222 protein-coding genes, 3 tRNA genes and 1 pseudogene (1 of these 226 only partly in view) are annotated in these 221,895 nt (G+C 74.0%); 113 read left to right on the forward strand and 113 right to left on the reverse strand.

Translation table 11 applies throughout. The features are described 5' to 3' along the window. The first annotated feature begins 54 nt into the window (after window positions 1-54). From HNR61_RS24035 to HNR61_RS24045, 3 genes are read left to right on the forward strand one after another with little or no spacing between them, the layout of a single operon-like run. Complete coding sequence (locus HNR61_RS24035; RefSeq protein WP_182845433.1) at window positions 55-762, forward strand: SDR family oxidoreductase; 708 nt, start codon at window positions 55-57, stop codon at window positions 760-762. Window positions 763-806: 44 nt separating this feature from the next. Continuing rightward, a complete protein-coding gene (locus HNR61_RS24040; RefSeq protein ID WP_182845434.1) occupies window positions 807-1,637 on the forward strand; it encodes an NAD(P)H-binding protein in 831 nt (276 codons plus the stop codon). After that, entirely contained in the window at window positions 1,637-2,086 is a 450-nt protein-coding gene (locus HNR61_RS24045; protein ID WP_182845435.1) for a nuclear transport factor 2 family protein, read from the forward strand. Before HNR61_RS24040 ends, HNR61_RS24045 begins: the two co-directional genes overlap by 1 nt. 12 nt (window positions 2,087-2,098) lie before the next feature. Here the strand turns inward: HNR61_RS24045 and HNR61_RS24050 are convergent, their stop codons facing one another. Further along, complete coding sequence (locus tag HNR61_RS24050) at window positions 2,099-3,628, reverse strand: ArnT family glycosyltransferase (protein WP_182845436.1); 1,530 nt, start codon at window positions 3,626-3,628, stop codon at window positions 2,099-2,101. Window positions 3,629-3,722: 94 nt separating this feature from the next. Here HNR61_RS24050 and HNR61_RS24055 point away from each other — a divergent pair, with 94 nt between their 5' ends. Beyond that, a complete protein-coding gene (locus tag HNR61_RS24055; RefSeq protein ID WP_182845437.1) occupies window positions 3,723-4,691 on the forward strand; it encodes an MFS transporter in 969 nt (322 codons plus the stop codon). Here HNR61_RS24055 and HNR61_RS24060 read toward each other — a convergent pair. Both HNR61_RS24060 and HNR61_RS24065 read right to left on the reverse strand, forming a co-directional pair. Beyond that, window positions 4,684-5,277 carry an HAD family hydrolase gene (locus HNR61_RS24060; protein WP_312898063.1) on the reverse strand — a complete coding sequence of 198 codons (594 nt, stop codon included), beginning with the start codon at window positions 5,275-5,277 and terminating at the stop codon, window positions 4,684-4,686. The two genes, HNR61_RS24055 and HNR61_RS24060, sit on opposite strands and share 8 nt — an antisense overlap. Window positions 5,278-5,281: 4 nt before the next feature. Then, window positions 5,282-6,040, reverse strand: coding sequence for a DeoR/GlpR family DNA-binding transcription regulator (locus HNR61_RS24065; protein WP_182845438.1), 759 nt, complete (start codon window positions 6,038-6,040; stop codon window positions 5,282-5,284). 73 nt (window positions 6,041-6,113) lie between these two features. Between HNR61_RS24065 and HNR61_RS24070 the strand changes: the two genes are divergently transcribed. Then, window positions 6,114-7,310, forward strand: coding sequence for an MFS transporter (locus HNR61_RS24070; RefSeq protein ID WP_182845439.1), 1,197 nt, complete (start codon window positions 6,114-6,116; stop codon window positions 7,308-7,310). On the opposite strand, the gene HNR61_RS24075 is transcribed toward HNR61_RS24070, so the two are convergent. Beyond that, window positions 7,279-7,875, reverse strand: coding sequence for an HD domain-containing protein (locus tag HNR61_RS24075; protein ID WP_182845440.1), 597 nt, complete (start codon window positions 7,873-7,875; stop codon window positions 7,279-7,281). The two genes, HNR61_RS24070 and HNR61_RS24075, sit on opposite strands and share 32 nt — an antisense overlap. Before the next feature lie 97 nt (window positions 7,876-7,972). Between HNR61_RS24075 and HNR61_RS24080 the strand changes: the two genes are divergently transcribed. Continuing rightward, complete coding sequence (locus tag HNR61_RS24080; RefSeq protein WP_182845441.1) at window positions 7,973-8,758, forward strand: TetR/AcrR family transcriptional regulator C-terminal domain-containing protein; 786 nt, start codon at window positions 7,973-7,975, stop codon at window positions 8,756-8,758. 21 nt (window positions 8,759-8,779) lie between these two features. Here the strand turns inward: HNR61_RS24080 and HNR61_RS24085 are convergent, their stop codons facing one another. Further along, window positions 8,780-9,913: a winged helix DNA-binding domain-containing protein gene (locus HNR61_RS24085; RefSeq protein ID WP_220509724.1), complete on the reverse strand. Its 1,134-nt coding sequence runs from the start codon at window positions 9,911-9,913 to the stop codon at window positions 8,780-8,782. A gap of 63 nt (window positions 9,914-9,976) precedes the next feature. On the opposite strand from HNR61_RS24085, the gene HNR61_RS24090 reads away from it, so the two are divergent. The 5 genes from HNR61_RS24090 to HNR61_RS24110 all read left to right on the forward strand — a co-directional run bounded on the left by HNR61_RS24090 (window position 9,977) and on the right by HNR61_RS24110 (window position 13,117). Beyond that, window positions 9,977-10,954 (forward strand): helix-turn-helix transcriptional regulator, encoded by a 978-nt coding sequence (locus HNR61_RS24090; protein WP_182845442.1) that lies wholly within the window; start codon window positions 9,977-9,979, stop codon window positions 10,952-10,954. A 167-nt stretch (window positions 10,955-11,121) separates the two neighbouring features. Then, window positions 11,122-11,481 carry a hypothetical protein gene (locus tag HNR61_RS24095; protein ID WP_220509725.1) on the forward strand — a complete coding sequence of 120 codons (360 nt, stop codon included), beginning with the start codon at window positions 11,122-11,124 and terminating at the stop codon, window positions 11,479-11,481. Next, the gene (locus HNR61_RS24100; RefSeq protein ID WP_182845443.1) at window positions 11,471-12,250 is read left to right on the forward strand and encodes a hypothetical protein; all 780 of its coding nucleotides are present in this window, start codon (window positions 11,471-11,473) and stop codon (window positions 12,248-12,250) included. Before HNR61_RS24095 ends, HNR61_RS24100 begins: the two co-directional genes overlap by 11 nt. Beyond that, window positions 12,247-12,732, forward strand: coding sequence for a roadblock/LC7 domain-containing protein (locus HNR61_RS24105; protein WP_312898064.1), 486 nt, complete (start codon window positions 12,247-12,249; stop codon window positions 12,730-12,732). The genes HNR61_RS24100 and HNR61_RS24105 overlap by 4 nt, the downstream gene beginning before the upstream one ends. 13 nt (window positions 12,733-12,745) lie before the next feature. Further along, window positions 12,746-13,117 carry a hypothetical protein gene (locus tag HNR61_RS24110; RefSeq protein WP_182845444.1) on the forward strand — a complete coding sequence of 124 codons (372 nt, stop codon included), beginning with the start codon at window positions 12,746-12,748 and terminating at the stop codon, window positions 13,115-13,117. 50 nt (window positions 13,118-13,167) lie between these two features. Here HNR61_RS24110 and HNR61_RS24115 read toward each other — a convergent pair whose 3' ends face one another. The 4 genes from HNR61_RS24115 to HNR61_RS24130 form a co-directional block, all read right to left on the reverse strand. Next, window positions 13,168-14,085 (reverse strand): NADP-dependent oxidoreductase, encoded by a 918-nt coding sequence (locus tag HNR61_RS24115; protein WP_182845445.1) that lies wholly within the window; start codon window positions 14,083-14,085, stop codon window positions 13,168-13,170. Window positions 14,086-14,180: 95 nt separating this feature from the next. Then, on the reverse strand, window positions 14,181-16,841 hold the full coding sequence (locus tag HNR61_RS24120; protein ID WP_182845446.1) for a helix-turn-helix transcriptional regulator: 2,661 nt from the start codon (window positions 16,839-16,841) through the stop codon (window positions 14,181-14,183). Window positions 16,842-16,869: 28 nt separating this feature from the next. Next, window positions 16,870-17,091, reverse strand: coding sequence for a VOC family protein (locus HNR61_RS24125; RefSeq protein ID WP_182845447.1), 222 nt, complete (start codon window positions 17,089-17,091; stop codon window positions 16,870-16,872). Between the two features lie 34 nt (window positions 17,092-17,125). Then, window positions 17,126-17,986: an NAD(P)H-binding protein gene (locus tag HNR61_RS24130; protein WP_182845448.1), complete on the reverse strand. Its 861-nt coding sequence runs from the start codon at window positions 17,984-17,986 to the stop codon at window positions 17,126-17,128. Between the two features lie 101 nt (window positions 17,987-18,087). Here HNR61_RS24130 and HNR61_RS24135 point away from each other — a divergent pair, with 101 nt between their 5' ends. Continuing rightward, entirely contained in the window at window positions 18,088-19,023 is a 936-nt protein-coding gene (locus HNR61_RS24135; protein ID WP_182845449.1) for an AraC family transcriptional regulator, read from the forward strand. On the opposite strand, the gene HNR61_RS24140 is transcribed toward HNR61_RS24135, so the two are convergent. Both HNR61_RS24140 and HNR61_RS24145 read right to left on the reverse strand, forming a co-directional pair. Further along, window positions 18,993-19,568, reverse strand: coding sequence for a YdeI/OmpD-associated family protein (locus HNR61_RS24140; protein WP_182845450.1), 576 nt, complete (start codon window positions 19,566-19,568; stop codon window positions 18,993-18,995). The two genes, HNR61_RS24135 and HNR61_RS24140, sit on opposite strands and share 31 nt — an antisense overlap. A 38-nt stretch (window positions 19,569-19,606) precedes the next feature. Continuing rightward, window positions 19,607-20,197 carry a TetR/AcrR family transcriptional regulator gene (locus HNR61_RS24145; protein WP_182845451.1) on the reverse strand — a complete coding sequence of 197 codons (591 nt, stop codon included), beginning with the start codon at window positions 20,195-20,197 and terminating at the stop codon, window positions 19,607-19,609. Window positions 20,198-20,303: 106 nt separating this feature from the next. Here HNR61_RS24145 and HNR61_RS24150 point away from each other — a divergent pair, with 106 nt between their 5' ends. After that, on the forward strand, window positions 20,304-21,278 hold the full coding sequence (locus HNR61_RS24150; RefSeq protein ID WP_182845452.1) for an ATP-binding cassette domain-containing protein: 975 nt from the start codon (window positions 20,304-20,306) through the stop codon (window positions 21,276-21,278). 20 nt (window positions 21,279-21,298) lie between these two features. Further along, window positions 21,299-22,102 (forward strand): ABC transporter permease, encoded by an 804-nt coding sequence (locus tag HNR61_RS24155; protein WP_182845642.1) that lies wholly within the window; start codon window positions 21,299-21,301, stop codon window positions 22,100-22,102. A gap of 7 nt (window positions 22,103-22,109) precedes the next feature. Here the strand turns inward: HNR61_RS24155 and HNR61_RS24160 are convergent, their stop codons facing one another. After that, window positions 22,110-22,859, reverse strand: a complete 750-nt coding sequence (locus HNR61_RS24160; protein WP_312898066.1) for a TetR/AcrR family transcriptional regulator — start codon at window positions 22,857-22,859, stop codon at window positions 22,110-22,112. 93 nt (window positions 22,860-22,952) lie between these two features. Here HNR61_RS24160 and HNR61_RS24165 point away from each other — a divergent pair, with 93 nt between their 5' ends. Both HNR61_RS24165 and HNR61_RS24170 read left to right on the forward strand, forming a co-directional pair. Continuing rightward, window positions 22,953-23,900 (forward strand): ATP-binding cassette domain-containing protein, encoded by a 948-nt coding sequence (locus tag HNR61_RS24165; RefSeq protein WP_182845453.1) that lies wholly within the window; start codon window positions 22,953-22,955, stop codon window positions 23,898-23,900. Next, window positions 23,900-24,739 (forward strand): ABC transporter permease, encoded by an 840-nt coding sequence (locus tag HNR61_RS24170; protein ID WP_182845454.1) that lies wholly within the window; start codon window positions 23,900-23,902, stop codon window positions 24,737-24,739. The genes HNR61_RS24165 and HNR61_RS24170 overlap by 1 nt, the downstream gene beginning before the upstream one ends. A gap of 64 nt (window positions 24,740-24,803) precedes the next feature. Here HNR61_RS24170 and HNR61_RS24175 read toward each other — a convergent pair whose 3' ends face one another. Together HNR61_RS24175 and rsgA are read right to left on the reverse strand one after the other, a co-directional pair. Next, window positions 24,804-25,319, reverse strand: coding sequence for a GNAT family N-acetyltransferase (locus tag HNR61_RS24175; RefSeq protein ID WP_182845455.1), 516 nt, complete (start codon window positions 25,317-25,319; stop codon window positions 24,804-24,806). Then, complete coding sequence (rsgA, locus tag HNR61_RS24180) at window positions 25,316-26,395, reverse strand: ribosome small subunit-dependent GTPase A (protein ID WP_182845456.1); 1,080 nt, start codon at window positions 26,393-26,395, stop codon at window positions 25,316-25,318. Before rsgA ends, HNR61_RS24175 begins: the two co-directional genes overlap by 4 nt. Window positions 26,396-26,922: 527 nt before the next feature. Here rsgA and HNR61_RS24185 point away from each other — a divergent pair. From HNR61_RS24185 to HNR61_RS24215, 7 genes are all read left to right on the forward strand, one after another. Next, entirely contained in the window at window positions 26,923-28,329 is a 1,407-nt protein-coding gene (locus HNR61_RS24185; RefSeq protein WP_182845457.1) for a hypothetical protein, read from the forward strand. 63 nt (window positions 28,330-28,392) lie between these two features. Continuing rightward, on the forward strand, window positions 28,393-29,109 hold the full coding sequence (locus HNR61_RS24190) for a response regulator transcription factor (RefSeq protein WP_182845458.1): 717 nt from the start codon (window positions 28,393-28,395) through the stop codon (window positions 29,107-29,109). Beyond that, on the forward strand, window positions 29,109-30,503 hold the full coding sequence (locus tag HNR61_RS24195; protein ID WP_182845459.1) for a sensor histidine kinase: 1,395 nt from the start codon (window positions 29,109-29,111) through the stop codon (window positions 30,501-30,503). Before HNR61_RS24190 ends, HNR61_RS24195 begins: the two co-directional genes overlap by 1 nt. 90 nt (window positions 30,504-30,593) lie before the next feature. Beyond that, window positions 30,594-31,868, forward strand: a complete 1,275-nt coding sequence (locus tag HNR61_RS24200) for a bifunctional glycosyltransferase family 2/GtrA family protein (RefSeq protein ID WP_182845460.1) — start codon at window positions 30,594-30,596, stop codon at window positions 31,866-31,868. After that, the gene (locus tag HNR61_RS24205; protein ID WP_182845461.1) at window positions 31,865-33,850 is read left to right on the forward strand and encodes a glycosyltransferase family 39 protein; all 1,986 of its coding nucleotides are present in this window, start codon (window positions 31,865-31,867) and stop codon (window positions 33,848-33,850) included. Before HNR61_RS24200 ends, HNR61_RS24205 begins: the two co-directional genes overlap by 4 nt. Window positions 33,851-33,866: 16 nt before the next feature. Next, on the forward strand, window positions 33,867-35,801 hold the full coding sequence (locus HNR61_RS24210) for a glycosyltransferase family 39 protein (RefSeq protein ID WP_182845462.1): 1,935 nt from the start codon (window positions 33,867-33,869) through the stop codon (window positions 35,799-35,801). Window positions 35,802-36,009: 208 nt separating this feature from the next. Then, window positions 36,010-37,371, forward strand: coding sequence for an erythromycin esterase family protein (locus tag HNR61_RS24215; RefSeq protein ID WP_220509727.1), 1,362 nt, complete (start codon window positions 36,010-36,012; stop codon window positions 37,369-37,371). Window positions 37,372-37,441: 70 nt separating this feature from the next. Here HNR61_RS24215 and HNR61_RS24220 read toward each other — a convergent pair whose 3' ends face one another. Next, complete coding sequence (locus HNR61_RS24220; protein WP_182845463.1) at window positions 37,442-38,410, reverse strand: helix-turn-helix transcriptional regulator; 969 nt, start codon at window positions 38,408-38,410, stop codon at window positions 37,442-37,444. Between the two features lie 134 nt (window positions 38,411-38,544). On the opposite strand from HNR61_RS24220, the gene HNR61_RS24225 reads away from it, so the two are divergent. Continuing rightward, the gene (locus HNR61_RS24225; protein WP_182845645.1) at window positions 38,545-38,940 is read left to right on the forward strand and encodes a RidA family protein; all 396 of its coding nucleotides are present in this window, start codon (window positions 38,545-38,547) and stop codon (window positions 38,938-38,940) included. 73 nt (window positions 38,941-39,013) lie between these two features. Then, window positions 39,014-39,493 (forward strand): DUF488 domain-containing protein, encoded by a 480-nt coding sequence (locus HNR61_RS24230; RefSeq protein WP_246443723.1) that lies wholly within the window; start codon window positions 39,014-39,016, stop codon window positions 39,491-39,493. Between the two features lie 184 nt (window positions 39,494-39,677). On the opposite strand, the gene HNR61_RS24235 is transcribed toward HNR61_RS24230, so the two are convergent. Further along, on the reverse strand, window positions 39,678-40,847 hold the full coding sequence (locus HNR61_RS24235) for an MFS transporter (RefSeq protein ID WP_182845465.1): 1,170 nt from the start codon (window positions 40,845-40,847) through the stop codon (window positions 39,678-39,680). A gap of 107 nt (window positions 40,848-40,954) precedes the next feature. Between HNR61_RS24235 and HNR61_RS24240 the strand changes: the two genes are divergently transcribed. Further along, entirely contained in the window at window positions 40,955-43,762 is a 2,808-nt protein-coding gene (locus HNR61_RS24240) for an AfsR/SARP family transcriptional regulator (RefSeq protein WP_182845466.1), read from the forward strand. Here HNR61_RS24240 and HNR61_RS24245 read toward each other — a convergent pair. Continuing rightward, window positions 43,734-44,378 (reverse strand): dihydrofolate reductase family protein, encoded by a 645-nt coding sequence (locus HNR61_RS24245; protein ID WP_182845467.1) that lies wholly within the window; start codon window positions 44,376-44,378, stop codon window positions 43,734-43,736. The genes HNR61_RS24240 and HNR61_RS24245 overlap by 29 nt on opposite strands. Window positions 44,379-44,562: 184 nt before the next feature. Here HNR61_RS24245 and HNR61_RS24250 point away from each other — a divergent pair, with 184 nt between their 5' ends. From HNR61_RS24250 to HNR61_RS24265, 4 genes are read left to right on the forward strand one after another with little or no spacing between them, the layout of a single operon-like run. After that, complete coding sequence (locus HNR61_RS24250; RefSeq protein ID WP_182845468.1) at window positions 44,563-44,931, forward strand: YciI family protein; 369 nt, start codon at window positions 44,563-44,565, stop codon at window positions 44,929-44,931. A 7-nt stretch (window positions 44,932-44,938) separates the two neighbouring features. Then, window positions 44,939-45,277 carry a YciI family protein gene (locus HNR61_RS24255; RefSeq protein WP_182845469.1) on the forward strand — a complete coding sequence of 113 codons (339 nt, stop codon included), beginning with the start codon at window positions 44,939-44,941 and terminating at the stop codon, window positions 45,275-45,277. Continuing rightward, window positions 45,274-46,518, forward strand: coding sequence for an RNA polymerase sigma factor (locus tag HNR61_RS24260; protein ID WP_312898067.1), 1,245 nt, complete (start codon window positions 45,274-45,276; stop codon window positions 46,516-46,518). Before HNR61_RS24255 ends, HNR61_RS24260 begins: the two co-directional genes overlap by 4 nt. Window positions 46,519-46,573: 55 nt before the next feature. After that, on the forward strand, window positions 46,574-47,359 hold the full coding sequence (locus tag HNR61_RS24265) for a phosphotransferase (protein ID WP_182845470.1): 786 nt from the start codon (window positions 46,574-46,576) through the stop codon (window positions 47,357-47,359). 223 nt (window positions 47,360-47,582) lie between these two features. Here the strand turns inward: HNR61_RS24265 and HNR61_RS24270 are convergent, their stop codons facing one another. Both HNR61_RS24270 and HNR61_RS24275 read right to left on the reverse strand, forming a co-directional pair. Then, window positions 47,583-48,011: a hypothetical protein gene (locus HNR61_RS24270; RefSeq protein ID WP_182845471.1), complete on the reverse strand. Its 429-nt coding sequence runs from the start codon at window positions 48,009-48,011 to the stop codon at window positions 47,583-47,585. 82 nt (window positions 48,012-48,093) lie between these two features. Continuing rightward, window positions 48,094-48,462, reverse strand: coding sequence for a nuclear transport factor 2 family protein (locus HNR61_RS24275; RefSeq protein ID WP_182845472.1), 369 nt, complete (start codon window positions 48,460-48,462; stop codon window positions 48,094-48,096). A 267-nt stretch (window positions 48,463-48,729) separates the two neighbouring features. Between HNR61_RS24275 and HNR61_RS24280 the strand changes: the two genes are divergently transcribed. Continuing rightward, entirely contained in the window at window positions 48,730-49,221 is a 492-nt protein-coding gene (locus HNR61_RS24280; protein ID WP_182845473.1) for a WapI family immunity protein, read from the forward strand. A gap of 99 nt (window positions 49,222-49,320) precedes the next feature. Here HNR61_RS24280 and HNR61_RS24285 read toward each other — a convergent pair whose 3' ends face one another. Next, entirely contained in the window at window positions 49,321-49,791 is a 471-nt protein-coding gene (locus tag HNR61_RS24285) for an anthrone oxygenase family protein (protein ID WP_182845474.1), read from the reverse strand. A gap of 158 nt (window positions 49,792-49,949) precedes the next feature. On the opposite strand from HNR61_RS24285, the gene HNR61_RS24290 reads away from it, so the two are divergent. The 4 genes from HNR61_RS24290 to HNR61_RS24305 all read left to right on the forward strand — a co-directional run bounded on the left by HNR61_RS24290 (window position 49,950) and on the right by HNR61_RS24305 (window position 53,684). After that, the gene (locus tag HNR61_RS24290; protein WP_182845475.1) at window positions 49,950-50,546 is read left to right on the forward strand and encodes a hypothetical protein; all 597 of its coding nucleotides are present in this window, start codon (window positions 49,950-49,952) and stop codon (window positions 50,544-50,546) included. A gap of 142 nt (window positions 50,547-50,688) precedes the next feature. Beyond that, window positions 50,689-52,176: a serine/threonine-protein kinase gene (locus HNR61_RS24295; protein ID WP_182845476.1), complete on the forward strand. Its 1,488-nt coding sequence runs from the start codon at window positions 50,689-50,691 to the stop codon at window positions 52,174-52,176. Between the two features lie 34 nt (window positions 52,177-52,210). Further along, window positions 52,211-52,510: a 4a-hydroxytetrahydrobiopterin dehydratase gene (locus HNR61_RS24300; protein ID WP_182845477.1), complete on the forward strand. Its 300-nt coding sequence runs from the start codon at window positions 52,211-52,213 to the stop codon at window positions 52,508-52,510. Between the two features lie 97 nt (window positions 52,511-52,607). Continuing rightward, a complete protein-coding gene (locus HNR61_RS24305) occupies window positions 52,608-53,684 on the forward strand; it encodes an RNA ligase (ATP) (protein WP_182845478.1) in 1,077 nt (358 codons plus the stop codon). Window positions 53,685-53,690: 6 nt separating this feature from the next. On the opposite strand, the gene HNR61_RS24310 is transcribed toward HNR61_RS24305, so the two are convergent. From HNR61_RS24310 to HNR61_RS24320, 3 genes are all read right to left on the reverse strand, one after another. Then, the gene (locus HNR61_RS24310; RefSeq protein WP_182845479.1) at window positions 53,691-53,870 is read right to left on the reverse strand and encodes a response regulator transcription factor; all 180 of its coding nucleotides are present in this window, start codon (window positions 53,868-53,870) and stop codon (window positions 53,691-53,693) included. 758 nt (window positions 53,871-54,628) lie between these two features. Continuing rightward, window positions 54,629-55,381, reverse strand: coding sequence for an ABC transporter permease (locus HNR61_RS24315; protein ID WP_182845480.1), 753 nt, complete (start codon window positions 55,379-55,381; stop codon window positions 54,629-54,631). Next, window positions 55,374-56,339 carry an ATP-binding cassette domain-containing protein gene (locus tag HNR61_RS24320; protein WP_182845481.1) on the reverse strand — a complete coding sequence of 322 codons (966 nt, stop codon included), beginning with the start codon at window positions 56,337-56,339 and terminating at the stop codon, window positions 55,374-55,376. Before HNR61_RS24320 ends, HNR61_RS24315 begins: the two co-directional genes overlap by 8 nt. 107 nt (window positions 56,340-56,446) lie before the next feature. Here HNR61_RS24320 and HNR61_RS24325 point away from each other — a divergent pair, with 107 nt between their 5' ends. After that, window positions 56,447-57,229 carry a TetR/AcrR family transcriptional regulator gene (locus HNR61_RS24325; RefSeq protein ID WP_182845482.1) on the forward strand — a complete coding sequence of 261 codons (783 nt, stop codon included), beginning with the start codon at window positions 56,447-56,449 and terminating at the stop codon, window positions 57,227-57,229. On the opposite strand, the gene HNR61_RS24330 is transcribed toward HNR61_RS24325, so the two are convergent. From HNR61_RS24330 to HNR61_RS24340, 3 genes are read right to left on the reverse strand one after another with little or no spacing between them, the layout of a single operon-like run. Then, complete coding sequence (locus HNR61_RS24330; protein WP_182845483.1) at window positions 57,190-57,984, reverse strand: SDR family NAD(P)-dependent oxidoreductase; 795 nt, start codon at window positions 57,982-57,984, stop codon at window positions 57,190-57,192. The genes HNR61_RS24325 and HNR61_RS24330 overlap by 40 nt on opposite strands. Before the next feature lie 11 nt (window positions 57,985-57,995). Beyond that, complete coding sequence (locus HNR61_RS24335) at window positions 57,996-58,205, reverse strand: hypothetical protein (protein ID WP_182845675.1); 210 nt, start codon at window positions 58,203-58,205, stop codon at window positions 57,996-57,998. Next, on the reverse strand, window positions 58,202-60,070 hold the full coding sequence (locus tag HNR61_RS24340; protein WP_312898068.1) for a hypothetical protein: 1,869 nt from the start codon (window positions 60,068-60,070) through the stop codon (window positions 58,202-58,204). Before HNR61_RS24340 ends, HNR61_RS24335 begins: the two co-directional genes overlap by 4 nt. Before the next feature lie 330 nt (window positions 60,071-60,400). Here HNR61_RS24340 and HNR61_RS24345 point away from each other — a divergent pair, with 330 nt between their 5' ends. Beyond that, window positions 60,401-60,625, forward strand: coding sequence for a cupredoxin domain-containing protein (locus HNR61_RS24345; RefSeq protein WP_182845484.1), 225 nt, complete (start codon window positions 60,401-60,403; stop codon window positions 60,623-60,625). Between the two features lies 1 nt (window position 60,626). Then, the gene (locus HNR61_RS24350) at window positions 60,627-61,958 is read left to right on the forward strand and encodes a hypothetical protein (RefSeq protein WP_312898069.1); all 1,332 of its coding nucleotides are present in this window, start codon (window positions 60,627-60,629) and stop codon (window positions 61,956-61,958) included. Here HNR61_RS24350 and HNR61_RS24355 read toward each other — a convergent pair. Next, on the reverse strand, window positions 61,948-62,874 hold the full coding sequence (locus HNR61_RS24355; RefSeq protein WP_182845485.1) for a hypothetical protein: 927 nt from the start codon (window positions 62,872-62,874) through the stop codon (window positions 61,948-61,950). The two genes, HNR61_RS24350 and HNR61_RS24355, sit on opposite strands and share 11 nt — an antisense overlap. Before the next feature lie 150 nt (window positions 62,875-63,024). Then, a complete protein-coding gene (locus HNR61_RS24360; RefSeq protein ID WP_182845486.1) occupies window positions 63,025-64,539 on the reverse strand; it encodes a M1 family metallopeptidase in 1,515 nt (504 codons plus the stop codon). 208 nt (window positions 64,540-64,747) lie between these two features. Between HNR61_RS24360 and HNR61_RS24365 the strand changes: the two genes are divergently transcribed. Then, window positions 64,748-65,494: a nuclease-related domain-containing protein gene (locus HNR61_RS24365; protein ID WP_182845487.1), complete on the forward strand. Its 747-nt coding sequence runs from the start codon at window positions 64,748-64,750 to the stop codon at window positions 65,492-65,494. Here HNR61_RS24365 and HNR61_RS24370 read toward each other — a convergent pair. Beyond that, window positions 65,467-67,746, reverse strand: a complete 2,280-nt coding sequence (locus tag HNR61_RS24370) for an ATP-binding cassette domain-containing protein (RefSeq protein WP_182845488.1) — start codon at window positions 67,744-67,746, stop codon at window positions 65,467-65,469. The genes HNR61_RS24365 and HNR61_RS24370 overlap by 28 nt on opposite strands. A 63-nt stretch (window positions 67,747-67,809) precedes the next feature. Between HNR61_RS24370 and HNR61_RS24375 the strand changes: the two genes are divergently transcribed. The 4 genes from HNR61_RS24375 (at window position 67,810) to HNR61_RS24390 (ending at window position 71,706) form a co-directional block, all read left to right on the forward strand. Next, a complete protein-coding gene (locus tag HNR61_RS24375; RefSeq protein ID WP_182845489.1) occupies window positions 67,810-68,793 on the forward strand; it encodes a helix-turn-helix transcriptional regulator in 984 nt (327 codons plus the stop codon). A 31-nt stretch (window positions 68,794-68,824) separates the two neighbouring features. Continuing rightward, the gene (locus HNR61_RS49375; RefSeq protein WP_281400559.1) at window positions 68,825-69,598 is read left to right on the forward strand and encodes a carbonic anhydrase; all 774 of its coding nucleotides are present in this window, start codon (window positions 68,825-68,827) and stop codon (window positions 69,596-69,598) included. A gap of 56 nt (window positions 69,599-69,654) precedes the next feature. Further along, entirely contained in the window at window positions 69,655-70,122 is a 468-nt protein-coding gene (locus HNR61_RS24385; RefSeq protein ID WP_182845490.1) for an SRPBCC family protein, read from the forward strand. A 189-nt stretch (window positions 70,123-70,311) separates the two neighbouring features. Continuing rightward, window positions 70,312-71,706: an alkaline phosphatase PhoX gene (locus tag HNR61_RS24390; protein ID WP_182845491.1), complete on the forward strand. Its 1,395-nt coding sequence runs from the start codon at window positions 70,312-70,314 to the stop codon at window positions 71,704-71,706. Here HNR61_RS24390 and HNR61_RS24395 read toward each other — a convergent pair. After that, complete coding sequence (locus HNR61_RS24395) at window positions 71,672-72,577, reverse strand: LysR family transcriptional regulator (protein WP_182845492.1); 906 nt, start codon at window positions 72,575-72,577, stop codon at window positions 71,672-71,674. The genes HNR61_RS24390 and HNR61_RS24395 overlap by 35 nt on opposite strands. 84 nt (window positions 72,578-72,661) lie before the next feature. Here HNR61_RS24395 and HNR61_RS24400 point away from each other — a divergent pair, with 84 nt between their 5' ends. The 5 genes from HNR61_RS24400 to HNR61_RS24420 are packed head-to-tail and all read left to right on the forward strand — an operon-like array spanning window position 72,662 to window position 77,074. Next, on the forward strand, window positions 72,662-73,753 hold the full coding sequence (locus HNR61_RS24400; protein WP_182845493.1) for an aminotransferase class V-fold PLP-dependent enzyme: 1,092 nt from the start codon (window positions 72,662-72,664) through the stop codon (window positions 73,751-73,753). Next, the gene (locus tag HNR61_RS24405; RefSeq protein ID WP_182845494.1) at window positions 73,750-74,466 is read left to right on the forward strand and encodes an aspartate/glutamate racemase family protein; all 717 of its coding nucleotides are present in this window, start codon (window positions 73,750-73,752) and stop codon (window positions 74,464-74,466) included. Before HNR61_RS24400 ends, HNR61_RS24405 begins: the two co-directional genes overlap by 4 nt. Before the next feature lie 35 nt (window positions 74,467-74,501). Next, a complete protein-coding gene (locus tag HNR61_RS24410; protein ID WP_182845495.1) occupies window positions 74,502-75,122 on the forward strand; it encodes a LysE family translocator in 621 nt (206 codons plus the stop codon). Window positions 75,123-75,171: 49 nt separating this feature from the next. Further along, on the forward strand, window positions 75,172-76,308 hold the full coding sequence (locus HNR61_RS24415) for a serine hydrolase domain-containing protein (RefSeq protein WP_182845496.1): 1,137 nt from the start codon (window positions 75,172-75,174) through the stop codon (window positions 76,306-76,308). A gap of 28 nt (window positions 76,309-76,336) precedes the next feature. Continuing rightward, the gene (locus HNR61_RS24420) at window positions 76,337-77,074 is read left to right on the forward strand and encodes a hypothetical protein (RefSeq protein ID WP_182845497.1); all 738 of its coding nucleotides are present in this window, start codon (window positions 76,337-76,339) and stop codon (window positions 77,072-77,074) included. A gap of 16 nt (window positions 77,075-77,090) precedes the next feature. Here the strand turns inward: HNR61_RS24420 and HNR61_RS24425 are convergent, their stop codons facing one another. After that, on the reverse strand, window positions 77,091-78,764 hold the full coding sequence (locus HNR61_RS24425; protein ID WP_182845498.1) for a glycoside hydrolase family 16 protein: 1,674 nt from the start codon (window positions 78,762-78,764) through the stop codon (window positions 77,091-77,093). Between the two features lie 103 nt (window positions 78,765-78,867). After that, complete coding sequence (locus tag HNR61_RS24430; RefSeq protein ID WP_182845499.1) at window positions 78,868-79,581, reverse strand: SRPBCC family protein; 714 nt, start codon at window positions 79,579-79,581, stop codon at window positions 78,868-78,870. 165 nt (window positions 79,582-79,746) lie between these two features. Between HNR61_RS24430 and HNR61_RS24435 the strand changes: the two genes are divergently transcribed. Then, window positions 79,747-80,496, forward strand: a complete 750-nt coding sequence (locus tag HNR61_RS24435) for an SAM-dependent methyltransferase (protein WP_182845500.1) — start codon at window positions 79,747-79,749, stop codon at window positions 80,494-80,496. A gap of 132 nt (window positions 80,497-80,628) precedes the next feature. Here the strand turns inward: HNR61_RS24435 and HNR61_RS24440 are convergent, their stop codons facing one another. Beyond that, complete coding sequence (locus HNR61_RS24440) at window positions 80,629-80,937, reverse strand: branched-chain amino acid transport AzlD family protein (protein WP_067823769.1); 309 nt, start codon at window positions 80,935-80,937, stop codon at window positions 80,629-80,631. Then, entirely contained in the window at window positions 80,937-81,701 is a 765-nt protein-coding gene (locus HNR61_RS24445) for an AzlC family ABC transporter permease (protein ID WP_182845501.1), read from the reverse strand. Before HNR61_RS24445 ends, HNR61_RS24440 begins: the two co-directional genes overlap by 1 nt. 78 nt (window positions 81,702-81,779) lie before the next feature. Here HNR61_RS24445 and HNR61_RS24450 point away from each other — a divergent pair, with 78 nt between their 5' ends. Further along, complete coding sequence (locus HNR61_RS24450; protein ID WP_182845502.1) at window positions 81,780-82,340, forward strand: helix-turn-helix domain-containing protein; 561 nt, start codon at window positions 81,780-81,782, stop codon at window positions 82,338-82,340. Between the two features lie 53 nt (window positions 82,341-82,393). On the opposite strand, the gene HNR61_RS24455 is transcribed toward HNR61_RS24450, so the two are convergent. Further along, window positions 82,394-83,542, reverse strand: coding sequence for a 3-oxoacyl-ACP synthase III family protein (locus HNR61_RS24455; RefSeq protein ID WP_182845503.1), 1,149 nt, complete (start codon window positions 83,540-83,542; stop codon window positions 82,394-82,396). A 227-nt stretch (window positions 83,543-83,769) separates the two neighbouring features. Here HNR61_RS24455 and HNR61_RS24460 point away from each other — a divergent pair, with 227 nt between their 5' ends. From HNR61_RS24460 to HNR61_RS24470, 3 genes are all read left to right on the forward strand, one after another. Further along, window positions 83,770-84,876: an ACP S-malonyltransferase gene (locus HNR61_RS24460; RefSeq protein WP_182845504.1), complete on the forward strand. Its 1,107-nt coding sequence runs from the start codon at window positions 83,770-83,772 to the stop codon at window positions 84,874-84,876. 88 nt (window positions 84,877-84,964) lie between these two features. Further along, entirely contained in the window at window positions 84,965-86,842 is a 1,878-nt protein-coding gene (locus tag HNR61_RS24465; RefSeq protein ID WP_182845505.1) for an acyl-CoA dehydrogenase, read from the forward strand. 173 nt (window positions 86,843-87,015) lie between these two features. After that, entirely contained in the window at window positions 87,016-87,591 is a 576-nt protein-coding gene (locus HNR61_RS24470) for a TerD family protein (RefSeq protein ID WP_067823760.1), read from the forward strand. 90 nt (window positions 87,592-87,681) lie between these two features. Here the strand turns inward: HNR61_RS24470 and HNR61_RS24475 are convergent, their stop codons facing one another. After that, window positions 87,682-88,113, reverse strand: coding sequence for a RidA family protein (locus HNR61_RS24475; RefSeq protein WP_312898070.1), 432 nt, complete (start codon window positions 88,111-88,113; stop codon window positions 87,682-87,684). An 86-nt stretch (window positions 88,114-88,199) separates the two neighbouring features. Between HNR61_RS24475 and HNR61_RS24480 the strand changes: the two genes are divergently transcribed. From HNR61_RS24480 to HNR61_RS24490, 3 genes are all read left to right on the forward strand, one after another. Then, on the forward strand, window positions 88,200-88,982 hold the full coding sequence (locus tag HNR61_RS24480) for an HAD-IIA family hydrolase (protein ID WP_067823832.1): 783 nt from the start codon (window positions 88,200-88,202) through the stop codon (window positions 88,980-88,982). Between the two features lie 260 nt (window positions 88,983-89,242). Continuing rightward, on the forward strand, window positions 89,243-90,088 hold the full coding sequence (locus HNR61_RS24485; protein ID WP_312898071.1) for a DUF3152 domain-containing protein: 846 nt from the start codon (window positions 89,243-89,245) through the stop codon (window positions 90,086-90,088). Window positions 90,089-90,169: 81 nt separating this feature from the next. Continuing rightward, window positions 90,170-90,961: an IMPACT family protein gene (locus HNR61_RS24490; protein ID WP_312898072.1), complete on the forward strand. Its 792-nt coding sequence runs from the start codon at window positions 90,170-90,172 to the stop codon at window positions 90,959-90,961. A 40-nt stretch (window positions 90,962-91,001) separates the two neighbouring features. On the opposite strand, the gene HNR61_RS24495 is transcribed toward HNR61_RS24490, so the two are convergent. From HNR61_RS24495 to HNR61_RS49380, 4 genes are all read right to left on the reverse strand, one after another. Continuing rightward, window positions 91,002-91,874, reverse strand: a complete 873-nt coding sequence (locus tag HNR61_RS24495; RefSeq protein WP_182845506.1) for a methylated-DNA--[protein]-cysteine S-methyltransferase — start codon at window positions 91,872-91,874, stop codon at window positions 91,002-91,004. After that, window positions 91,871-92,602, reverse strand: a complete 732-nt coding sequence (locus HNR61_RS24500) for an RNA polymerase sigma factor (RefSeq protein WP_312898073.1) — start codon at window positions 92,600-92,602, stop codon at window positions 91,871-91,873. The genes HNR61_RS24495 and HNR61_RS24500 overlap by 4 nt, the downstream gene beginning before the upstream one ends. 85 nt (window positions 92,603-92,687) lie before the next feature. Continuing rightward, a complete protein-coding gene (locus tag HNR61_RS24505; RefSeq protein ID WP_182845507.1) occupies window positions 92,688-93,353 on the reverse strand; it encodes a response regulator in 666 nt (221 codons plus the stop codon). Next, complete coding sequence (locus HNR61_RS49380) at window positions 93,350-94,759, reverse strand: sensor histidine kinase (RefSeq protein ID WP_312898074.1); 1,410 nt, start codon at window positions 94,757-94,759, stop codon at window positions 93,350-93,352. Before HNR61_RS49380 ends, HNR61_RS24505 begins: the two co-directional genes overlap by 4 nt. A 177-nt stretch (window positions 94,760-94,936) precedes the next feature. Here HNR61_RS49380 and HNR61_RS24515 point away from each other — a divergent pair, with 177 nt between their 5' ends. Together HNR61_RS24515 and HNR61_RS24520 are read left to right on the forward strand one after the other, a co-directional pair. After that, window positions 94,937-96,763, forward strand: coding sequence for a sensor histidine kinase (locus HNR61_RS24515; RefSeq protein ID WP_182845508.1), 1,827 nt, complete (start codon window positions 94,937-94,939; stop codon window positions 96,761-96,763). Between the two features lie 74 nt (window positions 96,764-96,837). Further along, a complete protein-coding gene (locus HNR61_RS24520) occupies window positions 96,838-97,500 on the forward strand; it encodes a response regulator (protein WP_182845509.1) in 663 nt (220 codons plus the stop codon). A 108-nt stretch (window positions 97,501-97,608) separates the two neighbouring features. Here HNR61_RS24520 and HNR61_RS46925 read toward each other — a convergent pair whose 3' ends face one another. Both HNR61_RS46925 and HNR61_RS24530 read right to left on the reverse strand, forming a co-directional pair. Next, the gene (locus tag HNR61_RS46925; protein ID WP_220509728.1) at window positions 97,609-98,508 is read right to left on the reverse strand and encodes a phosphatase PAP2 family protein; all 900 of its coding nucleotides are present in this window, start codon (window positions 98,506-98,508) and stop codon (window positions 97,609-97,611) included. Between the two features lie 90 nt (window positions 98,509-98,598). Beyond that, window positions 98,599-99,303 (reverse strand): DedA family protein, encoded by a 705-nt coding sequence (locus HNR61_RS24530; RefSeq protein ID WP_182845510.1) that lies wholly within the window; start codon window positions 99,301-99,303, stop codon window positions 98,599-98,601. A gap of 237 nt (window positions 99,304-99,540) precedes the next feature. On the opposite strand from HNR61_RS24530, the gene HNR61_RS24535 reads away from it, so the two are divergent. Together HNR61_RS24535 and HNR61_RS24540 are read left to right on the forward strand one after the other, a co-directional pair. Then, a complete protein-coding gene (locus tag HNR61_RS24535) occupies window positions 99,541-100,086 on the forward strand; it encodes a DUF1707 SHOCT-like domain-containing protein (protein ID WP_220509729.1) in 546 nt (181 codons plus the stop codon). Between the two features lie 129 nt (window positions 100,087-100,215). Continuing rightward, window positions 100,216-100,830: an HAD family hydrolase gene (locus HNR61_RS24540; RefSeq protein WP_220509730.1), complete on the forward strand. Its 615-nt coding sequence runs from the start codon at window positions 100,216-100,218 to the stop codon at window positions 100,828-100,830. A gap of 59 nt (window positions 100,831-100,889) precedes the next feature. On the opposite strand, the gene glmS is transcribed toward HNR61_RS24540, so the two are convergent. The 3 genes from glmS to HNR61_RS24555 all read right to left on the reverse strand — a co-directional run bounded on the left by glmS (window position 100,890) and on the right by HNR61_RS24555 (window position 103,929). Further along, window positions 100,890-102,692 carry a glutamine--fructose-6-phosphate transaminase (isomerizing) gene (gene glmS, locus HNR61_RS24545; RefSeq protein ID WP_312898075.1) on the reverse strand — a complete coding sequence of 601 codons (1,803 nt, stop codon included), beginning with the start codon at window positions 102,690-102,692 and terminating at the stop codon, window positions 100,890-100,892. Between the two features lie 26 nt (window positions 102,693-102,718). Beyond that, on the reverse strand, window positions 102,719-102,979 hold the full coding sequence (locus HNR61_RS24550) for a hypothetical protein (protein WP_425544481.1): 261 nt from the start codon (window positions 102,977-102,979) through the stop codon (window positions 102,719-102,721). A 212-nt stretch (window positions 102,980-103,191) separates the two neighbouring features. Continuing rightward, on the reverse strand, window positions 103,192-103,929 hold the full coding sequence (locus HNR61_RS24555) for an NAD(P)H-dependent oxidoreductase (protein WP_182845657.1): 738 nt from the start codon (window positions 103,927-103,929) through the stop codon (window positions 103,192-103,194). 41 nt (window positions 103,930-103,970) lie between these two features. Here HNR61_RS24555 and HNR61_RS24560 point away from each other — a divergent pair, with 41 nt between their 5' ends. Beyond that, a complete protein-coding gene (locus tag HNR61_RS24560; RefSeq protein ID WP_376770270.1) occupies window positions 103,971-104,297 on the forward strand; it encodes a helix-turn-helix domain-containing protein in 327 nt (108 codons plus the stop codon). A gap of 205 nt (window positions 104,298-104,502) precedes the next feature. Here the strand turns inward: HNR61_RS24560 and HNR61_RS24565 are convergent, their stop codons facing one another. Then, a complete protein-coding gene (locus HNR61_RS24565; protein ID WP_182845513.1) occupies window positions 104,503-105,222 on the reverse strand; it encodes a C39 family peptidase in 720 nt (239 codons plus the stop codon). A gap of 332 nt (window positions 105,223-105,554) precedes the next feature. Between HNR61_RS24565 and HNR61_RS24570 the strand changes: the two genes are divergently transcribed. Both HNR61_RS24570 and HNR61_RS24575 read left to right on the forward strand, forming a co-directional pair. Next, window positions 105,555-105,920: a nuclear transport factor 2 family protein gene (locus tag HNR61_RS24570; RefSeq protein WP_182845514.1), complete on the forward strand. Its 366-nt coding sequence runs from the start codon at window positions 105,555-105,557 to the stop codon at window positions 105,918-105,920. Window positions 105,921-106,002: 82 nt separating this feature from the next. After that, window positions 106,003-106,293, forward strand: coding sequence for a DUF1330 domain-containing protein (locus HNR61_RS24575; protein WP_182845515.1), 291 nt, complete (start codon window positions 106,003-106,005; stop codon window positions 106,291-106,293). 52 nt (window positions 106,294-106,345) lie between these two features. Here the strand turns inward: HNR61_RS24575 and HNR61_RS24580 are convergent, their stop codons facing one another. Next, a complete protein-coding gene (locus tag HNR61_RS24580) occupies window positions 106,346-106,681 on the reverse strand; it encodes a cupin domain-containing protein (RefSeq protein ID WP_182845516.1) in 336 nt (111 codons plus the stop codon). Between the two features lie 13 nt (window positions 106,682-106,694). Next, entirely contained in the window at window positions 106,695-109,583 is a 2,889-nt protein-coding gene (locus HNR61_RS24585; protein ID WP_182845517.1) for a helix-turn-helix transcriptional regulator, read from the reverse strand. A 126-nt stretch (window positions 109,584-109,709) separates the two neighbouring features. Here HNR61_RS24585 and HNR61_RS24590 point away from each other — a divergent pair, with 126 nt between their 5' ends. Both HNR61_RS24590 and HNR61_RS24595 read left to right on the forward strand, forming a co-directional pair. Then, window positions 109,710-111,695 carry a hypothetical protein gene (locus tag HNR61_RS24590; RefSeq protein WP_182845518.1) on the forward strand — a complete coding sequence of 662 codons (1,986 nt, stop codon included), beginning with the start codon at window positions 109,710-109,712 and terminating at the stop codon, window positions 111,693-111,695. 265 nt (window positions 111,696-111,960) lie between these two features. Next, complete coding sequence (locus tag HNR61_RS24595) at window positions 111,961-112,632, forward strand: hypothetical protein (protein ID WP_182845519.1); 672 nt, start codon at window positions 111,961-111,963, stop codon at window positions 112,630-112,632. Window positions 112,633-112,662: 30 nt separating this feature from the next. Here HNR61_RS24595 and HNR61_RS24600 read toward each other — a convergent pair whose 3' ends face one another. Further along, window positions 112,663-113,745, reverse strand: coding sequence for a tyrosine-type recombinase/integrase (locus tag HNR61_RS24600; RefSeq protein WP_312898077.1), 1,083 nt, complete (start codon window positions 113,743-113,745; stop codon window positions 112,663-112,665). Between the two features lie 274 nt (window positions 113,746-114,019). On the opposite strand from HNR61_RS24600, the gene HNR61_RS24605 reads away from it, so the two are divergent. Continuing rightward, entirely contained in the window at window positions 114,020-114,160 is a 141-nt protein-coding gene (locus tag HNR61_RS24605; protein ID WP_182845521.1) for a hypothetical protein, read from the forward strand. A gap of 130 nt (window positions 114,161-114,290) precedes the next feature. Here the strand turns inward: HNR61_RS24605 and HNR61_RS24610 are convergent, their stop codons facing one another. Both HNR61_RS24610 and HNR61_RS50080 read right to left on the reverse strand, forming a co-directional pair. Next, a complete protein-coding gene (locus tag HNR61_RS24610) occupies window positions 114,291-114,734 on the reverse strand; it encodes a hypothetical protein (protein ID WP_182845522.1) in 444 nt (147 codons plus the stop codon). Window positions 114,735-115,087: 353 nt separating this feature from the next. After that, window positions 115,088-115,651, reverse strand: coding sequence for an RNA polymerase sigma factor (locus tag HNR61_RS50080; RefSeq protein ID WP_220509731.1), 564 nt, complete (start codon window positions 115,649-115,651; stop codon window positions 115,088-115,090). Window positions 115,652-116,080: 429 nt separating this feature from the next. Here HNR61_RS50080 and HNR61_RS24620 point away from each other — a divergent pair, with 429 nt between their 5' ends. From HNR61_RS24620 to HNR61_RS24665, 10 genes are all read left to right on the forward strand, one after another. Next, window positions 116,081-116,533: a hypothetical protein gene (locus HNR61_RS24620; RefSeq protein WP_182845523.1), complete on the forward strand. Its 453-nt coding sequence runs from the start codon at window positions 116,081-116,083 to the stop codon at window positions 116,531-116,533. Window positions 116,534-116,731: 198 nt separating this feature from the next. Continuing rightward, window positions 116,732-117,214, forward strand: coding sequence for a GNAT family N-acetyltransferase (locus tag HNR61_RS24625; protein WP_182845524.1), 483 nt, complete (start codon window positions 116,732-116,734; stop codon window positions 117,212-117,214). A gap of 1,005 nt (window positions 117,215-118,219) precedes the next feature. After that, window positions 118,220-119,488, forward strand: a complete 1,269-nt coding sequence (locus HNR61_RS24630) for a cytochrome ubiquinol oxidase subunit I (RefSeq protein WP_182845525.1) — start codon at window positions 118,220-118,222, stop codon at window positions 119,486-119,488. A 65-nt stretch (window positions 119,489-119,553) separates the two neighbouring features. Beyond that, window positions 119,554-120,315 carry a cytochrome d ubiquinol oxidase subunit II gene (locus tag HNR61_RS24635; RefSeq protein ID WP_182845526.1) on the forward strand — a complete coding sequence of 254 codons (762 nt, stop codon included), beginning with the start codon at window positions 119,554-119,556 and terminating at the stop codon, window positions 120,313-120,315. A gap of 61 nt (window positions 120,316-120,376) precedes the next feature. Next, window positions 120,377-122,071: a thiol reductant ABC exporter subunit CydD gene (gene cydD, locus HNR61_RS24640; RefSeq protein WP_182845527.1), complete on the forward strand. Its 1,695-nt coding sequence runs from the start codon at window positions 120,377-120,379 to the stop codon at window positions 122,069-122,071. Beyond that, window positions 122,068-123,804 carry a thiol reductant ABC exporter subunit CydC gene (gene cydC / locus HNR61_RS24645; RefSeq protein WP_312898078.1) on the forward strand — a complete coding sequence of 579 codons (1,737 nt, stop codon included), beginning with the start codon at window positions 122,068-122,070 and terminating at the stop codon, window positions 123,802-123,804. Before cydD ends, cydC begins: the two co-directional genes overlap by 4 nt. Window positions 123,805-123,940: 136 nt before the next feature. Then, window positions 123,941-124,579, forward strand: a complete 639-nt coding sequence (locus tag HNR61_RS24650; RefSeq protein WP_182845528.1) for a Rho termination factor N-terminal domain-containing protein — start codon at window positions 123,941-123,943, stop codon at window positions 124,577-124,579. Between the two features lie 231 nt (window positions 124,580-124,810). After that, window positions 124,811-125,077 carry a hypothetical protein gene (locus HNR61_RS24655; RefSeq protein ID WP_182845529.1) on the forward strand — a complete coding sequence of 89 codons (267 nt, stop codon included), beginning with the start codon at window positions 124,811-124,813 and terminating at the stop codon, window positions 125,075-125,077. A 125-nt stretch (window positions 125,078-125,202) separates the two neighbouring features. After that, complete coding sequence (locus tag HNR61_RS24660; protein WP_182845530.1) at window positions 125,203-125,658, forward strand: hypothetical protein; 456 nt, start codon at window positions 125,203-125,205, stop codon at window positions 125,656-125,658. A 286-nt stretch (window positions 125,659-125,944) separates the two neighbouring features. Next, entirely contained in the window at window positions 125,945-126,085 is a 141-nt protein-coding gene (locus HNR61_RS24665; protein ID WP_182845531.1) for a hypothetical protein, read from the forward strand. Here HNR61_RS24665 and HNR61_RS48170 read toward each other — a convergent pair. From HNR61_RS48170 to HNR61_RS24730, 13 genes and pseudogenes are all read right to left on the reverse strand, one after another. Further along, window positions 126,071-126,655, reverse strand: a complete 585-nt coding sequence (locus HNR61_RS48170; RefSeq protein ID WP_312898079.1) for a gas vesicle protein K — start codon at window positions 126,653-126,655, stop codon at window positions 126,071-126,073. The genes HNR61_RS24665 and HNR61_RS48170 overlap by 15 nt on opposite strands. Next, window positions 126,652-126,921 carry a gas vesicle protein gene (locus HNR61_RS24675; RefSeq protein ID WP_182845532.1) on the reverse strand — a complete coding sequence of 90 codons (270 nt, stop codon included), beginning with the start codon at window positions 126,919-126,921 and terminating at the stop codon, window positions 126,652-126,654. The genes HNR61_RS48170 and HNR61_RS24675 overlap by 4 nt, the downstream gene beginning before the upstream one ends. After that, window positions 126,921-127,805, reverse strand: coding sequence for a GvpL/GvpF family gas vesicle protein (locus tag HNR61_RS24680; RefSeq protein WP_182845533.1), 885 nt, complete (start codon window positions 127,803-127,805; stop codon window positions 126,921-126,923). Before HNR61_RS24680 ends, HNR61_RS24675 begins: the two co-directional genes overlap by 1 nt. 5 nt (window positions 127,806-127,810) lie before the next feature. Next, window positions 127,811-128,332, reverse strand: a complete 522-nt coding sequence (locus HNR61_RS24685; protein ID WP_425544480.1) for a gas vesicle protein — start codon at window positions 128,330-128,332, stop codon at window positions 127,811-127,813. Between the two features lie 7 nt (window positions 128,333-128,339). Next, window positions 128,340-128,597 carry a gas vesicle protein GvpO gene (gene gvpO / locus HNR61_RS24690; RefSeq protein ID WP_182845534.1) on the reverse strand — a complete coding sequence of 86 codons (258 nt, stop codon included), beginning with the start codon at window positions 128,595-128,597 and terminating at the stop codon, window positions 128,340-128,342. Window positions 128,598-128,599: 2 nt separating this feature from the next. Then, complete coding sequence (locus HNR61_RS24695; protein ID WP_182845535.1) at window positions 128,600-128,839, reverse strand: gas vesicle protein GvpG; 240 nt, start codon at window positions 128,837-128,839, stop codon at window positions 128,600-128,602. Window positions 128,840-128,844: 5 nt separating this feature from the next. Continuing rightward, the gene (locus HNR61_RS24700) at window positions 128,845-129,705 is read right to left on the reverse strand and encodes a GvpL/GvpF family gas vesicle protein (protein WP_182845536.1); all 861 of its coding nucleotides are present in this window, start codon (window positions 129,703-129,705) and stop codon (window positions 128,845-128,847) included. Further along, entirely contained in the window at window positions 129,705-130,139 is a 435-nt protein-coding gene (gene gvpJ, locus HNR61_RS24705; protein ID WP_182845537.1) for a gas vesicle protein GvpJ, read from the reverse strand. The genes HNR61_RS24700 and gvpJ overlap by 1 nt, the downstream gene beginning before the upstream one ends. A 311-nt stretch (window positions 130,140-130,450) precedes the next feature. Next, a complete protein-coding gene (locus HNR61_RS24710; protein ID WP_182845538.1) occupies window positions 130,451-130,819 on the reverse strand; it encodes a hypothetical protein in 369 nt (122 codons plus the stop codon). A 46-nt stretch (window positions 130,820-130,865) separates the two neighbouring features. Further along, window positions 130,866-131,752, reverse strand: a pseudogene (locus HNR61_RS24715) (TIGR03557 family F420-dependent LLM class oxidoreductase). Between the two features lie 134 nt (window positions 131,753-131,886). Then, window positions 131,887-131,961 (reverse strand) — tRNA-Arg (locus HNR61_RS24720). A 3-nt stretch (window positions 131,962-131,964) separates the two neighbouring features. Next, a tRNA-Cys gene (locus HNR61_RS24725) sits at window positions 131,965-132,036 on the reverse strand. Window positions 132,037-132,041: 5 nt separating this feature from the next. Continuing rightward, a tRNA-Asp gene (locus HNR61_RS24730) sits at window positions 132,042-132,113 on the reverse strand. Window positions 132,114-132,534: 421 nt separating this feature from the next. Between HNR61_RS24730 and HNR61_RS24735 the strand changes: the two genes are divergently transcribed. Further along, window positions 132,535-133,215, forward strand: coding sequence for an alpha-ketoglutarate-dependent dioxygenase AlkB family protein (locus tag HNR61_RS24735; RefSeq protein ID WP_246443762.1), 681 nt, complete (start codon window positions 132,535-132,537; stop codon window positions 133,213-133,215). Window positions 133,216-133,616: 401 nt separating this feature from the next. Here HNR61_RS24735 and HNR61_RS24740 read toward each other — a convergent pair whose 3' ends face one another. After that, the gene (locus HNR61_RS24740) at window positions 133,617-133,922 is read right to left on the reverse strand and encodes a hypothetical protein (protein ID WP_182845540.1); all 306 of its coding nucleotides are present in this window, start codon (window positions 133,920-133,922) and stop codon (window positions 133,617-133,619) included. Window positions 133,923-134,335: 413 nt separating this feature from the next. On the opposite strand from HNR61_RS24740, the gene HNR61_RS24745 reads away from it, so the two are divergent. Beyond that, window positions 134,336-134,983 (forward strand): alpha/beta hydrolase, encoded by a 648-nt coding sequence (locus HNR61_RS24745; RefSeq protein ID WP_312898080.1) that lies wholly within the window; start codon window positions 134,336-134,338, stop codon window positions 134,981-134,983. A 23-nt stretch (window positions 134,984-135,006) separates the two neighbouring features. Here HNR61_RS24745 and HNR61_RS24750 read toward each other — a convergent pair whose 3' ends face one another. The 3 genes from HNR61_RS24750 to HNR61_RS49385 all read right to left on the reverse strand — a co-directional run bounded on the left by HNR61_RS24750 (window position 135,007) and on the right by HNR61_RS49385 (window position 138,286). After that, window positions 135,007-135,384, reverse strand: a complete 378-nt coding sequence (locus tag HNR61_RS24750; RefSeq protein WP_182845541.1) for a hypothetical protein — start codon at window positions 135,382-135,384, stop codon at window positions 135,007-135,009. Window positions 135,385-136,859: 1,475 nt separating this feature from the next. Then, window positions 136,860-137,735, reverse strand: coding sequence for an ErmE/ErmH/ErmO/ErmR family 23S rRNA (adenine(2058)-N(6))-methyltransferase (gene erm, locus HNR61_RS24755; RefSeq protein WP_182845542.1), 876 nt, complete (start codon window positions 137,733-137,735; stop codon window positions 136,860-136,862). A gap of 428 nt (window positions 137,736-138,163) precedes the next feature. Beyond that, on the reverse strand, window positions 138,164-138,286 hold the full coding sequence (locus HNR61_RS49385; protein WP_281400560.1) for a hypothetical protein: 123 nt from the start codon (window positions 138,284-138,286) through the stop codon (window positions 138,164-138,166). Between the two features lie 95 nt (window positions 138,287-138,381). Here HNR61_RS49385 and HNR61_RS24760 point away from each other — a divergent pair, with 95 nt between their 5' ends. From HNR61_RS24760 to fmdA, 3 genes are all read left to right on the forward strand, one after another. Next, window positions 138,382-139,365 (forward strand): alpha/beta hydrolase fold domain-containing protein, encoded by a 984-nt coding sequence (locus tag HNR61_RS24760; RefSeq protein WP_182845543.1) that lies wholly within the window; start codon window positions 138,382-138,384, stop codon window positions 139,363-139,365. Window positions 139,366-139,468: 103 nt separating this feature from the next. Next, window positions 139,469-139,786 (forward strand): FmdB family zinc ribbon protein, encoded by a 318-nt coding sequence (locus HNR61_RS24765; RefSeq protein ID WP_182845544.1) that lies wholly within the window; start codon window positions 139,469-139,471, stop codon window positions 139,784-139,786. 94 nt (window positions 139,787-139,880) lie between these two features. Continuing rightward, window positions 139,881-141,143: a formamidase gene (gene fmdA / locus HNR61_RS24770; protein ID WP_182845545.1), complete on the forward strand. Its 1,263-nt coding sequence runs from the start codon at window positions 139,881-139,883 to the stop codon at window positions 141,141-141,143. Window positions 141,144-141,288: 145 nt separating this feature from the next. Here the strand turns inward: fmdA and HNR61_RS24775 are convergent, their stop codons facing one another. Further along, a complete protein-coding gene (locus HNR61_RS24775; RefSeq protein ID WP_182845546.1) occupies window positions 141,289-141,798 on the reverse strand; it encodes a MarR family winged helix-turn-helix transcriptional regulator in 510 nt (169 codons plus the stop codon). 63 nt (window positions 141,799-141,861) lie between these two features. On the opposite strand from HNR61_RS24775, the gene HNR61_RS24780 reads away from it, so the two are divergent. After that, window positions 141,862-142,983 carry a substrate-binding domain-containing protein gene (locus HNR61_RS24780; protein WP_182845547.1) on the forward strand — a complete coding sequence of 374 codons (1,122 nt, stop codon included), beginning with the start codon at window positions 141,862-141,864 and terminating at the stop codon, window positions 142,981-142,983. A gap of 55 nt (window positions 142,984-143,038) precedes the next feature. Here HNR61_RS24780 and HNR61_RS24785 read toward each other — a convergent pair whose 3' ends face one another. The 5 genes from HNR61_RS24785 to HNR61_RS24805 all read right to left on the reverse strand — a co-directional run bounded on the left by HNR61_RS24785 (window position 143,039) and on the right by HNR61_RS24805 (window position 148,036). After that, window positions 143,039-144,694, reverse strand: coding sequence for a DUF885 domain-containing protein (locus HNR61_RS24785; protein WP_182845548.1), 1,656 nt, complete (start codon window positions 144,692-144,694; stop codon window positions 143,039-143,041). A gap of 110 nt (window positions 144,695-144,804) precedes the next feature. Next, window positions 144,805-145,593 carry a hypothetical protein gene (locus tag HNR61_RS24790; RefSeq protein WP_182845549.1) on the reverse strand — a complete coding sequence of 263 codons (789 nt, stop codon included), beginning with the start codon at window positions 145,591-145,593 and terminating at the stop codon, window positions 144,805-144,807. A 120-nt stretch (window positions 145,594-145,713) separates the two neighbouring features. Then, window positions 145,714-146,547: a nucleotidyl transferase AbiEii/AbiGii toxin family protein gene (locus HNR61_RS24795; RefSeq protein WP_182845550.1), complete on the reverse strand. Its 834-nt coding sequence runs from the start codon at window positions 146,545-146,547 to the stop codon at window positions 145,714-145,716. Window positions 146,548-146,584: 37 nt separating this feature from the next. Then, window positions 146,585-147,247, reverse strand: coding sequence for a LysE family translocator (locus HNR61_RS24800; protein WP_182845551.1), 663 nt, complete (start codon window positions 147,245-147,247; stop codon window positions 146,585-146,587). 66 nt (window positions 147,248-147,313) lie between these two features. Then, a complete protein-coding gene (locus HNR61_RS24805) occupies window positions 147,314-148,036 on the reverse strand; it encodes a hypothetical protein (RefSeq protein ID WP_312898081.1) in 723 nt (240 codons plus the stop codon). A gap of 192 nt (window positions 148,037-148,228) precedes the next feature. Here HNR61_RS24805 and HNR61_RS24810 point away from each other — a divergent pair, with 192 nt between their 5' ends. The 3 genes from HNR61_RS24810 to HNR61_RS24820 all read left to right on the forward strand — a co-directional run bounded on the left by HNR61_RS24810 (window position 148,229) and on the right by HNR61_RS24820 (window position 151,361). Next, on the forward strand, window positions 148,229-149,242 hold the full coding sequence (locus tag HNR61_RS24810; RefSeq protein ID WP_182845553.1) for an AAA family ATPase: 1,014 nt from the start codon (window positions 148,229-148,231) through the stop codon (window positions 149,240-149,242). A 173-nt stretch (window positions 149,243-149,415) separates the two neighbouring features. After that, a complete protein-coding gene (locus tag HNR61_RS24815) occupies window positions 149,416-150,417 on the forward strand; it encodes a DUF58 domain-containing protein (protein WP_220509785.1) in 1,002 nt (333 codons plus the stop codon). Continuing rightward, window positions 150,414-151,361 carry a VWA domain-containing protein gene (locus HNR61_RS24820; RefSeq protein WP_182845555.1) on the forward strand — a complete coding sequence of 316 codons (948 nt, stop codon included), beginning with the start codon at window positions 150,414-150,416 and terminating at the stop codon, window positions 151,359-151,361. The genes HNR61_RS24815 and HNR61_RS24820 overlap by 4 nt, the downstream gene beginning before the upstream one ends. On the opposite strand, the gene HNR61_RS24825 is transcribed toward HNR61_RS24820, so the two are convergent. After that, window positions 151,345-152,172: a rhomboid-like protein gene (locus tag HNR61_RS24825; protein WP_246443765.1), complete on the reverse strand. Its 828-nt coding sequence runs from the start codon at window positions 152,170-152,172 to the stop codon at window positions 151,345-151,347. The two genes, HNR61_RS24820 and HNR61_RS24825, sit on opposite strands and share 17 nt — an antisense overlap. A 75-nt stretch (window positions 152,173-152,247) precedes the next feature. On the opposite strand from HNR61_RS24825, the gene HNR61_RS24830 reads away from it, so the two are divergent. Both HNR61_RS24830 and HNR61_RS24835 read left to right on the forward strand, forming a co-directional pair. Beyond that, window positions 152,248-152,865 (forward strand): class I SAM-dependent methyltransferase, encoded by a 618-nt coding sequence (locus tag HNR61_RS24830; RefSeq protein WP_182845557.1) that lies wholly within the window; start codon window positions 152,248-152,250, stop codon window positions 152,863-152,865. After that, on the forward strand, window positions 152,862-153,410 hold the full coding sequence (locus tag HNR61_RS24835; protein ID WP_182845558.1) for a TrmH family RNA methyltransferase: 549 nt from the start codon (window positions 152,862-152,864) through the stop codon (window positions 153,408-153,410). Before HNR61_RS24830 ends, HNR61_RS24835 begins: the two co-directional genes overlap by 4 nt. Window positions 153,411-153,483: 73 nt before the next feature. Here HNR61_RS24835 and HNR61_RS24840 read toward each other — a convergent pair whose 3' ends face one another. Continuing rightward, window positions 153,484-153,702, reverse strand: a complete 219-nt coding sequence (locus tag HNR61_RS24840) for an EF-hand domain-containing protein (protein ID WP_182845559.1) — start codon at window positions 153,700-153,702, stop codon at window positions 153,484-153,486. Between the two features lie 113 nt (window positions 153,703-153,815). On the opposite strand from HNR61_RS24840, the gene HNR61_RS24845 reads away from it, so the two are divergent. Beyond that, entirely contained in the window at window positions 153,816-154,637 is an 822-nt protein-coding gene (locus tag HNR61_RS24845) for a glycerophosphodiester phosphodiesterase family protein (protein ID WP_182845560.1), read from the forward strand. A gap of 85 nt (window positions 154,638-154,722) precedes the next feature. On the opposite strand, the gene HNR61_RS24850 is transcribed toward HNR61_RS24845, so the two are convergent. From HNR61_RS24850 to HNR61_RS24895, 10 genes are all read right to left on the reverse strand, one after another. Further along, complete coding sequence (locus tag HNR61_RS24850) at window positions 154,723-155,268, reverse strand: hypothetical protein (RefSeq protein WP_182845561.1); 546 nt, start codon at window positions 155,266-155,268, stop codon at window positions 154,723-154,725. A 52-nt stretch (window positions 155,269-155,320) separates the two neighbouring features. Continuing rightward, window positions 155,321-156,130, reverse strand: coding sequence for an ArsR/SmtB family transcription factor (locus HNR61_RS24855; RefSeq protein ID WP_312898082.1), 810 nt, complete (start codon window positions 156,128-156,130; stop codon window positions 155,321-155,323). Between the two features lie 58 nt (window positions 156,131-156,188). Beyond that, a complete protein-coding gene (locus tag HNR61_RS24860) occupies window positions 156,189-157,949 on the reverse strand; it encodes a non-ribosomal peptide synthetase (protein WP_182845562.1) in 1,761 nt (586 codons plus the stop codon). 2 nt (window positions 157,950-157,951) lie between these two features. Continuing rightward, window positions 157,952-159,583: an acyl-CoA dehydrogenase family protein gene (locus HNR61_RS24865; protein WP_182845563.1), complete on the reverse strand. Its 1,632-nt coding sequence runs from the start codon at window positions 159,581-159,583 to the stop codon at window positions 157,952-157,954. After that, complete coding sequence (locus tag HNR61_RS24870) at window positions 159,537-160,283, reverse strand: thioesterase II family protein (protein WP_182845564.1); 747 nt, start codon at window positions 160,281-160,283, stop codon at window positions 159,537-159,539. The genes HNR61_RS24865 and HNR61_RS24870 overlap by 47 nt, the downstream gene beginning before the upstream one ends. Beyond that, window positions 160,280-163,327 (reverse strand): type I polyketide synthase, encoded by a 3,048-nt coding sequence (locus tag HNR61_RS24875; protein WP_220509735.1) that lies wholly within the window; start codon window positions 163,325-163,327, stop codon window positions 160,280-160,282. The genes HNR61_RS24870 and HNR61_RS24875 overlap by 4 nt, the downstream gene beginning before the upstream one ends. Next, window positions 163,324-164,613: an MFS transporter gene (locus HNR61_RS24880; protein ID WP_182845565.1), complete on the reverse strand. Its 1,290-nt coding sequence runs from the start codon at window positions 164,611-164,613 to the stop codon at window positions 163,324-163,326. The genes HNR61_RS24875 and HNR61_RS24880 overlap by 4 nt, the downstream gene beginning before the upstream one ends. 1 nt (window position 164,614) lies before the next feature. Then, window positions 164,615-164,818 (reverse strand): MbtH family protein, encoded by a 204-nt coding sequence (locus tag HNR61_RS24885; protein WP_182845566.1) that lies wholly within the window; start codon window positions 164,816-164,818, stop codon window positions 164,615-164,617. 58 nt (window positions 164,819-164,876) lie between these two features. Next, complete coding sequence (locus tag HNR61_RS24890; protein WP_182845567.1) at window positions 164,877-168,173, reverse strand: non-ribosomal peptide synthetase; 3,297 nt, start codon at window positions 168,171-168,173, stop codon at window positions 164,877-164,879. 441 nt (window positions 168,174-168,614) lie between these two features. Beyond that, window positions 168,615-169,196: a TetR/AcrR family transcriptional regulator gene (locus tag HNR61_RS24895; protein WP_182845568.1), complete on the reverse strand. Its 582-nt coding sequence runs from the start codon at window positions 169,194-169,196 to the stop codon at window positions 168,615-168,617. A gap of 90 nt (window positions 169,197-169,286) precedes the next feature. Between HNR61_RS24895 and HNR61_RS24900 the strand changes: the two genes are divergently transcribed. Then, window positions 169,287-170,147 carry an NAD(P)-dependent oxidoreductase gene (locus tag HNR61_RS24900; protein WP_182845569.1) on the forward strand — a complete coding sequence of 287 codons (861 nt, stop codon included), beginning with the start codon at window positions 169,287-169,289 and terminating at the stop codon, window positions 170,145-170,147. A gap of 18 nt (window positions 170,148-170,165) precedes the next feature. On the opposite strand, the gene HNR61_RS24905 is transcribed toward HNR61_RS24900, so the two are convergent. Then, a complete protein-coding gene (locus tag HNR61_RS24905; RefSeq protein WP_182845570.1) occupies window positions 170,166-170,483 on the reverse strand; it encodes a type II toxin-antitoxin system Phd/YefM family antitoxin in 318 nt (105 codons plus the stop codon). Window positions 170,484-170,577: 94 nt separating this feature from the next. Between HNR61_RS24905 and HNR61_RS24910 the strand changes: the two genes are divergently transcribed. Further along, window positions 170,578-171,225, forward strand: coding sequence for a ClpP family protease (locus HNR61_RS24910; RefSeq protein ID WP_182845571.1), 648 nt, complete (start codon window positions 170,578-170,580; stop codon window positions 171,223-171,225). After that, complete coding sequence (locus tag HNR61_RS24915; RefSeq protein WP_182845572.1) at window positions 171,222-171,845, forward strand: ATP-dependent Clp protease proteolytic subunit; 624 nt, start codon at window positions 171,222-171,224, stop codon at window positions 171,843-171,845. The genes HNR61_RS24910 and HNR61_RS24915 overlap by 4 nt, the downstream gene beginning before the upstream one ends. Window positions 171,846-171,883: 38 nt before the next feature. Here HNR61_RS24915 and HNR61_RS24920 read toward each other — a convergent pair whose 3' ends face one another. Further along, window positions 171,884-174,208 (reverse strand): thiamine pyrophosphate-binding protein, encoded by a 2,325-nt coding sequence (locus tag HNR61_RS24920; RefSeq protein WP_182845573.1) that lies wholly within the window; start codon window positions 174,206-174,208, stop codon window positions 171,884-171,886. Window positions 174,209-174,541: 333 nt separating this feature from the next. Here HNR61_RS24920 and HNR61_RS24925 point away from each other — a divergent pair, with 333 nt between their 5' ends. Then, a complete protein-coding gene (locus HNR61_RS24925; RefSeq protein ID WP_182845665.1) occupies window positions 174,542-174,886 on the forward strand; it encodes an RNA polymerase-binding protein RbpA in 345 nt (114 codons plus the stop codon). Window positions 174,887-175,068: 182 nt separating this feature from the next. Here the strand turns inward: HNR61_RS24925 and HNR61_RS24930 are convergent, their stop codons facing one another. The 6 genes from HNR61_RS24930 to kamD form a co-directional block, all read right to left on the reverse strand. Then, the gene (locus tag HNR61_RS24930; RefSeq protein ID WP_182845574.1) at window positions 175,069-175,602 is read right to left on the reverse strand and encodes an FxsA family protein; all 534 of its coding nucleotides are present in this window, start codon (window positions 175,600-175,602) and stop codon (window positions 175,069-175,071) included. Window positions 175,603-175,704: 102 nt separating this feature from the next. Further along, a complete protein-coding gene (locus tag HNR61_RS24935) occupies window positions 175,705-176,457 on the reverse strand; it encodes a polyprenol monophosphomannose synthase (protein WP_084000577.1) in 753 nt (250 codons plus the stop codon). Window positions 176,458-176,462: 5 nt separating this feature from the next. Further along, a complete protein-coding gene (gene lnt / locus HNR61_RS24940) occupies window positions 176,463-178,100 on the reverse strand; it encodes an apolipoprotein N-acyltransferase (RefSeq protein ID WP_312898083.1) in 1,638 nt (545 codons plus the stop codon). A gap of 654 nt (window positions 178,101-178,754) precedes the next feature. After that, window positions 178,755-179,150, reverse strand: coding sequence for a 3-aminobutyryl-CoA ammonia lyase (gene kal, locus HNR61_RS24945; RefSeq protein WP_067828077.1), 396 nt, complete (start codon window positions 179,148-179,150; stop codon window positions 178,755-178,757). Next, window positions 179,147-180,007, reverse strand: coding sequence for a lysine 5,6-aminomutase subunit beta (gene kamE / locus HNR61_RS24950; RefSeq protein ID WP_084000578.1), 861 nt, complete (start codon window positions 180,005-180,007; stop codon window positions 179,147-179,149). Before kamE ends, kal begins: the two co-directional genes overlap by 4 nt. Further along, on the reverse strand, window positions 180,004-181,620 hold the full coding sequence (gene kamD, locus HNR61_RS24955; protein ID WP_182845575.1) for a lysine 5,6-aminomutase subunit alpha: 1,617 nt from the start codon (window positions 181,618-181,620) through the stop codon (window positions 180,004-180,006). The genes kamE and kamD overlap by 4 nt, the downstream gene beginning before the upstream one ends. Window positions 181,621-181,892: 272 nt before the next feature. Here kamD and HNR61_RS24960 point away from each other — a divergent pair, with 272 nt between their 5' ends. The 5 genes from HNR61_RS24960 to HNR61_RS24980 all read left to right on the forward strand — a co-directional run bounded on the left by HNR61_RS24960 (window position 181,893) and on the right by HNR61_RS24980 (window position 187,578). After that, entirely contained in the window at window positions 181,893-182,657 is a 765-nt protein-coding gene (locus HNR61_RS24960; RefSeq protein ID WP_182845576.1) for a bestrophin-like domain, read from the forward strand. 1 nt (window position 182,658) lies between these two features. After that, window positions 182,659-183,273, forward strand: a complete 615-nt coding sequence (locus tag HNR61_RS24965) for a hypothetical protein (RefSeq protein WP_182845577.1) — start codon at window positions 182,659-182,661, stop codon at window positions 183,271-183,273. 256 nt (window positions 183,274-183,529) lie between these two features. Continuing rightward, window positions 183,530-185,509, forward strand: coding sequence for an ABC transporter ATP-binding protein (locus tag HNR61_RS24970; protein ID WP_182845578.1), 1,980 nt, complete (start codon window positions 183,530-183,532; stop codon window positions 185,507-185,509). Between the two features lie 215 nt (window positions 185,510-185,724). After that, on the forward strand, window positions 185,725-186,537 hold the full coding sequence (locus HNR61_RS24975) for an aminotransferase class IV family protein (RefSeq protein WP_182845579.1): 813 nt from the start codon (window positions 185,725-185,727) through the stop codon (window positions 186,535-186,537). Window positions 186,538-186,930: 393 nt separating this feature from the next. Continuing rightward, a complete protein-coding gene (locus tag HNR61_RS24980; RefSeq protein WP_220509736.1) occupies window positions 186,931-187,578 on the forward strand; it encodes an HD domain-containing protein in 648 nt (215 codons plus the stop codon). A 20-nt stretch (window positions 187,579-187,598) separates the two neighbouring features. Here HNR61_RS24980 and HNR61_RS24985 read toward each other — a convergent pair whose 3' ends face one another. Continuing rightward, window positions 187,599-188,828, reverse strand: coding sequence for an MFS transporter (locus HNR61_RS24985; RefSeq protein ID WP_182845580.1), 1,230 nt, complete (start codon window positions 188,826-188,828; stop codon window positions 187,599-187,601). Between the two features lie 144 nt (window positions 188,829-188,972). Here HNR61_RS24985 and HNR61_RS24990 point away from each other — a divergent pair, with 144 nt between their 5' ends. Both HNR61_RS24990 and HNR61_RS24995 read left to right on the forward strand, forming a co-directional pair. Beyond that, window positions 188,973-190,421 (forward strand): AlkA N-terminal domain-containing protein, encoded by a 1,449-nt coding sequence (locus HNR61_RS24990; protein WP_312898084.1) that lies wholly within the window; start codon window positions 188,973-188,975, stop codon window positions 190,419-190,421. Between the two features lie 85 nt (window positions 190,422-190,506). Next, entirely contained in the window at window positions 190,507-190,974 is a 468-nt protein-coding gene (locus HNR61_RS24995) for a hypothetical protein (protein WP_182845582.1), read from the forward strand. Window positions 190,975-191,049: 75 nt separating this feature from the next. Here HNR61_RS24995 and HNR61_RS25000 read toward each other — a convergent pair whose 3' ends face one another. The 3 genes from HNR61_RS25000 to HNR61_RS25010 all read right to left on the reverse strand — a co-directional run bounded on the left by HNR61_RS25000 (window position 191,050) and on the right by HNR61_RS25010 (window position 194,297). Further along, a complete protein-coding gene (locus tag HNR61_RS25000; RefSeq protein WP_182845583.1) occupies window positions 191,050-192,381 on the reverse strand; it encodes a DUF2252 domain-containing protein in 1,332 nt (443 codons plus the stop codon). Between the two features lie 191 nt (window positions 192,382-192,572). Next, complete coding sequence (locus tag HNR61_RS25005; protein WP_182845584.1) at window positions 192,573-193,391, reverse strand: NmrA family NAD(P)-binding protein; 819 nt, start codon at window positions 193,389-193,391, stop codon at window positions 192,573-192,575. A gap of 48 nt (window positions 193,392-193,439) precedes the next feature. Next, entirely contained in the window at window positions 193,440-194,297 is an 858-nt protein-coding gene (locus HNR61_RS25010; protein ID WP_182845585.1) for an LLM class F420-dependent oxidoreductase, read from the reverse strand. A gap of 65 nt (window positions 194,298-194,362) precedes the next feature. Between HNR61_RS25010 and HNR61_RS25015 the strand changes: the two genes are divergently transcribed. Beyond that, window positions 194,363-194,842 (forward strand): MarR family winged helix-turn-helix transcriptional regulator, encoded by a 480-nt coding sequence (locus tag HNR61_RS25015; protein WP_182845586.1) that lies wholly within the window; start codon window positions 194,363-194,365, stop codon window positions 194,840-194,842. 49 nt (window positions 194,843-194,891) lie between these two features. Here HNR61_RS25015 and HNR61_RS25020 read toward each other — a convergent pair whose 3' ends face one another. From HNR61_RS25020 to HNR61_RS25040, 5 genes are read right to left on the reverse strand one after another with little or no spacing between them, the layout of a single operon-like run. Further along, a complete protein-coding gene (locus HNR61_RS25020; protein WP_182845587.1) occupies window positions 194,892-195,575 on the reverse strand; it encodes a cation efflux transmembrane domain-containing protein in 684 nt (227 codons plus the stop codon). After that, window positions 195,572-195,913: an ArsR/SmtB family transcription factor gene (locus tag HNR61_RS25025; protein WP_220509737.1), complete on the reverse strand. Its 342-nt coding sequence runs from the start codon at window positions 195,911-195,913 to the stop codon at window positions 195,572-195,574. Before HNR61_RS25025 ends, HNR61_RS25020 begins: the two co-directional genes overlap by 4 nt. Window positions 195,914-195,967: 54 nt before the next feature. After that, complete coding sequence (locus tag HNR61_RS25030) at window positions 195,968-197,197, reverse strand: RNA polymerase sigma factor (protein WP_182845589.1); 1,230 nt, start codon at window positions 197,195-197,197, stop codon at window positions 195,968-195,970. Window positions 197,198-197,210: 13 nt separating this feature from the next. Then, window positions 197,211-197,540 (reverse strand): YciI family protein, encoded by a 330-nt coding sequence (locus HNR61_RS25035; protein ID WP_312898088.1) that lies wholly within the window; start codon window positions 197,538-197,540, stop codon window positions 197,211-197,213. 46 nt (window positions 197,541-197,586) lie between these two features. Next, window positions 197,587-198,051: a VOC family protein gene (locus HNR61_RS25040; RefSeq protein WP_182845591.1), complete on the reverse strand. Its 465-nt coding sequence runs from the start codon at window positions 198,049-198,051 to the stop codon at window positions 197,587-197,589. 144 nt (window positions 198,052-198,195) lie between these two features. Here HNR61_RS25040 and HNR61_RS25045 point away from each other — a divergent pair, with 144 nt between their 5' ends. Beyond that, window positions 198,196-200,889, forward strand: coding sequence for a hypothetical protein (locus HNR61_RS25045; RefSeq protein WP_182845592.1), 2,694 nt, complete (start codon window positions 198,196-198,198; stop codon window positions 200,887-200,889). 19 nt (window positions 200,890-200,908) lie between these two features. On the opposite strand, the gene HNR61_RS25050 is transcribed toward HNR61_RS25045, so the two are convergent. Next, a complete protein-coding gene (locus HNR61_RS25050; RefSeq protein ID WP_182845593.1) occupies window positions 200,909-203,695 on the reverse strand; it encodes an AfsR/SARP family transcriptional regulator in 2,787 nt (928 codons plus the stop codon). Between the two features lie 105 nt (window positions 203,696-203,800). Between HNR61_RS25050 and HNR61_RS48180 the strand changes: the two genes are divergently transcribed. Beyond that, window positions 203,801-204,115 carry a hypothetical protein gene (locus tag HNR61_RS48180; protein ID WP_182845594.1) on the forward strand — a complete coding sequence of 105 codons (315 nt, stop codon included), beginning with the start codon at window positions 203,801-203,803 and terminating at the stop codon, window positions 204,113-204,115. 320 nt (window positions 204,116-204,435) lie between these two features. On the opposite strand, the gene HNR61_RS25060 is transcribed toward HNR61_RS48180, so the two are convergent. After that, entirely contained in the window at window positions 204,436-205,056 is a 621-nt protein-coding gene (locus HNR61_RS25060) for a TetR/AcrR family transcriptional regulator (RefSeq protein WP_312898085.1), read from the reverse strand. 117 nt (window positions 205,057-205,173) lie between these two features. Between HNR61_RS25060 and HNR61_RS25065 the strand changes: the two genes are divergently transcribed. Both HNR61_RS25065 and HNR61_RS25070 read left to right on the forward strand, forming a co-directional pair. Further along, entirely contained in the window at window positions 205,174-206,055 is an 882-nt protein-coding gene (locus tag HNR61_RS25065; protein ID WP_182845595.1) for an NAD(P)-dependent oxidoreductase, read from the forward strand. Between the two features lie 213 nt (window positions 206,056-206,268). Further along, on the forward strand, window positions 206,269-206,562 hold the full coding sequence (locus HNR61_RS25070) for a sulfurtransferase TusA family protein (protein WP_182845596.1): 294 nt from the start codon (window positions 206,269-206,271) through the stop codon (window positions 206,560-206,562). 28 nt (window positions 206,563-206,590) lie between these two features. Here HNR61_RS25070 and HNR61_RS25075 read toward each other — a convergent pair whose 3' ends face one another. Next, a complete protein-coding gene (locus tag HNR61_RS25075; RefSeq protein ID WP_312898086.1) occupies window positions 206,591-207,055 on the reverse strand; it encodes a MarR family winged helix-turn-helix transcriptional regulator in 465 nt (154 codons plus the stop codon). A 93-nt stretch (window positions 207,056-207,148) separates the two neighbouring features. Between HNR61_RS25075 and HNR61_RS25080 the strand changes: the two genes are divergently transcribed. Further along, window positions 207,149-207,808 carry a class I SAM-dependent methyltransferase gene (locus HNR61_RS25080; protein WP_182845597.1) on the forward strand — a complete coding sequence of 220 codons (660 nt, stop codon included), beginning with the start codon at window positions 207,149-207,151 and terminating at the stop codon, window positions 207,806-207,808. A 33-nt stretch (window positions 207,809-207,841) separates the two neighbouring features. Here HNR61_RS25080 and HNR61_RS25085 read toward each other — a convergent pair whose 3' ends face one another. The 5 genes from HNR61_RS25085 to HNR61_RS25105 form a co-directional block, all read right to left on the reverse strand. Further along, a complete protein-coding gene (locus HNR61_RS25085; RefSeq protein WP_182845598.1) occupies window positions 207,842-208,756 on the reverse strand; it encodes an amino acid ABC transporter permease in 915 nt (304 codons plus the stop codon). Between the two features lie 27 nt (window positions 208,757-208,783). Further along, window positions 208,784-209,458, reverse strand: coding sequence for an amino acid ABC transporter permease (locus HNR61_RS25090; RefSeq protein WP_182845599.1), 675 nt, complete (start codon window positions 209,456-209,458; stop codon window positions 208,784-208,786). A 20-nt stretch (window positions 209,459-209,478) separates the two neighbouring features. Further along, complete coding sequence (locus HNR61_RS25095; protein WP_220509739.1) at window positions 209,479-210,327, reverse strand: glutamate ABC transporter substrate-binding protein; 849 nt, start codon at window positions 210,325-210,327, stop codon at window positions 209,479-209,481. A gap of 80 nt (window positions 210,328-210,407) precedes the next feature. After that, window positions 210,408-210,956: a GNAT family N-acetyltransferase gene (locus tag HNR61_RS25100; protein WP_182845600.1), complete on the reverse strand. Its 549-nt coding sequence runs from the start codon at window positions 210,954-210,956 to the stop codon at window positions 210,408-210,410. A gap of 307 nt (window positions 210,957-211,263) precedes the next feature. Further along, entirely contained in the window at window positions 211,264-211,953 is a 690-nt protein-coding gene (locus HNR61_RS25105; protein ID WP_182845601.1) for a LysR family transcriptional regulator, read from the reverse strand. Between the two features lie 194 nt (window positions 211,954-212,147). Between HNR61_RS25105 and HNR61_RS25110 the strand changes: the two genes are divergently transcribed. Beyond that, on the forward strand, window positions 212,148-212,567 hold the full coding sequence (locus HNR61_RS25110) for a PPOX class F420-dependent oxidoreductase (protein WP_182845602.1): 420 nt from the start codon (window positions 212,148-212,150) through the stop codon (window positions 212,565-212,567). A gap of 28 nt (window positions 212,568-212,595) precedes the next feature. Further along, window positions 212,596-213,036, forward strand: coding sequence for a TIGR03667 family PPOX class F420-dependent oxidoreductase (locus HNR61_RS25115; RefSeq protein WP_182845603.1), 441 nt, complete (start codon window positions 212,596-212,598; stop codon window positions 213,034-213,036). 57 nt (window positions 213,037-213,093) lie between these two features. On the opposite strand, the gene kdd is transcribed toward HNR61_RS25115, so the two are convergent. Then, the gene (gene kdd, locus HNR61_RS25120; protein ID WP_220509740.1) at window positions 213,094-214,143 is read right to left on the reverse strand and encodes an L-erythro-3,5-diaminohexanoate dehydrogenase; all 1,050 of its coding nucleotides are present in this window, start codon (window positions 214,141-214,143) and stop codon (window positions 213,094-213,096) included. Window positions 214,144-214,283: 140 nt separating this feature from the next. Here kdd and HNR61_RS25125 point away from each other — a divergent pair, with 140 nt between their 5' ends. The 4 genes from HNR61_RS25125 to HNR61_RS25140 all read left to right on the forward strand — a co-directional run bounded on the left by HNR61_RS25125 (window position 214,284) and on the right by HNR61_RS25140 (window position 219,070). After that, window positions 214,284-215,672: a KamA family radical SAM protein gene (locus tag HNR61_RS25125; RefSeq protein ID WP_182845604.1), complete on the forward strand. Its 1,389-nt coding sequence runs from the start codon at window positions 214,284-214,286 to the stop codon at window positions 215,670-215,672. Between the two features lie 234 nt (window positions 215,673-215,906). After that, on the forward strand, window positions 215,907-216,644 hold the full coding sequence (locus HNR61_RS25130; protein WP_182845605.1) for an iron-containing redox enzyme family protein: 738 nt from the start codon (window positions 215,907-215,909) through the stop codon (window positions 216,642-216,644). A gap of 55 nt (window positions 216,645-216,699) precedes the next feature. Next, window positions 216,700-217,779 (forward strand): DUF3616 domain-containing protein, encoded by a 1,080-nt coding sequence (locus HNR61_RS25135; protein WP_182845606.1) that lies wholly within the window; start codon window positions 216,700-216,702, stop codon window positions 217,777-217,779. Window positions 217,780-217,855: 76 nt separating this feature from the next. After that, complete coding sequence (locus HNR61_RS25140; protein WP_182845607.1) at window positions 217,856-219,070, forward strand: acyl-CoA dehydrogenase family protein; 1,215 nt, start codon at window positions 217,856-217,858, stop codon at window positions 219,068-219,070. Between the two features lie 41 nt (window positions 219,071-219,111). Here the strand turns inward: HNR61_RS25140 and HNR61_RS25145 are convergent, their stop codons facing one another. Further along, complete coding sequence (locus tag HNR61_RS25145) at window positions 219,112-220,161, reverse strand: aldo/keto reductase (protein ID WP_182845608.1); 1,050 nt, start codon at window positions 220,159-220,161, stop codon at window positions 219,112-219,114. 85 nt (window positions 220,162-220,246) lie between these two features. On the opposite strand from HNR61_RS25145, the gene HNR61_RS25150 reads away from it, so the two are divergent. Next, window positions 220,247-220,669, forward strand: a complete 423-nt coding sequence (locus HNR61_RS25150) for a MerR family transcriptional regulator (RefSeq protein ID WP_182845609.1) — start codon at window positions 220,247-220,249, stop codon at window positions 220,667-220,669. Window positions 220,670-220,796: 127 nt separating this feature from the next. Next, window positions 220,797-221,895: the 5' portion of a PP2C family protein-serine/threonine phosphatase gene (locus HNR61_RS25155; protein ID WP_220509741.1), read on the forward strand. 104 nt of this gene lie beyond the right edge of the window; 1,099 of the gene's 1,203 nt are visible here — the first part of the coding sequence; it begins with the start codon at window positions 220,797-220,799; its stop codon lies beyond the right edge, outside the window.

Consider the following 221,895-nt stretch of genomic DNA (forward strand, 5'->3'; position numbering starts at 1 on the left):
GGTTATCCAAGCAGGTATTGGACGTTTGGCACAGTCCGGAAGCACAGTGTCCGGGTGAGCACCGAAGAAGATCGCCACGCCCCGGTGGCCCTGGTCACCGGGGCCAACCGCGGCATCGGCCGGGAGATCGCCCGCCAGCTGGCGGCGCGCGGTCACACCGTCGTCGCCACGGCCCGTTCCCCGGAGGCCGCCAGCGCTGTGGCCGCCGCGCTCGGCCCCGGGGTCCTCCCGCTGCGCCTGGACGTCACCTCCGCCGCCGACGCCGAACGCGCCGCCGGGGAGGTCGCCGCCCGCTTCGGCCGCCTGGACGTGCTGGTCAACAACGCCGCCATCACCTACGACACCTGGCAGCGCGCCGTCGACGCCGACCTGGACGTGGTGCGCGAGGCCGCCGAGACCAACCTGTACGGGCCCTGGCGCCTGGTCCAGGCGCTGCTGCCGCTGCTGCGCGAGAGCGACCATCCGAGGATCGTCAACGTCTCCAGCGAAGCCGCCTCCCTGACCAACATGGGCGGCGGCACGCCGGCCTACAACGCCTCCAAGGTCGCCCTCAACGCCCTGACCCGCATGCTGGCGGCCGAGCTGCACGCCGACCGGGTCCTGGTCAACGCGATCTGCCCCGGCTGGGTCGCCACCGACATGGGCGGCCCCGGCGGACGCCCGGTCGCCGCCGGCGCGGCCGGGATCGTGTGGGCCGCCACCCTGCCCGACGACGGCCCCACCGGCGGTTTCTTCCGCGACGGACGCCCCCTGCCCTGGTGACCCCGCTTCCGAGAACACCCGACGAGGACACGAAGGACACAACGATGATTCTGGTGACTGGTGCGACGGGAAACGTCGGCGCCGAGGTGGTCCGCGCCCTGACCGAGGCCGGCGTGCCGGTGCGGGCGCTGACCCGCGACCCCTCCCGCGTCGAGGCGCGGCCGGGGGTCGAGTACGTCGCCGGCGACCTGGGCCGGCCCGAGACCGTGGCGCCCGCGCTGGGCGGCGTGAAGGGCCTGTTCCTGCTGCCGGGGTACCCCGGCATGGCCGACCTGCTGGCCGCCGCGCGCCGCGAGGGCGTCGAGCGGGTGGTGCTGCTGTCGGGCACCTCGGCGGCCAGCGGCGACATGGACAACGCCGTCACCCGCTACATGGCCGAGTCGGAACGGACCGTGCGCGAGTCCGGGCTGTCCTGGACGTTCCTGCGGCCCAGCGCGTTCATGTCGAACACCTTCCAGTGGATCCCGCAGCTCAGGGAGGGGGACACGGTGAGCGTCCCGTTCGCGAACGTGCCGATCGCCACCATCGACCCCGCCGACATCGGGAACGTCGCCGCGCGGGCGCTGCTGGACGACGGGCACGAGGGACTCATCCACTGGCCGACCGGCCCCGAGACGCTGCTGCCCGCCGACCGGCTGCGGATCCTGGGCGAGGTGCTGGGCCGCGACCTGGTGCTGGACGCCCAGCCCGACGACGTGGCCCGCGAGGAGATGCTCAGGACCACGCCGGTCGAGTACGTGGACGCGTTCTTCGACTTCTACGTCAAGGGGACGCTGGACGAGTCGGTGGTGCGGCCGACCGTCGAGCAGGTGACGGGGCGCCCGCCGCGCACGTTCGGGCAGTGGGCCCGCGCGAACGCGGACAGGTTCCGCTGATGAGGGCGTTGCCCGCGCTGCTCGCGGCGGCGGCCGTGGCGCTGTCGGCGTGCTCGGCCGGGGAGAGGCCCGCGGCGTCGGGAGCGGCGTCCCCGTCGTCGCTCCCGTCGTCGAGCGCGCAGGCCCCGGCGGGTCTGCTCGGCCCCGCCAACGCCTACGTCCAGGCCGTCAACGGCGGGAACCTCGACGCGCTGGTCGCCGCGTTCGCCCCCGACGCCGTCATCATCGACGTCAGCCGGGAGATCAGGGGCCGGGACGCCATCCGCACCTGGGCCGATCGCGAGGTCATCGGCGGCAGGCTCACGGTGAACCGGATCGTCGAGAACCGCGGCGGTTACCAGAAGCTGCTGGTGCACTGGGCTCCCGGCGGCAGCGGCGGGTGGGCGGCCCACTACGCCTTCACCGTGAACGGCTCCGGCATCACCAGGGCCGACCTGCAGTACGCCTGACCGGCCTTCCGGTCAGCTCAGCCGCCGCAGCTTCGGCCACAACAGCGCCCAGGGCTCGCGTTGGCCTCGGCACACGAAGACGGGCTTGCCCTGTTCCTCGTTGCCGAGGCCGACGCCGTTGTCGATGCGGCCCGCGACCGTCACCCGCGTCCAGAACCGGGTCAGGTCGGCGGCGCTCTCCGGTCCCACGACGATCGTCGGGCCGCCGGTGTCGGCGGGGCGGCCGAAGTGCCAGTAGCCGTTGTGGCCGCTGTGGGGGCGGGGCAGCCCGAGCGCCGGGCCGTAGCGGTCGATCGCCCCGGCCTCGCCGTAGTTGGAGGTCAGGATGGTGGCGCGGGCGCGTTCGTCCGGCGGCAGCGACCGGTGCACGCGGGCGATCTCGGCGGTGAACCTCGGCCAGCCGACCGTCTCGGCGGCGTCGGCGTTGATCGCGGGCTGCGGGGTGTTCTTCAGCCACCCGACCGGGTAGACCGGCAGCGTCGTCAGCACGGTCATCGCGCCGACGATCGCGTAGGCGGGGACCGATACCGCCCAGCCCACACCGCGCGGCGCGCCACGGCGTTCGATCTCCACCGCGCCCGCCGCCCACAGCGCCGCCCACAGGCCCGCCAGGTAGTACGGCTTGCCCGCGGTGATGAGGAACACCGCGTTCAGCAGCAGGTAGGCGTACGCCAGGAAGCGGTAGGGGCGCAGGTCCGGGGAGCGCAGCAGCCGCACCAGGCCGTGGATCCACAGCACCGCGAGCACGGTCCCGCTCAGCACGATCTGGAACGGGACGAATCCGAGCCGCCCGCCGAAGTCGCCCTCGGCGGCGATCTGGTCGGCCATCTCCAGCTGCGGCCAGCCGTGCCGGGCCTGCCACACCAGGCCGGGCGCGGTGCCGAGCACGGCGATGGCGGCCCCCGCCCACAGCGCCGGGCGGCGCAGGAAGTCGCGCGGGCCGGTGACCAGCAGGCCCACGACGAGGGCGGCCAGCAGCGGGGCGGCCAGGTACTTGATGTTGCCCGCCACCGCCGCCAGGACACCGATCACCGGGAACAGCCGGTGGTCGCGGGTGCGGGCCCAGCGCACCGCCAGCCACACGATGGCGGTGGAGACCAGCAGGTCGAACGTCGCGGTCGACAGCAGGTGGCCGCTCGCGACGAGGAACGGCCCGGCCGCGAACGCCCCGGCCGTCATGAGCTGCGCGCGCCGGCCACCGCCCAGCTCCCGCGCGGTCAGCCCGGCGATCACCACGCCCGCCCCCGCCGCCAGCGCGGACGGCGCCCGCAGCGCCACCAGGGAGTCCCCGAACACCTCGGTCAGCGCCCGGGCCAGCAGCGGCACCAGCGCGGGCTGGTCGGGGTAGCCCCAGGCCAGGTGGCGTGCGGCGACACGGAAGTACAGCTCGTCGCGGTGGTAGCCGTACCAGGGGGAGAGCGCGATCAGCAGCACGCCCAGCGCGCCGCCGATGGTCAGGAGCGGACGCCAGCGGATCGAGGGCGGGTCGTCGGGGGTGATGCCGTCGGCGGGGTGGGCCTCCGCCGACGTGGAGGCGGACATGCGTGCACCCTAGGCCGCCGCGCCGGTCGCGTCACGGCCGCGCGGCGGATCTCGCCGAACACGGCCATGGCGGAAGGCGTCCCAACGGGCAGGGGTGATCGCGCTGGGCGCCTTCGGGAGGCTGTGGACGGCGGCGTCGGTGTCGGCGTTGGGGGACGGTGTGACGCTGGTCGCGGGGCCGCTGCTGGCGGCGACGCTGACCCGCGACCCCGTGCGGGTGGCCGGGCTGACGGTGGCGCAGACGCTGCCCGGCCTGCTGTTCGCGCTGCCCGCCGGGGCGCTGGTGGACCGGTGGGACCGGCGGCGGCTGACCGTCGGGACCAGCCTGCTGCGGATGGCCGCCCTCGGGCTGCTCAGCGCCGCCGTTCTGGCGGGCGACGCGGGGCTGCCGTTGCTGTACGCGGTGTTCTTCCTGGTCGGCTGCGCGGGGCTGGTGTTCGACAACGCCGCCGCGACCCTCGTGCCCGCCGTGGTCGCCCCGGCACGCCTGGAGCAGGCCAACGGGCGGTTGCAGGCCGGCCGGATGCTGGGGGAGCAGCTGGCGGCCAAGCCGCTCGGGGCATGGCTGTTCGCGGTGGCGGCGTGGTCGCCGTTCCTGCTGGACGCGGTCGGGCTGCTGCTGGTGGCGGCCCTCGCTGCGACGCTGCCCGCGAGCCTGAACGTCGCGCCGCGTGTTCCGCTGCGCACCGCCGTCGGCGAGGGCGTGCGCTGGCTGCTGCGGCAGCGGTTGCTGCGCACGCTGGCCTGGACGGTCGCGGTGTCGGCCGTCCTGGTGCTGATCGCCCACGAGCGGTTGGGGGTCGGCGCGGTCGGCTACGGCCTGCTGCTGGCCACGCTCGCCGTCGGCGGGGGAGCCGGCGGCCTGCTGGCGGGCCGGATCGTCCGGCTGGCCGGTCCAGGGACGACGCTGCGCGCCGGGCTGGTCGTCGAGACGCTGGTGCACGGGGGAGCGGCGATGACGCGGAACGCGGTGGTGGCCGGGCTGCTGCTGGCGTTGATGGGACTGCACCTGGTGGTGTTCTCGGCGATCGTCGCCTCGGTGCGGCAGTCGCTCGTCAGTTGAGCGCCGCGCGCAGCCGGGCGGAGCCGGTGAACAGGTGGCCGCCCATGCCGGCCGCCTCGGCGGCCCGGACGTTCTCGGCGCGGTCGTCGACGAACAGGATGCGGTCGGCCGCGACCCCCAACGCGTCGCGGCACCACAGGTAGGCGCCGGCGGAAGGCTTCACATGGCCGATGCGGCAGGAGAACGCGCAGACCTCGAAGTGCCGGAACCAGGGGTGGTGCGCCTCGTAGTGGACGGCGAGGTCCTCGGGGATGTTCGACAGCAGCGCGACGCGGCGGCCCGACGCCGCGAGCTCCCCGACGAGGGAGACCATGGTGTCGTCCACCTCGCTCCAGCTGGCGGCGTCGGCGGCGACCAGCTCGGCGATCCGCCGGTCGTCGAAGCGCGTGCCGAGGGTCTCGGCGACCCGGGACCAGAACCCGGGGCCGGTGAGCCGCCCGCGGTCGTAGGGCGGGCGCCGGTCCCAGTAGGCGTTCCAGAAGGCGGGGGCCGCCGCCCCCGCCGTCTCGACCAGGCGCGCCATCCCGGCGGAGGACTGCGGGCGGGCGATGACGCCGAACAGGTCGAACAGGATCGTGTCGGCCACGGAATCACACCTTCCGTACGGTCAGGCCGGCGGCGGTCAGGGCGGCGGTCTCGTCGTCCGGGGCGGTCTCGTCGGTGACGACCGCGTGCAGCGTGGTGGCGGGGGCGACGAACGCCAGGGCCGTGCGGGAGAACTTGGAGCCCTCGGCGGCGGCGATCACGCGGCGGGCCGAGGCGATGGCGGCGCGCTTCACGGCGGCGTCGGCCAGGTCGTAGGCGGTCATGCCGTCGGCCGCGTTGAGGCCGCAGCAGCCGAGGACGGCGGTGTCGAAGCGCAGGGCGGCCAGGGACGCCTCGGTGAGCGGGCCGGTCAGCGCCAGCTCGCCCGGTCGCGGCTGGCCGCCGGGGACCAGCAGGGTCAGCCGCGGGCCGCCGGCCAGGACGTTGACCGCGTGCAGGGACAGCGGCATCACCGTCATCCGGCGGTCGCGCAGCAGGCGGGCGACCTCCAGGCAGGTGGTGCCGCCGTCGAGCACGACCGACTCGCCGTCGGCGAGGAGCCCGGCGACCTCGGCGGCGATGCGCCGCTTCGCCTCCGCCGCCTCGGTCGCCCGCAGCGCGAACGGCGGTTCCTCGCCGCGCAGCAGCAGGCTCCGCGCGCCCCCTCGGTAGCGCTCCAGCACGCCCTGCTCGGCCAGGACCTCCAGGTCGCGGCGGATGGTCATCTCCGACGCCCCGGTGAGCCCGGCCAGCTCGGCCACGCCCATCCGGCCCGCCGCGCGCACGGCATCGGTGATCATCCGCAGTCGGTCGGTGCTTCCCATGATCTCATTGAACAGCACGACTGGTTGAAGTGGAAGTTTACGAACAGAGTTTCTGTTCGTTATGTTCGTTCTCATGCAGAGAGCGCTACGGGCCGGCCGCCGGGCCACCTTCACCTACTTCACACTGAACGGCTTCGTCATGGGGATGTGGATCGTCCACATCCCCATGGTCGAGCACCGCACCGGGGTCAGTCACGCGGTCCTCGGCTGGCTGCTCCTGCTGCTGGGCGCGGGGGCGTTCGCGGGGATGCGGATCACCGGGCCGCTGGCCGACCGGTACTCGCCGCGCACCGTCGTGCCGGTCAGCGCCGCGCTGTGCTGCGCGGCCGTGGTCCTGCCGGGCCTGGCCGACGACGCGTGGACGCTCGGCGGAGCGTTGCTGCTGCTCGGGTTCGGCAACGGGTGCCTGGACGTCGCGATGAACGCCCACGCCGTCCAGGTCGAGCGCGGCTACGAGCGGCCGGTCATGGCGGCGTTCCACGCGATGTTCTCGGTCGGCGGCGTCCTGGCCGCGCTGGCCGGGGCCCGCGCGCTCGGCTGGGGATGGGACCCGCTGGTCACGCTGGGCGCCACCGCGCTGCTGGGGCTGATCGTCGCGGGGGCCGCCGCCTCCGCGCTGCTGCCGATCGAGCCCGCGCTGCTGGGCAGGGACGGCCCGGGCCGCCCCAAGGTCCGGCGTCCGTCGGGCCGCGTGTGGGGACTGGCGGCGCTCGCGCTGATGCTCATGCTCTGCGAGGGGGTCGCCAACGACTGGAGCGTGCTCCACCTGAGCACCGTCCTCGACGCGCCGGCCGCCACGGCCGCCTTCGCCTACGGGGCCTTCGCCACCGCCATGACCGTCGGACGGTTCCTCACCGACCGGGTGTCGGGGCGGTTCGGCCCGGTCGCCGTCGTCCGGTACGGGGCGGGGGTGGCCGCGGTCGGGCTGACGGCCGCCGCGCTGTCGCCGTGGGTCCCGCTGGCGCTGGCGGGATGGGGCGTGTTCGGTCTCGGGCTGTCGGGCTGCGTTCCGCAGTTGTTCAGCGCCGCCGGGCACTCCGACCAGGGCAACGCCGCCACCAACGTCTCCCGCGTCGCGAGCCTGGGCTACCTCGGCATGCTCGCGGGCCCCGCCGTCATCGGCCCGCTCACCCACCTGGTCCCGCTCAACCTGACGTTCCTCCTGCCGGTGGCGTTCTGCGTGGTCGCCGTCGCGGCGGCCGGAACCCTCCGCCCCCGCCCCGCGTCGCCCGCGCCGGTCAGACCAGAGCGTGACCGTACCGCGCGATGAGCGGTCCGAGATCCGGGACGCCGTACCGGTCGACCATCTCCTTGAACGCCAGCGTCTTCTCCTCGCCGAACCGGCCGACCCTCGTCGCGTAGGTCTCGGCGGAGACGAACACCGGCGGGTCGGTCTTGCTGTGGAACTTGTCGGCGTACATGACGAGCTCCTCCTCCGCCGTCTCGGCCACGTAGTCGCCGACCGGGATCGGCAGGCGCTGTCCGCGGATGTCGTCGCGGGTCAGGCCGACGCCCGTGTGGCAGGAGCAGAACCGGCAGAGGACCTCGGGAAACCCCTCACCGGCGAGGATCTCGTGCCCGAGGATCCCGTGGCGGACGTACCGCGCGTGGTCCAGTTCCCCGGAGGGGCCGTAGAGGCGGTAGACCCCGATGTCGTGGAGCAGGCAGCCCGCCCGCACCAGCGCGACGTCGACGGCGGCGTTCCGCCGGGCGAGGAGCCGTTCGGCGACCTGGCACACGATCCGGCAGTGCGTGTGCACGAGGTCGAAGGCCTCACGCGTGGGCGCGTACCTGAGGTGCAGGGAACGGATCTCGTCGTCGCTCGGGACCTCCACGCGTCGATCATAGGCGAGGCCGCCGCCACCGATCCGGCAGGGCGTTCCCGCGCCCCGGCGGGGACGGCGATATCCTTAGGCCGTAAGGAGTGGTGCGTTGGTCGTGTTCGCGGGGCAGGGGGACGCCCGCCGTTCCATGGACCTGCTGTGGCGCGCCCCGGCCGAGGGGGGCGGGCGGCCGGGGCCCAAGCCGGGGCTGAGCGTCGCCGTGATCGTCGAGACGGCGATCGCGATTGCCGACCAGCAGGGCATGGCGGCGCTGTCGATGCGCGTCGTCGGCGAACGCCTGGGCCGCACCGGCATGGCGCTCTACACCTACGTCCCCGGCAAGAGCGAGCTGGTGGACCTGATGTACGACCGGGTCCTGGCCGGGCTGCCCCGCGACTACGACACGACCGGCGGCTGGCGGGCGGCGGTGACCGCGTGGGCCACCGACCTGTGGGAGTTCCACCTGCGGCACCCGTGGGTGCTCCAGGTGTCGCAGGTCCGGCCGGTGCTGGGCCCCAACGAGTACGTGATGATCGACACGGCGCTGGGCGTGCTGCGCGCCACGGGACTGCCCCCGCGGGCGATCCGGCGCGTCGCCGGATCGCTGTTCAACCTGGTGCGCGGGTCGGCGCAGATGATCGCCGAGGCGCGGGCGGCGGCGGCCGAGACCGGGGTGTCGGACGAGGAGTGGTGGTACGCGCGCTCGGCGCTGCTGGAGGAGGTCGCCCCCGACTTCGCCGAGCGGTACCCGTCGGTGGCGTGGCTGGGCGACGCGGGCGCCTACGAGCCGGAGGACCAGTCCGTTCCCTACATGGAGGGGGACGCCCGGGAGACGTTCGAGGCCGGGCTCGCGTTGCTGCTCGACGGGGTCGAGGCCGCCGTGCGCCGTCGGTGACGTCCGCGCGCGGGGGAGCGGTCAGGCGTGGCCGCCGGTCGTCACCTCGCCGATCGTCAGCCCGGCCCGGCCCTCCAGGACGGTGGCGACGCGCTCGACCTGCTCGTCCAGCGCGGCGCGGTACGCGGCGGTCAGCGGGACCAGCGGCTCGACGGTGACGGCGATGCGGCGGCCGGAGCGGCGCTGGTGCCACAGGCCCGCGACCACGCCGTCCACCACGAGGTACTGGAAGTTGGCGGGCAGCACGCGCTCGGCGGCGCGTCCCGGGTACATCGCCTCGGGCGGGACGTTGCCGACCCGGTAGGCGTAGCCGTCGAAGTAGGGGAGCAGCAGGACACCGCGCGGCGGCTCCTCCGGCATCTCGGCGTCACCGGCCGCCACCCAGGCGGACGCGCCCTCGACCTCCACCGGCTCCAGCGCGTCGCCCAGCGACGCGAACACCTCCCTGGCCCAGGTCACCGGCGCGTTGAGCCAGTGCGCGAACCGTTGCGGGGTGGAGGGCCCGTAGGCGTGCAGGTAGGCCGGGACCAGCCGGGCCAGGGCCTCGGTCCCGTCCAGCGGGCGGAAGCCCGGGATGTGGCGGCGCGGGTTGGTGTAGGTGACCTTGCGGTCCCGGGTGGGACCGAAGCACAGCACGCCCCGGAACGCCGCCAGGGCCGTCGCCTGCCGCCAGCGCGGCCATTTCCCCTGGAACGCCTCCATCACCGGGTCGCCCGCCCAGGGCCCGGTACGCGCGACGATCTCCTCGGTCAGCTCGTCGGCCGTCAGCTCCGCGTCGGCCAGGGCGTCCCCGATCGCCACGAGGACCTGCTCGGTCTGCTCGGGCGTCATCCGCACCTCGGGCGGCATCGGGTCGCGTCCGGGGGGCAGCGCCGACAGCGCGCCGACCCACATGTCCAGGTCGCGGGCGGGCAGCAGGTGCACGGTGCCCCGCGGGCCATAGGTCTTGACCAGGTCGCGGTCCTCCCACAGCGCCGCGCGGACGTCGGCGCGGGTGGCCTCCTTCATGCGCAGCGCGATCGCCAGCTCCGCCGCCGACATGACCTGCGCGTGGGTGCCCGCCATCGCGGCCACCACCTCGACGGCGTTCGCGTGCGGCGCGGTGAGCCCGTGACGGAGCAGGCGGCGGGCGTGTACCTGGGACCAAGTCATCATGCTGATCACACTAGGGGCCGATTAGGTCGACTTCTGTCCTAGACCTCCGTCATCCTGGACCGCATGGCGGATACACCGGCGCGGCTGCTGAGCCTGCTGTCCCTGTTGCAGACCCCGCGCGAGTGGGCGGGCAGCGAGCTGGCCGAACGGCTCGGCGTCAGCCCCCGCACCATCCGGCGCGACATCGAACGGCTACGGGAGCTGGGCTACCCCGTGCGGGCGACGATGGGCCCCGACGGCGGGTACCGGCTGGTGGCGGGCAAGGCGATGCCGCCGCTGCTGCTGGACGACGAGGAGGCGGTCGCGATCGGGGTCGGGCTGCGCACGGCCGCCGGGAACCCGATCGAGGGCATCGAGGAGGCGTCGGTCCGCGCGCTCGCCAAGCTGGAGCAGGTGCTGCCGTCGCGGCTGCGGCACCGGGTGAGCACGCTCAACGCCGCCACCGTTCCGCTGCCGACCGTCGACGGGCCGAGCGTCGACCCGGACGTGCTGGCCGTGGTGGCCTCGGCCGCGGCGGCCGGGGAGCGGCTCCGCTTCCGCTACCGCGCCGCCGGCGGGAGCGAGGGGCGGCGGCGCGTCGAGCCCTATCGCCTGGTGGCCTCGGGCCGCCGCTGGTACCTGCTCGCCTACGACAACGGCCGCGACGACTGGCGCGTGTTCCGGGTGGACCGGATGGCCGAGCCGTTCGCCACCGGGGAGCGGTTCGCCGATCGCGTGCCGCCGGAGGGGGATCCGGCGGAGTTCGTGCGCGACAAGCTCTACTCCTCGGTCCCGGTCTACGAGGCCGACGTGACGTTGCGGATGCCGGTCGAGCAGGTCCGCGTCCGGCTGGGGGAGCGGGGCCCGGACCTGGAGGCGCTGGGACCGGACTCCTGCCGGTTGCGCGGGTACTCCGACACGCTGGAGTGGCTGGCCGCCCGGCTGATCATGCTGGGCTGCGAGTTCGAGGTGCACGGCCCGCCGGAACTCCGCGACCACCTGGGAGAACTCGGGGCCCGCGCGCTGCGGGCGGCGGACCTCCCGGAAAAAGGCGGAAGATAAATACTAGAGAGTATATTTATCCCATTTATGGCTATGACAGAAAATGGCCGCCATAAACCGATGTTTCGCCGTACAGCGCCACTAATCCGGGGGTAACGTCACCCCATCTGCACTCACACGGGGCGGGGTGGGCGGTGCTCGGCATTGACGGTTGCCTGGTTCGGATCATGGAGATTCCCGGCGCGCGGAACGTCACGCTGGTGGACGGCTCCAGCGGGCTGGCGGTCGCCGCCGCGGGCCGCGCCGAGCCGGTCGACCAGCACGAGACGGCCGCCGGGACCACCGAGGTCGTGCGGGCCGTCATGGCCACCCCGGCGCTGTCGGCCACCGCCTCCGGCGACGCCATCGACGAGATCATCGTGTGCGGCGCGGGCGGCTACCACCTGCTCGCGCTCGTCGGCACCGCGTTCGACGGGAACCTTTTCCTGCATCTGCTGATCGACCGCGACAAAGGCAATCTGGCGCTGGCCCGGATCCGCCTCAAGGAGATCATCGGGGAATTGGCGGAGGCCGGGGATGCCCGGTGACGACGCCCTGGTGGCGGAACTGCGGCGGCTGGAACGCGAACACCGCACCGGCGTCCTCTCCGTCGGGGACGGCGGCGCGTTCCACCTCGCCGAAGGGGCCGTCGTCTACGCCGAGAGCGCGTGGACCGCCGGGCTGGAGGCGATGGCGCGCGCGTCGGGACGGACCGTCCCGGAAGACCGCGCGGCGGCCGTCGCCGCACTCGGCGCGCCACTGCTGGAGGCGATGGTGCTGCTGGCGACGTTCGACGCGGCCTGCCTCCTGCTCGACCCGGACGTCGAGCCGGACGGGCGGCGGGCCCGGTTCCGGGAGGGGCCGCCGCACTGGCTCGCCCCGTTCTGCCGGATCACCCCGGCGACGCTGGCGCACGAGCACGCGCGCCGCCGTGACCTCCTCGGCGCGCCCGAGGCGGTGGACCGCTGCCCGGTCGTCCCGGTGCGGCGGGTCCGGCGGCAGCGGGTGATCCTGACCGGACTGCAGGCCGAGGTGCTGCTCAACGCCGACGGGCGGCGCACCCCCGTCGAACTGGCCCGCGACCTGGGCCGCAGCGCGTTCGGCTGCGTGCTGGCGGTGCGGGCGCTGCGCGCCGGGGGGCTGGTGGAGGCGCCCTCCGGGGAGGCGCCCGCCGCCGGGGCGGAGCGGCTGCCCCGGCGGCGGGCCGCCTCGCGGGAGTCCGCGCCGGCCGCGCCGGCCGGGCCGCCGGAGCGGTGGGAGCCGGTCGACCACGACGTGCTCGTCCGGCTGCGCAGGGCGTTGGAGGAACTCGCGTGACCGCGCGCAGGAGACGGCTGGGGGAACTGATGGCGAGGCTGACGAGGGTGGCGGACGGGACCGAGGACGCGGCGGGCTACCCGATGGAACCGGATCCGGTGGTGCTGGCGGAGCTGAAGGGGCTGCGCGGCCGGATCGCCCGGCTCACCGGCAGCCTGGTGGCCTCCTCCGACGGCATGCTCATCGCCCACGACCTGCCGCCGGACGTCGAGCCCGCCGGGATGGCGGCGCTGACGTCCGCGGAGCTGTCGCTGTCGCACCGGCTGGCCTCGACCGCGCACGGCGGCGCGTTCCACGAGGTCGTCGTGCACGGCACCAACGGATACGTCGTCGTCTACGCGGCGGGCTGGACGGCGTCGCTGACCGTGCTGGCGGAGTCCGGCGTCAACGTCGGCCGCCTGCACCTGGAGTCCCGCCCCGTCGCCCGCGCGATCGGCGAGCACCTGGCCGCGTCGCGGGACGACCGTCATCCAACCGAGTGAAAGGGAACACCGCATGACGAACATCGACGTGGTCCTCAAGGACATGATGGCGATCGACGGCGCGTCCGGCGCCGCGCTGGTGGACTACAACAGCGGCATGGCGCTGGGCATGCTGGGCAGCTCCAAGTCCCTGGACCTGCAGGTCGCCTCCGCCGGGAACACCGAGGTCGTGCGCGCCAAGATGCGCACGATGGAGCAGCTCAACATCAAGGACGACATCGAGGACATCCTCATCACCCTGACCGGCCAGTACCACATCATCCGCCCGGTCAGCGGCCGCAAGGGCAAGGGCCTGTTCCTCTACCTCGCGCTGGACCGCAACCGCGCCAACCTGGCGCTGGCCCGCCACCAGCTCAAGCGCATCGAGGAGATCGTCGAGGTCTGACCGCGCCCGGGGCGTCCGGCACGGGCCGGACGCCCCCGCGACGCCCGCGCTCAGTCGACGGTCAGCACGATCTTTCCGCGGACGCCTCCCCTGGCGTGGTGCCGGTGGGCGTCGGCGGCGCGTTCCAGCGGGAACGCGGCGTGGATGTGGAACGACAGCCTCCCCTGCGCGTACAGGTCGGCCAGCGCGGCCAGCCGCGCGGCCGAGCGCTTGGCGGGGGTGACCAGGACGCCCAGCTCCTCGCTCCGGCCATGGTCGACCAGGGTGACGATGCGGCCGCGATCCTTGACCAGTTCGAGGGTGGCGTCCAGGGCCTGGCCGCCGACGCCGTCGACGGAGGCGTGCGCGTCGCCGCCCGCGAGCGCGCGGACGCGTTCGACGAATCCCGGACCGTAGGCGACGGGGACCACGCCGAGGGAGCGCAGGTAGTCGTGCTGCGCCTCGCGGGCCGCGCCGATCACGGTCGCGCCCCGCAGCCGGGCGAGCTGGGAGGCGACGCCGCCGACGGCCCCGGCCGCGCCGTGCACCAGGACGGTCTCGCCCTCCCGGACGCCCAGCTCCTCGATGGCGATGTGCGCGGTCTGCGCGGCGGCGGTGAACCCGCCCGCCACCTCCCACGGCATCGCGGCGGGCTTGGCGGTGATGTGCTCGGCGGGGGCGACCACGTGCTCGCGGTAGGAGTCCAGCAGCCCGAAGCCCAGCACCTCGTCGCCGACGGCGAACCCGGTGACTCCCTCGCCGATCTGGTCGATCACCCCGGCGAACTCGTTGCCCGGGATCCGGGGCCAGCCCTGGTCGGTGGCGAAGGCGGGCAGCCACCCCTCCACGACCGCCACGTCGAACGGCTGCACGCCCGCCGCCCTGGTCCTGATCCGCACCTCGCCGGGTCCCGCCTGCGGTTCGGGGAGGTCCTCGACGCGCAGCACCTCGGGTCCGCCCGGCTCGTGGAAAACAACCGCCCTGCTCATGTCCGGCTCCGTTCAGTCGTGCGTTTCAACTGGTCACGACGTTAGGGAGGGGGACCACTGGGGCGAATCCGTGCGACCACCGTAGTGGCCGCCGGTCAGTCACCGAGGCCGAGCCGGGCCAGCTCGGCGCGGGAGGAGACGCCGAGCTTCGGATAGGCCTTGTAGAGGTGGTACTCGACGGTGCGGTGGCTCAGGAACAGCTGGGCGGCGATGTCGCGGTTGCTGACGCCCGCCGCCGCGAGCCGCACGATCTGGAGTTCCTGCGGGGTGAGCCGGTCGGTCAGCCCGAGGGCGGCGGCGGGGGCGGCGCCCTCTCCGGTGGCGCGCAGTTCGGCGCGGGCGCGGTCGGCCCAGGGGGCGGCGCCCAGGTGCTCGAAGCGGACCAGGGCCGAACGCAGCGGTTCCCGCGCGTCGGTGCGGCGGCGTTCCCGGCGCAGCCACTCGCCGTACAGCAGCTCGGTGCGGGCCCGCTCGAACGGCCGCCCGCCCCGTTCGTGCAGGCGGAGGGCGTCGCGGTAGTGCTCCTCGGCGGGGTGCAACAGGGCGCGGCAGCGCGCGGCGACGGCGGCGGCCCAGGGCTGCCCCGAGGCGTCGGCCCAGGCGGTGAAGCGCGCGAACGGTCCGGCGGCGCGGTCCGGGTGGTCGGCGCGGACCGCCGCCTCCACCAGGTCGGGCAGGGCGAACACGGCGGCGGCGGTGTGCCCGGCCGTCGCCTCCTCCAGGCGGCGCGACGCCCGCTCGTGCCGTCCGTGGGCCAGGTCGAGCAGGCCCAGGGCGCAGGCGACGGCCGCCGCCGACTCGGCCGTGGTGGCGTGCCGTTCCTGGTCCTGGCAGCGCCGCTCGTCGCCCTCGACGGCGGCGAGCCGGGCGATCACCGCGGCGACGCGGCCGGCGCGGTGGGCCTGGCCGGTGGCGTGGGCGAGGCCGAGGGCCTCGGCGACGGTCGCGGCGGCGTCGCGGTGCACCCCCGCGGCCGCCTGGGCGTGGCCGAGCAGTTGCAGGGTGAGGGGCAGCGCGCCCGCCAGGCCGCGGCCGCGCGCCCGCGCGACGTCGGCGGCGGCCAGGTCGGCGAGGGCGTCGTCGGCGCCGAGGAGCTGCGCGGCCGCCATGACGAACAGCCGCGCGATGAGGCTTTCGGGCGGGTCGGCGCGCGCCTCCTCCACCAGGGACCGCAGGCCGGGCAACCCCTTCGCGTGGTCGCCGTCGATGACCCGCGCCAGCGCGGCGATCCCCTCGACGAGCGGCGGCGAGACCGGGCGCAGCGGCGCGGCCAGGCGCGCCGCCCGGTGCAGGGCGGCGGGTTCGCCGGAGGACCAGGCGTTGCCCGCCGCGATCACCAGCAGGGTCAGGGCGAGCCCGGGGTCGTCGGCGGCGACCGGGGCGGCGCTGTCGGCGAGCAGGTCGGCGGTGCCGTGCGGGACGCCGCGTTCGAACTCCACGGTCGCGCGCACCATCGCCAGCCCGGCCCGCGACGGCGCGTCCTCGGCCAGCTCCCAGGCGCGGCCGGCCAGGTCGGCGGCCTCCTCGGTGCGGCCGCCGGTGACCGCGGTCTGGGCGGCGCGGACGAGGCGGCGGGTCCGGTCGGCCGGATCGGGGCTGAGCCGGGCGGCCCGCTCCATCAGCGGGACGGCGGTGGGCAGCGCGCCGCGCGCGCCGGCGCGTTCGGCGGCCCGCTCCAGCTCGGCGGCCACGGCCTCGTCCGGGGCGACGGCGGCGGCCGCGCGGTGCAGCACGCGGCGGTCCCCGTGCAGGGCGTCGGCCAGGGCGCGGTGGGCCCGCAGGCGCGCCGTCAGCGGGGCGCCCTGGTAGGCGGCCGCGCGGATCAGCGGGTGCCGGAACGCGACCGACACGCCGGTGGTGCGGATGAGCCCGGCGCGTTCGGCCTCCTCCAGGTCGGTGGCCGTCACCCCGACCGCCCGCCCGGCCTGCACCACGGTGCCCAGTTCGCCGCCGCCCTCGGCGGCGGCGATCGTCAGCGCCAGCCGGGCGCGTTCGGAGAGCCGGTCGATGCGCGCGCCGAACGCCTCCAGCAGCCGCCGGGTGACCGGCAGCTCGTCGGGGGGAGCGGCGCGGCCGGCGCGCTGCTCGGCGGTCAGCCCGTGGGGGAGTTCGGTGAGGGCGAGGGGGTTGCCGCCGGCCTCGGCGACGATCCGGTCGCGGACGGGGCCGCTCAGTTCCGGCGCGCGGGCGTCGAGCAGCCCGGCGGCCGCCCGCCGGTCGAGCCCGCCCAGCGCCAGTTCGGGCAGGCCCGGCGCGGCGAACCCGTCGCGGGCGGCGAACAGCACGGCCACGCCCTCGGCCCCGATCCGGCGCGCCGCGAACAGCAGCGTCTCGGCCGACGCCGGGTCGAGCCAGTGCGCGTCGTCCACCAGGCACAGCAGCGGGCGTTCGGCGGCCAGTTCCGACAGCAGGCTCAGCACCGCCAGGCCGACCAGGAACCGGTCGGCGCCCCCGGCGTCGGCCAGTCCGAGGGCTCCGCGCAGCGCCGCCGCCTGCGGGGCGGGCAGCCGGTCCATCCGGGACAGCACCGGCCGCAGCAGCATCTGCAACGCCGCGAACGGCAGCCCCGCCTCGGCCTCCACGCCCTCGGCGCGCAGTACCCGCAGGCCCTCGGCGTCGCGCGCGGCCTGGTCGAGCAGGGCGGTCTTGCCGATGCCCGGCTCGCCCCGCACGACCAGCACCCCGCTGCCGCCCGACCGCGCCGCGTCGATCAGCGCGGCGACCGCGCGCCGTTCCCCGTCCCGCCCCCACAACACGGTGGCGAACCTATCGGTCTCCGGCGGGTCACGCCGACGGGGGTGCGGGGCGGTAGCCGCCGAAGCCCCAGAGCCGGCCCTCGGGGTCGAGGGCGGTGTAGCGCAGGCCGAAGGTGTCGTTCCGGATCGAGCCGAGTATCACGACCGCGCCCGCGCCCAGGGTGAGCCCGGCGTGCGCGATCAGGCCGCCGTCGCCGTCGATCATGGCCGGGGCGTCGCGGTATCCGATGATGGGGGAGAGGCCGGGCATGGCGTGCTCCTCGTCGGCGGGAGCCGGACCATGATCATTGCTCTGCCGGGGCGGGGACGCGCCAGGTTTCGGCATGTTCGTTCGCGTACGCGCGCAGCGGGCGGGCCGGGTGGCCGGTGACGCGTTCGACCGTGTCGGTGACCACGGCGTTGCGGCCGTCGCGGATGAGCCGGAACAGCCCCCGCTGCCAGGCGACCGATCCCTCGTCGAGGCCCGCCGCCCGCAGCGCCTCGACGTGCTGCTCGGCGGTGAGGGCCGTGTACCGCAGCTCCCGGCCCGCGGCCTCGCCCAGCGTCCGGACGGCCTGCGCGTGGGTGAGCGCCTCCGGGCCGGTGACGACGAGGACCTGGCCCGCGTGGCCGTCCTCGGTGAGCGCGGCGGCGGCCACCTCGGCGATGTCCCGGGTGTCCACGAAGCCCACCACGGCGTCGGCGGCCGGGAGCGCGAGCCGCCCCTCGTCGCGCAGGGAGGCGGCGAAGCCCTCCCCGAAGTTCTGCTGGAACCAGTTCGGCCGCAGGATGGTCCACTCCTTGCCCGAGGCGCGCACGTCCGCCTCCCAGACGGCCATCGGGATCGCGTCGGGCAGCAGCTCGACGCCGAGCACCGACAGCAGCACCACCCGCCCGACCCCGGGCGCGGCGGCCAGCAGGTCGCGGACGAGTCCGGGGCGGTCGGGCTCGGTGTACGGGCCGACGACGTACAGCGCGTCGACGTCCCGCAGCGCCTCCCGCCACGTGCCGGGGTCCGCCCAGTCGAAGCGGACCGCCTCGATCCCGTCGATCCCGGACGGGGCCGGGGTGCGGCTGGCCGCCCGCACCCTCGCTCCGCGCGCCGCCAGCGCGTCCACCACGGCCCTGCCGGTCTTGCCGGTCGCTCCGAGCACCAGAACGGTCATCGTCGTCTCCCTTTGGTCGATCATCCGGGGACGACGTTACGGACCGGGCGCCGGACGATGAATGCCTGATGATCCGGAAAACATGTCCTATAGTCCTGATCGTGGATGTGCTCTCCGACGCGCTCGCCGCGATGCGGACCGGTCGCACCCGGTCGGCGCGCACCGAGGTGCGCGCCCCCTGGGGCCTGCGCTTCCCCGAGACCACCGGCACGACCTTCCACGTCGTGCTCCAGGGCTCGTGCCTGCTGCTGGCCGGCGGCGACGCCGCGCCGCTGGAGCTGGGCCCCGGCGACGTGGTGTTCCTCCGCCAGGGCAGCGCGCACGCCCTGGCCGACGCGCCGGGCACGCCGCTGACCGACTTCGTCCCCGAGCGGTCGGCCCCCTCCTCCCCGGTGGGCCAGGTCCGGGTGGACGGTCCCGGGCCCGGGACGACCATGGTCTGCGGCGCCTACCAGCTCGACCGCACCCGGCCGCATCCGCTGCTGGGGGAGCTGCCCGAGCTCGTGCACCTGCCCGCCCGTCCGGACAGGCATCCCGAGCTCGGCCGCCTCGTCGACCTGCTCGCCACCGAGCTCGACCGGAGCCGCCCCGGCAGCGACGGCATCGTGCCCTCGCTGGTCGACGCGATGCTGCTGTACATCCTGCGCGCCTGGGTGGAGGAGCGCGCCGCCGCCTCCCCGGAGGCGTCCGGGTGGGCCCGCGCGCTCACCGATCCCGCGGTCGGCCGGGCGCTGCGGGCGATCCACGCCGGTCCGGACCGCCCCTGGACCGTGGCCGGGCTCGCGGCCCTCGGCGGCCTGTCGCGGTCGGTGTTCGCCCAGCGCTTCACGGCGCTGGTGGGGCAGCCGCCGATGGCCTACCTGACCTGGTGGCGCATGACCGGCGCGAGCCGCCTGCTGCGCGAGCCCGGCGCGTCCGTCCGGGCCGTGGCGCAGCGCGTCGGCTACACCTCGGAGTTCGCCTTCGCCAAGGCGTTCAAGCGCGAGTTCGGCGTCGCGCCCGGCGCCTACCGCCGCCCGGCCTCCCCGGCCGCCTGAGGGGCGGCGGGCTCCAGCTCGGCCAGGGTCCGTCGCAGCCGGGCCCGGCGTCCGGCCGGGGTCCGGATCTTCAGCAGCGGCAGGATCAGCTGGTAGCGGGCGGTCTTGTCGAGCGCCTCGAAGCGGGCGGCGGCCTCGGGCCGGGCGGCCAGGGCCTCGGCCAGGTCGGGCGGGACGGTGACGTCGCGCTGCGCGGCGTAGGCGGAGTCCCAGCGGCCGTCGGCCCTGGCCGCCTCGACCTCCGCCAGGCCGGGCGGGCGCATGCGCCCGGCGGCGGTGAGGGCGTGGACGCGTTCGACGTTCATGCGCGACCAGGGGCCGCCCCTGCGGCGGCGCGAGTAGCGCTGCAGGTAGAAGTGCTCGTCAAGGGCCTTGCGCTGGCTGTCGATCCAGCCGTGGCACAGGGCGACGTCCAGGGCCTCGGAGATGGTGACCGAGGTGACGGGCGCGCCCTTCTTGGCGATCTTGAGCCAGACGCCGCCCCCGTCCCCGTGGTGCTCGGACAGCCATGCTTCCCATTCGGCGGCGTTCGCGAAGTGCATCATGCGTTCACCGTAGGAGGCCTTGCGGAACGTGCCTTTCCTCAATCGGAGGAGACGCGGAAACCGTTCTCCAGGGTGCGGATCACCATGGTGGTGACGCCGTGGCGGGGGACGATCCCCTGGTCGGCCGACTCCACGCCGGTGTAGACCAGGCTCCACAGCACGTTCTGGATCCACTCGGCGGGCACGCCCGGATCGAGGAAGCCCTCGCGCTGACCGCGCTGGATGAGCCGCAGGGTGGCGTGGGGGTCGGCCGGGAGGCTCGCGCCGTCGGCCGGGTCGGGGCCGTAGTCCTCCAGCACCCGCGGGTCGCTCCACAGGAAGATGACCCGGTCCCCGGACTCGATCATCGCCGCGATGAGCCGGTGCAGGGCCTCGCGCGCCGGTCCCTGGTCCGGGGCGGCGTCGCGGACCGCCCGGTCGGCCATCGCCAGCGAGTCCACCACCACCGCCCTCATCAGCTCGTCCCGGTCGGAGAAGTAGCGGTGCAGCGTGCTGCGGCCCACGTCGGCCTCGCGCGCGACGTCGGCCAGGGTCGCGCGGTGGTTCCGGCCGAGCACCCGGGCGGCGGCGGCCAGGATCGCCTGGCGGGTGCGGTTGCGGGTTCCGGACTCTGCGGCGGCGGCACTCATGGTTCAGGAAATTACCGCTTGACACTTGTGCCGAGACATGTGACACCCTCCCTGAGACATAAATGTCCCAAAAATATAGTTCGATCTCTCACAGAAGGGAACCGTCATGACCTCCCCGGCACTGGTCGCCGAGGGACTGCGCAAACGCTTCGGCGCGAACGCGGCCCTCGACGGCTTCGACCTGACGGTGCGCGAGGGCACCGTCTGCGGGCTGCTCGGCCCCAACGGCGCGGGCAAGACCACCGCCGTGCGCATCCTGTCCACGCTGCTGCGCCCCGACGGCGGGCGGGCCCTGGTCGGCGGCTTCGACGTGGTCGGCCAGTCCGCGCAGGTCCGGCACCACATCGGGCTGACCGGGCAGTACGCGGCCGTCGACGAGATCCTCACCGGCCGGGAGAACCTGGAGATGTGGGGCCGGCTCTACCACCTGGGCAAGGCCACCGCCCGGCGGCGGGCCGACGAGCTGCTGGAGCGGTTCGGGCTCACCGAGGCCGCGGACCGGCGGGTCAAGCACTACTCCGGCGGCATGCGGCGGCGGCTGGACCTGGCCGCCGGGTTCATCCTCTCGCCGCGCGTGCTGTTCCTGGACGAGCCCACCACCGGCCTCGACCCGCGCAACCGCACCGAGGTGTGGCGGGCGGTGCGCTCGCTGGTCGCCCAGGGCACCACGGTGCTGCTGACCACCCAGTACCTGGAGGAGGCCGACCAGCTGGCCCACCAGATCGCCGTCATCGACCGGGGCCGGGTCATCGCCGACGACTCCCCGGAACGGCTGAAGTCCCTGGTCGGCGGCGACCAGCTCGACCTGGTGGTCGCCGACGTCGGCGCCCTCGGCGCCGCGGCGGGGATCGTCGCGCGGGTCACCGGGGCCGAGCCGGAGACCGACGCCGACGTCCGCCGGATCACCGTGCCGGTCCGGGACCGGATGGAGGCCCTCACCGCCGCGCTGCGGGCCCTGCGGGAGGCGGGCGTCGCCGTCGAGGACGTGGCGTTGCGGCGGCCCACGATGGACGAGGTGTTCCTGAACCTGACCGGTCACCGCGCCGAGCAGGACCCCGAGGGGCAGGAGGTGGCGGCGTGACCGTGCTGCTCACCCCGCAGATGCCCCGCACGCTGCCGCAGCGTGCGGGATGGGCGCTGACCGAGGGCTGGATCGTGGCCCGCCGCGACCTGATCCACTGGGTGCGCAACCCGACCGTGGTCACCTACCAGCTCGTCTGGCCGATCGTGATGGTGCTGATGTTCGGCTTCGTGTTCGGCAGCGCCATGACGGTGGCGGGCGGCGGGAACTACCGCGAGTTCCTGATGCCGGGCCTGTTCGCGCAGACGATGATGTTCGGGATCGCCACCACCCTGCTGTCCGTCACCACCGACGCCTCGCGCGGCGTCACCGACCGGTTCCGGTCGATGCCGATGTCGTCGTCGGGGGTGGTGCTGGGCCGCTCCATCGCCGACATGGCCAACTCGTGCGGCGAGCTGGCGATCCTGGCCGCCTGCGGGCTCGCGGTCGGCTGGCGCTGGCACGAGGGGCCGGGCGGCGCGCTGGCGGCCGCCGGGCTGCTGCTCCTGCTGCGGTTCGCGCTGATCTGGATCGGCATCTGGCTCGGCCTGATGATCACGCCGGAGGCCGCGGCGGCGGCGTGGGCGCCGCTGTTCCCGCTGACGATGGTCGCCAACACCTTCGTCTCGCCGTCGCAGATGCCCGGCTGGCTCGCCCCGCTCGCCGAGTGGAACCCGCTGTCGGCGACCGTCGCGGCGATCCGCGACCTGTTCGGCAACCCGGGCATGCCCGGCGACTCCTGGGCCTCGGAGCACGCCGTGCTGCTGGCGGTGCTGTGGCCGCTGGCGCTGATCGCGGTGTTCCTGCCGCTGTCGGTGCGACGTTACCGGCGGCTCGCCCGCTGAGCCCCGCTCACCCTCCCGCCCGGCGGCGGTGCCCGTCGGGCGGGAGGACGGCGGCGACGCAGTCCAGAACGCGTTCCAGCCCGTAGCGGAAACGCTCGTCGGGATCCATGTGCGGCTGGCGCGCGTCCATCACGATGCGGGTGAACATCGGATAGTCGCCGCTGCGCACCAGCGTGTCCACGTAGGCGGAGTTGCGGGCCATCCACTGCTCGGAGGTCAGCCCGCTGCGCCTGGCCTCCTTCTCCCAGGACAGCTCGTTGCGCACGGTCTCCTCGACGTAGCCGTTCAGCAGGCCGACGTAGGTGAGGATGTCGTCGATCGGGATGCCGACGTCCAGCGCCCCCAGGCCGAACTCCAGCAGCCGCAGCTGGTTGGGCCCGAACGCCGGGCGCGAGCGCGGCATGTCCACCACCCACGGGTGCCGCCGCATGTAGGCGCGCGTCACCTCCGCGACCAGCCGCAGGTCGGCCCGCCAGTCGCCGGTCGGCCGGTCCGGGAACTCCTGCTCACCGATCACGTGGTCGAACATCAGCTCGATCAGGTCGTCGCGGCTGGGCACGTACCGGTACAGCGACATCGCGCCCGCGCCGATCTCGGCGGCGATGCGGCGCATGGACGCGGCCTCCAGCCCCTCGGCGTCGGCGATCCGGACCGCCGCCTCGGTGATCTGCGTGCGGCTGTAGGCGGGCCTCGGCCCGCGCGACGGGCGTTCGGGGCGCATCCAGATGTGCGCGTACTCGGTGTCTGCCACGGTCACCTCCCGCTCCATCATCCCAGTTGCGTACAACGTACCCAGTTATCTACGCTGAGGCGGTCAACAAATGCGTACGACGTACCCAATGGAGGGGTGATGTCGGAACCGATCGTCGTCGCCGAGGGGCTGCACAAGCGCTTCGGCGACACCCACGCGTTGCGCGGGCTGGACCTGGCCGTCCCGGCCGGAACGGTCTGCGGGGTCCTCGGCCCCAACGGGGCCGGCAAGACGACCGCCGTGCGGATCCTGGCGACCCTCGCCGACCCCGACGCCGGGCACGCCCGCATCGGAGGCCACGACGTCGTCCGCGACGCCGACCGGGTCCGCGCGATGATCGGCCTGGCCGGCCAGTACGCGGCGGTGGACGAGAAGCTGACCGGGCGCGGCAACCTGCGCATGTTCGGGCGGCTGTACCACCTGTCGCGCCGCGACGCCCGGCGGCGGGCCGACGAGCTGCTGGACCGCTTCGGGCTGGCCGAGGCCGCCGACCGGCGGGTCGCCGGGTACTCCGGCGGGATGCGCCGCCGCCTGGACCTGGTCGCCAGCCTGATCCTGCGGCCCCGGGTGCTGTTCCTGGACGAGCCCACCACCGGCCTCGACCCGCGCAGCCGGGGCGAGATCTGGGACGCCGTCCGCGAGCTGGTCGCCGAGGGCACCACCGTGCTGCTGACCACCCAGTACCTGGAGGAGGCCGACCGGCTCGCCGACGACGTCGCCGTGGTCGACCACGGCAGGGTCATCGCCACCGGCACGCCCGACCGGCTGAAGGCCGCCATCGGCGACCGCGTCGACGTCGTGCTGGAGGACGCGTCGCTGACCGTCCGCGCGGCGGACGTGCTGGCCCGGATGGCGGGCGCCGAGACCGCCGCCGACCCCGCGGCGGGCCGGATCAGCGTGCCGGTCGCCGGGGGAGCGGTGCGGCTGGCCGACGTGGTGCGCGAACTGGACCGCGCCGGGATGGCCCCCGCCGACGTCAGCCTGCGCCGCCCCACCCTCGACGAGGTGTTCCTGCGCCTGACCGACCGCGCGAAGGAGACCGTGTGATGACCACCCCGCTCCTCGCCCCGCCCGCGCCGGCCTCGCCGTGGGGACGGCTGCGCTGGACGCTCGCCGACGGCCTGACCCTGATCGGCCGGGAGCTGAGCCGCCTGCGCCACGAACCCGGCGAGCTGGTCGTCGGACTGATCTTCCCGGGCATCATGGTGCTGCTGTTCGGCTACGTGTTCGGCAGCTCCATCGGGGTGCCCGGCGGGGGGAACTACCGCGAGTACCTGATGCCGGGGCTGTTCGCGATGATCACGTTCTCCTCGGTGATGGCGGTGACGATGCGGGTCGCCACCGACGCCTCGCGGGGCGTGATGGACCGGTTCCGGTCGATGCCGATGGCGCGGTCGGCGGTGCCGTTCGGCCATACCGGCGCCGACGTCCTCACCGGCGCCGGGAACCTGGCCATGATGGCGATCATGGGCCTGCTGGTCGGCTGGCAGCCGCACCGGGGCCTGTGGCCGACCGTCCAGGCGTTCCTGCTGATCTTCCTGTTCCGGTACGCGATGAGCTGGCTGGGCTGCTACGTGGGCCTGGCGGTCAGGAACGAGCAGACCGCCGACCAGATGCTGCCGCTGATCTTCCCGGTCACGATGCTGTCCAACGCGTTCGTGCCGACCGGCGGGATGCCCGCCTGGCTGCGGGTCCTCTCCGACTGGAACCCCGTCAGCGCCCTCACCACGGCCCTGCGCCGGCTGTTCGGCAACCCCGGGGCGGCCGTCACCCATCCCTCCTGGCCCAACGAGCACCCGGTCGCCACGACCGTGCTGTGGTCGGTGGCGCTGCTGGTGGTGTTCGTCCCGCTGTCGATCCGCGCCTACCGGCGCAAGGGCCGCTGACCGGACGGGCACGGGGCCCGCGCCGCCGCTCGGCGGCGCGGGCCCCGGCCCTCCCGGCTACCGGTCAGACCCCGAACGGGGCCGGGTAGGTCACCGTTCCGACGGGAACGGGACCCCCGTCATCCAGGCGCATGGCCATCAGCGCCTCGTCCGGGACCTCGAACGCGACGCCGATGCCCATCGTGGAGGCCCGCACGAACCCGAACCTCGGGTAGTAGGCGGGGTGACCGAGCACCACGACCAGGCGTTCGCCCCGGTCCCGGGCCGCCTCCAGCGCGGCGCGGATGACGGCGTCGCCGACGCCGCGCCGCTGGTACTCCGGCAGCACCGCCACCGGGGCCAGGGCCAGCGCGTCGCCGTCGCCGACCTTGCAGCGGGTGAGCAGCGTGTAGCCGATCACCTCGCCGCGCTCGTCCTCGGCCACCCACGACAGGCCCGGGATCCACGCCGGGTCCCGGCGCAGGGCGTCCACCAGGTCGGCCTCCTCGGGCCGGTCGAACGCGGCGACGTTCACCCGGTGGACCGCCGCGGTGTCGGCGCCGGTCTCGGGCCGGGTCCTCCAGACGGTGCGCTCGCTCAACGGTCCCGCCCCCGCAGCTTGTAGGCCTGACGCTGTGCCTTGTGGATGACCTTCCACCGGTTGGTCTGCTCGGCGCGCAGCCGGGCGTCGGAACGGGCGGCGATCCACTCGTTCTCCTTCAGGAGTTTGCGGTAGCTGCGCAGCCTCCGTTCGGGCAGGGCGCCGTCGGCGATCGCGGCCTGGACGGCGCAGTCCGGTTCGGTGTCGTGCGCGCAGTCGCCGAACCGGCACCCGGCCGCCAGCTCCTCGATGTCGGAGAAGGTCTGCTGGAGACCCTCCTCGGCGTCGAACAGGCCGACGCCGCGCAGGCCCGGCGTGTCGATCAGCACGCCGCCGGACGGCAGCGGCAGCAGCTCGCGGCGGACCGTGGTGTGGCGGCCCTTGGCGTCCCCGGCGCGGACCGCGCCGGTGGCCAGCCGGTCCTCGCCCAGCAGGGCGTTGCCGAGGGTGGACTTGCCCGCCCCCGACTGCCCGACCAGCACGATCGTGCCGGACAGGACGGCGGCGACCACGTCCACGCCCTCCCCGGTGAGGGGGCTGACGGTGACGACGTCCGCGCCGGGCGCGGCGGCCGCCACGTCGGCGACGACGGCGTCCAGCTCGTCGGGGTCGGCCAGGTGGTCGGCCTTGGTCAGCACCACCACCGGCCGGGCGCCGCTCTCCCAGGCCAGGGCGAGCAGCCGTTCCAGCCGCCCGAGGTCCACCTCGACCTCCAGCGAGACGGTGATGGCGACGGTGTCGACGTTGGCGGCCAGGACCTGCCCGTGGGAGTCCCGGCCGACCGACGCCCGGACGATCGCGGTGCGGCGGGGGAGCAGCGCCATGACGGCGGGGTGCTCGCCCGTGCGGACCGCGGCCCAGTCCCCGGTGCAGGGCGTCGACGACGGGTCGTCGGTGACCACCGGGGCCGTGTCGGCCCGCAGGACGCCGTCCTCGGTGATCACATCGCAGCGGCCGCGGTCGACGACGGCGACCCGGCCGGGGACGAGCCCCGCCTCACGGTGCGGGGCGAACGCGTGCTCCAGGTCCTCGCTCCAGCCGTACGCGACGAGAACCTGCGGAAACGCAGAAGACAATGGATTGGAACCCTTGTGTGAAGGGGCCCGCGACCTCGACGAAGAAAGGGGTCAGCTCTGGGCCCGGGAAATGAGGATGGTCCGAGTGCTGCGCACGGCAGCGACCATGACGGCAACCATCAACACACCTCCCTCTCAGTTCCGGCACCGATGATAGCCCATCCATCCTGATCATGTCGCTCCCCTTTTGCGGGGGAGGACGGCCGGTGGCGGGGGCGGCGATCTCCGCCGGGCTGGTCGGGTACTTCGGGCTGGGCCGGCACAGGTGGTGTGGAAGCGGCTGCACGGCCGCGTCCCGTTCCCGCCTCTCTGCTGTGGGGAACGGGGATGGCGGCGGCCGCGTCCGCCCATGCCCGCGGGACCTGCCCGACCTGCCCGGCCTGCCCCGACCTGCGGAAAGTAAGCGCGTACGTCCGGGAGGTGACGGAGATCCCCTTCTCGCGAAGGAGGTCGTTCCGGACGATCGGCGGTTATGGTGACGTCAGGACGCAGACCTGACTGGGGGCGTGGCCGTGGACGAGCGGGCCGTGGACGATCGGGTGGAGCCGGCCGAACGGTCCGGGCCGGCCGCGAGGCTGGACCAGGCCGCGGCCGAGCGGATCGAGGAGATCTGGAACGGGCTGGCGCCCACCGCCGCGGTGGCCGCCCGGCAGGCCGCCGTGCTCACCGAGCCGCTGCGGCAGGTCGGCCGGGACGCCGCCGCGGTGGCCGCCGAGCGCGTCGTGGAGCAGCTGGTCCGCACCGGCGCGATGAACGTGGTCGAGCGCGCCGCCCGCGACGCGGCGGTGCAGATCGCCTCGGCGGCCGCCGACAAGGCGGTCTCGGAGGCGCGGGCCGCCGCCGAGGCCAACGCCGTCACCGGCACGGCGCTGAGCGTCACCACCACCGCCATGGAGATCGCCGGGCAGGCCGCGCAGCATCCGATGGCCTCGCAGGCCATGCAGGCCGCCGCCCGAATGGCGGCCCGCAACCCCTTCGCCCGCGCCGCCACCGCCACCGCGTTCGACGTGGCCGGCCGCACCGTGTCCGCGCCGATCGTGCAGGCCGCCACCCGCGTCGTGGTGGACGTCACGCTGGACGCGGTCACCGACATCGCCGTCGAGGTCGCCCTCGACGTGGGCCGCGACATCATCGTGGACGTCATGCGGCAGGTCGCCAGGGAGGCGGCCCGGGACGTGGCGTCCACCGTGCGGGGCCGCGCCGCCGACGCCGCCGCGCTCGCCGAGGTCCACCCGGTGACCGCCGCCGCGGCCGACCTCGCCGCCCAGGCCGCCCGCAGCGGCACCGCCCGGCAGGCGGGCGGGCTGCTGGCCGACCTGATCAGCGGCGTGGCGGGCAGCGCCGTGGCCCGCACCACCGTGGACCTGGCGTCGCGGGCCGCGGCCCGCGCCACCGTCACGGTCATCGAGACGGTGATGGCCGAGCTGATGCGCGAGGCGCTGAAGCTGGCGATGCGGGACGCGCTGCGCGACCTGATGCTCGACGTCGCCCGGGACGTGGTCGTGGAGACCGTGCGGTCCTCCTGGTCGGCGGCGACCCGCCCGCTGCCGCCCGAGCGGGCCGCCTCCCGCCCCGGGCTGTCGCTGGGCGACCTAGTGGAACGCGCCGCCCGCGCCACCGCGACGCTGGTGACCGCCGCCCCCGCCGCGACCGGCGCGCTGAACTCGGCCACCGGGATCGCCGTGCGGGCCACCGGCCGCACCGCCCCGCGCGCCGTCCCCAAGATCGCGGTGAGCACGCTGCGCAACGCCTCCCGCTACCGGATCTGGACCCGCCGCACCCCGCTGGAGACCCCGCCCGCGCTGCCCGCCGCGATCCTCACCACAGTCACCCGGGCCGCCGGGGGCGCGACCACGGCGGTGGTGCGGACCTCGGCGAACGCGGCCACGCGGCCCGTCCCGCACCGGGAACCGCCGGTCGAGCGCGCTTCATGAGAGATCGATGAGAATCCGGACCGCGCGTCCGAACCCGGCGTCGCCGCTGGTTACGGTGGGTGCATGGAGCCTGGAGCCGCGGCGGACGCGCGCATTCTGGTCGTGGACGACGAACCGGCCGTCCGCGAGTCGCTGACGCGCAGCCTGGAGTTCGAGGGGTACCGGGTCGGCACGGCCGCCGACGGGGTCGCCGCGCTCGACGCGGTCGCCGCCGAACGCCCCGACCTGGTCGTCCTGGACGTGCTGATGCCCCGCATGGACGGGCTGACCACGTGCCGCAGGCTGCGCGCCCGGGGCGTGACGGCCCCGGTGCTGATGCTCACCGCCCGCGACATGGTCGGCGACCGGGTCACCGGCCTGGACGCCGGGGCCGACGACTACCTGGTCAAACCGTTCGAGCTGGACGAGCTGCTGGCGCGGGTGCGGGCGCTGCTGCGCCGCTCCACCATGAACGCCGGGCAGGGCCCGGCGTCGGACGCGCTGGCGTTCGAGGACCTGCGGATGGACACCGTCACCCGCGAGGTGACCCGCGCCGGGAAGCCGCTGGAGCTGACCCGCACCGAGTACATGCTGCTGGAGATGTTCCTCAGCCATCCCCGGCAGGTGCTGACGCGCGAGCAGATCCTGGAGACGGTGTGGGGCTTCGACTTCGAGCCCGCCTCCAACTCCCTGGACGTGTACGTGATGTACCTGCGGCGCAAGACCGAGGCGGGCGGCCTACCCCGGCTCGTGCACACCGTGCGCGGCGTCGGGTACGTCCTGCGGAGCGCGGCGTCCTGATGGGCGGGCTGCGACGGCTGGCGCTGCGGGCCCGGCTGGCCATGCTGGTGGCGGTGGCCGTCGCGGTGGCCGTCGCCATCTGCTCGGGCGCCTCCTGGTACCTCACCCGCGACCGGCTCTACGAACAGCTCGACCGGACGCTGGCATCGTCTCCGCGACCGCCCAACGGGCATGTGGGCAAGAGCCTGCGGAACTGCTCGCAGACCCCCGTGCTGGACGGCCGGGCGCCGTTCGGGCTGATCCAGTTGGTGAGGCCGGACGGCACTCCCTGCGCCGTCGAGGGTGTGCAGATGCTGCGGGTGGATCCGCAGGACGTCGCGGTCGCCAGGGGAGAGGTCACGGAGGTCGTGCACGACGGGACCACCACGGACGGCACGCGGGTGCGGGTGCTGACCCGCCCGGTGGTCTTCGGCCCGCCCGGCGGCGGAGGGCCGACGGTCGCCTCGTGGTCGGTGGCGTTGCCGCTCAACCAGGTCGAGGACCCGTTGGACACCCTGGCGCTGCTGCTGGTGGCGGTGACGGCGGTCGGGGTGCTGGGCGCGGCGGCGATCGGCCTGGTGGTGGCGCGGGCCGGGCTGCGGCCGGTGGACGAGCTGACCGGGGCGGTCGAGCACATCGCCCGCACCGAGGACCTGGCGGTGCGGATCCCCGACGAGGGCTCCGACGAGCTGGCGCGGCTCGGCCGCTCGTTCAACGCCATGACCGCCGCGCTGGCGGCCTCCCGGGAACGCCAGCAACAGCTGATCGCCGACGCCGGGCACGAGCTGCGCACCCCGCTGACCAGCCTGCGCACCAACATCGATCTGCTGCTGCGGTCGGAGGAGACCGGGCGGGAGCTGCCGCCCGGCCAGCGGCACCGCATGCTCGCCAGCGTCAAGGCGCAGATGCTGGAGCTGTCCAGCCTGGTCGGCGACCTGCTGGAGCTGGCCCGCCCCGACGAGCGCGAACCGGCGCGCGAGCAGGTCGCGCTGCACGAGACCGTCGAACGCGCCGTCGAACGCGCCCGCCTGCGCGGCCCCGGCCTGCGCGTCGAGGCCGACACGACCCCCTGGTACGTGCTGGGCGACCCCGGCCAGCTGGAACGCGCCGTGGTGAACCTGCTGGACAACGCCGTGAAGTTCAGCCCGCCCGACGGCACGGTGGAGGTGCGGCTCAAGGACGGGGAGCTGACCGTGCGCGACCAGGGCCCCGGCATCCCCGCCGACGAGCTGCCGCACGTGTTCGAACGGTTCTGGCGGTCGCCGTCGGCGCGCAGCCTGCCCGGTTCGGGGCTGGGGCTGTCGATCGTCGCGCGGGTCGTGGCCGAGGCCGGGGGACGGGTGTCGCTGGAGCCCGCCGACGGCGGCGGGACCCTGGCGCGGATGCGGCTGCCGGGCGGCCCCGCGCTCGACTGATCCGGCCCGCCCAGCCCGACGATCTTGATTCTCATCCGGCGTTAATCGAGCCCTCAGGGCACTCCCACACCGGCTCACGACGGTGGTCGCATGAATCACCCGATCACCGAACGGGACGCCCCGGCCGGTCCGCCGCCGACGGCCTCCGGGGTCGGCGCGCGCAACCGTCTCGTCGAGGTCGTCGTTCCCGTCTTCAACGAGGAGCACGTGCTGGAGGCCAGCGTGCGGCGGCTGCACGCCTACCTGTCGGGCACGTTCCCGTATCCGTTCCGCATCACCGTGGCCGACAACGCCAGCACCGACCGCACCTGGCGGGTCGCCGAGCGGCTGGCGTCCGAGCTGCCGCACGTGCGGGCCGTCCACCTGGACCGCAAGGGGCGCGGGCGCGCCCTGCGGCAGGTCTGGGGCGACAGCGACGCGCACGTGGTCGCCTACATGGACGTCGACCTGTCCACCGACCTGGACGCGTTCCTCCCGCTGGTCGCGCCGCTGATCTCCGGGCACAGCGACCTGGCGATCGGCAGCCGCCTGACGCGCGGCTCGGCGGTGGTGCGCGGCCCCAAGCGGGAGGCGATCTCCCGCGCCTACAACCTGCTGCTGAGAACGGCGCTGGCGGCGCGGTTCAGCGACGCCCAGTGCGGTTTCAAGGCGGGCCGCACCGAGATCGTCCAGGCGCTGCTGCCGCAGGTGGAGGACCAGGAGTGGTTCTTCGACACCGAGCTGCTGCTGCTCGCCGAACGCAACGGGCTGCGCATCCACGAGGTGCCGGTCGACTGGGTCGACGACCCCGACAGCCGCGTGGACGTGCTGCGCACCGCGCTGGACGACCTGCGCGGCATGGCGCGGGTGGGGCGGCGGATGCTGACCGGCGCGTTCGGCGCGCCCGTGCGCGGCCGGCCCCGTCCCCAACTGCCCACCGGCATGGCGCGGCAGCTACCGGTCTTCGCCGTCATCGGCGTCATCAGCACGGTCGCGCAGCTGGTGCTGTTCGTGCTGCTGCGGACGGTGATGGGGCCGCTGTGGGCCAACGCCGTGTCGCTGGTGGTCACCGCGGTCGGCAACACCGCCGCCAACCGGCGCTTCACGTTCGGGGTGACCGGGACGCGGGGGGCGTTCCGGCACCAGGTCGAGGGCGGGCTGGCGTTCCTGATCGGCCTGGCGCTCAGCACCGGCGGGCTGGCCCTGCTGCACGCCCTGGCCCCCGGCTCCTCCCGGGCCGTGGAGTTGCTCGCGCTGGTCACCGCCAACGGCCTGGCCACGCTGGTCCGCTTCCTGCTGATGCGGGCGTGGATCTTCCATCCGCGGCGGCTGCGCCGCGCGACCGCCGCGACGACCGCGACCGAGACGGGGGAACCGACCCGATGACCGCCCAGACGATCACCACCGGACGGGCGGCGGCCCCGCCCGCTCCCGAACCGGCCCGCCCCCGGTGGGCGCGGCCCGCCCTCGCGGGCGTGCTGCTGCTGGCGCTCCTGCTGTACGCCTGGGGGCTGTCGGCCAACGGCGACGCCAACGCCTACTACTCGGCGGCGGTCAAGAGCGCGACGCAGAGCTGGAAGGCGTTCTTCTTCGGGTCGCTGGACGCCGGGTCGTTCATCACCGTGGACAAGCCGCCGATGGCACTGTGGCTGATGGCCCTGTCGGCGCGGGTCTTCGGGTTCACCACCTGGAGCGTGCTGCTGCCGCAGGCGCTGGCCGGGGTCGCGGCCGTGGCGCTGCTCCACGCCACGGTACGGCGGGCGTTCGGCGAGGCCGCCGGGCTGGTCGCGGCGCTGGCGCTGGCACTCACCCCGATCACCGTGGCGATCAACCGTGACAACAACCCCGACACGCTGCTGGTGCTGCTGCTGGTCGCGGCGGCCTGGGCGACCCAGCGCGCGGTGGCGACCGGGCGGCTGCGGCCGCTGCTGCTGGCGGCGTTCCTGGTGGGATGCGGCTTCAACACCAAGATGCTCCAGGCGTTCCTGGTGCTGCCCGCCCTGGCGCTGGTCTACCTGCTGGCGGCGCGCCCGTCGCTGCCGCGCCGCGTCGGGCACCTGCTGGCCGCCGGTGTGACGCTGGCGGTGTCGAGCTTCTGGTGGATGGCCGTCGTCGACCTGATCCCGGCCGGTCAGCGGCCCTACGTCGGCGGCAGCACCGACAACAGCGTGTGGGACCTGGTCATCGGCTACAACGGCCTGGGCCGGATCCTCGGCCAGGGCGGCGGCGGACCCGGTGGGGGCCGCGGCGGCGCGAGCTTCGGCGGCGCGTCGGGCGCGGGCCGGCTGTTCAACGACATCATGGGCGGCCAGATCTCGTGGCTGCTGCCGTTCGCGGTGATCGCGCTGGTGGCCGGGCTGGTCCTGGTGGCCCGGCGGGGCCGCACCGACCTCAGGTTGGCCGCGCTGGTGCTGTGGGGCGGCTGGCTGGGGGTGCACTACGCGGTGTTCAGCTTCGCCCAGGGCACCTTCCACCCCTACTACTCCACCGCGATGGCCCCGGCGATCGCGGCGCTGACCGGCGCGGGCGCGGTGCTGCTGTTCGGCGCGTACCGAAGGTCGGCCCGGTGGGCGTGGGTGCTGCCGTCGGCGGTGGCCGCGACGGGCGCGTGGGCGTTCGTGCTGCTGAGCCGGACGCCGTCGTGGAACCCGTGGCTGCGCTGGGTGGTCGTGGCGTGCGCCGTGCTGGCGGTGGCGAACCTGGCGGCGGCCCGCCTCAGCCGCCGCGCAGGGCTGCCGGTGATGGTCACGGGCCTGGTCATGGCGCTGCTGGCCGCGCTGTCGGGACCGGCCGCGTACGCGGTGTCGGCGGCGTCCTCCCCGGTGAACGGCACCAACCCGCTGGCGGGCCCGGCCACGGGCCGGGGCTTCGGTCCGGGCGGTGGCGGCCAGGGCCGGATGCCCGGCCGCGACGGCGCGGCGGAGGTGATGCCGCGGTTCCCGGGCGGGCAGACGCCTCCCGGCGGGGAGGGCCGGCGCTCCGGCGGACGCGGCTTCGGCGGCCCCGGCGGGCAGCTCGACCAGCAGATGATCTCCTACCTGGAGAAGAACCGGGGCTCGGCGCGGTGGCTGGTCGCGGTCTCCAGCGCGCAGCAGGCGTCCTCGCTGATCCTGCGGACCGGTGAGCCCGTGATCGCCATGGGCGGCTTCACCGGCGGCGATCCGGCGATGACCGTCGCCAAGCTCCAGGGGTACGTCAAGGAGGGCGCGCTCCGCTACGTCCTCGTCAACGGGCAGGGCGGCGGCTTCGGGCCCGACCGGGGGAACTCCGAGGTGACCGCGTGGGTGCGGCAGCACGGCACCCTCGTGTCCGCCGGTGAGTACGGCGGCGCCTCCGACAGCGGCGCCCAGCTGTACCGGCTGAGCTGAACGGGGGAGTGGACCAATGATCGTCACCGTCGGGCGACGGCGCCTCGCCCTGCCGGCACTGCTGGCGGCGACCGCCGTGCTGTACCTGTGGGACCTGGACGCGTCCGGGTGGGCCAACCCGTTCTACTCGGCCGCCGTGCAGGCGGGGGCCACGAGCTGGAAGGCGTTCTTCTTCGGCTCCTCCGACGCGGCCAACGCCATCACCGTCGACAAGACCCCGGCCTCGCTGTGGCCGATGGCGCTGACCGCCCGGATCTTCGGGGTGGGCCCCTGGAGCATCCTGGTGCCGCAGGCGCTGATGGGCGTGGCGTCCGTCGCGACGCTCTACGCGGCCGTGCGGCGGTCGCTGGGCCGCACCCCCGCCAGTACCGGCCCGGCCCTGCTGGCCGGGGCGGCGCTGGCGGTGACGCCGGTCGCGGCGCTGATGTTCCGGTTCAACAACCCGGACGCGCTGCTGGTGCTGATGCTGACGCTGGCCGCCTACGCGTTGGTGCGGGCCCAGGAGCGCGGCGCGACGCGGTGGCTGGTGCTGTGCGGGGCGTTCGTCGGGCTGGGGTTCCTGGCCAAGATGATGCAGGCGTTCCTGGTGGTGCCGGTGTTCGCGCTGGTCTACCTGGCGACGGCCCCGGTGCCGCCGCTCCGCCGCCTGTGGCAGTTGCTGGCGGCGGGCGCGGCGATGGTGGTCGCCGGGGGCTGGTGGGTGGCGATCGTCGCCCTGGTGCCGGGGAGCGCGCGTCCCTACATCGGAGGTTCCCAGAACAACAGCGTCCTCGAACTGGCCCTCGGCTACAACGGGCTGGGGCGCCTGAACGGCGACGAGGTCGGCGGGCTGGGCAACCTCGACCAGGACGCCGGGTGGGCCCGGATGTTCGGCGCGGCCAACGGCGGCCAGATCTCCTGGCTGCTGCCCGCCGCGCTGGTCCTGCTGGTGGCCGGGCTGTGGGCGACCCGCCGGGCCGTCCGCACCGACGCCCTGCGCGCCGGGCTGCTGACGTGGGGCGGCTGGCTGCTGCTCACCGCCGCCGTGTTCAGCCTGATGCGGGGCATCTACCACGAGTACTACACCGTGGCGCTCGCCCCGGCGGTGGCCGCGACGGTCGGGCTCGGCACGGCCGCGTTGTGGGAACGTCGCCGCGGCGTCCCCGCGGTGGCGGTGCTGGCCGCGACCGTCGCGGTGACCGCGCTGTGGGCGTTCGTCCTGCTGGGCCGCACCCCCGACTGGAACCCGTGGCTGCGGCCGGCGGTCCTGATCGGCGGTGTCGGGGCGGCGGTGGTGCTCGCCTCGGTCCACTACCTGAGACCGCCGGGACGGGCCGCGGCGGTGTCGGCCGTCGTGGCGGCGGGGGTGGCGTTGGCGGCTCCCACCGCCTATGCCGTCGACACGGTGCGCACCCCGCACACCGGGGCGATCGTGACGGCGGGTCCCCGCGCCTCCTCCGGTCCCGGCCGCTTCGGCGGCCCGCGCGGCGGCACGGCCGTCCGCACCGGCGGAAGACCGCCCGCCGGTCGTTTCGCGCCGCCTCCGGGAGGTGACGGCATGCGGGACTCGCGCGGTTTCCGGGGCCAGGGCGGGCGCGGGCCGGGCGGCCTGCTGGACGCGACCACCCCCGGCGCCGAGGTGACCAGGGCACTGAAGGAGAACGCCGGCGCCTACACGTGGATCGCCGCGACGGTCGGCTCCAACAACGCCGCCGGATACCAGCTGGCCACCGGCCTGCCGGTGATGGCGGTCGGCGGTTTCAACGGCACCGACCCCGCGCCGACGCTGGAGCGGTTCAAGGAGCTGGTGCGGGCCGGGCGCGTGCACTACTTCATCGCGGGCGGCGACAACGCCGTGCGCCGCGCCACCAGCGGCAGCGACGCCGCCCAGAAGATCAGCGAGTGGGTGGCGGCGACGTTCCCCACCCGCACGGTCGGCGGGGTGACCCTCCACGACCTGACACAGGGCTGAGCAGGCGGTCGGCGGCGCCCTCCGGACAGCGCGCGGGCTCGCTGCCGGAGACGAGGGGGTACGGCCTCTTAACGTCCCGTTCCGGATATTTCAAGAGGCCGTACCCCCAGGAAAACCTCGGGGACCGCCCCCGCGCGCCCGGCCTGCCACCGACGTGAAGATCTTCTCGACGGAACCTGACACCAGGCATGTTGAGGAGGGGTCACCCATGACCCGCTACGGAAAGCGACTCACGGTGGCGACCATCACGCTGGCCGCGGCACTGGCCCCTGTGACGGCCGCGTCGTCGGCGTCGTCGGCGTCGTCGGTGGCATCCGGACCGGTGGCCGTGTCGCCGCCCGTGCGCTCGCTGGACCGGATCGCCCACCCGCTGCGGTCGGTCGAGCCGGGCACCGGCGGGGCGGACCTGCGCGCGCTGGGCGCGATGATCGGCGACGCCGAGGTGGTCGGCGTGGGCGAGGCCACGCACGGCTCGCACGAGTTCTTCGCGCTGAGGCACCGGATCTTCCGCCACCTCGTCGAGCGGAAGGGGTTCACCACCTTCGCCCTGGAGATGAGCTGGTCGGCGGGGCTGCGGATCGACGACTACCTCCAGCGCGGCGACGGCGACGCCCGCCAGGTCGTTCACCAGGCGATGGCCGGGTCGCCGTGGGACCGCGAGGAATTCGTGAGCCTCGTCCGGTGGATGCGCGACCACAACCGGCGCCACCCCGATCGTCCGGTGCGCTTCCTGGGCGACGACATCGGCGCGCCCAGGCTCGACAAGCGCGTCTTCGACAACGTCACCGGCCACGTCCGGCGGGCCCACCCGCAGTTGCTGCCGCGGCTGGACGAGGCGCTCGGCGGACTACGTCCGCTCGACGACGCCATCGCCTACCTGAAGCGGCCGGTGGCGGAACGGCGGCAGAACGCGGCCAGGGCACAGCGGATGCTCGACCTGCTGGAACGCCAAGGCCGACCGGGCCGCGGCCCCGGCGACGACGGCCATGACTTCGCCCTGCAGAACGCCCGCCACATCGCCCAGACCTACACCTTCCTCGCCTTCGATCCCCAGGACCAGGACTCGCTGACCGCCATGCAGCTCTACCGCGACCGGGTGATGGCCGAGACCACTGCCTGGTGGCGGCGCCATACCCGCGGCAAGGTCCTGGTGTCGGCCCACAACGACCACGTCGGCTACGCGGCCTCCGACCCGGCGACCTATCCCAGGACCCAGGGCCGGTTCCTCCGCGACATCCTGGGCGCGCGCTACCTGGCCGTCGGCACCACCTTCGACCACGGCTCCTTCCTGTCCAAGGACCAGGCGCTCGGCGGCCGGTGGCGAAGGTTCACCGTCGGCCCGGCGGCCCCGGGCAGCAACGAGCACGTCCTCGATCAGGTCCGGTACCGCGACTACTACGCCGATCTGCGCAGGGCACCGGCGGCAGCCCGCACGTGGCTGGACACCCCGCGCCCGTCATACAGCATCGGCACCCTGTTCCCCACCGGCAGGACAACCGAGATCGCCGTGGGCCGCTCCTACGACGTCCTGGTCCACCTCCACGCCGTCCGGGAGGCGACCCAGCTATGAAACCGCGACGCCCTGGATCTCTCCAGGCCCAGTGCCGGACATGCGTGGCGGCGCTGGAATCGCAGGGGGCTCAGGAGCCGTAACAGGTGACCATCGCGGCGGCGCGGTCGCGCAGGGAAGCGCGCAACGACTGCGGGGCCAGGACCTCCGCGTCCGCGCCGAGCTGCCACAGCGCCCATTCGGCGTGCCGTGAGTCCTGGAAGTTCACCTCCAGCCGCAGCCATCCGTCCGCGTCGGGTTCCTCGGCGCGGACGGCCAGCGCGGTGCCCACCAGTTCCTCCCGCCGTGCCGGGTTCACGCGTGCCAGCACGGTGACCTGGTCGCCGCCGGTCCGGAACCGCGTGCTGCGTTCCTGCCAGGCCCGGTCCAGATCGACCCGGTCCGGTCGCTGCGCGGGTTCGGCGAGTTCCTCGGCGGCCAGGATCCGGGACAGCCGGTAGGTGCGGTCCGCGCCGGATCTGGTGGCCAGCAGGTAGCCCTGGCCGCGCACGGTGACCAGGCCGATCGGGTCCACCGTGCGCCACCTGGGGGTCTGTCCCGCGGCCGCGTAGTGGATGCGGAGCCGGTGTCCGGCGAGGACCGCGCGCCGGACCTCGGCCACGACGGCGTCGGGCACCTCCTCGGTGACCGCCCGGCGCGAGAGCAGGTCGATCTCGGGGTCGACGAGCAGCCGCTGGGCCGCGTCGGCCGCGGTGTTCCGGTAGTGGTCGGGCAGCGCGTCGACCACCTTGAGCATGGCCGAGGCGAGCGCCGAGCCGAGCCCGAACGCCTGCGCGCCGCGCCGCGATCCGGCGATCAGCAGGGCGAGGGCCTCGTCGTGGTTCAGCCCGGTCAGCTCGGTCCGGAAACCGGGCAGCAACGCGAACCCGCCGTGCCGGCCGCGTTCGGCGTAGACCGGGACGCCCGCCGCGGACAGCGCCTCGATGTCGCGCAGCACCGTGCGGGTGGACACCTCCAGCTCGCGGGCCAGCGCGGTCGCGGACATCTGGCCGTGCCGGCGCAGCAGCAGCACCAGCGATACCAACCGGTCGGCGCGCATGCGTGAACGCTACCCGAATACATGACACAGGTTGTCGTGATTTGGCGGAAGGCTGATCAGCACGACGTCAGGGACGGTGGACACCGAGCCCGTGGACGTCGATGTCCTCGATGAATCGAATGGAGCCGATGGCAATGCAGCGAACGACGGTCAACCCGGTGCCGTGGTCGGTGGAGATGGGATTCAACCAGGGTGAGATCGTCTCCGGGCACACCCGGACCCTGTACATCTCCGGGCAGACCGCGATGAGCGGCGACGGCAAGCCCCAGCACGCCGACGACATGGCGGCGCAGCTGGCGCTGAGCCTCGACAACCTGGAGGCCGTTCTCGGCGAGGCCGGCATGTCCCTGGAGAACCTCGTCCGGCTCAACGTCTACACCACCGACGTCGATCTGCTCTTCCAGCACTACGGCGTGCTGGCGTCGCGGCTGGGCGCCGCCAAGGTGGCGCCGACCACCACGATGCTCGGGGTGACACGGCTGGCGATCCCCACCCTGATGGTCGAACTCGAGGGAACCGCCGTCGCGTGATGCGACCCCGCCGCCTCCGGCGGCCCTGCCGGAGGCGGCGCCGATGACAGGCAGGTGATTTCCGGTGCCCACAATGGTGACGATCGGCGTCTACGGCTTCGACGGCGACTCCTTCCTGCAACGGCTGCGGCACGCGGACGTCCGCCTGCTGATCGACGTACGTCAGCGCCGCGGCGTCCGCGGTCCCGAGTACGCCTGGGCGAACTCACTCCGGCTACAGGCGGCCCTCGCCCACGCCCGGATCGCCTACGAGCACCACCCCGAACTCGCCCCGACCACCGAGTTGCGCCGGCTCCAGTACGCCGAGGACGACCGCCAAGGGGTCGGCAAGCGCTCACGCCGCGAGCTCGCCGCCGAGTACACCCGCCGCTACACCGCCGAGATCCTCGACAGAGCCGACCTCACGCCGCTCGCCTCGGCCCTGCCGGACAGCGGAACCGCAGCGCTGTTCTGCGTCGAACGCGACCCAGAAGCCTGCCACCGCTCGCTGATCGCCCAACGCCTGACCGAACGACACCACGTCACGATCGAGCACCTGCGCCCGTTGGATTAGACGAGCCGGACACCAGACGGCGTTTCCCGTCGTCCAGTTCCCCGTCCGATGCGTTCGACGAACTCCGGGCGGGGATTCACCGGGGTGACGTCGACGTCGGCGGTGTCCGCAGGCGGTTCGCCGCGAGGGTTCCGGCGTGACCGCCGCCGATGACCACGACCTTGTGCGGTGTGTTGTGTTCGATTTACCTGCGGGTGGCCTCCGCGAGTGGGACGGGTCGGCGGGCCGTTCCCAGGTTGACCAGCAGTCCGACCACGCTGATCGCCGCGGCGGCCAGGCCGAGGTGGGCGGGGGCCAGCGCGCCCTGCGCCAGGCCGCCGAGCCCGCCGCCGACCGCGACCCCGACGTAGATCGCCGAATTGTTCAGCCCGAGCAGCACCGCCGACGCGGCCGGTGCCCGTTCCACCAGGCGGCTCTGCTGCGGGACGATCGGCAGGGAGACGCACACGCCCCACAGCACCGCCCACACGGTCGCCGCCGCCAGATCGTCGATGATCAGCGGGCTGACGGCCAGCAGCACGGCGGCGGCGCCGAGCCCGGCGGACACGACCGTCCGGGGCGGGTGGCGGTCGGCGAGCCGCCCGGCCATCGCGTTGCCCGCCATGTTGCCGACGCCCCAGGCCAGCAGGACCACGGTCAGCCGCGTGGCCGAGCCGCCGGTGGCGTCCTCCAGCGCGGGCCCGATGTAGGTGTAGAGCAGGTGGGTGCCGGCCAGCGACAGCACGGTGACGGCGAGCATGCCGAACGCCCAGGGCTCGCGCAGCGGGGCCAGGCGTGCGCGCAGCCCGTCGGACGGCAGCGAGATCGGCGGCAGGGCCACCGCGACGCCCGCCGCCGCGACCACGCCGAGCGCGGCCACGGCCCACAGCGTCAGCCGCCAGTCGGCGCCGCCGATCAGGGTGCCCGCGGGCAGCCCGAACGCGATGGCCAGCGTGAGCCCGCCCATGACGAAGGCCAGCGCCCGGCCCCGCCGTTCCGGTGAGGCGATCTCGGCGGCGGCGCTGAACGCCGCCGCGCCGATCAGCCCGGCCCCGACCGCCGTGACGATCCGGGCCGCCATCACGGTCCCGTACGTCGGGCCGAGCGCGGTCGCGGCGTTGCCCACGACGAAGATCGCCAGTGCCAGCAGCAGGGCGCGGCGCCGGTCCATGGCGCTGGTCACCGCGCCCAGGATCGGCGCCGACACCGCGAACGCCAGCGCGAAGCCCGTGACGAGCTGACCGGCGGCCGCGACGCCGACCCCGAGGTCGGCGGCGATCTGCGGAAGCAGCCCGGCGATGACGAAACCGTCGGTGCCCACCGCGAAGAGAGCGGTCGACAGCGGCAGCAGCCGCCGGAGGAGTGTCCTGTCCAATGTTCCCGTCCTTGGATCGAGCGATATGCCTGGCAAGCGTCGCCGCCGACGGTTTCCACCCGATTTCCTGCCGCTTTCCGGCCTTTCCCGGGCGGTAGCCTGGGCGCGTGCGATTCGGGGTGCTCGGTCCGCTGACGGTGGACGCGACCGACGGCACGCCGGTCGCGGTGCCGCGGGCCGACGTTCGGGAGCTGCTGGCCATCCTGCTGGCGCACGAGGGTTTCCCGGTCCCGGTCGAACGCCTGATCGCCGACCTGTGGCCGGAGACGCCCCCGGCGAACCCGCTGAACGCGCTGCGGATCCGGGTGTCCCGCCTGAGACGGCTCCTGGAGGACGCCGAGCCCGGAGGACGCGCGCTGGTCGGGCACGACCCGGCCGGTTACCGGTTGTGCGTGCCGGGGGAACGTTCGCTGGGGGAGTCGCTCGACGCTGTTCGCTTCCACGCGCTGCTCGACCGGGCCAGGAGCACCGCGGATCCGTGGACCCGCGCGGGGCTGCTGTCGGACGCGTTGGCGCTGTGGCGCGGCCCGGCGTTCGCCGGTTTCCAGGACGAGCCCTTCGCGCGTCCGACCGTCCAGCGGCTGACCCAGCGGCGGATCGCGGCCGTCGAGGATCTGGCCGAGACGCGGCTCGATCTCGGCGAGCACGAGACGGTGGCCGCCGACCTGGCCGAATGGGAGCAGCGGCACCCGGAACGCGAACGGCTCCGGGCCCTGCGGATGCGCGCCCTGTACCGCGCCGGACGGCCGGGGGAGGCGCTGGCGGTCTACGGCCGGTACCGCCGCTGGCTGGCCGACGACCAGGGCCTCGACCCGGGACCCGAGCTGGCCGCGCTCCAGCGGGCGGTCCTGTCCGCCGACCCGACGCTGGATCCGCCTCCGGCCCGTCCCCGCACGAACCTGCCCGCGCCCCTCACCGAGCTGATCGGCCGGGACGCCGCGCTCGCCCGCGCGCTCGCCGCCCTGGACACCGCCCGCCTGGTCACGCTGACCGGGCCCGGCGGCGTGGGCAAGACCCGCCTGGCGCTGGCCGCCGCGACACGGCCGGGCCCCGCCTTCCCCGACGGTGTGTGGCTCGTCGAGCTGGCGGGCCTGTCCGGCGCCGACGCGGTCGCCGAGGCCGTGATGGCGGTGCTCGGCCTCCGGGAGAACACCATGCTGGGGCCGGTCCCGGCGGGCGAGCCGATGAGCCACGTCGACCGGCTCGCCGCGTTCCTGCGCGGCAGGCGGATGCTGCTGCTGTTGGACAACTGTGAGCATGTGGCCGCCCCGGTGGCCGAGCTGGTCGCGGCGGTGCTGCGCGCGGCGCCGGGCGTCCGGGTCCTGGCGACCGGCCGCGAGCCGCTCGGCGTGCCCGGCGAGGTGCTGCTGCCCGTCGCGCCGCTGGAACCGCCCGAGCCCGGGGCCGACGAGCGGCGGGTGCGCGAGTCCAGCGCGGTGCGCTTGTTCTGCGCCCGCGCGGCGGACGCCGATCCCGCGTTCGCGCTCGACGCGTCGAACGCCGGGGCCGTCGCCGAGCTGGTGCGCGGCCTGGACGGCCTGCCGCTCGCGCTGGAGCTGGCCGCCGCCAGGGTGCGGGCGCTGGGCGTCCACGAGCTCGCCGCCCGGCTCGACGACCGGTTCAGCCTGCTGTCGGCCGGGAACCGGGGCGCGCCCGCCCGGCAGCGGACGCTCAACGCCCTCCTCGACTGGAGCTGGGAGCTGCTGACCGATCCCGAGCGGGCCGTGCTGCGCCGCCTGGCCGTCCTGGACGGCGGCCCGCTCGCGGCGGCCGAGGCCGTCTGCGCGGGTCCGGGCATCGCCGGGGACGAGGTCGCCGCCGTCCTGGCGCGGCTGGTCGACCGGTCGATGGTCACCGTGGCGGGCGACCGGCGCTACCGGCTGCTGGAGACCGTCGGTGTCTACGCCATGGCACGGCTCACCGAGGCCGGTGAGGTGGAGGCCACACGGCGCAGGCACCGTGCCTACCATCTGGCGCTGGTGACGGACGGCCTGCCCGGGCTGTTCGGCCCGGAGCAGGCCGCCCACCTCAGGCGCCTCGACGCCGAACACCGCAACCTGCACTGCGCCCTGGAGGACGCCGTCCGCCACGGCGACGCCGAGGACGCGCTGCTGCTGGTCGACGGCCTGGCCTGGTCGCTGCTGCTGCGCGGTCGCGTCCGGCAGGCCGCCCGCTGGGCCGACCGCGCCCTCGCCGTTCCCGGGGACGCCCCGCCCGCCCTCCGGGCACGCGTGCGCTGCTGGCAGGTCGGCATCGCCGCGCTGCTGGACGTCGAGCACGACGTGGTGGCCCGCGCCCGCGCGGCGCTGGCGCGGTTCCGGGACGCCGACGACCCGCCGGGCCTGGCCATGGCGCGGTGGTTCCTGGCCTATGTGCTGCTGCACACCGGCCATCTGGACGCCAGCGAGGAACTCGCGGCCGGCGCGGCGGACGGCTTCCGCGCGCGGGGACACACCTGGGGCATCGCCGTCACGACCGCCCTGCGCGCCAACCACGCCCTCGCCCGGGACGACCTGAACACCGTCGCGGACGCCTCCGAACAGGCCCTGGCCCTCTTCCGTTCACTCGGCGACCAAGGCGGCGAGTTGCTGACCGTCCACCCGCGCGCCGCGCTCGCCGAGATGCGCGGCGACCACCGCGAGGCCGAACGGCTGCACCGCGAGGGCCTGGCGCTGGCCGAGGACCTCGGCATGTGGGCGGAGACCGCCGACCGCCTGTCCGGGCTCGGCCGGATCGCGCTGCTCGGCGGCGACCTCGGCGCGGCACGCGAGCTGTACGAGCGCGCGCGCCGGATCGCCGCCGAGCACGGCTTCCGGCCCGGCGAGATCCATGCCGAACTCGGCCTGCGACAGATCGCCCGCCGCGCCCACGCGCAAGCGGCGGGAGTCACCGTCTCCAGAACAGGAGGTGAGTGACCCCGCTGGGGCTCGGTACCGCCTCAAGGTGGAAGCGGTCCAGCAGGTCGTCAGGGCTTTCCCACAGCCGTTCGCCTCGGCCGAGGTCGACGGGCGCGACGGCGATGTGCATCGTGTCGACCAGGTCGGCGTCGAGGAACCCGCGGATGGTGGCGACTCCTCCGCCGAGGCGCACGTCCCGGCCGCCGGCGGCCCGCTTCGCGCGTGCCAGTGCCTCGGCCGGTGTCGCGTCGACGAAGTGGAAGGTGGTGTCGGCCAGGGTGAAGGACGGGCGTTCGTGGTGGGTGAGCACGAAGACCGGGGTGTGGAACGGCGGGTTGTCCCCCCACCATCCTTGCCACTCGTGGTCCTCCCAGGGGCCGCGCTGGGGGCCGAACTTGTTACGCCCCATGATCTCCGCCCCTATGTCGCGGGTGTGGTCGCGGGTCATGAGGTCGTCCAGGCCGCGAGTGCCGCCGGGGTCGGTGCGGTTCACCCAGCTGGCGGTGGCGCCCGCCCAGGACCAGAGCGGGGCGGGGTCCGCGTGGCCGAAGGGCCGTTCCAGGCTCTGCCCCTCACCGGCGCCGAACCCGTCCCGCGACACGTTGAAGCAGTGCACCCTCAACAGCTGCGACATGCATCCTCCTTGGAAGCTGACAAGCGACCTCTGTGACGGAACGCCCAGGGCGGGCGCCCCTTCGGGAGGAAGTCGGAACAGCGGGGAGATTCTTGCGGTCCGGCACCGCAAGAACACGGCACCGGCGACGACCCTCGGGTGAACGGCGCCGCAGGGGCGCCGCCCGCCCCTCGGGGGAAACGACGTGCAATTCCTGTTGATCATGTACGGTAACCCGCGGATCTGGGACGCGCTGACCGAGGACGAGCGCGACGAGGTGATGAGCGGCCACGGCACGTTCATGGAGACCGTCACCGGGGCCGGGGAGATGATCAGTACCGTCGCGCTGGCCGACCCGTCGCGGAGCGCCGTGGTCAGGGTCCGGGGCGGCGTCCCGGCGGTGACGGACGGCCCCTACGTCGAGTCCAAGGAGTACCTCGGCGGCTACTACCTGGTGGAATGCGACAGCAGAGAGCGTGCCCTGGAGCTGGCCGCGCTCATTCCCGACGCCGGTGTCGAGGGCCTGGGCGTCGAGGTGCGGCCGGTGGTCTTCGCGAGCACGGCCGAGGGCTGAGCACGCGATGAAGTTCCTGCTGAACCTCTACCTGAACGCGGCGGACCTGCCGGGGGAAGGGCCGGACCACGTGGAGTTCCTGGGCTCCGCCGCGTCAACAGGGGAACTGATCAGCGGTCACGCGTTCGCCGATCCGTCCATCAGCGCCGTCGTCCAGGTCCGGGACGGCGTGGTGGCGGTGAGCGAGGGCCCGTACCCGCGGGCATCGGACCATGTCGCCGTCCAGTACCTCGTCGACTGCGAGAGCCGGGAACGCGCCCTGGAGCTGGCCGCGCTGATACCGAGCGGCCGGTCCGGCGGCGTGGAGGTGCGGCCGCTGATGGGCTCGGCCGGGATGGAGATGTGAGCGGGAGCGAACGCTTCGGGGACCTGCTGCGCGCCCTGGCGCCGCAGGTCCTCGGCATGCTGCTGCACCGGTACGGCGGGTTCGAGGAGTGCGAGGACGCGGTCCAGGAGGCGTTGCTCGCCGCGACGGTGCGCTGGCCCGCCGACGGCGTTCCGGAGAACCCGCGGGCCTGGCTGGTCACCGTCGCCTCCCGCCGCCTGGTCGATCAGGTGCGCGGTGAGCGGGCGCGCCGCCGGCGGGAAGTCACCGCGGCGGTACGGGAGGCGCCGGACGCCGGTCTCGCACCGGCGCCCGGCGACGGGAACCCGGGCGATCGGGACGACACGCTCACGTTGCTGTTCCTGTGCGGTCATCCAGCGCTGACGCCCGCCTCCCAGGTGGCGCTCACGCTGCGCGCCGTCGGCGGGCTCACCACCGCCGAGGTGGCTCGGGCGTTCCTCGTGCCGGAGGCCACCATGGGGCCGCGGATCAGCCGCGCCAAGCAACGGATCAAAGCCGCCGGCGCGTCGTTCGCGACGCTGACCGCCCGGGAGCGGGCCGAACGGCTGGACACCGTCCTGCACGTGCTCTACCTGATCTTCAACGAGGGCTACACCGCCGGCTCCGGCCCCGACCTGCACCGCGCCGAGCTCACCACGGAGGCGATCCGGCTCACCCGCATGGTGCACCGGTCCCTGCCGGACGACGGCGAGGTGGCGGGGCTGCTGGCGCTGATGCTGCTGACCGACGCCCGCCGCGCGGCCCGCACCGGCCCGGACGGCGCCCTCGTGCCGCTGGCCGAGCAGGACCGGAACCGGTGGGACGCCGCCATGGTCCACGAGGGCGTCGCGCTGGTCACCGCCGCCATGTCCGCCTCGCCCCTGGGGCCCTACCAGCTTCAGGCGGCGATCGCCGCGCTGCACGTCCAGGCGCCGCGGGCCGAGGACACCGACTGGGAACAGATCCGCGTCCTGTACGGGATCCTCGGCCGGATCGCGCCGAACCCGATGGTCACCCTCAACCACGCCGTCGCGATCGCGATGACCCGGGGGCCGCGGGCCGGACTCGAACTGCTGGAAAGCCTGGACGGCGACCCCCGGATGGCCCGCCACCACCGCCTCCACGCCGTCCGCGCCCACCTTCAGGAACTGGCCGGAGAGGACGCCGCCGCACGGGAGAACTACCGGCTGGCCACCCGGCGCACCACGAGCCTCCCCGAACAGCGCTACCTGCGGGACAGGGCGGGCAAGCTGGACCGGTGACGGAGGGCCGGAAAACCGGATGCGTTCACCGGCGGGCGCGGGTTACAACACCCCCATGGCCGACAGGCGAGAGCAGAGGCTGCCCGGCGGCAGGCACGTGGGCGGCGTCCGGATCGGCGACACCGTCCATCGTCCGGCGAACCCGTGGACGCCCGCCGTGCACGCCATGCTGCACCATCTGGAACAAGCCGGTTTCCAGGGCGCACCTCGCGTCCTGGGCTTTGACGAGCAGGGCCGCGAGGTCCTCAGCTGGCTGCACGGCGACACCATCGGAGAGCGGCACCCCTGGCCCTCCTGGCCGCACACCGACGACGCGCTGCGGCAGGTCGGCGCCTGGATGCGTCGGCTGCACGACACCACGGCCGACTTCGTGCCACCACGCGACGCGCGCTGGTTCATCGACCGGCCCTGGCGCCCGGAACTGGTCATCGGCCACCAGGACGCCTCGCCCTACAACGCGGTGTGGAGCGGCTCCGGCGCCCTGGTCGGCTTCGTCGACTGGGACACCGCAGGCCCCGCGACGCGGGAACTCGATCTGGCCTACACGGTGCTGACCTGGGTGCCGCTGGTCGCCCGCAGGGTCGCCGAGTTCCAGGGCTTCACCGCCTTCGGGGACCGGTCACGGCGCCTGCACCTCCTGCTGGACGCCTACGGCTACGACGGCGACCGGACGGTCCTGCGCGCGGCGCTCCTCGACCGGATCCGGCGGCAGTCGGCCGTCCAGCGCGCCATGGCCGACGACGGCCACCCCCATATGCGGTCCTTCGCCGAGGACCTGGACCAGGCCGCGGCGGAGATCGCCGCGCTGCCGGCGTCGTTCTGGCGGCCCTCGACGCCCTAGGGTCCCCGGTGCCGGGAGAAGGCGAGGGGCGGAACGACGAAGATCCATCACAGAACTCCGGTCTCGGGGCCGTCGGGCTTTCACGGCGAGAGACCGGTGGTCGTGATGGAGGGGACGGGTTCCCTCGCAGAAGCGGACGCGCCGCTTCGGCTGCGAAGCCTGGAAACGGCGAAGCGGCTCGGCCCCGAGATCGGGGCCGAGCCGCTGTGGCCCGTGTCATCGGTCAGTCGGCGCGGCGGATCGCGATGAACTGGGCGGCGGCGAACGCGCCCACCGTCCCCGCCTGCATGACGGCCCAGGTCGCACCGACGGCGTTCAGGTCGAGCCAGCCGGTGGCGACGGCGACGACGCTCAGCACGCTCCACAGCACGTTCATCTCGATCACGGCGTGGACGGCCAGGCGGGGAGCGCGGGCGGGCATCGAGAGCGCCGCCACGGCGATCGCGAAGACGACCAGGAAGGCGCCCAGGCCGCGGCCGACCGCGGCGTCCAGGCCGAGCAGGCGCTCCAGCGGGCCGGCCAGCGCCAGGTAGGCCAGGCCGTTGGCGCCGGTGACGACGGCGTCCACGCGCAGGGCCAGCTTGAGGAAGCGGCGTCCGTCGGCGAACAGGCTCGGGGCGGTGGCGGTCTCGGGGGCGGTGCGAACGGCCATGGTCATGGTTCCTTTCGAGGGGATGGTTCGAGGGGGAGAGGGGATTCGAGGGGATGGTTCGAGGGGGAGAGGGGGAGGGGCGTCAGGCTCCGGCGGGGACCTTGTCGAGGAAGCCGTGGACCTCGCCGATCCGGCCGTCGGCGCCGAGCACCACGACGTCGAAGCCGATGACGATCGGGTCCGCGCCCGCCGGGCCCAGGTGCCAGGTGAAGCGGGCGACGTCGTGGTGGGCGTCCACCGGGCCGCCGAGGGTGAACTCCAGCCCGGCGAACTGGCCTTGGACGGCGGCGATGGTGGCGTCCAGTTCGTCGCGGCCGTGCACGTCCGCCAGCGGGTCGGTGTAGCCGACACCCTCGCTGAAGACCTCGGCGATGCGGTCCCGGCGGGCGGCCGGGTCGGTCTCGTTCCAGACGGCGATGTAGCCGTCGACCAGCGCGTTCATGTCGTTCATCTCTTGCTCCCGGTGTCGTTCCTGCCGATGACCACAAAGCTACGGAGATGCCGACGACGGGGAATCAGTCGTGCTTAGGTACTTCTGGCGCCCTCTTCAGGCGTGCTGTCGCCGAGACAGTGTTCGCTTCCTGTCTCAGCGGGGTTCGACGATGCTGGGGGCGACGCGTTCTGCACCCTCACGTCTGGGTACGGCCCGTCCTCGGGTGCTTATCCGCCCAGCTCAGCGGATCCCTTCGGGAGAGCCGGCCCCATCTAGGATCAGTGGATGCGCATCACAGGAAGAGACGGCGTCGTCTTCGAGCTCCGCCCGGTGGAGTGGCAGTTCCCGGCGGGGACCGGGTACTGGGACGACCTGTGGCTGATCGTTGAAGGACGCGTCGACCTCGGCGAACGTTCCTGGTCCTTCCGTGATCCCGCTCTGACGATCACCAATGCCCGCTGGCTGGCCTACTGGCTGCGTCAAGCGGCCGCGGGGCAGGTCGCGCCGATCGACGCCGAGGACACAGGGGGACACGGGCGGCGTGGAATCATTTTCAGCGAGCCCGCGCTGTCGTTCACGCTCCTTGAGCGCCGACAGGGGGAGGCGACCGTTCGCGCCCATTTCTACGCCGAGGCCGCGCCGCCTTGGCTCAACGCCGGCGGCGGAGCGTCCGTGGGGTTGGACGTCGACTTCGTCCTCGACCTCGACCAGCTGACCAGGGCCGCCGACGAATGGACCCGCGACCTCGACGAACTGCCCCCACGGCAACAGCCATGAGAGAGACCGGCGTGACGCCCCTCCAGGAACGGATGGAGACGACCCCTCACCGTCCCTGTGCCTGAGGGACGCCTCGCGCCCGTGAACGGTCCCGCCGGATCAGTGGTGGGTTCCTCGGGACGAACGCATGACCAGCGTGATGATGAGCAGGAACGCCACGAGCGCGGTGACCGTGCGCACGATGTTGAAGTTCTCCCACCGCTGGAGGATCGCGGCGTGGTCGGGCGGGGGCGCGGTGACCGCCCACACCTTGATCTTCTGGTTGATCGGGACGTTGCCGAACCGGGTGACCAGGAACGACACCACCGCCAGTCCACAGGCCGCACCGGCCAGCAGGCGCGGTGCGCCGCGTGTCAGCACCGCCAGGACGAGCGAGCTCAGCACGGCCAGGGCCATGGCCGTCTGCATGACGGGGCCGTTCATCTGCATCAGCGCCGAGTGGAAGGTCAGGCGCACGTCCAGCGGGACCGCGTCGAAGGTGGTGGCGACGTTGGTCGCGCCGTACCCGAACGCTCCCGCCAGCAGGCCGGTGGACAGCAGCGCCAGTCCGGCGACGAGCCGGGTCTTCATGGGGGGCTCCTCCGTGGTTGCACGCGTCTCCCGCGCGGCCGGGCTTTCCGCGACCGCGCGCGCCTCTGGGGCCCACCCCGGTCCGGTTCCCTTGCCCGGTTCGAGGGGCGACGGACGTCCGGTTAGGCTAGCCCGAAAAAACGATCATGGAGAGCGGAATGGTGCCCTTGTCCGTCTGCCTCGGTCCGCGCCTGATCCTGCGCGAGAGCGCCCCCGAACCCCGGCTCGACTCCTTCGCCGCCGACTTCGGCTGGGAGAAGGTGGAGTATCCGGAGGACCTCCAGGCCGGAACACTGCGCGAGGTGGTGTGGGAAGGGTATGACCTGGGGCTTCACTACCTCATCGATGATGTTACGGAATGCCCCTACATCTACTTCTCCGCCGATATGAGCCACACCGCTCAGGCACTCACCCAGATGGCGACCGACCATCTTCACGTGTACGGCCGCGCCGAACTCCTTTCCGCTTTCGACACCGCTCGCGGTGCCGCCGAACGTCGGCGAACTCTGCTCATGGCGGCCCTCGGCAGCTCACACACCCTGGACGACGCCCTCTACCAGCGGATCCGGGATGCGGCGCACGCTCCCGAGCCGGAGCTTCGAAGGGCGGCGGTCTACGCGGCGAGTTACTCGCCGTCCGTGCGCTACAAACCGCTGTTGGCACTGCTGAGTGCCGATGACCCCGACCCGGCGGTCCGCCTGGACGCCGGTCTCATGCTCGACGCCATCAACGAGGTCGGTACCGGCGGCGTCTGACCCAACGCCCTCGGGCGTCACCCGGCGCGGCGTCTTCTCCCGCAGACCGACCTGACGACAGGGGCGGCCTACCCCCAGCCCGCTACCCGCTTCCCGGTGGGAGACCTTAGGCTGCCGCCGGGAACGCGGTGAAGGGGTGACGGTGGCGAAGCAGCCGGAGACGATCGGTCCCTACGAGGTGTTGCGCCTGCTCGGTTCGGGCGGGATGGGCTCGGTCCACCTGGCGTTGGACGGGGAGGGCCGCACGGTCGCGGTCAAGGTGCTGCATCCCCACATCGCGGCGGAGTCCCGCGGGCTGGAGCGCATGGAACGCGAGGCGGCGGCCATGCGGCAGGTCCGCCATCCGAACGTCGCCGAGATCGTCGACGCCGATCTCACCGGCGAGTCCCCCTACCTGGTCACCCGGTACGTGCAGGGCCTGTCGCTGCACCGCATCGTCGAGGAGCGGGGGCCGCTGGAGGGGGAGGCGCTGCGCGCGGTGGCGCGGGGGCTGGCCGAGGCGTTGCGGGCCGTGCACGCGGCGGGCGTCGTCCACCGGGACCTGACGCCGCGCAACGTGATGATGACCGACGGCCGCCCCGTCCTGATCGACCTGGGGCTCGCGGTCGCGCCGGAGGCCACGCGCATGACCCAGGGGGTGATCGGAACGCCCGGGTACATCGCGCCGGAGGTCTTCGACGGGCAGCGTCCCGGCCCGGCCGCCGACGTCTTCGCCTGGGGCGCGACGGTCGCGTTCGCCGCGACCGGGCGGCACTGCTTCCACGGCGCCACGACGCTGGAGGTCTTCAACCGGGTGCTGAACGGGGAACCCGACCTGGACGGCGTCCCCGCCGACCTGCTCGGGGCCGTGACGGCGGCCCTGGCCAAGAACCCCGCCGAGCGGCCGCAGGCCGACGCGCTGACCGGCGACGCCGCACCGGCCCCACCATCGGCCCCGCCACCGGCCGCGCCGCCGCCTCCGCCCGCCGCGCCGTTGGAGCCGTTGCGGGCGCGGTTCCGGGAGGCCATGCGACGCGATGACGCCGACGGCGCGGTGGCCGCCGCGACGGAGCTGTGGCGCGCGGCCGTGGCGACCGAGGACCGCGCCGAGATCGCCGAGGGGCTGCGCGCCCTGGGCGAGGCGCTGGTGGCCAAGGACGACCACCACAACGCCTGGGCCAACTTCGAGCAGGGCCGCGCCCTGGCCGCCGAGGTCGGCCGCCGTCCCACCGAGGGCTGGTGCCTGTACGGCCTGGGCGTCTGCGCGGCCGCCCACAAGGACCACGCCCGCGCCGACCACGCCCTCCGGCACGCCATCGCGATCGCCCTGGAGACCGGCGACCCGACGCTGGAGTCGTCGTGCGTGTTCGAGCTGGCGGTCATGGCCGAGAGCCACCGTGACTTCCCGCAGGCCGAGTGGATGTACGACCGGCTGCGCCGGCTGTCGGCGGTGACCGGCAAGACCGAGGACCTGGCGCACGCGCTGCACGGGCTCGGGACCTGCGCGGTCGAGCAGCGCCGGCACGAGCACGCCGAGGCGTTCCTGACGGAGGCGCTGCGCGTCGCCGAGGGGCTCGGCGACACCGAGCTCCAGCACTGGATCGTCGACGACCTGCTCCGGGCCAGGCCGGGACGCCGCCACGGTGGGTAGGGAACGGAGCGGACCGAACAGGGGGAGGACGACGATGACCGCACTGCTCGACGACGCCGCCATCACCGAACGCCTGGGCGGGCTGAACGGCTGGAGCCGGGAGGGCGACGAGATCCGCAGGGCCTTCGGGGCGCCCTCGTTCATGGCCGGGATCGACCTGGTCGGTGCCGTGGCGCGGGCCGCCGAGGACGCCGACCACCATCCCGACATCGACATCCGCTGGACGACGGTCACCTTCGCGCTGTCCACGCACAGCGCCGGGGGACTGACCGGCAAGGACTTCGACCTGGCCGCGACGATCGACCGGCTGGCCGCCGAGCGCGGCGCGAAGTGACACGGGAGGGGTGACGCGGGACAAAACGCGTTGCCCGCTCCGTGGGAGCCCTGCCAACCTGCACGAGGACGGCAGACCCCCATGGAAGGGAACCGACGTGTCCACACTGCGCGTCACCGCGGAACGACTGACCATCCACCCCCACGACAACGCCGACGCCCTCGAACTCGCCCAGGTCGGGCTGTACCGGGCCGTCGTCGCCAAGGGTCAGTACCGCACCGGCGACTGGGCGCTGTACATCCCCGAGGGGGCGCTGCTGCCCGACGACCTGATCGCGGAGCTGGGGCTGACCGGCAGGCTCGCCGGGTCGGGCCGCGACCGCGTCAAGGCGGTGCGGCTGCGCGGTGAGCTGTCGCAGGGGATCGTCTGCGTGCCCGCGGCGGTGCGGGACGTCGACCTGGCCACCGCGCACGCCGAGGGCCGCGACTTCGCCGGTGAGCTCGGGGTCACCAAGTGGGTGCCGCCGATCCCGGTGCACATGGCCGGCGAGGTGGTCGCGGCCCCGGACCTGGTGCCGTGGATCGAGATCGAGGACGTCAAGCGGTATCCGGCGCTGTTCGAGGCCGGGGAGCCGGTGGTGGCCACCGAGAAGATCCACGGAACGGCGTGCGCGTTCACCCTGGCGGGCGGGGAGGCGTTCGTGTCCTCCAAGGGCTTCAGCGCCAAGCGGATGGCGATCCGGCGGGACCCGGCGAACCTGTACTGGCGGGCCGTGGAGACCCACGGTGTTCCCGAGGCCGCCCAGCGCATCGCCGCCCTGCTGGACGTCGACCGGGTGGCGGTGTTCGGCGAGGTCTACGGGCGCGGCGTGCAGGACCTGGCCTACGGCGCCGACGGCAAGAGCGAGCGTCCCGGTTACGCGGTGTTCGACGTGGCGGTGTCGGCCGACGGCGGCTCGGTCCGCTGGCTGGACGCGGACGAGACGGCCCGGCTGCTGGGGGAGGTGGGGCTGCCCGCCGTTCCCCGGCTGTACGAGGGGCCGTTCGACACCGGCGCGCTGATGGAGCTGGCCTCGGGGCGGGAGACCGTCTCGGGTTCGGGCGCCCACCTGCGGGAGGGGCTGGTCGTGCGCCCCGCCGTCGAGCGGTACAGCCCCGTCACCGGCGGCCGGGCGATCGGCAAGTTCGTCTCGCCCGCCTACCTGACGCGCAAGGGCGGCACCGAGTACGAGTGACCGGGCTCAGGAGCGCCGCGTCACCCAGACCGCGATCTGGGTGCGGGAGTTGAAGCCGAGCTTGCCCAGGATGTGCTCGATGTGGGAGTCGGCGGTGCGGCGGGAGATGACGAGCCGTTCGGCGATCTCCCGGTTGGACATGCCCTGGGCGACCAGTTCGGCGACCTGCCGTTCGCGCGGGCTCAACGGCGAGCCGCCGCGCGGGGCACCGCGGGGCTCGCCGCGGGAGGGGGCGAGCGCGGCGGTCTGGTCGAGGGCGTAGCCGACGGCGTCGGCGATCGGGGCGCGCAGGCCGTCCTGGAACGCCGCGTCGTAGCGTTCCTCCCCGACCAGCGCGAGGCCGCGCCCACAGCAGCCGCTCGGCGTCGGTGCACAGCTCGTGGCTCCACTCGATGGCCGACTGCAGGGTGTGGTGCCGCTGGTCGCTGATGCGGGCGCGCCTGCCCAGGATGCGGAACCGGTCGTCGAGCCGGGCGGCGAGCTGGGCGACCGACAGCACGCGCAGCTGCACCGCCGCCAGCTCGATCGCCAGGGGGATGCCGTCCAGGCGGCGGCACAGCTGGGAGGCGGCCTCCAGGTTGCCCTCCGACAGCGAGAACGTCGGGTCGTGCAGCGAGGACAGCTCCACCAGCCACACGCCGTCGGGGAAGGAGGGGCGCGCCTCCTCGGCGGCCCGCAGCCCCAGGCGGGTCTTGCCGACGCCGCCCACCCCGGTGAGGGTGACCAGCCGGGCCCGGGACAGGGCCTGCCGGACCAGGGCGAGCTCGGCTCCGCGCCCCACGAACGTCGTCATGTCGGCGGGCAGGTTCCCGGGCCGGCGCGCTGCTGCCAGACTAGACACGGTCACCTCGGTGCTCGGTCCCGGCCGAGCCGGGACCTGCGTCGTCGTGGCGCTCATGGTAACCGGGAGTCCGCCCCCCGGTCACGCTTTGTCGATGTTCCCGTCACCGGGTGCGCCGCCGGAACAGCGGTCCCGACAGTGCCACCGAGACCAGCAGCAGGGCTCCGCACCAGGCCAGGGCGGTCCAGGGGCGGCCGCCGACCGGCTGGTCCAGCAGCAGGCCGCGCACGCTCTCGATGATCGGGGTGGCGGGCTGGTGCTCGGCGAAGCCGTGCAGCCAGCCCGGCATCGTGTCGACCGGCACGAACGCGCTGCTGGGGTAGGGCAGGAACAGCACGAAGAAGGTGAAGCCGCTGGCCGCCTCCGTCGTCTTGGCCACCAGGCCCACCGCGGCCGACACCGCCGACATCGCCACGACGAAGGCCACCAGCACGCCGAGTCCCGCCAGCCATCCCAGCGGGCCCGCGTCGGGGCGGAACCCGATCAGCAGGGCCACGGCCATCACCATGGCGGTGGACAGCAGGTTGCGCAGGGTGCTGGCGGTGACGTGCGCGGCCAGCAGCGCCGGGCCGCCGACGTCCATGGACCGGAAGCGGTCCACCACGCCCTGGGTCATGTCCTCGGCGACGCCGACGGCGGTGAGCGAGGCCCCGTAGGAGCAGCACAGCAGCAGGACGCCGGGGACGGCGTAGGTGACGTAGTCGGTGTCGGTGCGGATCGCGCCGCCGAAGATGTAGACGAACAGCAGCATCAGCAGCACCGGCAGCATGAGCGAGATCAGCAGCGCTTCCAGGTTGCGCATGCTCAGGCGCAGGCCGCGGCCGGCCAGCACCGGCCAGGCGAGAAGGTCAGACACCGGCGGTCTCCTTGGTCGTGCCGGTCAGGGTCAGGAAGACGTCGTCGAGGGTGGCCTCGCGGACGGCGAACGACTCGACCGCGGTGCGTCCGGGGTCGATCTCGTCCAGCAGGGAGCGCACGTGCGCGGCCGATCCGTCGGTGGCGACGGCGACGGAACGGCGGGCCGAGTCGAGCTGCGTCACCCGGTCCCCGAGCGCGTGCAGCGCCGCCTCGAACGCGTCGGTGCTGGTGAGGACCATGGTCAGTTGGGCGGCGGCGACCCGGTCCTTGAGCTCGGCGGCGGTGCCCTCGGCGACGACGCGGCCGCCGTCCAGCAGGGCGATGCGGTCGGCGAGCCGGTCGGCCTCCTCCAGGTACTGGGTGGTCAGCAGGACCGTCACGCCGGTGGCGGTCAGCTCGCCGACCACCCGCCACATCGCCTGCCGGCTGCGCGGGTCCAGGCCGGTGGTGGGCTCGTCCAGGAACACCACCTCGGGGTCGGTGACCAGCCCGCACGCCAGGTCCAGGCGGCGGCGCATGCCGCCGGAGTAGGTGGCGACGCGCCGGCCGGCGGCGTCGGCCAGGTCGAAGCGCTCCAGCAGTTCGGCGGCGCGGCGGCGGGCCTGCGGGCGGGACAGCCGGCGCAGCCGGGCCATCATGCGCAGGTTCTCGGCGCCGGTCTGGTTCTCGTCGACGGCCGCGTACTGGCCGGTGAGGCTGATGACGCGCCGCACGCGGCGGGCGTCGGCCACCACGTCGTGCCCGGCGACCCGCGCGGTGCCGCCGTCCGGCCGGGTCAGCGTCGCCAGGATGCGGACGGTGGTGGTCTTGCCCGCCCCGTTGGGGCCGAGCAGCGCGAAGACCTCGCCCCTGGCCACCCGCAGGTCGATGCCCTTCAGAACGGTGACCCGGCCGTAGGACTTGCTCAGTCCGGCCGTCTCGATCGCCGCTGTCTCGGTCGCCGGTTCGTCGTGCACAGCCCCTCCCGGGGTTCCTCGGACACGCTTACTGTGTATGCCATACGCATTACCGTGTAGGGTATACGCAGAAGGGCCCCCGACGTCAACGCCCTAGGCTTCGGAACGTGAAGAACGCAGAGCACGGCCAGCAACTGCCCACGAGCGTGGAACTCGCCTGGGGGCGGCGGGAACGCCCCGCCAAGGGCCCCCGGCGGGCGCTGACGCTGGAGCGGATCGTGGAGGCGGCGATCCGGGTGGGCGAGGCCGAGGGGCTGGAGGCGGTGTCGATGAGCCGGGTCGCCGCCGAGGCCGGGGTCTCCACGATGGCGCTGTACCGCTACGTGCCCGCCAAGGCCGACCTGCTGACGATCATGCAGGACACGCTGTTCGGCCCGCCGCCCGAGCCGCCCGCCCCCGGGGCGGGATGGCGGGAGGGGCTGCTGTGGTGGGCGAGCGAGATGCGCGCCATCGTGCGGCGCCACACCTGGGCGCTGCGCGTCCCGGTCAACGGCCCGCCGGTGATGCCCCACTCGGTGGCCTGGATGGAGACCGGGCTGCGCTGCCTGCGCGGCACCGGGCTGGACGACGGCACCAAGCTCTCCATCCTGGTGCTGGTCAGCGGCTTCGTGCGCAGCGAGGCCCTGCTGGCCGCGGACCTGGCCGCCGCGTTCGAACGCACCGGCAACGACCCGTCGGACGCGCTGACGGGGTACGGGCCGATGCTGCTGGAGGTGCTCGACGAGCACCGCTTCCCCGAGCTGTACCGCGCGGCCAGATCCGGGGTGTTCGAGGAGGAGGACGACCCCGACTGGGAGTTCGCGTTCGGGATGGAACGCCTGCTGGACGGGATCGAGGTGCTGGTGCGCCCTCAGTGCACGGAGAACCCGCCGTCCACGAACAGCGACTGACCGGTGACGTAGGCCGAGGCGGGGCTCGCCAGGAACACCGCCGCGCCCGCGAAGTCGGCGGGCACCCCGTTGCGGCCGACCATCGTGCGGGCGGCCAGCGCCTCGACGCGTTCGGGGTCGTCCTGGAGGCGGGCGTTGAGCGGGGTCAGCACGAACCCCGGCACCAGGGTGTTGGCGGTGACGCCGCGCGGCGACCACGCCTCGGCCTGGGAGCGGGCGAGTCCCTCCAGTCCCGCCTTGGACACGCCGTAGGCGCCGCTGGTGACGAACGCGCGGAACGCCTGCTGGGACGACACGTGGATCAGGCGGCCGTAGCCGCGTTCGGCCATGCCGGGGGCATAGCGCTGGGACAGCAGGAACGGGGCGTCCAGGTTCACCGCCATCGTGCGGTCCCACACGTCCTCGCCGAGGTCGCCCATCGGGGGCCGCAGGTTGATCCCGGCGCAGTTGACCAGGATGTCGGGCTCGCCGAACGGTTCGGCGGCCCGCTCGGCGGCGGCGCGGACCCCCGCGCGGGAGGCCAGGTCGGCGCTGACCCGCGCGGCCCGGCAGCCGAGCCGCTCCAGGTCGGCGACCACGGCGTCCAGCTCGGTCTCGCGGCGGGCGACGATGACGACCGACGCCCCGGCGCGCGCCAGCGCCTCGGCGATGGCGCGGCCGATGCCGGAGCTGCCGCCGGTCACCACCGCCACCCTCCCCTCCAGGGAGAACAGATCGGACAGGTAGCCGGAGGGGCCGGAGGAAGACGTCGTCATGGGCGGCGATCTTAGGCCGCGTCGCTGCGCTCACCCGCGCCGGGGGCCCGCTCCCCGGCGCCCTCACCGACCTCGCCGGTCCCGTCGGTCTCGTCGTCGCCACGGCGGCGGTCCCGCCACACCACCACGGCGATCACGGCGACGACGACGAACGTCGGCACGAAGAACGGGATCGCGCTGACGATCGGGTGGGTCGCCAGCACCCCCTCGACGGGCGTCACGTGCCGACCCTCTCGCGGGGCGCGCCGCCGACGCGGGCGGGCTCGGGCAGCAGGCGGGCGACGCGGGCCACGCCCCAGCCGAGCGCGACCAGCAGGACCAGAGTGCAGAACAGCACCACCGAGGAGGCCGCCAGCCACAGCCAGCCCGGCACCCCGCTCTTCAGCTCACGCTGGAGGATCCTCTTCTCGCTCTGCACGTCGCGGGTGAAGCTGTCGGTGGCGGGCAGTTCCCGGGCGCCGATCGCCGGGTCCGCGGGCAGGTAGATCGGCACGCCGGCCAGGGTCCGGCCGTCGTGCAGGCGGACCAGGGTCTTCCACTGGCCGTGCAGCGGCATCGGCGCGCTGGTGCGGTAGACGCCCTCGGCCTCCCGGACCAGCGGCTCGACGTGCAGGCCCCGGCCCTGCCAGGCGGTGATCGCGATCCAGGCGGGGTCGTCGGCGGCGTCGCGCGGGTCCAGCACGACGCGGGCGTGGGCGGTGCGGTTCCCCGCGTCGCCGCGCACGTCCAGCAGGGTGACGGTGGCCTTCTGTTCCCGCGGGACGTTGATGACCAGGCCGTTGGCGACGGCGACGGACACGCCCACCAGCGAGGCGGCGAACAGGCCGCGCGCCAGCGCGGGCCTCGGCATCCGGCCCTCCAGCCCCTCGGCGAGCATCGCGCCGCACAGGCCGCCCGCGACCCCGCCGGCCAGCGCCATCAGCACGCCCTCGGGCACCATGTCCCCGGCCCACGGCAGCTTGTAGGCCACCTGCGTCCAGGCGAACTCGGCGGCGAACCCGGCCGTGCCGACCAGCACGCCGCCGACCGCGCCCAGCAGCAGCGGACGGCGGGCCAGGAACAGCGCGGCCAGCTCGATCAGCAGCGCCTCGGCGAGGTACAGCGGCACCGAGGCCCACAGTTCACCGATGACCGGGCCGACGAACACCGACACGCCGCCGCGGACCAGCATGTAGAACACGACCGCGAACAGCGCGCCGCCCCGGCCGACCCACAGCCGGGCGGCGACCAGCGCGCACCCGGCGGCCAGCGCGATCAGCAGCGGCTGGAACACCACGCGGAACTGCGGGACGCCGAAGTCGAACTCGGCCTGGAACACCGACAGGCCGATCAGCAGACCGCCCGCGTGCATGCCGCGCCGCACGTAACGCGCCCACCCCGGGGGCTCGGCGTCGGCCGGGCCGTCGTAGGCGCGGCGGCCCTCGCGCTCCAGGATCATCATGGCGACCAGCGACAGTCCCGCGCCGCCGATCAGCATCAGGTGGGTGGGGCCCCACAGGGTGACGTCCTGGCCGAAGATGCGGTGCCACACGTCGTCGAGCGGGAAGCCCAGCAGCGCGTAGAACCCGGCCCCGGCCAGCAGCACACCGCCCGCCGGGGCGTACCAGTCGCGGGTGACGCGCACCGACGCCCGGCCCGGACGCACGCCCTTGGGCAGCGCCACCGCCAGCACGCCGGCGGTGAAGATGCCGAACAGGCCGATCAGGATCGGGTAGTGCGCGATGTTGGCCAGCGGTCCCTCGTCGCGGCCGTGCGAAATGTGCAGGGAGATGTCCCAGTACATGCCGAGCAGCGCCGTGATGAGCGAGACCAGCGCCACGATGATCGGCAGCGAGGCCCAGCCGGGCAGCCCGCGTCCGGGGCCGCGCTCCGACAGGTCCGCCAGCTGCGTCAGCACCGTGATCCGGCCCGTGCGGTGCCCCCAGCCGAACAGCAGCAGCACGGCGGTCAGGACCGCCGCGCCCCCGGTGGCGATGAGGATCTGGTCAAGCGCCGCGCCGCCCGCGGGCTTGGGCTCCTGCGCCGCTCCCCGCGCCGCCAGCGCGAGGGCGACCTCCGATCCGGTGTTCGTGACTCGATCCCACACGGGTGCTCCTATAGCCGCCTGAACGGGGTACAAACCGACCCTGGCCGGAGTATGTCAGCAACCAATGTGTCATCGTCTAGTGTCACGTTCTGTGGCATGAGACACCAGCGGGAAGAGAGAGGCGAAACGGTGCGACTGAAGAGGGCTCTGACAGCGGTGGTGACGGTGGGGCTCCTGGGAACGGCGGCCGCCTGCGGCGAGCCGACGACCGATTCGTCCACGTCAGCGGCGCCATCGCCCGCCACCACCGGTGCTTCCTCCGCACCCGCGCCCGCGCCCGCGGGCCAGCAGAACGTAACCAACGTCACAGTCACGGTCGCCAAGGGGAAGGTGAGCACCGCCAGCGGCCGCGTGAAGGTCCGGCGCGGCGCGACCGTGCGGTTCACCGTCACCAGCGACGCCGCCGACGAGTTCCACCTGCACGGCTACGACCGCACGCTCGACCTGCGCCCCGGCCGCCCCGCCGTCCTGGAGCTGACCGCCGACAAGCCCGGGGTCTTCGAGGCCGAACTGCACCATTCCAAGGCCCGCGTCCTCGAACTCCAGGTGGGCTGAGGTGCGGCTGCCGGGAGAGGCCGCGCAGGGGCACGTCCTGGCCCACGGGCTCGGCGGCCGCACCGACCTTCCGCTGGACGCCCTCAGCGCCATCGTCGGCGGCGGGATCGCCGTGGCCGTCTCGTTCCTCGCCCTGACCTGGGCCTGGAAGCGGCCCCGGCTGCACCCCGACGGCGGCCGTCCGGTGTCGCCGCGCCTGGCCCGGCTGCTGGACGCGCCCGCGCTGACGGGCGCCGGACGCGCGCTGGCGCTGGCGGCGACCGCGTTGGTCGTGGTGGTGGCGTTCGCCGGGCCGCCCACCGACGAGCGCAACCTCGCGCCGTGGGCGCTGTTCGTCACCTTCTGGGTGGGACTCGTGCCGGTCAGCGTGCTGCTCGGGCCGGTGTGGCGGCGCGTCAACCCGCTGCGCACCCTGCACGCCGGGCTGTGCCGCCTGACCCGAACCGACCCGGACGGCCGCCGCCCGCTGCCCGCCGGGATCGGGTACCGGCCCGCGGCGGGGTGGCTCACGGCGTTCGTGTGGCTGGAGCTGGTCGCCCCCGACCGCTCCGACCCGCGCCTGGTCGGCGCGCTGATCGTGGCGTACGCGGGGGTGAACACGGCGCTGGCGTGGTGGTTCGGCCGGGACTGGTTCACGCGGGGCGACGGCTTCGAGGCCTACTCCGGCCTGCTGGCGCGGATGTGCCCGATCGGGCGGCGTTCGGACGGGACGCTGGTGTGGCGGACCCCGCTGCACGGCCTGATGCGCCACACCGGGGAACCCGGCCTGGTCGCCACCGCGTGCGTGCTGATCGGCTCGACCGGGTTCGACGGGATCACCCGCACCACCTACTGGCGCGACAACGTCGATCCCTCCAGCCTGCTCGCCGGAACGCTGGGGCTGGGCGCGGCGATCGGCGCGGTGTCGGTGCTGTACCTGGCCGCGATGCGGGTCAGCGCCGCCGTCACCGGCCAGGACCCCCGGCGGGTGCCGGGGCGGTTCGCCGCGACGCTGCTGCCGATCGCGCTGGGCTACACCCTGGCGCACTACTTCTCGTTCTTCCTGCTGGAGGGGCAGACGACGGTCATCCTGGCCAGCGACCCGTTCGGGGCGGGCTGGAACCTGCTGGGCTCGACCGGCAACCGCGTCGACCACGACCTGGTCGGGCCGACGCTGATCGCGCAGGTCCAGGTGAACGCCATCGTGCTCGGCCACATCGCGGGCACGATCGCCGCGCACGACCTGGCGCTGCGCACCGGGCCGTCCGAACGGGCCCTGCGCGGCCAACTGCCCATAGCGGTGGTGATGGTGGCGTTGACCTGCGCGGGGCTGTTCGCGCTGCTCAGTGGTTGACGCGTTCGGAGGAGGCTGAGGTCTCGTTCCCGGCCTCGTTCCCGGCGTTCTGCCCAGCCTTGCGCTCGGCGTCCTTCTTGGCGGCCAGCTCGGCGACCTTCGCCTGCTGCCTCTTGCGGCGCTTGTACTCGCTGACCGCCATGCCGAGCGCGATGAGGATCGGCACCCAGTACTTGGTGGTGGCCAGGATCGCCTGGAGCCACCCCGGCAGGGACACGTCGGGCGGGTCGATGTCCGGCCACGGGATGTGGACGTCGGGCCAGGGGATGTCCGGCAGGTCGATCTCGGGGAAGGGGATGTCGGGCCAGGGGATGCGCACGTTGAGGTTGATGAACACGCCGATGCCCAGCAGCGGCCAGATCACCTTCCCGGTCGCCAGCATCACGTGCCGGGCCGCGAACAGCCTGGGGTGCTCGCGGGCGAACTTCTCGCGCCGGTGGGCGCGGGTGCCCTCGGGCGGGGAGAAGGGGATCTCCTCGAAACGCTTCAGCAGCTCCCGGAGCGCCTCCTCCTTCTCCTTGTCCTTCCGCTTGTCCTCGTCGTTCTTCTCGGCGGGCTTCTCCAGGTCGACCTTCGGCTCATCGCCGTCCTTCCCGTCGCCGGGCTCCGCGTCGTCGGTCTGCTTGGGCACCAGCACGGCGATCCGGCCGGGGTCGCCCAGCCAGTCCCACTCGACGCGGAGCTTCGCCGTGGGCCCGAAGTGCGCGAACGCCTCGTCGGCGGCGAGGTCGGCCGGTTCGAAGGTGAGCGACTTGAGCTTGGTCTCCTTCTCGGCCACCCGGCGGTCGTCCACGTACAGCCGCGCCCGGCGGGCCTTGCCCCGCGGGGAGGCCTCGACCTCCAGACGGCGGTCGCCGTCCATCAGCAGCCAGCGTGCCTGGGCCGTACCGGTCACCGTCATCCCCCTGCTCGTCACGTCCCGTTCCCTGCAACGTCTCCAGCAGGATCGCGTGTACGCGGAGGGCGCGGAATCGGCCGAAACTCCATGGCCCATAGACCAAAGTCGATGCCCGCCCACACCGGGAAGGCGTGGACGGGCACCGCAGGGCCGGGAACGGCCGACGGACTAGGGGAGCGGGGGCTTGCCGGGGGAGTAGATCCAGGTCCTGAAGAACTCGTCCAGGTCCTGCCCGGAGACCTTCTCGGCCAGGGCGGTGAACTGCTCGGTCGTCACGTTCTTGTCGCGGTTCTGGGCGTACCAGGCGCGCAGCAGCGCGAAGAACCTCTCGTCACCGATCTTCTCGCGGAGGAACTGCAGCACCATGCCGCCGCCGGAGTAGACCCGGTCGTTGAACATGGTGTCGCGCTGGGGATCGGCGATCACGACCGACCAGTAGGGCGCGCCCGCCGGGTCGGGGAACGGCTTGGCGTTGTAGGTGGCGCGGGCCTGCGCGGCGACGCTCGTGCCGCCCTGCAGTTCGGTCCAGTACCAGTTGGACCAGCGGGCGAAGCTCTCGTTGAGCCAGATCTGCTGCCAGGTCCTGGGGCCGACGCTGTTGCCCCACCACTGGTGGGCCATCTCGTGGGCGATGGTGCGGTCCGGGCGGATCGCCGAGTAGACCGGCTTGCCGTTGGTCTCCAGGGAGAAGCCGAGCGGCTGGTCGTTGAAGCGGGCGTCGTCGACGATCGCCCCGGCGGTGTTGAACGGGTACTCGCCGAACAGCTTGACCCACAGGTCGGTCGACTTGGCGGTGGTGTCGTAGTAGTAGTCGATCGGGTCGACGCCGCCGGGGGCGGACAGCTTGCGCACCTCGGGGTCGATCGCCACGTACATCGGCACGCCCCCGGCGGTCTTGCCGGTCTTGACGTCCCACCTGCCGATGTCGATGGTCGCCAGGTAGCTGGCCATCAGGCCCGACTCGCGCCAGTCGTAGGTGACGGTGTCGGTGGCCGAACGGCGGCGGCTCAGCACGGTCTTCCCCGCCCGCTTGGACACCAGCACGCCGTTGGCGACGGCTCCCAGGCCCTTGGGCACGGTGAGGGAGAAGTCGTAGCGGGCCTTGTCGGAGGGGTGGTCGTTGGCGGGGAACCAGGTGGAGGCCCCGTCCGGCTCGGCTCCGACGTAGGCGCCGTCGGGGGTGTGCAGGAAGCCGTAGGGCGAGCCGAACACGATCGGCGACCCGACGATCGTCCTGGGCACGCCGCCGTAGGTGACGGCGACGGTGAAGTGGCGGCCCTTGCGCAGCCCCTTGCGCGGGGTGATCGTCAGCTCGGTGCCGCGCCGCTTGTGGTGGGCGCGGCGGCCGTCGACGGTGACCCTCTCGACGTCCATCCCGTTGAGGTCGAGGTTGAACGTCGACAGGTTCTGGGTGGCCCGGGCGGTGATGCGCGCGGTGCCGTCGAGCTGGTCGTGGTCGGGGTCGTAGGCGAGCTTCAGCTTGTAGTGCTGGACGTCGTAGCCGCCGTTGCCCAGGTGCGGGAAGTAGGGGTCGCCCACGCCGGGGGCGCCTGGGGTGAAGCGGTGCTGGACGGCGGCGTCGGCCGGTGCCGCCAGGGTGACCGCGGCGACGGCGGCGACCGCCAGGGGCAGCGCCCGGCCGGGAGTGCGCAGCCGGTGCCGCGAGGTGCGCAGGGGGGACATGCGCCGATCCTCTCCATTGAGTGATCAAGACCGTGCCCACCTTGCCCGGAGAATGCCGTTGATGTCGACATGGGGGGCGAAATTGGTCAGCGGCGGCGACCACCCGCGCCGCCGTTCCAGTTCCGGCGCTTCTCGACGACCGCGTCAAATGACGCCAAAGCCCCTCCCGATTTCGTTCCCCGCGGCTCGTGGCGGGCACGGTGGCGCCATGACGTCGCTTCGTCCGTCATGGCCCGGTCGTCCGCCCGGTCGTCCGCCGCGTTCCGGCGCGGGGGCGTCGGCGCGGCAGCGCTACCGCAACCTGCGGGCGGCCGGACGCGCGCGCCGCCGCGTGTTGGTCGCGCTGGCGCTGGCGGCGGGCGCGGCGGCCGGGCTGCTGCTGGGCGGCTGGGCCGGGCTGCTGGTGGGGGCGCTGTGGGGCGCGGGCGGCACGACGCTGTGGCTGTACCGCACCGACGCCGCGCGGTCGTGGGCGCGCGGGGCGCTGGGCGAGCGCCGCACCGCCCGGCTGCTGCGGCCGCTGGAGCGGGCCGGGTTCGCGGTGCTGCACGACCGGGCCCTGCCGCGCGGCCGCGCCAACCTGGACCATCTGGTGATCACCCCGGCCGGGACCGTGGTGCTGGTGGACTCCAAGAACTGGGCGCGCGGTCGCCGGTTGCGCCGCACCGGACGCACGGTGCGGCCCGCGCGGTACGAGGCGCGCCGGGTCCGCGAGGAGCTGGCGCGGGCGCTGGGCGGGCCGGTGGAGGTGCGGGCGGTGCTGGCCGTGCACGGCGGCGACCTGCCGCTGCTGCGGCGGGTGGCGGTCAACGGGGTGCCGCTGCTGCGCGCCCGCCAGGTCCGCCGCTGGATCGTCCGGCACTGCCCGGCCGCCGACCCGGCGCGCGCCGAACGGGTCCGGCGGGAGTGCGAGCGCCTGTTCCCGCCCTACCGGGAGCCGCCCCGCGCCGCCTGACGCAGGTGCCGGGCGGTGATCGAGGTGGGGTGGTCGAGCAGCGCGGCCGGGGTGCCGGTGAAGACGACCTCGCCGCCGTGCCGGCCGCCGCCGGGCCCCAGGTCGACGATCCAGTCGGCGTGGGCCGCCACGGCCGGGTCGTGTTCGATGACGATGACGGTGTTGCCGGCGTCGACCAGGCGGTCCAGCAGCGCCAGCAGGGTGTCGGTGTCGGCCCGGTGCAGGCCAGTGGTCGGCTCGTCCAGCACGTGGACCGCGCCGGTGCCGCGCAGGTGCCCGGCCAGTTTCAGGCGCTGGCGTTCGCCGCCCGACAGGGTCGACAGCGGTTGTCCGAGGGTGAGGTAGGGCAGGCCGACCTCGACGACCGGCCGCAGCCGCCGGGTGATCCTCGGTTCGGTGAAGAAGTCGGCGGCCTGCCGCACGGTCAGGGCGAGCACGTCGACGATCGACCGGCCGCGCAGGGTGTGGTCGCGGACCTCGGGCCGGTAGCGGGTGCCGTGGCAGTCGGGGCAGACGGTGGTGACCGGATCCATGTAGGCCAGGTCGGTGAAGATGACGCCGTTGCCGTCGCAGCCGGGGCAGGCTCCCTTGGAGTTGAAGCTGAACAGGCCGATGTCGGCGCCGGTCGCCTCGGCGAACAGCCTGCGGATGGCGTCCATGACGCCCAGGTGGGTGGCGGGGCTGGACCGCCGGGAGGCCGCGATCGGCGACTGGTCCACCACGGTCGTCCCAGGATGGCGGGCGAGGAGCTCCCGCGTGACCAGGGTGCTCTTGCCCGACCCGGCCACCCCGGTGACGGCGGTGAGCACACCGGTGGGGAACCGCACGGTGACGTCCTTGAGGTTGTGCCGGTCGGCGCCGGCGACGGTGAGCCAGCCGGTCGGCTCGCGCGGGACGGCCTTGGGCCGGACGCCGCGGCGCAGGCACCGGCCGGTGGGGGTGTCGGCGCGGCGCAGCTCGGCGACGGTGCCCTGGAAGACGATCCGGCCGCCGTCGGCTCCCGCGCCGGGGCCCATGTCGACCACGTGGTCGGCGATGGCGATGACGTCGGGGTCGTGCTCGACCACCAGCACGGTGTTGCCCTTGTCGCGCAGCTGGACCAGCAGGTCGTTCAGGCGGCCGACGTCGCTCGGGTGCATGCCGACGCTGGGCTCGTCGAAGACGTAGGTCAGGCCGGCCAGGCCGGAGCCCAGGTGCCGCACCACCTTCAGGCGCTGGGCCTCGCCGCCGGAGACGGTGGCGGTCGCGCGGTCCAGGCTCAGGTAGCCCAGGCCGATCGCCTCCAGACGGCGCAGGCGGGTGACGGCGGCCGCGGCGACGGGCGCGCCGACCGGGTCGGTGACCTCCTCCAGCGCGGCGATCAGGTCGGGGATCTCCATGCGGCTCAGGTCGGCGATGGTGCGGCCGTTGATCCGGCTGGCCAGGGCCGTCCGGTTGAGGCGGGCGCCCTCGCACAGCGGGCAGACCCGGGCGCCGGTGACCCGCCGGGTGGCGTCGCGGAGCCTGGCGGGCAGCGCGTCCGGGTCGCGTTTGAGGTAGAGGCGTTCGATGCGTTCGACCACGCCCTCGTAGGCGTTGTGGCCCACCGAGCCGGTGCGGTTGAGGCGGGGGACGCGAAAGCCCTTGCCGTGCAGCAGCAGCTCCATCTCCTGCTCGCTGAACGCGCGCAGCGGCTTGTCGGGGTCGAACAGTCCGGACTCGGCGTACAGCTGCCACGGGAAGGTGCCGACCGCGAACGGCTCGAAGCGGATCGCGCCCTGGTTGAGGGTCCGGTCGCGGTCCAGGAGCCGGTCGGGGTCGACACGGACGACGCGTCCCAGACCGTCACATTCGGGGCACATGCCGCGCGGGTCGTTGAACGAGTACCGGGTGGCCTCGCCCGCGCTGGGCTCGCCGCACCGGGAGAACAGCACCCGCAGCACCGAGGCGATGTCGGTGGCGGTGCCGACGGTGGAGCGGGCGTTGCCGCCGATCGGCCGCTGGTCGACCACCACGGCCGGGGCCAGCCCCTCGACGGCGTCGACGGCGGGCCGCTCGTAGCGGGGCAGGCGGTTGCGGATGTACCAGGTGAAGGTCTCGTTGAGCTGGCGCTGGGACTCCACGGCGATCGTGTCGAACACCAGCGACGACTTGCCCGAACCCGACACGCCGGTGAACACCGTGATCTGTTCCTTGGGGACGCGCAGGGTCAGGTCCCGCAGGTTGTTCTCCCGCGCTCCGGTGATCGTGATGTGGGTGCTGTGGCGGGTCATGGCGGTGACGCTAGGCGGCCATCAGGTCAGGTTCCGGCCTGATTTCCCGGGATACTGGGGCGGGTGAGCACCGACACCTCGGCGCGGCTGCTGCGGCTGCTGAGCCTGTTGCAGACCCGCCGCGAACGGACCGGACCGGAGCTGAGCGAGCGGCTCGGCGTCAGCGAGCGCACCGTGCGCCGTGACGTGGAACGGCTGCGCGAGCTGGGCTATCCGGTGCGCGCCACGCGCGGCGCGATCGGCGGTTACCGGCTGGAGGCCGGGGCCGCGATGCCGCCGCTGCTGCTGGACGACGAGGAGGCGGTCGCCATCGCCGTCGGGCTGCGCGGCGCGGCCCGGGGCGCGGTGACCGGGATCGAGGACAGCGCGCTGCGGGCGCTGGCCAAGCTGGAGCAGGTCCTGCCGGACCGGCTGCGGCGGCGGGTCGCCGCGCTGCACGAGGCGACCGTGGCGCTGGACGGTCCGCCCGCCGGTCCGGGGGCCGATCCGGCGACGCTGACCGCGCTGGCCGCCGCCTGCCGGGACCGGGAACGCGTGCGGTTCCGCCACCGGGGGAGCGACGGCGCGCACGGCCGCCGCCTGGTCGAGCCGCACCGGCTGGTGGCGGCCTCGCGGCGCTGGTACCTGCTGGCCTGGGACTGCGACCGGGAGGACTGGCGGACCTTCCGGGTCGACCGCCTGGACGAGGTGCGTCCCACCGGGGTGCGGGTCGCGCCGCGCGAGCTGCCCGGCGGGGAGGACCCGGCCGGTTTCGTGCGGCGTTCGCTGTCGGGGGCGCGGCCGGCCACGCGCGCGGTGCTGCTGGTGCACGCCCCGGCCGAGGAGGTCGCCGAGCGGTTCCGGGTGAGCCCGGGGGAGCTGGAACCGGTCGACGAACGCACCTGCCTGCTGCGCACCGCCGCCGACTCGCTGGAGTGGACGGCGCTGCGCATCGCCTACCTCGGCATCGACTTCGAGGTCCGCGAGCCGCCCGAGCTGGCCGCGCTGCTGGGCCGGATGGGGGCGCGGCTGTCGCGTTCGGCGGGCGGCGGCGGCTCGGGGCTGTGACAATGGGGACGCCGGGGTCGAGGAAGAGGCGATGATGTCGTTCTGCCGTTCTGTTCCCCCGCCCGACGCGCTGCGCCGGGCGCTGCTGCGCGGCGGGCTGGCGGCCGCCGTCACGGCTCCCCTGGCCGCCGCCGGGTGCGCCCGCGCCACCCGGCCCGCGGCCGCGGTGGACCGCGACCCCGACGAACGGCTCACCCCGGCGCAGGCGTGGCGCCGGCTGGCCGAGGGCAACCGGCACTGGGTGGAGGGGAAACTGCTGCATCCCGACCAGAGCGACCGGCGCCGCCGCCAGGTCGCCGCCCGGCAGTCCCCGCTGGCGACGGTGGTGACGTGCATCGACTCGCGGGTGCCGCCCGAGACGGTGTTCGACCAGGGGGTCGGCGACCTGTTCGCGGTGCGGACCGGCGCGCAGACCCTCGACGGGCTGGTGACCGGGTCGGTGGAGTACGGGCCGCTGGAGAACGGCACCCCGCTGATCGTGGTGCTGGGCCACCAGCGGTGCGGCGCGGTCGCCGCCGCCGTGACCGCGCTGACCGGCGGGCACCGGCCGCGCGGGGGGCTGGGCGCGATCGTGACGGCGCTGCGCCCGGCGTTCGCCGACGCCCGCCGCCAGGCCGGGTCCGGAGCGGACCCCGCCGCGCTGGTGGAGGCGACCGTGCGCGCGCAGATCCTGCGCACCGTGCGGGCACTGGAGGCCGATCCGGCGCTGCGCGAACGGCGGCGTTCCGGCGCGCTCGGGCTGGTGGGGGCCTACTACAGCCTCGACACCGGTCTGGTGTCACCGCTGGCGACGCTGGGTGTTTGACCCGCACCTCCTCGGGCAGGGCACTCGACCCAAGCACCCAGGAGGGAAAACCGACGATGAGCAGGATCGAACAGTCGATCGACGTGCAGGTACCGGTCCGCACCGCCTACAACCAGTGGACCCAGTTCGAGAGCTTCCCGGAGTTCATGGAGGGCGTGGACCGCATCGACCAGGTCTCCGACACCCGTACACACTGGGCGACCAGCATCGCCGGGGTCAAGCGGGAGTTCGACGCCGAGATCACCGAGCAGATCCCCGACGAGCGGGTGGCGTGGACCTCCATCGGCGAGCCCCGGCAGGCGGGCGTGGTGACGTTCCACCGGCTCGGCCAGAACCAGACGCGCGTGATGCTGCAGATGGAGTACGAGCCCGAGGGCGTCGCCGAGAAGGCCGCCGACGCGCTCAACGTCGTCGAGCGCCGGGTCAAGGGCGACCTGAAGAAGTTCAAGGAGTTCATCGAGGCGCGCGGCGGTCAGGAGACCGGCGCCTGGCGCGGCGAGGTCGGACAGGACCCCACGTCCTGACGCACCCCACCGCGTCCCATACGTCCTGCTGTGTCCCGGAAAGAACCAGGGGACGCCCCGGCGGGCGCTCCGGCCATCGGCCGGAGCGCCCGTCCGGCCGTTCGGGGAGGGAATGACCCCTTTCGCCGCGGTGTGACTCGTGCTACACACGGGTGATTCACGAGCTTCCCGAGCGGCGGAGGTGCCCCCATGACCGTGACACGCCGGCAGGTGCTGGCCACATCCGGGGCGCTGGGCGCGGCCGGGATCACCTTCACCGGGGCGGTGGAGGAGCTGTTCGGCGGCAGCGAGCCCGCCGCGCGGGCCGCCGCCGCGGTCGGCGGCACCGACGGGTACGGGCCGCTGGTCCCCGACCCCAAGGGGATCCTGGACCTGCCGCGCGGCTTCCGTTACACGATCCTGTCGCGCGAAGGCAGGCCATTGCGGTCCGGGCAGGGCAAGGTGCCCGGCAACCATGACGGCATGACCGCCCTGCCGGGCCGTGGTCGCGACGAGCTGTGGCTGGTGCGCAACCACGAGAACCGGCCCACCGCCCGCAACCCGGTGCCCGCCGTCAAGGGCATCACCTACGACCCGGCGGCCAAGGGCGGTTGCACCACGATCGGGCTCTCCGGCGGGAAGGTGCGCACCGAACGGGTCGCCATCGCCGGGACCGCCGTCAACTGCGCGGGCGGCCCCACCCCGTGGGGCACGTGGCTGACGTGCGAGGAGGACGAGTCCAAGGCCGGGACCAACGGCTACTCCAAGGACCACGGGTTCATCTTCGAGGTGGACCCCTACCGGGGGCGCACCGACGCCAAGCCGTTCACCGCGATGGGGCGCTTCCAGCACGAGGCCGTCGCCGTCGACCCGCACAGCGGGATCGTGTACGAGACCGAGGACGCGTTCGCCCATCCGTTCGGGCTGTTCTACCGGTTCCTGCCGCGCCGGCCCAAGGGCGGGTTCGGCAGCCTGCACGCGGGCGGGCGGCTGGAGGCGCTGCGGGTGCCGGGCGTGCCCGACCTGTCGGTGGTGCGGAAGGCCGGGACCAGCTTCGACAAGGTCGAGTGGGTGAAGGTCCCCGATCCGCTGGCCAGGCAGACCCCGATCCGGTTGCAGGACTTCGGCAAGGGCGGCATCACCCACGCCCAGAAGCTGGAGGGCTGCTACTGGGGCGATGACCGGGTCTACTTCGTCTCCAGCTACGCGCGGTCGCGGGAGGGCTCCGGGGCCGACCACTTCGGGCAGGTGTGGTCCTATGAGCCGCGCCGCAACCGCCTGACGCTGGTCATCGTGTTCGGCCCCGGAACCGATGTGAACAAACCGGGCGAATCGCCCGACAACATCTGCCTGGCCCCGCAGGGCGGGCTGATGGTGTGCGAGGACGGCGGCGGCGAGCAGTTCGTGTACGGAGTGACGCGCAGGCGCCGGGTGTACCCGATGGCCCGCAACCGGCAGAACATCGGCACCCCGCAGGCCCCCGAGTACGGCGAGTTCGCGGGGGCGACGTTCTCCCCGGACGGCCGCACGATGTTCGTCAACGTCTACGCCCCGGGCACCACCTTCGCCATCACCGGTCCCTGGCACCGGGGAACGGGCCGGTAGCCAGCTCCTCCAGCAGCGCGGCGACGGCGGGCGGCCGGGGCCCGGCGGGGACCACGGCGGCGATGCGGCGGTGCCCCAGCTCGGGGGCCTCGGCGCGCACCACGCCCGCCTCGCGGTGCAGCGCGAACGCCAGGCCGGGCAGGGCGGTGACGGCCAGCCCCCGGGAGACCAGGCACTGCACGGCCACGTGGTCGTCGGTGGCGAACGCGATGCGGGGGGTGAACCCGGCCTCGGCGCAGGCGTGCAGCAGGTGGCCGCGGCAGCGTTCGCAGCCCGAGACCCAGGGGTCGCCGGCCAGGTCGGCCAGCCGCAGCCGCCCCTTCCCGGCCAGGGGGTGGTCGGCGGGCAGCGCCAGGTGGATGGGGTCCTCGTACAGCGGGATCTCGCGCAGGCGGGTGCCGGTGTCGGGCGGGGAGTGCGGATAGGCGAACACCACCGCCAGGTCGGCCTCGCCCGCGCGCAGCAGGGCCAGGGCCTGGGGAGGCTCGGCCTCGGTGAGGGTGACGGCGACGCCGGGGGCGCGCTCGCGCAGCCGGGCCAGGGCGTCGGGCAGCAGGGCCGCGGCGGCGGTGGGGAACACCGCCGCGCGCACGCGTCCGGCGCGCAGCCCGGCGATGGCGGCGATGCGCTCCTCCACGTCGGCGGTGCGGGCCAGCACGTCCTCGACGTGGTCGACCAGGATGCGCCCGGCCTCGGTGAGCCGCACCCCGCGCCCGTGCCGTACCACCAGCGGCGTTCCCACCTCGGCCTCCAGACGCGCGATGTGGTGGGAGACGGCGGGCTGGGTGAACGACAGGGCGCGGGCGGCGGCGGTCATCGAGCCGAGCCGGGCGACCTCGCGCAGTACGCGGGCGCGGTGCAGGTCCAGCATGGTCGCAAGGTATCAATCAGATTTTGGGGTGAGCCAGAAAATCTCACTTTGCCCTATGGCTGGGGTGGGGCGGATCATCGGAGTATGAGCATTTCGACCAGGATTTCCCTCAGTGAGGCCCGGCGGGAGTTCGCCGCCGAGGTCGCCTATCTCGACACCGCCGCCTACGGGCTGCCGCCGCGCGCCGCGCACCGGGCCATGCTGGAGGCCGAGCGGGCGCGCGCCGCCGGGACGTTGGACCTGGCGGCGATGGACGAGGCGGTGCGGCGCTCGCGCGCGGCGTTCGCGCGGCTGGCGGGGGTGCCCGCCGAGCGGGTGGCGGTCGGGCCGCAGGTGTCGTACTTCGTCGGGCTGGTCGCCGCGTCGCTGCCCGCCGGGGCGACGGTGCTGGTGGCCGAGGAGGACTTCACCTCGGTGCTGTTCCCGTTCCTGGCGCGGCCGGAGCTGACGGTGCGGTCGGTGCCGCTGGAGCGGATCGCCGAGGCGGTGGACGAGCGGGTCGATCTGGTGGCGGTGTCGGCGGTGCAGTCGGCCGACGGCCGGATCGCGCCGCTGGCGGAGCTGGCCGAGGCGGCGCGGGCGTGCGGGGTGCGGATCCTGCTGGACGCCACGCAGGCCGCGGGCTGGCTGCCGTTGCCCGTGGACCGGGTGGACCTGGTGGTGTGCGGCGGCTACAAGTGGCTGCTCGGGCCGCGCGGCACCGCGTTCCTGACCGGAAGCCGCGAGGCGCTGGCGCAGCTGCCGCCGGTCGGGGCGGGCTGGTACGCCGGGGCCGAGGTGTGGGACTCCCTGTACGGTCCTCCGCTGCGGCTGGCGGACGACGCGCGCCGTCTGGACCTGTCCCCGGCCTGGTCGAGCTGGGTGGGGCAGGCCCCGGCGCTGGAGTGGCTGGAACGGGTGGGGGTCGAGGCGATCCACGCCCACGACGTGGCCTTGGCCAACCGTTTCCGGGCGGGGCTGGGGCTGCCTCCGGGGGATTCGGCGATCGTGTCGGTCCCGGTGGTCGACGGCACGGCCGAGGCGCTGCGCGCCCACGGGGTGGTGGCCGCGCTGCGGGCCGGACGGCTGCGGTGCGCGTTCCACGTCTCCACCGACGAGGAGGACGTGGACAAGGCGGTCGCCGCGCTGGCGGGCCGGGTGGTGCGCCGGGAGCCGGCGCGGGGGGCCCACCGATGAGGACGATCGGGCTGCTGGGCGGGATGAGCTGGGAGTCGACGGCCGAGTACTACCGGCTGCTGAACGAGTTCACCCGCGACCGGCTGGGCGGGCTGCACTCGGCGCGGTGCGTGGTGTACTCGCTGGACTTCGCCGAGATCGAACGGTTGCAGGTCGCGGGCGACTGGGAGGAGGCCGGGCGGGTCCTGGCCGACGCCGCGCGGGCGGTGGAGGCGGCGGGCGCGGACCTGCTGCTGATCGGCACCAACACCATGCACAAGGTCGCCGACACGGTCGCGGCGGCGGTGTCGGTGCCGCTGCTGCACCTGGCCGACACCACCGCCGACGCGGTGCTGGCGGCGGGGCTGCGGCGGGTCGGGCTGCTGGGGACCGCCTTCACCATGGAGCAGGACTTCTACCGGGGGCGGCTGGCGGAGCGCGGGCTGAGCGTGGACGTCCCCGGCGCCGAGGGCCGCGCGACCGTCCACCGGATCATCTACGAGGAGCTGTGCCGGGGCGTGGTCCGCGAGGAGTCGCGGGCGGCCTACCGGCGCGTCATCGGGGATCTGGTGGCGGACGGGGCCGAGGGGGTCGTGCTGGGCTGCACCGAGATCGAGCTGCTGATCGGCGCCGACGACAGCCCGGTGCCGGTGTTCCCGACCACGCGCCTGCACGCCGCGGCGGCGGTGGAGCTGGCGGTGGAGGCGGCCCGCTCCGGCCACGCCCGACCCTGACATGATGCTCTGGTCTTTGACGAGAGGGGAATGCGATGACGTTCGCTCAGGTGGTGGCGTTCGCGGGAGTGATGCTGCTCGGCGCGCTGGCGCCGGGGCCCGACTTCGCGGTGGTGGTGCGGCAGGCGGCCACCGGCGGGCGGCGGGCCGGGATGGCGGCCGCCGCCGGGATCGCGGCCGGGGTGTTCGTGTGGGCGGCCACGGCCGCGCTGGGGGTGGCGGCGCTGCTGGCGGCGTCGGCGACCGCCTACACCGTCGTGAAGGTCGCGGGCGCGGCGTACCTGCTGTACCTGGGAGTGCGGTCGCTGCTGGCGGCGCGCCGGGGCGGCGGCGTGGAGCCCGCGGCCGAGGGCGGGCGCCGGGCGTCGGCGTGGGCCGGGTTCCGGCAGGGTCTGCTGACCAACGTCCTCAACCCCAAGGCGGCGGCGTTCTTCGTGGCGCTGATGCCGCAGTTCCTGGGCGACGATCCGCGGGTGGGCGGGACGCTGGTGCTGTCGGCGGTGGCGACGCTGGTGGCGGGAGCCTGGTTCCTGGTGGTGGCCAACGTGGTGGGGGCGTTGCGGCAGGTGTTCTCGCGCGAGCGGGTGCGGCGGACCATCGACGGGGTGACCGGCGCGGCGCTGATCGGGCTGGGCGTGCGGATGGCGTCCGACTGACCCGAACGTCGCTCTAGTGCGGGTGGGCGCGGCGGGCTACGGTGCGCTCATGGCGGAGATCCACGGCACGTGTGACGAACGGTTCGGCGCGGTGCGCGAGGCCCTGGCGGCGTCGCTGGAACGCGACGACGTGGGGGCCTCGGCGGCGGTCTACCTGGACGGCGAGCCGGTGGTGGACCTGTGGGGCGGCCACGCCGACGAGGAGCGGACGCGGCCGTGGGAACGCGACACGATCGTCAACTGCTGGTCCACCACCAAGACGATGACGGCGCTGTGCGCGCTGGTGCTGGCCGACCGGGGCGAACTGGAGCTGGCCGCCCCGGTCGCGCGGTACTGGCCGGAGTTCGCGGCGGCGGGCAAGGACCGGGTGGAGGTGCGGCACCTGCTGTCGCACACCGCCGGGCTGCCGACCTGGGAGGCCGAGCCGATGGCCACCGAGGACCTGTACGACTGGGAGAAGGCGACCTCGGTGCTGGCGCGGCAGGCGCCGGCGTGGGAGCCGGGGACGGCGGCGGGCTACCACGCCTTCACCCAGGGGTACCTGGTGGGCGAGGTGATCCGGAGGGTGACCGGCACGACGGTGGGACGGTTCTTCGCCGAGCAGGTCGCCGACCCGCTGGGCGCCGACTTCCACATCGGGCTGGCCCCCGAGCACGACCACCGCGTGTCACCGATCATTCCGGCACCGGTTCCGGCGGAGGGACCGGAGCGGGAGGCGCTGCGGGAGGCGGCCCGGTTCTTCGCCAACCCCCCGTTCGCGGCCGCGACCGCCAACACCGCCGCGTGGCGGCGCGCGGAGATCCCGGCGGCGGGCGGTCACGGCAACGCGCGTGCGGTGGCGGCGGTGCAGTCGGTGCTGGCCAACGGGGGCGAGGCGCGGGGCGTGCGGCTGCTGTCGCCCGCCGGGTGCGAGGCGGTGCTGCAGGAGCAGTTCCACGGCAAGGACCGTTTCCTGGGCGTGGCGATGCGCTACGGCATGGGCTACGGGCTGCGCAGCGACGAGGTGCCGATCTCGCCGAACCCGCGCGCGTGTTTCTGGGGCGGGTGGGGCGGCTCGCTGGTGGTGGTCGACCTGGACGCGCGCCTGTGCGTGGCGTATGTGATGAACCGGATGCTCGGCGGCACGCTGGGCGACACCCGGGGCGCCGGCATCGTGATGGCCGCCTACGCGTCGTTGGGGGCCTGAGACCGGGGTGGGTGTCGACTGGGTGTGGATGCGCCCGCGTCCGGGCGTGGACCGGGCGGCGCTGGAGGCGGCGGTCGCGGCGCAGGCGGCCTGGTACCGGGAGCGCGGGGCGGTGGATCCGGAGGAGTTCGGTCATCTGCCGGCGCCGGTGGCTCCGCAGGGCGCGCCCGAGCTGGACGACCTGGTGGAGGCGTGCGGGCAGGACGCCTACCGGGTGCAGGTGCTGGTGCTCAACCAGGCGTTTCCCCCGGAGTGGCGGTCGGCGGACCACCGCAGTCACCTGCCGGACGAGCTGGCGGTGCGGGTGCGGCGGTGGCGTCGGCATCGGGAGGAGGTTGCGGCGGGCGGGCACCGGGAGTTCCTGCGGGCCTGGCACGACCACCGCACGGCGCGGGAGACGGCGCGGGCCTGGGGGCGGCTGCGGGAGCTGGCCGAGGCGGCCGGGGAGCGCACCAACCACTGGGCGCGGCGTCCGGAGCTGGTCGAGCTGCGCGAACGGATCCTGGCGGCGACGCCGCCGGTGGTGCCGGCCGCCCCGCGTTGGGGCGCGGTCCCTTCGGATGATCCGGGTGAGGACCGGTCGCCGTTCGTGGCGATGGTGCGGGAGTGGAACCGGCGGGTGCCGGGCGGGCAGAAGGTGCGGGTGCTGCTTCCCGCGCCGCTGGAGCAGGAGCTGGCCGAGGCGGTGGGCTGCGACTGGCTGGCGGAGTTCCTGGACTGGGCGCAGCGGGCCGCCGACGAGGGCCGTGGCCTGCTGCTGTGCTGAAGGGTCGTGGCGGGGGTCAGGTCTCGGGCAGCCGGTGGATGCGGACCCAGTCGACCTCCATGGTGACCTTGGCGGGGGTGGTGCGGTCGCGGCAGAAGCGGGGGCCGCGGTCGCAGATCTGGTCCATCTGCAGGGCCAGGCCCATGCGGGTGCGCGGGTGCTGGGGCAGCAGGCGGCCGGTGTAGTGCCACACCTTGCGGCCGTCGATCCAGTAGGTGAGGCTGCCGGGCCTCCAGTCCAGGGCGACGGTGCGCCATCGGGTGAAGTCGGCGCGGACGTTGCGGCCGGTCTCGTCGCCGTCGAGGCCCTGGTGGACGAACAGGCCGGTGGTCTTGCGGGTGGGGTCGATGACCTCGGCGAAGTTGATCTCGGCCTTCTCGGGGTCGCCGAAGCGTTCGGGCCACAGCAGCGCCACGGCCGAGTAGCCCTTGCCGGGGTCGGCGCGCATGCGGACCTCCCAGCGGCCGTAGCGCTGGTTGAGGCGGGAGGCGATGCCACCGGACAGGTCCTTGCCGCCGTACAGGGCGCCGGTGAGGCGGAGCGTGCCGTCGGCGACGCGGGTGGCGTCGTCGGTGCGGGGATTCACGCGGGCGTCGGGGGTGTCGTAGACGACCCATTTGGCGGGGTCCAGGCGGGTGCCGTCGAAGTCCTCGGTGACGACGGGGGCTCCCCATCCGGCGGGTACGGGCGGTTTGCCGGGCTGGCGGGGCGGGGCGGGGGCCCTGTCACCGGTGTCGTCACCGGTGTCGTCGCGGGTGTTGTGGCGTTTCATGACGGCCTGCAGGTCGGGGTGGCCGTCGGTGCCGTCGGCGTCGGCCAGGGAGGGGCAGGCCCAGCGGGGCTGGCGGCTCCAGGAGTAGCTGACGTCGAAGGCGGGGGCGGGGACCAGGGTCCTCCAGCGGTCCAGGATGGCCTGGAGCTGGGCGGCGGTGGGCAGCCGCCAGGCCCTGCCCCCGGTGCCGGCGCCGGTGACGCACTGCTGGCCGAAGGTCTGGTAGACGGGGACGATCTTCTCGCGGGTGAATCCGGCCCTGGCGGCCTGGCCGACCATGCGGTCGATGACCTCCAGGTCGCATTTCCCGGCGGTGGCGCGGCACGGGTAGGGGTCCAGGCCGACCAGGTCCAGGCCGGTGTCGGCGGCGCGCGGCGGGGCGGCGTTCCAGTCGGTGAGGGAGGCGAACGCGCGGTGTCCGGGGGCGTGGCGGTGGACGATCGCGGCGCGTTCGCGGATCCGGGCGGTGATGCCGGGGCAGCGCTTGGGGTCGGGTTCGTCGGCCAGGTACCAGCCGTAGACACGCGGATGCCGGGCGAACCGCTTGACGGTGGCGGTGAAGTCGCGGGTGGCGCCGGCGGAGGGCTCGCAGGGGGTGCCGCCGGTCCACAGCAGCGCCTGGGCTCCCTTGGGGAGGGCGTCCAGGGCCTTGGCGTCGGGGGCCAGGTCGAACAGGTCGTAGCCGAGGGCCGCGGCCTTGGCGTGGTCGGCGGCGGGCAGGTTGAGGGCCAGGTGGCGGGTGGCGCGTGCGGGTGTGTCGCCGGGCGAGGGCGTGGGGGTCGGGGCACGCGGCGGGGTGGCGGTGGGGCGCGGGGCCGCGTCGCCGGGGCCGGGGGTGAGGACGAGGCCGGTGACCGTTCCGGCGGCGGCCGCGGCGAGGGCGACCGAGGCGATCCCTGCGGTGAGGCGTGGTCTCATGCGCGTCTCCCGGCTGCGCGTGCGGGAAGCGGGGCTGCGCGCATTCTGACGCGTTTCGCGGAGGCGGGCGAGCCTTTCGCGCGGACGGTGATGGGACGCGGGGTCAGCCGGTGACGGCGGGGTCCTTGGCGACGGCCTGCCAGCGGTGCGTCCACCGGTCGCGGACCCGGGCGAACGCGGCCGGGTCGAGGTCGTGGACGCTGACGGTGACGGCGCAGTCGGCGGGGCCGGGGTCGGTGAGCGGACGGTCGGCCGACACCACGACCAGGTCGTCGTCGGTGTCGACGAACACGCTTTGGAAGCGGCTGCGGTGGCGGACGTCGACGGCGTCGACCAGGTCCAGCACGTCGCCCGGCGCGGCCGAGCCGGTCAGGCGCAGCGTGCGGCGGGAGCCGGTGGGGTGGCATTCCAGCAGGAAGCGCAGTTGCTGGAGGAAGGAGCGCCAGTCCTCGCGGACGGCGTGGTGGGCGTCGTCGCCGCCGGTGGGCCGCTGCCGGGTGCGCACCCGGACCAGGGTGCCGGTCGGGTGCGGCTCCAGCTCCAGGAGCCGGCCGTCGTCCCAGGCGATGCGGTCGGGCGGGGTGCGGGTGGGACGCTCGGTGAAGGTGAGGTGGATCTCCCGTTCCAGGTCCGGGTGGTCCCAGCCGAACCAGTGGCGGATGAGCGCCGGATCGGTCAGCGCCCGCCAGACCTCGGCGCGGGGCGCGGCGATGAGGGCCTTGACGGCGAAGGGCCGCTGCTCGGCCCGCTGCTCGGCCCGCTGCTCGGCCCGCTGCTCGGGCCGCTGCTCGGGCTGCTGGTCAGGCTGTGGGGACATGGTCGTCGCCTTCCTTCGCGGGAGGCCCCTTGGATCGTCATCGTCCAGAGAGGGCCGGCGATCGTCAACGCGAAACGGCCGCGAACGGAAAACGGCTGGCGGGCGCCGGGCCTCCCCTCCATGATGGCGGGCGGTCGTTTCCCGTCCCGTGAGGAGTCGTGACAGGTGTCCACCCTGTGGCAGCACGAGATCGCCGAGTCCGAGCACCGCGTTCTCAACCCGTTCACCGATGACAGGCTGCGGTTGCTGGGTGAGGTCGCGCGGATCGCGCCGGGGGCGCGGATCCTGGACCTGGCGTGCGGCAAGGGCGAGATGCTGTGCCGCTGGGCGGCCGAGCGCGGCGCGCACGGCGTCGGGGTGGATCTCAGCGAGGTGTTCCTGTCGGCCGCCCGTGCCCGCGCCGAGGAGTTGCGGGTGGCCGAACGGGTGCGTTTCGTGCACGGGGACGCCGGGGCCCACCGGGCCGAGCCGGGGGCGTTCGACGTGGTCTGCTGCATCGGCGCGACCTGGATCGGCGGGGGCCTGGCCGGGACGCTGGAGGTGATGCGTCCCGCGCTGGCCCCCGGCGGGTTGCTGCTGGTGGGCGAGGTGTTCTGGAACGAGACGCCGCCGCCCGCGGCGTATGCGGCGCTGGGCTGCAAGCCCGACGAGTTCGCCGACCTGGCGGGCACGCTGGACCGGTTCGAGGCGGCCGGGGTCGAGCTGGTGGAGATGGTGCTCGCCGACACCGGCGACTGGGACCGGTACGTGGCCTCGCAGTGGTGGACGGTCCACCAGTGGTTGAAGGCCCACCCCGGGGATCCGCGCGCCGGGGAGATGCGGGCGTTCGCCGACCGGGCGCGGCGTTCCCATCTGGCTTATGGGCGCCGTTACCTGGGGTGGGGCGTGTTCGTGCTGCGCGGCGAGCCCGCCTGAGCCAGGTGACCGCAACGGGGGCCAGCCGGACAGGATGAGCTCCTCCATCCCCACGGCGGCGCGACGGTGTCCGCCGGGACGGCCTCCAGGGGTGGGCGGCGTCCCGGCGGGCGGGCGGTCAGAGCGGGAGGGTCAGGACAGGCCGCACAGGCGCAGCAGGGCGCAGGTCGCGGCGGCGGCGATCACGACGACGGGGAACGGGGCGCGGCGCAGCACCAGGACGGCGGCGACCAGCACCCCGGCGGGGCGCGCCCAGCCCGCCGGGCCGTCGCCCTGGGTGAGGGCGGCGGTGGCGGCCAGGGTGACCAGCAGGACGGTGGCGGCGTCGGTGAGCAGGTCCCGCAGGCGTTCGGGCAGCCGCAGGCGGCCCTGGAACAGGGGGCCGGCCAGGCGCAGGGCGTAGGTTCCGGCGGCCAGGGCGACGATGGCCAGGACGGGCATCAGCGGACCTCCTGCGGGGCGGACTGGATCTCGGACTCGGAGGCGGGTTCGGTATCGGAACCGTTGGCGGGGGCGGTGCGGCGCAGGGTGAACACCAGGCCGGCCAGGGCGAGCAGGACCGGCAGTCCCGCGGGCAGCAGCGGGGTGGCGGCCACGGCGACCAGCGCGCCGGTCAGGGCGGCGGCGCGCAGCCGTCCCCGGCCCGGGCCGGTGAGGGCGGGCAGCACCAGGGCCAGCAGCACGGCGGGGAAGGCGGCGTCCAGGCCGAGGGCGTCGGTGTCGCCGATGACGCGGCCGGCCAGGGCCCCGACCAGGACCGCCAGGTTCCAGACCACGAACAGGCCCACGGCGCTGATCCAGAACGCGGCGCGGCGGCGGTGCGGGTCGCGGTGGCGCAGGGTGAAGGCGACGGACTCGTCGGTCACCAGGTGCGCGCCGAGCAGGCGGGCCCAGCGGCGGCGGCGCGGGGTGCCGTGGTCCAGCACGTCGGCGACGGCGAAGCCGAACACCAGCAGGCGGGCGTTGAGGATGAGCCCGGCGGCGACGGCGGCGAGCGCGCCGCCCCCGGCCAGCACCACGCCGACGGCGGCGAACTGCGAGCCGCCCGCGAACACCAGCAGGGACATGACGATCGGCACCCAGAGGGGCAGTCCCCCGGCGACGGCGATCGCGCCGAAGGAGGCGCCGACCAGGGCGTCGGCCAGGCAGACCAGGGCGATGTCGCGGAGCGTGCCGCGATCCAGTGTTCGCCAGAGTGAACGCATGTCCATTACAGTGAACCCCAGGGGCGTTGTTCGTCAAATCGAACATCTGGTAGCGCAGAACGAACACGGGAGCGGTGCATGGGACCGGGGCCGGAGGAGCTGGGCACGCTGATCGCGATGGCGCTGCGGCGCGAACGCGAGCGCGCGGGGCTGTCGCTGACCGAGCTGGCCAAGCGCGCGGGGGTCGCCAAGTCGACGCTGTCGAAGCTGGAGTCGGGCGCCGGCAACCCGAGCGTGGAGGTGCTGTGGGCGCTGGCGACCGCGCTGGGGGTGACGTTCAGCCGCCTGGTGGACCCGCCGCGCCCCACGGTGCGGGTGGTGCGGGCCGGGGAGGGCCCGGTCACCCACGCCGAGCAGGCCGGGTACGCCGCGACGCTGCTGGCCTCCTGCCCGCCGGGGGCGCGGCGCGACCTGTACCGGATCGTGGCGTGGCCGGGGCCGCCGCGGGTGTCGGAGCCGCACATCCCCGGCACGCTGGAGCACGTGGTGCTGGCCGCCGGGCGGGCGCTGGTGGGCCCGGCCGACGACCCGGTGGAGATGGGGCCCGGCGACTACGTGGCCTATCCGGGCGACGCCCGGCACGTGTTCGAGGCGCTGGAGCCCGACACCAGCGCGATGCTGGTGATGGAGCACGTGTAGGGCGGTCGCCCAGGCGGCGGGACCGGCGCCGCCGAGCCCTCGCCTTCAGGTGGTCAGCGGGGCGCCTCGCTTCCGGGCGGCCAGCTGATCAGGGCGTGGCCCCAGGTCATGCCGGCTCCGAACCCGGCCAGCAGCACCAGTTCGCCGGGGGCGACGCCGCGGGTGCGCACGGCCCGGTCCAGGGCGTAGGGGAGGCTGGCGGCGCCGATGTTGCCGACGTCGCTTCCGGCGATCACCAGTTGGTCGGGGTCCAGGCCGCAGCGGTCGGCCAGGGCCGCGACCAGTTTGGGGTTGGGCTGGTGCGGGACCACCAGGGCCAGGTCGGCGGGTTTGACGCCGCCCGCCTGGCAGCCCTCGTCGACCAGGCGGGGCAGGGTGGCGGTGATGAACTCGCGGACGGCGCGGCCGTCCATGTGGATGGTGTGGCCGGCTGTGGCCAGGGTGTCGGGGGTGGCGGGCAGGCGGCTGCCGCCCGCGGGGATCAGCACGTCGCCGGCGCGGGTGCCGTCGGAGCCCAGGGTCAGCGACAGCACGCCGTAGGGGGCCGGGACGGGCCCGACGACGGCGGCGGCCGCGCCGTCGCCGAACAGCGCGGCGGTGGCGCGGTCGCGGTGGTTGAGGAAGCGGGAGTAGACCTCCACGCCGATCACCAGGGCGTAGGGCGCGGCGCCGCGCTGGGTGGCCAGCCAGCCGACGGCGGCCTGGAGGCCGTAGACGAAGCCGCTGCACGCGGCGGCGACGTCGAACGCGGCGGCGCCGGTCGCGCCGAGCAGCGCCTGCACGCGGCAGGCGGTGGAGGGGCCGAGTTCGTCGGGGGTGGAGGTGCCCAGCACGATCAGTCCGAGGTCGTCCGGGCGCAGTCCGGCGGCCTCCAGGGCGCGGCGCGCGGCGAGGGCGGCCAGGTCGGAGGCGGCCTGTGCGTCGTCCGCGACGTGGCGGGTGCGGATGCCGGTGCGTTCCTCGATCCAGTCCGGGGGCAGGCCCAGGGACGCCGACAGCTCGCCGCTGGGGACGCGGCGTTCGGGCAGGAACGCGCCGGTGCCGCGGATCGCCCAGCGCTGGGCGGGCGCGGGAGGGGCCGGGGGTGCGGCGGCCGGTTGCGGACTGGTCGGTTCGGTGCGGGGTGGCCGGGGGTAGGACGGCTGCGGAGGGGTGACGGGCCGCTCGGACCGCGGGCGGCGGGCGTCCGGACGTTGGTTCATGGGCGCTCCCCGGTCCGGCCGCTGGTGACCGGACCCTGTGTGGCCGATCGGTCCGCCGGGTCCCCCGGGACGGGACCACTGATGGTTGTCAGACCGATTTCATGAGTGAATAATCCCAGTTTGTAACTTTTGTTCCATAACTACAGACCAAACGGCGTTTATCCCTTCGGAGACGTGGGTCTTCCGTTGAGGTAAGGGGTGTCCGCGTGTCGTCGTCGGCTGACTGGATGGGACGGCTCAGGCCCGATGCGGTGTGCGCGCTGCTGTTCCCGGGCACCGGGTCGGCGGGCGCGCCGGACCTGGTGACGTTGGCGGCGCGGGGGCCGGGACCGGCGCGGGTGGTCGGTGACGTGGTGGACGCGGTGCAGGAGGCGCTGCCGCGGGAGCGATGGCCCTCGCTGCGGCGGATCCTGCTGGAGGACCCCGACACCTACCGGGAGGCGGCGCGGCTGCCGGGGGTGGCGCAGCTGGCGGCCTACACCGCCTCGGTGGCGGTGGACCGGGTGCTGCGGGCGGCGGGGGTGATGCCGCGGTTCGCGGTCGGGCAGAGCTTCGGGGAGATCGCGGCGCTGGTGTGCGCCGGGGCGTTCTCGGTCACCGACGGCGCGCGCATGGCGGCCGACCTGGTGGGGGTGCTGGCGCGGCGCGGCGGGGGCGGCGGCATGGGGCTGCTGGAGGCCGACGAGGCGGCCACCCTCAAGTGCATCGCGCGCGCCGAGGCCGAGGGGGCGGGCGCGGGTCGGGTGGTGGTGGCGTGCCTGAACGCGCCGTCGGCGACGGTGGTCAGCGGCCCGGACGCCGAGCTGGACCGGGTGCTGGCGGTGGCGCGGGAGTCGGGGGTGCGCGCGGCGCGGCTGGCGGTGCCCTACCTGTCGCACCATCCGGCGATGGCCGGGGCCGACGACGAGTGGTACGCGATGATCCGCCCGATGCGGCAGCGGCCGCTGGAGGTGACGGTGCACTCGCCGGTGCGGGGCCGCGTCTACGGCGACGACGACGACCTGCACCGGGCGCTGGCCGACTGCATCGTCAAACCGGTGCGGTTGCCGGCGACGCTGCGCGCGGTGCACCGGGCGGGCGCGACGGTGTTCGTCGAGGGCGGCGCGGGCGGCGCGTTGTGCCAGTGCGCGCGGATGACGGTGCGGGACGTGGCGACGGTGACGCCGCTGCGGGACCGGCGGCGGACCGCTCCGCCCGGCGGGGCGACGGCCGCGCCGCCCCCGCTCGCCGGGCGGGACGCCGCATCCGAGGTCGGCAAGGCCTCCCCGGAGGTGAGCAAGTCCTCGCCGGAGGTGACGGCGCCCGACGAGGAGCCCTCCGACGTCCCCTCCTGAGGGGCGCGTCGCGCGGCGTGCCGGCGGCGGCGGCCCGTTGAGGGTTTTGTTGATGACCGCGACCCCCCGAGACTGACGGGAGCATCCCATGGACGCCGAGGCGCACGCCGAGACGCGCGTTGACACCGACCGCCTGCGCCGGCTGGTGCACGGTCCGGCGCTGGAGCCCAAGGTCGCGGCCTGGCTGGCCGAGGCGGTCCCCGAGGAGTTCTGCGTCCTGCCCGACGGGCTGACCCTGAGGGAGCGGCAGGAGCTGACCTACCGGCGGCTGGCGCGGGCGGGCCGGGCCGCGCCCGCCGCGCCGGAGCTGCTGGAGGATCCGGGGGTGCTGTGCGCGCTGCTGGAGCGCGCGGCGATCGCCGATCCGGCGTTGTTCCATGTGATGCTGCTGCACTACACGCTGGCGCTGGGGCCGATCCTGGCGTTCGGGGACGAGCGGACCGGGCCGCGCGCCGAGCGCGCGGAGCTGGAGTCGATGGCGGCGTGCGGGACGCTGCTGATGACCGAGGTGGGCCGCAGCAACAGCCATCTGTCGCCGCGCACCCTGGCCCGCTTCGACGCCGCGACCGGCGAGTTCGTGCTGACCAGCCCGGACGCGGCGGCGGCGAAGTTCCCCACCAGCACCGCGCACCCGGCCGTCGCCAAGACCGCCGCGGTGTACGCCACGCTGGAGCACGACGGGGCCGAGCGCGGGGTGTTCGTGTTCGTGGCGCGGCTGCGCGACGCCGAGGGGAACGTGCCGCCGGGCGTGCGGATCATGGAGGCTCCCGACTCCTCGGGCCTGCCGGTGGACTACGCGGCGGTGCGGTTGGAGGGGCTGCGGGTGCCCTACGAGGCGTGGCTGCGCGACGGGGCCTCCATCGACGCCGACGGGGTGCTGCGCGATCCGGCGGGCGGGGCGGCGCAGCGTCTGACGCGGTCGATGGGGATCGCGCCGCCGGTGTGGCGGGCGGTGGTGTCGGCGTCGGCGGCGATCACGCGGGCGGCGGCGGGGACGCTGTGGGCGCACTCGGCGGGCCGGACCACGCTGGGGCGGCTGGCGCCGCGCCGTCCGCTGACCGACTACCGCAACCAGCAGGAGGCGGTGCTGGGGGCGGTGGCGTCGGCGTACGCGCTGACGGTGGTGGCCTCCCACGTCAAGGGCCACCGTCCCGCCGCGCCCGCGGCCGGCGAAAGCGACGGCGGCGGCGACGGTGGTGGCGAGGGCGGCGGCGAGGGCGGCGGCGAGGGCGGGGGGACGGCGTGGGCGCCGTGGTCGGCGGTGGACCGGGACCTGGCGTTGCTGAAGGCGGCGGCGACGGCGCTGGCGCAGGAGACGGTGGCGCGGTGCCGGGTGCACAGCGGCGCGCCGGGGTTCGCCGCCACCGACCGGCTCAACGCCTACCGGGGGCTGGCCCACGCCTACCTGAGCGCGGGCGGCGACAACGCGCTGGTGCTGTTCGACACCGCGCGGGCGATGGCGGACCTGGACCACTACCGGATGCCGCCCGAGGCCGCGGTGCCGCAGGGCGACTTTCCCGACGAGGAGCTGGTGGAGCCGCGGATGTGGCTGGCGATGGCCGGGGCGGTCGAGCGGCGGCTGCGCGAGCGGCTGGCCGAGCGGGTGGCGACGGCGCGGGCGGGCGGCGCCGAGCCGTTCACCGCCTGGAACGACAACCTGGCGCTGGCGTCGCGGACGGCCACGGCGCTGGGCGACCGGATGATGCTGACGATCCTGGCCGAGGCGCTGGGCGACGGCCCGGCGGTGCTGCGGAGGCTGGCGGGCCTGCACGCGCTGGAGTGGATGGAGCGCCGCGCCGACGTCCTGCTCAACGAGGGCGTGGCCGGTGCGGGGCTGCTGGACCGGGTGTGGCGGGCGCGCCGGCGGATGTGCGACGCGCTGGCTCCGCACGCGGCGGAGCTGGTGGCGGCGTTCGACCTGCCGCAGGCGTTCGGCGCCCCGGCGGGGTGGGTCGCCGGGGAGTGAGGCGTCCGGTATGACATGCCCGCTATGGCATGCCCGGTATGACATGTTCCGTATGACACGCCGTGCGGAAGTCACCGGATCGGGTGGGGGAACCGGCGCGAAGTGACTACCGTTCTCGTTACAGACCGTGTGGGCGGCAGGCGTCCGCGCGGAGCCGATACGGAGGTAGGACAGTGGGAGTCAGTCTGAGCAAGGGCGGCAACGTCTCTCTGACCAAGGAGGCTCCCGGACTGACCGCGGTCGTGGTGGGTCTGGGCTGGGACGTGCGCACCACCACCGGCACCGACTTCGACCTGGACGCCAGCGCGCTGCTGGTGGGCGCCGACAACAGGGTGCTGTCGGACCAGCACTTCGTGTTCTTCAACAACCTCAAGAGCCCCGACGGCTCGGTGGAGCACACCGGTGACAACCTCACCGGTGAGGGCGAGGGTGACGACGAGCAGATCAAGGTGAACCTGCAGGGCGTTCCCGCCGAGGTCACCAAGATCGTTTTCCCGGTGTCGATCTACGACGCCGACGGTCGCGGCCAGAACTTCGGCCAGGTCCGCAACGCCTTCATCCGGGTGGTCAACCAGGCCGGCAACGGGGAGATCGCCCGTTACGACCTGTCGGAGGACGCCTCCACCGAGACCGCCATGGTGTTCGGTGAGCTGTACCGCAACGGTCCGGAGTGGAAGTTCCGCGCGGTCGGCCAGGGCTACGCCTCCGGCCTGTCCGGGATCGCCGCCGACTTCGGGGTGAACGTCTGACCCGACGCGTGACGGCGTAAGGCCCCGGCGGTCACCGCCGGGGCCTTTTGCCGTCCTGATGCCGTGCCGGGATGCCGTGCCGGGTCCTCGCTAGCCGTCGTTGCGGGGGACGACGGCCCAGGCCTCGATCTCGGCGAGGAAGGCGTCGTTGACCAGGCCCGACACCTCCACCAGGGTGCTGGCGGGGGTGACGCCCGCGGGCAGGTGGCGGTCGCGCACCTCCCGCAGGGTCGCGACCTGACCGATGTCGCGCAGGAAGAACCCGAGCCTGACGACGTGGTGCCAGGTGGCGTCCGCGGCCTTGAGGGCGGCCGACAGGTTGGTGAAGATCTGGTCCAGCTGGGCGCGCAGGTCGCCCTCGCCGACCAGGGCGCCGTCGGCGTCCACCGGGACCTGGCCGCTGATGACGACCAGACGGCCGGGGACATCGACCGACACCGCGTGGCTGTAGCCGGGGCCGGCGGCCAGGTCCGGCGGGTCGATCTGGCGGATGTCGGTTCCGTTACGCAGATGATCACTCACGGGGCCACATTAGCGCTGGCCACGCGGCGGACGGTAGGGCGGGGCGACGGCCGCCGGTGGGGGTGGATGCTGCGACAATGGCGCACATGAGCGAACGCAAGCCGATCGAGTCGTGGCTGTCGGACATGGACGGGGTGCTGGTGCACGAGGGGCAGGCGATCCCCGGCGCGGACGAGTTCGTGCGGCGGTTGGCGGAGTCGGGACGGCCGTTCCTCATCCTGACCAACAACTCGATCTACACCCGGCGGGACCTGTCGGCGCGGCTGGCGACGCTGGGGCTGCGGGTGCCGCCGGAGGCGATCTGGACCTCGGCGCTGGCGACCGCGCGGTTCCTGGCCGACCAGCGGCCCGAGGGATCGGCGTATGTGATCGGCGAGGCGGGACTGACCACGGCGCTGCACGAGGCCGGGTACGTGCTGACCGACCTGGAGCCGGACTATGTGGTGCTGGGCGAGACCCGCACCTACAGCTTCTCGCAGATCACCAAGGCGGTCCGGCTGATCGAGAACGGGGCGCGGTTCATCGCCACCAACCCCGACCCGATCGGGCCGTCGCTGGAGGGGTCGCTGCCGGCGACCGGCGCGGTCGCCGCGATGATCACCAAGGCGACCGGGGTGGAGCCCTACTTCGTCGGCAAGCCCAACCCGCTGATGATGCGCAGCGCCCTGAACGCGGTCGGCGGGCACTCGGAGTCCACCGCGATGATCGGTGACCGGATGGACACCGACGTGGTGGCGGGCGTGGAGGCGGGGCTGGAGACGATCCTGGTGCTCAGCGGCGTGACCCGCAAGGAGGAGGTGGAGCGGTTCCCGTTCCGGCCCTCCCACGTGGTGAACTCGATCGCCGACGTCATCCCCATGATCGGCTGAACCCGCCGACGGCGTTTCGCCGTGGAACGCGCCATACCCGTCCCGGCCCCGTCTGGACGCGCCCGAAGTGGCCGTTGATGCGTGTGTGACGCACGGGGCGCGTTAGGATCTGCGGGTTTGCTGATCGGGTAGCGGCGGGACGTGGCGGGGGCACGGCCACAGGACGCCGGGGTGCGCGGCCTCGTCGGGGGCGGGCGTGCGCCCGGGTCCGTCCGCCGCTGCCGGCGCGCCGATGTGCTCGGCCCCGTGCGGCGCCTGACGTGACCGGAGCAGCGGTGCACAACCTCAAGGAACCCCTGGCTCCCGCGCGCCCGCGGCGCCCGCGCCGCGGCCGGGGGGTGTGGCTGGCGGCGGCCGGGGCCGTGGTGCTGGTGGCGGGCGGCGGGGGCGTCGCGGTGATGGTCCTGGGCGACCACGGCAGCGCCGGTGAGAAACGGCCCGATCCGGCGCCGCCGTCGTCGACGTCGGGGGGCACGGGCGGCCGCACGGCGGTGCGCACCGCGCCGCCCACGCCGTCCTCGCCGCGCGGGCCGGTCGTCAACGGGCGGCGCCAGCCGCCGCGGGTGGCGGTGCCGGTGTCGGGCCGCGGCCGGTACGCGGTGGTGCCGGGCACCGCCCCGGCGCCCGCCGGGTCCAGGGGGGCCGTGGTGCGGTACGCGGTGGAGGTGGAGCGGGGGCTGCCGTTCCGGGGCGAGGAGTTCGCCGCGCAGGTCCACCGGGTGCTCAACGACCGGCGTAGCTGGGGGCAGGGCGGGCGGATGCGGTTCGTGCGGGTGGCGGGCGGGCCGGTGCGGTTCCGGGTGGCGTTGACCAGCCCGGCGATGACCGACCGGCTGTGCCTGCCGCTGCGGACCGGCGGGCAGCTGTCGTGCGGGCAGAACGGCCGCGCGGTGATCAACGCGCGGCGGTGGGGTCAGGGCGCGGCCTCCTACGGCCGGGACCTGGCGACCTACCGCGAATACGTGATCAACCACGAGGTCGGCCACCTGCTGGGCCACGGGCACCAGAACTGCCCGGGGCCGGGACGGCGGGCCCCGGTGATGGTGCAGCAGACCAAGTCGCTGTACGGGTGCCGGCCCAACCCCTGGCCGTTCCCCAAGGGCTGACCCTAAGGCCGGCTCTCAAGGCTGAACGAGGCCGCCGTCGCTCTTGGGGCCGGGCTTGAACCCACCCGCGTGGGTGGGCGCATGGCTTGGCGACGCGGGGAGATCCTCGCGTTCGCCGGTGCGCGCGGTGACGCCGGACGGCTCTACGGACCCGCGGGCGGGCTGCCGCGCCCTGGCCCGGTGCCGTGTTCGGTGGCGTTCGGCCCGGCCCGGCGGGCTCGGGCGGCGGGCCGTACACTCGGGCTGGTCATGCGAATGATCAAGCAGTCGGGCTCCCACGAGCTGGAGATCCGCAGGTCCCGTTTCGTGTGCACGCTGGCCCGGGTCGGCACCGAGGCCGAGGCGGTGGGGTTCCTGGCGGCGCACCGGCGGGCGCACCGGGACGCCACCCACAACTGCACCGCCTATGTGGTGGGCGAGCACGGGGAGATCACCAAGAGCAACGACGACGGGGAACCGGCCGGGACGGCGGGCATCCCGATGCTGGAGGTGCTGGTCCGGCGGGAGCTGACCGGCGTCGCGGCGGTGGTGACGCGGTACTTCGGCGGGGTGAAGCTGGGCGCGGGCGGGCTGGTGCGCGCCTACGGGCAGGCGGTCGCCGAGACCGTCGAGGCGGTCGGTGTGGTGGAGCTGCGGCCGGTGGTGACGGTGACGGTGCGGGTCGACCACGGGCTGGCCGGGCGTTTCCTGGGCGACCTGCACGGGCGCGGCACCCAGCCGGGCGAGGTGCGCTACGGGGCCGGGGTCGAGGCCGATGTGGCGGTGCCGGTGCCGGAGCTGGCGGGGTTCGAGGCGTGGGTGGCCGAGGTGACGGCCGGGCGCGCCGAGGTGGAGCGCGGCGCGCCCGGGTATGTGGAGGTCCCCGTCCCCTGACCGCTGTCGCGTGCCGTACCGGTGTGCGTGGGGCCGCCGGTCATGCGGGGACGGCGGGGCGGCAGTGGCGGCAGGGCCGGTATCCGGCGGCGCGGGCCTCGGCCAGGGTGGCGAAGCCGTGCCGGTGGGCGGGGGTGATGCGCCGGGCGTTGTGGCAGGTGGGGTAGCACACCACGCCGGTGGTGTCGGAGGCCAGGAAGTGGACGCGGTGGCGGGCCAGGTCGGTGACCTCGTCGAGGTTGACGTTCTCGGCGCGCAGCAGGCGGATCTTGGTGTCGGCGCCGAAGATGTACTGGCCGGGGCTGCCGTCGGAGCGGGTGACGCGGTGGCAGGGGATCAGCAGCGGGACGGGGTTGCGGCCCAGGGCCGAGCCGACGGCGCGCACGGCCTTGGGGCGTCCGGCCTGGGCGGCGATCCAGGCGTAGGGGCGGGTCTGGCCGCGGGGGATGGTGGCGGCGGCGCGCAGCACGGCGGTCTCGAAGTCGCTGAGGCCGCGCAGGTCCAGGCGCAGGTCGCCGGGGCGTCCGGCGCGCAGGGCGGGCAGCAGCCCGGCGGGGGGCCGGTCGGCGGGCAGCAGGGGGCGGGCGAAGCGGGCGCGGAAGTCGGCGGTGAAGGCGGCGGTGTCGGTTCCCGGACGCAGGTAGGCCACGCCGTGGTCGGTGAAGGCGATCTGCAGGTGCGTCAGGTCCTCGGCCGGGTCCGGCCCGGCGTCCGGGGCGCCTGGCGCGCGGTGTTCGGCCCCGGCCAGGAAGGGGGCGGGGATGGTGATGCGGCGGGCGACGATGCGGTCCAGCAGGGTGGGCGGGGCGTCGGCGGTCAGGTCGCCCAGCGCGGCGGCGGTCTCGGCCAGCGCGTTGGTTTCGGCCAGCGCGTTGGTCTCGGTCGGGTCGGGTGTGGCGTGGGTGGGTGTCATCGTGGGTCCCCCGGGGTGGTGCTGGGTGCGGTGGTGCCGGATGTGGCGGCGCCGGGTGTGGTGTGGAGTCTGCGGAGCCGGGTCAGGCCACGGGAGATGTGGGATTTGACGGTGCCCTCGGGCAGGTCGAGCACGGTGGCGATCTCGTGGATGGGCAGGTCGCCGACGTGGCGCAGGACGACGGCGGCGCGTTGGGCGGGGGGTAGGTGCTGTAGGAGCGCGGCCAGTTCGCGGCCGGTCTCGCGGTGGGCGACGGTGGTCTCGACGCCCGGGGAGGGGTCGGGGATCTGGTGGGCGGCCGGGTCGGGGGAGTCGTCGGTCCGGGGCCCGGCGAGGGGTGTGGTGCGGGGGCGGCGGGCGGCGGTGCGCAGGCCGTTGCGCCACAGGTTGGTCAGGATGGTCAGCAGCCAGGCGCGGGGGCGCAGGGCGGCGATGCGGTCGGGGTCGTAGCCGCACAGGGCGCGGTAGGCGCGCAGGAACGTCTCGGCGGCCAGGTCCTCGGCTTCCTGGCGGTGGCCGCTCAGGCGCAGGGCGGTGGAGTACACCGCGTTCTGGTAGGCGTCGTACAGGGTGGCGAAGCCGAGGTCGGCGTCCAGGGTCAGGTCGGCGATGACCCGCAGGGCGGTGGGGTCCTGCGCGCCGCCCTGTTCGGTGCCGTGTCCGCCGGTTCTCTCCTCGTCCGGGTCGGTGGCGGATGGGGGGTGGGGTGCCGTCGTGGGTGCCGTCACCTTTCCGGAAACCCCGCGCGGGGAGGCGGGGTTGCGGTACGGCGGTGTGGCGCGGGTCACGTCGGCCTGGGCGGGACGGGGCCGGTCAGCCGAGCCAGCCGGGGCGGATCATGCCGGTCTCGTAGGCCAGGACGACCAGTTGGGCGCGGTCGCGGGCGCCGAGTTTGGCCAGGATGCGGCTGACGTGGGTCTTGGCGGTGGCGGGGCTGAGGACCAGGCGGGCGGCGATCTCCTCGTTGGACAGTCCGGCGGCGACCAGGTGCAGGACCTCGCGTTCGCGGTCGGTGAGGGCGTCGAGTTCGGCGGCCGGGGGCGGGGCGGTGATGCGGGAGGCGAACTCGGCGATCAGGCGGCGGGTGACGGTGGGGGCCAGCAGGGCGTCGCCGCGGGCCACGACGCGGACGCCGTGGATGAGTTCGGGGGGTTCGGTGTCCTTGACCAGGAAGCCGCTGGCTCCGGCCTTGATGGCGCCATAGACGTAGTCGTCCAGGTCGAAGGTGGTGAGGATGACGACCCGGACGCCCGACAGGTGGGGGTCGGCGATGATGCGGCGGGTGGCCTCCAGGCCGTCGAGGACGGGCATGCGGATGTCCATCAGCACCACGTCGGGGCGGTGCTGCCGGGCCTGGTGAACGGCTTGTTCGCCGTTGCCGGCCTCGGCGACGACGGCGATGTCGTCCTCGCCTTCCAGGATGGAGCGGAAGCCCGCCCGCACCAGCGTCTGGTCGTCGGCCAGTGCCACGCGGATCACGTGTGGTGGTCCTTTCCGGGGTCGTGCTCGGGCGGTTCGGTGGAGGGCAGGTCGGGAGCGGCGGGAGCGGCGGGGTCGGTGGGGTCGGTGGGGTCGCTGAGGGGCAGGTGGGCGTGGACGCGGAAGCCGCCGCCGGGGCGGGGTCCGGCGGTGAGGTGGCCGCCGACGGTGGCGGCGCGTTCGGCCATGCCGCGCAGGCCGTTGCCGCGGTCCAGGGCGGCGGGGTCGGTGGGGCCGGTGCCGTCGTCGTCGATCCGCAGGGTGACCGCGTCGCCGGTGTGGTGGACGGTGACGGTGGCGGTGCGGGCCCCGGAGTGCCGTAGGGCGTTGGTGAGGGCTTCCTGGACGATGCGGTAGCCGGCCAGGGCGACCGGCGCGGGCACGGACGCGCCGCTGCCCCTGCCGGTGCCGATGCCGGTGCTGCTATCGGTGCCGGTGTTGTCGTGGGTGTGCAGCTCGACGTGCAGGCCCGCGGCGGTGGTCTGGTCGGCCAGGTCCTGGAGGCGGTCCAGGGTGGGGGCGGGCGTGACCGGTTCGGTGTCGCTCTGGTCGAGCTGGCGCAGGACGCCCAGCACGCCGCGCAGTTCGCGCAGGGTCTGTTTGCTGGCGGCCTTGATGGTGGTCAGGGCCTGGTAGGCGCGTTCGGGGTCGTCGCGGCGGTGCAGGGCGGCGCCGGCCTGCACGTTGATCAGGGAGATCTGGTGGGCCAGCACGTCGTGGAGTTCGCGGGCGATGCGCAGGCGTTCCTCGGTGGCGCGGCGCTGGGCCTGTTCCTCGCGGTCGCGTTCGGCGGCGGCGGCGCGCGCCTCGGCGGCCAGGGCGCGGACGCGGCGGTTGCGCACGTACATGCCGAGGGCGGACAGCAGCAGCAGGGTGGCGGTGAGGAAGGCCACGGCGGGGCCGTCGACCAGGGCGCCGGTGCCGTCGTGCTTGAGGAAGGCGACCAGGGGGATGGCGGCGTTGATGACGATGACGGCGCCGAGGGGGACGGCGGGGCGGCAGTGGACGGCGGCGTTGAACAGCGCGGCGAAGAACACCACGCCCAGCGGCCCGTCGGGGTAGCCCAGCGGGTAGTACAGCGGGACGACCAGGGTCAGCACGACCAGGGTGATCATGGGGTGGCGGCGCCGCACCGCCATGATCAGGGTGCCCAGCAGGATCAGGACGACGCCGCCGGGCCACAGGTCGCGGTCGGTGAGGCGCTGGGCGTTGGCGGAGATGGCCAGCACGACGATGGCGAGCACGACGGCCAGGGCGGCGTCGGCGGCGGCGGTCACGGCGCCCATGCGTCCCCTGCCGGGGCTGCCGGGGCCGTCGGCGGGGGCGCCGGGGGCGGTGCCAGCGGCGGTGCCGGCGGCGTCCGGTTCGCGCAGCCACCGCGTCACCCGGTCCCACAGGGTCGTCACGGCCCCACCGTATCGGAGGAGGCCGGGGGTGACTTTCGTCAGTGCCGACGGTGATCGCGCGCTTGTAGCGTGGCGGGCATGAACGGCCCTGCTCGGCTGCGCGATGGCCTGGTCACCCGGCTTCGCGCGGCGCCTCACGCCCTTTCCCGTACGGTGCGCCCCGGTGGGGCGGGTCCGGTGGATGTGGTGGGGGTGGTGCGCGGGGCGGTGGCGCGGCCCTCGCGCCGCGCGGTGTGGGCCGATGTGCTGCTGGGGTGGGGGTTGGCGGTGCCGGTGGTGGCGGGGACGTTCCTGCCGGTGCGGATGACGGCCGACTGGTGGGCGCAGGCGGCGGGGCTGGCGATGGTGGCGGCCGCGGTGCTGGTGTCGCGGGCGTTCCCGGTGGCGGCACTGCTGCTGGTGTCGATGACGCTGCCGTTGCACGGCAACTTCGTGTTCGCCTTCCCGGTGCTGGCCTACCTGGCGGGGCGGCGCACGCAGGCGGCGCGGCCGGTGCTGTGGATGTTCGTGCTGATCCTGCTGGGCGGCGCGGCGCTGAACCTGGCGCGCGGAGTGAGCGTGACGGTGTGGTTCCCGCTGACGGTGTGGCTGGTGCTGCTGGGGGTGCTGCCGTGGCTGGCGGGCCGGGCCTGGCGGCAGTACCAGCAGCTGGTGTACGCCGGATGGCAGCGGGCCGAGCAGCTGGAGCGCGAGCAGCGCATCGCGGCCGAGCGGGAGCGGTTGCGGGAGCGGGCGCAGATCGCCCAGGAGATGCACGACTCGCTGGGCCACGAACTGGCGTTGATCGCGGTGCGGGCGGGGGCGTTGCAGGTGGCGCCGGAGCTGGAGGAGCGCCACCGGAGGGCGGCGGCCGAGCTGCGGGCGGGCGCGGCGGAGGCGACCGCGCACCTGCGGGAGATCATCGGGGTGTTGCGGGAGGACGCCGCAGCGGCGGAGCCGCAGGAGGACGGGCCGGTGCGTCCGGCGGCCGAGGGCGTGGCGGAGGGGGTCGCCGAGCTGGTGCGGCGGGCCCGGTCCTCGGGGGTGCGGGTCACCCTGGCGGGCGGGCTGGCGGGCGGGCTGGCGGACAGGCCGGCGGGCGCGGCGGTGGCGCCGATGGCGGCGTTGGCGGTGTACCGGGTGGTGCAGGAGGCGATCACCAACGCGGTCAAGCACGCGCCGGGCGCCGCGGTGGCGGTGCGGCTGGACGGCGGGCACGGCGGGCACGACGGGCTGCGGGTGGAGATCGTGAACGGTCCTGCCGCCGGTGAGGGGGCGGTGCTGGCGGGTGGCGGGCACGGGCTGACGGGGCTGGCCGAACGGGTCCGGGTCGCGGGCGGGACGCTGCGGGCGGGACCGACCGGCGACGGCGGGTTCCAGGTGGTGGCCGACCTGCCCGCCACACCACCGCTGCGCCATCCCGACCAGACCTCAGAGCAGACCTCAGAGCAGGCAGCAGAGCAGGCAGCAGAGCAGGCAGCAGAGCAGGCAGCAGAGCAGGCAGCAGAGCAGGCGCCCGCGCGGGTCCCCGACCAAGGCGGCGTAGCCGCCGGGGAGCTGCGGGTGCCGGGAGGGGTGCCGGGCGGGGTGTCGGAGTCGGCGTTGGTGCTGGCGCGGGAGCGGCGGCGGGTGCGCCGCGGCCTGGCCGATGTGATCATGGTTCCGGCGGGGCTGCTGGCGGTGCTGGCCACGGTGATGGTCGGCTACTACGTGCACGCCACGATGAACTCGGTGCTGCGTCCGGCCGACTTCGCGGCGCTGCACGTGGGGCAGGAGCGGGCGCGGGTGCAGCCGGTGCTGCCCGACCGGCAGGTGATGAGCTCCGACGCCGACCGGGTGCGGGCGCCCGAGCCGCCGGGCGCCGAGTGCCGGTACTACCGGCCCGACGCCAACCTGCTGGGGATGGGCATGATCTACCGGTTGTGCTTCACCGGAGACCGGTTGTCGCACAAGGACGCCTTCCACACGGCCGTGGTGGAGACGCCGGGCGACGACCAGGACCGGCGATCGGACGGACCGCGGTGACCGGGGTCGGCGGCGGGGCTGTTGGCGGGGCCGGTGGTGGGGCTGGTGATGGTGAACGTTGGGGAGGGGACGGGATGGTCCGGGTGCTGCTGGCCGACGACGAGGCGATGATCCGGGCGGGGGTGCGGGCGATCCTGGAGTCCGATCCGCGGATCGAGGTGGTCGCCGAGGCCGCCGACGGGCACCAGGCGGTGGAGTCGGTGCTGGCGCACCGGCCCGATGTGGCGTTGCTGGACATCCGGATGCCCCGGCTGGACGGGTTGGCGGCGGCGGCCGAGCTGGGCCGGGTCGCCCCCGGCACCCGGGTGGTCATGCTGACGACGTTCGGGGAGGACGAGTACATCGCCCGCGCGCTGGCCGGTGGGGCCAGCGGCTTCCTGTTGAAGTCGGGGGATCCGCGCGAGCTGCTGGCCGGGGTGCACGCGGTGGCCGGGGGAGCGGCCTATCTGTCGCCGCAGGTGGCCCATCAGGTGATCCGGCGGCTGGACGGGGGCGGGCGGATGGCGCGGGACGCTGCGGCGCGGCGGCGGGTGGCGGCGCTCACCCCGCGGGAGCGGCAGGTGCTGGGGCTGGTGGGCGAGGGCCTGTCCAACGCCGAGATCGCCGAGCGGCTGCGGGTGGTGGAGGGCACGGTGAAGGCCTATGTCAGCGCGATCCTGACGCGGCTGGAGGTCCGCAACCGGGTGCAGGCCGCGATCGTGGCGTACGAGGCCGGGCTGACCCACGGGAAGGACTGATCCGCCTGCGGCCGGCGGGGCCGGGGCGGGGGAAACGTTCGACGGGCCGTGGTCACCGATGTCGGTCGGCGACCACGGCCCGTGGGGTGTGGAGGGAGCGGTGCGGGGTCAGGCGGGTGGGCGGCGGTGCCGTCCTCCGGCCTGGGGGGCGTGTCCGCTCTGCGGGGGGTGGACCGGCTGGGGGTGCTGGCCGGGTTGGGGCGGGGCGGGCCGCTGGGGCGCGGGGATGCCGCCCATGACGTCGGGCATGGTCACCGCGGCCGGGTTGTCGTGGTCGTTCCAGCCGCGCGGCCCCTGACCCGACGGCCCCCGACCGTGCGCCGGCCCGTGCGTCTGGCCGTGCGCTGGCCCGTGTGCCGGTCCGTGGGTCATCGGGCCCGCGCCGGGGCCGGTGGCCGCGACGGCGGCGGGGGCGGGGCCGAGCAGCAGGACCCCGACCGGCATGCGGCGCAGTGTCGTCACCAGCGGCGCGACCAGCCGGACCAGCAGCAGCGCCACCACGGGCGCCACGATCACGCCCAGCAGGTACCCGGCGGCGACGTCGTGGGGGTAGTGGACCCCCACGTACACCCGGGAGAAGGCCATCAGCGCCGCCAGCGGCAGCACCAGCGGCGCCATCGTGCGCCAGGCCACCACGATCGCGGCGGCCGAGGCGGCGGCGATGGTGGAGTGGTTGCTGGGGAACGACCAGTCGCCGTAGGCGGGGCAGGCGGCGATGTTCATCGCGTGCGCGACCGCGCGGCAGGGGCGTTCCTCCTGCAGGAAGCTCTTGGAGATCTCGCTGGTCAGGTAGGCGGTGACCATGCCCACCGGGGCCAGCAGCGCCAGGCCCATCGCCCGCGAGTCGGCGGTGCGGGCCCGCCACCAGCCCGCCACGAACAACGCGGCGAACAACAGCAGCCCCGCATCGGTGCCGACCTCGGCCACCGGATGGGTCCACGACGGCATGCCGTGGGCCCATTCGGTGATGCTGCGGTACCAGTCGGCACTGAAGTCTGGCGCTTGCATACTCTCCCTCACGCTCGGAAACGGCCGTCCCGCCGTCGGGGCCGTTCACCTGTTGGATCCCCGGAGACGGCCGCATCGTTCACTCTATGTTCACGAATTTGTCGAGGATGTCATGTTCGCGGGGGTCAGGGAGGCTTGATCATCTCTCTGGGCGGTTACGCCGGTCTCATCGGCGCTGTCGGTGTCCTGCGCAGCGGCCCGGCGCCGGCGGGCACGCCACCACCGCACGGTCTCCACCACGACCGTCACGCCGATCGCCAGGCCCAGGCCCAGCGCCAGGCCGCGGATCGGGTCGTGTTCGAAGGCCGCGCCGCCCACGTAGCCAAGGACGGTCCCGTACACCGCCCAGCTGATCGCCGCGATCGTGGCGAAGAAGGTGAAGGAGCGGGCCCGGTAGCCGGTCAGGCCCATCGTCATCGTGACCGCGGTGCGGCCGCCGGGCACGTAGCGGGCCACCACCAGGATCAGCCCGCCGCGTTCGGCCAGGGTGGCCTTGGCCCATTCGACCGCGCGGTGCCGCCGGGTTCCGGGCCGCAGCCACCGTCCCAGCCGTCCGCCTCCGGCGCGGCCCATCAGGAAGGAGATGTGGTCGCCGACGAACGCCCCCAGCGCCGCGACCGCGATGACCGCGAACGGGTCGGGCTGTCCCGACACCGCGTACACGCCCGCGGTGATCACCAGGCTTTCGCTGGGCACCACGGGGAAGAACCCGTCGATCGCGGCGACCGCGAACAGCGCCAGATAGAACCAGGGAGAGGCCACGGCCGTTCCCAGAAGATCCAAAAGAGCATCCATGCGCAGGAGCTTAGGAATCAGGGCGGGGTGGGCGCATCGGACTTCGGTCGTGTGGACCCCCTACCTTCGGTAGGGGGTGCCCCCCTCCTCCGAAGGATGTACAGCCGCTTCGTCGCACTGGAGGACGCTGCGACCGCGGCCGCGTGTGATGCTGGAGACGCCGCCGAGCCGATCGCCGATCAGCAGGGCGTCGGTTCCGTTCGGCGGCCGTGGACCGCACGCCAGGAAGAGCCGCCGATGGACCAGCAGCCCGACCCGACCCCGCCGACCGCTCCCGCCGAATCCGCCGACCGGCCTGTCGACCGATCCCTCGACCGGTCCGGTGAGGGGGGCTTGCGGATCCGCGCCTCCGACAGCGACCGCAACGTGGTGATCGAGCGGCTGGGCGACGCCCTGGCCGAGGGCGCGCTGGACACCGCGGAGTACAACCGGCGGCTGGAGGCGGCCACCACCGCCGTCACCCAGGGCGATCTGGCGCCGTTGACCGCCGACCTTCCCGAGTCGCAGGCGGCCCGGCGGAGGGCCGAGGCCGCGCGCCGGGTCGCCCGGGCCGAGGCCGACAAGCGCGAGTGGTTCAACGAGTGGGGCTACTGGGGCGGCGGCGCCCTGATCATGACGGTGATCTGGGGCATCGCCTGCCTGAAGGACGGTGAGCTGCGGTTCTACTGGCCGGTGTGGCCGCTGGGGATCTGGGCGGCGATCCTGGTCTCCTACGCCCTGTGGCCCGAGCGCGACAAGGACGACAGGGACGACAAGAGCGACAAGGGCAGCGGGGCACGGTAGGAACGGCGGAGAACGGCGGGGGCGCTCCGGCCGGTTCGTTCCCGGTCCGGCCGGAGGGGAAATGCGGTCGCGTTGGGACCGTTCCACCAGCACAATGATCGTCTTGTGACGCTTCTGCACGTTTTCGATATGGATGGCACGCTGCTCACCGGGACCACCGCGAGCCTGGAGGTGGCGCGCCGGGTGGGGACGCTGCCGCAGCTGCGCGAGCTGGAGGACCGGTTCGCCGCCGGGACCCTGGACACCCGTGGTTTCTCGGCCGAGCTGCGTCGGCTGTGGGGTGATCTGACCGCCGAGCAGGTCGCCGCCGCCTACCGGGGCGCGGCCTGGATGGCCGGGATCGCCGAGGTGTGCGCCGACATCCGCGCCCGCGGCGAGCACTCGGCCGTCATCACCATGTCCCCGGACTTCTTCGCCCGGCATCTGCTGGAGCTGGGGTTCGACGAGGTGGTGGCCTCCCGTTTCCCGCCGCTGCCCTTCACCGGGCCGCTGGAGCCCGCCGACGTGCTCACTCCCGAGGACAAGGTCCGTCTCACCGACGGTCTGCTGGCCGCGCGCGGCCTGACGCGCGGTGACTGCGTCGCCTATGGCGACTCGATGTCGGACGCCCCGCTGTTTCGCCACCTGTCCCACACCGTCGCCGTCAACGCCGACCACCACCTGGCCGACCTGGCGGCCCTGGACTACCGCGGCACCGACCTGTGGGAGGCCTACCGCCTGGCCCGCACCCTGCTGCCCGCCTGAGGGTCGTCTCCGGCGGGCAGCAGGGTGGCGGCAGGGGGTCCGCGCAGGGGTGCGGGGGGTTATTCGACGGTCACGCTCTTTGCGAGGTTGCGGGGCCGGTCGATGTCGTGTCCCAGCGTCAACGCCGCGTGGTAGGCCAGTAGTTGCAGGGGGACCGTCATCAGGATGGGGTCCAGTTCCGGTTCGTTGCGCGGTACCAGGATCACATCCTGCGGCGGCACCCCCGGGACCGGTGAGTGCGCCACCACGATCGTCCGGCCGCGCCGGGCCGCGATCTCTCCCAGCGTGGTGAGGTTCTTGTCGCGCAGCTCGTCGTCGGGCAGCACCGCCACCGTCGGCAGTCCCGGGTCGATCAGCGCCAGCGGGCCGTGCTTGAGCTCGCTGGCGGGGTAGGCCTCGGCGTGCAGGTAGGAGATCTCCTTCAGTTTCTGGGCGCCCTCGCGCGCCACCGGGAAGCCCCGCACCCGGCCGATGAAGAACGCCGCCCGGTGTTCGGCCAGTTCCCGCGCCACCCGCGCGATGTGCTCCTGCTGGGCCAGCACCTGCTCGATCTGCTCGGGCAGCGCCCGCAGCCCGGCCGCGACGCGCGCCCCCTCGGCCGGTGACAGGTCGCGGATCCGTCCCAGGTACAGCGCCAGCAGCGCGAACGCCACTCCGGTGGCGGTGAAGGTCTTGGTGGAGGCCACCGACACCTCCGGTCCGGCGTGCAGGTAGATGCCGCCGTCGCACGCGCGGGCGATGGCGCTGCCGACCACGTTCACCAGTCCCAGCACCCGGCCGCCCTTGCGGCGCAGCTCCTGCACCGCCGCCAGCGTGTCGTAGGTCTCCCCGGACTGGCTGACCGCCACATACAGCGTGTCGGGTTCCACGACCGGGTTGCGGTAGCGGAACTCCGAGGCCGGTTCGGCGTCGGCGGGGATGCGTGCCAGCTCCTCGATCAGCTGGGCGCCGACCTGGCCCGAGTAGTACGCCGTCCCGCATCCGATGATCTTCACGCGGCGGATCGCGCGCGCCTCGCGCGCCTCCAGGTTCAGCCCGCCCAGGTGGGCGGTGTGGAAACGCCCGTCCAGCCGGCCCCGCAGGGCCCGCCGCACCACCTCGGGCTGCTCGGAGATCTCCTTGGCCATGAAGTGCGCGTGCCCGCCCATCTCGTAGGCCTGGGCCTCGCCCTCCAGTTGCGAGGGCTGCTTGACCGTCGCGGTCGCCTCCAGGGTGAAGGTCCGGTAGCCCGAGGCCGTCAGCACCGCCAGCTCACCGTCGTCCAGGTGCACCACCTGGCGGGTGTGCCCCACCAGCGCCGCCACGTCCGAGGCCGCGTACATCTCGCGGTCGCCCAGTCCCAGCACCACCGGCGACCCGTTGCGGGCCACCACGCACTCGCCGGGCCGCGCCGCGTCGATCACCGCGATCCCGTAGGTCCCCACCACCTGCGTCAGCGACGACCGCACCGCCTCGGCCAGGTCCCCGGCGCCGGAGGTGGCGATCAGGTGCGCCAGCACCTCCGAGTCGGTCTCGGAGGAGAACTCCACCCCCTGGGCCTCCAGCTTGGCGCGCAGTTCCTCGGCGTTCTCGATCACCCCGTTGTGGACCACCGCCACCGTGCCCGACACGTGGGGGTGGGCGTTGGCGTCGCTGGGCTCGCCGTGGGTCGCCCACCGGGTGTGCCCGATCCCCACCGGTCCCTTGAACCGCGCCGGCAGCCCTTCGGCGCACTCGCGCACCCGGCCCTTGGCCTTGCGCACCTTCAGCGCCCCGCCGCGTCCCAGCACCGCCAGGCCCGCCGAGTCGTATCCCCGGTACTCCAGCCGCTGCAGTCCCTCCAGCACGATCGGTACCGCGTCCTGCGACCCCACATACGCCACGATCCCGCACACGTTCCCTCAACCCCTCATCCGTAGACGATGCGCCGCAACTGCCGTTCGCTGAGCTGCGGCGGCGCGACCCGGCGCGCCGCCAGCTCGGCCGCCACCCGCCGGAAGATCTCGGCGTTGGTCAGCCCCCTGGCCTGCAGTTCGGCGTGCCTGCGCCGCACGAACACCTCCACCGGCTCACCGAAGTAGGCCAGCACGTCGGCCACCACCCGCGCCGCCTCGCCGGCGCTGAGCGGACTGGTCCGGGTCAGATGATCGATGAGGTCCTCGTGCAGCACCCGCCGAGTATGACCAGCCGCCCCCACGAAAACCAATGATCCTGCCCGAAATCGGGCAAGCTCGGTCTTTGCGGAGTTCCGAACCCACCTTGTATGACGCCGCGAGGGCTCCGGGAGTTCTCCGGCTCGCCCTTCACCCCGATCGCCGGGGACCGGCGGGCGGTGCCGGGGCGGGTCCCCGGCGTTCTGCGCCCGCCCGGACCGTTGATGGGTCAGGGGTGCAGGTGCAGGCCGAAACCGCTGCGGCCCGGTGCTTCCAGTCCCTCGCGGAGCCGCACCGACGGCATCCCATAGTCGCCACCGTTCTGGCGGCGGTACGGGATGGGGTCGGTGTCCTCCAAGGTCAGCAGCCGCTTCCTCCACTGCTCGGCCGCGTCCGCGAAGGCCTCGGGCGTCATCCGCACCGTGCGGTACAGCACGAACGGCGGCAGCACCTGCATGCCGGGGTGGTAGAGGATGCCGTGCTGGATCGGGTACAGCAGGTCCTCGATCGGGCCGTTGATGCCGCGGTCGGAGTAGTGGGACTCAGGGCCGCCGACCGTGACCGACACCAGGGCGCGCTTGCCCTGGAGGACGCCTTCGCCAAAACGGTCGCCATAACGCGTGGCATCGTGCTCGCCCACGCCGTAGCCGAACCCGTGGGTGAACACGCGGTCCACCCAGCCCTTGAGGATCGCGGGCATCGTGTACCACCACAGCGGGAATCGCAGGATCACGGTGTCGGCCCACCGCAGCTTGTCCTGTTCGGCGCGGATGTCGGCGCTGAGCGCACCGGTCCGGTGGGCGCGCCCGGGATCGTGGACCGCGTCCAGCGGGCGGGAGGCGGCGGTGCCGAAGTCGTCGGCGTCGATGGTGGGCTTCCAGCGCATCGCGTACAGATCGCTGACCTTCACCTGGTGGTCCGCGGCGGTCAGGGTGTCCACCGCGATGTCGGTGAGAGCGCCGTTCAGCGACTCCGCGCCGCCGCGTCAGCGGGCTGCGGCGTGAGGAGGTGGCGCACCTGTCGGGGGTGAGCGTCGACTACTACATCCGCCTGGAGCAGGGGCGGGCCCGCCGGCCTTCGGCGCAGGTCCTGGACGCGCTCGCGCGGGTGCTCGGTCTGGACGGGGTGGAACGCGAGCATCTGCACCGGCTCGCCCACCGGCCGGCGCACGCGCCGCGGCGGCCCTCGGCGGCGCGGCCGCGCCCCGAGTTGCTGCGGGTGCTGCACCTGGTCACCGACGCTCCCGCGTTCCTGACTGATCGTGCAATCGGCCGCCTTCGGCACCGCCGCCCAGGACAACCTCCGCCTGCTGGCCAGCCTCGGCGCCACCGGTGATCCCGCTCGGGCCAACGACCCGGTGGCCTGAGCGGAAGGGAATCCCGGCCGGGGCGATGCGCGCCGGGCGCGCGCCGGGCGTGATCGGCGTCCGCGCGGTGGTGGGACGCGCTGTGTCGTGGTGCTGTGTGCGGGGATGACGAACGGCCCGTCCGGTGAGGGTCTGGACGGGCCGCTGGTCATGCGGGGTGGGGGAGAGGGGTGTCTACCACCTGACGACGAGCTTGCCGGCGTAGGCGATCTTCTCCCATCGCGTGGCCTTGAGCTTGCGCTTGCCGTGGGCGGGGTCCCAGATCAGGTAGGTCGACTCGTTCCAGTTGGTGGTGTCGTCGAAGCCGTAGATCACCACGTAGTGGGCGACCGCCTTGCCGGCCTTGGGGTACCAGCTCTTCTTGGCGTAGACGGTGAGGACCAGCGGCCCCTGGCCGCGGAAGTAGGAGTAGCGCGTCGTGTTCCACAGGGTGGGGTTCTTGACGCTGCGGTGGGCCCTGTACTTGGTGCCCTTGGTCTTCCACGCCTTGTTGATGTAGTTGGTCATCTCGCGGCCCATGGCGACCGGCGAGGTGAAGCCGATCTTGTTGGTCGCCATCTTCTTCGCGAGGGAGGCCTGCGTGCCGCTGCCGACCTTGGCGTGATAGCTCAGGGCGCTGGCGGCCGCGGCCGGGCCGCACCAGTTGCCCTTCTTCTGCCGCTGGCCCTTGATGCCCATGCTCTTCCAGTAGGCCGCCGCGGTGACCTCGTCCGACGGCGGCTCCCAGAGGATCTTCCAGTTGTGCTGGGGCGCGGCCGGCGCCTGCGCGGTCGCCGCTTGGGCGGGAGCCTTGGCGGTGGGGGCCTGCGGGGCGGCGAAGGCGATCGACGGGGTCGCCGTCGCGACGCCCGCGGCGACGAGCACGGAGGCTATGCGGGTGGAGGCACGCGCCATGTTCTCTCCAGGGGGAGGGGGGGTGTGGTGGGCGGTCGAAGGCCGGTTGACGCCCAGAAGGACTATGGCGAGCTGCGGCTCTGCGCCGATAGGCGCGTAGGGGCTATCTTCGTCGCCCTCTCATAGGCCTTGGGAACTACCGGGGGTGAGGCCGGGGCCCGGGCCGCCGCGCGGCGGGCGTTCGTTCTGTGGCCGCGTGGGGCCCGCGCCGGACCGGCGGATCCGGGCGCGATGACGACCGGGCGGTGAAGTACCTAAGCACGACAGATTCCCCGTTGCCGGCGGCTGCCTAGCTTTGTGGTCAAGACGAACGACCGCGAAGGGAAAAGCACATGAGCGACATCAACGAGCTGGTCCAGAGCTACCTCGCCGCCTGGAACCTCACCGACGCCCAGGCGCGGCGGGCGGCGCTGGCGGAGGTGTTCGCCGAGGACGCCACCTACACCGACCCGCTGGTGTCGGTGCGGGGCCGCGACGGCCTGGACGCGACGATCGCGGCGGTCCAGGGCCAGTTCGGCGGGCTGGTGTTCAGCCTGGCCGGGGCTGTTGACGCCCACCACGACATCGCCCGCTTCACCTGGCACCTGGGACCGGAGGGGGCCGAGCCGGTCGCCATCGGGTTCGACGTCGCGGTCATCGACGACGGCCGCATCAGCCAGGTGCTCGGCTTCCTCGACAAGGTGCCGGCCGGAGCCTGACCTCCGCCCCGCCCCGCCCCGCCCCGCCTCGGCACAGGCCGTCTAGGAACCGCCCGACCAACCGACCGTCCCTGGAGGAACGATGACCGCGTACATGCTGGCGCACCTGCGCAGGCCCGAGGAGATCCACCCCGACGTGCTGGAGTACAAGGAGAAGGTCGAGGTCGCTCTGCGGCCGTTCTCCGGCCGGTTCATCGTGCGCGGCGGCCAGCTCGAGGTGCGGGAGGGGGTCTGGCCGGGCGATGTGGTGCTGGTGGAGTTCCCGTCCATGGAGCAGGCGCGCGGGTTCTACGACTCGGCCGCCTACCAGGAGATCCTTCCGCTGCGCACGGACCATCTGGACGGCGACCTGATCATCGTCGAGGGCGTGTGACCCGGCTGCTCCCACCTGCGTCCACCTGCGCTCATCCGGGTGGCCCGGCCGGTCACACGTCGTAGTTGAAGCCGAAGGCGCGCACGCCGGTCTCCGAGCGGGGCCGGTGGCTCGTGTCGGCCCCGAACGCGACGTAGGTCCCGGGGCCGTGGACGCGGTCGCCCTCGATCAGTTCGCCCCGCACCACGAAGTAGGCCTCGCCGTAGGTGTCGTGGACGTCGAGGTCGGGCCACTCGGCACCGGGCGCCAGGTCGATGACCCAGGTCCTGATCCCCTCCATTCCCGGGAGCATCCGCACATGGATCCCCGGGCCGAGCTCGACGGCGGGGACGGCGTCGACGTCGACCGGCAGTATCTGTCCGGGCCGGACCTGTTCGGGCGTGGTCATCGGGTCAAGGTACTCACAGTCCCAGATCGGCGGCAAGATCCTTCAGCTCGCCGCGGGAGGCCACGCCCAGCTTGGGATAGGCCTTGTACAGGTGGTAGCCGACCGTGCGGTGGCTGAGGAACAGCTGCGCGGCGATGTCCCGGTTGGACAGGCCCTGCGCGGCCAGCCGCACGATCTGCAGCTCCTGCGGGGTGAGCGCGGCCGCCGCTCCCGCCCCGCCCCGGTCCTGCCCGCCCTGCCCTCTTGGCCCGCCCTGCCCGCTCTGCCCGCCGTGGCTGTTCCCGGCGCGTGGTCCGCGGTCGGGGGCGCCGGTCGCGGTGAGCTCGCCGCGGGCCCGCTCGGCCCAGGGCGCCATGCCCAGGCGGTCGAAGACCTCCAGCGCGCCGTTCAGCAGACCCCGCGCCTCGGCCTTGCGGCGCGCCCGGCGCAGCCACTCCCCGTACAGCAGGGCCGTTCTGGCGTACTCCAGCGGACGGCTGTCCTGGTCGTGCAGCTCCAGCGCCGCCGCATAGGCCTGCTCGGCCTGCTCGTCGGTGCCGAGCAGGCCCCGGCAGCGCAGGACCAGTGCCCGGGCCCAGGGCTGGCGGGCCGAGGCGGCCCACCGTTCGAAACGCGCCAGCGGCTCGGCGGCGCGTTCGGGCGCTCCGACCCGTACCGCCGACTCCACCAGGTCGGGGGTGGAGCGGGTGGCGCAGATGTGGTGGCGCATCGGTTCGCGGGCCAGGCGCTCAAAACGGGCCAGGGCGGCTTCGGCGCGTCCCTGCCCCAGCTCCAGCAGGCCCAGCGACCAGTAGGCCCAGGGCGCGCCCGGGGAGGTCACCCCGGCGGCCGCCCCCGCCAGCCCGGCCTCGGCGTGCCGCCGGCAGGCCTGCTCATCGCCCCTGGCCGCCGCCAGGTAGGCCAGCACGCTGGTGAACTGGCTGACCCACTGCCGCTGCCCGGTGTCCTGGGCCAGGCCCAGCGCCTCGGTCGCGGTGGTGAGCGCGTCCAAGTGGCGTCCGGCGAACACCTCGCCCTCGGCCATGAAGAACAGCACCGTGGGAAGCCGCCCGGCCCCGCCGCGCGCCCGGTGTCCCGCCGCCAGCGTGGTCGCCAGCTGGTAGGCGTCGGCGTCCTGGCCCCGGGCCAGCGCCGCCCCGCACAGGATCAGCAGGGTCTGGTCCGACACCTGGCCGCGGCGGCGCACCGCCTCCAGCGTCTCGCCCAGCGGCGGGGGCTGGGACCGGCCGGCCCCCTGCCCCGCATCCGGCCCCGCTTCTGGTCCGGGGGTCAGCAGGTGCACCAGGAAGCGGGCGACCGGCGCCAGGGGGTCGGCCTCGGCCAGCGGCAGCGCCGACAGCCGCTCCAGGGTCGCCGCCAGCTGCCGTTCCCCCAGGTACCACGAGGTGTGCGTGGCCTGGATCAGCATCTCGGCGGCCTGGGCCGAGCCGGTGTCGTCAAGGAGCGCGGCGCCCTCCAGCAGCCGCCGGTGGGCGGCCGGGTAGTCGCCCTTCCAAAAGTCGGCGAGCGCCTGGACCTGCGCCAGCCGGGCCCGCACACCCGGAGCCGCACCGGCGTGGGCGGCACCGGCGTGGGCGGTATCAGTGCGTGCCGCATCAGTGCGTGCTGCGCGGCGGCCCAGGTCACCGGCCCGTTCCAGGTCCCCGGTCTCCAGGGCCGCCTCGGCGGCCAGGGCCTCGCGGCGGGCTCGTTCGGCGGGGTCGGCGCTCAGGCGGGCCGCCCGTTCGTAGGCGGCCGCCGCGGCCTGGTACCCGCTGCGTTCCCGGGCCCGGGAGGCGGTGTGCTCCAGCGCGGCGGCGGCCTGCCGGTCGGGGCCGGTGGCCGCGGCCGCCAGGTGCCAGGCCCGGCGGTCGGCGTGCTCGGGGGCCTGCAGGGCCGCGGCGAGCGCGCGGTGCACCGCCAGCCGGTGGCCCAGCGGCGCGCGCTGGTAGACCGCGGCGCGGATCAGCGGGTGACGGAACCGCAGGGTGTCCTCGGCGCCGCCGCGCACGATCAGACCCGCGCGTTCGGCGGGCAGCAGGTCGGCAACGCCCGCCCCCAGCGTCTCGGCGGCCCGCAGGATCGCGGTGAGCTCGCCGGTCTCGTCGGCGGCGGCGACCAGCAGCAGCGTCTGCGTCGTCTCGGGCATCCGGCCGACCTGGCCGTGGAAGGCCAGCTGCAGCCGGCTGGTCAGGGGCAGCGCCCCGGGAGCGAACGCCCCGGGCTGCTCGGCGCCCAGCGCCACCGGCAGCTCCAGCAACGCCAGCGGGTTGCCCCGCGCCTCGGCCAGCAGGCGAAACCGCAACGCCGGCGGCAGCGGATGGCGGTCCAGCAGCGCCGCGGCCGCCTCCGGGCGCAGTCCCTCAAGACGCAGCTCGGCCAGGCCGAGCGCGGGAAAGGAGCCCTCACCATCACGCGCGGCCAGCAGCATCACCACGCCCTCGGCCCGCAACCGCCGGGCGGCGAACAGCAGCGCGTCCCGCGAGGCCCGGTCCAGCCATTGGGCGTCATCGACCAGGCACAGCAGCCCCTCCCGGTCGGCGTACTCGGTCAGCAGGGACAGCACCGCCAGCCCCACCAGCATCGGATCGGCCCCCGCACCGGTCCCCGCACCGAGCCCGAACGCCGTCTCCAGCGCCCCCCGCTGCGCGGCCGGCAGAGCCGCAAGGCATCCCAGCGCCGGACGCAGCAACAGCTGCAGCCCCGAAAACGGCAGCTCCGCCTCGAACTCCACCCCCGTGCCACGCACCAGCCGCAGGCCACCGGCCATCGCCTCGGCATGGTCCAGCAACGCCGTCTTGCCGATACCGGGCTCCCCGCGCAGCACCAGCACGGCGCTCTCCCCACGCCGGGCCCCGGCCAGCAGCGCCGCGATCGCGCCGGCCTCGGACTCTCTCCCGCACAGCTCCACCCGTCCAGACATGATCCAATCCTGGCACCCCGCGGAACGGACACGCCCCCAGATATCACCCGGCCCGGCGCCGCAGCCCCTCACGATCCCCCCGAACCACCCCCGAACCACCCGAGGCCGCGCCGCGTCTGATCATGGATGGAACGACACGAACTGACCGACGCCGAACGCCGCCTGTGGGACGCCTACCCCAGCGGCCAGATCGTCACGTTCCCCGACGGCGCGACCATCCGCGCCCAGGTCATCGCCCTGCTGCTGCTCGGCGCGGCCGAACCCACCCCCGGCCGCTACCCGGGCGTCCGGCTGCGCGGAGCCCGCGTCACCGGACGCCTCGACCTGGACGGCACCGCCTTCGACACCATGCTGGACTGCGGCGACTGCGTCTTCGAACACCCCGTCAGCCTCGCCGAGGCCACCGTGCGCACCCTGCGCATCACCGACAGCCGCCTGCCGGCGTTCAAGGCCCCGCGGCTACGGGCCACCGGACTGCTGTCCCTGCAGGGCTCGACCATCGACCGCGACCTGCGCCTCGACCACGCCCGGCTGGAAAGCGAGGTCCGGCTGGCCGACACCACGGCCGGCCACGTGCGCGCGCACACCATCGACCTCCAAGGCACCCTGAACGCCGCCGGGATCACGGTCAACGGCGAGTTCAGCGTGCGCGGCGGCCACATCACCGGCGACCTCGTCCTGACCGGCGCCCACCTCAGCAACCCCGGCCAGCCGGCCGCCCTCCAAGGCGACGCCGCCACGATCGACGGACACCTGCGCGCCGCCAACACCCACATCACCGGCGCCGTCCTGCTCCGCAACGCCCACATCGGCAGCGGCGTCTCCTTCGACAACGCCCGCCTCAGCGCCCCCGGCCACGACACCCTCAACGCCGGCGGCATGACCGTCGGCGGCGGCGTCTTCTGCTGGCACGGCTTCCACGCCGACGGCGGCGTCCGCCTGATCGGCGCCCAGATCAGCGGCAACCTCACCTTCGACAACGCCCGCCTGCACCACCCCACCGGCAAGGCCCTGGACCTGGACTCGGCGGCCTGCACCAGCATCAGCGGCCAGAACCTGCACGTCACCGCGGGCGAGGTCAGCATGCGTAACACCCGGGTCGCAGGACAGGTCGACCTGGACCACGCCCACCTCCACAACCCCGACGGCCCCCGCTCCCTGGCCATCGACCACGCCGAACTCGGCCTGGTCTCCCTGCGCCGACTACGCGCACACGGCCAGGTCATGCTCCGCGCCACCCGCATCAACACCCGGCTGCTGCTCCCAGAGGCCGAACTCCACCACCCCCACGGCACCGCACTCCACGCCCCCGGCACCGAGATCGGCGCCGACCTCATCGCCCACGACCTGCTCGCCGAAGGACAACTCCACCTCCACGGCACCCGCGTCGGACAGCACCTGGACCTCACCGGACTACGCCTGTCGGCCCCCCAGGGCACCGCACTGCACGCCTACGGACTGACCACCGCCCAACTGTCACTGCTGCCCGCCGCCCCCATCGACGGCACAGTCGTGCTGGCCCACGCCCGCATCGGCGTACTGCACGACGACCCCCAGCACTGGCCGACCTCCCTGGACGCCAACGGCCTCACCTACCAGGCACTGGAACCCCGCCTACCCGCCAAACAACGCCTCACCTGGCTCAACGGCGACCACCACGGCTTTGAGTCACAGCCCTACGAACAACTCGCCGCCAACTACACCGCCCTCGGCCTGCACGCCGACGCCCGCCACGTCCTGCACGCCAAAGAACGCCACCGGCTCGACGGCGAAACCCCCCTCATCCGCCTGTGGGGCAAACTCCAGGACACCACCACCGGATACGGCTACCAACCCTGGCGCGCCTTCCTGTGGCTGACCGTCCTGCTGACCATCGGCAGCCTCGTCTACGGCCTGCACCCACCCGCACCCCTCAAGGCCGACGAGGCACCCCACTTCAACCCCGTCATCTACACACTCGACCTGATGATCCCGCTCATCAACCTCGGACAGGAACGCGCCTTCAACCCCGCCGGAGCCCTGCAGTGGCTGTCCTATGCGTTCGTCGCGGCGGGCTGGGTCCTGGCCACCACCATCGCCGCCGGCGCGGCCCGCGTCTTCAACCGCCGCTGAACACCCGCACGCACACCCACCAGGCGAACCTTTCCGGCAGCCAGCACACGTCACGCTCCCAGAACGAACCCCACCAGAACGAACCCATCAGCGCGGCCCTTGGCGGCCACCACCCGTTCAAGGCCCGGCCCACCCGGTATAACCACACCAGACGCCGCCGCCCCCAGCCGCCAGGGGCCTCATCCCACCGACCCGACCAGCGCACCGGCGGCGGGGGAGACCCGCACCCCACCACGCCAAGGCAACCTCACCCGAGAGGCACCCGATGCCCCCGACCACCCCGCCACCCACCGGCCACCTGCGCTGGCTCGCCCTCACCGCCACCGCCTACGCCATCACCCACCACACCGGCGTCGCCACCGCCGCACTCGGCACCATCGGCCCCACCCGCTGGGCCGACTGGATCGACCTGCTCACCCCCTACGCCGTCCTGCCGCCCGCCGCCCTGGCCCTCCACGCCACCCGCCCCACCCGCCGCGTCTGGGCCCTCTACCTGATCGCCGCCCTCACCTACACCGAAGGCCACGGCATCCACCTGGCCGCCAACTCCATCCACAACACCGCCCCCGGCCCCACCGCCCACCTGTGGGACGAACCCGCAGGCCACTACCTCTGGTACACCGGCGCGGCCCTCCTGCTGGCCACCCTCACCACCGCCTTCACCCGCCAGCCACCCCCACACGGCACCGCCCGACACCTCCTCGGTCACGCCCTGGCCCTGGCCGCCGGACTCACCTGGGCCACCAACACCCTCGAAGGCGGCACCGCCCCCCTCGGCCTGGCCGTCGCCGCCGCCCTCACCGTCCACGGCTGGACCACCCGCGCCCACCTGGGCCGCCTGTGGCTGACCGCGTTCGCCCCCGCCCTGCTGATCCTGATCGCCTGGGGCCTCCACCACGGCGGCTACCCCCAGCCCTCCACCCTCGGCTGGATCTGAGGCCCCGGGGGAGGGGAGGGGACCAGCCGACTACCCGCCCGCCTCCCGCTCACCATCTCGCTCACCGTTTCGCTCGGCCTCCCGCGCCACCGCACCCAGCAGCGGATGCACCCGCATCGCCGCCTCCAACTCACCCGGCAGCTCATCTCGATACCGCCCCAACGTCGACAGATCCGAATGCCCCAGCACCCGCCGCACCGCATCCATGTCCGTCGCCGCCGCCAGCAGATGCGTCGCCGTCGTATGCCGCAACCCATGCGGCGTCACACTGCGCCGCCGCTCCGGATCCACCCGCGCCAACACCCGATCGATCACCGCCTGCACGTCCTGCCGCGCCAACCGCCGCCCCCGCCACGACAACAACAACGCCTTGGGCTCACGCCCCCGATCCAGCAACGGCCGCCCCTGCTCCAGATAGGCGTCCAACATCTCAGCCACCGGACGGGGGAGAGGCACATCCCGCGTCCGCCCACCCTTACCGAAGATCCGCCAATACCGCGTCCCGGCGTTGACGAAGAAGTCCTCCACATTCGACCGCGTCAACTCCGACACCCGCGGCCCCACCGCCGCCAACAACAACACGACCAACCCATCACGCAGCTCGGTCCGCTGATCCGACCGCTTGCCCTCCTCAGCCGGCACCACCACCATCTGCCGCGCCGCCCCCAACAACCCCTCGGCCTGCTCGGTCGTCAACGCCCGCCGCTCCGCCCGCAACCCACCCCGCTGCCGAGGCTGCAACGTCGCCGCACGCATCGGGTTCAACTGCACCCACCCCGCCACCGCCGCATGCCGGAAAAACGCCGACACCGACCGCCGAAACCGCGCCTGCGACCAGGAACTCTGCCGGGGCGCGGCAGCCCCCGCCTCACCACCGGCGGCATCGGCGCGACCACCGGCACGACCACGCCGACCGTCAGGCTTGTGCGCGAACTTGAGCAACACCTCGTCCACGTCCTCACCCGTCAGGTCATCCAGGACCCGCTCACCGCCCGCCAGCTCCGCGAACGTCAACACATCACGCACATACACCTCCGCCGTACCGGGGGACAGGGCCCCGGTCGCGGTCTTGGCACGCACGATCTCGACATAGCGATCGGCAGCCTCGGTCACGGTCAGACGCTGGACATCAGTGGGACGCACGCGCCGGACGTTACCCATCACCGGCGACAGATTCGAGCGGCCACGACCGACCGCCAGGGGAGCGGCGAACCCAACGCGGCCACGCCAGCCAAACGGTCGTCGACCAGACCTCGACGACACGCAGCAACGGCACCGATCCCGGCCCCTGCACACTGCCCCGCCTTTACCGCGCTCCGATCGACCAGACCCGGGCGCCCAAAGGGACCGGCACCGGCCAGATGGTCGCCCGCCGGTACAGCGGCCGGTGCCGGTCCGCCAGATCACCACCGACCTGGGCGTCCGGCCGTCGCTGGCCGACGACCGCCCGGCCAGGAACGGTGCCATCCAGCCGTCCCCGCACACCGCCCACCCCGACACCCGTGACCGCGTGCCCGCCCTGACCTGAGCTGACCCCGACTTGCCCCACCAGCAGATCACCGCACCACCGGCCATCAACGTTCCACGTGAGCGGATGCAGCGGCGGGCACGCGGAGCGGCCCCCGCCGCACGGGCGGGGGCCGCTGGGATCATGCCACTCAGCCGCTTCCGTAGACACCGAAGTCGACCAGGGTCCCCATCCCGTGGCAGTTGCCACCGAAGATCCAGTAACCCGGTCCCTGCCTGGGCCCACGGTGGGTTCTGCCGTTGCTGCAGGTGGTGTAGGCGCCATAGCTGCCTGAGGTGACCCGGACGTTGGCACCCCACGCCACGTTGTTGCGCCAGATGCTGTCGGCGATATAGCCCTTGAGAGCCAGACGCTTGGCCTGGCCCTGGGAGGCCAGCGACTTCATCCCGGGCAGGGACTGGCCGCCCTGGAGGACCACCGTCCCGCCCGCCGGCGTGGCCGAGGGATTGGGGGTGGCGGCCGCGGCCCGGTCGGCGGGCGCCACCGCGGAAGCGGCGCCGATCCCGCCGGTGACGAGCAGCGCCCCGGCCCCCAGGGTCGCGACCCCGAGAATCTTGATCGTGCTGGTGTTCATGTGAACTCCTGTGGGTGGTGTCGGTGTCGGATGCCCCCGTGAGCACCGACACCCCACACACGAGTTCAGGGGGCGCCGCGTATGACTCTCCTCGACGTGACCTGAGTCACATCGGCGCGGCGACGACGTACCGCGACCCCGACCACCACCCCGGCCAGCACCAACCCGCCCCACGCCAACCACCAACGCACGGCAGGCTTGGGCCCGGCAGAACGAACGGGCGAGCATGGAACCGGGCGCGCCACCCGTTCCCACAGACCGTCCGGCAAGGGGATGGCAGAGTCCGCGCGGCGCAGCACCTCCCGCAGCCGCCGCTCCTCGCCGCCATCCTCGCCCATGCGCGTTCCTCACGCTCATTCAGCCGCCAACGCGTCCCGAAGACGGGAAAGCGCCCGCGCCCTCGACCGTGCGACCGTACCGCGATGGACACAGAGCACAACGGCCGCCTCATCGACGGTGTACCCGTCCAGATCCACCAGCAGCACCGCGGCGGCCTGCTTGACCGTCAGCCCCGACAGCAGACGCACGACCTCCAGCTCGGCTTCACGAACACTCAGAGTGTCACCCTCCTGGACACGGTCGACGGACAACGGCACCAACACCTGACGGCGATCACGCCGCCACTGATCTCGCACCACACTGACCATCGCGGCAAAGCAGTAGGCATAGGGCGCCGGATGGACGACCAACCGCCGCGCCCGGCGACGCAGCTTCAGATACACCTCATGGACGACGTCCTCAGCCGCATCCCTGCCGACCAGCAACACCGCCCGGCGATACAGACGGGGCAACAGCAGACAGAAGACCCTGTCGAACTCGACTCCAGGATCGGCACTGTGATTCGCCATGGACACCACGACTTCGCCACGCCTCTCCTCGGCCGCCGACCAGCCCCGGGCGGCGGGATGCTCAGGCACGGTCGACCAGCGACGCGATCAGCGTTCGAGACGGAACCGGCCTTCCAGGTCGTCGAGTGCCCGAGCCCTGCAAGTCATGACAGTCTGTGACTTTCATGTGACTTCACGCATCATTCAGCAGGTGGAAGCGCCCTCTGTCCGGGGGAGGAGTCCGCATCCTCCCGTTGACCGACCAGTGCGCTTCACTGCGCCCACCTCGTCGCGTCCACCGTCGCCGCGCGCACCCCAGGCGACCTCGGCGCCCTCAGGTCGGCGATCAGGCCGTCAGGCCAGCGGAACCACCCAAAAGCACGGCGAATACCAAACCAGACAGAATCCACCTTCTGTCTGGTTTGGCACCTTTCGCCCCACTTTGGAGCCATCGAAAGATCCACTGTCCGACATCCCGCCTAGGATCACCCCACCAAGGCACACGGAGGCGCAAGCGAGATGGCGGACTGGGAGCTGTTCGATCAGGTCGGCGAGGTCGTCAGGGGATCGGCCCCACGCGACCTGGGGGACCTGCACCTACGCATCCACCGGGCGGGCGTCAAGGCATGGTTCGGCGATCCCGAGCCGCCGCGCGAACACTACGAGGCGCAGCTCATCAGCGCCGACATCGTCACCGAGGCGCGCTCGTCGGCGCTGGAGATCGGGTTCCATGCCGAGCACCGGGCCGAGGCCGACAACGAGGCGGCGGTGGAGCGGCTGCGTGCGCGGGAGGCGGCGTGGCGGGGTGAGCTCGGCGAGGACGCGGTCGTCGGGGCGTTTCTGGGGCGGGGTTCGTGGCGGCGGATCTCGGAACTGTGGCTTGATCCGGAGTTGGACGACACCGATGCGGCGCTGGAGGTCGGTGTGCGTCTGGTCGAGTACATGCGGGCGTTGGAGCCGTTGCGTCGCTGAGCCGGTCGCGCGCGCCGGGGCGGCTCGAGCGCGCGGGTGCGGTTGTGGGTGTTGTCGAGCTGGAGGGATGTCCGCTTCACCCCTCCTTCTGGTGATCTTCTAGATGGTTGATAATGTACATTATGTTAAGTAGAAGTCTTCGGAGGTCCTGCGAAGCGCCAGAGGGCCCGCGATGGCATATCGGACATCATGGGCGGCGTGAGCGACCTCCAGATCCGCCCCTTCCACCCCGACGACGCCCCCGCCGTGGCCGGGATCGCTCGGCGTTGCCTGCTCGAGGTGAACGCCCTCGACTACCCGACCGAGATCGTCGAGGCCCTGTGCGCGCGCAACACCGCTGAACGCTTCCTGGACTCGACCGCCCGGCGGCAGATCTTCGTGGCGTCACTGGGGGGATCGGAGGGCGTGCGGGTGGTGGGCACGGTCTCGCTGGAAGGCAACGAGGTGTGCTCGTTGTTCGTGGATCCCGATGTCCATGGTCGCGGCGTCGGGCGGTTGCTCATGGAGTGCGTGGAGCACGAGGTCGCGGCGGGTGGTCACGCATGGGTGGAGCTGAACGCGAGCGTCACGGCCCGGCGGTTCTATGTGCGGCTGGGTTATGTGGATCTCGGGGCGCGGGACGCGGAGTTCGGCGTGATCCACGCGATGCGCAAGTCACTGGGCCGTAGGGCATCGAACTGATGCGCGCCCGGGTACTTCCATGGCGCCTCTCCCCTACCGGCTCCCTCACCTGCAGATATAAACGGATATTTCACTCTCTGTAGTCGGGCGGGCGGGTGCGGGGTTCACCTCGTCTCTCCTGTGCGGCTTCTCGGCCGGGCCTGTGCCCGGCTGGGGTTGCGTCCCTCTCCCCTGCGTCTTTCCGAATGCGGCGGTCACAAGCGGCGGGATGGCACCGCCCGGCCGCGCGCAGGCTTGTGGCGGTATCCCCCGTTCCGTCCTGCCTGTCCTTGTCTGTGCTGGGATGCGCGGCGTGCGGGGCGCGAGTCCAGCGGCGACCACATCCCGGGTGCCGTGTCAGGTCTCGACCCGCCGTGTCAGGCAGTCCGGGTCCGCCAGCGAGGTCACGTCCACTGCGACCGGTAGCAGAGGTGGGTTCCTGGTCGAGCCAGGTGTGCGGTGTCAGCCGGGTTCGCGTGGAGCGCTGGGGGCGACGGATCTTGGCGGTGCAGCGCCGCCGGGTCTCGGCCGGAAGCTGTGGGACGTTCACCGGGTCATGGTGGGGAGTCCGAGGCGAGGGGCGCGACGAGACGGCGAGGTGGCAGGTCCTCGCGCTGATGGCCGGGTCGTGCGGATGGCCCGGTGACCGTGTGGTGCATTGCCCTCTACGGTGACGGGCTTTAGGACCAGGTCGCCGGCGCCGGGTTTGTTCAACGCGCTCTCCCCCGATGGGAAGGCGTTGTCTCGTGGCTCTGGAACGGTCGGTCGGGCTGCCGCGCGTGCTTGCGCTCCTTGAACGTGGCTTCGGGGTGCCTGCCGCTTCTCCTCTGCTCGGAGTCCTGTGTCGGGTGCTTGGGGGTGCTTCTTCGGGCGGCGTACATCTCGGGATGTAGGCGCGGGGGTGGGGGGTGCGCGAAAGGTGTAGGGCGGGTGTCTGCTCGCGCTGGATTCGCTGGTGGGGGGTGGCGGGTCAGGATCGGGGACGTTGACCGACCTGTGTGATCGACCGATGTGGTGGGGTGGCCGATGGACTTCGATCCGCTGATGTTGGCGCGGGTGCAGTTCGCGTTGACGGCGGGGACGCATTTCCTGTTCGTGGCGCTGACGTTGGGGTTGGCGACGCTGGTGGCGTTGATGCAGACGCGGGCGACGTTGGCGCGGGGCGGGGCGGCCGTGGTGCGGGCGCGGATGGTGCGGTTCTGGGGGCAGTTGTATGTCATCAACTACGCGGTGGGGATCGTCACCGGGCTGGTGATGGAGTTTCAGTTCGGGTTGAACTGGGGCGGGATGTCGTCGCTGGTGGGTGAGGTGTTCGGGGCGCCGCTGGCGATGGAGACGATCGCGGCGTTCTTCATCGAGTCGACGTTCCTGGGGTTGTGGATCTTCGGGTGGGACCGGTTGAACCGGTGGGTGCACCTGGGGTTGATCTGGGTGGTGACGTTGACGGCGTACGCGTCGGCGTACTTCATCCTGGTGGCCAACGGGTGGTTGCAGCGGCCGGTCGGTCATGTGATGGAGGGCGGGTCGGCGCGGCTGGTGGATGTGGGGGCGTTGCTGGGCAACCCGCCGGCGGTGCTGGCGTTCGGGCATGTGCTGTTCGGGGGGTTGCTGACGGCCGGGTTCTTCATGGCCGGGGTGAGCGCGTTCCATCTGCTGCGGCGGACGGCGGAGGTGGAGTTCTTCCGGCGTTCGGTGCGGGTCGGGCTGGTGGCGGTGGTGGCGTCGGTCTTCCCGGTGGTGGTGTTCGGGGGGATGCAGTTCGCCTATCTGCAGCCGACCAAGGGTGGGGCGACCGAGCGGGGGTTGGCCGAGCAGGCCGGGTTCGTGCAGCGGTTCGGGCCGGGTGACTACCTGCCGCCGGGGCTGGCGACGGTGGGTGAGGTCGTGATGATGGCGGCCTGGCTGCTGATGACGCTGGTGGCGGTGGCGGGGCTGGTGAAGCTGCCGTTTGGGCGGTGGCTGGTGCGTGGCCGGGTCTTTCATGTGGTGCTGCTGGTGGCGGTGCCGCTGCCGTATGTGGCGATGCTGGCGGGCTGGGTGTTCCGCGAGGTGGGGCGGCAGCCGTGGATGGTGTACGGGGTGCTGAAGACCGAGGATGCGCTGTCGAAGGTGGATCCGGGGTGGATCATCGCGTCGTTCGTGGTGTTCACGGTGCTGATGGCGGTGCTGACGGTGGTGAACGGCTGGCTGCTGGCGCGGTTCGCGCGGCGGGGGCCGCAGGGGGTGCAGTTGGGGGCCGCTCCCCCGGCCGGTCCGGTGGCTGGGTCGGCTCCGGCGTTGACGCCGACGTTCTGATGGCGCCGACGTTTGGGTGGCGGGGTGGTGGGCGTGGGGCCCGGATCGGATGAGGGAGCGGATTGATGGAGATCGTTGCGGTGGTGGTCCTGGCGGTGTTCGTCGCCGGGTACCTGGTGCTGGCCGGTGCCGACATCGGGGTGGGAATGTTGCTGCCGGTGCTGGGGCGTGATGCGCGGGAGCGGCGGTTGGTGATCGCGGGGATCGCTCCGTTCTTCCTGGGCAACGAGGTGTGGTTGGTGTCGGCGGTCGGGGTGGTCGCCGGGGCGTTTCCGGGGTTGGAGCACCGGTTGCTGGAGGGGCTGTTCCCGGTGGTGTCGGGTCTGGTGCTGGCGTGGGTGGTGCGTGACATGGGGTTGTGGCTGCGGGGCCGGGTGGAGGCGGCGGCCTGGCGTGCCGGTTGTGACGGAGCGATCGTGGTCGGTAGCTGGGGGCTGGCGTTGGCGTGGGCGTCGGTGCTGGGGACGCTGCTGGTGGCGGCGGCCGGTGAGCCGGTGTCGGGGATGAACGCCGGGACGGTGGCGGGGTTGCCGTTGGCGGCGCTGTTCGCGCTGCATGGGGCGGGGTTCGCGCGGTGGCGGTTGTCGGGGGCGCCGCTGGAGCGGGCGCGGCGGTGGCCGGGCCGGTACGCGGTGACGGGCGTGGTGCTGGTGGCGGTGGCGGTGCTGGCGGGGTTGGGGGTTCCGTGGGAGCACGTGCGGGCCTCGGCGTCGGCGTTGACGGTGACGGCGGGTACGACGGTGGTGTTGTTGCCGGCGTTGCTGGGGGCGCAGGCGTTGGTGTGGTGGACGTTCCGGGGGCGGGTGTACTCCCCCTCCTATCTGTGACCGGCCGGGGCGGGCAGGGCGAGACGGGTGGGGTCGGGAGCGCGGCGGTGAGGGGTGTGCGGTGAGGGGTGTGGAGCGGCGGCTGCTGGCGGCGGTGCCGCGGCGGGTGCTGGTGGTGTTGGGTGGGCTGGCGGCGGCGCAGGCCGTGCTGGTGGTGGTGCAGGCCGAGTTGCTGGTGCGGGCGGTGGCGGGGCTGGTGGTGTGGCCGTTGCCGTGGCTGGCGGGGGCGGTGGCCGGGCGTGCGGTGCTGGGGTGGGTCGCGGCGCGGGTGGCCGGTGCCGCGGCGGCCTCGGTGAAGCGGGGGTTGCGGGAGGCGTTGGTGGCGCGGCCGCTGTGCGAGGAGGACGGCGGCCAGTCGGGTGGGGCGCGGGTGACGTTGCTGACGCGCGGCCTGGACGCCCTGGATGCGTACTTGGCGGGGTATGTGCCGCAGTTGGTGACCGTGGTGGTGGTGCCGGTGGTGGTGTGGGGGCGGCTGGCGGTCGCCGACTGGCCCTCGGCGCTGGTGGTGGCGGTGACGGTGCCGCTGGTGCCGGTGTTCGGGGCGCTGGTGGGGATGCGCACGGCGGCGTTGACGGGACGGCAGTGGGGGCTGCTGGAACGGCTGGGCGGGCATTTCCGCGACGTCGTGGCGGGGCTGGGCACGCTGCGCGCCTACGGCCGTACCGGGCACCAGTCGCAGGTGGTGCGGCGGCTGGCGGGTGAGCATCGGCGGGCGACGGTGGCGGCGCTGCGGGTGGCGTTCCTGTCGTCGCTGGTGTTGGAGCTGGTGTGCGCGTTGTCGGTGGCGCTGGTGGCGGTGCCGGTGGGGCTGCGGCTGTTGAACGGGTCGATGGCGCTGGCCACGGGGTTGCTGGTGCTGGTGTTGACGCCGGAGGTGTATCTGCCGTTGCGGGCGCTGGGGACGCGGTTCCACGCCAGCGCCGAGGGGGTGGCGGCGGCGCGGGCGGCGTTCGGGGTCCTGGACTCCCCCGCCCCACCGTCCGCCCCACCGTCCGCCTCCTCGACTGCCTCGCTGTCGGCCTCGCCGTCTGTTCCGGCCGCCGAGCGGGTGCGGGTGGCCGACCGGGCGCCGGAGATCGTGGTGGAGGACGTCACGGTGCGCTATCCGGGCCGGGAGCGGGCGGCGCTGCACCGGGTGTCGTTGCGGATCGCGCCCGGTGAACGGGTGGCGGTGGCCGGGCCGTCGGGGGCGGGCAAGTCGACGTTGCTGCTGGTGGTGGCGGGGCTGGTCGCGCCGAGCGCGGGCCGGGTGCTGGTGGATGGGGTGGAACTGGACACCAGTGACGCTCAGCAGGTGGCGGCGTGGCGGGCACGGCTGGGGTGGGTGCCCCAGCATCCGCACCTGTTCGCCGCCTCGGTCGCCGACAACATCGCCCTGGGCGCGCCCGGCGCCGACCCGCGGCGGGTGCGGCGCGCGGCGCGGGCGGCGGTGGCCGAGGAGTTCATCGCCGCGCTGCCCGACGGGTACGACACGGTGCTGGGTGAGGGGGGCGCGGGCCTGTCGGCCGGGCAGCGGCAGCGGGTGGCGGTCGCGCGGGCGTGGCTGACGGATGCGCCGGTGATGTTGTGGGACGAGCCGACCGCGCGGCTGGATTTGGGCAGTGAACGGGCGCTGGTGGAGGCCGCCGGGCGGCTGCTGGCCGGGCGCACGGCGCTGCTGGTGGCGCACCGTCCGGCGTTGCTGGGGGTGGCCGACCGGGTGGTGCGGCTGCGTCAGGGGCGCGTGCACAGTGGTGAGGGGGTCGCGGCGTGAGCGCCGGGATGTGGGGTGCGGTGCGCCCGTACACGGGGCGGCTGGTGCTGGCGGCGGTGGCGGGGACGGCCGCCGAGGTGTGCGGGCTGGGGCTGGTCGCGGCGGCGGCCTGGCTGATCGCGCGGGCGGCGCAGCAGCCGACGATGGCGGCGCTGTCGTTGGCGATCGTGGCGGTGCGGGGGTTCGCCCTGGGCAAGGGCGGGCTGCGGTATGTGGAGCGGCTGGCCGGGCACGATGTGGCGTTGCGGGCGCTGGCGGAGCTGCGGGGGCGGGTGTTCGACGCGCTGGCCGCCTCGCCCACCTCGCCCGCCTCCTCTGGAGCGGGCAGGGAACGCGCTGGCGGGCGGTTGCGGGACGGGGAGGCGTTGACGCGGCTGGTCGCCGACGTCGAGGCGGTCCAGGACCTGCTGTTGCGGTGCCTGCTGCCGAGCGTCGCGGCGGCGGTGTGCGCGGCGACGGGGGTGGTGGTGACGGCGTGGGCCTCCCCCCGTGCGGCGTTGGTGGTGGCGGCCGGGGTGCTGGTGGCGGGGCTGGTGCTGCCGCTGGTGGCGGCGGTGTGCGGCGGACGTGCCGCCGCGCGGGCGGCGACGGCGCGGCAGGTGCTGGCGGTGCGGGGCCTGGATGTGGTGGAGGGCGCGGCCGACCTGGCGATGTTCGGGGCGACCGGCCGGTTCGTGGCCGCGGCGGACGTGGCGGCGGCCGACCTGGAGCGGGCCGAACGGTCGATGGCGCGCCTGACCGGCGCGGTGGCCGCCGCCGGGGTCGTGGTGCAGGGGATGACCGCCCTGGCGGCCGCATGGGCGGCGATCGGCGCCGGGGGCGATCAGGTGCGGGTGGCGGTGGCGGCGCTGACCGCGTTGGTGGCGGTGGAGGCGGTGCTGCCGGTGGCGGCCGCCGCGCAACGGCTGCGGGAGGTGTGGCCCTCCTACCGGCGCGTCATCGACCTGCTCACCGCTCCCCCGTCGCCGTCCCCGGCACGGCCGCGGCCGGTGCCGCCGGGACCGCTGGCGGTCGAGCTGCTGGGCGTGAGCGTGGTGCACCCCGATGGCACCGCGGCGCTGCGGCGGGTGGACCTGCGGATCGAACGCGGCCGCCGCGTCGCGATCGTGGGCGCCAGCGGCGCGGGCAAGAGCACCCTGCTGGCGGCCGCGGCGGGCCACCTGGCCCCCACCTCGGGAACGGTACGGCTGGCCGACCATTCCCTGGACGCCTACGCCCCCGCGGACCTGCGGGCGGCGGTGCGGGGCCTGACCCAGGACGCGCACGTGTTCGCCGGAACCCTGCGCGCCAACCTGCTGCTGGCCCGCCCCGACGCCACCGACGCCCAGCTGGTGGCCGCGGCGCGCCGGGCCCGGCTGACCGAGGTGGTGCAGGCGCTGCCCGAGGGCTGGGACACCGTGGTCGGCGCGGGCGGGGTGGGCCTGTCGGGCGGGCAGCGGCAACGGCTGCTGCTGGCGCGGGCCCTGCTGTCCGACCCGCCGGTGCTGCTGCTGGACGAACCCGTGGAGGCCCTGGACGTCGCCTGCGCCGACGAGATGGTGACCGACCTGCTGTCGGCGCCCGGCGGCGGAACGCTGCTGCTGGTCACCCACCGGCTGGCGGCGCTGCGGCATGCCGATGAGGTGGTGGTGATGGACGGCGGCCAGATCGTGCAACGCGGCCACCACGACGAGCTGTGCGCCCGTCCCGGCCCCTACCGGGACCTGTGGGAGGCCGAACTGCTCACCGCCTGAGGCCCGCTGGCCCCAAAAAGGGCAAGGCGGTGCCCGGCGGTGTTGCGGGCGGGGCGCCGCGTGAGGTGGCATAAACGTTCCTGCAAGGGGTAAAGCCGCGTCATCTGTCAGTGGTTTTGGGAAGGGAGCGATCGATATGCCGGTTCTGCGGAACCTGCCTGCGGCCCTGCGGCCGGTGCCCCGCACGGCGCGCGCGGCCTGGGACAAGACGCGGGACCGTGCCGCCGAACTCACCACCCGGCTGCGCCGTCGCACCGCACAATCTGACGAATCTTCTTCCGGTGCTCCCGCCGAAACTTCCGCCGAAGCACCCGCCACGGACACCACCGACAAGTCGGCCCCCAAGCCAGGCCCCAAGGCGGCTGCTGAGTCGGCTCCAGAGCCGGTCGGCCGTTCCACCGAAAAGGCGGCCCCAAAGACGCCGGAGAAAACCACGGGCTCGGTTGCCGGAAAGAAGACGGAAGAGCCCCAGAAGGACCAGGAGAAGGACCAGAAGCCTCAGAAGGCTGAGAAGGCTGAGAAGGCGGAGAAGAGCGAAAAGCCCGCCGCGCGGGCGGTGCGCAAGCCTCCCGCCAAGCAGGCCGGGACCACCCGCACCCCCGCCAAGAAGAACGCGGTGGCCGGTGGACCCGGCGGCAAGGACACCGGTGGGGACCTGAACGGCATGGCCAAGCAGGACCTGTACCGCCGGGCCCAGGAACTGGACATCCCGGGCCGTTCCAAGATGAGCAAGGAGCAGCTCGCCGAGGCGATCCGCCGCGCCGACCGTTCCTGACCAGCAGCAGCAACGCCGCGCCGCCGGACGCGCCCCCTTGTCAACGCGACCGGCCGGCGCCGCGCCGGTGAAGACCGGCCCCACCTCCCGGCCCTTCCCTTCAGTGAGCTTCCGCCACCGTGAAGTCACAGGTCAAAGGGCTGACGTGCGAGCCCGCCGCCACGGAAATCGTCACGCGATCGGCACCTCTGGCGGGGCAGGGCAGGATCCCCTTGCGCCATGATCGGCTGCATGGGTTCCATCCATAGGTTCAACGGCCGCCGCGTGTACCTCACGCTCGGCACCGGCGCGCTGCAGATCTCGCGCGCGTCAGGAGGGTTCGTCGTCCCCCTCGCGGCCATCGAGGAGGTCCACGTCGCCGAATCCGACGCCCGCGGCATGGAGATCGTGCTCACCGACGGCGAGAGCCACCACGGCGAAAGCGGCGGTCGCCATCGAGGGCGTCAGCTCCGAGGCGACCGCCGCTTTCGCCACCCGACTCGGCAACGCCCTGCCTGAGCAACGCCCTGCCTGAGCAACGCCCTGCCTGAGCAACGCCCTGCCTGAGCAACGCCCTGCCTGAGCAACGCGACCCGGCCGGAAGCGCTCTGATCATCAGGCATGGTGCTGCTGCCCCTGGAGGCGTGCCCTGGGGCCGGCTCACCGTCCTCGCGCTCGTTCTGCTTGCGTGTATCGGCTACGCGGTTTGGGTCGGCGTCACCCATGGGGCGCGCGTGATCGGCGTGGTCGCCGGGTTCATCGGCCTCTTCCTCGGCCTGGGCACGTGTGCCATGACCGTGGAGAAGACGGTCCTCCGGATGTACCTTGCCCGGCACGGCGTCACCGTGGAGGCCGAGCGAGTCGGGCGCAGTGGTTCGGGCCACCTGTACTACTACAACGACGCCGCCGGCGTCCCCCACCAGTACTATCGCGGGTCGGGCGCACCCACCATCCTCGTCACCTACGATCCGGCCCGGCCCTATCGGGCCGTCCATGTGAGCTGGGCGGTTGCGGTGATCTGCAAGACGGCCCTCGCACTGATCGCCGAGGTGCTTGTGCTGCTGCTCTGCGCGTGGATGTCCTTCGGCCTGCTCTGGTAGCGGCGGCTTTGTTGCTCTGGCGTCGGCAGGACGAAGAAAGACAAGCGCCGTGGTGTCCGGAGCCGAGCCGCCGAGCTGCCGGGGGCGCGAACACCGGGCCCTCGCCGAAGCCGGGCTCACCGTCCCCGACACCGTCGTGTCTTCGCCCCTTGGACAGCACCGGGCCTACGGCGGTCGGGAGTGGGGCGGCCCAAGGCGGTGAGCTCTGGCGCAAGGGGTTCGCCCCGAATGGGATGACGCGTTTGGGGCCCGACCGCGGTTTGCAGGCGGTGGGGCACGGTGGGGCATGGTCGCCCACGTGACGCCGTGCGCCCGGTTGCGGGAACGCTGGGAACGCATCGACGCGCGGCGCTTCTGCGAACTGTTGCATCTCCTGCCCGGCTGGGTGCCGTTGTGGCGGGGGCTGGTGGGGTCAGTCTTCGGGTAGCAGCGGTCCCAGGGGGCCCAGGTCCAGGTTGAGGTCGCTGTCGTCGAGGTCGAAGTGGTCTTTGAGGCGTTCCATGGCCTCCTCCAGCCGCATCAGCGCGATCCCCAGCTTCTCGATCTGCTCGGGGGTGAGGCTGCCGTCCTCCACGCGGCGCAGCGCCTGGCGTTCCATGAGCTGGCGGATCAGTTCGACCACGGTCAGGACCAGCTTCACCAGGTCGCGTTCGACCGTTTCGGGGTCGGAGCGCAGCCGCTGCATCACTCCGCTGGAGGCGGGCACGCCGCGGACGGCGCGGGCCTGGAGCGGCTCGGCGGCGCTGACCGCCTCCTGCAGCGCGTCCTCCAGCGCGTCGGCCAGGCCGCGGCCGGTGAGGGTGTCGGTGAACGCCTCGGTGGTGTCGGCGTCGCGGACGGCGACCTGCCCGGTGACCGGGCGCTCCCCCGCCGGCGGCCGTCCGGGCGCCCGCGACGCGGCGGGCCGCTCGGCGGCCTGCTGGTCCGGCTGCCCGCCGGGTCGTTCGGTGGGCAGCTCGGGGGGCGGCTCGGTGGGGCGGTGGGGATGGTGGGTCACCGTGGATCCTCCTGGGGATCGTGCCGCATCGAGGGCCGCACGACCTGCTGCTGGGACTGCTCGTGGTGCTGGAAGGGCTGCTGGAGGTCGGCGCGGACCGTGGTGATCAGGGCGCGCAGCGACACCTGCACCAGGTCCACATCGGCGATCGAGATGACCAGGTCGCCGGTGATGACCACGCCCCCGGCCAGCAGCCGGTCCAGCAGGTCCACCAGTGCCAGCCGTTCGGCCGGGGCCGGCTCGCCGATGTCCAGGTCGACCGGCATCAGGCGTCCGCCCGGGTCGTCTCGGCGGTATCGATGAACGAGTAGGGCGGCCAGGGCCCGGTGACCTCCACCGTGATGCCGGTCAACCGCTGGTCGATGGCGCGGGCGACCGCGGTGAACCCCTCCACCTGCTCATCGTCCAGCAGGTAGGCGGTGTTGAGGATCTGGGTGCCCTCCCGGCCCGACAGGCGCGGGTCCTGGGCCGGGTGGTGGCGGGTGGCGACCGCGTGGTCGGCGAGTTCGGCGTGGATGGCCTCGGCCTGCTGGGCGATGCGGCGGGAGGCGTCCTGGCGCTGGCGGCGCTGGCGCTGGCGCCGCATCAGGTACGCGGTGCCCGCGCCCTGCGCCCCCTCACCCGCCCCCGCGACCTGATCCGGCCGACCGAGCTGGTCGGCCGGATCAGGCTGGTCGGGCTGCTGGTCGGGCTGCTCGTCGGGGGCGTCGTAGGCCTCGGGGTGGGCGTAGGCCTTGACGCCCCACTCCGAACGGCCGGTGACCCGGTCCAGCACCTGGGTGAACTGCTGCCGCCCCCGGGTGAGGACCTCCACGATCCGCGCGTCGTCGCGGTACAGGGTGGCGATCCGCACCGGCGCGGTCGGGGCGGCGTGCGCGGCCAGGTCCACCACCTGGTGGTGGGCCCGGGCGGTGGCCTCCAGGAATGCCAGGTCCTCCAGGTTGACGCGCAGCGCCTCCTCCCCGAACTGGCCCTGGTCCACCGTGGACACCAGCGCGGTCAGCTCCCCGGCGCGCACCGGGCGCACCGGCGCTCCGCCCACGCCGGTGACGCCCTCCAGCACCTTGGGGTCCAGGCCGCGCGCCACCCCGTACAGGTAGACGGCGTTCCCAGTGCCGGTGCCGGAAGAGGTGAGGGGTGTGTCGGTCACGGCCGTCACTCCTTACCGCTCTCACGGGTGCCGTGTTCGCTTCCATTGTCACCCTGGCTGTCGCCCTCACCGGCGGGTGCGGTTTCGGTGACCGGTGCGGCGTCCGGTGCGGCGGTGTCGGACGGGACGGTGCCGGAGGTGTCGGGGGTGTTCAGCACGCGGGACTCCAGGGCGGCCAAGCGTTCGCGCAGCATGCGGTTCTCCTCGCGGAGCTGCTCGGTGTCCCCGTCGTCGCTGCCGCCCTCGACGCCGTTCTGGGCGGCGCGGGCTTTGGACGACAGCGCCGGGTCGTGTTCCCACCAGTCGATGCCCATCTCCTTGGCGCGATCGACCGAGGCCACCAAAAGCCGCAGCTTGATGGTGAGCAGCTCGATGTCCAGCAGGTTGACCCGGATGTCACCGACGATCACGATGCCCTTGTCCAGGATGCGTTCCAGCAGATCGGCCAGGTTGGCGCCGCCCTGGGTGGGCGGGCCGCCCATCTGCCGCGCCGGACCCCCACCCTGGGCCCAGGAGATCTCGCTCACGGGTGCCTCATCCTCTTTCCACTCGTCCGCGTGAATAGCGGCGGATGCGCCGGTAGGACACCAGTTCCCCGTCGCCGTCGATCTCGGCCTGGTAGCAGGCGAGAATGTCGGCCGAGTCGGGGATGCGGTGGCTTTCCACGACCTCGACGCTGATGCGCCAGCCGTCGTCGGTGCGTTCCACCCCCACCACCGACTCGGCGTGCTTGCCGGTCATCTCGGTGACGTAGTGGACGGCGCGTTTGGCGGCGTCCGACGCCGAGAGCATCATCAGCCTCCCTGGGCGCTGCCGGCACGCAGCCGGGCCAGGAGTTCCTCTTCCCGCTCGGCCGCCTCCTCCTCGGTGATCACGCCGTTGGCGACGTCGTCGGCGACCTGTTGCATCTCGGCGGCGATCCGGCCCGGGTCATACAGCTGCGCCTCGGCCTGCTCCTTGAGCACCTCGGCCAGCCACATCACCCCGCGCACCGGCGCCAGCGGAAGCGTCACCAGTCCGCTGAACAGCCCCACCTGTCTCAGGCCCCTTCCGGCACGAAGTCATAGGGCGGCAGCGGCCCGATCAGGCGCAGCCGGACCCGGTCGGCGCCGTCCTTGGCGATGGCCTCCACCGTCTGCTCGAACTCGGCGCGGCGGTCCTGGTCCACCAGGAACGAGGCGTCCACCACGTCCTCCTCGCGCACCGGGGTGCGCGCGACGGTCCGCTCGGCCAGCGAGGCCAGGGCCTGCAGGATCTGCTGCCCGTCGTGGTCGCGGCGGTTGCGCATCGCGTTGGCGATCAGCTCGCCCAGCCGGACCCGGTCGTAGTAGGCGGCGTCGGCGGCCTCGGGGGGGATCTCCCGCAGCCGCTGGTTCAGCTCGGCGATCTCCGGATCGTCGGTGAGCAGCTCGCGCAGCACGTTCTCCTGCACGTAGGTGCCCTTCACGCGCAGCTCCACCCGGCCCTGCAGCTGCTCCAGCACCTCGGCCAGCCGCTCGCCGTTGGTCTCCAGCAGTTCGCTTTTGACCGCGTCACGGCTGGTCAGCGCCGCGCCGAACCGGAACGGCAGCACCACGGTCCCGGCGTGGACCAGCGCGTCCAGCACCCGCTGGTGCGCCAGCAGGTCGGCGCGCTCGCCCAGGGGGCGTCCCTGCGGCAGGTCGCCGACCACCGCGGCGCAGCGGCCGTGCACCACCAGCGACACCGGCTGGTCGTCCAGGCCCACCACGTCCTCGGCCAGCTTCGCCTCGGCCGAGGTCACCCCGTACACGTACTGGGGGACCTGTTGCTCCTGGCCGGCCTGTTGCTGGCCGGCCTGCTCCCTGGCCTGCTCCCTGGCCTGGTCCCCGGCCACGACGGGGCCCTGCCGGGTCGCCTGAGGGGTCTCGGGGCCGGTCATCACTCGTCCTCCTCCTTCTTGGAACGGCGGCGCGCGGGCTGCTTGTCCTTCTCGTCCTCTTCCTCCTCGGAGCCGCCGAAGGTCTCCTTGATCCGCTCCTGCGCCCCGGCCAGCGCGCCCTTGGTCTTCTTCTTGGCGCCCGACTCCTGCATCGTGTTGATCATCTGCGGGAGGCCCTGGGAGGTGCCGTCGTGCGCGATGTCCAGCCGGTTGCACGCCTCGGCGAACCGCAGGTAGGTGTCCACACTGGCCACCACGATCCGCACGTCCACCGTCAGGATCTCGATACCCACCAGCGAGACCCGGGCGTAGACGTCGATGACCAGACCCTTCTCCAGGATCAGGTCGACCACGTCAGCCAGACCGCTGCCGGAGGTACCGCGCTGCTGGCTGTAACTGGTGCCCGAGGTCTGCTGGGCGATCGGCCCAGTCATGTCATCACTCCTCATCTGGGGGGCATTGCCAAGGCCACACGTACCCGCCCTGATCTCACTAAACGGGACAAGTCGAAACGGTCATCGATCGTGATCGGCATCGCACGATCCGAACCCGCGGGCGCCCGCCCGGGACCGTCTCGTTCCCCCAGGTGAACGCGGCGGGGGCGCGGCCGGAGGTGAATCCGGCCGCGCCCCCACGGCACCAAAGCCGCCGGCGCCGCTCACGACCCGGCCACGCCTCAGGGCTGCTTCCCCGAGCCGACCGGCGGCTCATCAGCGCCAGTGCGCCAGCCGGCGCCGCAGATCGGTCAGCGCCGCTTCAGCACCCGGCGCGCCACCACCACCGCCACACCCGCGGCGGCGACGGCGGGCGCGGCGCGCAGCAGCTTGGCCAGCGACAGCAGCTTGGTCAGCCGCATCGCCTGCTTGGGCAGCGCCGCGACCGTCCCGGCACCGGCCCGCACGCCCTTCTCCACGCCCCGCCCGGCCGCACCGGCGGTCCGCCCCGCGGCGGACGCGGCACCGGTGGTGGCATCAGTGGCGGCGCCGGTGGCGCCGGTGGCGGTGTCGGCGGCGCTGCGGGTGGTCTGCGCGGCGCGGTCGGTCATCTGCCCGGCGCCCTGCTTGATCCGGTCCGATCCCCTCCCGGGAACCGAGGGAGTCTCCATCTGGCTCATGCCTCCTGTCGATATCGGCTGTCGTGTTCGGCTGTCGTGTCGTCGGTCAGGGGTGGGGGCCGCGCAGGCGCGGCAGCACCCGCTCGGCGTAGAAGTCGAAGAACCCCTCCTGGTCAGGGCCGATCTGGTTGGTGTAGACCTCGTCGAACCCCGCCTCCAGGCAGGGGCGCAGCGCCGCCACGTGCGCCTCGGGATCGGGGCCGCACGCGGTGTCCTGCTCGGCCATCTGGTCGGCCACCAGCGAGGCCAGCTGCGCGAAGTGACGCGGCTGGGGCAGCAGCTGGGCCGCCTCGCCGGGCAGGAACATGTTCGGCCACAACCGGCGCACGGTGTCGCGCGCCCGCGCCGCGTCCGGCGCCCAGCACACCTTCCCCCCCGCCTGGGTGGGCTTTCCCTTGCCGCCGCCCTGCTGGGACGCCTCCAGCAGCGCGGTGTCGGGGGCGGTGCAGATGTAGCCGTCGGCGATCCGGCCCGCCAGCCGCGCCGCTTTGGCCCCCAGCCCCGACATGGGGATCGGCGGGGGCCGCTCGGGCAGGGTGAACAGGCGCGCGGTGTCGACGCGGTAGTGCGTGCCCCGGTGGGTGACCAGTTCCCCGGTCAGCAGCCGCCGGATCACCGTGACCGCCTCCTCCAGCATCTCCAGCCGTTCGTCGGCCAGCGGGGGTCGGTGACGTGCTCGTTGAGGGCCTCCCCCGATCCCACGCCCAGGGTGAACCGGCCCTCGGTCATCACCGCGCAGGTCGCGGCGGCCTGGGCGACCACCGCCGGATGCACCCGCACCAGCGGGCTCTCCCCCTGCTCCTCCAGCCACGGGTGGTAGTGGTCAGAGATCCACAACGCGTCGAATCCGGCGCGTTCGGCCAGCTGCGCCTGCCGGACCAGCGCGCGCGGCCCGTGCTCCTCACAGGCCAGGAAGTAGCCGAACCGGGTCATGCCCCACCCTTCCCGGGCACGCCGCACGGTGACGCACCCATATGCGGCCATACCCGGACACACACCCGCAAACGTCGCCGCCTCCTGGGGAGGCACCCCAGAAGGCGGCGGGAGGGGAAGGAAGGGGAAGGAAGTGGTCTCCCCGGCAGGAATCGAACCTGCACCTCCGGCTTCGGAGACCGGTGCCCTGTCCGTTGGGCCACGGGGAGAAGAAGCGCCGGCGGGACTCGAACCCGCGTACACGGTTTTGCGGACCGCTGCCTGAACCACTCGGCCACGGCGCCCCGAGCGACCCCGGTGGGAATCGAACCCACGACACCCGGCGCGACAAGCCGGTGCTCTGCCATTGAGCTACGAGGCCAACAACCGGCCGGAAGCGATCGGACGGAGCCGAGAATCCACCCACCAGCCACCGGCCCACGACACAGGACAACCGAGAGACGGACACACCAAACCCGTCGCTGCGAGAACCCGCCGGGCACTCAGACAGCCAGACCTTGGGATCGGGTCACATCCGAGGGGAACTCACGCAGCGTCTGAGGCTCACGCGGCGAGGCAACACCGCCGCCGCCCGGCCGGGTACCGCGCACAACGGTCGTCCACCGCACGATCACACCGCCGATCACCTCGGCGACACCGTCGATCGCTCATGCCGGTCCCCTCCCCTCGCCGCGCGCCGGTCGGCCCGCCTTGCGCCGTCGGGCCGTGTGGTTCCCACCATGCCCCGCACCCCGCCGGCGCGGCAACGCCTTTTTCACGCGCCCACCGGGCCGGTGGCTAGCCTGGCGGGCGTGACCGCGTTGATCCCCCGCCCCCGCAGCGAGCCCGCGCCCGGCGTGGTGCACCTGCCCGGCTGGCTGGACACCGCCGCGCAACGCCACCTGGTCCTCGCCTGCCGCGACTGGGCGCGCCCACCGGCGGGCATGCGCCACACCCGGCTGCCCGGCGGCGGCGTGATGTCGGTGCGGACGGTCTGCCTGGGCTGGCACTGGGAGCCCTACCGCTACCTGCGCCACATCGACGGCGTCCCCGTCAGACCACTGCCCACCTGGCTGGCCGAGCTGGGCCGACGCGCCCTCACCGACGCCTACGACCACCCCGACACCACCTGCGACGCCCGCCCGCGACGCTACGACCCCGACGTGGCGCTGGTGAACTTCTACGACGCCACCGCCCGCATGGGCCTGCACCAGGACCGCGAGGAACGCAGCACCGCACCGGTGGTGTCGCTCAGCCTCGGCGACACGGCGGTGTTCCGGCTGGGCAACACCGACCACCGCGGCCGCCCCTGGCGCGACCTGGAACTGGAGTCGGGCGACCTGCTGGTGTTCGGCGGGCCGTCACGGATGGCGTTCCACGGCGTACCCCGCATCCTGCCCGGCACCGGCCCCACCGACATCGACCTGCGCTCGGGACGCCTGAACATCACCCTGCGCGAATCGGGCCTGGCCGCCCCACCGTGACCACCCGCCGCGAACACGACACCACCAGGCAGGACGCACACCAACCGGCCCTCGCCCCCCGCCCCGCCCCCGCAGGGTCATCAACCCCGAGGCCACGGCCTTCACGGACGAGAGTTCGAAGGGGATGGCGGGACCCTGAACGGATTCCGCCCCGCTATCGCCGCCGGGCCCTCGGCCGCCGCCCACGGACCGACCACGCCGTCATACCCTTGCGCGCCCAACGCTGGGGCCACCGAGGCCACCAGCAGTGGTCCCGAAGGTCGGCGCCCTGTTCGCCCCACCGAATATGCCCCTCAGTCCCGACGGAGAAGTTTTCACCCAGATCACAGGCTCACAGGCCGCCTTCGACCCCCTCGCGATCACACGACGGGTCGACGACGACCTGCAAGCGTGAGGGACTGCTAGCCGTTCCTGGTGAGGACGTAGGACATCATCGGCGTCCAGGCGTCGGGCCCGACGGGGACCTTGGAGTCGACGCGGATGGTGCCGTCGCTGCTGGACGTGCGCCGAATGCGGGCCGGACCGGTCACCACCAGGGAGTCACCTGGGACGAGGAAGAAGCCTCCCTCCATCCACTCGGTCTCCCCAGCCGGCCCCATCGGGCCCTCGATCGTGGAACCCTTCACGTCCCAGCTGCCGACCAGGAAGTCCAGCCGCCTGAGCGCGGGGTCGGGTGTGGGCGTTTCGAAGGACGCTTCCTCGCTCATGGCGCTCCCGTCCTGTCGCGTTGCCCCCTCCCCCACGAGAGCGGGCATGACGGGCATGAGGCGACGTCGAAGGCGCGACGACCGGTGTTGGACAGTTCCGGACCTCTTGGCGCAGTGCCCCGCACATGTCCTGCGATCACCATCGTCCGAACGCGGCGGACTCCTGTGCGGCTCCACCGACACCGCCCCCTCATCCGCACCCCGACACCCTCTGCGGATGGCGATCGCCGCCGACTGCCCACCTCTGCCAGAGCAGGCTTCTGGATCGACTGCCTGATCGTTGATGTTTTTGGGAGAGAGGAGCTGGACGGTCAAAACACCCCACACCTTGACAAAGTAAGGTATGGGGTGAATCGGACATTGGTGCGAGGGGATGCGCCGTTCCAGCGGGATGTCCGTGGCAGGCTGGTCGGGTGACCACCGTGCTCCCCACCCTTGTGCCCCGGTTGGCCTTTCGCGGGCCCTCCTCCCCCGCAGCAGTCGCGCTGCTGCTGCACGGCGGACGTGAACACAGCCGTCAACCGGCCAGCGCGCGCCAGCCCGCTCCCCTGCGCATGGTGCCGTTCGCGTTGACGCTGCTGCGCACCGGACGGCGGCACCGGTTGGCGGTAGGGACGCTGGGTTACCGCTATCGCGGCTGGAACGGCGAGGAGGCCTCCCCCGTCCCCGACGCGCTGTGGGCGTTGGACCAGGTACGGCACCGGTGGCCGGAGGTCCCGGTTGTGCTGGTAGGGCATTCGATGGGGGCGCGCACCGCGTTGCGGGTGGCCGGGGACGCACAGGTGCGCGGGGTGGCCGCGCTGGCCGCGTGGGTGCCGCGCGGTGAACCGGTCGACCAGCTCGCCGGGCGCCGCCTGCTGGTGATGCACGGCGCCGACGACCGCACCGTCCCGGCCAAGTGGTCGGCGTCCTACGCCGAACGGGCCCGCGCCGTGGCCGCGCGGGTGGACCACATCAGCGTCCCGGGTGAGGGACATGCGATGCTGCGCCATCCGGGGCTGTGGCATCGCCGGGTCGCCCAGTTCACCCTGGACTGCCTGGGAACGCCCACCCACCCCTGATCAACGGGCCTTGGCTCCGGACCTTACGCGAACCGCTCGGTCGGCCGGACCTCGCCGGGCCGAGCGCGACGATCAGGTGTCCGCACGGGGTCGCCCTGATCCCGGAGACCAGGCAGGGGGATTGCCAGTGTGCCGCCGAGCCGCTCCCCCAACGCCAGGTCCCACACCTGGACGCTGTCGGGTCCGCTCGCCACCGCTGGCGGACGGCCGTCAAGGGTTGTGCAGGTCAGCGCTTCGACGTCGTCACCGTCGCGGGCGATGACCAGTGCGCCGTCCTCGTCCCCGCTCACCTCGGCGGTGTGGCCGGTTCTCGCGGGGGTGACGAGCGCTCCGGTGACCAGGCCCCGCCCTTGGACGGTGTCGTGCCCGGAGGCGATGACCACGACGGCGCGACCGTTCACCTCGGAGCACGCCTTCGGGAACCGCCGGGAGGGGGGCGTCGAAAGGCCCGAACGTGCGCAGGCCCCACACGCGCAGACCGCTGTCGCGCAACGAGACCGCGACGGAATGTCGGCCCACCCGGGCGCACTCCACCGGCTCCAAGGGGTCGCCTACCAGCCTTGCCCGGCCCAGGTCCCACACGCACACCGAACGGTGCATGCCCGCCACCATCAGGTCCCGGTCCTCCTGGCGCGGGTCACCGGTGGCCGCGTCCCACAGCCGGGTGTGCTCGCGCCGCCTCAGATCGCTGTCCTCGGCGTACTGGCTTCCTCGTGACGATCACGGGACGGCCGTCGACCTCGGCCGGGGCCGCGGTGCGCATCGCCATCGTGTGCCCGATGGCCGGGCGTGCGACCGGGGACGGCCCCCGCGTCCCACGCCCGTACCCACCTCTCGTCGCCGCAGGTCACCACCGGGCGAGCCTCCACAACGGTGGAGGCCAATCCCGCGCCTCGCCGAAACCCGACACGGGACGGCTGATCGGTCGCCGCGTCCCCCACGCGCACGGTGCCGTTCCAGTCGCCGACCAGCGCCACCTGACGTCCGTCCAACTCGGTGCAGACCAGGACGCGGACACCGCCGGTACCGCCACCCAGCGCGGAACGGCGGTCATGTCCATGTCGCCGGGCACCACACCGGCCAGGTCCCGCAACATTCTCTGGCCGTCCGTCGTCACCAGCACCGGGCGGCCATCGCCGCGACCGGGGAGTCGGCCGTCGGCAGCCGGTGACCGCGTCCCAGGCACGCGCGGCGTTGAGGGTACTGGTGGCGAGGTGAGACGTTCGGGGGTGTCGGTGGCCGGGGTCCAGATCCGCGCATCGCCATCGGCGATCACGGGGCGGCCCTCCCATCGGCCGTGCGCAGTGCCCGTAGGGGGTTGTCGTGGGCGATGAACGGCTCGTCGACGGCGAGCCTGGTGGGTCAGGTCCCCTGTGCGCACGAGCGCGTCGGGTCCGCCGCTGACCGCGACCGGGTGTCCCCGTGACGTCAGGCGGGTCACCGTCGCGGCGTTCGGCGTCGTGCGCCGGGATCTGCCACGGCAGATGCCCGGCGGCCTCGTTTCCAGTCGCCCACAACGGTATCCACGGCGGTCCCCGGACGTGCCGCGGACGCATCCCGGTAAGGGGGCCTCGGCGAGCTCGCGCGCCAGCACGTGGTCGCCCAGCCGTGCCGCGCCCAGGCTGAGCATCTGGTGGCGGGCCTGTGGAGCGGCGTCGCGGTGCCGGGTCGGCGACATGCGGGAGACGGCCACCGCTGGGCCGGGCACGCGGCGCGCGTGCCCGGCCCAGCGGCGCGATGGCCTCCGGCGGGTCGGCGGTCACCGGGAAGGCGCGGTCGTCCAGCGTCTCCTCACCCGCATGGGTGATCTTGATGGCAGGGCGGGCGCCGCCACGTACATCCGTTCACCGGGCCCCTCGCCGGGTTCGCGGGCCGCTCATCGTGGCGGGTCGTACGGCATGTTGTGCCGCACGTCGTACAGCACCGCGAACAGTCTGATCCACTGGTCGGGATGGACGTGGGCCACCACGGCGTCGCGGTCGATCCCGGCGGTGCGCAGGGCCGCCTCCACGCGGCGGTGGGGGTGGTGTTCGCGCAGGGAGGCGCGCAGGGTGCCGCCGCGTCCGGTGAACCCGGTCTCCACGCACGCCCGGTAGCCGGCCAGCGCCTCGGGTGGCAGCAGGGGCGCCGGGCGGCGGCGCAGCCCCAGGATCGCGGCGTCCACGCGCGGGACCGGCCGGAACCGGTCCCGGTCGATGCGTCCCAGCAGCCGCCAGTCGAACAGCGGCCAGCTGGCCACGGTCAGGCGGGACCAGCGGCCGTAGTCGCCGGTGCGCTTGCGCGCGTACTCGCGCTGGGTGATCAGGGTCGCGGCGGTCAGGTGGGGGGCGTCCAGCGCCCAGGTGACGATGCGGGCGGTGGCGGCGTAGGGGATGTTGCCGGTGAGGTGGAACGCCCGGCGCGGCGGGCGCGAGCGCAGGAAGTCCCCGGCGACGACCGTGACGTCCGGCAGGTCGGCGCAGCGACGGCGCAGGCGGGGCACCAGGTGCGGGTCGATCTCGTAGGCGATGACGTGGGCGCAGCGGCGGGCCAGGGCGGCGGTGATGCGGCCGTCCCCGGCACCGACCTCCACCACCAGCTCGCCGGGCCCGGTGTCGACGGCGCGGATGTAGCGGGCCAGGGCGGCGGGGTCGGCCAGGAAGTTCTGCGACAGGGTGCGGCGGGCCCGGTCACGGGCCGAACCGGTCGGGCGGGCGCGCTGGGCACGGTCGGCGTGGTTGGCGTGGTGGTCACGAGGGGCACGGTGGGTCATGCTCGCTGTCCTTGGATGCGGCGGACAGGCGAGGCGGGCCGCGAGTCGGCGGGGCCCGGCCGGATCACGCGGTGATCGGTGCGGGGCGTCGCGGGTCGCGGACGGTCGCCTGTCCGGGAAGGTCAGGGGACGGTCGAGGACCCTGGGACGCCACGGCGACGCGGCCGGCGGCGCAGGGGACGGCGTGTCAGCCGTTCAGCGCGAACAGCATGGCGGACGCCATTGAGCGCGCCGCTTCAACGGGCGGCGCAGCACGGAGCGTGCGGCTCGGTGTCTGCTGAACGGTGTGTGCTGAACGGTTGCGTGTCCGAAGGCGCGGCAGGACGAACGCACCTCACACGGCGCGACACGGCACGACACGACACGGCACGACACGGCACGGCGTGCGTGAATGGCGCGGGTGTGGGGTGCCGGGAGGTGGGGTGCGTTCAGGCGTGGATGCCGGGCGAGCCCAGGGCCGGGCTGCGGCGGATCCGGCAGAACGCCATGACGCACGCGGCGCACGCGGCGGCGGCTGCCGCTGCGGCTGCGCCGGACGGGCTCGCTGACATGGCGCCGATCGTAGGGGGTGACGGGAGCGGGTGGCCAACCGTTTTTCCGTTCGCGTCTTGCGGTGGGGGCGTCCGCACCAGTAGGCCAGAGTGTCATGGGCCGCGATCCCGATTATCTGCAGTTCCTGCGTCGCCGGCTGGCGACCGCCGGGCCGGCGCCGGCGCGGCCGGGGCGGCTGTCGCCGCGCCAGCGGGTGGCGTGGGCGCGGCGTGAGCATGCCGCCGCGTTGGCGGCGGTGCCGCGTCCGCCGGTGGCGCAGGTGCGGGACGTGGTGATCGATGGTCCGGGCGGGCGGTTGCCGGCGCGGCTGTACCGGCCGGGCGGGGCCGATCCGGTGCCGGGGCTGGTGTACTTCCACGGCGGCGGGTGGATGCTGGGCGATGTGGAGTCCTACGACCCGGTGGCGCGGGCGCTGGTGGTGGCCTCGGGGGTGGCGGTGGTGTCGGTGGACTACCGGCGGCCGCCGGAGGATCCGTTCCCGGCGGCGGTCGACGACGCGGTGGCGGCGGTGGGGTGGACGGTCCGCAACGCGCGGCGGCTGGGGCTGGACGCGGCGCGGCTGGGGGTGGCCGGGGACAGCGCGGGCGGGCAGATCGCCGCGGCGGCGGCGTTGCGGCTGTGCGGGACCGGGATGGCGTCGGCGGTGCAGGTGCTGGTGTATCCGGCGTTGGATCTGCGGGCGGTGCCGCCGGCGCCGCCCGACCCCGACGGGCTGGTGTTCCCGCCGACCGATCTGCGGTGGGTGGTGGAGACGTACCTGGACGGCGCCGACCCGGCCCATCCGGAGGTGTCGCCGCTGCTGGCGCCGGAGGTGTCGGGCCTGCCGCCGGCGGTGGTGGCGACGGCCGAGTACGACCGGCTGCGGCCCCAGGGGTTGGCGTACGCGGCGCGGCTGCGGGCGGCGGGGGTGCCGGTGACGCTGATCCCGGGGGCGGGGCTGGACCACGGGTACCTGGGGTGGGGGTCGTTCGCGCGGCGGCCCGCGGCGGCGGTGGCGCGGATCGGGGCGGCGGTGGGGGCGGTGCTGGGGGTCTCCCCCGGTGGCCGCCGCGGGTCTGGTGGGGGTGGACGGCGGTGAGCGGTGGCCGTTGAGGGGCGTTGACGAACGTTGACGGATGCTTCCCACGGAAATACTTTCGGTGGGAAGCATTTCGTGGTGGTCCGGTGAACGGAGGCACGGCATGGTCGCCTATGAGTACCGGTGCCGCCCGTGCGGGCCGTTCACCGTGCGCCGCCCCATGGGGCGGGCCCCCGCCGACGCGCCGTGCCCGCACTGCGGCGGCACGGCGCCGCGCGCGTTCACCGCCCCGGCCGTCCCCCGCACCTCCCGCGCCCTGGCACGTGCGCTGGACGCCCAGAAGGCCAGCGCGCACGAGCCACGCGTGGTCGACCGTGTCCCGCCCCGCGCCCCATCCCGTGTCCCACCCGCCTCCTCCCGTGTCCTGTCGCCTGGTTCGGCGCCCGCCGATCCCCGGCACTCCCGCCTGCCCCGCCCCTGACTTCCCCTCCGGCCCTTCCCGGTGCCCTTGCTCGATCCGTCCGTTGCCTGCTTGGCCCTGTGTCGTCTGGTCCGTGCGCCCACGGAGGTAGGCCATGCCCGACGTCGTCTTCACCGTCGACCAGTCCCGTTCGATGCGCGACCAGAAGGCCCCCGGCCACAACCGGTGGCACCCCGACATCCCCGCGGCGATCACGGTGCGGCCCGGCAGCGAGATCCGGGTGGAGTGCCGCGAGTGGACCGACGGGCAGATCGGCGACAACGACTCGGCCGACGATGTGCGCGATGTGGACCTGTCGGTGACGCACATGCTGTCGGGGCCGATCGCGGTGGAGGGTGCTCGGCCCGGCGACCTGCTGGTCGTCGACATCCTGGACCTGGGCCCGGTCCCCCAGGGACCCGGCGACCCCGCGCGGGGACCGGCGCCCGGCCAGGGCTGGGGTTACACCGGGGTGTTCGCCCGCGACAACGGCGGCGGGTTCCTCACCGACCGGTTCCCCGGCGCCTGCAAGGCGATCTGGGACTTCCACGGCCAGCAGGCCACCTCCCGGCACATTCCCGGGGTGCGGTTCACCGGCATCACCCACCCGGGACTGTTCGGCACCGCCCCGTCGGCCGAGCTGCTGGCCCGCTGGAACCGCCGCGAGCAGGCCCTCATCGACACCGACCCGGGCCGGGTGCCGCCGCTGGCGCTGCCGCCCTCACCGGGCGGGACGCTGGCGGGACCGCTGACCGGATCGGCACTGGAGCAGGTCGGACGGCAGGGCGCCCGCACCGTCCCGGCCCGCGAGAACGGCGGCAACCACGACATCAAGAACTTCACCCGCGGCGCCCGCGTGTTCTACCCCGTCCACGTGCCCGGTGCGCTGCTGTCGGGCGGTGACCTGCACTTCAGCCAGGGCGACGGGGAGATCACCTTCTGCGGGGCGATCGAGATGGGCGGGTTCGTCGACCTGCACCTGGACCTGATCCCCGGCGGCATGCAGACCTACGGGGTCACCACCAACCCGGTGTTCCTGCCCGGCAACGTCGAGCCGCGCCACAGCGAGTTCCTGTCGTTCATCGGGATCTCGGTCGACCACGACGGCGACGTCAACCACTACAACGACGCCACGCTGGCCTACCGCAACGCCTGCCTGAACGCCATCGCCTACCTGGAGACCTTCGGGTACAGCCCCGAGCAGGCCTACCTGCTGCTGGGCGCGGCGCCGGTCGAGGGCCGGGTGTCGGGGGTGGTCGACATCCCCAACGCCTGCTGCTCGCTGTACCTGCCGACCGCGATCTTCGAGTTCGACATCCGTCCCACCGCCGAGGGTCCGCGCCGCGCCGACCGCGGCCGCTGCGCGGTGTCGTCCTGACGCGGAGGCCCGGCCGCTTTGGCGGGGTGGAGGTTTCGGTGACTGGTTTGTCGCGGTGCGGCCCTGGACGCGGGGGGACGCGCCGCGGCAAACCTGCCGCCGTTCCTGCTCCTGCCCCTGCTCCTGCTTTGGCTTGTGGGGCGGGTCAGGTCAGGCGGGTGGTGGCGCGGGCCAGCAGCGCCGACAGCAGTGCGGCCTCCTCGGGGCCGAGGGCGTCGGTGACGGTGCGCCAGGCGCGGGCGGCGGCGTCGGCGGCCCGGCGGTGGGCGGTGTGGCCGCGTTCGGCCAGCAGCACCAGCACGCGGCGGCGGTCGGCGTCGTCGACGCGCCGGTAGACGCGGTTGGCGGCGACCATGCGGTCGATGAGCTTGGTGAGGGTGGGCGGTGGCAGCAGCGCGTACTCGGCGATCTCGGTCATGGGGTGGCCCTGGCCGTCGGCCAGCAGGTCCAGCACCCGCCACTCCTCGGGGGTGCAGTCGGCCTCGGCCAGGGCGGCGGTGAGGCGGGCGGTGACGGCGCGTTCCACCGCCGTCAGCAGCCGCGCCGGATCGGCCGGGCGCGCCTGCCGGCCGGACGCCTGCTCGGGAGCCTGCCCGGGAGGCTGGTCCGGGGCCTGTTCGGGAGCCTGGTGCGGGGTGGGGGGCGTTGCCTTCATCGCACCCCCAGGTTACCGTTCACGCACGAAAAGCTTCTCCGGGAAAGCATCGGCGGTGCCGTGATGTCCGCACCCCCGCCCCCCTCCCCCTTCCTGTCCCTGTCCTGTTCTGCGGGGCCGCCGCTGCGTCCGACGCCCGGTGGGGAGCTGGCGGTCGCGCTGGTGATCCCGTTGCAGGGACCGGCGGGGATCTTCGGGCCGAGTTGTGAGTTGTGCGCGCGGCTGGCGGTGGAGGAGATCAACGCCGCCGGTGGGCTGCTGGGGCGCCGGATGCGGTTGACGGTCGTCGACGGTGGCGCGCCGCCTGCGGTGGTGGCCGACCAGGTGGAGGCGCTGGTGGCGGCGGGGGCGGTCCAGGCGGTGACCGGCTGGCATATCTCGGCGGTGCGGCAGGTGGTGGCGCCGCGCATCGCCGGACGCGTCCCCTATGTCTACACCCCCCTGTACGAGGGCGGGGAGCGCGCGCCGTGGGTGTTCCTGGCCGGGGAGACGCCGGGGCGGCAGCTGCGTCCGGCGCTGGCGTGGTTCGCCCGCCAGGCGGGGGTGCGCGACTGGGCGCTGGTGGGCGATGACTATGTGTGGCCGCGCCGGTCGGCGCGGGCGGTGCGCGGCTACCTGGACCGGTGGGGCGGGCGGGTGGTGTGCGAGTGCTTCGTGCGGCTGGGCACCCAGGATTTCGGGGCGGTGCTGGCCCGCGTGGCGGCCTCGGCCGCGCAGGGGGTGGTGATGCTGCTGGTGGGCGATGACGCGGTGGCGTTCAACCGGGCGTTCGCGGCGGCGGGGCTGGAGGAGCGGATGGTGCGGTTCAGCCCGTTGATGGACGAGAACATGCTGCTGGCCACCGGCGCCGCCGGAACGCGCGGGCTGTATGCGGCGGCGGGGTTCTTCGAGACGTTGCCGACGGCGGGCGGGCTGGAGTTCTCGGCGCGCTACCACCGCCGGTTCGGGGCGCAGGCGCCGATGCTCAACAGTGTGGGCGAGTCCTGTTACGAGGGGGTGCGGCTGCTGGAGGCGTTGGCGCTGCGGGCCCGCGGGGTGGGGGCGCGGGAGATGGCGGCGACCTGTGAGGGGCTGGGCTATGACGGGCCGCGCGGGCCGGTGCAGGTGCGGTCCCGTCATCTGGCCCAGCCGGTGTTCCTGGCCGCCGCCGAGGGACTGCGGTTCGACGTGCTGTGCCGGCTGTGACCCCCGCCGGTCGACGCCGGTTCACGCCGGTCGACGCCGGGGTCGCGGGTGGGGGTCAGGGGGTGGTGAGTTCGGCGCGCAGCAGGTCCAGGCCCATCGGTCCCAGGTCCAGGGCGCGGCGGTGGAAGTCCTTCAGGTCGAACGCGGCTCCCTCGCGGCGGCGCGCGGCCTGGCGGGCCTCCAGCCACACCTTCTCGCCCAGCTTGTAGGCGATGGCCTGGGCGGGCCGCCCCAGGTACCGGTCGATCTCGAACGCGATCGCCTCCTCGGTCTCGGGCCCGGTGTGCAGGCTCAGGAACTCCCGGGCCAGCGCGGGCGTCCAGCGTTCGCCCTCGTGGAACCCGGTCCCGGCGGGGATCGTCAGCTCCAGGTGCAGGCCGATGTCCAGCACCACGCGGGCGGCGCGGTACTGCTGTCCCCCGGCCAGCATCCCGAACCGGTGGGCGGGGTCGCGGTAGTACCCCAGCTCGTCCATCAGCCGTTCGGCGTACAGGCCCCAGCCCTCGCAGTGGCCGGGGAACAGTTCGCTGGCGATCCGCTGGAACCGGTTCAGGGTCGGGTGCAGGGTGGTGGTGCCCACCTGCAGGTGGTGGCCGGGAACGCTCTCGTGGAACATGATGCCCGGCACCGACCAGGTGCTGATGGAGGCCTGCGGGTCGGGGTCCACGGCCCACCACACCGTGCCCGGCCGCGACAGGTCCTCGGCCGGGGCCAGGTAGTAGACGCCGCCGCCGGTGGGCGGGATGCGGCAGTCCAGCACGCGCAGCGGCTCGGGGATGTCGAAGTGGACGCCGGCCAGCTCGGCGATGGCCTGGTCGGCGATCTGCTGCATCAGGTCGCGGAACGCCGCCGCGCCCACCACCCGGTGGGCGGGGTCGGCGTCCAGGGCGGCGCGCACGGCCTCCACCGGCTCGCCCGGCAGCACCTGCGCGGCGGCCCGCGCCATCTCGGACCTGATCCGGGCCAGTTCCTCCCAGCCCCAGGCGTAGGTCTCCTCCAGGTCCACCCGGGTGCCCAGGAACTCGCGCACGCCCAGCAGGTAGCGGTCGCGGCCCAGCGCGTCGCGTTCGGGGGCCTGGGGCGTCAGGTCGCGTTCCAGGAACGCCGCCAGGTCCTGGAACGCCTGCCCGGCGGCGCGGGCGGCTGCGGCCAGCGGTTCGGCCAGGGGGCCGGTGTGGCGGGCGGCCAGCTCGACCAGGTAGGCGGGGGTGGCGCGGGCCTCACCGGCGTTGCGCAGCACCTGGCGGCGCGCGGCGACGCGGCCCTCCTGCGCGGCCCAGCTCAGGGAGGTGCGCAGGCCCGCCAGCGACGCCGGGACCGCGCGCAGCCGCGCCAGCAGCGCCGGCCAGGGGGTCTGGTCGCCGCGGTCCAGCAGTTCGATGGCGTAGCGCAGGCGCTGCACCGGCCCCTCGATGGTCTCCAGGCAGCTTTTGTCGACGCGGGCCTCGTGGCGGGCCCACTCGACCTCCAGGTGTTCGCGCAGCACGGCCGCGGCGATGCGGTGGCCGCCGCCGGTCCCGCCCCGCCCCTCCAGCTCGCGCAGCTCACGCAGGGTGCGGCGGACCAGGTCGGCGCGCGCGGCCAGCCCCTCGGGGCCGTAGTCGGTGAGCCGGTCGTCCTGCCCGGCGATCCCCATCATCGCCGCCCGGCAGGGGTCCAGCGCGGCGAACTCGTCCACGTAGGCGTCGGCGAGCGCGTTCAGTTCGATCATGGTGTCAGGGTAGGCGTCGTCTCGCCGGGTGAGACCGGCGCGAACACCGGGAACCCCGGCGGAGCGCGGGAAGGGCGCAGGGGGGTGCCGGGGCGCGGGGGAGCAGGGGGTCAGCCGGTGTGGTCGCCGGGCGGGCATACCGGGATCTCGCGCCCGTCGTCGTCCTTGGCCTCGTCGTCGCCCCACCGCGTCAGGTACAGCGCCGGGACCCAGGCGCGCGGGCTGGTCTCCCCGTCGCCGTACAGGTGGTCCAGGTGGGTCAGCAGCCACCAGTGGTTGTGGTGGGTGCGGCCGTCGTTGCCGGTTCGGGACACGCGTTGGCCCCAGCGGCGGCACAGCACCCAGTGGCGTCCCTTTTCCAGGGTGCCCTTGGGTCCGGAGGCGGTGGTGGGACGGATATGCCCTTCCAGGCCTCCGGCGGGCGCGAACATCTGCACCCAGAACCTTCGCCCCAACGCGGTCACGGTCGCGGTGGGCGTGCTGGTGGTGTCGGTGGGGGTGTCGGTGGGGGCCGGGGAAGCGGTGGTGTGCCGCCGGTCGGCGGGATCGTCGCCGGGCCACAGCAGCACCAGCGTTCCCGCCAGCGCGACCGCCAGGGTTCCGGCCACCACCCAGCCGAGGCCGCCGAACCGCCGCCCGCCGCCGGTGGGGCCGGTGGCGGGCGTCCAGGGCCGCGGCTCACCCGGTTCACCCGGCTCACCGGGCGTGTTCGAGGGTTGCCAGGTCGGGTCGAGCACGGTGTGCGTCTCGGTCGGCGGGTCCGGGACGGGCACCTCGACGGCGGTCGGGTCGCCCGAGGTGGTCTCGTCCGGCTGCGGGGGCGCGGGGAGGGGGAAGTTGCAGCGGATGCAGTGTGGGCGGCTGTCGGGGGTGTCGCTGCCGCAGCCCGGACATCTCATGCCGTGCGCCCTCCCGTCGCGCCGCCGGTCGCCCCCCTTGTGCCTCTCATGGTGCCCCGCCCTGGGACACCGAACGGTCACGGAAAATCACGATCCAGTGTCAGCGGCGGCTCCGGCTCCTCACGCCTTCTCCGCGGGTTCCTCCACCAGCACCTGCGTCAGGGCCAGGGCCAGCCGCAACCGCCAATCCCCGGCATCCCCGGCATCCCCGGCTTGCCCGGTCGTGTGCGGGCAGGTGCGCTGGAAGGTCTCCCAGTCCACCTCCCACTCCAGCACCGCCTCGGGATCGGACAGGCGGCCGTAGCGGGGACCCACCCGTGCGCGCAGCACCGCGCGCAGCAGCCCGCCGGGCAGCACCCGGCCCCCGTCGCGCAGCCGTTCGGCCAGCAGCACCGCGTCATACAGGTCCTTGCCGCGCGCCCGGCCCTGCTCCGACCAGCCCTGGTCGTGGTACAGCCACGCCAGCTTCCACGCCAGCTCCAGCTCCGGCGGCGCCGCCCGCACCCGGGTGGCGCCGCCGTCGGCGCGCGGGACCTCCACGGTCACCGGTGGTCGTTCCGGCGGCGGCCCCAACGCCACGTCGATCTGCACCCGCCCGGCGCGCTCCCCGGCCCTCCAGGGAACCAGCAGCCGTTGGCCGAGCGGTTCGGGCAGGTCGTAGCCGCCCGTGGTGGTCCGCGTCGCGTGCCGGGCGTCCAGGCGCAGCCCGCCGGGGCCGCGCGCGCCCAGCCGCAACGCGCCGACCAGCCCGTCCATCAGGGCCCTCGCCCGGTGCCCGTCGTAGGGGCCCTGCGGGGCGAGGGCGATCCAGTCCAGGTCGCCCGGCTGCCGCGCCGCCTCCCCCAGCCACGCCGTCAACGCCAGGCCGCCGCGCAGCACCAGCCCCCGCGACCAGCGCGAGGCCGCCAGCACCGCCAGAACGTGGTCGACCGCCGCCCGCTCAGCGCTCCCCACCCCCCGCCAACCCCCGGGTCTCAGAACCGGCCTGGGCTCAGCGGGTCTCGGCCGCCAGCCGGACGCCCAGGCCCACCAGGACCGCGCCCGACACCTGCTCCAACCGCCGCCGCACCGCCGGGCGCCCCAGCACCCGGCGCGCGGCGTCCACCACCCACACCACGACCGTGTACCACGCCAGGTCGATCAGCACCCACAGCACCGACAGCGCCAGCAGCGTCGCCATCACCGGCTGCCCCTCCGGCACGAACTGCGGCAGGAACGACACCGCGAACACCCCGGCCTTCGGGTTGGCGAAGTTGGTGATCAGCCCCAGGCGAAAGCACCTCCACGCCGACCACGCCGACCGGCCCGCCCCCGCCTCGGCTTCGACGGCGGCGTCGGTTTCGGTGCCGGTTTCGGTGGCGAACGCGCCCCGCCGCGCCTGCCACAGCGTCCTGACCCCGAAGTACACCAGCACCGCCGCGCCCACGACCCGCAGCACGTCATAGGCCAGCTGCGAGGCCGCCAAAAGCGCCGACAACCCGACCGCCGCCGCCAGGCCCCACGCCAGCACCCCCACCTCGTTGCCCAGGGTGGTGGCCAGCCCCGCGCGGCGGCCCGACCGCACCGACTCCCGCATGATCACCACCGTGCTCGGTCCCGGCGCCATCGCGATCAGCACCGCCGCGCCGACAAAAGCAATCAGACTCTCCAGCATCCCCTCATGCTCGCGGCCCGCCACCCGCACCGCAACGCGCTTTCCGCCCCTGCCGAGCGGGGAGGCTCACAGGGGCGCGCCGTCGTCGCCGGGCCCCTCGGTCGGCCCCGGTGAGGTCGGGGACGGCGCCGGCGAGGTCGGCGTCGGGGACGGACGCGGCGTGCTCGGCGTCTGCGAGGGGGTCTGCGAGCTCGGCGTCGGCTCCGGCGGCGGAGGCGGCGGCTGCTCCACCTTCGGCTGGCAGGCGAACAGCAGCAACATCAGCAACGCCAGCACCAACAGCACCGCCGCCAACGTCAAAATCGCCGCCACCAGCCCCCGCTCCTGCCGCACCACCGGCGCCGCCACCGGCACCGGCGCCCTGCCGGGCACCGCCGGCTCCCCCGACCCCGCCCAGTACGGCTGGAACTGCGGGCCCCGCCGGCGCCCGGCCCACCGGCCCCGGAACGTCCCCTCCAGCAGCACCGGCTCCAGGAACCGTTCGGCCCCCGCCCGCTCACCCCCATAAGCCGTCGCCACCCACGGCGCCGGACCGTCGGGTTGGGCCGCCACCACCGGCGCCCGGCCCGACCCCTCAACCGCCGGCCCCTCACCCACCGGCGCCTGCCCGGGCCGCCACTCCCGCAGGATCGCCGCCCGGAACCGGTCCCGCGCCGCCGCGTCCCCGGCCGCGCCCCGGTTCAGCACCGCCACGCTCACCTGCCGGCCCGACCCGTCAGACCCCAGATACACGATCCCCGCCGACGACTCGCCCAGCCGCGCCGACAGACGGAACGGACCCAACTCCACAAGGTCACCAGGTGGCAACGGCCTCGACATGGCCGCCAGACTAACAACCACCCACCCCGTGCAGGAGCCCCGCGCAACCGGGTACAAGTGATCGCATAGGGTCGACACCGAACCCGCGGGGCCGACGCGCGCCCGCCCGCCGGGCGCCCCGCACCGACCCCGCCGACGGCAGACAGTGAGGGACACGCCACGATGACCATCGCCACCACCGACCTGGACCAGGCCGCGGCCCAGCTGCACGACACCCTGGCCGAGGTCAAGAAGGTCATCGTCGGTCAGGAGCACATGGTCGAACGCATGGCCGTCGCCCTGCTGGCCCGCGGCCACTGCCTGGTCGAGGGCGTCCCCGGCGTCGCCAAGACCCTCGCCGTCTCCACCTTCGCCCAGGTCGTCGGCGGCACCTTCGCCCGCCTGCAGTTCACCCCCGACCTGGTCCCCTCCGACATCGTCGGCACCCGCATCTACCACCCCTCCACCGAGCAGTTCGACGTCGAGCTCGGCCCGGTGTTCGTCAACTTCGTCCTGGCCGACGAGATCAACCGCGCCCCCGCCAAGGTCCAGTCCGCCCTGCTGGAGGTCATGGCCGAACGCCAGGTCTCCCTCGGCGGCCACACCTACCGCCTGCCCGACCCCTTCATCGTCCTGGCCACCCAGAACCCCATCGAGTCCGAAGGCGTCTACCCCCTGCCCGAGGCCCAGCGCGACCGCTTCCTGATGAAGATCGACGTGCGCTACCCCGGCGCCCACGAGGAACTGCAGATCCTGCGCCGCATGAGCGTCGACCCCCCGCGGCCCACCCAGGTCCTGGACCCTGACCAGCTGGCCGCCCTGCAACGCGCCGCCGAAGAGGTCGCCGTCCACGAACTGGTCGCCGACTACATCGTCCGCCTGGTCATGGCCACCCGCGAACCCGACCAGTACCACCTGCCCGACCTGCGCCAGGTCATCCAGATCGGCGCCAGCCCCCGCGCCACCCTCGGCCTGGTCGCCGCCGCCCGCGCCCTGGCCCTGCTCTCCGGCCGCGACTACGTCCTGCCCGACGACGTGCGCGCCGTCGCCCGCGACGTCATGGCCCACCGCATCGTGCTGACCTTCGACGCCCTGGCCGACGGCATCGACACCGCCGACGTCGTCGCCCAGATCCTGGCCGCCGTGCCCCCGCCCCGGGTCGTGTGGAACCACGGCGCCACCGGGACCCCGGCATGACCCACCCCGGCGTCCCCGACCCCGCCCCAGGACCACTCCCCGGCCCTGCGCCCAGACCTGCGCCCAGACCTGTGCCCGGACCTGTGCCCGGACCTGCGCCCGCCGCCGGCCCCTCGTTCGCGCCCCCCGCGCCCCCGGCCCCACCCCCCGCCGGACCCCGCCGCGACGACCGCCTGGCCCAGCTCACCCCCGAACGCACCCTGCGCCGCCTGGAACTCCAGGTCACCCGGCGCCTCGACGGCCTGCTCAACGGCGAACACCTCGGCCTGCTCCCCGGCCCCGGCACCGAACTCGCCGAAGCACGCCTGTACCAACCCGGCGAAGACGACGTCCGCCACATGGACTGGGCCGTCACCGCCCGCACCACCAACCCCCACGTCCGCGACCTGATCGCCGACCACGAACTGGAAGCCTGGGCCCTGGTCGACCTCACCCCCAGCATGGACTTCAGCACCACCGACCTCACCAAACGCGAACTGGCCGTCGCCGCCCTGGCCGCCGTCGGCTTCCTCACCGTCCGCCTCGGCGACCGCGTCGGCGCCTACCTGCTCCACCCCCACGGCCAACGCCGCTGGCCCGCCCGCACCGGCAAGGCCGCCCTCTACCACCTCCTGCAGGCCGTCCTGGACGCACCCCCCGCCACCACACCCCCCGGCCGCCTGCACCGGCCCGGCCCCCCACCCCCCGACCTCACCACCGGCATCACCGCCCTGCACCGCGGCCAGACCCGCCGCGGCCTGCGCGTCGTCATCTCCGACTTCCTGCCCACCCCCGGCGAACCCCTCGACACACCCCCCGCCTGGGAACGCCCCCTGCGCCGCCTGGCCGCCCGCCACCAGGTCCTCGCCGTCGAGATCATCGACCCCCGCGAACTCGACCTGCCCGACATCGGCCTGGTCGAGATGACCGACCCCGAAACCGGCACCGTGCACGAGATCGTCCTCAACCGCCGCACCCGCCGGCGCTACGCCGCCGCGGCCGCCGCCCAACGCGACCGCACCCGCGACGCCCTGCGCCGCAGCGGCGCCCACCACCTCATCCTGCGCACCGACCGCGACTGGATCGCCGACGTCGCCCGCTTCGCCCTGCGCCAGCGCCGCGCCGCCGGCCGCGCCATCCACACACCCGCCGGACACACCACCGGCCACACCGCCAGCCCGGGGGGACGCCCATGACCTTCCTGTCACCCGAACGCCTCTGGCTGCTGGCCCTCATCCCCGCCCTGGCCACCGCCTACGTACTGGTCCAGCTCCGCCGACGCCGCAACACCGTCCGCTTCACCAACCTGGACCTGCTGGCACGCGTCGCCCCCCAACGCCCCGGCTGGCGCCGCCACCTGGCCGCCGCCCTGTTCCTCGTCATGATCACCCTCATGACCATCGGGTTCGCCCGCCCCGCCACCGGCGTCAAGGTCCCCCGCGACCGCGCCACCATCATGGTCGCCATCGACGTCTCCCTGTCCATGATGGCCAAGGACGTCACCCCCGACCGCTTCACCGCCGCCAAAGAGGCCGCCAAGAAGTTCATCCGCGACCTGCCCACCCGCTTCAACGTCGGCGTCGTCTCCTTCGCCGGCAACGCCAACCTCGTCGCCGCCCCCACCGCCGACCGCCAGTCCGCCATCACCGCCATCGACCAGCTCGCCATGGCCAAACGCACCGCCATCGGCGAAGCGGTCTTCACCAGCCTCCAGGCCATCCGCTCCTTCGACAGCCAGGCCGGACAGGACCCCCCACCCGCCCACATCGTCCTGCTGTCCGACGGCGACAACACCACCGGCCGCACCGTCTCCGAAGCCATCGACGCCGCCCGCGCCGCCCACACCCCCGTCTCCACCATCGCCTTCGGCACCCCCTACGGCACCGTCGACATCGAAGGCGAGACCACCAGCGTCTCGGTCAACAAGGAAACCCTGCGCACCCTGGCCAACGGCACCCAGGGCAAGGCCTACGAGGCCAGCGACGCCGGACAGCTGTCAGAGGTCTACACCAACATCGGCAGCTCCCTGGGCTGGAAGACCGAACACCGCGACATCGCCGCCCGCTTCACCGGCCTCGCCCTGCTGTTCGCCCTCGCCGCCGCCGGAACCTCCCTGATCTGGTTCAACCGCCTCCCCTGACCGGCGGCCCCACCTCCCCCGGCGCCCCCACCGCGCCAGGCCCCCGGTCCCGGCCCCCACACGCCGGGACCGGCAGGCACCCCCGCAGATCCGGCGGCCGCCGCAACGGAGCCACCCGCACCAGCACCCACGCCACCCCCAACCCGCACACCGTGGCGAACACATGCCCCAAATCCCACAACGTCCGGCTCCACACCACCGGACCCACCACCCCCACCCCCAACAACACCCACCCCACCACCCGCCACCAACCCCGCATCACCAACACCGCCGCCGCACACCCCGCCACCATGACGTAACTCACCCCCACATCCGTCGTCACCGCCAACCGCGCCGAAGCCCGCCCCGCCTCCAACGCCCGCACCTCCACCAACGCCGTCAACAACGTCCCCAACACATGCCCCGCCAGCCCCACCACCACAATCCGCGGCGTCCCATACCGACGCTCCGCCCACGCCACCACCGACACGAACACCAGCACATACAACGGCAACCCGGCACCCTTGTCCGCCACCCACAACGCGCTGTGCAACAACGCCCGCAACGGCGCCCGATGCAGATTCCGCAGATTCGTGCTCTGCAACATCGTCAACAGATCCACCAACCTCGGCGGCGCCGCCAACTGCACCGACGTCAGCACCGAGAACACCACGACATAACCGAACGTCGCCGGCGCCGACAACACCCACGCATGCGCCCACCGCGTCCACGGCGACACCCACCCCACCCACCGCGCCGCCAGGCCCCACCACCGACCCAAACCACGCAACCCGTACCACACCAGCACCAACAGCACACCCACAGCGATCATCGCCGCCACCGTCCCACCACCACGCCCCACCGCCGCGCAACGACACCCCCCGCCCAGCCGGTAAGGTCGCACGACGTGGGGGAACACTACTTCGCCGAACAGCCCGGAACCGCCAGCCGCACGCGCACCATCGACCTGGTCCTGCCCGACCTGCACCTGCGCCTGGCCACCGACCGCGGCGTCTTCTCACCCGACCGCGTCGACCTGGGCACCCGCATCCTGCTGGAGACCGTCCCGGCGCCCCCCGACACCGGCGACCTGCTCGACCTGGGCTGCGGCTACGGCCCCATCGCCCTCACCATGGCGACCCGCGCGCCGCAGGCGCGGATATGGGGCGTCGATGTCAATCGACGCGCGATCGAGCTGGCTGGGCGTAATGCTCAAACCGCCGGCCTTGACAACGTAAGGTTCGGTCTGGCCGACGACATCGACCCCGACCTGCGCTTCGCGGCGATCTGGTCCAACCCCCCGATCCGCATCGGCAAGGCCGCCCTGCACGACCTGCTGCTCACCTGGCTGCCCCGCCTCACCCCCACCGGCCAGGCCCACCTGGTCGTCCAGAAGCACCTGGGCTCGGACTCCCTCCAGCGCTGGCTGGCCGACCAGGGCTTCCCCACCCGACGCCTCGCCTCCCGCTCGGCCTACCGGATCCTCCAGGTCTCGGCCCGCACCCAGGAAGGACAGACCCGATGAGCACGCCCGCCGGGCCCCGCAAGCAGCTGCGCCCCACCGACGTCAAACGCCTCAACCGCGACTGGCGCCGCCGCACCGAGGGCCGCCTGGGCCTGCTGGTCGAATCGGTCACCCAGCCGTTCAACATGGGCTCCATCATCCGCAGCGCCGCCGTCTTCGGCGTGGAGCACCTGTGGCTGGCCGGCAACGCCATCCACCCCGACCACCGCAACGTCGACAAGACCGCCCTGGGCACCGAACGCCTGGTCGCCTGGGAACACGCCGGAACCGCCGCCGAGGCCGCCGCCGCCGTCCGCAAGCAGGGCCTGCGCCTGGTCGCGATCGAGCTCACCGGCGACGCCCTCCCCCTGCACGAGGCACCCCTGGACGGCGACGTGTGCCTGGCCGTGGGCGGCGAGGACCACGGCTGCTCCCCCGCCCTGCTGGCCGCCGCCGACGCCGTCGCCTACATCCCCCAGATCGGCCGCGTCGGCTCCCTCAACGTCGCCGTCGCCACCGCCATCGCCCTGGCCGAGGCCCGCCGCCGCGAATGGGCCGCCACCTGACCACCCGCCGAGCCGGCTGAACGCAGACGGGCGCGGGCGACTTCGAGCACCGCCCGCGGCACGGCCCGCGCCCCTACCGCCGGGCCGCCTCCATCAGCGCCGCGAACTCCTCCAGCGAGATCTTCCCGTCCCCGTTGGCGTCGGCCGCCACGACCACCTCCACGGCCCGCAGGGTGCTGACCTCCTGCCCCAGCACCCGCATCAGGTTCTTCACCTCCTCCACCGACACGAACCCGTCGCCGTCCACATCGACCATCTCGAACGTCGCCCGGTACTGCTCCACATCCGCCATGCCGGCTCCTCCCCTGGCGCGGACAACTGACGCTCCAGGACGGTAGCAGCTCCCCACCCCCGCCCTTGACAAAGTAAGGTCCGGTCGGGGGCCGGGACCGGCATAATCGACCCGTGGCGCGTTCCTACGAATTCCTCGACCACCCCGGACCCATCCCCTTCGCCCACCGCGGCGGCAACGGCCGCCCCGAGAACTCCATGGCCGCCTTCCAACGCGCCGTCGACCTGGGCTACCGCTACCTGGAGACCGACGCCCACGCCACCGCCGACGGCAAGGTCGTCGCCTTCCACGACCGCACCCTGGACCGCGTCACCGACCGCACCGGCGCCATCGCCGCCCTCCCCTACAGCGAGGTCGCCAGGGCCCGCATCGACGGGACCGAGCCCATCCCCCTGCTGGAGGACCTGCTGGGCTCCTTCCCCGACGCCCGCGTCAACATCGACCTCAAGGACGCCCCCGTCATCGGCCCCCTCGCCGAGGTCCTGCACCGCACCAAGGCCTGGCACCGCATCTGCGTCACCTCCTTCTCCACCCGCCGCCTGGCCCAGATGCGCGCCCGCCTCCCCCTCTACACCGACGCCGACGTGTGCATGTCCCTGGGCCCGCGCGGCGTGGCGGCCCTGCGCGCCCGCTCGGCGGGAGGTCCGGCCGGAAAGCTCATCCGCCTGGCCGCCACCGGCATCGCCTGCGCCCAGGTCCCCCACAGCCTGGGCCCGATGCCGTTCGTCAGCGCGTCGTTCATCGCCCAGGCCCACGAGCTGGGGCTGCAGGTCCACGCCTGGACCGTCAACGACCCCCTGGAGATGGAACGCCTCCTCGACATGGGCATCGACGGCATCATGACCGACGAGCTGGTGACCCTCCGCCACGTCATGGCCGCCCGCGGCCAGTGGTTCCGCCCCCTCCCCTCCCCCGGCTCCTGCCACCGGAGCTAGCGGCGACACGGGGAGCGGCGACGGCGGCCGTGCCGTGCCCGAAGCCGCCTGGCTCCGGACACGGCACGGCCGCCGTCATCACAGGTCAGGCGTCGGCCTCCGCAAGGTCCGCCACGGGGCGGCCGTTCGGCAGGAGGGCCAGGAGCTGCCGGGTGTGACCGGGCAGCTCGGTTTCCGCGAGCCCGGTGAGGAGGTCCCTCAGCGGCAGGGGCTGGTCGACCAGGACGGCATCGTGGGACAGCAGCCGGGTGGGCACCGGCGTGTCGAGTTCGGCGTCGCTCAGCATCGGCCCGCCGAGCGCGCACAGGGCGTCCGCCTGGAGGCGGATGCGGTCCCGTAGCCCCGCGTTGCCCCCGGCCAGGGTGATCAGGCGTTCGATGGTCCAGGTGTCGAGTGCCATGCGGTTGTCGTAGGTGGCGTTCACCCCCGCGGTGATGGCGGACACCGCGGTGAGGGTGGTGGCGTTGATGAGGGCGACGTGCGCCAGGATCTGGTCGGCGTTCCATTCGCCGGCCGGCGGGGTGGGACCCGTGCCGCCGGAGCCGGTGTCACCGGAGTCGGCGGAGTCGGCGACGGTGGCGGCGGCGTCCAGCAGCGCGCGGTAGGCCCCCCGGAGCGGGGCGGTGTCCATCGTGTCCTGCCTCTTTCGGTGTCGCGCGGGAGGTGTCGGGGCGGGCGCCGTCTCAGGCGTGCGCGTCCGACATCTCCCACGGCGCCTGCGGGAGGACCTCGCCGGTCTCCAGCAGCGACTTGAGGTTGGCCAGCACCGCCGGCCACCCGCGCGAGACGCCCTCGAACATCTCCCGGTTGGGGAAGTTCTCGTGGGTCACGGTGAGGCGGACGATGTCCTGGTGCGGTTCGACGAGGAAGGTGACCAGTGACGGCTCCCGGGGCGACTCGGCGTCGGGGACGTCGTCGAAGGTGATGACCAGGCGCGTCGGGGGGTCGGTCTCGACGACCTTGCCGACGACGTCGACGACGTCCGAGCCGTCGGCGCGCCGGTGCTCCCAGGTCGAGCCCGCCCGCCAGTCCGAGACGTTGTCGTGCCCCCAGTAGCGGGCCGTCAGGTCCGCGTCGGTCAGGGCGCGCCACACCTGTTCGGCGCTCGCGCGGATGTAGGTGACGTAGACGTAGGTCGGCACGGACGTGAGCGTGTCGGTCATGGCGTACTCCTCTGCCTGGTGCTTGATGGCGCTGATGGCTTGCAGGCGGGGCCTGTCGAACTCCGAGATCCAGCGCTCCTCGATCTCGTGGATCGGTGTCGGGTTGAGGTAGTGGAGGCGTTCCCGTCCGCGGCGCACGACGGTCACGAGGTCGGCGCGCACCAGGACGTCCAGGTGCTGGGTCGCCGACTGGCGCGCCATGTCCAGGTGTTCGCACAGCTCGCTCAGCGTCTGCCCGTTGTGCTCGCGCAGACGGTCGAGCAGCAGCCGGCGGGTCGGATCGGCCAGCGCTTTGAAGACCGGGTCCATCGCTCTCGCTTCGAGGCTCACCCCACCATTATGCAGGTATTTGCCTGCATAATGTCAACGGCTCCCCCTCCGCCGCTGGTCAGGCGGCTTCCACCAGCTCGGCCATCTCGGCGATGGTGGGGTGGTCGAACACCAGGCTCAGGGAGATCTCCACCCCCAGCGCGACGCGCAGGCGCGAGACCATGCGGTTGGCCAGCAGGGAGTGCCCGCCGAGCTCGAAGAAGTCGTCGTGCCGGCCGATGTCGCCCAGCGCGAACAGCTCCCGCCAGATCGCCGCGATCGACGCCTCGACCTCGCTGACCGGCTGCTCCCCCACGGGCTGCTCCCCCACCGGCGGGGACGCGGGGGGAGGGGACGCGTCGGGCAGGTCCCGCAGGGCCCGGCGGTCCACCTTCCCGTTGGGGTTCAGCGGCAGGCCCGGCGCCACCAGCCAGCGGTCGGGCAGCAGGTAGGCGGGCAGGGTCCCGGTCAGCCGGGACCGCACCTGAGCCAGCCGCCCGGTGACGACGTGGGCGACGAGGATCTTGTCCTCGGCCGCCTCGCCCCGGACCACCACGGCCGCGTCCCGCACGTCGGGGTCGGCGCGCAGGGCCTCCTCGATCTCGGCGGGCTCCACGCGGAACCCGCGGCGCTTGACCTGGTCGTCGGCCCGGCCCAGGAACTCCAGCGCGCCGTCGGGGCGCAGGCGCACCAGGTCTCCGGTGTCGTAGAGGCGCCCGCCCGGCGTCCAGGGGTCGGGGACGAAGCGTTCGGCGGTCAGGGCCGGGTCGCCCAGGTAGCCGCGCGCCAGGCCCGCGCCGCCGACGTACAGGCGGCCCTCGGCGGCCGGGGCCAGGTCCTCATCCAGGACGTGGACCGAGGTCGCGCGGATGGGGTGGCCGATCGCGGTGTCGTTCCCGCCGGTGACGGGGTGGGTCGTGGTGAACGTGGTCGCCTCGGTGGGCCCGTAGGCGTTGATGAGGCGGCAGCCCGGAGCGGCCTCGACGAACCGCCGGGCGTGGGTGGGCGACAGCACGTCGCCGCCGGTGAGCAGCTGCCGCATCCCCGCCAGCGCCTCGGGGCACTCGTCGGCCATCAGGTGGAACAGGCCGGTGGTGAGGAACGCGGTGGTGACCCGGTGCTCCCGGATGAGGGCGCCCAGCTCGCGGACCGACGCCTGGCCCGAGGGGCTGATCACCAGGCGGGCGCCGTTGGCGAGGGCGCCCCAGATCTCGAACGTGGCCGCGTCGAAGGACGGGGAGGACATGTGCAGGACGACCTCGCCGTCGAGGTCGGCGTAGCCGGGACGGTGCACCAGGCGGGTCACCCCGCTGTGGCGGACGGCCACGCCCTTGGGCCGGCCGGTGGAGCCGGAGGTGAACATCACGTAGGCGAGGTTGTCGGGGCCGACCCGGGGGCGGTGGCTCGGAGACGGGGACGAGGCAGGGGTCGGGTCGGTGCCGGGGGTGAGCACGGTGGCCCCGGTCGCGGGCAGGCGCCCGGCCAGGTCCGGATCGGTGACGATCACGGTGGTGCCGGTGGCGTCCACCATCAGGTCCAGGCGGTGGGCGGGGTAGGCCGGGTCCAGCGGGACGTAGTGGCCGCCCGCGCGCAGGACCGCCAGGATCGTGACGACGAACTCCGGTGAGCGTTCCAGGAACACCCCGACCGGGGTCTCCAGGGTGACGCCCTCGTGCGCCAGGCGGTCGGCCAGGTGGTCGGCGCGGGCGTTGAGCTCGCCGTAGGTGAGGCGCTGGTCGCGGTGGACGAGCGCCACGCGGTCGGCCGGCTGGGCGGCGACCAGGTCGTGGACGCGGGGTTCGAGCAGCAAGGGCTCGGTCGTCAAGGGTTCGGTCATCATGGTCAGGTCCTTGTGAGGTGGTCGAACCGGTCGGTGTGCAGGGTGGTGCGGCTGGTGGCGGCGCGGCCCGGTTCGCCGAGCCGCGACCGCAGCTCCGCCAGGCGGTGCCGGGAGGCGGCGCAGGAGACGTCGGCCAGGTCGGCGGTCGCGGGCAGGTCGGCCGAGCGGGCCAGCACGACGGTCATGCTGAGCAGCTCGGCGGCGATCGCCCCGGCGGTGGCCAGGGTGTGCTGGTCGCCGCCGAGGTCCGCCAGCCAGTGGGCCTGGGCCGCCACGAAGGCCAGGTGGTCCCCGTTGCGGGGGGTCAGCGCCGGGTCGCGGGGCGGCGCGGCCGGCGGGTGGGGCGGGGCGGGACGGCGGGCGGAGCGGGCCGACCACAGGTCGAGCAGGAAGTCCACGCCGCCCGCCACCCGCAGGGCGCGGGCGTCGCGGAAGGCCCGTTCGACCGGCAGCGGCACGGCCCCGCGCCCGGCCTTGCTGCGCGCGGTCTCATAGCCCTCCGCGCCCAGCAACGACACCGTGCGGTCCACGGTGCGCCAGCACAGGCGCGAGGCGAGGTTCTTCACCGCGGTCAGGTCGGGCCGGGTGTCGGCGCGGTCGCCGCCCAGCAGGGACCAGGCGAGCAGCGACTCGATCGTGAACACGTCCGCCGCGGTCGCGCCGACCAGCCGCTGGATCTGGTCGTACTCGCCGAGCCCGCGGCCGTCGATGGCGCGGCGGCCCACGAAGTCGCGCGTCCACACCAGGCACGACCGGGCGATGCCGAGCGCGGTCGGGCCGACCACCAGGTTGCGGGCGGACATGGCCAGCGCCGCGAGCGCGCCGGGGTCGGTCTCGCCCGGACGCATCCGCCAGCCGTCGGCGGACTCGGGGAGCAGGCGGTCGGCCGGGACGCGGACGCCGGTCAGGCGCAGGGCCCCGATCTCGGCGCCGCGCAGCCCCATGAACTCGTGCCGGGCGACCACCTCCACGCCGGGCGCGTCCAGGTCGACGAAGAACAGCCGCACCTCGTCGGTGCCCTCGACGGTCGCCGAGACGTCCATCAGGTCGGCCACCGGCGCGTTGCCGATGAAGACCTTCTCGCCGGTGAGCAGGTAGGCGGCCCCGTCCTCGACCGGGACGGCGGTGGTGGCGCGGCGCCGGTTGGCGGTGCCGAGGGGTTCGGCGTCGGCGCCGCCGGAGACGATGCCCGCCGCGACCCGGTCGGCGATCAGGTCGCGGAGCGGGCCGGGCGGCAGCACCTGGAGGTAGGAGCCCGAGCCGAAGCCGTTGGTGATGGCGAGGGTGAACGCCACCGGCGCCGACCACCGGGCGGCGGCCTCCACCACGCGCGCGGCGTTCGCCCACGACAGGCCGAGGCCGCCCAGCGCCGGGTCGATCATCAGGCGCAGCAGCCCGGCCTTGGCCAGGGCCTCCTGGAGGCCCGCGGGGAGGCGGCCGGTCCGGTCGGTCTCCTCGGGGTCCACCCGGGCGTGCAGCAGGGCGGTCACGGCGGCGACCGCGGCGTCGCCCGCCGCCCGCTCCGGCTCGCTCGGCCGGGGGAAGGGGCGGACCAGATCCCACCGGACGCGTCCGGCGAACAGCTCGTCAAACACGCTCGGCGAGCGCACGGTCGAGGTGGGTGAGCAGGTCATCAGGGTTCTCCCGGAAGTAGAAGTGGTCGCCGGCGAAGACGCGCAGCGTGAAGGGCCCGGTCGTGTAGTCCTCCCAGGCGGCCAGGCGCACCGCGTCCTCCCGGTCCCGGCTGCCCCCGTAGACGGTGACGGCGCAGTCGAGCGGCGGCGCCGGGGCCGGGCGGTAGGAGGCGACGATCGACAGGTCGGCGCGCAGGCCGCCGAGGACCAGCCCGGCCAGTTCGGGGTCGGTGCGCAGCTCGGCGGGCAGCGGTCCGTGCTCGGCCTCGACGGCGGCGATGAGCCCGGGGCCGTCCAGCGTGTGCACGGGCGGGCCGGGGCGGTGCAGGTGCGGCGCGCCGTAGGCCGACAGGAACAGCGCCCGCGGCCCCGGCCTGCCCTGCGCGCGCAGCGCCAGCGCGGTCTCGTAGGCGGCCAGCGCGCCCAGGCTGTGGCCGAAGAAGGCGTAGGGCGCCGAGCCGAAGTCGGCCTCGGCCGTCAGCGTCTCCACCAGCGCCTCCATCGTGGTCGGCGCGGGCTCGGCGAGGCGTCCGCCGCGTCCCGGCGGCTGGACGCCCCACACCTCGGCCGAGGGCAGCCGGGCCGACCAGCGCAGGTACTCGCCGGCCGAGCCCCCGCTGTGGGGGAAGCAGTACAGGCGCGGCGCGGTCCCGTCCTGCCCGGGGCGGCGGAGCAGCCACCGGGATCGGGTCGCGGTCATGAGGCGGGCCTTTCGGTGTCGAGGCGTTCGGTGTCGAGGCGTTCGGTGTCGAGGTGTTCGGTGTCGAGGAGGCGGGCCAGGCGCGCCACCGTCGGGGCCCGGAACAGGGCCCGTGCGGTGAGCGCGCGGCCGGTCGCCTCGCGGATCATCGCCAGTGCCTGGGCCGCCACCAGCGAGTCGCCGCCCAGCTCGAAGAAGTCGTCGTGCGGGCCGATCCCGTCCATCCCGAGCACGGTCGCGAAGGCATGGGCGACCACCCGCCGGGTGCCGTCCATCCCCGCTTCGGTCTCCGGCCGCGCGGGCTCGGGCTCCGGGTCCGGCTGCGGCTCCGGTTCCGGGGCGGACCGGACCGCCTGGAGCGGCGGTGGGGCGGCGGGCGGGTCCAGGCGGAACGGCCTGCGCTCGAACGGGTAGGTGGGCAGCGGCGTGCGGCGGCGCGGTTCGCCGTCGTGCAGCGCGGGCCAGTCGATCTCCACGCCCGTCTGCCACAGCCGGCCGGCCGCGGTCAGCATCGCCCGCGCGCCGCCGTCCGCCTCGCTGGGATGCGGCAGGCTCGGCAGCACGAGCCTGCCGGCGTCCGCGGCGGGGTGCCGCCGGGCGAGCGTGCCCAGGGTGCGGCCGGGCCCGATCTCCAGCAGCGGGCCGGTCTCCGGCCGGCCGAGCAGGGTCGCCAGCGCGTCGGAGAACCGCACGGTGTGGCGCAGGTGGGCGCCCCAGTAGGCGGGGTCGCACGCCTGCTCGGCGGTGACGAGCGCGCCGGTGCGGTCCGACACCCACGGCAGGGACGGCGGAGTGAGGCGCACGCGCGCCACGGCCCGTTCGAACTCGGCGACCACCGGTTCCACCAGGAACGAGTGGGCGGCGGCGCTGATGCGCAGCACGCGGCCGTCCACGCCGTCGGTGGCCAGCCGCCGGCGCAGCGCCGCGACGTCGAGCGCGTGCCCGGCGACGACGCACTGCGCCGGGCCGTTGATCGCGGCGATCGACAGGCGGTCGCCCAGGCGGGGCAGCAGCTCCCGCTCCGGGAGCGGCACCGCGAGCATCGCGCCGTCGGGCAGGCTCTCCAGCAGCCGGCCGCGTTCGAGCACCAGGTGCAGGGCGTCGGCGACCTCCAGCACCCCGGCGATCGTGGCCGCGGCGTAGGCGCCCAGGCTGTGCCCGGCCACCACGCCGGGCCGCACGCCCCAGGACCGCCAGAGCCGGGCCAGCGCGTACTCGACCGCGAACAGCGCGGGCTGGGCGATCCGCATGCTCGCCATCGCCTGCTCGGCCGTACGGTCGCGCGCCGGGCCCCGCGGGTACAGCACGTCGCGCAGGTCCAGCCCGAGGGCCGGGAGGGCGAGCTCGGCGCAGTGGTCGATCTCGGCGCGGAAGACCGGCTCGTGCTCGTACAGGTCGCGCGCCATCCCCACGTGCTGCCCGCCCTGGCCGGGGAACAGGAACGCCGGGTCGGGCGGGGCGCCTCCCCCGGTGCCCGCGCCGGTCGCGGCGCCGTGGGGGCCGTCGGTGAGCGCGGCGATCGCCTGGTCGCGGTCGGCGGCGACCACGAAGGCCCGGTGCGGGAACGCGCGGCGTCCGGTCTGCAGGGTCCAGGCCACGTCCCCCAGGGGCGCGCCGGCCGGTCGCAGGCCGTCGGCCAGGCGCGCGGCGGCGGCGTCCAGCGCCCGCGGGGAACGCGCCGACAGCGGCAGCAGGTGGAGGGGGCGGCGGTCCCCGGCGGGCTCCGCCACGGGCTCCACCACGGGCGCCTCCTCGACGATGACGTGGGCGTTGGTGCCGCCCAGGCCCAGGGAGTTGACGCCCGCGCGCCGGGGCCGGCCCGCCCGGCGCGGCCAGGGCCGCGCCACCGCGTTGACCGTGAACGGGCTCGCCGCGAAGTCGATCATCGGGTTGGGTTCGCGGAAGTGCGGGGTGGGCGGGACCAGCTCGTGGGCCAGGGCCAGCACCGCCTTGATCAGGCCGATCACGCCCGCGGCGGCGTCGGTGTGCCCGATGTTGGGCTTGACCGAGCCGAGCAGGGTGGTCCCGACGCCGGGTCCGTAGGCCTTGGCCAGCGCGTGGACCTCGATCGGGTCGCCCACGACGGTGCCGGTGCCGTGCGCCTCCACGAACCCGACCGTCGCCGGGTCGATCCCGGCCACCGCCAGCGCGGTGCGGGCGGCCCCGGCCTGGCCGTCGACGCTCGGGGTGGTGAAGCCGGGCTTGGCGGCGCCGTCGTTGTTGATCGCGGTGCCCAGCAGCACGGCGTGCACGTGGTCGCCGTCGGCCAGCGCGTCCTCCAGCCTGCGCAGCGCCACGATCCCGGCGCCGTCGGCGCCGACGGTCCCGGTCGCCGCGGCGTCGAACGCGCGGACCGTTCCGTCGGCCGACAGCACCCCGTCGTCCCCGCCGACCTCGCCGACCTCGCCGGACGGCGCGGGCCCCTTGATCGTGACGCCGCCGGCCAGCGCCAGGTCGCACTCGCCCGCCAGCAGCGCCTGCGCGGCCGTGTGCACGGCGACCAGCGAGGTCGAGCAGGCGGTCTGGACGGTGACGGCCGGGCCGGTCAGGCCGAGCTTGTAGGCCACGCGGCTGGTCAGGAAGTCCGCGCCGGACGCCAGCCGCAGCTGCCAGTCCGAGACGCCGGGGAAGCGGCCGCGGTTGGCGCGCAGCGTGCCGAAGTGCCCGGTGTCGCCGCTGCCGCCGTACACGCCGATCACGCCGGGGAAGGAGGCGGGGTCGTGGCCGGAGTGTTCCAGGGCCTCCCAGGCGCATTCGAGGAAGACCCGGTGCTGGGGGTCGAGCATGAGCGCCTCGCGCGGCGAGTAGCCGAAGAAGGCCGCGTCGAAGTGGTCGGCGTCGGCCACCATGCCGTAGGCGCCGGGGTGGGAGCGGGTGATGGAGTCGGTGCCCTCGGCGAGTCCCTTCCAGAACTCCCGAAGGCCGCGCGCACCGGGGAACCTCCCGGCCATGCCCACCACGGCCAGGAACGTGCCGTGCTCCTCGTCCCTCCCGCTCCTCTCGTCCATCTCGCGTGTCTCGTCGGTCTCGTTCGTGTCGGTCATGCGGGACTCCCGGCCCGTGCGGGCTGGTCGGCGGCCGGTTCGTCGGCCGAGGGGTAGGAGGTCAGGGCGCGCACCGGCGACAGCAGCGGCGGCACCAGGGACAGGACGGTGATCGCCGCGGCGAGCCAGAGCACGCCGCGCAGCCCCAGGGGCGCGACCAGCAGGCCGCCCAGGGCCGCGCCCAGCGGCACGGTCCCCCAGGTGATGAAGCGCAGCGTGGCGTTCATGCGCCCGAGCAGGCGGGCGGGCGTCGCGGTCTGGCACAGCGTCACCTGGACGACGTTGAACAGCACGACGCCCAGGTAGACCACGAACAGGCCGGCGGCGAACCCGGCGGCCCCGCCCGCCAGGGGGATCATCAGCGCGCCGGCGGCGAAGACCGCGACCGAGCCGATCAGGGCCCGGCCCGGTCCGAGCCGTTCGACGGCGGGCGTGCTCAGCACCGCCCCCAGCAGGCCGCCGGCGTTGCCGATCGCGAGCGCGGCGCCGACGGCGCCGGCGCTCAGGCGCAGGGTGTCGACGGCGTAGACGACCTGGAGGGCGAGCACCGCGGCGAACGCCAGCTCGGCGGCGGCGGCGCACAGCGTGACGGGCCGCAGCAGCCGGTGCCCGAAGACGAAGCGGAGGCCCTCGCCGATCTCGGCGCGCAGCCCTGGGCGCTCGGCCGACGGCCGGGCCCGCCCGGCCCGGACGCCGTCGCGCGCCCCGCCGGGAACGCGCAGCAGGAAGGCGGCCGAGGCCAGGTAGCTCAGCACGTCCACCGCCAGCGCGACCGGGGCGGTCAGCGCCTGGATCAGGACGCCGCCCGCCGCCGGGCCCGCCAGCTGCGCCACCGAACGCGAGCTTTCCAGCTTGGCGTTCCCGCTGGTGAGCTGCTCCTCGTCGACGATGCTCGGCAGCAGCGACAGCTGGGCGACGTCGAAGAACAGCGTGCCGAGGCCGATGGCGAAGGCCACCGCGTACAGCAGCGGCATGGTCAGCATGTCGAGCGCGTAGGCGACGGGCACCGTCACCAGCGCCGCCGCCCGCACCAGGTCGGTGGCGATCAGCACCGGGCGCAGCGGGAGCCGCTCCACCCAGGCCCCGGCGGGCAGGCCCAGCAGCAGGACCGGCACGAACTCCACCGCGGCCAGCAGGCTCACCTCCAGCGCGGAGGCTCCCAGCAGCAGCGCCACCATCGGGAAGGCCAGCATCGTCAGGTGCGTGCCCACCAGGCTGACCGAGTGGGCGGCCCACAGGTTGCGGAAGGCTCCGTCGCGCCAGAGGGGGTCGGGTCGTCGTCGCATGTCAGGCTCCCATCGCCGTGCGTACGCCGCGGGGGCGCAGGTCGGTCCAGACCGTGCGGATGTGCTCCAGGCACTCGGCCCTGGTGCCGGTCACGCCGACCTCGGCCCAGCCGCGCGGCGCGGGGCGGCCGGTGGGCCACAGGGAGTACTGGTCGTCGTCGTTGCGGACCACGCTGTAGGTGCGCTGGTCGTCGTCATGAGACATGGGTGGTTCGTCCTTCGTCACTGAGGGTCGTCGTCAGGGGGTCGGTTGCCGGGTGGGGTCAGCCGGCGCGGCGGCGCCGGTTGAGGCGGGCCCGGCCGGCCCGCAGCCGCGCGGCCTCGGGCGCCGGGGCGTCCGGCCGGCGCGGTTCGGGCGCCCTGGTGAGGTGGCGGGCCAGGGCAGCGATCGTCGGGTGCTCGTACAGCGCCACCAGGGGCAGCGGCCCTTCGAAGGCCTCGGTGAGGCGGGCGTGGGCCGCCGCCAGCGCGAACGAGTTGCCGCCGAGGTCGAAGAAGTTGTCGTGGACGCCGACCCGGTCGAGGTCCAGGACCTCCTGCCAGACGGCGGCGATCCGGCGTTCGGTGTCGTCGCCCGCCGGGACCGGACGCGCCGTCGCGGTGGCGGCCGGCGGCTCGGGGAGCGCGGAGCGGTCGACCTTGCCTCCGGCGGTCATCGGGAGCGCGGCCAGGGCGACCAGCGCCGACGGCACCAGGTGCACCGGCAGCCGCCCGGCGAGGAAGGCCCGCAGGTCGGCCGGGACCTCGACCGGTCCCGCCGGGTCCGCGCCGGCCGGGTCCGCGCCGGCCGGGTCCGCGCCGGCCGGGTCCGCGCCGGCCGAGCGCGGCACGACGTACCCGACCAGGCGGCGGTCGCCGTCGGCCGGGCCGCCGCGCGCCGCGACCACCGCCCGGGTGATCTGCGGGTGCGCGCACAGCGCGGCCTCCACCTCGGCGGGCTCGATGCGGTAGCCGCGCACCTTGAGCTGCTCGTCCAGGCGGCCGAGCACCTCCAGCGCGCCGTCGTGGCGCCAGCGGGCGCGGTCCCCGGTGCGGTGCAGCCGCCGGCCGTCGGCGAACGGGTGCGGCACGAAGCGCTCGGCGGTCAGGTCGGGGCGGCCCAGGTAGCCGCGGGCCAGGCCCGCGCCGCCCAGGTACAGCTCGCCGCCGACGCCGGGCGGGACCGGCCGCAGGTCCTCGTCGAGCACGTACGCCTCCAGGCCGTCGATCGGGGAACCGATCGGCACGGTGGCGCCCGTCATCGGACCCTGGACGCGGTGCGCGACCGCCGTGACGGTGGTCTCGGTCAGCCCGTAGGCGTTGATCACCGGGACCGGGTGCCTGCGGCACCAGGCCCGCAGCGTCCCGGCGTCCACGTTCTCGCTGCCGACGACCAGCAGCCGCAGCCGGGAGGGGGCGTCGCCGGGGAGGGAGGCGGCCCACTGCTGCCAGTAGCTCGCGGGCAGGTTGGCGACGGTGACCTCGCCCTTCTCCAGGACGGCGGTCAGGGCGCGCGGCGGCGGGGGCGGCCCGGGCAGCGCCACCACGCAGCCTCCCGCCAGCCAGGTCGGGAAGATCTCCTCGGCCGCCACGTCGAAGCCGAAGCCGGCGAACTGCAGCACGCGGTCGTCCGCGGTCAGCCCGAACATCTCCCGCATCGCCCGCGCGTGGTTGGCCAGGGATCCATGGGAGACGCCGACGCCCTTGGGCGCCCCGGTCGAGCCGGAGGTGAAGATCGTGTACGCGAGGTCCCCGGCCGCCGCGCCCTGGCTCTCCTCGTCCCTGTCTGCGTCCCTGTCCTGGTCCCCGTCCTGGTCCCCGTCCGGCGCGTCGATGTCCAGCACGCGGGCGGGGACGCCGTCCAGCCGGTGCGCCACGCCGCCCCCGGTGATCACCAGTTCGCCGCCCGCCGTGCCCAGGACCCGTTCCAGGTGCGCGGGCGGGTGGGCGGCGTCGAGCGGCAGGTAGGCGGCCCCGGCCTTGAGGACGCCGAGCAGCGCCACCAGCACCTCCAGGCCGCGCGGCAGCATGATGCCGACCACGTCCCCGCGCCGCGTCCCGGCGGCGCGCAGGCGGCGCGCCAGCCGGTCGGCCCGGGCGTCGAGGTCGGCGTAGCTCAGCGGCGTCCCGTCCAGGCACGCGGCGGGCGCGTCCGGCGTGCGGGCGGCCTGCCGGGCGAACAGCTCGTGCACCGGCACGTCCATCGCGTGCGCCGCCCGGCCCCGGGCCCAGTCGCGCGTGACCAGGGCCTCCTCGCGGTCGTCCAGCAGCGGCAGGCTCGCCACCGGCAGGGCCGGGTCCGCGATCGCCGCCGTCAGCAGCCGGGTGAAGCGGGCGGCGAGGCGTTCGATCGTCCCGGCGTCGTACAGCTCGGTGCTGTAGTTGACGGTGACCTCCAGGCCCCGCCCGTCCGGCGCCTTCACGATCATGAAGTCCAGGTCGAACTTGGCGGTCGGGGGCGCCGCCATCGCGACCTCGGCGGTCAGCCCCGCGAAGCGCGGCGCGGCCAGCGGCCGCGGGTCGAAGGTGAACATGACCTGCACCAGCGGGGTGTGGCTGGGGTCGCGTTCCAGCCCGAGCCCCTCCACCAGCGCCTCGAACGGCAGGCCCTGGTGCTCCAGCACGGCCAGCGTGGCGGCGCGGAGGCGGGCCACCAGTTCCTCGAACGTCGGGTCGCCGGTCAGGTCGGCGCGCACCGGCACCGTCGTCACGAAGAACCCGATCAGCGACTCCAGCTCCGGTCCGGAGCGGCCGCCCACCGGCGTGCCGACCAGCAGGTCGCGGTTTCCCGACAGCCTTCCCAGCAGCGCGGCGTAGGCGGCGAGCAGGACCATGTAGGCGCTCGACCGGCGGGCGCGCGCGAACGCGCCCACCGCCGCCGCCAGCTCCTCGGGCAGCCGGAACACGTGGGTGGCCCCGGCCGTGCCGCGTACCGCGGGCCGCGGCCGGTCGGCGCCCGGCGGCGCGATGGCGGTCGGCGCCCCGGCCAGGTGCCGCCGCCACCAGGCGAGCTCGCCCTCGTCCACCGGCCGCCGCCGCTGCTCGGCCGCGTAGTGCCCGTACTGGACGGGCGGGGCGGGCGGGGCGGTCGGCGTCCCGGCCCCGCCGTAGTGGTCGGCCAGCTCGTCGAACAGCAGGTGCATCGACTCGGCGTCGCACACGATGTGGTGCAGGACGACGACCAGGAGGTGCTCGTCGGTGTCGAGCCGCAGCAGCCGGACGCGCATCAGCGGCCCGGCGGCGAGGTCGAACCGCTCCGCCGCCCAGGCGTCGACCAGCGTGCGCCGGTGCCGGTCGCGTTCCGCGCGCGTCAGGCCGGTGAGGTCGACCAGGGGCAGGACGGGCGGGCGGGGGTCGGCCACCCGCTGGTACGGCTCGCCCCCGCGCTCGGGGAACGTCGTGCGCAGGATCTCGTGGCGGGCCACCACCCGCCCCAGCGCCTCCGTCAGGGCCTCGACGTCGAGCGCGCCCGTCAGGCGGACCACGAACGGGACGTTGTAGGAGGTGTCGCCGGGATTCAGCCGGTCGAGGAACCAGAGCCCGCGCTGCGCGAAGGACAGCGGGTGGTCTGTTTTTGGCATGGGTCGTCTCCCAGTCCGCACAATACGGATGTGAATGGCCGAAGGGTCGTCTACAGCCGCATGCGGTATTCACCGGCACCCGGGGATGGCGGCTTTCGCATGGGTTCAGAAATTGGATGCCGCTTAGTGCCCGGCCGTTGGGTCCTGTTCGCCGAACGGCCGTATGCGGCCAGATCCCCGGTCCCGGGCCTGCTGGGAGCGCCGGGCGGTGGCGGTCTTTTCCGTCAGTTCTTTCCCGCCCCGCCAAGTCGGCTCCCTGTCGAAGCCATTCGAAGACGGTGCGGTGGTTCCATCCGGAAAAACATCGTGGAAAACCCGTACACGGGTACCGAGAAAGGCTTCCCGGGCCTTCGAATTGCCTAGGCAATGGGGCAGCCATGGCAGGGGCCCATGGGCGGGGGTTCCCGGTGGCCGCGCGTGACGGCGCGCGGCGGCCGGCGGTCAGCGGTAGGAGTCGATGAGCCGGGCCAGGTGCCTGCCGGCCAGGCGCAGGGGCGTCTCGCTCTGGGAGACCTGGGCGGACATCTCCGCGCCCTCCAGCGTGTTGATCACCGTGTGGGCGAGGTCGCCGGCCACGTCCTCGGGCAGGCCCGAGCGGCGGAGCCGGTCGGCGACCAGGGCGCGCCAGTGGGCGAAGGCCTGCTCGGCGGCGCGCTGGATCTCCGGCACGCGCCCGGCGCTCTCCAGCGCGGTGGTGGTGATGGGGCAGCCGTCGGCCCATCCGGAGTCGCGCAGGCCCTCGGCCAGCTCGTCGGCGCACGCGATGATCGCCTCCGCCGGGTCGTCCACCCGTTCCAGCGTGGCGCGCAGCAGGTCGCCGAACTCCCGGTCCCCGTGGCGGACGGCCTCGACCGCCAGCTCCGTCTTGCCGCCGGGGAAGAAGTGGTAGACCGAGCCGAGGGTGGCCTGGGCCTCCCGGGAGATCTGCTTGAGGCCGGTCGCCTCGTAGCCCTGCCGCTGCATGAGGCGGGAGGTGGCCCGGACGATCCGTTCCCTGGTGCCGATCTCGTGCTTGGTCCCCATGGCGCCATCGTAGTGGGTAGAACGCTCGTTTTAGAACTGTGCTAGCGTCCCGCTGAGTAGAACGTTCGTTTTAGATGAGGGGGCACACCCATGACCGTCGCATCCGTCACCGTCATCGGCCTCGGCCCCATGGGGCGGGCGATGGCCGCCACCTACCTGGACCGCGGTCACGAGGTCACCGTGTGGAACCGCACGCCGGGCAAGGCCGACGGGCTGGTGGCCCGCGGCGCCCGCCGCGCGGACACCGTGGAGGCCGCGCTGCGGGCCAACGACCTGGTGGTGCTGAGCCTGACCGACCATACCGCCGTGCACGCGATCCTGGAGCAGGCCCCCGCCGCCCTGGCCGGGCGGACCGTGGCCAACCTGACCTCCGACACCCCGGACCGGGCGCGCGAGACGGCCGGGTGGCTCGCCGCCCGCGGCGCCGTGCAGCTCACCGGGGGCGTGCAGGTGCCGCCTCCGGGCATCGGCGCCCCGGAGGCCATGACGTACTACAGCGGCCCCAGGGAGGCGATCGAGGCCCACCGGGCCGCGCTGGAGGTCCTGACCGGCATCGAGTACCTCGGCGAGGACCCGGGCCTGGCCGCGCTGTACTACCAGATCGGGATCGACATGTTCTGGACCGGGCTGGCGGGCTACCTGCACGGCCAGGCGGTCGCGCAGGCCAACGGCATCTCGGCGCGGGAGTTCCTGCCCCGCGCCGTGAAGACCATGGACTTCCGGTACTTCCTGGAGTTCTACGCCCCGCGCATCGACGCCGGCGACCACGGGGGCGATGTGGACAACGTGGCCATGGGGGTGGCCAGCCTGGAGCACGTGCTGCACACCGCGCGGGCGTCGGGGGTGGACGGCTCCCTCCCGGCGGCGGTCCTGGAGCTGTTCCGCCGCGCGGCCGACGCCGGGCGCGGCGGGGACAGCCTCACCAGCCTGACCGAGGTGCTGAAGGCGTAGCGGCCCGGGGCGCCGCGGTCAGCGCGTGAAGCCCGGGGGGCGCAGGGGGCCGGGCTGGCCGGAGGGCTGGCCGGGGGGCCGCAGTTCGGCCGCGATGCGCATCGGGGACGCGTGGTGGGGCCGTTCCGCGCCGTGCTCGGCGGGGTGCTGCTCCCCCACGCCCGTCAGGTCGACGCGTCCGGACTTCACCAGGCGCAGCAGCTCCAGATCCTCGGGCGACACCAGCGCGGCCACCGGCCGTCCGTGACGGGTGAGGAGGACCTCCTCACCTCCGTAGACGACCCGGTTGATCAGGTCCGCCAGGACCTTCCGCGCCTCCGTCACCGCAATATCCACGCGTTCATCCTATAGCGAACACGCTCGGACCACCCTTCACCGCCGACTCCTAAGAATGTACATTTTGTACATCAGTGATCTTGGGGAGGCGCGCATGCCGAAGTTCGAGCAGCCGGCGGGGGCCGGCGGGAAACCCGACACGTACCAAGGACGCTCGCGGGCCTCGGTCACCGCACCGGAGGCGCGGCTCGGCGGGGAACTGCTGTTCCAGCGCCTGCTGGGCCGACGCATCGTGTTCCTGGGACAGGAGATCGACGACGACGTCGCCAACCGCGTGTGCGCGCAGCTCCTGCTGCTGTCCTCCGACGACCCCCGGCGCGACATCACCGTCTACATCAACTCCCCCGGCGGGGTCGTCGACTCGGGGATGGCCATCTACGACATGATGCGGTTCGTGCCCAACGACATCTCCACCGTCGGGCTGGGCATGGCCGCCTCGATGGGCCAGTTCCTGCTGTGCGCGGGAACCCCCGGCAAGCGCTACGCCCTGCGGCACACGCGCATCATGATGCACCAGCCGCACGGCGGCATCGGCGGCACCGCCTCCGACATCCAGATCCAGGCCGAGCAGACGCGGTACCTCAAGCGCACGCTGTTCGAGCGGATCGCCCAGCACACCGGACAGCCCGTCGACAAGATCACCGCCGACGCCGACCGCGACCGCTGGTTCACCGCCGGCCAGGCCCTGGAGTACGGGTTCGTCGACCACGTGGTCGACAGCGTCGAGCGGGTGGGCTCATGACCCCCCACGGCGCCGAGGGCCGCTACGTGATGCCCTCGTTCGTCGAGCGGACCGCCTTCGGCGTCAAGGAGACCAGCCCGTACAACAAGCTGTTCGAGGAACGCATCATCTTCCTCGGCTCACCGGTCGACGACACCGCCGCCAACGACGTCACCGCCCAGCTGCTGGCGCTGGAGGGCATGGACCCCGACCGGCCCATCAACCTGTACGTCAACTCGCCCGGCGGGTCGCTGACGGCCATGATGGCGATCCTGGACACCATGCGCTACGTGCGCCCCGAGGTGGAGACCACCTGCGTGGGGCAGGCCGCATCGGCGGCGGCCATCCTGCTGGCGGCCGGCACGCCCGGCAGGCGCGCGGCGCTGGTCAGCTCCCGCGTCCTGCTGCACGAGCCCGCCGTCGACGCCTCCCGGGGCTCCTCCGCCGACCTGGAGATCCAGGCACGGGAGGTGCTGCGGCTGCGCGAGCAGATGGTGCGGGTCCTGGCCGAGGCGACCGGCCGGGACGCCGACCGCATCGAACGCGACCTGTCACGCCACCGCTACTTCACCGCCGCCGAGGCCAAGGAGTACGGCCTGATCGACACGGTGCTGACCACACGGACCGGCACCTCCCGCTGAACGCGCCGGCGGCGGCCCCGGGGCCGCCGCCCCCACGCTCAACCCGCCAGATCCAGCGCGGCGCGCACGATGCCGTCGGCGTCCAGGCCGTGCTCGCGGTACAGATCCTCGATCGCACCGGACTGCCCGAACCCGGTCACCCCCAGCGCACTGGTGGCGACCCGGTTCACGGTCGCCAGGAACGCCAGCGTGTGCGGGTGCCCGTCCAGCACGGTCACCAGGGGCGTGGCGCGCTCGGCGGGGAACACCTGGTCCAGCACCCACGAGTCGGCCCGCTCATGCCCCTGCCGGGCACGCACCGCCCGGTACAGCAGATCGGGGCTGGTCACGCACACCACGTCGGCGGGCACCCCCACCCGCTCCAGGCGCTCGGCCGCGGCCAGCGCCTCCGGGACCACCGCCCCCATCGCGGCGATGGTCACCGCGGGCGCGGCCGCGCGCCGCAGCGGATAGGCGCCCGCCACCACCTGACGGCGGCGGCGCTCACGGGCGGCGGAGTCCTCCGGCACCGCGGCCAGCGACTGGTCGACCGGCCGCGTGGACAGCCGCAGGTAGGCCGAGGTCCCGTCCGGCCGCCCCAGCCGCGCCAGGCTCGCCAGCAGCACCCACTCGGTGTCCAGGGCGAACGCCGGCTCGTAGGTGACACACCCCGGCTGCTCCAGCCCGATCGACGGCGTCTTGATCGACTGGTGGGCGCCGCCCTCCGGCGCCAGCGTCACCCCCGAGGGCGTGCCGACCAGGATCGACTGGCCACCCGCGTAGATCCCGAACGACCACGGCTCCAGCGCCCGCTCCACGAACGGGTCGTACAGCACCCCGATCGGCAGCAGCGGCTGCCCCCACCGGCTCCAGGTCGCCCCCAGCTCACCCAGCAGACCGACCAGGTTGACCTCGGCGATCCCCAGCTCGATGTGCTGCCCCGAGGGCGTCTCCCGCCAGTGCAGGATCGTCTCGGCGTCGTCGGCGAACCAGTCGGGCCGCTCGGTCGTCGACCACACCCCCACCTTGTTCACCCAGCCGCCCAGGTTCGTGGAGGAGCTGACGTCCGGGCTGACGGTCACGATCCGCCGCGCCGCCTCGGGAGCCTGCCGCGTCAGGTCCAGCAGGGTCCGGCCGAGCGCCGCCTGCGTGGTGACCGTGCCCGACGGGGTGCGGCCGGTGTCCGATGGCACCGACGGCGCCGGCACCGCCTCCAGACGATCCCGGCGCAGACGCCCGGCCGTCTCCGCGCACAGCTCCGCCGCCGCGCCGCCCTCGGGCAACGCCCGCCACGGATCGTCCAGATCCGCGCCCACCCGCCCGGCCAGCTCCCGCATCTGCTCCTCGGTCAGCAGGGCCGAGTGGTTCTGCGGATGCCCCCGGGTCGCCAGCCCGTAACCCTTGACGGTGTAGGCGAACACCACCGTCGGACGCGTGTCGTCGATCGCGGAGAACGCCTCGTCCAAAGCCTCCAGGTCATGCCCGCCCAGGTTCGCCACGGCCTCCAGCAGCGTCGCGTCGTCCACGCCCGCCACCAGCCCCGCGATCGCCGCCGCACCGGGCCCGCGCCCGGGCAGCCGCTCCCGCAGCTGCGCCGCGTCGCACCGCAGCAGACGCTGGTACTCGGGATTGGGCATCGCGTCGATGCGCCCGCGCAGCTCCGCCCCGCCCGGCCGCTCGAACAGCTCCCGCACCAGCCGCCCGTACTTCACGGTGATCACCTGCCAGCCCGCGGCGGCGAACATGCCCTCCAGGCGGTCGGCGGCGATGTTCGGCACCACCCGGTCCAGGGACTGCCGGTTCAGGTCGACGACCCACACCACCTCGCCCAGCTCGCCGACGGCCGGGTCCAGCACCGCCTCCCACACCGCGCCCTCGTCCAGCTCGGCATCGCCCACCAGCGAGTACTGCCGGCCGTCGCCGCCTCCCCCGACGGCGGCGTTCAGGTACCGGCGCGACAGCGCGCCCCAGATCGGAGCGGTCGCGCCGATGCCCACCGACCCGGTCGAGTAGTCCACCGGATCGGGGTCCTTGGCCCGGCTCGGATAGCTCTGCAGCCCGCCGAACTCCCGCAGCCGCGTCAGATAGGACGCGTCCAGCTCGCCCAGCAGATGGTTGATCGCGTGCAGCACCGGCGAGGCGTGCGGCTTCACCGACACCCGGTCCCCCGCCCGCAGGTGCCGGAACCACAGCGACGTCATGATCGACACCATCGAGGCCGACGACGCCTGGTGCCCGCCCACCTTCAGCCCCGACGGGTTGGGGCGCACCCGGTTGGCGTGGTGGACGATCGCGGTGGAGAGCCACAGCACCCGGTTCTCGATCTCACGCAGAACGGCCAGGTCCGCCGCCCCGCTCCGCGGTTCCCGCACCGCACCGGTCATCGTCAGGCCCCCTTCCGGGCAGTCGTCGTTCACCTCGGCGCGAAGTCAAGCAGCGCGACGCGTTCCTGCCCAGCCGCGCCGGAACGCGTTGAGCGGACTGCGCAGTTTTTCCCCGTCTACGGGGCGGAACGCGCGCGAAATGCGCAACCACTCCTGTTCATCCTCAGGCAGGACATCATCACCACCCCCTCCTTTACCTTGTAGATCAGCTCCACACGACCTGTGGCGAACGGTGAAAATTTCGCGTTAGAACAGGGTCCACTCGGGGAATCTTGTGACGGTATCCAGCGTTGGTGAGGGCAGAACCGCAAGCCGTCTGGGAGGCACGTGACGATGGCCGAGCGCGCACTTCGCGGCACCCGACTCGGAGCGACGAGCTACGAGAACGATCGCAACACCGATCTGGCCCCACGGCAAGAGGTGGACTACACCTGCACCAAGGGCCATCGGTTCACCGTGACGCTCGCCGCCGAGGCCGAGGTGCCGATGACGTGGGAATGCCGCAGCTGCGGCGCCACGGCCCTGCGGGTCGACGGTGAGCTGCCGCAGACCAAGAAGGGCAAGCCGCCGCGGACCCACTGGGACATGCTCATGGAGCGGCGGACGATGGAGGACCTGGAGGAGGTTCTGGCCGAGCGGCTGGAGATCCTGCGCGCGGGGCGCAGGAGGACAGCCTGAGCGGGGAGCGGCGAGACACGACCGGCTGAGGTCGGGCGAGACCGACGTGAGCGGGGCTCGGACCGGAAAGGTCCGAGCCCCGCTCACGTCGTCCCACGTCGTCCCACGTCGTCCCACCCGCCATCCCGCGGCGCGCCCCCACCCACGGGTCCATGCGGCGCAGGTTCGCCCGTCAGCGCCCGTCAGGGGGCCGCGGGGCGGTCGTCGTCGCGGAGCACCTCACCCTGCACGACCGGTCCCCGGGGCTGCCGGGCGTCGGCGGGACGGCCCCCGAACGGGTCGAACACCTCGAACGGACTCCCGGCCGCCCCCGCCCCCGGCGGGAACAGCGGCCCGCGCGCCTGCGCGGCCTTCATCCGGCGGGCGCCGTAGGCCAGCAGCGTCCGCCGCACCAGCGGACGCGTGAACGGCAGCACGAACAGGAACCCGAACAGGTCCGTCACGAAGCCGGGCGTCAGCAGCAGCACGCCGCCGACCAGCACCAGGGCCGCGTCGGCCAGTTCCCGGTCGGGCATCGCGCCCCGGCCGAAGGTCTCCTTCAGGGCGTTCCAGGCGCGGCGGCCCTCGCGGCGGACGATCCAGCCGCCCAGCAGGCTCTCGGCCAGCAGCAGCGCCACCGTCCACCAGCCGCCGATCACCTGCCCCACCTGGATGATCACGTAGATCTCCAGGATCGGCATCAGCAGGAACGCCAGGACCATCACCAGCGGCAGCATGACTCTCGTTTTCCGGTCGGCGGAGATGTCTTCACCGGTGACAACGCCGCGGGCCCCTAGTTCGTTTCCAGGCGCCCCACCCGGCGTCGCGGCCGGCCGCGTTCAGCGGCGGCGGCCGCCCCGCAGCCGCGCCATGCGGTCCGACACGCCCCACCGGGTGACGTTGAGCATGGCCTCGGCGACGATGTCGCGGCTCATCTTGCTGGTGCCGTGGACGCGTTCGACGAAGGTGACCGGCACCTCCACCACGCGCAGGCCCTGCCGCAGGGCGCGGCGGGCCAGGTCGATCTGGAAGCAGTAGCCGCGCGAGTTGACGCCGTCCAGGCCGATCTTCTCCAGGGTCGCGGCGCGGAACGCGCGGTACCCGGCGGTGGCGTCGCGCAGCGGGGTGCCCAGCATCAGCCGCACGTAGGTGTTGCCGCCCCGGGAGATCAGCTGCCGCGACAGCGGCCAGTTCTCGGTCTTGCCGCCCGACACGTAGCGGGCGCCGATGACCAGGTCGGCGTCCTGCAGGGCGGTCAGCAGCCGGGGCAGCTCCTCGGGCTGGTGGGAGCCGTCGGCGTCCATCTCGACCATGACGTCGTAGCCCCGCTCCAGGGCCCAGCGGAACCCCGCGATGTAGGCGGCGCCCAGCCCGTCCTTGGCGGTGCGGTGCATCACCTTCACCTGGGAGTCGGCGGCGGCCATGGCGTCGGCGAGCTCACCGGTCCCGTCGGGGCTGTTGTCGTCGACGACCAGCACGTCCACCGCCGGGACGGCCGCGCGTACCCGCCCGACGATCTTCTCGACGTTGTCCCGCTCGTTGTAGGTCGGGATGATCACTAGTACCCGGCCGAGCGCGGCTGGGATGTCCATCGGTGTCAATTCCCCTCGTTCTTCCTGCTGCTGAAGCCCGCGACCCCCGCGGCGAGGACGGCCAGCACGGCCAGCGTCCACTCGGGCTTGGCGCCCAGCCGGTCGGCGAGCGTACGGGACGTGCGGGCCGGAACCCGCGCCACCTGGATGTCGGGAACGAACTCCCGCGACCGGGCGATCATGCGGCCGTCGGGGGCCACGATCGCGCTGACCCCGCTGGTGGCAGCTACCAAGATCGTACGACCGTGCTCGACGGCCCGCAGCCGCGACATCGCGATCTGCTGCGGCGGGAGGCTGGTCTTGCCCCAGGTGGCGTTGTTGGTCTGCACGACCAGGATGTTCCCGCCGGCGACGTCGCGCACCTCTTTGTCGTAGGCGACCTCGAAGCAGATGACGTCTCCGACGGTCACCGGCCCCAGTCTCATCACGCCCGAGCGGGTGCCCTTGGCGAAGTCGCGCGGGATGCGCTCGAACCGGGTGATGAGCTTGGTGAGGACGTCGCGGAACGGCAGGTACTCCCCGAACGGCACCGGATGCCGCTTGACGTAGTAGTCGCCGGGGCCGGTCCGCGGGTCCCACACGATGCCGCGGTTCTCGACCTTGGTTCCGTCGGGGGTGTCGACCAGCGCGCCGACCAGGACGGGGACGCCGACGTCGCGCACGGCGTCGTCGATGGTCCGGCGGGCGTCGGGCTCGGTGTAGGGGTCCAGGTCGCTGGCGTTCTCGGGCCAGACGACCAGTTCGGGGCGGGGCACCTTCCCGGCGCGGACCTGCGCGGCCAGTTCGTGGGTGCGCCGGGCGTGGTTGTCGAGGACGGCCTTGCGCTGGCCGAGGAAGTCCAGGCCCAGGCGGGGCACGTTGCCCTGGATGACGGCGACGGTGACGGTCCTGCCGTCGGTGGGCACGGGGATCAGCAGGCCGCCGCCGACGACCAGCGCTCCCCCGGCCGCCGCGGCGGCCACGCGCACGAGGTGGGGCCCGCGGGCGCCGGTGGCGCGGGCGTTCCAGGCGGCCAGGGCGGCGTAGGCCAGCAGCCCGCCGAGCAGGGCCGTCAGGAACGTCACCAGCGGCGCGCCGCCCAGGGAGGCGTAGGGGGTCAGCGGGGTGGAGGTCTGGCTGAACGCCAGCCGCGCCCAGGGGAACCCGCCGAACGGCACGTGCCCGCGCACCAGCTCCTCGGCGACCCACAGCCCGGCGGTCCACAACGGCCAGGCCCGCAGCCGGTGCACCAGCGCGATGCCCGCGCCCAGCGGAGCGAGGTAGAGGGCCTGGACCAGGCTGAGCAGGATCCACCCGTCCGGGCCGATCTTGATGATGCCGGTGAGCACCGGCAGGAAGAACGCCGCGCCGCACAGGAACCCGAGCCAGGCGCCGGTGCGGGCGCGCACGCCGCGCAGCGCCAGCGTGAACACCGCCACGCCGGCGGGCGCGAGCGGGGTCAGGTCCAGCGGCGGGAACGCCAGCCACATCAGCAGCCCGGCGACGATCATGGCGGGAACGCGGACCCGGAGGGCGCCACCGGTGCCGTCGGCGCCGCCGGCACGGCGGGCGCGGCCCGGCCGCCACAGGCCGGCCAGAGGTCCCCGGCCCCGCGCCGGGGGCTCGGCGGCCGTCGGCCGTTCCGGAAGGGTGTCCTGCGCCACCGTGGCTCCTTGTCGTGTGCACCGTCCTGGCGCAGACGCTACCGGTCCGGCGGGGCGGATACGACCTTGGGCCCTTGCCGAAAGGCCTGTCCCGGCGGCGGAAACGACGTGAACGCGGCCCGAACAGGGCCCGAACACCGCGTCACCACCGCGCGGGGGCGCCCGGGCGTCGGCGGGGTGGCGGGGTGGCGGGGGGCACGGAGAAGGGCCCGTGACATCCGTCGGGCCGGAGTGGTCCCACAGGCGGTGGGAGCGCAAGCTCCGTTTTCTACTGGATGTCCGGGCCCTTTCCCGGGTCCAACCCCCCGCCCGATCGGGCGGCTCCCCCCGGACGCGGCGGCAGTGCACCACCCCTGGCTCGGACGGCGCGCGCGGTGGGCGGCGCCGTCTCGGCGCGGCACCTGGCGGCGTACCGGGCGGCCGATCGGTGAGTCCCGTGCTGGACTGCAGCAAAACTACCCAGTTCCCCGTCCTTGTCAACCGCCGCATGGTCTGCGGTGACCCGTTGTTTACGCTGCTCAAGCCCGTGATCAGGGGCGGAGCGCGGATTTCGCGGCGGGCGGGGCGGACGGCGCCGGGACGCTCCCCCGCAGGTCGGCGGGGGTCGACGGGTGGGGCGGGTGGGGCCGGTGGGGTCCCGGCGCCGGTCCGGTGTCAGCGGGCGGGGTCGGGGACCACGACGGTGCCGGTGGCGGTGACCGCCACGATCGGCTCGTCGAGGACCTCGGCGGCCGACTCGCCCTTGTCGGGGCGGCCCCGGCACACCACGCGCGCCTCCAGCTCCAGGGTGCGGCTGCGGCGGCCCACCCGGGTGACCACGGCGGTGACCTCCAGCACGTCGCCGGCCCGTACCGGCGCACGGAACTGCACGTCGGAGTAGGAGGCGAACAGGCCCTCGTCGCCGTCGGTGCGGATGCACACCTCGGTGGCCACGTCGCCGAACAGGCCGAGGGCGTAGGCGCCGTCGACCAGGTGGCCCGCGTAGTGGGCGTGGGCGTAGGGGACGTAGCGGCGGTGGGTGACCCGCAGCCCTTCGCGGGGGTCGCTCACGGGGTCTCCTCTCCCTCGGCGCCGTCGGTCTCGCGGACGGCGTCGGTGATCGTGTCGGCGGGCAGCAGGGCGTGCGCGATGTAGGAGGCGACCTCGGCGGGGGTGGTGCCCTTGCCGAAGATCCGGTCGACGCCCAGGTCCTCGGGGGTGACGGTGTCGAAGCGTGGCCCGCCGACCACCAGCAGGGGGCGGCCCATCCCGGCGGCGACGGCGGTGGGGTACTCGGCGTGGAACGCCGCCGCCATCTGCTTGGTGTTGTGCAGGTGGGCGTTGCGCTGGGTGACGACCTGGGAGACCAGCACGGCGTCGGCGTCCTCGGCCTTGGCGCGTTCGACGAGCTCGGCGACGGTGACCTGGGCGCCCATGTTCACCACCTGGATCTCGCGGTAGTACTCCAGGCCCTTCTCCCCCGCGAAGCCCTTGACGTTGAGGATCGCGTCGATGCCGACGGTGTGGGCGTCGGTGCCGATGCAGGCGCCGACCACCACCAGCCGCCGGTTCAGGGCGCGGCGGATGGCGAGGTTGACCTGCTTGGCCGTCAGCAGGGGGTACTCACGTTCGGGCGGGACGGGGATGCCCGCGTAGTCGATCAGGTGGTTGACGCGGCCGTAGACGATGAAGAACGTGAAGTCCGGCCCCATCGGCTTGGAGTGGACCACGCTGGCGGGTTCCAGGCCCATCTTGCCGGCCAGTTGCAGCGCGGCGGCCTCGGCGCGCTTGCCCGCCGGGACCGGCAGGGTGAACGACATCTGGACCATGCCGTCCCCGGTGGTGTCGCCGTAGGGGCGGATCACCTGGCGGGTGTCGGCGGGCTGCGCGGGGGCCCCGGCCTGGTTCAGCGGGCTGTCGGTCCTCACGCGGGCACCTCCTTCTTGTCCGGCTCGAGCCGCTCGGCGCGGTCGGCGTGCGGGTCCTCGGCGTCGAGGATCTCGATGGCGGGGTTGAGGTAGCCGGGGGCGCGCTCCACCACGCCGTCCAGGCCCTTGCCGCCGTCGGCGGGGCGGCGGGTGACGCCGAAGGTGCCCTCGGCGATGGCGGTGAGCAGCCCGTCGTCGTTGATCTTCTCCAGCAGCTCGATCGACTCCGACAGCACCTGGCGGGCGCGCTGCACGACGAACCCGTCGGGGCGGGGGACGAAGTCCTCGGCGAGCCCGGCGCAGGCGTCGCGGACGTAGCGGACGTTCTCCAGCGCCAGGTCGCGGTCCGACAGCCAGGGGGTGTGGATGCCCTCGGTCATCATCCCGATCAGGATGATCGACTGGCCGGTCATCACCCCGGCCAGGTTGAAGAACGCGTCCAGCAGGTACCCGGCGAAGATGTTGCCGGTCATGTGCTTGGTGGGCGGCATGTACTTCAGCGGCGCGTCGGGGAACAGCTCGCGCACCAGCTGGGCGTGGGCCAGCTCCAGCCGGAACGAGCCGGGGATCGCCGGGTTGATCTCGAAGGCGTGGCCGAGGCCGAGCTGGTCGTCGCGCAGCCCCGCCTCGTGGCCGAACCGCTCGTTGAGCAGCTGGCTGACGACGACGGTGTGGGCGGCGTCGACGGCGTCGGCGGTGGTGAGGTAGTTGTCCTCGCCGGTGTTGATCACGATGCCGGCGCGGGCGTGGATCTGCCGGGAGAACCGCTGGTCGATGAAGGTCCGGCGGGGGTTGATGTCGCGGAAGATGATGCCGTACATGCAGTCGTTGAGCATCATGTCCAGGCGTTCCAGCCCGGCCAGCGTGGCGATCTCGGGCATGCACAGGCCCGAGGCGTAGTTGGTGAGGCGCACGTACCGGCCCAGCTCGCGGGACACGTCGTCCAGGGCGGCCCGCATCAGGCGGAAGTTCTCCTGGGTGGCGTAGGTGCCCGCGTACCCCTCGCGGGTGGCGCCCTCGGGGACGAAGTCCAGCAGCGACTGCCCGGTGGAGCGGATCACCGCGACGACGTCGGCGCCCTCCCGGGCGGCGGCCTGGGCCTGCGGGATGTCCTCGTAGATGTCGCCCGTGGCCACGATCAGGTAGACCCACGGCTGGGCCGGGTCGCCGACCTCGCGCAGCAGCCGGTCGCGTTCGGCGCGGCGGCGGTCGATCCGGGCGATGCCGGAGCGGGCCGCGCCCCGGGCGGCGCCGGTGGCCAGCGTCGCGTCCGAGCCGGTCGGGATCCGGAACGAGATCCGGCCGCGCGCGGCGTCGCGGGCCAGGTGCGCCAGCGAGGCGTGCGGGCCGCGCGCCAGGGCGTCCCAGACCGGCAGGGCGACGCCGTGTTCGAGGCCTACCTGGTCGCGGACGGTGTCCACCAGGTGGTTGACCCACGGGCGGCCCTCGCTGTCGGCGCCCTGCAGCCCGGCCAGCCGCAGCAGCGCCCGCTCCACCGAGACGGTGGTGTGGGTCCGGGCCATCTCGATGATCGGCTCGGCGGCGCGGGCCGCCAGCCGGCGGGCCCGCCGCACCACCTCCGGGTCCAGATCGAGCTTGCGCTGCGGCGCCATTGCCGCCTCCCCTCGGATCCCGCCCGGCCAGGCAGGCCGAACGATTTTCCACATCAAGACCGCGTATACGCGAGATCTTCCACTATCGATACGGCATCACACAAGAAGCTCTTTTTCGCGACCGAGGGCGGCGGGCCGGGCCGCCACACCGCGATCACCATCCGGTAACACCACTCCACGGCGACGCTATGTGAAAGTACAATCACGTTAAGTCGCGGCCCCGGACCCCGTCCCCAATCTCCCCGCCGTGCCGGGGCCAGGAAAAGAGGGTCATGCTCGTCTATCTGCTCGCCGCCGCCTGCGCGGTCGGCGTCGTTCTCATCGCCGCCCGGCTCCTCCGCCGGGGCAGCGACGACGACAAGCCCGACGGCCCCTCCGCCGGGCACGCCGGTTCCATGATCTCGGCGCTGTTCCTGCTGGCGTTCGCGGTGGCGATCGTGGTGCCGTGGACCGCCGCCGACTCCGCCCGACTCAACACCCACACCGAGAGCCGCGCCATCGCCGAGGCCGCCTGGAGCGCCAAGCGGCTGGCCGCCGCCGACGCCGCCCGCTTCCAGGCGGGGCTGACCGACTACACCCGCTTCGTCCGGGACTCCGAGTGGCCGCTGATGGCCGACGGGAGGCTCAGCCCCGACGGCTGGACCCGGCTGGAGAAACTGCGCCGCGACGCGCAGGCGCTGCCCACCAAGGACGGCGACGACGAGGGCAAGGACGCCCGCACCGCGCTGCTGGACCACATCACCGCGATCACCACGGCCCGGCAGCAGCGCGCCATGGACGCCCGCACCTCTCCCCCGCCCGGGCTGCTGGCCATCACCGCCCTCACCGGGCTGATGGTGATCCTGCTGCCGTTCCTGGCGGGCGCGCGGCCGCGCGGCATGACGCTGCTGCCGCTGACGCTGATGGCCGCGCTGCTGGGCGTCGGCGTCTGGCTGTGCCTGGACATCACGCACGTGTTCACCGGAGCCCTCGCGGTCGGGCCGGACGCCTTCAACGGCGTGCTCACCGAACTGCACCGCCTGTCCGCGGGAGGCTGACATGCGGCCCGCGCTCGTTCTGGCCCTGTCGTTCGCCGGCGGCGTCGCGCTGCTGCCGATGTCCGCCACCACCGCGCACACCGATCCGGACGTGTGCGTGGAGGTGGCGGGCGTGGTCAGCGTCGTGATCTCCGACAGTGGCGACTGCATCTGCGTCCCCTCGCCCGCACCCTCCCCCACGCCGACCTCCACCCCCACTCCCGCTCCGACTCCCACGCCGACCCCCACACCGGAGCCGCCGCCCCCACCTCCACCGCCGCCACCGCCACCACCGCCGGAGCCGGAGCCGGTCCCGCCGCCGCCACCGCCGGAACCCCGCCCCGAACCACCCGTCGCCCTTCCGCCGGCCCCGCCGCCCCGGCCGGTGTCGCCGAGGCCGCGTCCGGTCGCCGTGCCGCCCGAGGCCCCGCCCGTTCCGGTGCCGCGCCCGCCCGCCCGGCCGCCGGAACGCTCGGTCCCCGCGCCGCCCGCCAAGCCCCGGCTGGTGGCCCGCCACGAGGCCCACCGGCGGAAGGCGGTCGCGCCCCGCCGCGAGAACCCGCTCAGCGCGCCGCTGGTGCTGGTGGTCCTCTCCGTCGTGATCAGCGCGGGCACCGCGATCGCGTTCGCCCGCTGACGGGACCCGGGGCTCCTCCGCACCCGCCGCCGCGGAGGAGCCCCGGCCCCCGGCCCGCTCCCGCCCTCGGCCCGCTTTCGCCCTCGGCCCGCTTTCGCCCTCGGCCCGCTTTCGCCCTCGGCCCGCTTTCGCCCTCGACATCACCGGCACGCCGCAGTCGGGTGGCGCGGCGGTCGGGCGGATGTGACCCGCCGTGCGGCGGCCAGTGCGTCCAACGCCCTTCTCCTCCGGGGCGACCGGCGACAGGGTCGGATCCATGGGACTTTGGGAACGGCTGCGCCGCGCGCGGCGGCGCCGGCGCACCGAGGACGCTCCGCCGATCGGACCGAAGCTCGCCGAGGTGAGGTGGTACGCCAAGGCGGTGGAGCTGTCGGAGACCGGCACGCTCACCATGGCGCGGCGGCTGCCCGCGCTGATCGCGCAGGTGATGCGGCTGGCCTGGCACGCCAACCGGCGCGACCTGATCGCCACCATCGTGCTCAACGTCGCCGCCGGGGTGTTCACCGCGTTCGGGCTGCTGGCCACCACCGGCGTGCTGACCGCGCTGTTCTCGGCGGGCCCCACGCCCGACCGGGTCCGCGCCGCCGCGCCCGCGCTGCTGCTGGTGGGCGGCGCGGTCGCGGCCCGGGCGATGCTGGCGGCCGCCGCGCAGTGGGCGCAGGCGCGGCTGCGCCCCCAGGTGGAACGCGGGGTGGAGCTGCGGCTGTACGAGCGCACCACCCGCGTCGACCTGGACGCGCTCGACGACTCGGCGTTCCTGGACGACCTGCACCGGGCGCGGCTGCGCGGCGTCGACTCGGCGGCGTCCATGGTCGACCACGCCGTCGACCTGTTCACCGCCGCCATCGGCGTCGCCGCCGCCGCCGGCGCCCTCGGCGTGCTGCATCCGGTGCTGCTGCCGCTGCTGCTGGTCACCGCGCTGCCGGAGGGCTGGGCGGCGGTGCGGGCCGCGCGGCTGGGCTACCTGACCCAGCTGGAGCTGGTGGAGGTGCGCCGCCGCGGCTGGATCATGGAGGAGCTGATGACCGAGCGCCGCCACGCCGCCGAGGTCCGTTCCTTCACCGTCCGCGACTTCCTGCTGGAGCGCTACGCGCTGCTGGCCGACCACATCCGCGCCGTGCTGCTGCGGCTGGCCCGCCGCCAGACCCTCACCCAGGTCTACGGCGACGTCCTGAAGGGCGTGGCGACCGCGCTGATGTACACGGCGCTGGGGGTGCTGCTGTGGCGGGGCGTGATGCCGCTGGCCGTCGCCGGGACCGCGGTGCTGGCCATCAAGACCGGCCAGTCCTCCCTCATCAACCTCGTCTACGCCCTCAACCGCTGCTACGAGGACGGGCTGTACTTCGGCGACTACCTGTCGTTCTGCGCGGAGGCCGACCGCCGCATCCGCCGCGGCCGCGACCGGGCGTTCACGCCCGCCGACGGGCTGACCGGCTTCCAGGAGATCACCGCCACCGACGTCACCTTCACCTACCCCGGCAACGAGGCCCCGTCGCTGCGCGAGGTGTCGGTGCGGCTGCGGCGCGGCGAGATCGTCGCGCTGGTCGGCGAGAACGGCTCGGGCAAGACCACCCTGGCCAAGGTCCTGGCCGGGCTGTACGCCCCCCAGCACGGCCGGGTCCGCTGGGACGAGGTCGCCGTCGCCGACCTGGACCCCGAGCGGCTGCGCCGCCACATCGCGGTCATCGCCCAGGACCACACCCACTGGCCGATGACCGCCGCCGACAACATCGCCATGGGCGACCCGCTGGCCGACCCCCGCGTGGCGGCGGCGGTGCGCGCGGCGGCCGCCGACTCCGGCGCCGACGAGGTGGTCGACGGGCTGCCGCACGGGTTCGACACGCTGCTGGACAAGCGGTTCGCCGAGGGGCAGGAACTGTCGGGCGGCCAGTGGCAGCGGCTGGCCGCCGCGCGCGGCTTCTACCGCCGCGCCCCGCTGCTGATCTGCGACGAGCCCACCGCCGCCCTGGACGCCCGCGCCGAGCACCAGCTGTTCGAGCGGCTGCGCGAGCACGCCGACGGCCGCACCGTCCTGCTGATCACCCACCGGCTCGCCTCCGTCCGCCACGCCGACCGGATCTACGTCCTGGACGGCGGCCGGGTCGTCGCGCACGGCGACCACGCCGCCCTGATGGCGGAGGACGGCCTGTACGCCGAGCTGTACACGCTGCAGGCCTCCGCCTACACCGACCCGGACCGGCGGGCCCTCGGCAACGGGCGGGTGTCCGGCGGATGACCCGCCGCGCCGGGCCCGGCGGGTCCGGCGCGGCTCGCCCATGCCGCCGGACTTCGTCCACTCCTCGACCGGGTGAGGCGTTCCCGGCGTCGCGGCGGTGTTCCTGACACCGGTGGTCATAGGAACAACCGGGATCTGGGTGTCCTCCGCGCGGCGCGGCAGGCTCGGTCATGGATCCGTCCGGTGCGGACGGGGGGACTGACCGGGAGATGTCGATGAGTGTTGCCGTCGAGCAGGAGTACGTCGTCCAGCGCAACGGACGGCCCGCGACCGTCGCGGACCTGACGCCGCTGGCGTTCGCGGGGTTCGCCCACTTCACCGCCATGCAGGTGCGCGGAGGGCTCGTCCGGGGGCTGGACCTGCACCTGGCGCGGTTGCGGGCGGCGTCGCTGGAGCTGTTCGGGCGGGCGCTCCCCGACGAGCGGGTGCGGTCGCGTCTTCGGGCCGCGCTCGCCGCCGGCCCGCGGGACGTGTCGCTGGTGGCGACGGTCTACTCGCCCGCGGGCGAGTTCACGGCGGCCGACGCGGAGCCGGAGGTGCTGGTGCGGACGGGTCCGCCCTCCTCCGGCCCCTCCGGCCCGCTGGCGCTGGCGGTCGTCGAGCACGAACGCGACCTGCCCGCCGTCAAGCACGTGGGCGAGGTGGCCAAGACCCACCGGCTGCGCCAGGCCGTCGCGCGGGGGTTCGACGACGCGGCGTTCGTGGACCGGCGGGGCCGGTTCAGCGAGGCGACGATCTGGAATCTGGCGTTCTGGGACGGCGAGGCGGTCGTGTGGCCGCGGGCGGAGATGCTGGCCGGGACCACGATGGGCATCGTCCGCCGCCGGCTGGAGGGGCTGGGCGTGCCCCAGCGCGTCGCCGAGGTCCGCGTGGACGACCTGCCGGGGCTGGCGGGCGCGGTGGTGATGAACTCCTGGACGCCGGGGGTGGCGGTGCGCCGGATCGGCGAGGTGGCGCTGCCGGAGGCGCCGTCGTTCCTTGAGGCGCTGCACCGGGCGTACGCGGCCGAGCCGCTGACGGCGTTCTGAGTGACCGGTCGCGGCCACGTTCCCAGGTCGCGACCGGCCGTGGCGGCATGCCCGGGTCGCACGCGCGGGAGGCGTTCGGGAGGGGCCGAGAACGTCCCGACCTGGGATGTCTCTCCGCTGGCACCGGGCCGACGGCGGCCCGGACGCTCCCTGGGGCAGCCGGGGGCGGGGACGGCCGGTCCTGGAGGACGGCCCGGCCATCGGCGACTGGCGCCACCACCGCGTCCGACCCCGGCGGGGATGGCGCGATCCGAGGGGTGCCGGGCGTTGCGGCCGCGTTCCGGCTGCACCAGGCTCGGAACCGTGCCGCGAGCCTGGTGCGGGCGTGGTGCGCGCCTTCGTGGTCACCGCGCGCCGCCCGGTCCTCCCCTGTTCGAGAAAGGTCGGCCCATCATGCCCGGATTCGAGATGCGCTTCCCGGCGACCGAGGTCGCGTTCGGTGCCCGGGAGTTCGTCGAGCGGATCGAGGAACCCTTCCTGGCCAACCACAGCCTCCGCAGCTACCTGTTCGGCAGCGCCATGGCCGCTCGGGAGGGTCTGGAGCCCGGTGACGACTACGACGACGAGCTGCTGTTCCTCGCCTGCCTCCTGCACGACGTCGGCCTGACCGACGACGGTGACGGCGACCAGCGTTTCGAGGTCGACGGCGCCGACCTGGCCGTGCGGTTCCTGCGCGAGCGGGGCGTCGGCGAGGAACGGACGCGGGTGGTGTGGGACGCGATCGCGTTGCACACCTCACCGGGGATCGCCGGCCGCAGGGAACCGGAGGTGGCGCTCGCGCAACGGGGCATCGCCGTCGACATGTCCGGCCAGGGGGCCGACCTCCTGCCCCCGGGGTTCGCCGACGAGGTGCACGCGCGGCTCCCCCGCCTCGAACTGGAGGAACGCTTCGCCGACGCCGTCGTCGCGCAGGTCCTTGCGAACCCGGCCAAGGGCGTGCCCATGTCGCTTCCCGGTGAGCTGGTGCGCCAGCGCGTCCCCTCGGTGCCCATGCCGACGTGGAACGACATGGTCGCGACCTCGCCGTGGCGCGACGCGTAGATGGTCCGCCGCCGGGTGGCTCAGCCCGGGGGGCGGCTGCTTCCCGGCGCGAGCAGCATGAGGACCGGGACCGTGGCGACCAGGAACATGCTCGCCGCGGCCAGGGCGAGGTCCCCTTCCCGCAGGATCGGTGTGGCGAGGGCCGCCCCCAGCGGCGGGGTCGCCTGCATCAGCGTGCGAAGGGCGCGGAAGGCGCGTCCGCGCAGCGGCCCGGGGATCCGCTCCATGCGCAGTGACTGCGCCCAGACCGTCATCGGCGCGCTGAACAGGCCGATGGCCAGGAACCCGGCCGCGACGCCCCACGGGTGCGGGGTCAGGAGCACCGCCAGGAAGCCGCCACCGGCGGCGAGCTGCGCGAAGGCGAGCGCCCTCAGGGGGTTGAGGCGGGGCCGCCAGAGGCCGGCGACGGCCCCGCCGGCCAGCTCGCCGGCGGCGAGGGCCGCCAGCAGCAGGCCCAGGGCCGACGAGCCGCCGGGCAGGTGGGTCTTGGCGAGCCAGGGGGCCACCACCAGCAGCATCCCCTCGGCGACGTTGAAGGCCATGAACGCGAGCGTGGTGACGACCAGGAAACGGTCCCGGAGGAGCACCGACAGCCGCGCCGCCGGAGTCGTGGCGGCGTCGGCGCGGGGGCCGGGCGTCAGGGGGCGCCGCACCGCGAGGGCCGCGACGGCGAAGACCAGGTAGGACGCGGCGTCGATGGCCAGGACGTTGGGGGCCCCGACGCCCGCGATCAGCAGGCCGCCGAGCGACGGGCCGACGACCCCGGCCGTTCCGAAGCCCAGGGCCTCCAGGGCGTTGGCGGCGTCCAGGTCGGCGCGGCGGACGAGATCGGGGATCGCGGCGGGGAACCCGGCCAGCGGGACCATCTTCAGCAGCCCGTGGACCGCGGCCACCGCGAACGGCAGCCAGGCGGGAGCCTCCCCCGAGGCGGCGGCCAGCGGGATCGACGCCACGGCCCCGCCGCGCAGCACGCAGTCCGCGGCCAGCACGTGCCTCTTGTCGAACCGGTCCAGCAGCGGCCCGACCAGCAGGCCGCCGGCGAAGACCGGCAGGGTGAAGCAGACCGTCAGGAGCCCGAGGCGCGCGGTCCCGCCGGGCTGGGACAGCACCAGCCACGCCAGCGCCACGAAGGTCATGCCGTCTCCGGCGAGCGACACCGTGGAACCCGCCCACAGCAGGCGGAAGTCCCGGTCCGCCAGCACGCGCCGGTAGGCGGCCGGCGTCCCCAGAGCGTGATCTTGAGTGGACATGCCGGTCATCCTGTCGGCGCGGCGGGCCGCCGGGCTGGCGGTGATCGGACGGCGACCCCGGCGGCGGGCGTCCCGCTCCCCGGCGCGACGTCGATGTCCGATCACCGCCGGAGCGGTCCCGGTCGCGACCGGCAGACTGGCCTGGTGATCACCGAAGAGGATCTTCGCCGCGCGGTCGGGAGCCGGGACCCGCGGTTCGACGGGTGGCTCTTCGTGGCCGTCACCACGACCGGCGTGTACTGCCGTCCCAGCTGCCCGGCCGCGATGCCCAGGCCCGAGAACGTCCGCGTCTTCCCCTCCGCGGCCGCCGCCCAGGTCAACGGGTTCCGGGCGTGCAAGCGATGCCGGCCGGACGCGTCCCCGGGCTCACCGGAGTGGAACTTCCGGGCGGACCTGGTCGGCCGGGCGATGCGGTTGATCGCCGACGGGGTCGTCGACCGCGAGGGCGTGGCGGGGCTGGCCGCCCGTCTCGGCTACAGCCGGCGGCAGATCCACCGCCAGCTCGTCGCCGAGGTCGGCGCCGGGCCGCAGGCCCTCGCCCGCGCGCAGCGGGCCCAGACCGCCCGGCTGCTGCTGGAGACGACCGCCCTGCCGGTCAGCGACGTGGCGTTCGCCGCCGGGTTCGCCAGCATCCGGCAGTTCAACGAGACGGTCCGGCGCGTGTTCGCGACCACCCCGACCGCGCTGCGGAACGCCCGCGCGCGCTCCGGGGCGGCCCCGGCGCCGGGCGTGGTCCCGCTCCGGCTGGCCTACCGCCCGCCGCTGGACGTGCCCGCGCTGCTCGGGTCCCTGGGCGCGCGTCCCCTGCCCGGCGTCGAGGAGTACGCCGGCGGGGTCTTCCGGCGCTCGCTGTCCCTCCCCCACGGGCCGGGGACCGTCGCGCTGTGGCCCGTTCCGGGCGCCGACCATGTCGGGTGCGAGCTCCGCCTGGCCGATCTGCGTGACCTCACCACGGCCGTCCAGCGCTGCCGCAGGCTGCTCGACCTGGACGCCGACCAGCAGTCCATCACCGCCTCCCTGGAGGCCGACCCGCTGCTGCGGCCGCTGGTCGCCGCCTGCCCGGGCCGCCGCGTGCCGGGCCATCCCGACGCCGCCGAGCTGGCCGCCCGCCTGCTGCTGGACGGGGACGCCGCTCTCGCCACGCTGATCCGGCGTCACGCCGAACCGCTGCCCGTGCCGGTCGGCGCCGTCACCCACGTCTTCCCCGGCGCGGCGGCCCTGGCCGCCCTGGACCACGCCGGTCCCGACGCGCCGCCCGGCCGCGGCGGGGCGCTGCGGGCGCTGGCCGCGGCCCTCGCCGGTGGCGACCTCCGGCTCGACCCGGGGGCCGACCGCCGCCGCGCGCGACGGCGGCTGCTCGACCTTCCCGGGCTCGATCCGCTGGTCGTCGACCACATCCGCATGCGCGTGCTCGGCGATCCCGACGTGTTCCCGGCCCGCTGCCCCAAGGTCCGGCACGCGCTGCGCAGACTGTCGGACGGCGCCGTCCCCGCCGACATCCCGGCCCTCTCCGACCGTTGGCGTCCCTGGCGTTCCTATGCCACCCAGCATCTGTGGGCGGGACCTCCCGCTCCCGTCATTCCAGGCGTGTAGGGGCGCAGGCGCCGGGTAGCACCTTGCGGAGATATCACTCCTCGTAGTCATATGACTACAAGACGAGCTGCTCGGGGGAAACCTGATGTTCACCAAACGCATGGCGAGCCGCGCTCTCACGGCCCTCGCCACCGTGCTCGTGGGCGGCCTGATCGCGCCGCCCGCCGAGGCGGCCACGGTCGCCGAACCCAGGAACCACAAGGTCAAGGTGTGCCACCGGACCGCGTCGGATCGCCACCCCTACGTCCTGATCGAGGTGGACCGTGACTCCACCAAGTACAAGGGCCACCTGGCGCACCGGAACGACCCCGGACGCTGGAAGAAGGGACGCCGCGACTACATCGACGGCCTGGACGGCAGGATCGACTCGCTGCGCGACTGCCTGAAGAAGCACAAGCCGGACAAGAAGCCGCCGGGCAAGAAGCCTCCCGGCAAGAAGCCCTCGGGCAAGAAGCCGCCGAACAAGCCCGGGCACGACCAGAAGCCGCCCAAGCCGCCCAAGTCGCCCGGCCGCTGCCGGGTCGCCGCTCCGCCGACGGGCGCCTGCAACTGAACGACGCGCCACCCGCTGCGGGGCACGGGCGGCTCGCACCCGTCGCGTCCCGCAGCGGACCCGGCCTGGGCGGGGTTACAGGCCGGGGATACGGCCGTTGCGGAAGGCGTCCACGAAGAGACGGTGATCGTCGCGGACGATCGCGGCGTACTCGGTGCCGAACGCCACCATCGCCTCCACGAACGCCTCCTCGTCGTCGCCGATCGCGGCGGTGATGGCGTCCTCCACCTGGAAGCCCACCAGGGTGTGGTCGGAGTCGCTGTCCGACACGCAGTGGATCTTGGCGGTGGCGCGGCCCAGGTCGTCCAGCAGCGACACCATCTCGTCCGGCTCGGTCAGCGCCGACCAGTCGAGGTCCTCCTCGTAGGGGGACAGCTCCTGCACCACGTAGCCGACGCCGTCGATCTCGGTGTAGCCCAGCCACGGGTCGGTGTTGGCCTGCAGCGCCCGCCGCGACACCGCCGTGCGGTGCCCGTGGTGCTTGAAGTACTCGCCGATGCGCGGGTCGTCGACCACGCGGCTGGGCGCGGCGACGTTGCCCTGCTTCATCGACAGGATGACGTCGTTCTCCAGCGCCTGGCTGTGCCCCTCGACCAGGATGTTGTAGGCCGACAGGCCCGCCGAGCCGATGCCGAACCCCGACGCCCCGACGATGTCCTTCACCCGGTAGGTGAGGCCCTTGAACCGCTTCTCCTCGGGGATGGTGGACAGGTAGTCCAGGTACGCCTTCTCGACCCTGGCGCGCTCGTCGTCGTCCAGCCGCCGCACGCCCGCGCGGCTGCGGAAGCGCCGCTCGTGCTGCTCGACGATCGTCTTGCCGTCCAGCAGCCCGATCCGGGTGGACGCCAGCGCCTGCACCAGCACGTCGCGCACGTATCCTTCGGCGGTGTCCAGGGTGAGGGCGAACGCGTAGTCGCCGGCGTGCTCGGCGAACTGCCGCACCTGGTCGACGTAGGCGCGCACGTAGGTCTCGATGAGGCGGCGGATGTCGTCGTCGGAGATCGCCTTGCTCCACGCCAGCAGCGCCACGCTGGCGACCAGGCGCTTGACGTCCCAGGTGAAGTGCCCGACGTACGCCTCGTCGAAGTCGTTGACGTCGAAGACGAAGACGCCGTCGTCGTTCATGTAGGTGCCGAAGTTCTGGGCGTGCAGGTCGCCCTGGATCCACACCCGCGAGGTGCGCTCGTCGGCCCACGGGTCGTCGTCGTGCACCACGTCGGCGTAGAACAGGCACGCGCTGCCCCGGTAGAACGCGAACGGGTCGGAGGCCATCTTGCGGAACCGGCGGCGGAACTCGGCGGGGCTGCGCTCCATCAGGTCGGAGAACGCCTCGACCAGCACGTCCACGATCTGCTTCTGGCGTTCCTCGGGGGCCCGTCGCCGCAGTCCCTCGGTGATGCTCGCCATGGCGTCTCTCCTCGTCGTCGTCCGGTGCGCCCCGCCCGGCGACCACCGCGCGAGGCATACCCGGTCATTGTGCCGAATCACGTGGCGGCGACGTGGCCGACAGGCGGCCGGGCTCCGGAACCGGCCGTGAACGGGCGGGGGCCGGGGCGGCGGCGCCGCGGGTCGTCCGACGGCCGGTTCACGGGACGTGCTCAGCGGAAGGCGCCGGCGTTCTCCCGCGCCCACCGCGCGAAGGTCCGGGCCGGGCGCCCGAGGACGCGCTCGACGGTGTCGGTCACCGTGTACGCCTCCTCCGGCGGGTCGGCGTACCAGCCGACGACGTGGTCGATGGCCTCCTGGGAGGCCCCGGCCCGGCGCATCCGCTCGCGCGCCTGCTCCTCGGTCAGCTCGACGAACCGGATCCCACGGCCGAGGGCCTCGCCCAGGACGGCCAGCTTCCGCGGCATGTCCAGGACCTCGGGACCGGTCATCACGTACTCCTTGCCCGCGTGGCCGTCCTCGGTGAGCGTCCTCGCGGCCACGGCGCCGATGTCGGCCTCGTGGATCATGGCGCTGCGGGTGGCGCCGAACGGCTCGCGCACCACGCCCTCGGTCCGGACCGACTCGCTCCAGAGCAGGGCGTTGGACATGAACTCCTGCGGCTGGAGGGTGGTCCACGGCAGCCCCTCGGCCGCCACGGCCTCCTCGACCGGACCCGGCTCGCCGCTCCACAGCATCGTCACGTGCCGGACGCCCGCCCTGGCGGCCATCCGCGCGATCTGCGCACCGGTGCGCAACGGAGCGCCGTCCCGGGCGTCGAAGGTGATCAGGTGCACGGCGGTCACGCCCTCCAGCGCGGACGCCAGGCTGTCGGGCACCGCGAGATCCCCGGCCGCCACCTCCACCTCCCGGGGGAGGTCGGCGCGCGCGGGGTCACGGGTCAGCGCCCGCACCCGGTGGCCCCCGCCGAGCAGCTCCCTGACCACTTGACGGCCGACGTTCCCCGTGGCCCCGGTAACCAGAATGGTCATGATGTTCCTTCCGTCGTCAGGCAACACCACGACGCTAGGACCTCAAGATCACTTGAGGTCAAGGCGTGCCGCTCCGAGCCGGGCGGGCGCGTTCGCCTCGACGAAGGCCGCCAGTTCCTCCAGCGGCGCGTTCCTCGGCGGGACGATCACGAGCCGGTCCACCCCCGCCTCGCCGTAGGCGCGCACGGCGCCGGCGTCGATCCTGCGGCGCGGGGTGACCTGGACGTGGAGCGGCCCGCGGCCCTCCTCGGCCTCCGCGGCCCGCAGCGCGGCGACGTGGTGCGCGGCCTCGTCCGGTGCGAGCAGCCATCCGTACCAGCCGTCGCCATGGCGGGCCGCGCGGCGCAGGGCCCGTCGGCTGTGCCCGCCGACGACGACCGGGAGGGGCGTCTGCACCGGACGCGGACGCGTGTCGACGCCCGCGAAGTCCACGTGCCGCCCGTGGAAGGCGGGCTCGTCGTCGTGCCAGAGCGAGCGCATCGCCCGCAGGTACTCGTCGGCGCGCGCCCCGCGTCCGGCCGCGGGGACGCCGAGGGCCCTCAGTTCGGGTTCCAGGTACCCCACCGCCATGCCGAAGACGAGCCGCCCGCCGCTGAGCACGTCCACGCTCGCCAGTTGCTTGGCCAGCACCAGGGGGTTGCGCTGGGGCAGCACGACGCAGCCGGTGCCGAGGCGGAGCCGTTCGGTGTGCGCGGCGAGGTGGGCGAGCGCGACCAGCGGATCGAGGATCGGCTCGTCGGGGTCCATGGGCGAGACCGCGTCGCGCGGGCTCGGCAGGACGACGTGGTCGGCGGTCCACAGCGAGTCGTAGCCGAGTTCCTCGGCGAGGGCGGCGATCCGGGCGGCGGCGCCGGGGTCGGCGCAGGTGTTCATGTTGAGGCCGAACAGGCCGAGCGTAGGAGGCATACACAGATAATCGAATATTTCTACGGTTGAGGCAATGGATGATTGACGAGATATATCCTTGCGGCATGGCCGAACCGACCTGCGACCTGCCCGCCGGACTGGCCTCGGTGCTGGGCTTCCAGCTCTCCAAGTGCGGGTGGTGGCTGGAGCAGCGCCTGGAGGAGGCGCTGGAGCCGCTGGGGATCCGCGTCCGGCACTTCCTGGTGCTGGCGATGCTGGACTCCTCCGACACCCTGTCGCAGCAGGAGATGTCCGCCTACCTGCTGCTGGACCCGACCCTGATGGTCGGCCTGGTGGACGACCTGGAGGCGCGCGGGCTGTGCGAGCGCACCCGTGACCCCGCCGACCGGCGGCGGTACGCCGTGCGCATCACCCCGGCGGGACGCGGGCTGCACCGTCGGGCCCGGGCTCTCGCGGACGAGGTGGGCGGGGAGGTGTTCGACCCCCTCGAACCCGGCGAGCTGCGGGTCGTCGCCGAGGCGATCGGACGCGTCATGCGGCCGTTCTGGGCGGAGCAGGCGGTCCGCCCGCGCCGCAAAGGCTGAGCGCGGGGGCCAGCGGGGAGCAGCGGGGGCCAGCGGGGAGCAGGGGACGTCAGGCGCAGCAGGCGCAGCCGCTGCCCTTCGTCGCGGCGGCGGGGGCCGGGACGGCGCAGCAGGCGTCGCCGCGCCACGCGTCGCGGCCCTCCCTGACCGCCACCGCCGCGATCACCAGCGCGGCGACCGGGTCGGCCCAGGCCCAGCCGAACAGGCCGTTGACCGCCAGCCCCGCCAGCAGGACCGCCGACAGGTAGGTGCACAGCAGGGTCTGCCGGGAGTCGGCGACCGCGCTGGCCGATCCCAGCTCACGGCCGGCCCGGCGCTGCGCGGCCGACAGGAACGGCATGACGGCCAGGCTCAGGGCGGCCAGCACCAGCCCCGGCGTGGAGGGGGCGGCCCCGCCGTCGCCCAGCAGCGCCCGCGCCGAGTCGACGGTCACGTAGGCGGCCAGCGCGAAGAACGAGACCGCGATGATCCGCAGCGCCCGCCGTTCGCGGCGTTCGACCGGTTCGGGGTCGCGGGCGGAGAACTGCCAGGCGACCGCGGCCGCGGAGGCGACCTCGATCACCGAGTCCAGCCCGAAGGCGATCAGCGCCCCGGAGGAGGCCAGGGTCCCGGCGGTGACCGCGACGACCGCCTCGATCGCGTTGTAGGTGATGGTGGCGGCCACCAGCAGCCGCACCCGCCGCGCCAGCGCCGCCCGGCGCCGGGGCGAGGGAGCCGGCGGGAGCGCGGTCATGCCCGCGTCCCCGCGCCGGTGCCGTAGGTCGGGCACAGCGCCACCGCCCGGTCGGTGGCCGCCAGCAGGCGCTCGGCCGAGCGCAGCAGGTCCAGCAGTTCGGGGACGGCGATGGAGTAGAACGACTGGCGGCCTTCGGCGCGGTAGTCCACCAGCTTGCATCCGCGCAGGCAGGCCAGGTGCTTGGACACCGTGGACTGCGCCAGGCCGAGTTCGTGGGTCAGGTCCACCACCCGGGCCTCGCCGCGCGCCAGCCGCTGCACGATCGACAGCCGCACCGGGTCGGCCAGGGAGTGGAACAGCGCCGCCGCGGGCGCCAGCTCGTCCAGCGTACTCATTCCACAATCGGAATCAATCGCCATATTGGCATGATATGCCGGTTGCGTGATCCGTCAATCCCAGGTCAGACGTTGGCGGAGCAGGGCCTGCTGGGCGGGGTTGGTCGCCAGTTCCAGGGCGCGCCGGTCGGCGGCGCGGGCGGCCCGGGGCCGGTCCAGGGCGCGCAGGAGTTCGGCGCGCGTGGCGTGCAGCAGGGGGTAGCGCTCCAGGGCCCGCCGGTCGGCGGGGGTGAGGGCGTCCAGCGCGGCCAGCGCGGCGGCCGGCCCGCCGTGGGGCGGCGGGGTGTGGCCGAGGGCGATGGCGCGGTTCAGGCGGTGGACCGGGGAGGGCGCCAGGGCCAGCAGCATGTCGTACAGGACGGTGATCTGGAACCAGTCGGTGGCCTCCCAGGCGGGGGCCTCGGCGTGGACCGCGACGATGGCGGCCTGGAGCTGGTAGGGCCCGGGGCGCCGCAGCGCGGCGGCGCGTTCCAGCAGGGCGACCGCCTCGGCGATGGCGGCGCGGTCCCAGCGGCCGCGGTCCTGGTCGCGCAGCAGGACCAGCTCGCCGCCGGGGGTGAAGCGGGCGTCGGCGCGGGCCTGGTGCAGGCGGATCAGCGCCAGCAGGCCGAGGACCTCGGCCCGGCGGGGCATCAGCCAGGCCAGCTGGGCGGCCAGCCATTCGGCGTCGTCGGCCAGGTCGCGGGCCTGGGAACGGTCGCCGCCGCTGGTCAGGTAGCCCTCGTTGAACAGCAGGTACACCACCGCCAGGACCTGGTCCAGGCGATCCGGCAGCTCGGCGTCGGAGGGGACGCGGTAGGGGATGCCCGCCTCGGCGATCTTGCGTTTGGCGCGGGTGAGGCGCTGGGCCACGGTGGCCTCGGGGACCAGGAACGCGGCGGCGATCTGGGCGGTGGTCAGCCCGCACACCGCGCGCAGGGTGAGCGCGATCTGCGCGGCCCGCGGCAGGGCCGGGTGGCAGCAGACGAAGACCAGTCTCAGGCGGTCGTCGGGGTCGCTGCGTGGCGGCCAGTCCAGCTGGGCGAGCTTGTCGCGGTAGACCGTCCGGCGGCGCAGGACGTCCAGGCCCCGGCGGCGGGCGACGGTCAGCAGCCAGGCGTCGGGACGGTCGGGGACGCCGTCGACCGGCCAGCGGCGCAGGGCGGTCTCGACGGCGTCGGCGACCACGTCCTCGGCGGCGGCGAAGTCGCCGAGGACGTGCACCAGGGAGGCGGTGAGCCGCCCCGCGTGCTCGCGTAGCACGCGGGTCAGCTCACCGTGCGCCCGCTCCCGCCCGTGGTCCATCGGCCGCGGGGCCTCAGACGAGCGGGCGGATCTCGACGACCGGGCAGCCGGGCCACGCGGCGGCGATGGCCAGCGCCTGGTCCAGGTCGGCCACGTCGAGCTCGGCGAAGCCGGACACCACCTCCTTGCCCTCCACGAACGGCCCGTCGGTCACCACCGCCTGGTCGCCGGTGAGACGGACGGTGGTGGCGGTGTGGGGAGGCTGCAGGCGGCTGTGGTGGGTGATGTGGGCGGCGTGCTCGGCGAACCACTCGCCGACCCGCGCGAACTCCTCCTGGCGTTCGCTCTCGCTCATCGCGGCCAGGTGCCGGGCGAACTCTTCGGTCTCGGCGAACATCAGCACGTATTTCAACGTGTCTCCTCCTCGGTGCGGAAGCGGGACCGGTCGGCTACCGGGCGTCGTGCTGGTCGGCGGGCAGGGGGCAGTACAGGTCGACGCCGTTGCCGTCGGGGTCGGCCACGGTGGCGTACCGCATGCCCCAGAAGGCGTTCCACGGCGGCTGGACCCCGCGGTGCCCGGCGCCGGTGAGGTCGGCGTAGGCGGCGTCGACCGCCTCGGGGGCGGGCAGCTGGAAGGCCAGGAACGTGCGCGGGTCGCCGGTCGGGCGGTCCCAGCCCGCCTCCTGGTGGACCGAGGCCCGGAACTTCTCGGTGTCCAGCATCAGGTGCAGCCCGCCGGGCAGGTCGCAGCCGGCGTGGTCGGGATAGGTGGGATCGACGCGGAAGTCCAGGCCCAGGCGGGCGTAGAAGGCGATCGCGGCCCGCAGGTCCGACACGACGATGTCGATCGTGTTCAGCACCGGGGTGGACGCCCGCTCGGAGACCGCGGGTTCGGGGTTCGGGGACGAGCTCATCGTCTGCTCCTGGAGAGATCGTGGGGTGAGCCGGATTCACCCTCTAGACGAACGGCCCACCGCCCGGTTCGACATCGTCGCGGAAGAATCGCGGGACGGTGGCGCTTCGCCGCCCGCTTCCCGGAGCCGACATAATCGATCATCGTGACCCCCGAACTGGCAGCCCTGGTCGCCGGAGCCTCCACCGACCATCCTCGCAAGCTCAAGTCCGGCCTGCGGAAGCTGGCGTCCCCGCTTCCGCCCGCGGAACGGATCGCCTTCTACGAACAGGCCTGCCGCGCGCTCGCCGAGGTTTCGGTCGAGGTCGCGACGTGGGCGTTCACCCAGGCGTGGAAGACCGGGAAGGAGGAGGGGGCCTCCGACGTCGAGCGCCTGCACGGGGTGCTGCTCGAACTCGTCCCGGCGGGGGTGGTCGCCCCGACCGTGCTGCGCGACCACGCCGGCGCCCTGAGCGCGCGCTTCCCGCCCGACGAGGCGCACGCCCGCTTCCGCGCGGTGGTCTGCGCGGGTTTCGCCGCCGGCCTGATCCCCTACGCCCGCATCTTCCCCGACCTGCGGAGGCTGGCCGCCGCGGCGGGGCTCGCGAAGGACGACGAGGACGCGTTCCTCGCCACCCGCCTGCTGCGCGACGGTCTGCTGCCCGGCGCCCCGCCGACGATCTGGGCGGCCGCCGCGCCCGCGCTGGCCGCCGTCGCGACCCGGGACGGCGGGCTGCTGGACCTGCTGGTCGCGGCCGAGCCCGACCCGCCCGCGGACGAGACCCGGCACCGGTGGCTGGAGATCCTCGCCGACGCGGGAGCCGGGGCCCGCCTCCCGCCGGAGTGGTTCGCCACCACCGGCCGCCGCTGCCCGGCCGCCACGCTGCTCCGTCTCGCCGACCAGGGCGAGGGGCACCTGTTCCCGCGTGCCGGCGAGCCGCCGTCCGGCACCGACCCGGCGGCGGTCCCGCCCACGCCCGCCCCCTGGTACGAGGCGCCCGACGCCGAGCTGCGCGCGACCCTGCGGGCGGATCTGGAGTCCGGCGGCCTGTCCCGCCTCGACCGGGGCCTGTCCTGGCTGGCCGAGAAGGGTTCGGCGTTCCTGCGGCGCGATCCGGGGTTCCTGAGCGGGCTGAGCATCGGCGACCCCGTGGACACGCTGCTGGCGGAACTGCGCACCGGCATCCCGGAGGAGATCGGCATCCGGGCGGTGCCGCCGTCGCACGACGCCGGACGGAGGCGCGGCACCCGGTCCATACTGCAGCACCGCGCGTACGTGACCGTCCGGAACGACGGCGAGGCCGTGGCGTCGGACGGGCGGGGCGGCGCCTGGAAGCTCCCCCTCGGTTCCTGCCCGGCCGACCTGATGCCCTGGTACGACGGCACATCCTGGTACGTGTCACGCCAGCGTCCCGGCGGCCGCTGGCAGACGTTCCTGGTGGAGGGGCCGACGGGCGACGTGCTGACGCTGGAGCCCGGTTCCCGCGCGGCCCGCCCCGAGGCGCCCGGCACCGGCGAGGTCACCTTCCCCGGCGCCACCGAGCGGAACACCGTGCGGCTCCGCGACGGCGTGATCACCGTGACCGCGCCGGACGGCGCCGAGATCCTCACCACGGCCTTCACCCCGCGGCAGGCGGAGGTCCCCCCGCCCGCCGCGTGGGACGCGCGGGACGCCGTGGACCCGGCCGGTTCGGCCTGGCTGCGGTCGCTGGACCGGGAGGCCGTCCGGCGCCTGATGGCGCCCGTACTGCCCAGGTCCTCCGGCGTGCGGCACATCCGGAGCGGAGGGTTCGTCGCGGAGCTGCTGCCCGAGATCACCGCGCCCGCCCTCGCCCACGCGGTGGCCGAGCGCCTGGAACGCGCGGCGCGGTGCCTGTTCATCGAACACTCGCTGCTGACCGGGCAGGAGCCGCCACCCCGCCCGCCTCTGTCCCCGCTCCTGGAGACCGTCCCCGACCTGCCGACCCGCCACCTGCGGCCGGTGGTGTCGCTCCGGCTGGTCTGCGAACATCTCGTCGCGGCCGCGGCGGACGGCCCGGAGCCGCCGGAACCGGTGCTCCTGCGCACGTTCGACCGGTTCGACGCGACCGACACGATCGGCGAGGGGGTCGAGGACGTGATCGGCCTCGCGCTGTCGTGGCTGTGGCCGTGGACCCCTCACCGCGAATGGGCCCTGGACGATCTGCGGGCCCGGGCGAACACCCCGCTGGGCGATGGCAGCGGACGCTGGCGGGTGCTCTGGTTCGACCGGTCGTTCGGCGGGCCCGACCACTCCCACCTCCAGCTGTGGCGGACCCCCGGCGGCGCGCTGATGACGGTGAGCGGCCGGAGCCTGTGGCGGGACCTGTTCGTGGCCGTCGAGTTCTCACCGGACGGCCGCTTCCGCCCGGCCCGGCTCCCGGACCGCGCGCCCCCTGTCGCCGTCGTTCCCCAGAGCCGGTTCAGCCCGGAGTTCCTGCGCCGCCTGGAGCGGCTGCGGGCCGAGAACGGCCCCCCGCCCGCCGACGCCGGGATCGCGCGGGAACTGGCCGGACGGGCCGGCATCACCACCGCCAACGCGGTGGGGATCCTGTACGGCGACGAGCACGGCTCCGTCCGGCCGGCGCTGCGGCTTCGACCGGACGAGCCGGGCCTGCCCGCCGACGTCGTCGAGCTGCTCGACGCCACGCGGCACGAGAGGGAGACGTCGGGCACGCTGGAGTGGAGGCACCTCAGTGTCAGCGGCCGCCGCTCGGGCCACCTCGGGCGGTTCCGCGAGCGCCTGATGCCCGACGACCCCGCCGACCTGTGGACCTCCGGCCCCGACATCGCCCGCGCCGCCGACTGGTGGCGGGCCCAGCGGGAGCAGCACGGCGAGTGAGCCCGCGGATCCGCCGCGCTCAGGTCCCCAACGCCAGCTCCAGCGGGTCCGACGCGGTGGCTCCCCGCCGGTGGGCGGCGGAGTAGGCGGCCTCGCCCAGCACCTGGCGCAGGTGCCGCACGGTGTCGTCGTGGGCTTTCAGGAACGGCCCGTAGAGGGTGACGCCCAGCGACCGCCGCAGCCGGTGGGCGGCGCCGAGCAGGAGCGCGGCGCGTTCGGTCTCGCCGGTCAGGCAGAGGTTCCAGGCGAGGAGCTCCACGCCCCAGGTGGGCGACCAGGTGTCGTCCAGCTCGCGCTGCCCGGCTATCGCCTCCTGGATCAGCCGGGTGGCGAGGTCGCGGTCGCCGTGGCGCATCTGGGCCAGCCCCATCCCCCACCGCGCCCACGAGCGCGTCCAGCGCCCGCCGTGGTGGTCGGCCTCGGCGAGGTACTCCCGGGCGGCGTGCAGGGCGCGGTCCCGGTCGCCGAGGAACGCCGCGGCCATGGTCCACAGCAGGGTGGCCCAGTGCTGCTCCCCCATCTGGCCCGCGCGGCGGAAGTGGCCGCGCGCGTCGGCCAGCAGTGCGATCGAGCGGGGGTCGCCCAGGGCCAGCAGGGTGTGCGCGCCCTCGGCCACCGCCCTGGCGGCCGAGGACCCGGGGGACCCGTCGTCCAGGCCCCGGCAGGCCGCCAGGGCGGCGTCGGCGCCGTCCCGGTCGCCCTGGCACAGCGCCAGCCAGGTGACGAACGCCGCCGCCCTCGCCCGCGCCGGGCACGGCGGACCGGTCTGGGCGGCCAGCGCGCGCTCCAGCCAGCGGCGCCCCTCGGCCGGGGTGGCGCCGAACAGCCACAGCTGCGCGCGGCTCAGGTCCACCGCCAGCCGCAGCCCGAACGGCGCGTGGCCGGGTTCGGCGAGGGAGAACTCCATGGCCGCGCGCAGGTTCGGCAGGTCCTGGAGCAGCATCGAGAGCCACTGGTGGTCGCGCGGCCCGCACCACTGCGCCGCGGCCCGCGCGGCGACCTCCAGGAAGTGGTCGCGGTGCCGGACGCGCAGCGCGGTCTCCTGCCCGAGCCGGCGCAGCCGCTCGTGCCCGTACTGGCGGACGGTCTCCAGCATCCGGTACCGCGCCGGGTCGGTGCCGGTGTCGGCGGTCAGCAGGGACTTGCGGACCAGGCCGCTCAGCAGGTCGAGCACCCGGTGCCGACCGGCGGGGTCGGCGCAGCCGGTGGGGTCGGCGCACACCGCTTCGGCCGCCGCCAGGTCGAAGCCTCCGGCGAACACCGACAGCCGCGCCCACAGCGCCTGTTCGGGGCGGGTGCACAGCCCGTGGCTCCACTCCAGCACGCCGCGCAGGGTCCGGCGGGGGTCGCCGCCGTCCGACAGCAGCTCGAAGCGGTCGTCGAGCCGGTCGCTGATCTGCGTGACCGACAGCGTGTCCATCCGGACGGCGGCCAGCTCGATGGCCAGCGGGATCCGGTCGAGCCGGCGGCACAGCCGGTCGACGGCGTCCCGGTTGCGCGGGTCGACGCGGAAGTCCGGCGCCGAGGCCCGGCCGCGCTGCGCGAACAGCTCCACCGCCTCGGCCTCGGTCAGGGCGGGCACCGGCAGGACGTGCTCGCCGGCCAGTCCCAGGCGGTGCCGGCTGGTGGCCAGCACCACCAGGCCGCCGGCGGCCGGGAGCAGGGCGGTGACCAGCGCGGTGACCTCCGGCACCAGATGCTCGCAGTTGTCCAGGACCAGCAGCAGCCGGCGGTCGCGCAGATGGTCCGCCAGCACCCGCGTCCAGCCGCGTGCCGACTGGTCGCGGATGCCCAGCGCCTCGGCCACCGCCAGCGCCAGCAGTCCCGGTTCGGTGAGCGCGCTCAGGTCGGCCCACCACGCGCCGTCGGGGAACGCCGGCGCGGCCCGCGCCGCGGCCCGCAGCGCCAGCCGGGTCTTGCCCGCCCCGCCCGCGCCCGTCATGGTCACCAGGCGGGCCCGGCCCAGCAGGTGCGCCGCCTGCCGCAGCTGCGGCCCGCGCCCCACGAACGAGGTGGTCTCGGCCGGCAGGTTCCCCGCCACCCGCAGCCTGTCCAGGCGGCCGCCCGCCCCCAGGGCGGGGTCGGTGACCAGGATCCGCTGGTGCAGGTCCCGCAGCTCCGGGCCCGGGTCCACGCCCAGCTCCTCGGCCAGCAGCGCGGCGACCCGGTGGTAGCACTCCAGCGCCTCGCCCGGACGGCCCGACCGGTACAGCGCCAGCATCAGCTGCCCCCACAACCGCTCGCGCAGGGGGTGTTCGGCGGTCAGTTCCCGCAGTTCGGCCAGGACATCGGCGTACCGTCCCAAGGCCAGCTCGGCGTCGATGCGCGCCTCCACCGCGCACAGGCGGCGTTCGGCCCACCGCGCCTGCACCTGCTCGCGCAACGGCTCGGAGCCGAGCTCCGGCACCGGCGCGCCGCGCCACAGCCCCAGGGCCTGGCGGAGCAGGTCGGCGGCCTCGGCGGGCCGGTCGGCGGTCTCGGCGCGGCTCACCAGCGTCTCGAAGCGGTCCAGGTCCAGCGCCCCGGGATCGACCCGCATCAGGTAGCCCTGGGCGTGCGACAGCAGCGGCGACGGCTCCCCCAGCCGCCGCCGCACCCGCAGCACGTAGTTCTTCAGGGCGTTGCGCGCGCCGTGCGGCGGCCGGTCGCCCCAGACCCTGCCGATCAGGGACTCCACCGGCACCACGCGGTTGCCGTCGAGCACCAGCGCCGCCACCAGCGCGCGGTGCCGGGACGCGGTGATCTCCACCGGCACCCCGTCCGACAGCACTTCCAGCGGTCCCAGGACGTTGAAGACGAACCCCACCCGCCCACCATCCCACAACCGTGAGTGACCGAGGCGATACCGGCAGGTGACCGGTCCCGCCGACCCTGGAGGCGTCAAACGCCCGTCCGCACGGAAGGCACCACCATGAGCCCTCGCCGCCGTCCCACCAGCGTCCCCCGCGACCTGTCCGCCCGATGCGAGAGGGCCTCCCGGCGGATCGCCGGTGCCGCGATGGCGATGGCCGTCATGAGCATGGTCCTGCTGACCCCCCTGATGGCCACCACGACACCACCACCGACGAACCCCCGCCAGGCGACCACGCGATCCGATGATCACGCCGCCGTCCGGACCGGGCGTTCCGCGCCCGCCTACGGGCACCGCGTCACCGGGTTGCTGGCCCTGATGCGGATCGACGACTGGTTCGCCGGGGTGCGGCTCGCCTATCGCGGGCTGCCCTAGCCCTCGTCGTCGCGGCGCTCGCCCTGGGCCGTGTTTCCAAGCCCTGGCCCACGGCGCTCGCCCGGGGGGCTCACACCTCACCAGGGCTTGGCGAGCGCGACATCGCTTCGCGATCTGACCTGCGGGCCCTCGCCTGCGGCGTCGGGCCCGCAGGTCAGGTAACGCGCTCGCATGCCTGGCCGGGTCCACTTCGAGACAGGATCTAGGGCGCTTCTGATGGATCACCAGGATCATCCCGCAGGTCCCGCAGCAGTGTCGCGGATCGCCTCCAGCGGATCCGCTGTCACGCCGGTCACGGCAGTGCCGTCCGCCGGGACTTCTCAAGATCCATCAGAAACGCCCCAGGCCCGCTCCCCTGGGGACGGTCCGCCGCAGTTCCGGTGGAGGGCGTGGGCCAGGATGGCGTCGGCGTCGGCGTGGTCGAAGGGTTCGTCGCTGACCAGCAGGCGGTACCACAGCGGTGCGACCAGCGAGTCTTCGAGGAGTTCGGGAGCGAGGCGGGGCAACTGCCCCGCCTCCTGCGCGGCGATGACGCGCACCTGGTTGGCGGCGCGGAAGGGGACGTGGAACCGTTCCCGGATCGCGGCCTTGAGCGCGGGGTCGTGCTGGGCGGCCCCGAGGATGCCGACGATGATCGGGCGCAGGAGGGGGTCGTTGAGGGTGTCGACGAACCTGTGCAGCCAGTTCCGCAGGTCGGTGATGATGTCGCCGGTGTCGGGCAGGGGCACCACGGACTCGGCCCACGACTCCTGGAGCGTGTCGAGGAACACCGCGTTCTTGCTCGGCCACCAGCGGTACACGGTCGGCTTCCCCACCCGCGCGCGGGCGGCGATCGCCTCCATGGTGACGGTCGCGTAACCCTGCTCGGCGCACAGGTCGAGCGCCGCCCGCAGGATCGCGTCCCGGGAGCGGGCCGTACGACGGGGGGTTGCTTCGGGCACGTCCCGGAGCCTAGCACGAATGAAACGTTACGTAACGTTCTTGACGCGGGCACGGGGAGGACTCGATACTTCGAGTGAAACGTTACGTAACGTTTCATTCTGAACGGAGACCCCACCATGTTCGAGAACGAAGAGCGCGAACGGTCCGCGGTGTCGGTGGTCGGACTGGGCCAGATGGGCGCCCGGCTGGCTCAGGCGTTCCTCGCCGCCGGGCATCGCACCACCGTCTGGAACCGCACCCCGGCCAAGGCCGAGGCCCTCGCCGCGCGGGGCGCGGCGCGCGCGGACACCCTCGCCGGGGCGATCGCCGCCAGTCCGCTGGTGGTGGTCTGCCTGCCGGACTACGGGGTCGTGACGGACCTGCTCGCGGGCGCCGACCTGCGAGGACGCGTCCTGGTGAACCTGACCTCCGGCACCCCGCAGGAAGCCCGCCGGATGGCCGGCGGCATCGGCGCGGGCTACCTGGACGGCGCCGCCATGAGCGGGACCCGGCTGGTCGGGCGGCCCGAGGCGCTGTTCGTCTTCAGCGGCGACCCGGACGTCTTCGCCACGCACCGGCCGGTCCTGCGCAGCCTCGGCCAGGCCGTCCACCTGGGCGCCGACCCCGGCCTGGCCGCCGTGTACGACACCGCCCTGTTCGGCCTGGCCTGGGGGGCGCTCGCGGGCTTCCACCACGCCGTCGCGCTGACCGGCGCGGAGGGCGTCGCCCCCGAGGAGTTCGCCGCCGTGGCGACCGGGCACATGCCGTTCGTCACCTCGCTGATGACCGAGCACGCCCGCCAGGTCGCGAAGGGCGAGTACCCCGACGACGACGGCACCGTGGAGGTGCACGCCGCGGCGATGGAGCACCTGGTCCACACGAGCGCCGCCCTGGGCGTGCGCACCGACGTCCCGGAACTCGTCAAGGCGTTGCTGGACCGCGCGGCCGCCGCCGGGCACGGCGCCGACGGCATCGCCAGCGTCGTGGAGGCCATCGGGAACGCGACCGCGCGCGTTTGAGCCGAGGACGGCCCGGTCCACACGCCTCCTGCCGCCGACAGGGCGGCAGGGGGCGCGGCCCTCGCGCGGCCCTCGCGCGGCCCTACGCTGTCCCGAAGAACACTGGAGGTCGAGGGTGGGAGCTGTGACGCCGGTCGAACAGCCGCCGAAGGCGCGGACGCGCCACGCGTGCGCGCGGGTCGGAGGGGCCCTGTCCATCGTCACCGGTCCGGCATGAGCGCCCCGCCGGCCGAACCGGTCGTCATCGACGGCGGTGACCGCTCCTGCGTGCGGCTCCTGCTGGAGCTGCGGGGCAGGCTGGAGGCGCTGCCGGCCGGGACCCTGGTGCACCTGATCGCCACCGATCCGGCCGCGCCGCTGGACCTGGCCGCCTGGTGCCATCTGACCGGACATACCTATCTCGGGCCGCTCACCGGCTCCGGCACCGACCGCCCGGCCTACGCCCTGCGCGTGAGCGCGGCCGCCCGCGCCACCGACCCGGCCTCGCCCTGGCGGCCCCGGCCCTGAGCCGCCTCCGGCGCGACCGGGGCTCCCGTCAGGGGTCCTCCCGCCCGATCCGCGTGATCAGGTGGTCCGCGGTGGCCACGAACGCGGCCAGGTCCCCGTCCGGCACGCCGGCGAACAGGCGGGCGGCGCCCTGGTCGTACTCGGCGCGCAGCCCGCGTACGGTCGCCCGGCCCTTGTCGGTCAGCGCCACCAGCGTCGCCCGGCGGTCCTCGGGGTGCGGGCCGCGCGCCACGAACCCGTCGGCCTCCAGCGCGTCGACCAGGCCGGTCACGTTCCGCGGCGTCACCCCGATCGCGGTGGCCAGCGCCCGCTGCGTCATCGGTCCGCCGCCGTGCAGGTTCCACAGAACCGTGGCCCGCGCCCGCGACAGTCCCCGCGCGGCCAGCCCCCGTTCCATGTACCGGTGCGTCACGACCGCCAGGGTGAACAGCTTCTCCAGCGCGTGCCCGCTCTCCCCGGAATCCGCACCAGATTCATTGTGAATTCGCTTCACTATGTCGTAGCCTCCTTGCTTGGAGGGTAGTGCCCGCCACGGGCCCACCACGACCCCACCACGACCCCGCCACGACCCCGCGGAGGCGCGACGATGAACGCGACCACCAACGCCACCCGGCGGCGGCACCGGCTGTTCGCCCGCTGCTACGGCCGTCTCAGCCCGGCCATGGAGCAGGGCGTCGCCGAGCACCGCCGGACCCTCCTGCGGGCCGCCGCCGGGCACGTGCTGGAGGTCGGCGCCGGGGCCGGCGCCAACTTCGCCCACTACCCCACCGGGGTCACCCGGGTCCTGGCCGTGGAGCCCGAACCCCACCTGCGCCGCCTGGCCGACGCCGCCGCCCGCCAGGCCCCCGTCCCCGTCCGGGTCGTCGACGGCGTCGCCGAACGCCTGGAGGTCCCCGACGAGAGCTTCGACGCCGTCGTGGCCTGCCTGGTGCTGTGCTCGGTGGGCGACCGGCACGCCGCGCTGGCCGAGATGTTCCGCGTCCTGCGCCCCGGGGGCAGGCTGCACTTCTTCGAGCACGTCCCCGCCCGGACCCCGGGCCTGCGCCGCGTGCAGCGGGCCCTGGACGCCACCGTCTGGCCCCTGCTCAACGGCGGGTGCCACCTGGCCCCCGACACCCAGGCCGCCATCCAGCGCGCCGGGTTCCGCTACGACCGGCTCCACCACCTCAACTGGCCCGACACCCGCCCCCCGCTTCCCCCCTCGCCCCACATCCTGGGCGTCGCCATCCGCCCTCACCGCATGTGAACGCCCCTCCGCGGCGGACGGCTGCGGGAGCCGTCAGCGGTGACGGTCGCGGGGAGAGGCGGCAAGCGGCATGAGCACCTGCTCACCTGTTTCCGTGGTGGCGCCCGCCCTGGTCCCGGTGGTCCGGCGGCCTCGCCGGAGGCGGCGTTCGAGGGCGCCGGCGGCCCGGGTGGGCACCAGGTTGACCGCGATGAAGAGCAGGGCCACGACGGTGAGGGTGGCGATGGTGTTGGCGCCGTAGTTGGCGGTGATCACCCGGGTCTGCTGGAGGAGCTCGCCGAAGCCGAGCATCTCTCCGCCCAGGGCGGTGTCCTTGACCAGCACCACCAGTTGCGCGACCAGTGCCGGGAGCATCGCGGTGATCGCCTGCGGGAGCAGGATCCGCGTCATGACCTGGTGCTTGCGCAGGCCGAGAGAGTGGGCGGCGTCGCTCTGGCCCCGGGGCAGGGCCAGGATCCCGGCCCGGATGATCTCGGTGAGGACGGCGGCGTTGAACAGCGCCAGCGCGCTCACCACCGCCACCAGCGGCCGCCGCTCCGGCGCGAGCGGGGTGAACAGGGCGTAGGCCTGGTTGCACAGCAGCATCAGCATCAGCACCGGGATCGCCCGCAGCACGTCGACCAGGGCTCCGGCGGGGCCGGCGATCCAGCCGCGCCGCGACAGCCGCGCGATGGCCAGCGACACCCCCAGCGGCAACGCGGCCAGCATCGCCAGTGCGGCGGCGGTGAGGGTGTTGCCCAGGCCGGGCAGCAGGAACTCGGTCCACACCCGCGCGTCGTCGACGAACGGCCGCCATTTCTGCGCGGTGAGCTGGTTCCTGCCGGCCAGTGCCGCCAGGACCCACCAGCCCGCCGCCGCCAGGGCGGTGACGAACAGCAGACCGCACAGCCGGCTGCGGCGGCGGGCGCGCGGCCCCGGGGCGTCCCACAGCGCCCCGCCCTCGTTCATCGGCCCCGGTTCATCGTGCCGCCGCGCTCATCGGCGGACCGCCACGCGCCGGCCGACCCATCCGGCCAGCAGCCCCATCGGCAGGGTCAGGCAGACGAACCCGAAGGCGAACACCGCGAAGACCGCGAACACCGCGTGGCTCTCGTTCTCGATCATCTCCTTCATCAGCAGGGCCGCCTCGCCCACGCCGATCGCGGCGGCCACGCTGGTGTTCTTGGTCAGGGACATCAGCACGGTGGCCAGTGGCGCGATCATCGCGCGGAACGCCTGCGGCAGCACCACCAGCCCGAGGACCTGGGTGAAGCTCATGCCCAGGGCGCGGGCGGCCTCGGCCTGCCCGGCGGGCACGCTGTTGATCCCGGCGCGCAGGGACTCGCACACGAACGTGGCGGTGTAGGCGGCCAGCCCCAGCACCGCCAGCCGGAACCCGGCCTGCTTGGCGGTCTCGCCGCCCAGGGTCACCCCCAGGGTCTGGTGGAACCCCAGCGAGGCGGCCACGATGATCACGGTCAGCGGCGTGTTGCGCAGCACCGTCACATAGACCGCCGCGAACGCCCGCATGGAGGGCACCGGACCGACCCGCAGCCCGGCCAGCACGGTCCCCCACACCAGCGACCCGGCGGCGGAGTAGACCGCCAGCCGCAGCGTCACCCCGAACGCGGCCGGGAGGTCATAGGCTCCCAGGTCGGGGAGGTCCGTCACGGTCGCCACCGCGGACGCGCTCAGCCGGTCTCGGTGATCGGCGGAGGCGGCTCGTACCGGTATCCGGCGGGGCCGAAATGGCGTTCGGCGGACCGCCGCCAGGAGCCGTCCCTGGTCATCCGGGCCAACGCCTCGTTGACCTTCCGGCGCAGCTCGGCCCTGCCCTTCCTGATCCCGATGCCGTAGCGCTCGTCGCTGAGCCTGAGCCCGACCAGGCGGAACTTGCCCCGGTGCTGGGGCTGGGCGGTGAAACCGGCCAGGTTGGCGTCGTCGTTGGTCATCGCGTCGACCTCCCTGTTCTCCAGCCCGGTCAGGCACTCGGTGATGGTGCGGAACTCCTGGAGGTCGGCTCTGGGCGCTAGGCGGCGTTTCACGTTCTGCGCCGAGGTGGACCCGGTCGTGGAGCACAGCTTCCTGGAGTTCAGGTCGGTCGCCGAGGTGACGGAGGCGTCGTCGGCGCGTACCAGCAGATCCTGGTGGGCCAGGAAGTAGGGCCCGGCGAAGTCGACCTTCTGCTTGCGCTGGAGGGTGATGGTGTAGGTGGCCACCACCAGGTCCACGTCCCCGCGCACCAGCAGGTTCTCCCGTTCGGCCGACACCGCCTCCTTCCAGGTGATGCCGCCGGGCCTGACCCCGAGCCGGTCGGCGACGTAGGTGGCCACGTCGATGTCGAAGCCCGTGAAGCGCCCGCCGGGCCCCTTCAACGCCAGCCCCGGCTGGTCGTACCGCATCCCGATGACGATCCTGCCCTCGGCCAGCCGGTCGCCACCCGCACCACCGCAGGCACTGACGCCTCCCGCCGCCACCAGGCACAACGTGACGAGCCCCGCACCACTCCAGCCGGACAGCCGCACGCCTCTCTCCCTCACCGAAGGGATTCAACAGGGAAAACTGACAAACATGGCGACCCCGGTCAAGGGGGTCCCGGGGAGACGGGAGCCCGGTCGTTTCAGGCTCGGCCCAGGTCCTTGTGGTAGATGACGTGGTCGCAGGGCACGGCCAGCAGCGCCGCCAGCTCCGGGTACTGCTCCTCGATGGCGCCGTCGCGGGTCACGCGATAGCCGAGGCGCGTGTACCAGGCGTGAAGCGCCTGCTTGCCCGGGTGGGGCCGCCGCGTGGGGACCAGCGGTTCCAGGCGCATGGTGGTCAGTCCGCGTTCTCGGCTCAGCCGCTCGGCGAAGTCGACGAGCCGCCGTCCGACGCCGTGACCGCGATGGGCCGGGTCGGCGGCCAGCATGCCGAACCCCCCGACCCGTTCGTCCAGCGCCCGCACGCGGACGCAGCCGACGATCCGGCCGTCCAGGCGCGCCACGACGATCTCCCCCTGGCGGACCAGCCCGGCGACCTCGGGGGGCGTGATGCGAGCGGCGCCCGCCCGCCACAGCCCTTCCTCCGCCGCGGCGTACACCCGGTTGACCAGCGCGGCCACCTCCGCCGCCACCGCGGGGTCACGCGGGATCTCGATCCTCGGTGACACCGGTTCCGTCTGTGCGCCCATCCCGCCGCCCTCGCGCGTGTCCGTTTCCGCCCTCCCACGGTGCCGCCCGGGCCGGGGGCCGATCAACGGCGTTCCGCTCATGCCAGTGTGAAGCCGCGCTTCACCCTCCGGGGGGGCGGACCGTCCCGCGTGCCACCCGGGCGAAGGCGTGGATCGCCCCGGCCTCCGCGCCCGCCCGCCCGCCACACCAGGGCGCTCCGGGCCGGTGGCAGGCCCCGGAGGGGAACGTGGGTCACCCCGGGAAAGGGCATGTACACGGCGGCGGAGGCGACGGTGGGGTGGACCACCGCGCCCCGCGCGACCAGGGTCAGGGCCTCCACCGCGTTGTCCACCCGGCCGCGCCGCGCGATCGGGTTCCCGGCGGGGGTGACGCGGGGAACGAGCATGTCACGGGCCGGTGCGGGGAGGCCGGGCCTCGCGATGACGGCGCAGTCCGCCAGATCCTCCAGGTGGGCGCGCCCCGCACGGCCAGCACCCGGTCCTCACAGGTGAGGACCGGCCCGACGGCCATGTCGGGGCAGCCGAGCGGCAGCCAGCTCGCCACCAGCTCCAGGTCGCCGCGGCGCAGCTCCTCCAGCCCCCGCGCCACCGAGGGGTCCCTGATCACCACCCTGCCGCCGGGGTGGCGTTCCTCGTACGACCGGATGATCTCGGCGATCGCGGGGCCCCCGACCAACTGGCTGTACAACCCCAGCCGCAGCTCGCCGGTCACCCCTCCCGCCGCGCTCCGCGCCTCCTCGACCACCCGGTTCAGCTCGTCGTACACCGGCAGCAGCCCGTCGCGCAGGCGCTCGCCCAGCGGGGTGAGCCGGACCCTGCGGCTGGTGCGGTCCACCGGCCGCCCGCCGATCTGGCGTTCCATCGCCTGGAGCGTCTGGCTGATCCGTGTCGGGGACAGGCGGAGCCGCTCCCCACCCGGCCGAAGTGCAGTGCTTCGGCCAGCACCAGGAACACCCTGATCTCTCGGACCTCCATGGCCGCCTCCCGGATGCGCCACCGTTGGACGCGACGCCGTTGTCAGCCCTGACTACCAGCCTGCACGGCAATCCCCACTCGCCTAGGCCATGCGAGCGGAGGGACCTCGGCGCAGGCCGCCGGGCTCTGAGATCATGCAATTCATCATATTCACTAACGAATTTCCGTCGAAACCATTCACTGGACCGAACGGTTCCGGCTTGCCATAGTGATCACATGACCTCCGCTCCCACGATCGAGCCGGACCCGCGTCTCGTACGGGTCCTGGACGCCCCCGTCTTCGCCACGGTGGCCACCATCAACCCCGACGGCACCCCGCAGCAGTCCGTGGTCTGGATCGGGCGCGACGGCTCCGACCTGCTGTTCGTCGCCGCCGCCGACAGCCGCAAGCACAAGAACCTGAGCCGCGACCCCCGCGTGAGCGTACTGGTCAACCCGCCCGAGGCCCCCTACACCAGCGCCGTGCTCAAGGGCGTCGCGACGCTGGAGCCGACCGGCGGCCGGCGGCTTCTCGACCGGCTGTCCTTCAAGTACCACGGCCGTGGCTACCGGGACGCCCATCCCGAGTCCGCCGCCGACCTGGGCGAGCTGGTCACGGTGCGCGTCACCGTCAACAAGATCGTCAGCAACGTCTGAACCGCGTCCGGCGAAGGAGCACACGACCATGGACAACGACACCATCCCGGAGTCGACCGACCTCGGCCGGCGCGCGCACCGGCGGCTGCGGACCGAGCCCGTCGTCTGGCTGACCACCGTCGGCCGGGACGGCACGCCCCAGCCCAACCCCGTCTGGTTCGTCTGGGAGGACGACGCCGAGGGCGGCGCCGTCCTGACCTACACCCAGGCCGACGCGCACCGGCTCGCCCACATCCGGCGCAGCCCCCGGGTCTCCCTCCACTTCGACTCCAACGGCCAGGGCGGGGACATCGTCGTGCTCACCGGCCACGCGCAGATCCTCACCGACCATCCCGCCGCCTCCGAGCACCCGCCCTACCTGGACAAGTACCGGGAGGGCATCGCACGGCTGAGCGGCACCCCCGAGGCGTTCGCCGCCCGCTACTCCGTCCCCGTGCGCATCCGCCCCACCAAACTCCGGGGCTTCTGACCGAGCCACCGCCACGGCCGCACGCCGGCCGTCACCGCACGGCCCGGGCGGGTCCGGTCATCCTGCCGGGTCCGCCTCGGCCCTGGTGGTGAACAGCTCGCGGACCGCCGGGACCGAACGCAGCAGTTCCAGCGCCATGTCGGCGTGCCCGGGCACATAGCCGTTGCCGACCAGCATCGTCACGTCGGCGGCCAGGCCCTCGGCGCCCAGCGCGGCGGCCGAGAACGAGGTCGCCATCGAGAAGAACACCACCGTGCCGCCCGGCGCGGTCGCCAGGATCGCCCCGTGCTCGCAGCCGGGAACGTCCACGCACACCACCGTCACGTCGGCGGGCTCCCCCAGCGCGGCGGCGACCGCGATCGGGTCGCGGGCGTCGGCGCGCACCACCCGGTCGGCCAGGCCCGTGGCGGCCAGCCGGGTCTCCTCCTCGGCGGTCGGCACCAGGCCGATCACGCGGCGCGCCCCGGCGCGGCGGGCGGCGGCCAGCGACAGCGACCCGCTCTTGCCCGCCGCGCCCAGCACCGCCACCACCGGGTCGGCCAGGCCGCCCACCACGCGGTGGGTCAGCGCGGGCGCGCCGCACACGTCCATCACCGACAGGGCGAGGGGCACCGGCAGGTCGTCCGGCAGCACCGCGGCGATGGAACGGGCGAACAGGATCGCGTGCCCGTCGCAGGGCACCTGCTCGGAACGGCCGTCCCAGCGCGCCAGCCCGTCCTCGATCCGCAGCGGGGTCAGCGTCAGCGACACCAGCGTGGCGATCCGGTCCCCCGGCTTCAGGCCCAGCGGCGAGTCGGGGCCGGCCTCCTCGACGGTCCCCACCAGCATCCCGCCCGACCCGGTGACCGGGTTGTGCATCTTGCCGCGCTCCCGGATGATCCCGGCGACCTCGCGGCGGATCGCGTCGGGGTCGCCGCCGTGCGCGGTGTGCAGCTGCCGGTAGGAGGCGGCGTCCAGGTTGAGCCGCTCCACCCGCACCCGCACCTCGTCGGGCCCGATCCGCGGATCGGGGTCCAACCGCAGCGCCGCCTGCGGCAGCACCCCCGCCGGCTCCAGCACGCGGTGCAGCCCCACCGCGGTTCCCGCCCCGCCACGACGATCGATCATCCCGCGTCCCGTCCTGACCCTGGTGTCCGATTCGAGACCCGGATATCTTCCGGGTCCACTCTGGTTTAGACGAAATTCTTCCCGTAACGTCGGTCATATACAAGACTTTTGTGATGCCGCATCGCGAGGAGGGGTCAACGATGACCACTGTCCTGCACCCGCAGTCCGGGACGACCCGGCCGCGCGCCGACGACCCCGGCCAGCCCTACGCCTACCAGCGGCGCCCCCTGGTGGAACCGGACTGGCGGCGCTTCCCCGGATGGCGCGACGTCACCGAGGACGAGTGGCGTTCGGCCCAGTGGCAGCGCGTCCACTGCGTCAAGAACATCCGGCAGCTGCGGCGGGTGATGGGCGACCTGCTCGACGAGGCGTTCTACACCGACCTGGAACGCGACCAGACCGAGCGCGCCACCATGTCGATGCTGGTGCCGCCGCAGATGCTCAACACCATGGACGTCTCCTCCACCGAGGCGTTCTACGCCGACCCGGTGCGCCGCTACATGATCCCGGTGCTGTCGGACCGCCGCACCGACTGGCCCTCCCACCCCTACGCCGCCCGCGACTCGCTGCACGAGGCCGAGATGTGGGCGGTGGAGGGGCTGACCCACCGCTACCCCACCAAGGTGCTGGCCGAGCTGCTGCCCACCTGCCCCCAGTACTGCGGCCACTGCACCCGCATGGACCTGGTCGGTAACTCCACCCCCACCGTCGACAAGCACAAGTTCACCATCAAGCCCACCGACCGGCACGAGGCGATGCTGGACTACCTGCGCCGCTCCCCCGGCGTGCGCGACGTGGTGGTCTCCGGCGGCGACGTGGCCAACCTGCCCTGGCCCCGCCTGGAGTCGTTCGTGGCGGCGCTGCTGGACATCGACAACATCCGCGACATCCGCCTGGCCTCCAAGGCGCTGATGGGCCTGCCCCAGCACTGGCTCCAGGACGAGGTCCGCGCCGGGATGGAGCGCCTGGCGACCAAGGCCGGCGCGCGCGGCGTGCAGATCGCCATCCACACCCACGTCAACGCCGCCCAGTCGGTGACCCCGCTGGTCGCCGAGGCCGCCCGCGCCATGCTCGCCACCGGCATCCGCGACGTGCGCAACCAGGGCGTGCTGCTGCGCGGCGTCAACGACACCCCCGCCGCGCTGCTGGACCTGTCGTTCGCGCTGCTCGACGAGGCGGGGATCCTGCCCTACTACCTCTACATGTGCGACATGATCCCGGCCAGCGAGCACTGGCGGCTGGCGGTGTGGGAGGCCCAGGAGCTCCAGCACGCGATCATGGGCTACCTGCCGGGGTTCGCCACCCCGCGCATCGTGTGCGACGTGCCCTACGTCGGCAAGCGGTGGGTCCACCAGGTCACCGAGTACGACCGCGAGCGCGGCATCTCCTACTGGACCAAGAACTACCGCACCGGCCTGGAGGCCACCGACCCGGACGCGCTGACCCGGCGCTACGAGTACTACGACCCGATCCACACGCTTCCGGGAGCGGGGCGGGAGTGGTGGGCGCACCGCCCGGAGGCCGGGTGAGCGTCACCGCCCGCGTCCTTTACGTTGTAGATCAATAGTGGTTCCTCCCCTCGATCGGGGGTGGCGGGCCCGGCCTGCGGGCGGGGCCCGCCGTCCGGCGGGGCTTGACACGCCTGGTGACCGACCTGTCCTACTTCGGTCATGATCGGAACTGTCGCCGGGGCGGGCGGCGACGCAACATGGTTGCGAACACGAGGCCGTTACGGAAAGTCGCCAACATCCGCGAGGAGAACCATGCGCCTTCAGCCCGCCGCCGCCGTCGAGGAGGTCCAGAGCCTCGCCGACGGCCTGTCCGACCATCCCGCGCTGGACAACGCCTTCTTCCGGCACTGGATGTCGGGGCCGCTCCCCTACCCGCAGGTGGAGGTCTTCGCCCGCGAGTTCCACGCCCGCACCGTCGACGCCATGCTGATGGCGGCGCTGGCCGTCCTGCACGCCGACGACCTCGACGACCGCGTGGAACGTGTCAAGCACCTCTACACCGAGTACGGCAGCGGCGACGCCGCCAAGGCGCACCTGCTCCTGCAGGAGCACATGCTGACCGACCTGCTCGGGCGGTTGCGCGGCGCCCCCTACACCCGCGAGGAGCTGCGCGCCGCCGACCCGCTGCCGGGGACCCGCGCGTTCACCCAGGGCCGCCGCGCGCTGTTCACCGACGACGACCGGCGCGTGGTGCAGGGCGCCCTGCTGGCACAGGAGCTGCTGGCCCACCCCTCGCCGGTACGGCTGTACGAGGGGCTGCGCCACTACCGCGACCTGTACGACGTGGACGGCTTCCACCGGATGAGCGAGTACTTCTACGTGCACATCTGCGAGGCCGCCAAGATCGACCCGGCGCGGGCGGTGCGGTCGGCGGCCGCCGTGTGCCGGGACGGGGCGGACCTGGCGCGGCTGCGCGAGGGCTTCGACGGATTGCTGGACCTGACGGCCGGGTACTGGGACACGGTGTACCGGGCGATGCTGGCCGCCTGACGCCGGCCGCTCCCATATGTCCGGTACCTACCCGGACATATGGGAGCATCTGCGCATGATCGTGGAACGCAGGGTCGAGCTGCGGTTCGGCATGGAGAGCCGGCAGGCCGAGACGCACACCAACCTGTCCGCCGTGCGCCAGGACGGGCGCTGCCTGTGGGTGGCCGGGGACGAGACCGCCACCGTCGAGCGGCTGACCGCCCGGACCGACGCGGCGGGCCGGGTCACCGCCTACGACGACGAGCGCTCGGTGGCGCTGGCCGACCTGGTCGAGCTGCCCGCCGGGCGCGACGAGGAGGCCGACATCGAGGGCCTGGCCAGCAGCGACGGCTGGCTGTGGGCGATCGGCTCGCACAGCCTCAAGCGCAAGAAGGTCAAGCCCGGCCAGTCCGACGCCAAGGCCCGCAGGCGGCTGGCCAGCGTCGTGCGCGAGGAGAACCGGTTCATCCTGGTGCGGATGCCGCTGGTCACCGGCGAGGACGGGCTGCCCGAGCCGGTGCGCGCCGACGGCGACCGCACCGCCGCGGTGCTGGGCGGCCGGGGCGACTCCCTCACCGACCTGCTCGCCTACGACCCGCACCTGGCGCCGTTCCTGCCGATCCCCAGCAAGGACAACGGCATCGACGTCGAGGGCGTCGCGGCCCAGGGCGACCGGATCTTCGTGGGGCTGCGCGGGCCGGTGCTGCGCGGCTGGGCCGTGGTGATCGAGCTGCGGCTCGGCACCCACCCCCGGGACCCGCACCGGCTGGAGGCGCTGCCGGTCGGCGACGGCGGGCGGCGGTACCGGACCCACTTCCTGGACCTGGGCGGCCTCGGCATCCGCGACCTGTGCCCCGACGGCGACGACCTGCTGGTCCTCACCGGCCCGACCATGGACCTGGACGGCCCGGTGCGGGTAGTGCGCTGGCCCGGCTCGGCCCACCTGGAGGCCCCCGGCGTGGTGCCCGCCGGCGAGCTGCCCCCGGTGGGCGAGCTGCCCTACGGCGACGGCGACGACCACGCCGAGGGCATCGCGGTCCTGGACGAGGGGAACGGCGCCGGGCCGAGGCTCCTGGTCGTCTACGACTCCCCCGCCGAGTCGCGGCAGACCGACGGCGGCGGCATCCTCGCCGACGTGGTGTCGTTCGACAAGTGACCGCTCCCCGGTAAGTGCTCGCTTTCATCTTCTGCTTGGATGGGCACCCTGTCGGCGAGCCGAAGGGAAGACGAGCATGATCGAATGGTCGGCGGAAGACGTGATGATCCGCGACGCGGTGCGGGGCTGGATCGACGCGGAGGTCCGGCCGCGGCTGGACGCGCTGGACTCGGGCGAGCTGCCGCCCTACGACCTGCTGCGCGACCTGTTCAAGACGTTCGGCATGGACGAGATGGCGCGGCAGTCGTTCCAGGCCCGCATCGCCCGTGAGGAACGCGGCGACACCGGGGATGCCGGGGAGTCCGGGGACCGGCCCGGCGGCGGCGATCCGGCGATGAGCATGCTGCCGGTGATCGAGCTGTGCAAGGTCGCGCCCGGCCTGGTGTCGGCGATGGGCGTCAGCCTCGGCCTGGCCGCCGGGACCATCATGAAGCGCGGCGACCTGGAGCAGAAGCGGCGCTGGGGGCTGGACCTGCTGACGTTCGACAAGATCGGCGCGTGGGCGATCACCGAGCCGAACTCCGGGTCCGACGCGTTCGGCGGGATGCAGGCCACCGCCCGCCGGGACGGCGACGGGTACGTCCTCAACGGGTCCAAGACGTTCATCACCAACGGCCCCCACGCCGACACGATCGTCTTCTACTGCAAGCTCGACGACGGCCGCGACCCGCGCGACCGCGAGATCCTGACGTTCGTGCTGGACCGCGGCATGCCGGGCCTGGAGCAGTCCCGGCCGCTGCGCAAGATGGGCCTGCACTCCTCCCCCACCGGCGAGCTGTTCCTCAACGACGTGCGCGCCGGGGAGGACCGGCTGCTGAGGTCCGGCTCCGGGAGCGGCAAGGACTCGGCCCGGCAGAACTTCGTCACCGAACGCGCCGGGGTCGCCGCCATGGCCCTCGGCGTCATCGAGGAGTGCCTGCGCCTGTCGGTGGACTACGCCCGGAAGCGCGAGCTGTGGGGGCAGCCCATCGGCGACTTCCAGCTCATCCAGCTCAAGCTGGCCAGGATGGAGGTCGCCCGCCTCAACGTGCAGAACCTGGTGTTCCGCCACATCGAGATGGCCAGGAAGGGCCGCACCCCGACCCTGGCCGAGGCGTCGGCGATGAAGCTGTACGCCGCCCAGGCCGCCTCCGAGGTGGCGATGGAGGCGGTGCAGCTGTTCGGCGGCAACGGCTACATGTCCGAGTACCGGGTCGAGCAGCTGGCCCGCGACGCCAAGTCGTTCCAGATCTACGCGGGCACCGACGAGATCCAGGTGACCCATATCGCCCGCGACCTGCTGTCCCGCTGATCCCCGCGCGGGGCGTCGCGGGCCGCGACGCCCCGGCCCGGTCAGCCCGCCGCGCGTTCGGCCGGCGGGCGGCGGCGCAGCGCCGGGTCCGCCAGCGCGGGCGGCGTCCAGGCGCCGTCGGCCCGGTACAGGTCCGTGCCGGGCGGGACGATCTCGTCGACGCGGTCCAGCACGTCGTCGTCCAGCACCAGCGACGCGCCCGCCAGCAGCGAGGTCAGCTGCTCCATGGTGCGCGGCCCGATGATGACCGAGGTCACCGCGGGGTGGGCGGCGGCGAACGCCACGGCCAGCTCCGGCAGCGTGCAGCCGATCTCCTCCGCCAGCGCGGCCAGCTCCTCCACCGCGTCGTACTTGGCCGCGTTCCCCGGCAGCGACGGGTCGAAGCGGTGCGGGGTGAGCCGGGGACGGCCGCTGGTCAGGTCGACCTCCGCGCCGCGCCGGTAGCGGCCCGACAGGAACCCCGACGCCAGCGGGCTCCACGTCAGCACGCCCATCCCGTACCGCTCGCAGACGGGCAGCACCTCGGTCTCCGCCCCGCGCGCCAGCAGCGAGTAGGGCGGCTGCTCGGTGCGGAACCGGTACAGGCCGCGCCGCTCGGCGACGTGGTGCGCCTCCACGATCTCCGAGGCCGGGAACGTCGAGCACCCGAACGCCCGGATCTTCCCCGCCCGCACCAGGTCGGTGAGGGCCCCCAGGGTCTCCTCCACGTCGGTGTGCCGGTCGGGCCGGTGCACCTGGTACAGGTCGATCCGGTCGGTGTCCAGCCGCCGTAGGCTGTCCTCCACCGCCCGCACGATCCAGCGCCGCGAGTTGCCGCCCCGGTTCGGCCCCTCCCCCATCGGGAAGTGGACCTTGGTGGCCAGCACGACGTCGTCGCGCCGTCCCCGCAGGGCCCTGCCGACGATCTCCTCCGACTCCCCGGCCGAGTACATGTCGGCGGTGTCGACGAAGTTGATCCCCGCGTCGAGCGCGGCGTGCACGATCCGCGCGCAGTCGTCGTGGTCGGGGTTGCCGACCGCGCCGAACATCATCGCCCCCAGACAGTGGGCGCTCACCTCGATGCCGGTGTTCCCGAGATACCGATAGCGCATGGCAGCCTGCTCCTTCGCGGTCGTCGTGGCCGCGTCGCAGCCTAGGATCTGGAGTCGGCTCCAGATCAAGTCCTATGCTGGCCGCATGTCCTCCCCGCCCCCGGGCATCGGCATCGGCGAGATGTCGCGGCGCACCGGCCTGAGCATCGACACCCTGCGGTTCTACGAACGCGAGGGCCTCCTGCTGGGCCGGGTCCGGCGGACCGTCGGCGGCACCCGCCGCTACCACGAGGGCGACGTCGAGTGGATCGGCATGTGCGTGGTGCTGCGCGCCGCCGGGATGCCGCTGCCCGACATCCGCCGCTACACCGAGCTGGTGCGCGCCGGGGAGGGCAACGAGGCCGAGCGGCTCGCCCTGCTGCGCGAGCACCGCGAGCGGATCGCCGGGCGGATGGAGCGGCTGTCCCGCTGCCTGGACCTGGTCGACCACAAGGTCGCCGTCTACGAGGACCTGCTGGACCCCGACACCCCCGTCACCGGATGCGCGCCGCCGCCCGCGGCCCGGTGACCGCCGGGTCGTTCCGGGCCGGGCGGACGTCCGCCGAGGTCAGGAGGACCGCCCGCCATGCGTTCCCTGCACGAACAGGTGTTCCAATAGTGAACGGTGCGACTACAGTTGGCCGCATGGAGCACTGTTGAGCGCACTGGCGGACATCGCCCGCAGGCTGGAGAACATCCAGGCCATCACCGACGAGGCGCTCGCGCACATGGACGTCGAGGAGTTCCTGGACGCCCTGCTCGACCGCGTCCGCCAGGTCCTGGACGTCGACACCGCCGTGGTGCTCCTGCTCGACCGCCAGGGGCGGTTCCTGGAGGCGACGGCCGCGCGCGGCATCGAGGAGGAGGTCACCCAGGCGGCCCACGTCCCCGTGGGCAAGGGGTTCGCCGGGCGGGTCGCCGCCGAACGGCGTCCGGTCTACATCGAGGACGTGGCGAGCGCCGGTGTGTTCAACCCGCTCCTGGTCCAGCGGGGCCTGCGGTCACTGCTGGGGGTCCCGCTCGTCGCCGGCGGCACGCTGGTGGGGGTGCTGCACGTGGGCACGCTCACCACCCGCCGCTTCACCAGGGACGAGACCGAACTGCTCCAGCTGGCGGCCGCGCGCGTGGCGCTGACGGTCCACGCCCTGCTCACCCGGGACGAACGCGCCGGCGCCCGGGAGCTGCAACGCAGCCTGGTGCCCGCCGCGCCCCCGACCGTCCCCGGCGCCGGGCTGGCCGCGCGCTACCGTCCCGGCACGGCCAGCGTGGGCGGGGACTGGTACGACGTGTTCTCCCTCCCCTCGGGCGAGACCGGCGTCGTCATCGGCGACGTGGCCGGGCACGGCCTGTCGGCCGCGGTGGTGATGGGACGCATGCGCAGCGCGCTGCGGGCCTACGCGCTGGAGAGCGACGACCCGGCCGAGGTGCTGGCCAGGCTCAGCCGCAAGATGCAGCATTTCGAGCCCGACGCGATGGCGACCGTGCTGTACGCGGTGTGCGCCCCCGACCTGAGCGAGGTCCGGGTGTCCTCGGCCGGCCACTACGCGCCGGTCCTCGCCGTCCCCGGCTCCGCGGCACGTCCCCTCGACCTCAAGACCGACGTCCTGATCGGCTGGGGCGAGGACGTCCCCCGGCAGACCACGGCCTTCCCCCTCCCGCCGGGCGCCCTGCTGTGCTTCTACACCGACGGGCTGGTGGAACGGCGCGGCGGCAACGTCATGGACGGCATCGCCCGGCTGTGCGAGGCGGTGTACG

Source organism: Actinomadura kijaniata (genome assembly GCF_014138665.1).
Lineage (GTDB): Bacteria > Actinomycetota > Actinomycetes > Streptosporangiales > Streptosporangiaceae > Spirillospora > Spirillospora kijaniata.

Excerpts from the sequence above, each read along its gene's own strand:
- HNR61_RS24040 (WP_182845434.1), top strand. The coding sequence starts at position 807 with ATGATTCTGGTGACTGGTGCGACGGGAAACGTCGGCGCCGAGGTGGTC.
- HNR61_RS24045 (WP_182845435.1), top strand. The coding sequence starts at position 1,637 with ATGAGGGCGTTGCCCGCGCTGCTCGCGGCGGCGGCCGTGGCGCTGTCG.
- HNR61_RS24050 (WP_182845436.1), bottom strand. The coding sequence starts at position 3,628 with ATGTCCGCCTCCACGTCGGCGGAGGCCCACCCCGCCGACGGCATCACC.
- HNR61_RS24065 (WP_182845438.1), bottom strand. The coding sequence starts at position 6,040 with ATGGGAAGCACCGACCGACTGCGGATGATCACCGATGCCGTGCGCGCG.
- HNR61_RS24070 (WP_182845439.1), top strand. The coding sequence starts at position 6,114 with ATGCAGAGAGCGCTACGGGCCGGCCGCCGGGCCACCTTCACCTACTTC.
- HNR61_RS24085 (WP_220509724.1), bottom strand. The coding sequence starts at position 9,913 with ATGATGACTTGGTCCCAGGTACACGCCCGCCGCCTGCTCCGTCACGGG.
- HNR61_RS24090 (WP_182845442.1), top strand. The coding sequence starts at position 9,977 with ATGGCGGATACACCGGCGCGGCTGCTGAGCCTGCTGTCCCTGTTGCAG.
- HNR61_RS24095 (WP_220509725.1), top strand. The coding sequence starts at position 11,122 with ATGGAGATTCCCGGCGCGCGGAACGTCACGCTGGTGGACGGCTCCAGC.
- HNR61_RS24100 (WP_182845443.1), top strand. The coding sequence starts at position 11,471 with ATGCCCGGTGACGACGCCCTGGTGGCGGAACTGCGGCGGCTGGAACGC.
- HNR61_RS24110 (WP_182845444.1), top strand. The coding sequence starts at position 12,746 with ATGACGAACATCGACGTGGTCCTCAAGGACATGATGGCGATCGACGGC.
- HNR61_RS24115 (WP_182845445.1), bottom strand. The coding sequence starts at position 14,085 with ATGAGCAGGGCGGTTGTTTTCCACGAGCCGGGCGGACCCGAGGTGCTG.
- HNR61_RS24125 (WP_182845447.1), bottom strand. The coding sequence starts at position 17,091 with ATGCCCGGCCTCTCCCCCATCATCGGATACCGCGACGCCCCGGCCATG.
- HNR61_RS24130 (WP_182845448.1), bottom strand. The coding sequence starts at position 17,986 with ATGACCGTTCTGGTGCTCGGAGCGACCGGCAAGACCGGCAGGGCCGTG.
- HNR61_RS24140 (WP_182845450.1), bottom strand. The coding sequence starts at position 19,568 with ATGATGCACTTCGCGAACGCCGCCGAATGGGAAGCATGGCTGTCCGAG.
- HNR61_RS24145 (WP_182845451.1), bottom strand. The coding sequence starts at position 20,197 with ATGAGTGCCGCCGCCGCAGAGTCCGGAACCCGCAACCGCACCCGCCAG.
- HNR61_RS24150 (WP_182845452.1), top strand. The coding sequence starts at position 20,304 with ATGACCTCCCCGGCACTGGTCGCCGAGGGACTGCGCAAACGCTTCGGC.
- HNR61_RS24155 (WP_182845642.1), top strand. The coding sequence starts at position 21,299 with ATGCCCCGCACGCTGCCGCAGCGTGCGGGATGGGCGCTGACCGAGGGC.
- HNR61_RS24165 (WP_182845453.1), top strand. The coding sequence starts at position 22,953 with ATGTCGGAACCGATCGTCGTCGCCGAGGGGCTGCACAAGCGCTTCGGC.
- HNR61_RS24170 (WP_182845454.1), top strand. The coding sequence starts at position 23,900 with ATGACCACCCCGCTCCTCGCCCCGCCCGCGCCGGCCTCGCCGTGGGGA.
- HNR61_RS24190 (WP_182845458.1), top strand. The coding sequence starts at position 28,393 with ATGGAGCCTGGAGCCGCGGCGGACGCGCGCATTCTGGTCGTGGACGAC.
- HNR61_RS24195 (WP_182845459.1), top strand. The coding sequence starts at position 29,109 with ATGGGCGGGCTGCGACGGCTGGCGCTGCGGGCCCGGCTGGCCATGCTG.
- HNR61_RS24200 (WP_182845460.1), top strand. The coding sequence starts at position 30,594 with ATGAATCACCCGATCACCGAACGGGACGCCCCGGCCGGTCCGCCGCCG.
- HNR61_RS24205 (WP_182845461.1), top strand. The coding sequence starts at position 31,865 with ATGACCGCCCAGACGATCACCACCGGACGGGCGGCGGCCCCGCCCGCT.
- HNR61_RS24210 (WP_182845462.1), top strand. The coding sequence starts at position 33,867 with ATGATCGTCACCGTCGGGCGACGGCGCCTCGCCCTGCCGGCACTGCTG.
- HNR61_RS24215 (WP_220509727.1), top strand. The coding sequence starts at position 36,010 with ATGACCCGCTACGGAAAGCGACTCACGGTGGCGACCATCACGCTGGCC.
- HNR61_RS24220 (WP_182845463.1), bottom strand. The coding sequence starts at position 38,410 with ATGCGCGCCGACCGGTTGGTATCGCTGGTGCTGCTGCTGCGCCGGCAC.
- HNR61_RS24225 (WP_182845645.1), top strand. The coding sequence starts at position 38,545 with ATGCAGCGAACGACGGTCAACCCGGTGCCGTGGTCGGTGGAGATGGGA.
- HNR61_RS24230 (WP_246443723.1), top strand. The coding sequence starts at position 39,014 with ATGGTGACGATCGGCGTCTACGGCTTCGACGGCGACTCCTTCCTGCAA.
- HNR61_RS24245 (WP_182845467.1), bottom strand. The coding sequence starts at position 44,378 with ATGTCGCAGCTGTTGAGGGTGCACTGCTTCAACGTGTCGCGGGACGGG.
- HNR61_RS24255 (WP_182845469.1), top strand. The coding sequence starts at position 44,939 with ATGAAGTTCCTGCTGAACCTCTACCTGAACGCGGCGGACCTGCCGGGG.
- HNR61_RS24265 (WP_182845470.1), top strand. The coding sequence starts at position 46,574 with ATGGCCGACAGGCGAGAGCAGAGGCTGCCCGGCGGCAGGCACGTGGGC.
- HNR61_RS24270 (WP_182845471.1), bottom strand. The coding sequence starts at position 48,011 with ATGGCCGTTCGCACCGCCCCCGAGACCGCCACCGCCCCGAGCCTGTTC.
- HNR61_RS24275 (WP_182845472.1), bottom strand. The coding sequence starts at position 48,462 with ATGAACGACATGAACGCGCTGGTCGACGGCTACATCGCCGTCTGGAAC.
- HNR61_RS24280 (WP_182845473.1), top strand. The coding sequence starts at position 48,730 with ATGCGCATCACAGGAAGAGACGGCGTCGTCTTCGAGCTCCGCCCGGTG.
- HNR61_RS24285 (WP_182845474.1), bottom strand. The coding sequence starts at position 49,791 with ATGAAGACCCGGCTCGTCGCCGGACTGGCGCTGCTGTCCACCGGCCTG.
- HNR61_RS24290 (WP_182845475.1), top strand. The coding sequence starts at position 49,950 with ATGGTGCCCTTGTCCGTCTGCCTCGGTCCGCGCCTGATCCTGCGCGAG.
- HNR61_RS24300 (WP_182845477.1), top strand. The coding sequence starts at position 52,211 with ATGACCGCACTGCTCGACGACGCCGCCATCACCGAACGCCTGGGCGGG.
- HNR61_RS24330 (WP_182845483.1), bottom strand. The coding sequence starts at position 57,984 with ATGACGACGTCTTCCTCCGGCCCCTCCGGCTACCTGTCCGATCTGTTC.
- HNR61_RS24360 (WP_182845486.1), bottom strand. The coding sequence starts at position 64,539 with ATGTCCCCCCTGCGCACCTCGCGGCACCGGCTGCGCACTCCCGGCCGG.
- HNR61_RS24365 (WP_182845487.1), top strand. The coding sequence starts at position 64,748 with ATGACGTCGCTTCGTCCGTCATGGCCCGGTCGTCCGCCCGGTCGTCCG.
- HNR61_RS24370 (WP_182845488.1), bottom strand. The coding sequence starts at position 67,746 with ATGACCCGCCACAGCACCCACATCACGATCACCGGAGCGCGGGAGAAC.
- HNR61_RS49375 (WP_281400559.1), top strand. The coding sequence starts at position 68,825 with ATGATGTCGTTCTGCCGTTCTGTTCCCCCGCCCGACGCGCTGCGCCGG.
- HNR61_RS24385 (WP_182845490.1), top strand. The coding sequence starts at position 69,655 with ATGAGCAGGATCGAACAGTCGATCGACGTGCAGGTACCGGTCCGCACC.
- HNR61_RS24390 (WP_182845491.1), top strand. The coding sequence starts at position 70,312 with ATGACCGTGACACGCCGGCAGGTGCTGGCCACATCCGGGGCGCTGGGC.
- HNR61_RS24395 (WP_182845492.1), bottom strand. The coding sequence starts at position 72,577 with ATGCTGGACCTGCACCGCGCCCGCGTACTGCGCGAGGTCGCCCGGCTC.
- HNR61_RS24400 (WP_182845493.1), top strand. The coding sequence starts at position 72,662 with ATGAGCATTTCGACCAGGATTTCCCTCAGTGAGGCCCGGCGGGAGTTC.
- HNR61_RS24405 (WP_182845494.1), top strand. The coding sequence starts at position 73,750 with ATGAGGACGATCGGGCTGCTGGGCGGGATGAGCTGGGAGTCGACGGCC.
- HNR61_RS24410 (WP_182845495.1), top strand. The coding sequence starts at position 74,502 with ATGACGTTCGCTCAGGTGGTGGCGTTCGCGGGAGTGATGCTGCTCGGC.
- HNR61_RS24415 (WP_182845496.1), top strand. The coding sequence starts at position 75,172 with ATGGCGGAGATCCACGGCACGTGTGACGAACGGTTCGGCGCGGTGCGC.
- HNR61_RS24420 (WP_182845497.1), top strand. The coding sequence starts at position 76,337 with ATGCGCCCGCGTCCGGGCGTGGACCGGGCGGCGCTGGAGGCGGCGGTC.
- HNR61_RS24425 (WP_182845498.1), bottom strand. The coding sequence starts at position 78,764 with ATGAGACCACGCCTCACCGCAGGGATCGCCTCGGTCGCCCTCGCCGCG.
- HNR61_RS24430 (WP_182845499.1), bottom strand. The coding sequence starts at position 79,581 with ATGTCCCCACAGCCTGACCAGCAGCCCGAGCAGCGGCCCGAGCAGCGG.
- HNR61_RS24440 (WP_067823769.1), bottom strand. The coding sequence starts at position 80,937 with ATGCCCGTCCTGGCCATCGTCGCCCTGGCCGCCGGAACCTACGCCCTG.
- HNR61_RS24445 (WP_182845501.1), bottom strand. The coding sequence starts at position 81,701 with ATGCGTTCACTCTGGCGAACACTGGATCGCGGCACGCTCCGCGACATC.
- HNR61_RS24450 (WP_182845502.1), top strand. The coding sequence starts at position 81,780 with ATGGGACCGGGGCCGGAGGAGCTGGGCACGCTGATCGCGATGGCGCTG.
- HNR61_RS24455 (WP_182845503.1), bottom strand. The coding sequence starts at position 83,542 with ATGAACCAACGTCCGGACGCCCGCCGCCCGCGGTCCGAGCGGCCCGTC.
- HNR61_RS24460 (WP_182845504.1), top strand. The coding sequence starts at position 83,770 with ATGGGACGGCTCAGGCCCGATGCGGTGTGCGCGCTGCTGTTCCCGGGC.
- HNR61_RS24465 (WP_182845505.1), top strand. The coding sequence starts at position 84,965 with ATGGACGCCGAGGCGCACGCCGAGACGCGCGTTGACACCGACCGCCTG.
- HNR61_RS24480 (WP_067823832.1), top strand. The coding sequence starts at position 88,200 with ATGAGCGAACGCAAGCCGATCGAGTCGTGGCTGTCGGACATGGACGGG.
- HNR61_RS24490 (WP_312898072.1), top strand. The coding sequence starts at position 90,170 with ATGGCTTGGCGACGCGGGGAGATCCTCGCGTTCGCCGGTGCGCGCGGT.
- HNR61_RS24495 (WP_182845506.1), bottom strand. The coding sequence starts at position 91,874 with ATGACACCCACCCACGCCACACCCGACCCGACCGAGACCAACGCGCTG.
- HNR61_RS24520 (WP_182845509.1), top strand. The coding sequence starts at position 96,838 with ATGGTCCGGGTGCTGCTGGCCGACGACGAGGCGATGATCCGGGCGGGG.
- HNR61_RS46925 (WP_220509728.1), bottom strand. The coding sequence starts at position 98,508 with ATGCAAGCGCCAGACTTCAGTGCCGACTGGTACCGCAGCATCACCGAA.
- HNR61_RS24530 (WP_182845510.1), bottom strand. The coding sequence starts at position 99,303 with ATGGATGCTCTTTTGGATCTTCTGGGAACGGCCGTGGCCTCTCCCTGG.
- HNR61_RS24535 (WP_220509729.1), top strand. The coding sequence starts at position 99,541 with ATGGACCAGCAGCCCGACCCGACCCCGCCGACCGCTCCCGCCGAATCC.
- HNR61_RS24540 (WP_220509730.1), top strand. The coding sequence starts at position 100,216 with ATGGATGGCACGCTGCTCACCGGGACCACCGCGAGCCTGGAGGTGGCG.
- HNR61_RS24565 (WP_182845513.1), bottom strand. The coding sequence starts at position 105,222 with ATGGCGCGTGCCTCCACCCGCATAGCCTCCGTGCTCGTCGCCGCGGGC.
- HNR61_RS24570 (WP_182845514.1), top strand. The coding sequence starts at position 105,555 with ATGAGCGACATCAACGAGCTGGTCCAGAGCTACCTCGCCGCCTGGAAC.
- HNR61_RS24575 (WP_182845515.1), top strand. The coding sequence starts at position 106,003 with ATGACCGCGTACATGCTGGCGCACCTGCGCAGGCCCGAGGAGATCCAC.
- HNR61_RS24580 (WP_182845516.1), bottom strand. The coding sequence starts at position 106,681 with ATGACCACGCCCGAACAGGTCCGGCCCGGACAGATACTGCCGGTCGAC.
- HNR61_RS24585 (WP_182845517.1), bottom strand. The coding sequence starts at position 109,583 with ATGTCTGGACGGGTGGAGCTGTGCGGGAGAGAGTCCGAGGCCGGCGCG.
- HNR61_RS24590 (WP_182845518.1), top strand. The coding sequence starts at position 109,710 with ATGGAACGACACGAACTGACCGACGCCGAACGCCGCCTGTGGGACGCC.
- HNR61_RS24595 (WP_182845519.1), top strand. The coding sequence starts at position 111,961 with ATGCCCCCGACCACCCCGCCACCCACCGGCCACCTGCGCTGGCTCGCC.
- HNR61_RS24610 (WP_182845522.1), bottom strand. The coding sequence starts at position 114,734 with ATGAACACCAGCACGATCAAGATTCTCGGGGTCGCGACCCTGGGGGCC.
- HNR61_RS24620 (WP_182845523.1), top strand. The coding sequence starts at position 116,081 with ATGGCGGACTGGGAGCTGTTCGATCAGGTCGGCGAGGTCGTCAGGGGA.
- HNR61_RS24630 (WP_182845525.1), top strand. The coding sequence starts at position 118,220 with ATGGACTTCGATCCGCTGATGTTGGCGCGGGTGCAGTTCGCGTTGACG.
- HNR61_RS24635 (WP_182845526.1), top strand. The coding sequence starts at position 119,554 with ATGGAGATCGTTGCGGTGGTGGTCCTGGCGGTGTTCGTCGCCGGGTAC.
- HNR61_RS24650 (WP_182845528.1), top strand. The coding sequence starts at position 123,941 with ATGCCGGTTCTGCGGAACCTGCCTGCGGCCCTGCGGCCGGTGCCCCGC.
- HNR61_RS24655 (WP_182845529.1), top strand. The coding sequence starts at position 124,811 with ATGGGTTCCATCCATAGGTTCAACGGCCGCCGCGTGTACCTCACGCTC.
- HNR61_RS24665 (WP_182845531.1), top strand. The coding sequence starts at position 125,945 with ATGGTCGCCCACGTGACGCCGTGCGCCCGGTTGCGGGAACGCTGGGAA.
- HNR61_RS24675 (WP_182845532.1), bottom strand. The coding sequence starts at position 126,921 with ATGCCGGTCGACCTGGACATCGGCGAGCCGGCCCCGGCCGAACGGCTG.
- gvpO (WP_182845534.1), bottom strand. The coding sequence starts at position 128,597 with ATGCTCTCGGCGTCGGACGCCGCCAAACGCGCCGTCCACTACGTCACC.
- HNR61_RS24700 (WP_182845536.1), bottom strand. The coding sequence starts at position 129,705 with ATGACCGGCCCCGAGACCCCTCAGGCGACCCGGCAGGGCCCCGTCGTG.
- gvpJ (WP_182845537.1), bottom strand. The coding sequence starts at position 130,139 with ATGACTGGGCCGATCGCCCAGCAGACCTCGGGCACCAGTTACAGCCAG.
- HNR61_RS24710 (WP_182845538.1), bottom strand. The coding sequence starts at position 130,819 with ATGAGCCAGATGGAGACTCCCTCGGTTCCCGGGAGGGGATCGGACCGG.
- HNR61_RS24740 (WP_182845540.1), bottom strand. The coding sequence starts at position 133,922 with ATGAGCGAGGAAGCGTCCTTCGAAACGCCCACACCCGACCCCGCGCTC.
- erm (WP_182845542.1), bottom strand. The coding sequence starts at position 137,735 with ATGACCCACCGTGCCCCTCGTGACCACCACGCCAACCACGCCGACCGT.
- HNR61_RS49385 (WP_281400560.1), bottom strand. The coding sequence starts at position 138,286 with ATGTCAGCGAGCCCGTCCGGCGCAGCCGCAGCGGCAGCCGCCGCCGCG.
- HNR61_RS24760 (WP_182845543.1), top strand. The coding sequence starts at position 138,382 with ATGGGCCGCGATCCCGATTATCTGCAGTTCCTGCGTCGCCGGCTGGCG.
- HNR61_RS24765 (WP_182845544.1), top strand. The coding sequence starts at position 139,469 with ATGGTCGCCTATGAGTACCGGTGCCGCCCGTGCGGGCCGTTCACCGTG.
- fmdA (WP_182845545.1), top strand. The coding sequence starts at position 139,881 with ATGCCCGACGTCGTCTTCACCGTCGACCAGTCCCGTTCGATGCGCGAC.
- HNR61_RS24775 (WP_182845546.1), bottom strand. The coding sequence starts at position 141,798 with ATGAAGGCAACGCCCCCCACCCCGCACCAGGCTCCCGAACAGGCCCCG.
- HNR61_RS24780 (WP_182845547.1), top strand. The coding sequence starts at position 141,862 with ATGTCCGCACCCCCGCCCCCCTCCCCCTTCCTGTCCCTGTCCTGTTCT.
- HNR61_RS24785 (WP_182845548.1), bottom strand. The coding sequence starts at position 144,694 with ATGATCGAACTGAACGCGCTCGCCGACGCCTACGTGGACGAGTTCGCC.
- HNR61_RS24790 (WP_182845549.1), bottom strand. The coding sequence starts at position 145,593 with ATGAGATGTCCGGGCTGCGGCAGCGACACCCCCGACAGCCGCCCACAC.
- HNR61_RS24800 (WP_182845551.1), bottom strand. The coding sequence starts at position 147,247 with ATGCTGGAGAGTCTGATTGCTTTTGTCGGCGCGGCGGTGCTGATCGCG.
- HNR61_RS24810 (WP_182845553.1), top strand. The coding sequence starts at position 148,229 with ATGACCATCGCCACCACCGACCTGGACCAGGCCGCGGCCCAGCTGCAC.
- HNR61_RS24820 (WP_182845555.1), top strand. The coding sequence starts at position 150,414 with ATGACCTTCCTGTCACCCGAACGCCTCTGGCTGCTGGCCCTCATCCCC.
- HNR61_RS24825 (WP_246443765.1), bottom strand. The coding sequence starts at position 152,172 with ATGATCGCTGTGGGTGTGCTGTTGGTGCTGGTGTGGTACGGGTTGCGT.
- HNR61_RS24835 (WP_182845558.1), top strand. The coding sequence starts at position 152,862 with ATGAGCACGCCCGCCGGGCCCCGCAAGCAGCTGCGCCCCACCGACGTC.
- HNR61_RS24840 (WP_182845559.1), bottom strand. The coding sequence starts at position 153,702 with ATGGCGGATGTGGAGCAGTACCGGGCGACGTTCGAGATGGTCGATGTG.
- HNR61_RS24850 (WP_182845561.1), bottom strand. The coding sequence starts at position 155,268 with ATGGACACCGCCCCGCTCCGGGGGGCCTACCGCGCGCTGCTGGACGCC.
- HNR61_RS24860 (WP_182845562.1), bottom strand. The coding sequence starts at position 157,949 with ATGATGACCGAACCCTTGACGACCGAGCCCTTGCTGCTCGAACCCCGC.
- HNR61_RS24865 (WP_182845563.1), bottom strand. The coding sequence starts at position 159,583 with ATGACCTGCTCACCCACCTCGACCGTGCGCTCGCCGAGCGTGTTTGAC.
- HNR61_RS24870 (WP_182845564.1), bottom strand. The coding sequence starts at position 160,283 with ATGACCGCGACCCGATCCCGGTGGCTGCTCCGCCGCCCCGGGCAGGAC.
- HNR61_RS24875 (WP_220509735.1), bottom strand. The coding sequence starts at position 163,327 with ATGACCGACACGAACGAGACCGACGAGACACGCGAGATGGACGAGAGG.
- HNR61_RS24880 (WP_182845565.1), bottom strand. The coding sequence starts at position 164,613 with ATGCGACGACGACCCGACCCCCTCTGGCGCGACGGAGCCTTCCGCAAC.
- HNR61_RS24885 (WP_182845566.1), bottom strand. The coding sequence starts at position 164,818 with ATGTCTCATGACGACGACCAGCGCACCTACAGCGTGGTCCGCAACGAC.
- HNR61_RS24890 (WP_182845567.1), bottom strand. The coding sequence starts at position 168,173 with ATGCCAAAAACAGACCACCCGCTGTCCTTCGCGCAGCGCGGGCTCTGG.
- HNR61_RS24895 (WP_182845568.1), bottom strand. The coding sequence starts at position 169,196 with ATGGGGACCAAGCACGAGATCGGCACCAGGGAACGGATCGTCCGGGCC.
- HNR61_RS24900 (WP_182845569.1), top strand. The coding sequence starts at position 169,287 with ATGACCGTCGCATCCGTCACCGTCATCGGCCTCGGCCCCATGGGGCGG.
- HNR61_RS24910 (WP_182845571.1), top strand. The coding sequence starts at position 170,578 with ATGCCGAAGTTCGAGCAGCCGGCGGGGGCCGGCGGGAAACCCGACACG.
- HNR61_RS24915 (WP_182845572.1), top strand. The coding sequence starts at position 171,222 with ATGACCCCCCACGGCGCCGAGGGCCGCTACGTGATGCCCTCGTTCGTC.
- HNR61_RS24920 (WP_182845573.1), bottom strand. The coding sequence starts at position 174,208 with ATGACCGGTGCGGTGCGGGAACCGCGGAGCGGGGCGGCGGACCTGGCC.
- HNR61_RS24925 (WP_182845665.1), top strand. The coding sequence starts at position 174,542 with ATGGCCGAGCGCGCACTTCGCGGCACCCGACTCGGAGCGACGAGCTAC.
- HNR61_RS24930 (WP_182845574.1), bottom strand. The coding sequence starts at position 175,602 with ATGCTGCCGCTGGTGATGGTCCTGGCGTTCCTGCTGATGCCGATCCTG.
- HNR61_RS24935 (WP_084000577.1), bottom strand. The coding sequence starts at position 176,457 with ATGGACATCCCAGCCGCGCTCGGCCGGGTACTAGTGATCATCCCGACC.
- kamD (WP_182845575.1), bottom strand. The coding sequence starts at position 181,620 with ATGGCGCCGCAGCGCAAGCTCGATCTGGACCCGGAGGTGGTGCGGCGG.
- HNR61_RS24960 (WP_182845576.1), top strand. The coding sequence starts at position 181,893 with ATGCTCGTCTATCTGCTCGCCGCCGCCTGCGCGGTCGGCGTCGTTCTC.
- HNR61_RS24965 (WP_182845577.1), top strand. The coding sequence starts at position 182,659 with ATGCGGCCCGCGCTCGTTCTGGCCCTGTCGTTCGCCGGCGGCGTCGCG.
- HNR61_RS24970 (WP_182845578.1), top strand. The coding sequence starts at position 183,530 with ATGGGACTTTGGGAACGGCTGCGCCGCGCGCGGCGGCGCCGGCGCACC.
- HNR61_RS24975 (WP_182845579.1), top strand. The coding sequence starts at position 185,725 with ATGAGTGTTGCCGTCGAGCAGGAGTACGTCGTCCAGCGCAACGGACGG.
- HNR61_RS24980 (WP_220509736.1), top strand. The coding sequence starts at position 186,931 with ATGCCCGGATTCGAGATGCGCTTCCCGGCGACCGAGGTCGCGTTCGGT.
- HNR61_RS24985 (WP_182845580.1), bottom strand. The coding sequence starts at position 188,828 with ATGTCCACTCAAGATCACGCTCTGGGGACGCCGGCCGCCTACCGGCGC.
- HNR61_RS24995 (WP_182845582.1), top strand. The coding sequence starts at position 190,507 with ATGTTCACCAAACGCATGGCGAGCCGCGCTCTCACGGCCCTCGCCACC.
- HNR61_RS25000 (WP_182845583.1), bottom strand. The coding sequence starts at position 192,381 with ATGGCGAGCATCACCGAGGGACTGCGGCGACGGGCCCCCGAGGAACGC.
- HNR61_RS25005 (WP_182845584.1), bottom strand. The coding sequence starts at position 193,391 with ATGACCATTCTGGTTACCGGGGCCACGGGGAACGTCGGCCGTCAAGTG.
- HNR61_RS25010 (WP_182845585.1), bottom strand. The coding sequence starts at position 194,297 with ATGCCTCCTACGCTCGGCCTGTTCGGCCTCAACATGAACACCTGCGCC.
- HNR61_RS25015 (WP_182845586.1), top strand. The coding sequence starts at position 194,363 with ATGGCCGAACCGACCTGCGACCTGCCCGCCGGACTGGCCTCGGTGCTG.
- HNR61_RS25020 (WP_182845587.1), bottom strand. The coding sequence starts at position 195,575 with ATGACCGCGCTCCCGCCGGCTCCCTCGCCCCGGCGCCGGGCGGCGCTG.
- HNR61_RS25025 (WP_220509737.1), bottom strand. The coding sequence starts at position 195,913 with ATGAGTACGCTGGACGAGCTGGCGCCCGCGGCGGCGCTGTTCCACTCC.
- HNR61_RS25030 (WP_182845589.1), bottom strand. The coding sequence starts at position 197,197 with ATGGACCACGGGCGGGAGCGGGCGCACGGTGAGCTGACCCGCGTGCTA.
- HNR61_RS25040 (WP_182845591.1), bottom strand. The coding sequence starts at position 198,051 with ATGAGCTCGTCCCCGAACCCCGAACCCGCGGTCTCCGAGCGGGCGTCC.
- HNR61_RS48180 (WP_182845594.1), top strand. The coding sequence starts at position 203,801 with ATGAGCCCTCGCCGCCGTCCCACCAGCGTCCCCCGCGACCTGTCCGCC.
- HNR61_RS25065 (WP_182845595.1), top strand. The coding sequence starts at position 205,174 with ATGTTCGAGAACGAAGAGCGCGAACGGTCCGCGGTGTCGGTGGTCGGA.
- HNR61_RS25070 (WP_182845596.1), top strand. The coding sequence starts at position 206,269 with ATGAGCGCCCCGCCGGCCGAACCGGTCGTCATCGACGGCGGTGACCGC.
- HNR61_RS25080 (WP_182845597.1), top strand. The coding sequence starts at position 207,149 with ATGAACGCGACCACCAACGCCACCCGGCGGCGGCACCGGCTGTTCGCC.
- HNR61_RS25085 (WP_182845598.1), bottom strand. The coding sequence starts at position 208,756 with ATGAACGAGGGCGGGGCGCTGTGGGACGCCCCGGGGCCGCGCGCCCGC.
- HNR61_RS25100 (WP_182845600.1), bottom strand. The coding sequence starts at position 210,956 with ATGGGCGCACAGACGGAACCGGTGTCACCGAGGATCGAGATCCCGCGT.
- HNR61_RS25110 (WP_182845602.1), top strand. The coding sequence starts at position 212,148 with ATGACCTCCGCTCCCACGATCGAGCCGGACCCGCGTCTCGTACGGGTC.
- HNR61_RS25115 (WP_182845603.1), top strand. The coding sequence starts at position 212,596 with ATGGACAACGACACCATCCCGGAGTCGACCGACCTCGGCCGGCGCGCG.
- kdd (WP_220509740.1), bottom strand. The coding sequence starts at position 214,143 with ATGATCGATCGTCGTGGCGGGGCGGGAACCGCGGTGGGGCTGCACCGC.
- HNR61_RS25125 (WP_182845604.1), top strand. The coding sequence starts at position 214,284 with ATGACCACTGTCCTGCACCCGCAGTCCGGGACGACCCGGCCGCGCGCC.
- HNR61_RS25130 (WP_182845605.1), top strand. The coding sequence starts at position 215,907 with ATGCGCCTTCAGCCCGCCGCCGCCGTCGAGGAGGTCCAGAGCCTCGCC.
- HNR61_RS25135 (WP_182845606.1), top strand. The coding sequence starts at position 216,700 with ATGATCGTGGAACGCAGGGTCGAGCTGCGGTTCGGCATGGAGAGCCGG.
- HNR61_RS25140 (WP_182845607.1), top strand. The coding sequence starts at position 217,856 with ATGATCGAATGGTCGGCGGAAGACGTGATGATCCGCGACGCGGTGCGG.
- HNR61_RS25145 (WP_182845608.1), bottom strand. The coding sequence starts at position 220,161 with ATGCGCTATCGGTATCTCGGGAACACCGGCATCGAGGTGAGCGCCCAC.
- HNR61_RS25150 (WP_182845609.1), top strand. The coding sequence starts at position 220,247 with ATGTCCTCCCCGCCCCCGGGCATCGGCATCGGCGAGATGTCGCGGCGC.